This window comes from Sphingomonas sp. ID0503, from assembly GCF_048565625.1.
In the GTDB taxonomy this organism is placed as follows: Bacteria; Pseudomonadota; Alphaproteobacteria; order Sphingomonadales; family Sphingomonadaceae; genus JBLZUR01.
Genome location: NZ_JBLZUR010000002.1, coordinates 1,635,972 through 1,863,597 on the forward strand (window position 1 = coordinate 1,635,972; position 227,626 = coordinate 1,863,597).

General features: G+C 66.4%; 205 protein-coding genes, 3 tRNA genes and 5 pseudogenes (2 of these 213 only partly in view). 103 read left to right on the plus strand and 110 right to left on the minus strand.

Features of this window, described 5'->3' with window-relative positions:
• Positions 1–313: the end of an NAD(P)-dependent alcohol dehydrogenase gene (locus tag ACM608_RS09010; protein WP_419682892.1), read on the plus strand. Its footprint begins 746 nt before the window's first position; the window shows 313 of its 1,059 coding nt (coding positions 747–1,059); its start codon lies off the left edge, out of view; the stop codon is at positions 311–313.
• On the opposite strand, the gene ACM608_RS09015 is transcribed toward ACM608_RS09010, so the two are convergent.
• Positions 301–1,371, minus strand: coding sequence for an acyltransferase family protein (locus ACM608_RS09015; protein WP_419682894.1), 1,071 nt, complete (start codon positions 1,369–1,371; stop codon positions 301–303). The genes ACM608_RS09010 and ACM608_RS09015 overlap by 13 nt on opposite strands.
• A gap of 62 nt (positions 1,372–1,433) precedes the next feature.
• On the opposite strand from ACM608_RS09015, the gene ACM608_RS09020 reads away from it, so the two are divergent.
• Both ACM608_RS09020 and ACM608_RS09025 read left to right on the plus strand, forming a co-directional pair.
• On the plus strand, positions 1,434–1,946 hold the full coding sequence (locus ACM608_RS09020) for a DUF6438 domain-containing protein (RefSeq protein ID WP_419682895.1): 513 nt from the start codon (positions 1,434–1,436) through the stop codon (positions 1,944–1,946).
• A complete protein-coding gene (locus ACM608_RS09025; protein ID WP_419682896.1) occupies positions 1,925–2,461 on the plus strand; it encodes an N-acetyltransferase family protein in 537 nt (178 codons plus the stop codon). Before ACM608_RS09020 ends, ACM608_RS09025 begins: the two co-directional genes overlap by 22 nt.
• Positions 2,462–2,725: 264 nt before the next feature.
• Here ACM608_RS09025 and ACM608_RS09030 read toward each other — a convergent pair whose 3' ends face one another.
• Positions 2,726–3,655: an AEC family transporter gene (locus ACM608_RS09030; RefSeq protein WP_419682897.1), complete on the minus strand. Its 930-nt coding sequence runs from the start codon at positions 3,653–3,655 to the stop codon at positions 2,726–2,728.
• Positions 3,656–3,844: 189 nt separating this feature from the next.
• On the opposite strand from ACM608_RS09030, the gene ACM608_RS09035 reads away from it, so the two are divergent.
• The 8 genes from ACM608_RS09035 (at position 3,845) to ACM608_RS09070 (ending at position 21,016) form a co-directional block, all read left to right on the plus strand.
• On the plus strand, positions 3,845–6,010 hold the full coding sequence (locus tag ACM608_RS09035; protein WP_419682898.1) for a TonB-dependent siderophore receptor: 2,166 nt from the start codon (positions 3,845–3,847) through the stop codon (positions 6,008–6,010).
• 381 nt (positions 6,011–6,391) lie between these two features.
• Positions 6,392–10,555, plus strand: coding sequence for a DNA-directed RNA polymerase subunit beta (gene rpoB / locus ACM608_RS09040; protein WP_419682899.1), 4,164 nt, complete (start codon positions 6,392–6,394; stop codon positions 10,553–10,555).
• 77 nt (positions 10,556–10,632) lie between these two features.
• Positions 10,633–14,919 carry a DNA-directed RNA polymerase subunit beta' gene (gene rpoC, locus ACM608_RS09045; RefSeq protein ID WP_419682900.1) on the plus strand — a complete coding sequence of 1,429 codons (4,287 nt, stop codon included), beginning with the start codon at positions 10,633–10,635 and terminating at the stop codon, positions 14,917–14,919.
• 164 nt (positions 14,920–15,083) lie between these two features.
• Positions 15,084–16,826 carry a histidine kinase famiy protein gene (locus ACM608_RS09050; protein ID WP_419682901.1) on the plus strand — a complete coding sequence of 581 codons (1,743 nt, stop codon included), beginning with the start codon at positions 15,084–15,086 and terminating at the stop codon, positions 16,824–16,826.
• Between the two features lie 31 nt (positions 16,827–16,857).
• Positions 16,858–17,106: a DUF6356 family protein gene (locus ACM608_RS09055; protein WP_419682902.1), complete on the plus strand. Its 249-nt coding sequence runs from the start codon at positions 16,858–16,860 to the stop codon at positions 17,104–17,106.
• A gap of 57 nt (positions 17,107–17,163) precedes the next feature.
• The gene (locus ACM608_RS09060) at positions 17,164–18,279 is read left to right on the plus strand and encodes a glycosidase (protein WP_419682903.1); all 1,116 of its coding nucleotides are present in this window, start codon (positions 17,164–17,166) and stop codon (positions 18,277–18,279) included.
• The gene (locus ACM608_RS09065) at positions 18,276–20,009 is read left to right on the plus strand and encodes an alpha-amylase family glycosyl hydrolase (protein ID WP_419682904.1); all 1,734 of its coding nucleotides are present in this window, start codon (positions 18,276–18,278) and stop codon (positions 20,007–20,009) included. Before ACM608_RS09060 ends, ACM608_RS09065 begins: the two co-directional genes overlap by 4 nt.
• The gene (locus tag ACM608_RS09070) at positions 20,006–21,016 is read left to right on the plus strand and encodes a glycosyltransferase family 4 protein (RefSeq protein ID WP_419682905.1); all 1,011 of its coding nucleotides are present in this window, start codon (positions 20,006–20,008) and stop codon (positions 21,014–21,016) included. Before ACM608_RS09065 ends, ACM608_RS09070 begins: the two co-directional genes overlap by 4 nt.
• Before the next feature lie 2 nt (positions 21,017–21,018).
• On the opposite strand, the gene ACM608_RS09075 is transcribed toward ACM608_RS09070, so the two are convergent.
• Positions 21,019–21,549 carry a peroxiredoxin gene (locus ACM608_RS09075; RefSeq protein WP_419682906.1) on the minus strand — a complete coding sequence of 177 codons (531 nt, stop codon included), beginning with the start codon at positions 21,547–21,549 and terminating at the stop codon, positions 21,019–21,021.
• A gap of 118 nt (positions 21,550–21,667) precedes the next feature.
• On the opposite strand from ACM608_RS09075, the gene ACM608_RS09080 reads away from it, so the two are divergent.
• Genes ACM608_RS09080 through ACM608_RS09090 form a run of 3 tightly spaced genes read left to right on the plus strand, consistent with a single transcriptional unit; the run spans position 21,668 to position 24,378 of the window.
• Positions 21,668–22,033: a MerC domain-containing protein gene (locus ACM608_RS09080; RefSeq protein WP_419682907.1), complete on the plus strand. Its 366-nt coding sequence runs from the start codon at positions 21,668–21,670 to the stop codon at positions 22,031–22,033.
• Between the two features lie 52 nt (positions 22,034–22,085).
• Positions 22,086–23,000, plus strand: a complete 915-nt coding sequence (gene ubiA / locus ACM608_RS09085; protein WP_419682908.1) for a 4-hydroxybenzoate octaprenyltransferase — start codon at positions 22,086–22,088, stop codon at positions 22,998–23,000.
• A gap of 31 nt (positions 23,001–23,031) precedes the next feature.
• Complete coding sequence (locus tag ACM608_RS09090) at positions 23,032–24,378, plus strand: TldD/PmbA family protein (RefSeq protein ID WP_419682909.1); 1,347 nt, start codon at positions 23,032–23,034, stop codon at positions 24,376–24,378.
• Between the two features lie 137 nt (positions 24,379–24,515).
• Here the strand turns inward: ACM608_RS09090 and ACM608_RS09095 are convergent, their stop codons facing one another.
• From ACM608_RS09095 to hflK, 3 genes are all read right to left on the minus strand, one after another.
• Positions 24,516–26,078, minus strand: coding sequence for a Do family serine endopeptidase (locus ACM608_RS09095; RefSeq protein WP_419682910.1), 1,563 nt, complete (start codon positions 26,076–26,078; stop codon positions 24,516–24,518).
• 196 nt (positions 26,079–26,274) lie between these two features.
• Entirely contained in the window at positions 26,275–27,132 is an 858-nt protein-coding gene (gene hflC, locus ACM608_RS09100; protein ID WP_419685149.1) for a protease modulator HflC, read from the minus strand.
• A 5-nt stretch (positions 27,133–27,137) separates the two neighbouring features.
• On the minus strand, positions 27,138–28,238 hold the full coding sequence (hflK, locus tag ACM608_RS09105; protein ID WP_419682911.1) for an FtsH protease activity modulator HflK: 1,101 nt from the start codon (positions 28,236–28,238) through the stop codon (positions 27,138–27,140).
• A 69-nt stretch (positions 28,239–28,307) separates the two neighbouring features.
• On the opposite strand from hflK, the gene ACM608_RS09110 reads away from it, so the two are divergent.
• The 6 genes from ACM608_RS09110 (at position 28,308) to ACM608_RS09135 (ending at position 33,855) form a co-directional block, all read left to right on the plus strand.
• The gene (locus tag ACM608_RS09110) at positions 28,308–29,294 is read left to right on the plus strand and encodes a P-loop NTPase (RefSeq protein WP_419682912.1); all 987 of its coding nucleotides are present in this window, start codon (positions 28,308–28,310) and stop codon (positions 29,292–29,294) included.
• A gap of 26 nt (positions 29,295–29,320) precedes the next feature.
• The gene (locus tag ACM608_RS09115) at positions 29,321–29,752 is read left to right on the plus strand and encodes a CoA-binding protein (RefSeq protein ID WP_419682913.1); all 432 of its coding nucleotides are present in this window, start codon (positions 29,321–29,323) and stop codon (positions 29,750–29,752) included.
• A 215-nt stretch (positions 29,753–29,967) separates the two neighbouring features.
• Positions 29,968–31,344 (plus strand): class II 3-deoxy-7-phosphoheptulonate synthase, encoded by a 1,377-nt coding sequence (locus tag ACM608_RS09120; RefSeq protein WP_419682914.1) that lies wholly within the window; start codon positions 29,968–29,970, stop codon positions 31,342–31,344.
• A gap of 214 nt (positions 31,345–31,558) precedes the next feature.
• A tRNA-Glu gene (locus tag ACM608_RS09125) sits at positions 31,559–31,634 on the plus strand.
• Positions 31,635–32,039: 405 nt separating this feature from the next.
• Positions 32,040–32,252, plus strand: a complete 213-nt coding sequence (locus ACM608_RS09130) for a helix-turn-helix domain-containing protein (protein WP_419682915.1) — start codon at positions 32,040–32,042, stop codon at positions 32,250–32,252.
• Between the two features lie 226 nt (positions 32,253–32,478).
• A complete protein-coding gene (locus ACM608_RS09135) occupies positions 32,479–33,855 on the plus strand; it encodes a Fic family protein (protein ID WP_419682916.1) in 1,377 nt (458 codons plus the stop codon).
• A 99-nt stretch (positions 33,856–33,954) separates the two neighbouring features.
• Here the strand turns inward: ACM608_RS09135 and ACM608_RS09140 are convergent, their stop codons facing one another.
• Positions 33,955–34,410 carry a hypothetical protein gene (locus ACM608_RS09140; protein WP_419682917.1) on the minus strand — a complete coding sequence of 152 codons (456 nt, stop codon included), beginning with the start codon at positions 34,408–34,410 and terminating at the stop codon, positions 33,955–33,957.
• A 146-nt stretch (positions 34,411–34,556) separates the two neighbouring features.
• Here ACM608_RS09140 and ACM608_RS09145 point away from each other — a divergent pair, with 146 nt between their 5' ends.
• Together ACM608_RS09145 and ACM608_RS09150 are read left to right on the plus strand one after the other, a co-directional pair.
• Positions 34,557–34,793, plus strand: a complete 237-nt coding sequence (locus ACM608_RS09145) for a hypothetical protein (protein WP_419682918.1) — start codon at positions 34,557–34,559, stop codon at positions 34,791–34,793.
• A 186-nt stretch (positions 34,794–34,979) separates the two neighbouring features.
• A pseudogene (locus ACM608_RS09150) lies at positions 34,980–35,343 on the plus strand (ANTAR domain-containing response regulator); the annotation flags it as partial.
• Positions 35,344–35,550: 207 nt separating this feature from the next.
• On the opposite strand, the gene ACM608_RS09155 reads toward ACM608_RS09150, so the two are convergent.
• Complete coding sequence (locus ACM608_RS09155) at positions 35,551–37,086, minus strand: acyl-CoA synthetase (RefSeq protein WP_419682919.1); 1,536 nt, start codon at positions 37,084–37,086, stop codon at positions 35,551–35,553.
• 209 nt (positions 37,087–37,295) lie between these two features.
• Here ACM608_RS09155 and ACM608_RS09160 point away from each other — a divergent pair, with 209 nt between their 5' ends.
• Positions 37,296–39,572, plus strand: a complete 2,277-nt coding sequence (locus tag ACM608_RS09160) for a TonB-dependent receptor (protein ID WP_419682920.1) — start codon at positions 37,296–37,298, stop codon at positions 39,570–39,572.
• A 9-nt stretch (positions 39,573–39,581) separates the two neighbouring features.
• Here the strand turns inward: ACM608_RS09160 and ACM608_RS09165 are convergent, their stop codons facing one another.
• Positions 39,582–40,217, minus strand: a complete 636-nt coding sequence (locus ACM608_RS09165; RefSeq protein WP_419682921.1) for a TetR/AcrR family transcriptional regulator — start codon at positions 40,215–40,217, stop codon at positions 39,582–39,584.
• 83 nt (positions 40,218–40,300) lie between these two features.
• On the opposite strand from ACM608_RS09165, the gene ACM608_RS09170 reads away from it, so the two are divergent.
• The 9 genes from ACM608_RS09170 to ACM608_RS09210 are packed head-to-tail and all read left to right on the plus strand — an operon-like array spanning position 40,301 to position 49,334.
• Complete coding sequence (locus tag ACM608_RS09170; RefSeq protein ID WP_419682922.1) at positions 40,301–41,428, plus strand: acyl-CoA dehydrogenase family protein; 1,128 nt, start codon at positions 40,301–40,303, stop codon at positions 41,426–41,428.
• An 11-nt stretch (positions 41,429–41,439) separates the two neighbouring features.
• Positions 41,440–42,201, plus strand: coding sequence for an SDR family NAD(P)-dependent oxidoreductase (locus ACM608_RS09175; protein ID WP_419682923.1), 762 nt, complete (start codon positions 41,440–41,442; stop codon positions 42,199–42,201).
• Positions 42,198–43,388: an acyl-CoA dehydrogenase family protein gene (locus ACM608_RS09180; RefSeq protein ID WP_419682924.1), complete on the plus strand. Its 1,191-nt coding sequence runs from the start codon at positions 42,198–42,200 to the stop codon at positions 43,386–43,388. The genes ACM608_RS09175 and ACM608_RS09180 overlap by 4 nt, the downstream gene beginning before the upstream one ends.
• The gene (locus ACM608_RS09185) at positions 43,385–44,455 is read left to right on the plus strand and encodes a phosphotransferase (RefSeq protein ID WP_419682925.1); all 1,071 of its coding nucleotides are present in this window, start codon (positions 43,385–43,387) and stop codon (positions 44,453–44,455) included. Before ACM608_RS09180 ends, ACM608_RS09185 begins: the two co-directional genes overlap by 4 nt.
• On the plus strand, positions 44,452–45,240 hold the full coding sequence (locus ACM608_RS09190; protein ID WP_419682926.1) for an enoyl-CoA hydratase/isomerase family protein: 789 nt from the start codon (positions 44,452–44,454) through the stop codon (positions 45,238–45,240). The genes ACM608_RS09185 and ACM608_RS09190 overlap by 4 nt, the downstream gene beginning before the upstream one ends.
• Before the next feature lie 2 nt (positions 45,241–45,242).
• Positions 45,243–46,403: an acetyl-CoA C-acetyltransferase gene (locus ACM608_RS09195; protein WP_419682927.1), complete on the plus strand. Its 1,161-nt coding sequence runs from the start codon at positions 45,243–45,245 to the stop codon at positions 46,401–46,403.
• Positions 46,403–47,383 (plus strand): NAD(P)H-dependent flavin oxidoreductase, encoded by a 981-nt coding sequence (locus tag ACM608_RS09200; RefSeq protein ID WP_419682928.1) that lies wholly within the window; start codon positions 46,403–46,405, stop codon positions 47,381–47,383. The genes ACM608_RS09195 and ACM608_RS09200 overlap by 1 nt, the downstream gene beginning before the upstream one ends.
• 16 nt (positions 47,384–47,399) lie before the next feature.
• Positions 47,400–48,176, plus strand: a complete 777-nt coding sequence (locus ACM608_RS09205) for an enoyl-CoA hydratase-related protein (RefSeq protein ID WP_419682929.1) — start codon at positions 47,400–47,402, stop codon at positions 48,174–48,176.
• A 60-nt stretch (positions 48,177–48,236) separates the two neighbouring features.
• Positions 48,237–49,334, plus strand: coding sequence for a CaiB/BaiF CoA transferase family protein (locus tag ACM608_RS09210; RefSeq protein WP_419682930.1), 1,098 nt, complete (start codon positions 48,237–48,239; stop codon positions 49,332–49,334).
• A gap of 893 nt (positions 49,335–50,227) precedes the next feature.
• Here ACM608_RS09210 and ACM608_RS09215 read toward each other — a convergent pair.
• The 4 genes from ACM608_RS09215 to ACM608_RS09230 all read right to left on the minus strand — a co-directional run bounded on the left by ACM608_RS09215 (position 50,228) and on the right by ACM608_RS09230 (position 59,325).
• Positions 50,228–53,203 (minus strand): hypothetical protein, encoded by a 2,976-nt coding sequence (locus ACM608_RS09215; protein ID WP_419682931.1) that lies wholly within the window; start codon positions 53,201–53,203, stop codon positions 50,228–50,230.
• A gap of 57 nt (positions 53,204–53,260) precedes the next feature.
• Positions 53,261–55,030 (minus strand): N-acetylmuramoyl-L-alanine amidase, encoded by a 1,770-nt coding sequence (locus tag ACM608_RS09220; RefSeq protein WP_419682932.1) that lies wholly within the window; start codon positions 55,028–55,030, stop codon positions 53,261–53,263.
• 15 nt (positions 55,031–55,045) lie between these two features.
• On the minus strand, positions 55,046–56,197 hold the full coding sequence (locus ACM608_RS09225; RefSeq protein WP_419682933.1) for a hypothetical protein: 1,152 nt from the start codon (positions 56,195–56,197) through the stop codon (positions 55,046–55,048).
• Between the two features lie 416 nt (positions 56,198–56,613).
• A complete protein-coding gene (locus ACM608_RS09230) occupies positions 56,614–59,325 on the minus strand; it encodes a patatin-like phospholipase family protein (RefSeq protein WP_419682934.1) in 2,712 nt (903 codons plus the stop codon).
• A 425-nt stretch (positions 59,326–59,750) separates the two neighbouring features.
• Between ACM608_RS09230 and ACM608_RS09235 the strand changes: the two genes are divergently transcribed.
• The 3 genes from ACM608_RS09235 (at position 59,751) to ACM608_RS09245 (ending at position 62,611) form a co-directional block, all read left to right on the plus strand.
• Complete coding sequence (locus tag ACM608_RS09235) at positions 59,751–60,620, plus strand: TauD/TfdA dioxygenase family protein (RefSeq protein ID WP_419682935.1); 870 nt, start codon at positions 59,751–59,753, stop codon at positions 60,618–60,620.
• A 281-nt stretch (positions 60,621–60,901) separates the two neighbouring features.
• Positions 60,902–61,864 carry a glutathione synthase gene (gshB, locus tag ACM608_RS09240; protein WP_419682936.1) on the plus strand — a complete coding sequence of 321 codons (963 nt, stop codon included), beginning with the start codon at positions 60,902–60,904 and terminating at the stop codon, positions 61,862–61,864.
• 144 nt (positions 61,865–62,008) lie between these two features.
• Positions 62,009–62,611, plus strand: a complete 603-nt coding sequence (locus tag ACM608_RS09245) for a DedA family protein (RefSeq protein ID WP_419682937.1) — start codon at positions 62,009–62,011, stop codon at positions 62,609–62,611.
• A gap of 100 nt (positions 62,612–62,711) precedes the next feature.
• Here the strand turns inward: ACM608_RS09245 and ACM608_RS09250 are convergent, their stop codons facing one another.
• Genes ACM608_RS09250 through hrcA form a run of 4 tightly spaced genes read right to left on the minus strand, consistent with a single transcriptional unit; the run spans position 62,712 to position 68,041 of the window.
• Positions 62,712–63,812, minus strand: a complete 1,101-nt coding sequence (locus ACM608_RS09250; RefSeq protein WP_419682938.1) for a DUF6492 family protein — start codon at positions 63,810–63,812, stop codon at positions 62,712–62,714.
• Positions 63,791–66,436 (minus strand): glycosyltransferase family 2 protein, encoded by a 2,646-nt coding sequence (locus tag ACM608_RS09255; RefSeq protein WP_419682939.1) that lies wholly within the window; start codon positions 66,434–66,436, stop codon positions 63,791–63,793. Before ACM608_RS09255 ends, ACM608_RS09250 begins: the two co-directional genes overlap by 22 nt.
• A 22-nt stretch (positions 66,437–66,458) precedes the next feature.
• Positions 66,459–67,007 (minus strand): nucleotide exchange factor GrpE, encoded by a 549-nt coding sequence (gene grpE / locus ACM608_RS09260; RefSeq protein WP_419682940.1) that lies wholly within the window; start codon positions 67,005–67,007, stop codon positions 66,459–66,461.
• Entirely contained in the window at positions 67,004–68,041 is a 1,038-nt protein-coding gene (hrcA, locus tag ACM608_RS09265) for a heat-inducible transcriptional repressor HrcA (RefSeq protein ID WP_419682941.1), read from the minus strand. The genes grpE and hrcA overlap by 4 nt, the downstream gene beginning before the upstream one ends.
• A gap of 77 nt (positions 68,042–68,118) precedes the next feature.
• Between hrcA and ACM608_RS09270 the strand changes: the two genes are divergently transcribed.
• The 4 genes from ACM608_RS09270 to hemW all read left to right on the plus strand — a co-directional run bounded on the left by ACM608_RS09270 (position 68,119) and on the right by hemW (position 71,860).
• Positions 68,119–69,231 carry an acyltransferase family protein gene (locus tag ACM608_RS09270; RefSeq protein ID WP_419682942.1) on the plus strand — a complete coding sequence of 371 codons (1,113 nt, stop codon included), beginning with the start codon at positions 68,119–68,121 and terminating at the stop codon, positions 69,229–69,231.
• Positions 69,232–69,294: 63 nt separating this feature from the next.
• Positions 69,295–70,011, plus strand: a complete 717-nt coding sequence (rph, locus tag ACM608_RS09275) for a ribonuclease PH (protein ID WP_419682943.1) — start codon at positions 69,295–69,297, stop codon at positions 70,009–70,011.
• A complete protein-coding gene (rdgB, locus tag ACM608_RS09280; protein WP_419682944.1) occupies positions 70,008–70,616 on the plus strand; it encodes an RdgB/HAM1 family non-canonical purine NTP pyrophosphatase in 609 nt (202 codons plus the stop codon). Before rph ends, rdgB begins: the two co-directional genes overlap by 4 nt.
• Positions 70,617–70,714: 98 nt before the next feature.
• Positions 70,715–71,860, plus strand: coding sequence for a radical SAM family heme chaperone HemW (hemW, locus tag ACM608_RS09285; protein ID WP_419685151.1), 1,146 nt, complete (start codon positions 70,715–70,717; stop codon positions 71,858–71,860).
• Positions 71,861–71,964: 104 nt separating this feature from the next.
• Here the strand turns inward: hemW and ACM608_RS09290 are convergent, their stop codons facing one another.
• Positions 71,965–73,158 carry a penicillin-binding protein activator gene (locus tag ACM608_RS09290; protein ID WP_419682945.1) on the minus strand — a complete coding sequence of 398 codons (1,194 nt, stop codon included), beginning with the start codon at positions 73,156–73,158 and terminating at the stop codon, positions 71,965–71,967.
• Between ACM608_RS09290 and rsmI the strand changes: the two genes are divergently transcribed.
• The 5 genes from rsmI to ACM608_RS09315 all read left to right on the plus strand — a co-directional run bounded on the left by rsmI (position 73,159) and on the right by ACM608_RS09315 (position 78,509).
• On the plus strand, positions 73,159–73,998 hold the full coding sequence (gene rsmI, locus ACM608_RS09295; protein WP_419682946.1) for a 16S rRNA (cytidine(1402)-2'-O)-methyltransferase: 840 nt from the start codon (positions 73,159–73,161) through the stop codon (positions 73,996–73,998).
• Positions 73,995–74,345 carry a YraN family protein gene (locus ACM608_RS09300; RefSeq protein WP_419682947.1) on the plus strand — a complete coding sequence of 117 codons (351 nt, stop codon included), beginning with the start codon at positions 73,995–73,997 and terminating at the stop codon, positions 74,343–74,345. The genes rsmI and ACM608_RS09300 overlap by 4 nt, the downstream gene beginning before the upstream one ends.
• 228 nt (positions 74,346–74,573) lie before the next feature.
• Positions 74,574–76,964, plus strand: coding sequence for a TonB-dependent receptor (locus ACM608_RS09305; protein WP_419682948.1), 2,391 nt, complete (start codon positions 74,574–74,576; stop codon positions 76,962–76,964).
• Positions 76,965–77,076: 112 nt separating this feature from the next.
• Positions 77,077–77,820 carry an energy transducer TonB gene (locus ACM608_RS09310; RefSeq protein WP_419682949.1) on the plus strand — a complete coding sequence of 248 codons (744 nt, stop codon included), beginning with the start codon at positions 77,077–77,079 and terminating at the stop codon, positions 77,818–77,820.
• A 5-nt stretch (positions 77,821–77,825) separates the two neighbouring features.
• Positions 77,826–78,509, plus strand: a complete 684-nt coding sequence (locus ACM608_RS09315; protein ID WP_419682950.1) for a Fe2+-dependent dioxygenase — start codon at positions 77,826–77,828, stop codon at positions 78,507–78,509.
• Here ACM608_RS09315 and ACM608_RS09320 read toward each other — a convergent pair.
• The 4 genes from ACM608_RS09320 to ACM608_RS09335 all read right to left on the minus strand — a co-directional run bounded on the left by ACM608_RS09320 (position 78,506) and on the right by ACM608_RS09335 (position 81,515).
• Complete coding sequence (locus ACM608_RS09320; protein WP_419682951.1) at positions 78,506–79,402, minus strand: FAD:protein FMN transferase; 897 nt, start codon at positions 79,400–79,402, stop codon at positions 78,506–78,508. The genes ACM608_RS09315 and ACM608_RS09320 overlap by 4 nt on opposite strands.
• A gap of 92 nt (positions 79,403–79,494) precedes the next feature.
• Positions 79,495–80,322: a DUF4198 domain-containing protein gene (locus ACM608_RS09325; protein WP_419682952.1), complete on the minus strand. Its 828-nt coding sequence runs from the start codon at positions 80,320–80,322 to the stop codon at positions 79,495–79,497.
• A gap of 12 nt (positions 80,323–80,334) precedes the next feature.
• Positions 80,335–80,847 (minus strand): DUF2271 domain-containing protein, encoded by a 513-nt coding sequence (locus ACM608_RS09330; RefSeq protein WP_419682953.1) that lies wholly within the window; start codon positions 80,845–80,847, stop codon positions 80,335–80,337.
• A 20-nt stretch (positions 80,848–80,867) separates the two neighbouring features.
• A complete protein-coding gene (locus ACM608_RS09335; protein WP_419682954.1) occupies positions 80,868–81,515 on the minus strand; it encodes a PepSY-associated TM helix domain-containing protein in 648 nt (215 codons plus the stop codon).
• Between the two features lie 256 nt (positions 81,516–81,771).
• Between ACM608_RS09335 and ACM608_RS09340 the strand changes: the two genes are divergently transcribed.
• The 4 genes from ACM608_RS09340 (at position 81,772) to ACM608_RS09355 (ending at position 85,703) form a co-directional block, all read left to right on the plus strand.
• Entirely contained in the window at positions 81,772–82,530 is a 759-nt protein-coding gene (locus ACM608_RS09340) for an SDR family oxidoreductase (protein ID WP_419682955.1), read from the plus strand.
• A complete protein-coding gene (locus tag ACM608_RS09345; RefSeq protein ID WP_419682956.1) occupies positions 82,527–83,648 on the plus strand; it encodes a glycosidase in 1,122 nt (373 codons plus the stop codon). The genes ACM608_RS09340 and ACM608_RS09345 overlap by 4 nt, the downstream gene beginning before the upstream one ends.
• Positions 83,649–83,709: 61 nt before the next feature.
• On the plus strand, positions 83,710–84,372 hold the full coding sequence (locus ACM608_RS09350) for a response regulator (protein ID WP_419682957.1): 663 nt from the start codon (positions 83,710–83,712) through the stop codon (positions 84,370–84,372).
• Complete coding sequence (locus ACM608_RS09355) at positions 84,360–85,703, plus strand: sensor histidine kinase (protein ID WP_419682958.1); 1,344 nt, start codon at positions 84,360–84,362, stop codon at positions 85,701–85,703. The genes ACM608_RS09350 and ACM608_RS09355 overlap by 13 nt, the downstream gene beginning before the upstream one ends.
• Positions 85,704–85,705: 2 nt before the next feature.
• Here the strand turns inward: ACM608_RS09355 and ACM608_RS09360 are convergent, their stop codons facing one another.
• From ACM608_RS09360 to ACM608_RS09370, 3 genes are all read right to left on the minus strand, one after another.
• On the minus strand, positions 85,706–86,254 hold the full coding sequence (locus tag ACM608_RS09360; protein ID WP_419682959.1) for a hypothetical protein: 549 nt from the start codon (positions 86,252–86,254) through the stop codon (positions 85,706–85,708).
• A 141-nt stretch (positions 86,255–86,395) separates the two neighbouring features.
• Positions 86,396–86,605 carry a DUF1289 domain-containing protein gene (locus ACM608_RS09365; protein ID WP_419682960.1) on the minus strand — a complete coding sequence of 70 codons (210 nt, stop codon included), beginning with the start codon at positions 86,603–86,605 and terminating at the stop codon, positions 86,396–86,398.
• A 54-nt stretch (positions 86,606–86,659) separates the two neighbouring features.
• Entirely contained in the window at positions 86,660–86,908 is a 249-nt protein-coding gene (locus ACM608_RS09370; protein WP_419682961.1) for a hypothetical protein, read from the minus strand.
• 181 nt (positions 86,909–87,089) lie between these two features.
• On the opposite strand from ACM608_RS09370, the gene ACM608_RS09375 reads away from it, so the two are divergent.
• Both ACM608_RS09375 and ACM608_RS09380 read left to right on the plus strand, forming a co-directional pair.
• On the plus strand, positions 87,090–87,644 hold the full coding sequence (locus ACM608_RS09375; protein ID WP_419682962.1) for an opacity protein: 555 nt from the start codon (positions 87,090–87,092) through the stop codon (positions 87,642–87,644).
• 155 nt (positions 87,645–87,799) lie between these two features.
• Entirely contained in the window at positions 87,800–88,510 is a 711-nt protein-coding gene (locus tag ACM608_RS09380; RefSeq protein WP_419682963.1) for a PEPxxWA-CTERM sorting domain-containing protein, read from the plus strand.
• Positions 88,511–89,039: 529 nt separating this feature from the next.
• Here the strand turns inward: ACM608_RS09380 and secA are convergent.
• Positions 89,040–91,772, minus strand: coding sequence for a preprotein translocase subunit SecA (secA, locus tag ACM608_RS09385; RefSeq protein WP_419682964.1), 2,733 nt, complete (start codon positions 91,770–91,772; stop codon positions 89,040–89,042).
• A 90-nt stretch (positions 91,773–91,862) separates the two neighbouring features.
• Complete coding sequence (locus ACM608_RS09390; RefSeq protein ID WP_419682965.1) at positions 91,863–92,378, minus strand: energy transducer TonB; 516 nt, start codon at positions 92,376–92,378, stop codon at positions 91,863–91,865.
• A 110-nt stretch (positions 92,379–92,488) separates the two neighbouring features.
• Here ACM608_RS09390 and ACM608_RS09395 point away from each other — a divergent pair, with 110 nt between their 5' ends.
• The 4 genes from ACM608_RS09395 to ACM608_RS09410 all read left to right on the plus strand — a co-directional run bounded on the left by ACM608_RS09395 (position 92,489) and on the right by ACM608_RS09410 (position 96,662).
• Entirely contained in the window at positions 92,489–93,961 is a 1,473-nt protein-coding gene (locus tag ACM608_RS09395; protein ID WP_419682967.1) for an ArnT family glycosyltransferase, read from the plus strand.
• 65 nt (positions 93,962–94,026) lie between these two features.
• Complete coding sequence (gene argJ, locus ACM608_RS09400; RefSeq protein WP_419685153.1) at positions 94,027–95,253, plus strand: bifunctional glutamate N-acetyltransferase/amino-acid acetyltransferase ArgJ; 1,227 nt, start codon at positions 94,027–94,029, stop codon at positions 95,251–95,253.
• A complete protein-coding gene (locus ACM608_RS09405; protein WP_419682968.1) occupies positions 95,250–95,858 on the plus strand; it encodes a glutathione S-transferase family protein in 609 nt (202 codons plus the stop codon). Before argJ ends, ACM608_RS09405 begins: the two co-directional genes overlap by 4 nt.
• A 9-nt stretch (positions 95,859–95,867) precedes the next feature.
• Positions 95,868–96,662, plus strand: coding sequence for an inositol monophosphatase family protein (locus ACM608_RS09410; protein WP_419682969.1), 795 nt, complete (start codon positions 95,868–95,870; stop codon positions 96,660–96,662).
• Here ACM608_RS09410 and trxA read toward each other — a convergent pair whose 3' ends face one another.
• Genes trxA through ACM608_RS09425 form a run of 3 tightly spaced genes read right to left on the minus strand, consistent with a single transcriptional unit; the run spans position 96,663 to position 101,693 of the window.
• Positions 96,663–96,983 (minus strand): thioredoxin, encoded by a 321-nt coding sequence (gene trxA, locus ACM608_RS09415; protein ID WP_419682970.1) that lies wholly within the window; start codon positions 96,981–96,983, stop codon positions 96,663–96,665.
• A 51-nt stretch (positions 96,984–97,034) separates the two neighbouring features.
• Positions 97,035–100,439 carry a double-strand break repair helicase AddA gene (gene addA / locus ACM608_RS09420; RefSeq protein ID WP_419682971.1) on the minus strand — a complete coding sequence of 1,135 codons (3,405 nt, stop codon included), beginning with the start codon at positions 100,437–100,439 and terminating at the stop codon, positions 97,035–97,037.
• A gap of 9 nt (positions 100,440–100,448) precedes the next feature.
• Positions 100,449–101,693 carry a histidine kinase dimerization/phospho-acceptor domain-containing protein gene (locus ACM608_RS09425; protein WP_419682972.1) on the minus strand — a complete coding sequence of 415 codons (1,245 nt, stop codon included), beginning with the start codon at positions 101,691–101,693 and terminating at the stop codon, positions 100,449–100,451.
• Between the two features lie 145 nt (positions 101,694–101,838).
• On the opposite strand from ACM608_RS09425, the gene ACM608_RS09430 reads away from it, so the two are divergent.
• Complete coding sequence (locus ACM608_RS09430; protein ID WP_419682973.1) at positions 101,839–102,300, plus strand: Lrp/AsnC family transcriptional regulator; 462 nt, start codon at positions 101,839–101,841, stop codon at positions 102,298–102,300.
• Between the two features lie 59 nt (positions 102,301–102,359).
• Here ACM608_RS09430 and ACM608_RS09435 read toward each other — a convergent pair whose 3' ends face one another.
• Complete coding sequence (locus ACM608_RS09435) at positions 102,360–103,613, minus strand: hypothetical protein (protein ID WP_419682974.1); 1,254 nt, start codon at positions 103,611–103,613, stop codon at positions 102,360–102,362.
• Positions 103,614–103,884: 271 nt separating this feature from the next.
• Here ACM608_RS09435 and gyrA point away from each other — a divergent pair, with 271 nt between their 5' ends.
• The 3 genes from gyrA to trmFO all read left to right on the plus strand — a co-directional run bounded on the left by gyrA (position 103,885) and on the right by trmFO (position 108,518).
• Positions 103,885–106,641 (plus strand): DNA gyrase subunit A, encoded by a 2,757-nt coding sequence (gyrA, locus tag ACM608_RS09440; RefSeq protein ID WP_419682975.1) that lies wholly within the window; start codon positions 103,885–103,887, stop codon positions 106,639–106,641.
• Positions 106,638–106,985, plus strand: coding sequence for a DUF952 domain-containing protein (locus ACM608_RS09445; RefSeq protein ID WP_419682976.1), 348 nt, complete (start codon positions 106,638–106,640; stop codon positions 106,983–106,985). The genes gyrA and ACM608_RS09445 overlap by 4 nt, the downstream gene beginning before the upstream one ends.
• Before the next feature lie 213 nt (positions 106,986–107,198).
• A complete protein-coding gene (gene trmFO / locus ACM608_RS09450) occupies positions 107,199–108,518 on the plus strand; it encodes a methylenetetrahydrofolate--tRNA-(uracil(54)-C(5))-methyltransferase (FADH(2)-oxidizing) TrmFO (protein ID WP_419682977.1) in 1,320 nt (439 codons plus the stop codon).
• Here trmFO and ACM608_RS09455 read toward each other — a convergent pair.
• From ACM608_RS09455 to ACM608_RS09470, 4 genes are all read right to left on the minus strand, one after another.
• Positions 108,515–109,327: an inositol monophosphatase family protein gene (locus ACM608_RS09455; protein ID WP_419682978.1), complete on the minus strand. Its 813-nt coding sequence runs from the start codon at positions 109,325–109,327 to the stop codon at positions 108,515–108,517. The two genes, trmFO and ACM608_RS09455, sit on opposite strands and share 4 nt — an antisense overlap.
• A gap of 154 nt (positions 109,328–109,481) precedes the next feature.
• Positions 109,482–110,045: an elongation factor P gene (gene efp, locus ACM608_RS09460; RefSeq protein ID WP_419682979.1), complete on the minus strand. Its 564-nt coding sequence runs from the start codon at positions 110,043–110,045 to the stop codon at positions 109,482–109,484.
• 64 nt (positions 110,046–110,109) lie between these two features.
• Positions 110,110–110,679, minus strand: a complete 570-nt coding sequence (locus ACM608_RS09465) for a M23 family metallopeptidase (protein ID WP_419682980.1) — start codon at positions 110,677–110,679, stop codon at positions 110,110–110,112.
• Positions 110,680–110,682: 3 nt separating this feature from the next.
• Positions 110,683–111,660, minus strand: coding sequence for a L,D-transpeptidase family protein (locus tag ACM608_RS09470; RefSeq protein ID WP_419682981.1), 978 nt, complete (start codon positions 111,658–111,660; stop codon positions 110,683–110,685).
• Between the two features lie 69 nt (positions 111,661–111,729).
• On the opposite strand from ACM608_RS09470, the gene ACM608_RS09475 reads away from it, so the two are divergent.
• Positions 111,730–112,470, plus strand: coding sequence for a DUF72 domain-containing protein (locus ACM608_RS09475; protein WP_419682982.1), 741 nt, complete (start codon positions 111,730–111,732; stop codon positions 112,468–112,470).
• On the opposite strand, the gene thiE is transcribed toward ACM608_RS09475, so the two are convergent.
• The 5 genes from thiE to dnaK form a co-directional block, all read right to left on the minus strand.
• Positions 112,450–113,145 (minus strand): thiamine phosphate synthase, encoded by a 696-nt coding sequence (gene thiE, locus ACM608_RS09480; protein ID WP_419682983.1) that lies wholly within the window; start codon positions 113,143–113,145, stop codon positions 112,450–112,452. The two genes, ACM608_RS09475 and thiE, sit on opposite strands and share 21 nt — an antisense overlap.
• A 74-nt stretch (positions 113,146–113,219) precedes the next feature.
• On the minus strand, positions 113,220–114,119 hold the full coding sequence (locus tag ACM608_RS09485; RefSeq protein ID WP_419682984.1) for a fructose bisphosphate aldolase: 900 nt from the start codon (positions 114,117–114,119) through the stop codon (positions 113,220–113,222).
• Between the two features lie 135 nt (positions 114,120–114,254).
• On the minus strand, positions 114,255–115,436 hold the full coding sequence (locus ACM608_RS09490; RefSeq protein WP_419682985.1) for a phosphoglycerate kinase: 1,182 nt from the start codon (positions 115,434–115,436) through the stop codon (positions 114,255–114,257).
• An 81-nt stretch (positions 115,437–115,517) separates the two neighbouring features.
• On the minus strand, positions 115,518–116,633 hold the full coding sequence (dnaJ, locus tag ACM608_RS09495; RefSeq protein ID WP_419682986.1) for a molecular chaperone DnaJ: 1,116 nt from the start codon (positions 116,631–116,633) through the stop codon (positions 115,518–115,520).
• A gap of 148 nt (positions 116,634–116,781) precedes the next feature.
• Positions 116,782–118,689 (minus strand): molecular chaperone DnaK, encoded by a 1,908-nt coding sequence (gene dnaK / locus ACM608_RS09500; RefSeq protein WP_419682987.1) that lies wholly within the window; start codon positions 118,687–118,689, stop codon positions 116,782–116,784.
• A gap of 214 nt (positions 118,690–118,903) precedes the next feature.
• Here dnaK and ACM608_RS09505 point away from each other — a divergent pair, with 214 nt between their 5' ends.
• Genes ACM608_RS09505 through ACM608_RS09520 form a run of 4 tightly spaced genes read left to right on the plus strand, consistent with a single transcriptional unit; the run spans position 118,904 to position 121,866 of the window.
• Positions 118,904–119,737, plus strand: coding sequence for an FkbM family methyltransferase (locus ACM608_RS09505; protein WP_419682988.1), 834 nt, complete (start codon positions 118,904–118,906; stop codon positions 119,735–119,737).
• Positions 119,734–120,951, plus strand: coding sequence for a glycosyltransferase (locus ACM608_RS09510; RefSeq protein ID WP_419682989.1), 1,218 nt, complete (start codon positions 119,734–119,736; stop codon positions 120,949–120,951). The genes ACM608_RS09505 and ACM608_RS09510 overlap by 4 nt, the downstream gene beginning before the upstream one ends.
• Before the next feature lie 10 nt (positions 120,952–120,961).
• On the plus strand, positions 120,962–121,405 hold the full coding sequence (locus ACM608_RS09515; protein WP_419682990.1) for a copper chaperone PCu(A)C: 444 nt from the start codon (positions 120,962–120,964) through the stop codon (positions 121,403–121,405).
• A gap of 50 nt (positions 121,406–121,455) precedes the next feature.
• Positions 121,456–121,866, plus strand: coding sequence for a vgr related protein (locus tag ACM608_RS09520; RefSeq protein ID WP_419682991.1), 411 nt, complete (start codon positions 121,456–121,458; stop codon positions 121,864–121,866).
• An 85-nt stretch (positions 121,867–121,951) separates the two neighbouring features.
• On the opposite strand, the gene ACM608_RS09525 is transcribed toward ACM608_RS09520, so the two are convergent.
• From ACM608_RS09525 to ACM608_RS09545, 5 genes and pseudogenes are all read right to left on the minus strand, one after another.
• Complete coding sequence (locus ACM608_RS09525) at positions 121,952–122,482, minus strand: restriction endonuclease (RefSeq protein ID WP_419685154.1); 531 nt, start codon at positions 122,480–122,482, stop codon at positions 121,952–121,954.
• A gap of 69 nt (positions 122,483–122,551) precedes the next feature.
• Positions 122,552–123,571, minus strand: a pseudogene (locus ACM608_RS09530) (site-specific DNA-methyltransferase); the annotation flags it as partial.
• Between the two features lie 23 nt (positions 123,572–123,594).
• Positions 123,595–123,846, minus strand: a pseudogene (locus ACM608_RS09535) (aminotransferase class I/II-fold pyridoxal phosphate-dependent enzyme); the annotation flags it as partial.
• Positions 123,847–123,848: 2 nt separating this feature from the next.
• Complete coding sequence (locus ACM608_RS09540) at positions 123,849–124,841, minus strand: peptidoglycan DD-metalloendopeptidase family protein (protein WP_419682992.1); 993 nt, start codon at positions 124,839–124,841, stop codon at positions 123,849–123,851.
• A gap of 147 nt (positions 124,842–124,988) precedes the next feature.
• On the minus strand, positions 124,989–127,109 hold the full coding sequence (locus ACM608_RS09545; RefSeq protein ID WP_419682993.1) for a S9 family peptidase: 2,121 nt from the start codon (positions 127,107–127,109) through the stop codon (positions 124,989–124,991).
• Between the two features lie 70 nt (positions 127,110–127,179).
• Here ACM608_RS09545 and ACM608_RS09550 point away from each other — a divergent pair, with 70 nt between their 5' ends.
• The 5 genes from ACM608_RS09550 (at position 127,180) to ACM608_RS09570 (ending at position 133,908) form a co-directional block, all read left to right on the plus strand.
• A complete protein-coding gene (locus tag ACM608_RS09550; RefSeq protein WP_419682994.1) occupies positions 127,180–128,973 on the plus strand; it encodes an aminopeptidase P family protein in 1,794 nt (597 codons plus the stop codon).
• 37 nt (positions 128,974–129,010) lie between these two features.
• On the plus strand, positions 129,011–129,796 hold the full coding sequence (locus tag ACM608_RS09555) for a 3-hydroxybutyrate dehydrogenase (RefSeq protein WP_419682995.1): 786 nt from the start codon (positions 129,011–129,013) through the stop codon (positions 129,794–129,796).
• 2 nt (positions 129,797–129,798) lie between these two features.
• Complete coding sequence (locus ACM608_RS09560; protein ID WP_419682996.1) at positions 129,799–130,449, plus strand: DUF4893 domain-containing protein; 651 nt, start codon at positions 129,799–129,801, stop codon at positions 130,447–130,449.
• Between the two features lie 72 nt (positions 130,450–130,521).
• Entirely contained in the window at positions 130,522–132,537 is a 2,016-nt protein-coding gene (locus ACM608_RS09565; RefSeq protein ID WP_419682997.1) for a PAS domain-containing protein, read from the plus strand.
• 60 nt (positions 132,538–132,597) lie between these two features.
• On the plus strand, positions 132,598–133,908 hold the full coding sequence (locus tag ACM608_RS09570) for an amidohydrolase (protein WP_419682999.1): 1,311 nt from the start codon (positions 132,598–132,600) through the stop codon (positions 133,906–133,908).
• On the opposite strand, the gene ACM608_RS09575 is transcribed toward ACM608_RS09570, so the two are convergent.
• From ACM608_RS09575 to ACM608_RS09585, 3 genes are read right to left on the minus strand one after another with little or no spacing between them, the layout of a single operon-like run.
• On the minus strand, positions 133,886–134,773 hold the full coding sequence (locus ACM608_RS09575; RefSeq protein ID WP_419683000.1) for an NAD(P)H-hydrate dehydratase: 888 nt from the start codon (positions 134,771–134,773) through the stop codon (positions 133,886–133,888). The two genes, ACM608_RS09570 and ACM608_RS09575, sit on opposite strands and share 23 nt — an antisense overlap.
• The gene (locus ACM608_RS09580) at positions 134,770–135,534 is read right to left on the minus strand and encodes a histidine phosphatase family protein (protein WP_419683001.1); all 765 of its coding nucleotides are present in this window, start codon (positions 135,532–135,534) and stop codon (positions 134,770–134,772) included. The genes ACM608_RS09575 and ACM608_RS09580 overlap by 4 nt, the downstream gene beginning before the upstream one ends.
• On the minus strand, positions 135,531–136,628 hold the full coding sequence (locus tag ACM608_RS09585) for a mannose-1-phosphate guanylyltransferase/mannose-6-phosphate isomerase (protein WP_419683002.1): 1,098 nt from the start codon (positions 136,626–136,628) through the stop codon (positions 135,531–135,533). Before ACM608_RS09585 ends, ACM608_RS09580 begins: the two co-directional genes overlap by 4 nt.
• Before the next feature lie 132 nt (positions 136,629–136,760).
• Here ACM608_RS09585 and ACM608_RS09590 point away from each other — a divergent pair, with 132 nt between their 5' ends.
• Both ACM608_RS09590 and ACM608_RS09595 read left to right on the plus strand, forming a co-directional pair.
• Positions 136,761–137,576, plus strand: coding sequence for an ATP-binding protein (locus ACM608_RS09590; protein WP_419683003.1), 816 nt, complete (start codon positions 136,761–136,763; stop codon positions 137,574–137,576).
• 50 nt (positions 137,577–137,626) lie between these two features.
• Positions 137,627–137,755, plus strand: a complete 129-nt coding sequence (locus tag ACM608_RS09595; protein ID WP_419683004.1) for a hypothetical protein — start codon at positions 137,627–137,629, stop codon at positions 137,753–137,755.
• Positions 137,756–137,771: 16 nt separating this feature from the next.
• Here ACM608_RS09595 and ACM608_RS09600 read toward each other — a convergent pair whose 3' ends face one another.
• A complete protein-coding gene (locus ACM608_RS09600; RefSeq protein ID WP_419683005.1) occupies positions 137,772–139,547 on the minus strand; it encodes an ABC-F family ATP-binding cassette domain-containing protein in 1,776 nt (591 codons plus the stop codon).
• Positions 139,548–139,760: 213 nt separating this feature from the next.
• On the opposite strand from ACM608_RS09600, the gene ACM608_RS09605 reads away from it, so the two are divergent.
• The 4 genes from ACM608_RS09605 (at position 139,761) to mazG (ending at position 143,261) form a co-directional block, all read left to right on the plus strand.
• A complete protein-coding gene (locus ACM608_RS09605) occupies positions 139,761–140,504 on the plus strand; it encodes a 16S rRNA (uracil(1498)-N(3))-methyltransferase (RefSeq protein WP_419683006.1) in 744 nt (247 codons plus the stop codon).
• A gap of 52 nt (positions 140,505–140,556) precedes the next feature.
• Positions 140,557–141,717, plus strand: a complete 1,161-nt coding sequence (locus ACM608_RS09610) for an MFS transporter (RefSeq protein ID WP_419683007.1) — start codon at positions 140,557–140,559, stop codon at positions 141,715–141,717.
• Positions 141,718–142,119: 402 nt separating this feature from the next.
• On the plus strand, positions 142,120–142,515 hold the full coding sequence (locus tag ACM608_RS09615) for a hypothetical protein (RefSeq protein ID WP_419683008.1): 396 nt from the start codon (positions 142,120–142,122) through the stop codon (positions 142,513–142,515).
• 8 nt (positions 142,516–142,523) lie between these two features.
• On the plus strand, positions 142,524–143,261 hold the full coding sequence (gene mazG, locus ACM608_RS09620) for a nucleoside triphosphate pyrophosphohydrolase (RefSeq protein WP_419683009.1): 738 nt from the start codon (positions 142,524–142,526) through the stop codon (positions 143,259–143,261).
• A 129-nt stretch (positions 143,262–143,390) separates the two neighbouring features.
• On the opposite strand, the gene hflX is transcribed toward mazG, so the two are convergent.
• From hflX to dusB, 7 genes are all read right to left on the minus strand, one after another.
• The gene (gene hflX, locus ACM608_RS09625; RefSeq protein ID WP_419685156.1) at positions 143,391–144,692 is read right to left on the minus strand and encodes a GTPase HflX; all 1,302 of its coding nucleotides are present in this window, start codon (positions 144,690–144,692) and stop codon (positions 143,391–143,393) included.
• Positions 144,689–145,180 (minus strand): RNA chaperone Hfq, encoded by a 492-nt coding sequence (gene hfq / locus ACM608_RS09630; protein WP_419683010.1) that lies wholly within the window; start codon positions 145,178–145,180, stop codon positions 144,689–144,691. The genes hflX and hfq overlap by 4 nt, the downstream gene beginning before the upstream one ends.
• A gap of 136 nt (positions 145,181–145,316) precedes the next feature.
• On the minus strand, positions 145,317–146,699 hold the full coding sequence (locus ACM608_RS09635; RefSeq protein ID WP_419683011.1) for a sigma-54-dependent transcriptional regulator: 1,383 nt from the start codon (positions 146,697–146,699) through the stop codon (positions 145,317–145,319).
• A 1-nt stretch (position 146,700) separates the two neighbouring features.
• Positions 146,701–148,938, minus strand: a complete 2,238-nt coding sequence (locus tag ACM608_RS09640) for an ATP-binding protein (RefSeq protein ID WP_419683012.1) — start codon at positions 148,936–148,938, stop codon at positions 146,701–146,703.
• A 97-nt stretch (positions 148,939–149,035) separates the two neighbouring features.
• On the minus strand, positions 149,036–150,478 hold the full coding sequence (gene ntrC, locus ACM608_RS09645) for a nitrogen regulation protein NR(I) (RefSeq protein WP_419683013.1): 1,443 nt from the start codon (positions 150,476–150,478) through the stop codon (positions 149,036–149,038).
• Positions 150,475–151,581, minus strand: a complete 1,107-nt coding sequence (locus tag ACM608_RS09650) for a two-component system sensor histidine kinase NtrB (RefSeq protein WP_419683014.1) — start codon at positions 151,579–151,581, stop codon at positions 150,475–150,477. The genes ntrC and ACM608_RS09650 overlap by 4 nt, the downstream gene beginning before the upstream one ends.
• Positions 151,557–152,555: a tRNA dihydrouridine synthase DusB gene (dusB, locus tag ACM608_RS09655; RefSeq protein WP_419683015.1), complete on the minus strand. Its 999-nt coding sequence runs from the start codon at positions 152,553–152,555 to the stop codon at positions 151,557–151,559. The genes ACM608_RS09650 and dusB overlap by 25 nt, the downstream gene beginning before the upstream one ends.
• An 80-nt stretch (positions 152,556–152,635) precedes the next feature.
• On the opposite strand from dusB, the gene ACM608_RS09660 reads away from it, so the two are divergent.
• From ACM608_RS09660 to ACM608_RS09670, 3 genes are read left to right on the plus strand one after another with little or no spacing between them, the layout of a single operon-like run.
• Positions 152,636–153,772: a bifunctional 2-C-methyl-D-erythritol 4-phosphate cytidylyltransferase/2-C-methyl-D-erythritol 2,4-cyclodiphosphate synthase gene (locus tag ACM608_RS09660; protein ID WP_419683016.1), complete on the plus strand. Its 1,137-nt coding sequence runs from the start codon at positions 152,636–152,638 to the stop codon at positions 153,770–153,772.
• The gene (locus ACM608_RS09665; protein WP_419683017.1) at positions 153,772–154,287 is read left to right on the plus strand and encodes a hypothetical protein; all 516 of its coding nucleotides are present in this window, start codon (positions 153,772–153,774) and stop codon (positions 154,285–154,287) included. The genes ACM608_RS09660 and ACM608_RS09665 overlap by 1 nt, the downstream gene beginning before the upstream one ends.
• Entirely contained in the window at positions 154,284–154,796 is a 513-nt protein-coding gene (locus ACM608_RS09670) for a CinA family protein (RefSeq protein ID WP_419683018.1), read from the plus strand. Before ACM608_RS09665 ends, ACM608_RS09670 begins: the two co-directional genes overlap by 4 nt.
• 72 nt (positions 154,797–154,868) lie before the next feature.
• On the opposite strand, the gene ACM608_RS09675 is transcribed toward ACM608_RS09670, so the two are convergent.
• Both ACM608_RS09675 and lipA read right to left on the minus strand, forming a co-directional pair.
• The gene (locus ACM608_RS09675; protein WP_419683019.1) at positions 154,869–155,324 is read right to left on the minus strand and encodes a type II toxin-antitoxin system RatA family toxin; all 456 of its coding nucleotides are present in this window, start codon (positions 155,322–155,324) and stop codon (positions 154,869–154,871) included.
• Positions 155,311–156,246, minus strand: a complete 936-nt coding sequence (lipA, locus tag ACM608_RS09680; RefSeq protein ID WP_419683020.1) for a lipoyl synthase — start codon at positions 156,244–156,246, stop codon at positions 155,311–155,313. Before lipA ends, ACM608_RS09675 begins: the two co-directional genes overlap by 14 nt.
• 289 nt (positions 156,247–156,535) lie before the next feature.
• Between lipA and ACM608_RS09685 the strand changes: the two genes are divergently transcribed.
• The 4 genes from ACM608_RS09685 (at position 156,536) to ACM608_RS09700 (ending at position 159,588) form a co-directional block, all read left to right on the plus strand.
• Positions 156,536–157,177 (plus strand): carbonic anhydrase, encoded by a 642-nt coding sequence (locus tag ACM608_RS09685; RefSeq protein WP_419683021.1) that lies wholly within the window; start codon positions 156,536–156,538, stop codon positions 157,175–157,177.
• A complete protein-coding gene (locus ACM608_RS09690; RefSeq protein WP_419683022.1) occupies positions 157,177–158,112 on the plus strand; it encodes a DMT family transporter in 936 nt (311 codons plus the stop codon). Before ACM608_RS09685 ends, ACM608_RS09690 begins: the two co-directional genes overlap by 1 nt.
• Before the next feature lie 11 nt (positions 158,113–158,123).
• Positions 158,124–158,558, plus strand: coding sequence for a hypothetical protein (locus ACM608_RS09695; RefSeq protein WP_419683023.1), 435 nt, complete (start codon positions 158,124–158,126; stop codon positions 158,556–158,558).
• Between the two features lie 61 nt (positions 158,559–158,619).
• The gene (locus ACM608_RS09700) at positions 158,620–159,588 is read left to right on the plus strand and encodes a class I SAM-dependent methyltransferase (RefSeq protein WP_419683024.1); all 969 of its coding nucleotides are present in this window, start codon (positions 158,620–158,622) and stop codon (positions 159,586–159,588) included.
• 41 nt (positions 159,589–159,629) lie between these two features.
• On the opposite strand, the gene ettA is transcribed toward ACM608_RS09700, so the two are convergent.
• Positions 159,630–161,309: an energy-dependent translational throttle protein EttA gene (ettA, locus tag ACM608_RS09705; protein ID WP_419683025.1), complete on the minus strand. Its 1,680-nt coding sequence runs from the start codon at positions 161,307–161,309 to the stop codon at positions 159,630–159,632.
• Between the two features lie 123 nt (positions 161,310–161,432).
• On the opposite strand from ettA, the gene ACM608_RS09710 reads away from it, so the two are divergent.
• The 3 genes from ACM608_RS09710 to ACM608_RS09720 all read left to right on the plus strand — a co-directional run bounded on the left by ACM608_RS09710 (position 161,433) and on the right by ACM608_RS09720 (position 163,792).
• Complete coding sequence (locus ACM608_RS09710; RefSeq protein ID WP_419683026.1) at positions 161,433–162,806, plus strand: M20/M25/M40 family metallo-hydrolase; 1,374 nt, start codon at positions 161,433–161,435, stop codon at positions 162,804–162,806.
• Positions 162,807–162,966: 160 nt separating this feature from the next.
• Positions 162,967–163,197, plus strand: coding sequence for a hypothetical protein (locus ACM608_RS09715; protein WP_419683027.1), 231 nt, complete (start codon positions 162,967–162,969; stop codon positions 163,195–163,197).
• 241 nt (positions 163,198–163,438) lie between these two features.
• The gene (locus ACM608_RS09720; protein WP_419683028.1) at positions 163,439–163,792 is read left to right on the plus strand and encodes a hypothetical protein; all 354 of its coding nucleotides are present in this window, start codon (positions 163,439–163,441) and stop codon (positions 163,790–163,792) included.
• 15 nt (positions 163,793–163,807) lie between these two features.
• On the opposite strand, the gene ACM608_RS09725 is transcribed toward ACM608_RS09720, so the two are convergent.
• The 9 genes from ACM608_RS09725 to ACM608_RS09765 all read right to left on the minus strand — a co-directional run bounded on the left by ACM608_RS09725 (position 163,808) and on the right by ACM608_RS09765 (position 172,657).
• Entirely contained in the window at positions 163,808–164,179 is a 372-nt protein-coding gene (locus ACM608_RS09725; RefSeq protein ID WP_419683029.1) for a hypothetical protein, read from the minus strand.
• Positions 164,180–164,261: 82 nt separating this feature from the next.
• Positions 164,262–164,338 (minus strand) — tRNA-Pro (locus ACM608_RS09730).
• Between the two features lie 46 nt (positions 164,339–164,384).
• Positions 164,385–164,460 (minus strand) — tRNA-Ile (locus ACM608_RS09735).
• 54 nt (positions 164,461–164,514) lie between these two features.
• Positions 164,515–167,493, minus strand: a complete 2,979-nt coding sequence (gene addB, locus ACM608_RS09740; protein ID WP_419683030.1) for a double-strand break repair protein AddB — start codon at positions 167,491–167,493, stop codon at positions 164,515–164,517.
• Positions 167,486–168,181, minus strand: coding sequence for a nucleotidyltransferase family protein (locus ACM608_RS09745; RefSeq protein WP_419685158.1), 696 nt, complete (start codon positions 168,179–168,181; stop codon positions 167,486–167,488). The genes addB and ACM608_RS09745 overlap by 8 nt, the downstream gene beginning before the upstream one ends.
• Before the next feature lie 38 nt (positions 168,182–168,219).
• Positions 168,220–169,185, minus strand: coding sequence for an aminoglycoside phosphotransferase family protein (locus ACM608_RS09750; protein ID WP_419685160.1), 966 nt, complete (start codon positions 169,183–169,185; stop codon positions 168,220–168,222).
• Positions 169,182–169,634: a tRNA (adenosine(37)-N6)-threonylcarbamoyltransferase complex ATPase subunit type 1 TsaE gene (gene tsaE / locus ACM608_RS09755; RefSeq protein WP_419683031.1), complete on the minus strand. Its 453-nt coding sequence runs from the start codon at positions 169,632–169,634 to the stop codon at positions 169,182–169,184. Before tsaE ends, ACM608_RS09750 begins: the two co-directional genes overlap by 4 nt.
• On the minus strand, positions 169,631–171,991 hold the full coding sequence (locus ACM608_RS09760; RefSeq protein ID WP_419683032.1) for a PAS-domain containing protein: 2,361 nt from the start codon (positions 171,989–171,991) through the stop codon (positions 169,631–169,633). Before ACM608_RS09760 ends, tsaE begins: the two co-directional genes overlap by 4 nt.
• 105 nt (positions 171,992–172,096) lie before the next feature.
• The gene (locus ACM608_RS09765; protein WP_419683034.1) at positions 172,097–172,657 is read right to left on the minus strand and encodes a YqgE/AlgH family protein; all 561 of its coding nucleotides are present in this window, start codon (positions 172,655–172,657) and stop codon (positions 172,097–172,099) included.
• 64 nt (positions 172,658–172,721) lie between these two features.
• On the opposite strand from ACM608_RS09765, the gene ACM608_RS09770 reads away from it, so the two are divergent.
• The gene (locus tag ACM608_RS09770) at positions 172,722–173,204 is read left to right on the plus strand and encodes a peroxiredoxin (protein ID WP_419683035.1); all 483 of its coding nucleotides are present in this window, start codon (positions 172,722–172,724) and stop codon (positions 173,202–173,204) included.
• A 148-nt stretch (positions 173,205–173,352) separates the two neighbouring features.
• Here ACM608_RS09770 and ACM608_RS09775 read toward each other — a convergent pair whose 3' ends face one another.
• From ACM608_RS09775 to ACM608_RS09785, 3 genes are all read right to left on the minus strand, one after another.
• The gene (locus ACM608_RS09775; protein ID WP_419683036.1) at positions 173,353–173,550 is read right to left on the minus strand and encodes a hypothetical protein; all 198 of its coding nucleotides are present in this window, start codon (positions 173,548–173,550) and stop codon (positions 173,353–173,355) included.
• Positions 173,547–173,744 (minus strand): hypothetical protein, encoded by a 198-nt coding sequence (locus ACM608_RS09780; protein ID WP_419683037.1) that lies wholly within the window; start codon positions 173,742–173,744, stop codon positions 173,547–173,549. The genes ACM608_RS09775 and ACM608_RS09780 overlap by 4 nt, the downstream gene beginning before the upstream one ends.
• 112 nt (positions 173,745–173,856) lie before the next feature.
• The gene (locus ACM608_RS09785; RefSeq protein WP_419683038.1) at positions 173,857–175,275 is read right to left on the minus strand and encodes a helix-turn-helix domain-containing protein; all 1,419 of its coding nucleotides are present in this window, start codon (positions 175,273–175,275) and stop codon (positions 173,857–173,859) included.
• A 111-nt stretch (positions 175,276–175,386) separates the two neighbouring features.
• Here ACM608_RS09785 and ACM608_RS09790 point away from each other — a divergent pair, with 111 nt between their 5' ends.
• From ACM608_RS09790 to ACM608_RS09820, 7 genes are all read left to right on the plus strand, one after another.
• Positions 175,387–176,913 carry an acyl-CoA carboxylase subunit beta gene (locus ACM608_RS09790; protein ID WP_419683039.1) on the plus strand — a complete coding sequence of 509 codons (1,527 nt, stop codon included), beginning with the start codon at positions 175,387–175,389 and terminating at the stop codon, positions 176,911–176,913.
• Positions 176,914–176,965: 52 nt separating this feature from the next.
• A complete protein-coding gene (locus ACM608_RS09795) occupies positions 176,966–177,253 on the plus strand; it encodes a hypothetical protein (protein ID WP_419683040.1) in 288 nt (95 codons plus the stop codon).
• On the plus strand, positions 177,250–177,468 hold the full coding sequence (locus ACM608_RS09800) for a hypothetical protein (protein ID WP_419683041.1): 219 nt from the start codon (positions 177,250–177,252) through the stop codon (positions 177,466–177,468). The genes ACM608_RS09795 and ACM608_RS09800 overlap by 4 nt, the downstream gene beginning before the upstream one ends.
• A complete protein-coding gene (gene mce / locus ACM608_RS09805; RefSeq protein ID WP_419683042.1) occupies positions 177,465–177,905 on the plus strand; it encodes a methylmalonyl-CoA epimerase in 441 nt (146 codons plus the stop codon). Before ACM608_RS09800 ends, mce begins: the two co-directional genes overlap by 4 nt.
• 93 nt (positions 177,906–177,998) lie before the next feature.
• Complete coding sequence (gene scpA, locus ACM608_RS09810; protein ID WP_419683043.1) at positions 177,999–180,212, plus strand: methylmalonyl-CoA mutase; 2,214 nt, start codon at positions 177,999–178,001, stop codon at positions 180,210–180,212.
• An 83-nt stretch (positions 180,213–180,295) separates the two neighbouring features.
• A complete protein-coding gene (locus ACM608_RS09815) occupies positions 180,296–182,284 on the plus strand; it encodes an acetyl-CoA carboxylase biotin carboxylase subunit (RefSeq protein ID WP_419683044.1) in 1,989 nt (662 codons plus the stop codon).
• A gap of 65 nt (positions 182,285–182,349) precedes the next feature.
• Positions 182,350–182,652, plus strand: coding sequence for a hypothetical protein (locus ACM608_RS09820; RefSeq protein ID WP_419683045.1), 303 nt, complete (start codon positions 182,350–182,352; stop codon positions 182,650–182,652).
• Positions 182,653–182,738: 86 nt separating this feature from the next.
• Here the strand turns inward: ACM608_RS09820 and ACM608_RS09825 are convergent, their stop codons facing one another.
• Positions 182,739–183,239 (minus strand): nuclear transport factor 2 family protein, encoded by a 501-nt coding sequence (locus ACM608_RS09825; protein WP_419683046.1) that lies wholly within the window; start codon positions 183,237–183,239, stop codon positions 182,739–182,741.
• Positions 183,240–183,347: 108 nt separating this feature from the next.
• Between ACM608_RS09825 and ACM608_RS09830 the strand changes: the two genes are divergently transcribed.
• The 4 genes from ACM608_RS09830 (at position 183,348) to lexA (ending at position 186,488) form a co-directional block, all read left to right on the plus strand.
• The gene (locus ACM608_RS09830) at positions 183,348–183,941 is read left to right on the plus strand and encodes an anthranilate synthase component II (RefSeq protein ID WP_419683047.1); all 594 of its coding nucleotides are present in this window, start codon (positions 183,348–183,350) and stop codon (positions 183,939–183,941) included.
• Positions 183,938–184,939 carry an anthranilate phosphoribosyltransferase gene (gene trpD, locus ACM608_RS09835; RefSeq protein ID WP_419683048.1) on the plus strand — a complete coding sequence of 334 codons (1,002 nt, stop codon included), beginning with the start codon at positions 183,938–183,940 and terminating at the stop codon, positions 184,937–184,939. The genes ACM608_RS09830 and trpD overlap by 4 nt, the downstream gene beginning before the upstream one ends.
• Entirely contained in the window at positions 184,936–185,718 is a 783-nt protein-coding gene (gene trpC, locus ACM608_RS09840) for an indole-3-glycerol phosphate synthase TrpC (RefSeq protein WP_419683049.1), read from the plus strand. The genes trpD and trpC overlap by 4 nt, the downstream gene beginning before the upstream one ends.
• An 83-nt stretch (positions 185,719–185,801) precedes the next feature.
• Entirely contained in the window at positions 185,802–186,488 is a 687-nt protein-coding gene (lexA, locus tag ACM608_RS09845; protein ID WP_419683050.1) for a transcriptional repressor LexA, read from the plus strand.
• Positions 186,489–187,020: 532 nt separating this feature from the next.
• On the opposite strand, the pseudogene ACM608_RS09850 reads toward lexA, so the two are convergent.
• A pseudogene (locus ACM608_RS09850) lies at positions 187,021–188,742 on the minus strand (ComEC/Rec2 family competence protein); the annotation flags it as partial.
• On the opposite strand from ACM608_RS09850, the gene gltX reads away from it, so the two are divergent.
• Positions 188,657–190,081, plus strand: coding sequence for a glutamate--tRNA ligase (gene gltX / locus ACM608_RS09855; protein WP_419683051.1), 1,425 nt, complete (start codon positions 188,657–188,659; stop codon positions 190,079–190,081). The pseudogene ACM608_RS09850 and the gene gltX sit on opposite strands and share 86 nt — an antisense overlap.
• 27 nt (positions 190,082–190,108) lie before the next feature.
• Positions 190,109–191,392: a citrate synthase gene (locus tag ACM608_RS09860; RefSeq protein ID WP_419683052.1), complete on the plus strand. Its 1,284-nt coding sequence runs from the start codon at positions 190,109–190,111 to the stop codon at positions 191,390–191,392.
• Here the strand turns inward: ACM608_RS09860 and ACM608_RS09865 are convergent.
• Genes ACM608_RS09865 through ACM608_RS09875 form a run of 3 tightly spaced genes read right to left on the minus strand, consistent with a single transcriptional unit; the run spans position 191,389 to position 194,709 of the window.
• Positions 191,389–192,411, minus strand: coding sequence for a sensor histidine kinase (locus ACM608_RS09865; protein ID WP_419683053.1), 1,023 nt, complete (start codon positions 192,409–192,411; stop codon positions 191,389–191,391). The two genes, ACM608_RS09860 and ACM608_RS09865, sit on opposite strands and share 4 nt — an antisense overlap.
• Positions 192,408–193,391 carry a hypothetical protein gene (locus ACM608_RS09870; RefSeq protein ID WP_419683054.1) on the minus strand — a complete coding sequence of 328 codons (984 nt, stop codon included), beginning with the start codon at positions 193,389–193,391 and terminating at the stop codon, positions 192,408–192,410. Before ACM608_RS09870 ends, ACM608_RS09865 begins: the two co-directional genes overlap by 4 nt.
• A 40-nt stretch (positions 193,392–193,431) precedes the next feature.
• Complete coding sequence (locus ACM608_RS09875; protein ID WP_419683055.1) at positions 193,432–194,709, minus strand: hypothetical protein; 1,278 nt, start codon at positions 194,707–194,709, stop codon at positions 193,432–193,434.
• Here ACM608_RS09875 and ACM608_RS09880 point away from each other — a divergent pair.
• A complete protein-coding gene (locus ACM608_RS09880) occupies positions 194,708–197,005 on the plus strand; it encodes a hypothetical protein (protein WP_419683056.1) in 2,298 nt (765 codons plus the stop codon). The two genes, ACM608_RS09875 and ACM608_RS09880, sit on opposite strands and share 2 nt — an antisense overlap.
• A 298-nt stretch (positions 197,006–197,303) precedes the next feature.
• On the opposite strand, the gene ACM608_RS09885 is transcribed toward ACM608_RS09880, so the two are convergent.
• The 26 genes and pseudogenes from ACM608_RS09885 to epsC form a co-directional block, all read right to left on the minus strand.
• Entirely contained in the window at positions 197,304–197,576 is a 273-nt protein-coding gene (locus ACM608_RS09885; protein ID WP_419683057.1) for a DUF1467 family protein, read from the minus strand.
• A gap of 93 nt (positions 197,577–197,669) precedes the next feature.
• On the minus strand, positions 197,670–199,313 hold the full coding sequence (locus ACM608_RS09890) for a ribonuclease J (RefSeq protein WP_419683058.1): 1,644 nt from the start codon (positions 199,311–199,313) through the stop codon (positions 197,670–197,672).
• Positions 199,310–200,086: a type III pantothenate kinase gene (locus ACM608_RS09895; RefSeq protein ID WP_419683060.1), complete on the minus strand. Its 777-nt coding sequence runs from the start codon at positions 200,084–200,086 to the stop codon at positions 199,310–199,312. Before ACM608_RS09895 ends, ACM608_RS09890 begins: the two co-directional genes overlap by 4 nt.
• Positions 200,087–200,094: 8 nt before the next feature.
• Entirely contained in the window at positions 200,095–200,799 is a 705-nt protein-coding gene (locus tag ACM608_RS09900; RefSeq protein WP_419683062.1) for a biotin--[acetyl-CoA-carboxylase] ligase, read from the minus strand.
• Positions 200,800–200,803: 4 nt separating this feature from the next.
• Entirely contained in the window at positions 200,804–202,231 is a 1,428-nt protein-coding gene (nuoN, locus tag ACM608_RS09905) for an NADH-quinone oxidoreductase subunit NuoN (protein ID WP_419683063.1), read from the minus strand.
• Entirely contained in the window at positions 202,231–203,808 is a 1,578-nt protein-coding gene (locus tag ACM608_RS09910) for an NADH-quinone oxidoreductase subunit M (RefSeq protein WP_419683064.1), read from the minus strand. The genes nuoN and ACM608_RS09910 overlap by 1 nt, the downstream gene beginning before the upstream one ends.
• A gap of 1 nt (position 203,809) precedes the next feature.
• Positions 203,810–205,903 carry an NADH-quinone oxidoreductase subunit L gene (gene nuoL, locus ACM608_RS09915; RefSeq protein WP_419683065.1) on the minus strand — a complete coding sequence of 698 codons (2,094 nt, stop codon included), beginning with the start codon at positions 205,901–205,903 and terminating at the stop codon, positions 203,810–203,812.
• 7 nt (positions 205,904–205,910) lie between these two features.
• Positions 205,911–206,216 carry an NADH-quinone oxidoreductase subunit NuoK gene (gene nuoK, locus ACM608_RS09920; RefSeq protein WP_419683066.1) on the minus strand — a complete coding sequence of 102 codons (306 nt, stop codon included), beginning with the start codon at positions 206,214–206,216 and terminating at the stop codon, positions 205,911–205,913.
• Positions 206,213–206,824: an NADH-quinone oxidoreductase subunit J gene (locus tag ACM608_RS09925; RefSeq protein WP_419683067.1), complete on the minus strand. Its 612-nt coding sequence runs from the start codon at positions 206,822–206,824 to the stop codon at positions 206,213–206,215. Before ACM608_RS09925 ends, nuoK begins: the two co-directional genes overlap by 4 nt.
• Before the next feature lie 33 nt (positions 206,825–206,857).
• Positions 206,858–207,343: an NADH-quinone oxidoreductase subunit NuoI gene (gene nuoI / locus ACM608_RS09930; RefSeq protein ID WP_419683068.1), complete on the minus strand. Its 486-nt coding sequence runs from the start codon at positions 207,341–207,343 to the stop codon at positions 206,858–206,860.
• Positions 207,340–208,389, minus strand: a complete 1,050-nt coding sequence (gene nuoH, locus ACM608_RS09935) for an NADH-quinone oxidoreductase subunit NuoH (RefSeq protein WP_419683070.1) — start codon at positions 208,387–208,389, stop codon at positions 207,340–207,342. Before nuoH ends, nuoI begins: the two co-directional genes overlap by 4 nt.
• Before the next feature lie 109 nt (positions 208,390–208,498).
• Positions 208,499–210,505: an NADH-quinone oxidoreductase subunit NuoG gene (gene nuoG / locus ACM608_RS09940; RefSeq protein WP_419683071.1), complete on the minus strand. Its 2,007-nt coding sequence runs from the start codon at positions 210,503–210,505 to the stop codon at positions 208,499–208,501.
• 3 nt (positions 210,506–210,508) lie between these two features.
• Complete coding sequence (nuoF, locus tag ACM608_RS09945) at positions 210,509–211,801, minus strand: NADH-quinone oxidoreductase subunit NuoF (RefSeq protein ID WP_419683072.1); 1,293 nt, start codon at positions 211,799–211,801, stop codon at positions 210,509–210,511.
• Positions 211,801–212,028 carry a hypothetical protein gene (locus ACM608_RS09950; protein ID WP_419683073.1) on the minus strand — a complete coding sequence of 76 codons (228 nt, stop codon included), beginning with the start codon at positions 212,026–212,028 and terminating at the stop codon, positions 211,801–211,803. The genes nuoF and ACM608_RS09950 overlap by 1 nt, the downstream gene beginning before the upstream one ends.
• Positions 212,025–212,696 (minus strand): complex I 24 kDa subunit family protein, encoded by a 672-nt coding sequence (locus tag ACM608_RS09955; protein WP_419683074.1) that lies wholly within the window; start codon positions 212,694–212,696, stop codon positions 212,025–212,027. Before ACM608_RS09955 ends, ACM608_RS09950 begins: the two co-directional genes overlap by 4 nt.
• Positions 212,689–212,943 (minus strand): hypothetical protein, encoded by a 255-nt coding sequence (locus ACM608_RS09960; protein ID WP_419683075.1) that lies wholly within the window; start codon positions 212,941–212,943, stop codon positions 212,689–212,691. The genes ACM608_RS09955 and ACM608_RS09960 overlap by 8 nt, the downstream gene beginning before the upstream one ends.
• Entirely contained in the window at positions 212,943–213,230 is a 288-nt protein-coding gene (locus ACM608_RS09965) for a hypothetical protein (RefSeq protein ID WP_419683076.1), read from the minus strand. The genes ACM608_RS09960 and ACM608_RS09965 overlap by 1 nt, the downstream gene beginning before the upstream one ends.
• Positions 213,227–213,559: a nuclear transport factor 2 family protein gene (locus ACM608_RS09970; RefSeq protein ID WP_419683077.1), complete on the minus strand. Its 333-nt coding sequence runs from the start codon at positions 213,557–213,559 to the stop codon at positions 213,227–213,229. Before ACM608_RS09970 ends, ACM608_RS09965 begins: the two co-directional genes overlap by 4 nt.
• On the minus strand, positions 213,556–214,791 hold the full coding sequence (locus ACM608_RS09975) for an NADH-quinone oxidoreductase subunit D (RefSeq protein ID WP_419683078.1): 1,236 nt from the start codon (positions 214,789–214,791) through the stop codon (positions 213,556–213,558). Before ACM608_RS09975 ends, ACM608_RS09970 begins: the two co-directional genes overlap by 4 nt.
• Positions 214,791–215,459, minus strand: a pseudogene (locus tag ACM608_RS09980) (NADH-quinone oxidoreductase subunit C); the annotation flags it as partial. The gene ACM608_RS09975 and the pseudogene ACM608_RS09980, both read right to left, overlap by 1 nt.
• A 1-nt stretch (position 215,460) precedes the next feature.
• On the minus strand, positions 215,461–216,018 hold the full coding sequence (locus tag ACM608_RS09985; protein ID WP_419683079.1) for a NuoB/complex I 20 kDa subunit family protein: 558 nt from the start codon (positions 216,016–216,018) through the stop codon (positions 215,461–215,463).
• Positions 216,009–216,386 carry an NADH-quinone oxidoreductase subunit A gene (locus ACM608_RS09990; protein WP_419683080.1) on the minus strand — a complete coding sequence of 126 codons (378 nt, stop codon included), beginning with the start codon at positions 216,384–216,386 and terminating at the stop codon, positions 216,009–216,011. Before ACM608_RS09990 ends, ACM608_RS09985 begins: the two co-directional genes overlap by 10 nt.
• Before the next feature lie 116 nt (positions 216,387–216,502).
• Entirely contained in the window at positions 216,503–216,949 is a 447-nt protein-coding gene (locus ACM608_RS09995; protein ID WP_419683081.1) for a histidine kinase, read from the minus strand.
• Between the two features lie 37 nt (positions 216,950–216,986).
• Positions 216,987–217,637, minus strand: coding sequence for a squalene/phytoene synthase family protein (locus ACM608_RS10000; RefSeq protein ID WP_419685161.1), 651 nt, complete (start codon positions 217,635–217,637; stop codon positions 216,987–216,989).
• Positions 217,637–217,972 (minus strand): DUF2794 domain-containing protein, encoded by a 336-nt coding sequence (locus ACM608_RS10005; RefSeq protein WP_419683082.1) that lies wholly within the window; start codon positions 217,970–217,972, stop codon positions 217,637–217,639. Before ACM608_RS10005 ends, ACM608_RS10000 begins: the two co-directional genes overlap by 1 nt.
• Positions 217,972–218,712: a serine O-acetyltransferase EpsC gene (gene epsC, locus ACM608_RS10010; RefSeq protein WP_419683083.1), complete on the minus strand. Its 741-nt coding sequence runs from the start codon at positions 218,710–218,712 to the stop codon at positions 217,972–217,974. The genes ACM608_RS10005 and epsC overlap by 1 nt, the downstream gene beginning before the upstream one ends.
• Positions 218,713–218,809: 97 nt before the next feature.
• Between epsC and ACM608_RS10015 the strand changes: the two genes are divergently transcribed.
• Entirely contained in the window at positions 218,810–219,709 is a 900-nt protein-coding gene (locus tag ACM608_RS10015) for a hydrogen peroxide-inducible genes activator (RefSeq protein WP_419683084.1), read from the plus strand.
• 5 nt (positions 219,710–219,714) lie between these two features.
• Here ACM608_RS10015 and ACM608_RS10020 read toward each other — a convergent pair whose 3' ends face one another.
• From ACM608_RS10020 to ACM608_RS10035, 4 genes are read right to left on the minus strand one after another with little or no spacing between them, the layout of a single operon-like run.
• Positions 219,715–220,152, minus strand: a complete 438-nt coding sequence (locus ACM608_RS10020) for a molybdenum cofactor biosynthesis protein MoaE (RefSeq protein WP_419683085.1) — start codon at positions 220,150–220,152, stop codon at positions 219,715–219,717.
• The gene (gene moaD, locus ACM608_RS10025; protein ID WP_419683086.1) at positions 220,149–220,400 is read right to left on the minus strand and encodes a molybdopterin converting factor subunit 1; all 252 of its coding nucleotides are present in this window, start codon (positions 220,398–220,400) and stop codon (positions 220,149–220,151) included. Before moaD ends, ACM608_RS10020 begins: the two co-directional genes overlap by 4 nt.
• A 5-nt stretch (positions 220,401–220,405) precedes the next feature.
• Positions 220,406–220,975, minus strand: coding sequence for a CDP-diacylglycerol--glycerol-3-phosphate 3-phosphatidyltransferase (gene pgsA / locus ACM608_RS10030; protein WP_419683087.1), 570 nt, complete (start codon positions 220,973–220,975; stop codon positions 220,406–220,408).
• Between the two features lie 11 nt (positions 220,976–220,986).
• The gene (locus tag ACM608_RS10035; RefSeq protein WP_419683088.1) at positions 220,987–221,607 is read right to left on the minus strand and encodes a phosphatase PAP2 family protein; all 621 of its coding nucleotides are present in this window, start codon (positions 221,605–221,607) and stop codon (positions 220,987–220,989) included.
• A gap of 271 nt (positions 221,608–221,878) precedes the next feature.
• Between ACM608_RS10035 and ACM608_RS10040 the strand changes: the two genes are divergently transcribed.
• Complete coding sequence (locus ACM608_RS10040; protein ID WP_419683089.1) at positions 221,879–223,144, plus strand: MFS transporter; 1,266 nt, start codon at positions 221,879–221,881, stop codon at positions 223,142–223,144.
• A gap of 178 nt (positions 223,145–223,322) precedes the next feature.
• Here ACM608_RS10040 and ACM608_RS10045 read toward each other — a convergent pair whose 3' ends face one another.
• Both ACM608_RS10045 and ACM608_RS10050 read right to left on the minus strand, forming a co-directional pair.
• Complete coding sequence (locus tag ACM608_RS10045) at positions 223,323–224,087, minus strand: alpha/beta fold hydrolase (protein ID WP_419683090.1); 765 nt, start codon at positions 224,085–224,087, stop codon at positions 223,323–223,325.
• A complete protein-coding gene (locus tag ACM608_RS10050) occupies positions 224,068–224,508 on the minus strand; it encodes a GFA family protein (RefSeq protein WP_419683091.1) in 441 nt (146 codons plus the stop codon). The genes ACM608_RS10045 and ACM608_RS10050 overlap by 20 nt, the downstream gene beginning before the upstream one ends.
• A 31-nt stretch (positions 224,509–224,539) precedes the next feature.
• Between ACM608_RS10050 and ACM608_RS10055 the strand changes: the two genes are divergently transcribed.
• Positions 224,540–225,199, plus strand: a complete 660-nt coding sequence (locus ACM608_RS10055; protein WP_419683092.1) for a YitT family protein — start codon at positions 224,540–224,542, stop codon at positions 225,197–225,199.
• Here ACM608_RS10055 and ACM608_RS10060 read toward each other — a convergent pair.
• On the minus strand, positions 225,196–226,224 hold the full coding sequence (locus tag ACM608_RS10060) for an aspartate-semialdehyde dehydrogenase (protein WP_419683093.1): 1,029 nt from the start codon (positions 226,222–226,224) through the stop codon (positions 225,196–225,198). The two genes, ACM608_RS10055 and ACM608_RS10060, sit on opposite strands and share 4 nt — an antisense overlap.
• 305 nt (positions 226,225–226,529) lie before the next feature.
• On the opposite strand from ACM608_RS10060, the gene ACM608_RS10065 reads away from it, so the two are divergent.
• The gene (locus tag ACM608_RS10065; RefSeq protein WP_419683094.1) at positions 226,530–227,522 is read left to right on the plus strand and encodes an SDR family oxidoreductase; all 993 of its coding nucleotides are present in this window, start codon (positions 226,530–226,532) and stop codon (positions 227,520–227,522) included.
• On the opposite strand, the gene ACM608_RS10070 is transcribed toward ACM608_RS10065, so the two are convergent.
• Positions 227,519–227,626, minus strand: the 3' end of a protein-coding gene (locus ACM608_RS10070; RefSeq protein WP_419683095.1) for a DPP IV N-terminal domain-containing protein. The gene runs 2,097 nt beyond the window's last position; 108 of the gene's 2,205 nt are visible here — the last part of the coding sequence; its start codon lies off the right edge, out of view; the stop codon is at positions 227,519–227,521. The genes ACM608_RS10065 and ACM608_RS10070 overlap by 4 nt on opposite strands.

The following is a 227,626-nucleotide window of genomic DNA, read 5'->3' on the forward strand; positions in this document are numbered from 1 at the left end:
CCATAATCTCGATCCGTTCATCGCCGCATTGAAGCGGGACGGGACGATGACGCTGGTCGGTGCGCCGGAGCATCCGCACCCCTCGCCGCAGGTCTTCCCGCTGATCTTCGGGCGGAAGTCGATCGCCGGGTCGCTGATCGGCGGCATCGCGGAGACGCAGGAGATGCTCGATTTCTGCGCCGAGAAGGGCATCACCGCCGAGATCGAGCGGATCGCGATGAACGAGATCGAAGGTGCTTACGACCGGATGTTGAAGAGCGATGTGAAGTATCGCTTCGTCATCGACATGGCGACGATGGATCAGGCCGCCTGAACGCGTGGGCGCGCGCCGGCGAGGCGCGCGCCCAATGCAGCACGGGCGGGCCGATCGTAGAGGACGAGCACCGCCCAGGCCGTTGGGAGCACGGCGAGGAGCGCCAGCAGACGGAAGGCTCCGTCGGTAAGCCCGAGAGGCGCGAGGAGCAGCGCCAGCGCCGCGCTGAACGGGAACTGGATCGCGTAGAGCGGGTAGGACAGTTCACCGAGGATGCGGCACCCCTCCGCTTGGGTGAAGTTCAACACGACCGAGGCTCCCGCGATCAGGACGAGTGGAAAGAAGACCGTGACCGCCAAGGCGTCGAACAGGCCGTTCACCGGCGCGTGGTACGGTGCCGCGAGGAGCGCGGCGAAGGTCAGCAGGACGAGCGCTGGCGATGCGGGCCTGGCCGGCATGAGCCAGCCTCTCCAGCGATAGATCAGGATGCCGAGCGCGAAGGAGAACAGCGTCCGCATCAACGTGGCCGGGAGGGTTCCGGCGCGCGCGCCGATGTTCAGGTCGTTGGAGGTCGCCGCGACATACAAGACCCCGACGAGGCTCACCGCGACGATCCCGATGAGCACGCGATCGCTCAGCCAACGCCTTACCGTGACGGCGTAGAGGATGTTGACGAGCACCTCCATCGCGAGCGACCACATGGCGACGTTGAGGACGAAGCTGTCCTCACGCCCGAGCCGCGTCAGTTCGGGAAGGAGGAGCATGTTCGAGAGCAGCGAGGCCATGTCCTTGGGCCCATCGACTGCTGCAAAGCCGACCAGCGTGGTCAGGATCACCAGCGGGTAGAGGCGGATGGCGCGCGCGACGAGGAAGCGGGCGCAATAATCGGCGCGGGTGCGGAGGCGGTCCTCATAAGCGGCAGCGATGACGAAGCCGCTGAGCAGGAAGAAAAAGTCGACAGCCAGATAGCCGTGCTGCATCGCGTTCTCGGCCGGGCCAGCGAAGGTGTAGTGATAGATCACCACCATCATCGCCGCGACGCCGCGCAGGCCGTCGAGGAAGACGAACCGTCCCGCTTGGCCCTGCGGCATGGCTGCGGTTGGTGGCTCGGTCTTCATCACGCTCCCACACCGCGCGAAGCCGCGATGGAACCGGACGATAGAACGGATGTCTTAAGAGAATGCCCTTTCCTCGCCTCGCCGCCGCCCTTCCCTTCGCCCTCTCGCTCGCCGCCTGCGCCACGCCCGCGCAACAGGCGGAGAGTTCCGGTCCTTCAGACGATAGCGTCGCTATCACCGTCGCCCAGGGGCCGTGCTTCGGGACGTGTCCTGTCTACGAGGCGCGCCTGACCGACAAGGGAGAGCTGACCTTCGACGGCAAGCGCTTCACCGCGCAGGGTGGTGTGCAGGCGGCGGTGCGTCCGCCGGAGAGCTTCACGGCGCTGCGCCAGTATCTTGCGCCTTACCGGCCAGCGGTAGGGACCACGGTACGAACGCGCGAGGGCGCGGGGTGCGCGCCGATGGTGACCGACATGGTCGCGATCACCGTTACCTGGGAGGGTGTGGACGGACGCCGGACGGTGCTCGACCACTATACCGGCTGCCGATCGGCCGAGGCGACCGCGACGAGCGAGGCGCTGCGGCAGGTCCCGGAGTGGATGGGGATCACCGAATGGGTGAAGCGGCCGGAGTGAGCGGGTGGACGGTCCGCGGGGCGGGCGTGGAGGACGCCGAGCGGCTGGCGCTGGTCGGTGCCGCGACCTTCCTGGAGACCTTCGCCGGTGTGCTGGAGGCCGAGGCGATCGTGCCGCATTGCACGCGGGAGCATAGCGCCGAGGCGTACCGGCGGTATCTGGAAGGAGGCGCGACCGCCTGGCTGGCCGAGGCCGATCCGGGCGGTGCGCCGATCGGCTATGCGCTGAGCGCCGAGCCGAAGCTGCCGGGAGCGGGGGATGGCGATCTCGAACTGAAGCGCATCTACACGCTGTCGCGCTTTCACGGCAGCGGCATGGGCACGGCGTTGATGGATGCGGCGGTGGCGGATGCGAGGGAGCGCGGGGCCAAGCGCCTGCTGCTCGGCGTCTATGCGCTGAACGCGCGGGCGATCGCGTTCTATGGGAAGAACGGCTTTGCGCAGGTCGCTACCCGGCGGTTCCGTGTGGGCGAGCGTGAGTATGACGACGTGGCGCTGGCGCGGGTGCTCGCCTGATCCGACGTCCATTCGTATTGGAACGGCGCACAGCGCTGCCTAAGACGGTTCAGACAGTATGGACGGCAACATGTGTTCGCTATGTGCGTCCTGCACGGTGGAAATTTTTTCAGGCCGACGACACGGGGTCCGGCTTTCGGCCGGAACGCGGCATGTGCCGCGCCTCTAGGCGGATGGTCGATTAAGCTTTCTAAAGTCCGCCCGGGTTGAGAGGCCCCGCGTCTGCCTGACGCTATATCTTCCGCCGCCGAGTCGCGCCAGATGTCAGCGCAACAGCGTGGCGACCACGGTGACGCTGACGATCGACAGCACCGTCGATATCAGGATGACGCGTGATGCCAGGCGCGCCTCTTGGCCATAGAGAGAGGCGAGCATGAAAGGGCCGGTGCCCGTGGGTTGCGCGGCGATCAGCACCGCCGCCATCGCCCAGTCTCGCGGCATCGTCAGCAAGCCGAAGGCGATCGCCGCCGTCACCGCCGGCTGCAGCAGCAGCTTAACGGAGACAAGCCAGGCCACCCGTCCGGCCGGGGCTGCGCCCGTCTCCTCGCGCTGCGCAAGCGACATCCCGATGGTCACCAGCGCACAGGGCGATGCCGTCGATCCCAACATGTCGGCGAAGACATGGAGCGGCACCGGCATCGGGAGCCGCAGCGCCCCCCAGACGCCCCCCGCCAAAGGCGCGAGCACCAGCGGGTTGCGCAAGGTCGACGCTACCACCCGCGCCAGCGTCGGCCCCAGCCTGCCCCCGCGATGCCTGTCGTATTCCGCCATGCCGACGGTCACCGCGAACAGCACGACGACCGTCAGCAGCGTCGCCAGGATCGCCGCCGCCAGCCCCGTCGCCTGTCCGACCAGCGCCACCGCCACCGGAATGCCCAGGAAGGTCGCATTGGCATAGCCGGCGGTCAGCCCGTCGATGCCACGCCGCGTCAGCCCCGGCCCACCGGTGGCGATCCCGATGGCGAACGCGACCACCATTCCGGCGCCGAAGGAGAGGAGAAACCCCGGCTGCCAGACATCCACGAACCGCGCCTCCGCCATCGCCCGGAACAGCAACGCCGGCAGCGCCAGCCAGATCACGAACGCGGTCAAATATCCCACAGCATCCCGCCCCAGCCCCCTGATGCGGGCAAAGCCGAAACCGGCGGCGATCAGCGCGAAAATCGGCAGAACGGTGAGGAAGATGGCGATCACGGGTGCCGCTGTTCACGACCGACCCTTCGGTGGCAAGCCTCCGCCCGAGGCGACGCACCTACCGAACTTGCCTGTTGCGAACGACTCTCACGTCCCGTAACGGACACTGACTTTGCGAGGCATTCGCGGCGGCACGAGATCGCCGGAGCCGCAGGGCGGGGATCACCTTTTCAGAGTGGGGACACGATCATGTTGTTGAGGCATACTCTTCTGCTGGGCTGCGCAATCGGCGGCATCCTGGCGGCACCGGCGGTAGCTGCGGAGGCCGACGCCCCCGCATCGGCGACCCCGGCCGAGGAGAATGCGCCAGACGAGGATTCCATCGTCGTCACCGGAACCTACACGGTGCCCAACAAGATCGACACCGCCACCGGCCTTGGCCTGACAATCCGCGAAACGCCGCAGTCGGTCAGCGTCGTCACCTCGCAGCGCATCCTCGACCAGAACCTGATCAGCGTGAAGGACGTGATCGTCAATGCGGTCGGTGTCTCCGCCAACGAGGTCGATGACGTTCGCAACAACTTCTACGCCCGCGGCTTCGAGATCCGGAACACGCAGGTCGACGGCGTTCCGGCCGCCTGGACACTCGCCGGCGGCAATGGCGAGACCAGCATCGACGTCTCGATCTACGAGCGGGTCGAGATCGTGCGCGGCGCGACCGGCCTGCTGTCGGGCGCGGGCGACCCGTCGGCCTCGGTCAACCTCGTCCGCAAGCACGCGACCGCGACCGAATGGACCGGCTACGTCAATGCCAGCTACGGCAGCTGGAACACCTGGCGCCTCTCAGGCGACGTCGGCGGTGCGCTCACTGCGGACGGTCGCATCCGCGCTCGCGTCGTCGGTCGCTATGAAGAGGGCGAGAGCTACATCGACATCCAGGACAAGAAGAAGTGGGTGGTCTACGGCGTCGTCGAGGCCGACCTGACCGACAGCACGCTGGTCCGCGCCGGCATCAGCCATCAGGATACCAAGCCGAAGGGCGCGACCTGGGGGGCGCTGCCGACCTTCTACACCGACGGATCGACCACCGACCTCGATCGCTCGCAGAGCACAGCGGCGAAGTGGACCTATTGGAACAGCACCAACCAGAACATCTTCGCCACCGTCCGCCAGGACTTCAGCGACCGCTGGAACCTCACCTTCAACTATAACCGCTTGCGCAACACCGGCGACACGCAGTTGCTGTACCTTTACGGCAACGTGAACAAGGCGACCGGAACGGTCGAATTCAGCAACCCATACAAGTCGAAGGGGGTCAGCACCCAGAACAGCTTCGATGCACAGCTAAAGGGCGAAGTGGCCCTTTTCGGCCGCGACCATGAGGTGGTGGTGGGGGCGCTGCACAGCATTCTGAAACGGCACACGGACAACTTGGTGGCGCCGTTCCCCTGGGCGACCGACGTGCCGGTGATTGGCGACGGCGGCGCGGACTTTCCGGAGCCCGTGTTCGACACCACCCCGGTTCGCAACGAACAGGAGCGCATCAAGCAGACCGGCTATTACGGCGCGTTCCGCCTCAACGTCGCGGATCCGTTCAAGGTCATCCTGGGCGGCCGCCTCGCCAGTTGGAAGCAGAAGGGTTTCGCCTGGAGCGGCCCAAGCGACTACGGCGACGACAACGTCTTCATTCCCTATGTCGGCGCGCTCTATGACGTCACGCCGAACCATCGAGTCTATGCGAGCTACACGAAGATCTTCCAGCCGCAGAACCTCTACGACATCAACCTGAACCTGCTCGATCCGCTGGACGGGGAGGCTTATGAGGTCGGCCTGAAGAGCAGTTTCTTCAACGAGGCGCTGCAGACCTCGATCGCTCTGTTCCGCATCAAGCAGGACAATGTCGGTCAGATCGGGGATGTCATTGTGACGCCGACCGGTCCGCAGCAGACCTATGTCGCTGCCGCCGGCGTCACCAGCAAGGGCTTCGAGATCGAGGCGACCGGGCAGCCGATGCCCGGCTGGAACATCAATGCCAGCTACAGTCAGTTCAAGGCCGAGGACGCCGACGACATTCCGGCAAACACCAACCAGCCGCGCAAGCTGCTCAAGATCTTCACCACCTACGATCTGCCCGGCATATTCGAGGGTCTGACGATCGGCGGCGGCGTCAACTACCGCAGCAAGGCGTATTCGGAAGGATTGAACCCGGTCCGCGGAACCCCGTTCCGCTTCCAGCAGGACGGCTACGCTCTCGTCAGCCTGATGGCGCGCTATGCGATCAACGATCAGCTTCAGCTGCAGGGCAATTTCGAGAACCTGACCGACAAGAAGTACTACAGCCAGATGGGCTTCTTCAGCCAGTATCGCTACGGCGCGCCGCGCAACTGGACGGTCAGCCTGAACTACCGGTTCTAACCCCCGAGGCTTCGGCGGCACCACCGCACGGCGCCTCACCCGGCTGTCGCCCCGGCTCGCTGCCGGGGCGTCCTTGTTTGCGACCCCCTTCCCTTCCGGTGCAAGCGGGCCTATATCGCCTCTAACGACTCCGGCCTCGCCTCGGCGCGGTCAGCCGTGATGCCCCGGGACAGGGTCCGTAGCGCGACGGACCAGGACGAATGGGGGCGCAGCGGTGGGTCCATACGACGCTGGAAGCTACGACGTCCGAGAGCCCGGACATCGTGGCTTTTTCGTCGTCTGGCGTATGCTCTTCCGGCGGCGATCCGTCGCGGAATTGCGGTGAATGGCTCCGATCCGGCTGCAAGGCCGCTGGTTAGACGGCGCGAGGCATAAAGACACATGGCGACCCAGGCAGTTCCGACGGCACCCACCAGCGGAGCGAAGAAGCGCATCCGCAAGGTTTTCGGCAACATCCACGAAGTGGTGCAGATGCCGAACCTGATCGAGGTTCAGCGCGAAAGCTACGAGCAGTTCCTGCGCTCCGATCCCTCGACCGGCTATGTCTCGGGGCTTGAGAAGACCCTTCGCTCGGTATTCCCGATCGGCGACTTCGCCGGCACGGCGGAGCTGGATTTCGTCCAGTACGAGCTGGAAGAGCCGAAGTTCGACATCGAGGAATGCCGTCAGCGCGGCATCACCTACGCCGCCCCGATGCGCGTAACCCTGCGCCTGATCGTGTTCGAGGTGGATCCCGATACGGAGACCCGCTCGGTCCTCGATATCAAGGAGCAGGACGTCTACATGGGCGACATGCCGCTCATGACGTCGAACGGCACCTTCGTCGTCAACGGCACCGAGCGCGTGATCGTCAGCCAGATGCACCGCTCGCCGGGCGTCCTGTTCGACCATGACCGGGGCAAGACCCACGCGTCGGGCAAGTACCTCTTCGCCGCGCGTGTGATCCCCTATCGCGGCTCCTGGCTCGACTTCGAGTTCGACGCCAAGGACATCGTCAACGTTCGCATCGACCGGAAGCGCAAGCTCCCCGTCACGACCCTCCTCTACGCGCTCGGCCTGAACGCGGAGGACATCCTCGGCCAGTTCTACAAGACCGCGTCCTATGTGCGCGGCGAAGGTGGCTGGAAGGTGCCCTTCGTGGCCGAGAACTGGCGCGGTGCGAAGCCGACCTTCGATGTCGTCAACGGCGACAGCGGAGAGGTCGTGTTCCCCGCCGGTCAGAAGATCAGCCCGCGCGCCGCTAACAAGGCCGGCAAGGACGGCCTCGCCAACCTGCTGATCCCGACCGAGGAGATCCTCGGCCGCTATTCGGCCTATGATCTGATCGACGAGTCCACCGGCCGCATCTACATCGAGGCGGGCGACGAGGTGACTCCGGAGAACCTGGAGAAGCTCGACCAGGCCGGCATCGAGAAGCTTGAGCTGCTCGACATCGACTATGTCTCCACCGGACCCTGGATCCGCAACACGCTGAAGGCCGACAAGGTCGAGGATCGCGATCATGCGCTCTCCGAGATCTACCGCGTCATGCGCCCCGGCGAGCCGCCGACGAAGGAAACGGCCGAGGCGCTGTTCGGCGGCCTGTTCTTCGATCCGGAGCGCTACGACCTCTCGGCCGTGGGCCGCGTAAAGCTCAACATGCGCCTCGACCTCGATGTCGAGGACACCGTCACCACGCTCCGTACCGAAGACATCCTTGAGGTCGTGAAGACCCTGGTGAACCTGAAGGACGGCAAGGGCGAGATCGACGACATCGACAATCTCGGCAACCGCCGCGTCCGTTCGGTGGGCGAGCTCTTGGAGAACCAGTACCGCGTCGGCCTGCTCCGCATGGAGCGCGCCGTGAAGGAGCGCATGTCCTCGGTCGACGTGTCGACCGTCATGCCGAACGACCTGATCAACGCCAAGCCTGCGGTCGCTGCGGTGCGCGAGTTCTTCGGTTCGTCGCAGCTGTCGCAGTTCATGGACCAGACCAACCCGCTCTCCGAAGTGACGCACAAGCGTCGCGTCTCGGCGCTCGGGCCGGGCGGCCTTACCCGCGAGCGCGCGGGCTTCGAGGTCCGCGACGTCCATCCGACGCACTATGGCCGCATCTGCCCGATCGAGACGCCGGAAGGCCCGAACATCGGCCTGATCAACTCGCTGTCGACCTTCGCCCGCGTCAACAAGTACGGCTTCATCGAGACGCCGTACCGCAAGATCGTGGACGGCAAGGTCACCGGTGACGTGGTCTACCTCTCCGCGATGGAGGAGCAGAAGCACACCGTCGCGCAGGCGAACGCCGAGCTGGACGCCGAGGGCCGCTTCGTCGAGGAGCTGATCTCCGCGCGTGAGGCGGGCGAGTTCCTGATGGCTCCGCGCGATCAGATCACGCTGATGGACGTCTCGCCGAAGCAGCTCGTCTCCGTCGCCGCCTCGCTGATCCCGTTCCTGGAGAACGACGACGCGAACCGCGCGCTGATGGGCTCGAACATGCAGCGTCAGGCCGTGCCGCTGGTGAAGGCGGAAGCGCCCTTCGTCGGCACCGGCATGGAAGAGACCGTGGCCCGCGATTCCGGCGCCGCGATCTCCGCCAAGCGCGCCGGCATCGTCGATCAGGTCGACGCCGCCCGCATCGTCATCCGCGCGACCGGAGAGGTCGAGGCCGGCAAGTCGGGCGTCGACATCTACACGCTGATGAAGTTCCAGCGCTCAAACCAGTCGACCTGCATCAACCAGCGTCCGCTGGTGAAGGTGGGTGACCGGGTGAACAAGGGCGACGTGCTGGCTGACGGCCCGTCCACCGAGTTCGGCGAGCTGGCGCTGGGCCGCAACACCCTCGTCGCGTTCATGCCATGGAACGGCTACAACTACGAGGACTCGATCCTGATCTCCGAGCGGATCGTGAAGGACGACGTCTTCACGTCGATCCACATCGACGAGTTCGAGGTCATGGCCCGCGACACCAAGCTCGGGCCGGAGGACATCACCCGCGACATCCCGAACGTCGGTGAGGAGGCGCTGCGCAACCTCGACGAGGCCGGCATCGTCTACATCGGTGCCGAGGTGGAGCCGGGCGACATCCTCTGCGGCAAGATCACGCCGAAGGGCGAAAGCCCGATGACGCCGGAGGAAAAGCTTCTCCGCGCCATCTTCGGTGAGAAGGCCAGCGACGTGCGCGACACCTCGCTCCGCCTGCCGCCGGGCGTTGCCGGTACGGTCGTGGACGTTCGCGTCTTCAACCGCCACGGCATCGACAAGGACGAGCGCGCGATGGCGATCGAGCGCGAGGAGATCGACCGCCTCCGCAAGGACGCCGAGGACGAGCGTGCGATCCTCAACCGCTCGACCTTCGCCCGCCTGCGCGAGATGCTGCTCGATCAGGTCGCGACCGCCGTGCCGAAGGGCGGCAAGAAGGGTGCGACCATCGACGCCGCCACCCTCGACGCGGTCGAGAAGCGCGACTGGTGGAAGTTCGCTGTCGCCGACGATGCGCGCCAGGCCGATCTTGAGGCGGTGAAGGGCCAGTATGATGAGGCCGCCGGCGTCATCAAGGCGCGCTTCGACGACCGCGTCGAGAAGCTGCAGCGCGGTGACGAGCTGCCGCCGGGCGTGCTCAAGATGGTCAAGGTCTTCGTCGCGGTGAAGCGCAAGCTGCAGCCGGGCGACAAGATGGCCGGCCGTCACGGCAACAAGGGCGTCATCTCCCGCATCCTGCCGAACGAGGACATGCCGTTCCTCGCCGACGGGACGCCGGTGGACATCGTGCTCAACCCGCTGGGCGTGCCGTCGCGCATGAACGTCGGTCAGATCTTCGAGACCCATCTCGGCTGGGCCGCGCGTGGCTTGGGCAAACAGGTGACCGAGGCGCTGGAAAGCTGGCGCGAGGCGAACCCCGATCCGAAGGCCGGCCAGGCCCCGGATGCGGTGCGCGAGCGTCTGAAGGCGGTCTATGGCGAGCAGTATCACGGCGAAGTCGACGGAATGACCGACGACCACGTCGTCGAGATGGCGGGCTACCTGAAGAACGGCGTGCCGATGGCGACGCCGGTCTTCGACGGCGCCCGTGAAGCGGACGTGTCCGACATGCTGACGCTGGCGGGCCTCGACACCTCGGGCCAGTCCGACCTGTTCGACGGGCGCACCGGCGATCAGTTCGACCGCAAGGTGACCGTCGGCTACATCTACATGCTGAAGCTGCACCACTTGGTCGACGACAAGATCCACGCGCGTTCGATCGGGCCGTACTCCCTCGTCACCCAGCAGCCGCTGGGCGGCAAGGCACAGTTCGGCGGTCAGCGCTTCGGCGAGATGGAGGTCTGGGCGCTCCAGGCCTATGGCGCGGCGTATACCTTGCAGGAGATGCTGACGGTGAAGTCCGACGACGTGGTCGGCCGCACCAAGGTCTATGAGGCGATCGTCAAGGGCGACGATACGTTCGAGGCCGGCATCCCCGAGAGCTTCAACGTGCTCGTCAAGGAAATGCGCTCGCTGGGCCTCAACGTCGAACTCAACACGCTCGATGCGTCAGAGGACGGCGACGAACTGCCCCAGGCGGCGGAGTGATGTGAGCTGAGCGCTGCCCTCCGAAGGCAGCGCTCAACCGCTCGCCCAAAATATTTACCCTCCAGAGGGAAAAAGACATGAACGAACTGACCAACTTCGCGAACCCGATCGCCAAGCCCGAGACCTTCGACCAGATCCAGATCGGCATCGCGTCACCAGAGCGCATCCGCAGCTGGTCCTTCGGCGAGATCAAGAAGCCGGAGACGATCAACTACCGCACGTTCAAGCCCGAGCGTGACGGCCTGTTCTGCGCGCGCATCTTCGGCCCGATCAAGGACTACGAGTGCCTGTGCGGCAAGTACAAGCGCATGAAGTACAAGGGCATCGTCTGCGAAAAGTGCGGCGTCGAGGTTACCGTCTCGAAGGTCCGGCGCGAGCGGATGGGCCATATCGAACTGGCCGCCCCGGTCGCCCACATCTGGTTCCTGAAGTCGCTGCCCTCGCGCATCGGCCTGCTCCTCGACATGCAGCTCAAGCAGCTGGAGCGCGTGCTCTATTTCGAGAGCTACATCGTGATCGAGCCGGGCCTGACCGCGCTTGAGAAGTACCAGCTCCTCACCGAGGACGAGCTGCTCGAAGCGCAGGACGAATATGGCGAGGACGCCTTCACCGCCGGCATCGGCGCCGAGGCCGTGCGCCGCATGCTCGAGGACCTCGACCTCGAAGGCGAGCGCCGGGATCTTCTCGAAGAACTCGCGGTCACCAAGTCCGAGCTGAAGCCCAAGAAGATCATCAAGCGGCTGAAGGTCGTCGAGAGCTTCCTCGAATCCGGCAACCGTCCGGAATGGATGATCCTTGAGGTCATCCCGGTCATCCCGCCCGAACTCCGCCCGCTGGTGCCGCTGGACGGCGGCCGCTTCGCGACGTCGGACCTGAACGACCTCTACCGCCGCGTCATCAACCGCAACAACCGCCTGAAGCGGCTGATGGAACTGCGCGCGCCGGACATCATCGTCCGCAACGAGAAGCGCATGCTGCAGGAGGCGGTCGACGCCCTGTTCGACAACGGTCGTCGCGGCCGCGTCATCACCGGCGCGAACAAGCGTCCGCTGAAGTCGCTCAGCGACATGCTGAAGGGCAAGCAGGGCCGCTTCCGCCAGAACCTGCTCGGCAAGCGCGTCGACTATTCGGGCCGCTCGGTCATCGTGACCGGGCCCGAATTGAAGCTGCACCAGTGCGGCCTGCCGAAGAAGATGGCGCTCGAGCTATTCAAGCCGTTCATCTACTCGCGCCTCGACGCCAAGGGTCTGTCGATGACCCTGAAGCAGGCGAAGAAGTGGGTCGAAAAGGAGCGCAAGGAGGTCTGGGACATCCTGGACGAGGTGATCCGCGAGCATCCGGTTCTCCTGAACCGCGCGCCGACGCTCCACCGCCTCGGCATCCAGGCGTTCGAGCCGGTGCTGATCGAGGGCAAGGCGATCCAGCTTCACCCGCTGGTCTGCTCGGCCTTCAACGCCGACTTCGATGGCGACCAGATGGCCGTCCACGTCCCCCTCTCGCTGGAAGCCCAGCTTGAGGCGCGCGTGCTGATGATGTCGACCAACAACATCCTCAGCCCCGCGAACGGCAAGCCCATCATCGTGCCGTCGCAGGACATGGTCCTCGGCCTCTACTATCTCTCCATGATGAAGGAGGGGGAACCCGGCGAAGGCATGATGATCGGCGACATGACCGAGGTGCATCAGGCGCTGAATGCCAAGGTCGTGACCCTGCACACCAAGATCACGACCCGCGTGCCGCAGACGGACGAGAACGGCGCGACCTACATGAAGCGGGTCGAGACCACGCCGGGCCGTATGCTGCTGGGCGAGACCCTGCCGAAGAGCCACAAGGTGCCGTTCGAGACGATCAACCGCCTTCTCACCAAGAAGGACATCGGCGACGTCATCGACGAGGTCTATCGCCACACCGGCCAGAAGGAGACGGTGCTGTTCGCGGACGGCATCATGGCGCTCGGCTTCCGCCACGCGTTCCAGGCCGGCATCTCCTTCGGCAAGGACGACATGATCATCCCAGACGCCAAGGAGCCTCTGATCGAGGAGACCAAGGCGCTCGTGAAGGACTTCGAGCAGCAGTATCAGGACGGCCTGATCACGCAGCAGGAGAAGTACAACAAGGTGATCGACGCCTGGTCACGTTGCGGCGATCGCGTCGCCGGCGAGATGATGAAGGAGATCCAGGCGGTCAAGAAGTACGACGAGGGTGCCAACAAGGGCCGCGAAAAGCCGATCAACGCCATCTACATGATGGCGCATTCGGGTGCGCGTGGTTCGGCCGCCCAGATCAAGCAGCTTGCCGGCATGCGCGGCCTGATGGCCAAGCCGTCGGGCGAGATCATCGAGACGCCGATCATCTCGAACTTCAAGGAGGGCCTGACCGTCCTCGAGTACTTCAACTCCACCCACGGCGCCCGCAAGGGTCTCGCGGATACGGCGTTGAAGACGGCGAACTCGGGCTATCTCACCCGTCGTCTGGTCGACGTGTCGCAGGACTGCGTCGTGGTCGAACTCGACTGCGGCACCGAGCGCGCGTTGGACATGAAGGCGATCGTGCAGGGCGGTGCGACCATCGCATCGCTCGGCGAGCGCATCCTCGGCCGCACCACGGCGGAGGAGATCGTGGATTCGAAGACCGGCGAGACGCTGGTCGGCGAAGGCACGCTCCTCGACGAGGCGATGATCGCCAGGATCGAGGCGATCGGTGTCCAGGGCGTCAAGATCCGCAGCCCGCTGGTCTGCGAATCGAAGGGCGGCGTCTGCGCGGCCTGCTACGGCCGTGACCTCGCCCGCGGTACGCCGGTGAACATCGGCGAAGCGGTCGGCGTCATCGCGGCGCAGTCGATCGGTGAGCCGGGCACCCAGCTGACGATGCGGACCTTCCACATCGGCGGTGCGGCCCAGCTCAACGAAACCTCGAACCTGGAGGCGGTGGCCGACGGCACTCTTGAATATCGCGAGGTCCGCACCATCACCGACACCCGTGGCCGCCGCGTCTCGCTGAGCCGCAACGGCGAGATCGCGATCGTCGACATGGACGGGCGCGAGCGGGCGACGCACCGCATCCCCTACGGCGCGCATCTGCTGTTTGATGACAAGCACATCGTGTCGAAGGGCGATCGCATCGCGGAATGGGATCCGTTCACCATGCCGGTGATCACGGAAACCGGCGGTACGGTGAAGTTCCAGGACCTCATCGAGAACCAGACCGTGTCCGAGCAGGTCGACGAAGCGACGGGCATCGCCCAGCGCGTCGTCATCGAATACCGCGCGACGCGCACGAAGGAGGATCTGCGTCCGCGCATCACCCTCCTCGACGCGGAGAGCGGTGAGGCCGCGCGCTACATGCTGGCGCCGGGCGCGATGCTCTCGGTCGAGGACGGATCGGTGGTGCAGGCCGGTGACGTGCTGGCGCGTGTTTCGCGTGAAAGCGCCAAGACCCGCGACATCACGGGCGGTCTTCCGCGCGTCGCCGAGCTGTTCGAGGCGCGCAAGCCGAAGGAGAACGCGATCATCGCGAAGGTCTCCGGCCGCGTCGAGTTCGGCAAGGACTACAAGGCCAAGCGCAAGATCATCATCCGCCCGGACGACGGGTCGGAGCCGATCGAGTACCTGGTCCCGAAGTCCAAGGTGATCGACGTTCAGGAAGGCGACCACGTCAAGCGCGGCGACAACCTGATCGGCGGTTCGCCCGATCCGCACGACATCCTCGAGGTGCTCGGCATCGAGCCGCTGGCGGAATACCTCGTGTCGGAGATCCAGGAGGTCTATCGACTGCAGGGCGTGAAGATCAACGACAAGCACATCGAGACGATCGTTCGTCAGATGCTGCTGAAGGTCGAGATCACGGCCGCCGGCGACAGCACCTTCCTGCCGGGCGAGCAGGTCGAGAAGGAAGACATGGACGAGGCCAACGCCAAGCTGGTTGCCGAAGGCAAGCAGCCGGCCGAGGGCAAGCCCATCCTGCTCGGCATCACCAAGGCGTCGCTGCAGACCCGCAGCTTCATCTCGGCCGCCTCGTTCCAGGAGACCACCCGCGTCCTCACCGAGGCGTCGGTGCAGGGCAAGGTCGACAACCTGAACGGCCTGAAGGAGAACGTGATCGTCGGCCGCCTCATCCCCGCCGGCACCGGCGCGGGCATGAACCGGATGCGCGTCACCGCCTCCAGCCGCGACGCCGCGCTCCGCGCCTCGCAGCGGGCGTGGCAGGCCAGCCTCATCGCGCCAAACTCGGCCGAGGAGGAGCATGCCGCCGAACTGAAGCGCCCGATCCGCGACGCGCAGGGCACCGGCGACGATCCCCTGGGCCAGGTCGCACCCTCGGGCCACGGCACCGACGAGGACGCGGGCGAGTACCTGAACTCGTAACCACGGGCTTCGAGGTGAAATGAAAGACCCCGCCGGAGCGATCCGGCGGGGTTTTCTTCTATGGGCCGCTTGCCTTCCATCAAGGACGTCGCCGGAACAATCTGTCATGCTCCCGCGTCGGACGGGCTGTGTTCCCCGTTGTTCCTCCATTCACAAGGCAATCCGTGCAGCAGGATGAAGACAGCCCCCGCGACGTAGAAGGCGGCGGGCAGATCAGTGGAACGCCCGCCGAGGGCTCAATGGACGTCGGCGGGCGCGAGCCGCTGGGCTCCAGCCGCGGCATGCATCACTGGCGGCAGAGCACGATCACCGAGACCGGTCTCGACGATCGCGGCAACGTCTTCTTCGCCGCGATCGAGATGACGCGGATGCCGATGGTCCTGACGGATCCGAACCAGCCCGACAATCCGATCGTCTTCGCCAACAAGGCGTTTCTCGACCTTACGGGATACGAGGAAGAGGAGATTCTCGGCCGCAACTGCCGCTTCCTCCAGGGCGCACAGTCGGACCGGGAGGCGGTCGCGGAATTGCGAGAGGCGGTGAAGAGCGGCGGTTCCATCGCGATCGAGATTCTCAACTACAAGCGTGACGGCACGCCCTTCTGGAACGCGGTGTTCATCGGCCCGGTCCACGACACCGACGGCAAGCTCGTCTACCAGTTCGCCAGCCAGCTCGACGTCACCCGACGGCGAGAGAGCGAGCTGTCCTATCGCCAAGCGCAGAAGATGGAGGCGATCGGTCAGCTCACCGCTGGCCTTGCCCATGATTTCAACAACCTGCTGCAGGCGGTCACCGGCAATCTCGAAATGCTCGAGTCCGTCGTTCAGGACGAGCGCGGTCGCCGTTATGTCGAGCGCGCCCGCACTGCCGCCGATCGCGGGGCCAAGCTGACCCGCCAGCTTCTCGCCTTCGCCCGCAAGACCCGGCTGGAGCCGCGCCCGGTCGACCTCTCGAACCTGGTCAACGAATTCCTTGACGTGATCGAAAGCGCGCTCGGCAAGCAGATCGACCTGCATCTCAGCCTGCGCCGGCGCCTGCCCCGCGTGATGATCGATCCCGAGCAGCTCGAAATGGCGCTCCTCAACACGTTGGTGAACGCGCGCGACGCCATGCCCGGCGGCGGCACGGTAACGATCAGCACCCTGCCCCTCCACCTCAACGGCGACGCCGCGGCGCGAAACCTTCCCTCGGGCGACTATGTGGTGCTGGAGATCCGCGATGATGGCGAGGGCATGCCCGCCCATGTCCGCGATCGCGCCATCGAGCCGTTCTTCACCACCAAGCGTGAGGGCAAGGGCACCGGCCTCGGCCTCGCGATGGCGAGCGGCTTCGCCCAGCAATCGCGCGGCCGCATGGAAATCGACAGCGCCCCCGGCGCGGGGACCACGATCCGCTTCCTGTTCCCCGTCTCGCACCTTCAGGCCGACGAAAGCGAGCCGCCGAAGCTGCACCACCGCCCGCCCGAGGCGCGCGACGGCCAGAGAGGGGCAGAGCACATCCTGGTCGTCGAGGATTCGGCCGAGGTGCTCGATCTCGCGACCGAAATCCTTACTGCCGCCGGCTATCAGGTGACGATCGCGTCCAGCGGCGAGGAAGGCCTGCGCCTCTTTCAGGAGAACCCGCAGAGCTTCGATCTCCTCTTCACCGATCTCGTCATGCCCGGCGGAATCAACGGCCTCGTGCTCGCGGAAGAGGTCGGCCGCATCGCGCCGGAACTGCCGGTCCTGATGACCACCGGCTACAATGAGGAACTCGTCGCCGACGGACCCGCACGCCCCGCCAATGACGTGCTCGGCAAGCCTTATCGCCGGTCCGAGCTTCTCGATCGCGTTCGGGAGGCGATCAACCGGACAGGTCGCGACCCTGCCCGCCGCAGGCCATCCGATTACGGCGCGGCGCAGGCGTGACGCCACGCGCGGCCTGCGTTACCATAGGCGCATGTTCGACCGCCTCTTCCTGAAACACCCGCGCAGCGTCGGCGAAAGCTATGCCGAACATGCGGCGGTGGCGGGCTCGGTCGGCTTTACCCTCATCCGCGCCGGTCTCGCCTGCCTCGTCCACGCCGCCGTACCCGCGCTGTTCACCCGCACCGGCAGCACCACGATCACCCGCCTCTACTTCCGCCTCGCCGGCCGCAAGCCGACGCCTGAGGAACTGCCGGCAGGTGTAATGCTCTACGACATCTGAAGGCCGGGGAACGCCTCCGCCCATCCCGCGTTCGCCGCAGAGTAGCCAGGGGAACGCATGACCGACGATTTCCTGATTTTCCGCCCCGACGACGTCGATCTCACCCGCTCTCCGCTCCGCCGTTCGATCGCTGAGCCCACCTACACGCTCGGCGCCTTCAACCCCGGCCTCGCCCGCCTGCCGAACGGCAACCTCCTGCTGATGGTCCGCGTCGCCGAAGCGCTGGCCGAGCCGGTCAAGGGCGACCACGTCCGCGCGATCCGCTGGACGCCCGAGGGCTACGTCCTCGATCCCCACCGCCTTGACGCGGTCAACATGGCCGACCCCCGCCAGTTCGAGATGCGCGCGGCCAAGCACCGTCTCCTCGCCCTCACCTCGCTCTCCTGGCTCCTCCCCGTCGAACTCACGCCCGACGGCCGGACTATCCTCGCCGTCCACTACGATCGCGCGATCGAGCCTGCCGCCAGCTATCAGGAATACGGCGTCGAGGATGCGCGCATCAGCCTGATCGACGGCACCTACTGGATGACCAGCTGCTCGGTCTCGGCCGAGCGACACTCTACCACCGTCCACACCAGCCAGGACGGCATGGACTGGCATCTGGAAGGCATCGTCCTCGACCACCAGAACAAGGACATGCTCTATTTCGAGGGGCTTGTGGGCGGCCGTTTCATGGCCCTGACGCGCCCGCTGGGAGAGGTCTACTTCGCCTATCCCGACGACAGCCCCTATGTCGGCGGCCCGTCGATCAACTTCGCCACCTCGCCGGACGGCCTCCACTGGAAGCCCGTCGAAGCCCCCGGCATCCGCGCCCGCAAAGGCTCGACCAGCGCGATGAAGGTCGGCGGCGGCAGCCAGCCGGTGCTCACCCCCGAAGGCTGGATGCTGATCTACCACGGCGTCGAGACCCGCGAGACGGTCGGCATCTACCGCAGCTTTTGGGCGCTCCTCGACCGCGACGACCCCACCCGCATCCTGCGGATCGAGGACAAGGAACCCCTGCTTGAGGCGAACCCCGCCCTCACCGCCGACATCGCCCACCAGATGTACCTGCCGACGCCCGTCGTCTTCACCACCGGCGTGGCGGACGGCGGCGACCACTGGATCGTCGCCAGCGGCGAAGCCGACCTCGCCTGCCGCATGACGATGATCGGCAAGGAGCGGTTCAAATGATCCTCCCTGAGCTTGCTCGGGGAGGGGGACCGCCGGCGAAGCCGGTGGTGGAGGGGCCGACGTCGCAGACGGCGGTTGCACCGCCGCCCCTCCACCAGCCTGCGGCTGGTCCCCCTCCCCATGCTTCGCTTAGGGAGGATGCCTCCCCCTCCCCCTGGTGGCACTCGGCCGTCATCTACCAAATCTACCCCCGCTCCTTCGCGGACTCGAACGGCGACGGCATCGGCGACCTGCCCGGCATCACCGCCCGCCTCGACTATCTCGTCGAACTCGGCGTCGACGCGGTCTGGATCTCGCCCATCTACCCCTCGCCGATGGCCGATTTCGGCTATGACGTGGCGGACTATTGCGGCGTCGATCCCCGCTTCGGCACACTCGCCTACTTCGACGCGCTCCTCGCCACCGCGCACGCAAAGGGCCTGAAGGTCCTCCTAGACTTCGTCCCCAACCACTCCTCGGACCAGCACCCCTGGTTCATCGAAAGCCGCGCCTCCCGCACCAATCCGAAGCGGGATTGGTACATCTGGCGCGACGCCGCGCCGGACGGTGGCCCGCCCAACAACTGGATCAGCGATTTCGGCGGCTCCGCCTGGGAATGGGACGAAGCGACGGGCCAGTATTACTACCATGCCTTCCTGAAGAAGCAGGCCGACCTCAACTGGCGCAACCCGGACCTCGCCGCCGCGATGTACGACGTGCTGCGCTTCTGGTTCGAACGCGGCGTGGACGGGTTCCGCATCGACGTGCTCTGGCACATGGTCAAGCACGCCAACTACCCGGACAATCCCCCAAACCCCGCCTACACCCCCGCGATGGGCGAGATGCACACCGTGCTGCAGCTCCACTCGACTGACCAGCCGGAGGTCCATGGCATCGCCTCGGAGATGCGTGCCATCGCCGACGAATACGGTGACCGTGTCCTGATCGGGGAAATCTACCTGCCCGTCCCCAAGCTGATGGACTATTACGGCCGCGATCGACCCGGCGTGCACCTGCCCTTCAATTTCCAGCTGATCGACGCCCCCTGGAACGCCCGCAGCCTCGCCACCCTCATCACCGAATATGAGGCTGCGCTGCCGCCCGGCGGCTGGCCCAACTGGGTCCTCGGCAACCACGATCGCCCCCGCGCCGCCGCCAAGTTCGGCGAGACACAGGCGCGCGTCGCCGCCATGCTCCTCCTCACCCTGCGCGGCACGCCGACGATCTATTACGGCGACGAGATCGGCCTGTCGGACGTCGCGATCCCAGCCGATCGCGTTCAGGACCCGCGCGAACTCCGCGAGCCCGGACTCGGCCTCGGACGCGACCCGGTCCGCACCCCGATGCCATGGGATGCGACTACAAATGCGGGCTTCTCGACGGCCGAACCCTGGCTTCCCCTAAACCCCGACTGGTCAACCCGCAACGTCGCCGCGCAGGCGGAGGACACAGGGTCGATGCTGGCGCTCTACAAGCAGCTGCTGGCACTCCGCCGCGCCCATCCGGCGCTCGCCATAGGTGACATGACCGTGCTTGAGGCGGAAGGCGACGTTCTGGCCTATGAGCGGCACGCAGGAGATGAGCGGATCACCGTAGTGCTGAACCTCGGCGGAAGCGAGCAGCGCTTCGTGCTCGGCGGAAACTACCTCCCTCTCCTCACCACGATTCGTCACCCCAGCGAAGGCTGGGGTGACGAAATCCTGCTACGCCCCAACGAAGGCCTTATTCTGAAAGCCCAACCAACCGCATGAAGATCGCCATGCTCGCGCCCATCTCCTGGCGCACTCCGCCGCGTGCCTACGGCCCTTGGGAACTCGTCACCTCGCTCCTCACCGAGGCGTTGGTCGCGCGCGGCGTGGACGTTACCTTGTTCGCCACGCAGGACAGCATCACCGCCGGCACCCTCGCCGCCGTGGTTCCCGCACCCTATTCCGAGGACCCGTCGATCGACGCGAAGGTATGGGAGATGCGCCACCTCGCCCACCTTTTCGAGCGCGCGGGCGAGTTCGACCTGATCCACAATCAGGCGGACTTCCCCGCCCACGCCTTCGCCAACCTCGTGCCCACGCCGATGATCACAACCATCCACGGCTTTTCCTCGGCGCGCATCATGCCGATGTACAAGCCGTTCGAGGACCGCATCCACTATGTCGCGATCAGCGACGCCGACCGCGCACCCGATCTGCGCTACGCCGCAACCATCCACCACGGCATCGTGCTCGACGAATTCGCCTTTGACGCGAAGGGGTCCGACGACCTCCTCTTCTTCGGCCGCATGCACCCCGACAAGGGCGCGGCCGAGGCGATCGCCGCCGCCAAGGCCTCCGGCCGCCGCCTCCACATGTACGGCATCGTCCAGGATCAGGGCTATTACGAGCGCGAGGTCGCCTCAGCGGTCGATGGCGAGCGCATCCTCTACCACGGCCCCGTCGGTGGCTCCGCGCGCATCGAGGCGCTCGGCCGAGCCCGCGCCCTCCTCCACCTCATCAATTTCGACGAACCCTTCGGCCTCTCGGTGATCGAGGCGATGGCCTGCGGTACGCCCGTCATCGCCATCAACCGAGGCTCGATGCCGGAGCTTATCGTCGACGGCGTCACCGGCTTCCTCGTGAACGATGTCGAGGAGGCGGTCGCGGCGATCGACCGGGTGGAAGAGATCGACCGCGCCGCCTGCCGCGCCCATGTCGCCGCGCATTTCACCGTCGACCGCATGGCCGACCGCTACCTCGCGCTCTATCGCGACATCCTCAACTTATAACGTCAGGCTCCCCTCAACCATCCCAGCACATTATCCGGCGTGCTCTGCTCATACGGGTCCTCGTCCAGCCCATCGTCGTTAATCCCCGGCTCTTCGAACCAGGCGACGATCTTGCCGTTGTCCACCACCATCGCATAGCGCCAGCTGCGCTCGCCGAAGCCGAGATGGTTCTTGCGGATCAGCATACCCATGCGCCGCGTGAAGTCGCCCGAGCCGTCTGGCAGCAGCTTCACCTTCTCGACACCCAGATGGCGGCCCCATTGGTACATCACGAACGCATCGTTGACCGAGATGCAGTAGACCTCGTCCACGCCCGCCGCCTTCAACGCATCATACTCCCGCTCGAAGGCGGGGCATTGCTCGGTCGAACAGGTTGGCGTGAACGCCCCTGGCAGGCTGAACACCGCCACCCGGCGGCCCTTGAACAGCTCGCCGGTGGACACGTCCTGCCAGCGGAACGGATTGGGTCCGCCGACGCTTTCGTCGCGAACGCGGGTCTTCAGGACGACGTCGGGAACTTGGCGGCCGAGCATGGGCATCTCCTTGACGATGGCGAGCGTTTCCGCGCTCAGGGACGCATCTTGTCCGCTGCGGTTCCTTTTTTTCAACAGCCGCCTTGTCGCATCTGCGATGTGACATTATAACATGGCTATGCAGCAGGCCGCCCCCTCGCCGTCCCTCGATCGCTACGGGGTCGCCCTCTCCCTGCTCTGCCTTGCGCATTGCCTGGCGTTACCCTTCCTTTTCGCCATGCTTCCGGCGGCGGCCGTGGTCCTGCCGTCCAGCTTCGCCGTTCACCTGATCCTCTTCGGACTGGCGCTGCCGATCTCGGGTCTGGCCCTCGCCTTGGGCTATCGCCGCCACCGTCGCCTTCGCCCTCTACTTCTGGGCGGCATCGGTCTTGGCCTGATCTGCGGGGCCCTGTTCGTCGCCAGCCTGACGGCGGAGATCGCCCTGACCGTCACGGGTGGACTCATCGTCGTCACCGCCCACGCGCTCAACCGCGCCAAGGCATAGGCCTTCAGATTAGGGGTTGGACAGCGCTGCCCGGCTGGGCATGACGCGGACGATGCCGCCTGATCCAATCGCCGTCCCCGACACCGAAAGCCGCAGCCTGCTCGGTGCGCTGCCCGCAGCCATTCGTCCCTGGCTCCTCCTCGGTCGCTTCGATCGCCCGATCGGCGCATGGCTCCTCTACTGGCCGGGCGCATGGGCGATCGCGCTGACCGGCGGCGTGATCGACCGCTGGGACCTGCTCCTCTGGTTCGCCCTCGGGGCCATCGCGATGCGCGCGGCGGGCTGCGTCTACAACGACATCGTCGATCGCGATCTCGACGTCCGCGTGGCCCGCACCCGCGACCGCCCGCTCGCCAGCGGCCGCATCGGCCTCAAGGGCGCGTGGGCCTACCTGCTCGTCCTCTGCCTGATCGGCCTCATCGTCCTGTTTCAGCTCAACCCGGTCGCCCAGATCACCGCCTTCGCCAGCATCGCTCCCGTGGCGGCCTATCCCTTCATGAAGCGGATCACCTGGTGGCCGCAGGCCTGGCTGGGGCTCGTCTTCTCCTGGGCCGCCCTTGTCGGCTGGGCGGCGGTGACGGGCGGCTTCGCCTGGCCGCTCGGCGCGCTCTATGCCGGGTCGATCCTCTGGGTCATCGGCTACGACACCATCTACGCGCTCCAGGATATCGAGGATGACGCGCTCGCCGGTGTCCGCTCCTCCGCCCGCGCGCTCGGCAGCCGCGCCCGGCTCGGCATCGCCCTGTTCTACATCGCAACACTCGTCGCCTTCGCCTTCGCCTTGTGGCTCGTCCGGCAGGATGTCCTCGCCCTCGCCGCCCTCATCCCCTTCGCGATCCACCTCGCCTGGCAAGTCGCCACGCTAGACCCAGCCGATCCCGCCAACGCCCTTCACCGCTTCCGCTCGAACCGCTTCGCCGGAATGCTGATGTTCCTCGCCTGCCTGGTCGCCTCTGCCGGCCTTTGACGCGGATGGGGGCCGATCCTAAAGCCCGACGATGCTCAGCCCATCAGAATCGAACGACCGCGCCGCCGCCCTGATCGACCTCGCACGGAAGGCGGGGGCGGACGCCGCCGACGCCATCTATGTCGGCCAGGCCTCGACCGAGGTGCAGGTCCGCCTTGGCCTGCTGGAAGATGTCGGCCGTTCCGAGGGGGAGAGCATCGGCTTGCGCGTCTTCTCCGGCAGCCGCTCGGCCAGCGTCTCCTCCTCGGATCTCTCCCCCGATGCTCTCGCCCAGCTTGCCGAGCGCGGGCTGGCGATGGCGCGCGAGGCACCCGAGGATCCCTATGCCGGGCTCGCCCCCGCCGAGTTGCTGTTCCAGGGCGATCCGGTGGACGTGGAGGCCGATGACGGCGGCGATCCGATGCCCGCCGAACTCAAGCTCCGCGCGCTCACCGCCGAGGACGCTGCCCGGTCAGTCGAAGGCGTCACCAACAGCGAGGGCGCGGGTGCGAGCGCCAGCCGATCGGTCATCGCGCTCGCCACCAGCCACGGCTTTGCCCGCGCCTATACCGCTTCCGGCTACGGCTGCTCCGCCAGCGTGATCGCCGGCTCCGGCGGCGGGATGCAGCGCGACTACGCCTATCACTCCGCCCGGCATGAGATCGACCTCGACGACCCTGCCGAGATCGGTCGCCGCGCGGGGGATCGCGCCGTGCGCCGCCTCGATCCGGTCAAGCTCGCCAGCGGACAGATGCCGATCCTCTTCGATCCGCGCGTCGGCGCCTCGCTCCTCGGCCATTTGATCGGCGCGATCACCGGCTCCTCGATCGCCCGTCGCACCAGCTTCCTGCTCGATGCGCTGGACACGCAGGTCTTCGCCCCCGGCGTCACCATCCGCGACGATCCGCACCGCAGGCGCGGCCTCCGCTCCAAGGCCTTCGATGGCGAAGGCCTGCCGACCGCCCCGACCACGATCATCGACAAGGGCGTGCTGACCGGCTGGCTGATGGAAAGCGCCTCCGCGCGCCAGCTCGGTCTCAAGCCGACGGGCCATGCCAGCCGCGGCGTCGGCGGCGCGCCCGGCGTATCGCCGACCAACCTCTACATGGAACCGGGCGACCTTTCGCCCGAAGCGCTGATGAGCGATGTCGTTCAGGGCGTCTACGTCACCGAACTGATCGGCCAGGGCGTGAACGGCGTTACCGGCGACTACAGCCGCGGTGCCTCCGGCTTCCTGATCGTCAACGGTGAGATCGGCCCCGCCGTTGCCGAGATCACCATCGCCGGCAATCTGAAGGACATGTTCCAGTCCCTCACCCCCGCCAACGACCTCCGCTTTCGCCGCGCGACCGACGTTCCGACGCTGCGGGTGGACGGCATGATGGTGGCAGGGGCGTAGGGTTCATCCTCCCCCGCCAGGGGGAGGTGTCAGGCTTGCCTGAGGGGGAGGACAGGAAGGCCGCAGGACGTCGCTGCCCTCCCCCTCGGCCGCCTCCGGCGCCACCTCCCCCTTGCGGGGGAGGATTACCGATTATCCTACTTACTGATCTTCACGCCCACATAGGTGGCCGGACGGTTGCCGCGCTGGATCAGCAGGAGCACGCTGTCACGCCCCGCCGCCTTGGCATCGTTGACCGCTTTCGCCGCCGCCGCGACAGTCTCCGTCGGCTGCTGGTTTACCGACAGGATCACGTCGCCGCGCTGAATGCCGATCGCCGCCGCCGTCCCCGCCGGATCGACCGAGGAAACCACCAACCCCTTCGTCTCCGCCGGCACCTGCAGCTGCCGCGCGATCTGCGGCGTTAGCGGCTGCATCGACAGGCCGAGCGTCGCCCGCGCGCCCTGCCCCTGCGCGCCCTTGCCCTCATCGTCCGGCAGCGCCTTGTCGAGATCCTCGTCATCGCCTGCCGCCAGCTGCTCTTCCGGCGGACGCTCGCCGACGATCGCGTTCACCGTCAGGCGCTTGTTCTGCCGGATCAGCTCGATCGGTACGCTCGATCCGATCGGCAGGTTCGCGACGATGTAGGACAGGGTCTCGTCCGGGCTGACCTCGCGATTGTTGACCTTCACGATGACGTCGCCCTGGCGGATGCCGGCACGCGCCGCCGCGAAGCCGGGTTCCACCCGCTGCACGATCTCGCCGCGATCCTTGGCGAGGCCCAGGGCGGCGGCGATCTCGTCGGTCATCGGCTGGATGCCGACGCCCAGATAGCCGCGCCGCACCTTGCCGCCGGTGCGCAGCGCATCGATCACCGGCTTGGCCTGTTCCGCCGGAATGGCGAAACCGATGCCGACATTGCCACCGGTGGGGCTGAAGATCGCGGTGTTGATGCCGACGACATTGCCGTTCAGGTCGAACATCGGTCCGCCGGAATTGCCCTGGTTGATGGCCGCATCGGTCTGGATGTAGCGATCATAGGCGCCACCCTGGCTGATCGACCGGTGGATGGCGGATACGATACCCGCCGTCACTGTCCCGCCCAGCGCGAAGGGGTTGCCGATCGCGATCACCCAGTCGCCGACGCGCGTCCGCGTGCTGTCACCGAACTGCACGAAGGGCAGGTCCTTGGCGTCGATCTTCAGGAGCGCGAGATCGGATGCCGGATCGCGGCCGATCAGCTTGGCGGTGTATTCCTTGCGATCGGACAGGGTTACGGTGATCGAGGAGACCACTGGCGCGCCGGGACCGGTATCCCGCCCGCCCGACACGACGTGGTTGTTCGTCACCACATAGCCGTCCGGCGAGATGATGAAGCCCGAACCCAGCGAGGTCGCCTCGCGCGTCACCGGCCTTCCGTTGTCACCCTGCTGCGGATTGCCGCCGAACTGGCGGAAGAAGTCCTCGAAGGGCGTGCCCGCGAAGGGATTGGCCGAACGCTGCACCGGGATCTGCTGCGTCGTCGAGATGTTGACCACCGCCGGCTGCAGCTTTGCCGCCAGGTCGGCGAAGCTCATCGGCGCGCCCGGTCGGGGTGCGGCCGCGGCTATCGTACCCGGGGAGTTCTGGGGCACCTGCGCGCCCAAAGGGGTCTGGAAGGCGAGGGTGGCTGCGGCGCCACCGGCGAGCATCGCTCCCGTAATGGCATAGGCGTAACGCACGATGGCGGATCTCCTAAAGGCTGACGCGCGAACGCGCGACGCTGGCAAACTTATATTCGTCGTCTGAACCGTAATTGAATGATTAGGTTGCGTCCTGAACCACGTCCGTTCGCACTGAGCTTGTCGAAGTGCCAGAAAGCACCTCACCGGCACGCCGGGGCTCCGACAGGCTCAGCCGGAACGGCGCTGAGAAGTGCTAACGCCCCCCACGGAACTCCCGCAGGTAATCGTTGCTCGGCGACAGCACGATCGAGCTGCTCCCTTCCGCATTGGTCCCATCCACCCCGAACGTATGTTCATAAGACTGCATCGCGCGGTAGAAGTCGTAGAAATCCGGGTCCTTGTTGAAGCTCTCCGAATAGATCCGCGACGCCTCGGCATCCGCGTCGGCGCGGATCAGCTGCGCCTGCTTCAGCCCCTGCGCGCGGATGGTCAGCGCCTCCTGCTGCCGCGCCGTCCGCATCCGCTGATACGCGCTCTCAAGCGGCGTGCCCGTCGGCAGGTCGGCCCGCTTGATCCGCACGTCCACGATCTCGACACCATACTGCTTGGCGACGCGGTTCAGCCCGGCCTGGATATTGTCCATCACCTGCCCCCGCTCGGGGCTGAGCAGCAACGCGAACTGACGCTTGCCGAGTTCGTTGCGCAGCGCCGAGCCGAGGATCGGCTGCAGCGCCTCGGTCACCCGCCGCTCGCTCCCGGCGGTCAGCACCATGCGCAGCGGATCGACCACGCGGAACCGCGCGAACGCATCGACCACCAGGCGCAGCTGGTCGGTGGACAGCACCTCCTGCCGCTGCATGTCGAAATCGAGAACGCGCTTGTCGACCCACACCACCCGCTCGATGAACGGCCAGTGGAAGCGGACGCCCGCGCCCGTGCGCCCGAACTCCTGGTTCGGCTTGTACGCGTTCCAGATCGCGACCGGCCGGTTAAGCCGCACCAGCACCGCCTGCTTCGTCTCCGGCACGATCGACACCGTCGACAGCAGCAGGATGAGGACGACGACGATGCCGAGGCCCCAGGCGAAGGGCTGGCGCATGATGCGTTCCATCAGGCTCACTGCTGCGCCTCCCCGCCCTGCGCCGCGCGGCGCTTCACCTCGGGCAGTGCCAGATACGGCGTTACCCCCGGCGCTTCGACGATCGTCTTGTCGACCTTGCTCAGCACCTTCTCCATCGTCTCGTAATACATGCGCCGCCGCGTCACCTCGGGGGCAAGGCGGTACTGTTCGTAGACCTTGTCGAACGCCTGCGCCTCACCGGACGCCTTGGCACCAAGCTGCTGCGAATAGGCGCGCGCCTGATTGACATAGGTCTCGGCGGTCTGCTGCGCGGCGGACACTTCCTTGAACGCGTCGTTCACGGCGGAAGGCGGATCGGCCTGCTTGATGGCGATGCCCAGCACCTGCACGCCCGCGCGGTAGGAGTTCAGCACCATCTGCATCCGCGCCTGCACACGGTCGGCGATCTCGCCCCGCTGCGATCCGATCGCGTCGTTCAGGGTCACCCGCCCGATCTCCTCGCGCATCGCGCTCTCGGCGACCTCCTTGATGGTCTCCTCCGGGTCCTGCAGCTCGAAGATGTAGAGCTCCGGATCGCGGATCTTCCACCGCACCGAATAGGCGAGATCGACGATGTTCTGGTCGCCGGTCAGCATCAGGTTCTGCGAATCCTCGGCCGTGGAACCCACATCGATCGTATTGGTCTGCTCGACCACCACCTTCGTCACCGTCTCGAACGGCGCGGGCAGGGTCAGGCGCAGCCCCGGGGTCAGGATGCGGGAGAAGCGGCCGAGCTGCGTCACGACGCCACGCTCCTGCGGATCGACGCCCCAGATGCTGGTGAATGCAATCCAGATCGCGACGATGGCGAGCAACGCCCAGCCGAAGGTCTTCCGACCGTCGAAGTCGCCCGGCATCCTTCCGCCGAAGCTGCTGCGTCCGCGCCGCAGCAATTCCTCGATCGCCGCCGGGTTCGGGCCCTTGCGCGGCCCCTTCTTCTTCGGCGGCTGCGTCCATGGATTTCGGGGGCCGAGGCCGCCGTCATCATCTCCACCGCCGCCATTGCCGCCGTTGTTCGAACCGCCGCCCCAGGGGCCACCCTCGGCATTGAGCACCGCGCCCGTCATACGCGGCGCCCCGTCAGACTTCGTCTCCATCCATCCTTTATAGGGGGGCGGCGGCCGATAACCAGTGCTTCCGTCTCTCCCATCCCCTAAGTTCCCGTCATGACCGACGCCCTCACCGCCGCCCTCGACGCCATCCCCGATCCGCTCACCGGCCGCGGCCTGGTCGCCGCAGGCCGCGCCACCGCCCCCCGCCTTACCGATGCCACCGCCAGCCTCGTCCTCGACATCACCGGCCTCGTCGACCCTAAGGCACTCGAACAGGCCGTCACCACCGCCCTCTCCGCCGTTCCCGGTGTCGCCACCGTCCGCATCGCCCTCACCCAGGAAAAGCGCGAGCGGCGCATCATCGCCGTCGGCTCGGGCAAGGGCGGCGTCGGCAAGTCCACCGTCGCCGCCAATCTCGCCATCGCGCTCGCCCGCATGGGGCAGCGCGTCGGGCTCGTGGACGCCGACATCTACGGCCCTTCCCAGCCGCGCCTTCTCGGCATGGAGGCGGCAAAGCCCACCGCGAAGGACAAGGTCCTCGACCCCATCCCCACCCCCTTCGGCGTACTGATGCTCTCGATCGGCCAGCTCGTCGCTCCCGGCAAGGCGCTCGCCTGGCGCGGGCCGATGATCTCCGGCGCGCTCGGCCAGCTCCTCGACGCTGACTGGGGCACGACCGACCTCCTCGTAGTCGATCTCCCCCCCGGCACCGGCGACATCCAGATTGGCATGATCCAGAAGTACAAGCCGGCCGGCGCGGTCATCGTCTCGACCCCGCAGGATCTCGCCCTGATCGACGCCGCCCGCGCCATCGACCTTTTCGCGCAGACCAACGTCCCCATCCTTGGCCTGGTCGAGAACATGGCCGGCTACGCCTGCCCTCATTGCGGCGAGATTTCCGACCCCTTCGGAACCGGCGGCGCGGAAAACGCGGCGGCGGAACTCGCCCTCCCCTTCCTCGGCCGCATCCCCCTCGACATTGCCATCCGAACCGCCTCGGACGCGGGCCAGCCGCCCGCCGCGACCGACAGCCCGCAAGGCCGGTCCTTCACCGCCATCGCCGAGAAGGTCGCCGCCGCCCTGAACCTCCGCCCCGCTTGAGGGTTGTTCGGGCAAAGGAGAGCCACATGCCGCTGACCGACCCGGCCGCGATCAAGGACCTGCTGGAAAACGCCCGCACCATCGCGCTGGTCGGCGCCTCCGACCGGCCCGACCGCCCCAGCTACGGCGTGATGCGCTTCCTTCAGAACCACGGCTACCGCGTGATCCCGGTCAACCCGCAGATCACCGGCGAGCACGTCCACGGCGAATATGTCTGGCGCGAGCTGTCGCAGATCGGCGAGCCCATCGACATCGTCGACATCTTCCGCCGCCCCCAGGCCGCCGGAGAGGCGGTGGACGAAGCCATTGCTGTGGGAGCCAAGGCGGTCTGGATGCAACTCGGTGTCGTCAACGAAGAGGCGGCCGCCCGCGCCGAGGCCGCTGGGCTGAAGGTCGTCATGGACCGCTGCCCCGCGATCGATATTCCGAGGTTCGGCGTGGCGTCGATAACGCCGTAACCGTCCATCCCGAGCGAAGTCGAGGGACACAGGCCGAGCGAAGCCGAGGCCCCTCCAACGGCCTTACATCTCGACTTCGCTCGATGATCGTCCCTCGGCTTCGCTCGGGACAGACGGACAACTTGGCTCCTACGGACCCCAACCCCTTCTTTCTTCCCCCTGCCCCCCATGCGCGTATAGCCCGCCGCCTTATGACGAACGCAGGGACAGGTAACATGGCAAGCGGTTGGACCCCGCAGAGCTGGCGCGGCTACGAAGCGCGGCAACTCCCGGACTATCCGGATGCGGCGGCACTCGCCTCCGCCGAAAGCACGCTTGCGACCTATCCTCCGCTCGTCTTTGCCGGTGAGGCCCGCGACCTCAAGGCCGATCTCGCGAAAGTCGCCGCCGGCAAGGCGTTCCTGCTCCAGGGCGGCGACTGCGCCGAAAGCTTCGCCGAGTTCCACCCGAACAACATCCGCGACACCTTCCGCGTGCTGCTGCAGATGGCGGTCATCCTGACCTATTCGTCGAAGCTGCCGATCGTGAAGGTCGGCCGCATGGCGGGTCAGTTCGCCAAGCCGCGTTCCGCTCCGACCGAGACGATCGACGGCGTCGAACTGCCCAGCTATCGCGGCGACAACGTCAACGACATCGCCTTCACGCCCGAAAGCCGCCGGCCCGATCCGCAGCGGATGATCCAGGCCTATTCGCAGTCGGCCGCCACCCTCAATCTCCTCCGTGCTTTTGCGCAGGGTGGCTATGCCAATCTCGCGCAGGTCCACGCCTGGACGCTCGACTTCATGGGCCGCAGCCCTTGGGCCGCGCAGTATCAGCAGCTCGCCGACCGCATCGGCGAGGCGCTGGATTTCATGGCCGCCTGCGGCATCAACCCGGAAACGGTCCCGCAGCTGAAGGCCACCGCCTTCTACACCAGCCATGAGGCGCTGCTGCTCCCCTACGAGCAGGCGATGACGCGGCAGGATTCGCTGACCGGTGACTGGTACGACACCTCGGCGCATATGGTCTGGATCGGCGACCGCACCCGCTTCGAGGGGTCGGCCCATGTCGAATACTTTCGTGGCATCGGCAACCCGATCGGCCTGAAATGCGGCCCGAGCCTTGAGCCGGACGCCCTCCTGCGTATGCTCGACACGCTCGATCCCGCGCGGGAGCCGGGGCGCATCACCCTCATCACCCGCTACGGCCACGACCAGATCGAAAAGCACCTGCCGAAGCTCGTCCGCGCGGTGAAGCGCGAGGGGCGGCCGGTGGTCTGGTCCTGCGACCCGATGCACGGCAACGTCGTCAAGGCGGCGAATGGCTACAAGACGCGGCCGTTCGACCGCATCCTCGCCGAGGTGCGCGGCTTCTTCGCCGTTCACCGGGCCGAGGGTACGCATGGCGGCGGCATCCATGCCGAGATGACCGGCCAGAACGTCACCGAATGCACGGGCGGCGCCATTGCCATCACCGAACAGGGCCTCGCCGATCGCTACCACACCCATTGCGACCCGCGCCTCAACGCCGGGCAGAGCATCGAACTGGCGTTCCTGCTGGCCGAGATGCTCAATCAGGAAATGAAGGAGCGGGAGCGGGCCCAGGCAGCCTGAGGCCTAGGCGGCCTGATCTGGCGACGCTGGATCGGGACTCGCCACGGCCTGCTCCTTCTGGTCCCCGGCTCGGGCGAGCGGAGATCCGCGAACGCCGCCTCTCCGGGCCGTCGGATTGAAACATCTTTTACACGAGCCACGAAGCTTGCGGCCTGTGCGCAGACAGACTTGACGCACATCCCCCGCGCCCATAAACGCCGCTCTCCGCTCAGCCGGCCCCTTCGTCTAGCGGTCTAGGACGTCGCCCTCTCACGGCGAAAACACGGGTTCGAGTCCCGTAGGGGTCACCAGCGATATCAATGGCTTAGTAGCGTTAGTCGGCTGGCGCGGGCGGATTTCGGTAACGGTTCGGTAATAAGCACCTCCGAACGGCAATGGAAAAGGAGCCGCGCAGAGCAGCGCTCGCGCGTTCCCACTGGCCAACCGAATCACAGCCGGCAGCACGTATTCGGCTCATACGCCGCACGGAGCCATCAGCGGCTAGAATTTCGGCACACCCTACGCGGGACCCCGCAGGTGTAAGTGCCTGAGGCTGCTACCCAAAAGCCGTTATACAGAGCTAAGTCATTGATTTTGCTACTGCGGCATAGCGGCGGAGCCGCAACCCTAAGGCGCTTTCCTACAGCCCCAACGCTTTGCTAATCGGGAGAGTGCCTTGCGTAGCGCGACCATGCTCCTCCGGCTGGAGAGCATGCATGCCGAGTGTTGAAACGAAGGTCAGCCGGCCGGAACCGGTAGCAACCCCACTGGAGCGGTTAGCGGTTCGCATCCCCACAGCGATGCAGCTCATCGGCGTACGACGTTCCACCGTTTACGCGCTGATCAAAGCAGGCGAGCTGAGAACCGTAAAGCTCGGCCGGGGAACGCTGATCACCATGAGCAGCCTGCGCCGGCTGGTGGAGCGTTGAACAGTCGAGACGCCGATTAAGTGGTATGCGGAGTCGCCGATCTCGAGCGCGGATACCGTGATCGGACACTTTCAGCTTCAAACCTGAGCTGGATGAGCAAGCCGCACATCTGCCGGGGACGTGCAAGCAGAACGGTAACGCTGCGTCCTGATTTCCTAACGCATCTTGCCTCTCCTAGAAGGGAGTGGGTAGCAGATTGGATGTAGATTGACGGGGGGCAACGACGATGACACCGCTTAACAGAATCCAGGCTCCTAAGGAGATAACGCTGTCTGGCGACGTCGTTGCCCTTCTCCAGCAGGTCGACGAGAACGCTGAAAGATTGAACGAACGTCGTCCGTTCTCCCGAGAAACCGAGCTTGAGGTTAGAAGGGCCTTCCTGCCCGACAGGGTCACGGCCACACTGAACATCGAAGGGATAGCGGCAACCCGCCGTCAGACGCTTGCCATCATGGATGCCATGGTGATCTCGCAGAACCCGGCCAAAGAGGATCAAGAAATTCTCAACGCTCTCAAGGCCGACGAATTTGTCTACAATCAGTACGAGTATGGTGCCGATCTTGATGCGCTAATGATCCGGGAAGTTAACAGACTTCTCTTACACACGCTGAAGACCGAAGGTGGAGAGTTCAGGCGTGTTCAAGTCGAAATATCTGGAGCCTCATTTCAACCTCCAGCGCCAACAGACATCGCCCCTCTTTTAAGCGACCTTCTTACTGGATACCGAAATGCGGAATTCCTGCATCCAGTAGTGCGAGCCGCTTTGGTTCACCACCAGGTGTCCTTTGTTCATCCCTTCGTAGACGGCAACGGGCGTACCGCACGGCTATTGCAAGACTTCGTCCTTATGAAGGGACGACTGTACCCGACAGGAGTTCCGTCCTCACAGCGGGATCAGTACTACCAAGCTCTTCAAAAGGCGGATGCCGGAGATTGGGACGAGATCGTCTCTCTTCTAGCCCAGAATCAACTTAGCACCCTTGGTAAGATCGATGCGATCACTCGTGCGCCCGAGGAGCGCATGAAATGGATTACAAGCCTTACAAAGGTTGCCTCCACCAAGAAGACTGGCGCACTTCACAAACAGTACATTGTTTGGAAGTCCCGCATGGAGCAGATCAGAGACGCTTTTGCACGGGCCGCAAGTGAGATCGATGAGTCATCCGACGTAATCGGAGTTGCCTACCGCTGGTATGAAACAGTCGACTTCGACGACTGGAAAAGCCTCGTCACAACTGGTCGGCGTCCTGCGTTCACTTGGTCGATATCCTTGCTTTTCTTTATGGACGGCGAGCCCATTTACAAGATAATCGGATTTTTTTCTCGGCACAGGACGAAGCCCGACGACTTCACCGTCGATTTGCGCGAGGTGGTGTCGATGCAATTCACTGGGATTGAGGCTAGAAGTCAGGAACGCCCAGATTTTGTAAACTATAGCGATCCAGACATCAGACTGCGAGAACTGCTGTATCACGATGACAAGCTACACACTTTCACTGAGTCTGGCGGAGAACGGGATTGTGTTGATGACAAATCTATTGAAGATGTCGTGAGAGAACTTTTTGAAGATGTCTTCTATCGGAAAGGCGGGCTGGCGGGCTAGCCGTTCCATGGGGCGAATGGAGCCGAGGCGGATTTGGTTTACCATCCCTCCCGCTGCTCCGCCGCCAACTCCCGCATCAGCTCGCGAAGGTGCGCCAGCTCAGCCCTGAGCGCCGGCCGCTTTCCGCCCTTGTCGGCGTTGCGGCTGGCGCGCGCCTTGCCGCCCGAGGTCTGCGGCCCCGTCGATCGCTCCCACGGCTCCCAGCGCCGGATCGCCGCTGATTGCCGCGCCCGCCGTTCCGCGCTCCAGCCGTTTGCCATGCTCCGTCTCCAATAGTTCGTTCGGCGAGCTTGCGGGATCGCTCGCACGCGGGGCGGCGACGCCGTTGTTCACCTGTTGCGGCCCGTTTGCGATGTTTGCCTGCCGTGCATACACGACGGGCGGGTTCTTGATCGTGGACAGCGTCTCCAGCGTCGCCCGGCATTGCGCCTGCGCCTTCAACGCCAGCCGCATGTAGATTTCAGCGGCTTGGATATACTCGCCCATGTTCGCGCCCGATCGCCGCGCCAGCTCTAAGAACATCGCGTTGAGCGCGGCGGCCTGCGCCGTCAGCATATCTTCTGCACTGCCCAGCTTGTTGCCCCGGATCCGGCCGCCCGAGGCGTCACACCTTGCGCACCTCTACTATGTCTGGCTGGGGCGTCAGAACCCCAGGTCTTCCTGGACCCAAGCGGCGACGAGAACTTCCGGCGCACCTCGTTGTGGCACCCGAAGGCCGCCTGTTCGGATCGACCCAGCGGGGCGAGGCAACGGTCAAGCACTTCAACCTGAAACGGGACGACCCCGTTGCGCGTCGCCGTGGCGTCTTCTCCGAGAACCTTGATAGATTGTTCGCAATGGCCGATCCGCAGGCGGCGGATTACGGGCCGTTCGAGTTTGCTGACATGGAGTTCGATGGAACCTGGTATCTTCTGCTCTACCAACCGCCAAGGCCATGAGTAGCGGCTCCTCCAGCGCTCCCCGCCGGTCAGCCGGCGTGATTCGTGACTATTTCGCTCAGCGGATGGACAATTCCAACTTCCGCAAACAGTTGAAAGGCGTACTCCGGCCCTTCGCCGAGAACCCGTACGCGCTCATCAAGTCCCGAAAGCGTACCAGAGTCGTGATGCGGGGACGGACCCGACCTGTCGCCTTCATATTCGAGAACTTCCGTTCCTTCGACCGTTCTTGAAGATGGCCTACGCGAAGGCCGGTAGGACGACGTCCGCCTATTCCCGCCTTACGGAACTTTCGTGGCGATGATCGAGCGAATGGCGCGATGTCGTACTCATCCGTCTGAGTAATCCCAGCCGACACGCTGGAGGAGATGCTGACGGTCAGCCGGGCGCTGCCGAATCCGATTGCCATGTTCGTGGACCAGTCCGATGATACGATGATCGAGGCGGCGATCGCCGTCGGCATTTCGGCCCATGGGATGCGTAAGAAGCAAGTCAAGCCGATCATCAACCTTGCGGTCAGCGCTTCAATGCCTTCGCCCGGACGCAGGCTGCTCCGCGCACATCCTCTTCGATCACGATCTGGTCGAAACGTTACTCCTGAAGACCCGCAGCCGAAAGCCGGATCAGCCCAGAGGCACAACAATCCGGCCTGTCCAGCGCGGGCATAAGCATCACGGTCTACCTACCCGCCAGTGCGCCACGGTTTCCCGGAAGATCTCGTGTTCCGCATCGAAGATCAGGCGGTCCTGGAGGCGGCTCAGGCTGCCGCCGCGACCTTGGTGCGAAACTCCTCGACCAATTTTCTCTTCATCAACTTGCCGGTCGGCTCACGCGGCAACTCATCACGGAATTCGAAAGCCCGGGGGGTCTTTACTCCGCCGAGCGCCGACCGGATGTAGTCGCACAGCTCGTTTCCGAGCGGGATGCCGGCCTGCACCCCTGCGGCGGGTTGCACGATCGCGAGAACCCGTTCGCCCATCTCCTCATCGGGTACTCCGATCACCGCCGCGTCCGCTACCTTCGGATGGGCGACGAGGCAGTTCTCGATCTCCTGGGGGTAGATGTTGACCCCACCTGAAATGATCATGAAGCTTTTGCGGTCGGTCAGGAAGAGATAGCCATCCTCATCGATCCGGCCGATATCGCCCAACGTCGCCCAACCGTTTCGATCATAAGCCTTAGCCGTCTTCTCGGGATCGTTGTGGTACTGGAATGCTGGCCCATTCGCGAAGAACACATTCCCTTCGCTTCCCACGGGCAGCTCGTTGCCGTCATCGTCGGTGATCTTTACGGTTCCGAGCACAGCCTTCCCCACAGAGCCGGGCTTCGCGAGCCACTCCGACGACGTCAGCGCGGTGATGCCGCACTGTTCGGTGCCGGAGTAGTACTCATGCAGGATCGGTCCCCACCAATCGATCATGGCCTGCTTTATCGGCACCGGACAGGGTGCCGCGGCATGAACGACCGCCCGCAGGCTCGAATGATCGTAGCGTGCACGCGTGTCATCCGGCAGCTTCAGCAAACGAACGAAGTGCGTCGGGACGAAGGTCGCATGTGTGACCCTGAACTGCTCTATGTGCTTCAGCGTCTGCTCGGCATCGAAGTGCCGCATGACGACCACCGTCCCGCCGAGCCGGTGCACGGTCATCGCCCAGCGCAAGGGTGCCGCGTGGTACAGTGGAGAGGTCGACAGATAGATGGTGTCGGCGCCCATGCCATAGAGCGACGTGCCCATGGTCATCAGGGGAGTTGGGTGATCGATCCCGCCCTCAGGAAGCGGGAACTTCACCCCTTTCGGGCGGCCCGTCGTGCCTGAAGAGTAGAGCATGTCGGTGCCCGGCGCCTGGTCGCTTATCGGACTGGTCGGATAAGGGCTGGCCAGATCGCTCCACGAGCGTGCGACGATCGATTCCTTCTGCCAAGCGAACAGTCGGAGGTCGGACGTATCGAGCAGCGCCTGCTCCGCCAGAGGGAGGTAGGCGTCGCTGGCGACAAGCAGCTTTGCGCCGCAATCGCGGGCGATATACGCGACGTCCGCCGCACTCAGCTTGTTCGAGATGGACGTGAGATATAGGCCCGCTCGTTGCGCAGCGAGACCGAGGACAAACACCTCGACAGCATTATCGAACAGGGTTGCGACCACATCCCCGCGCTGCATGCCAAGGGCGCGCAGCGCGTGCGCCGAACGATTCGACTGGGCATCCAGCGTCCAGTAATCCATCGCTTGGCCGGTCTCGGCGATGATGATCGCAGGTTTCTGCGGCGAACTCAGGGCGTGCATCGACGGATGCATTTAGAAGCTCCTCTCTCATCTCTTTAGCTCGGGTACTTCCGGCGGCTTACGAGACCTCAGTCGCTGCACACGCACAAGGAGCGCGCAAGATTTGTTAAAACTAGGAGCAATCCCGTGCAAAGCCAGCAGCGCCGCCTCTCGCTAGGTAAAGCTCGACCCGACGACCTTCAGAGCTTCGCGCCCGACGAAGCGTTTCATCAGGAGAGGTTATGATTTCTCGTATGTATCCATGTTCGCTGCTGGTCATCCTCACCGCGACAGTCGCGACATCGGCACTCGCACAAACGACGCAGTCTGTCGGCACCAGCATGCCGCAAACCCCGGCGACGCAGGCTCGCAACGGTGATGCGGCGCAGGACGCGGGCGACATCGTCGTGACCGCGCAGCGTCGTCAGCAATCCGTGCTCCAGGTGCCGTTGGCGATCTCCGCCGTGTCCGGGCAAGGCCTCGCGACCAAGGGGATCACTGATTCCGCTCAGCTGGCAACTGCGGTCCCGAACCTTCAGGTGAACAGCGCCTATGGCAACACGCAGCCGAACTTCTCGCTGCGCGGCATCAGCGTCGCCAACGAATACAATTCCAACCAGGCCTCCCCGGTCGGCGTCTACATGGACGACGTCTATCTCGCGAGCCGCACGGCGCACGGCATGGGGCTCTACGATCTCGATCGGGTCGAGGTCCTGCGCGGGCCGCAGGGCACGCTGTTCGGCCGCAACACGACCGGCGGCGCGATCAACTTCATAACCAAGCAGCCGACGCTGTCCGGTACGCAAGGCTACCTTCAGGCGGGCTACGGCAACTACGACACCTGGTCGGCACAGGGTGCGGTCGAGACCACGGTCGTAGAGGACCAGGTGGGCCTGCGGGTCGCCGGCAACTTCGAGAAGGGCGACGGCAAGTTCAACAACGTTTTCCCAGGGGGGCGAGATCCGAACTCCGTGAACAAGCTGCAGGGTCGCGCATCGCTGCGCATCCGTCCCGGCAACGGGCCGCTCGATATCAAGCTGCAAGTTTTCGGCGGACGTGACCGGGGCACGCAGGCACCCGTTTACGGTCTGCTGCCCTTCCGGGATGGTCGCAGCTTCTACGAAGTGAATGAGAACCGGGTGGGTCTCAACAAGACCTCGGCATATGGTGCAACGGCGAACATCGCGTACGAGCTGTCCGACGCCCTCAAGCTGACGTCGATCACCAATTATGGTGGCGGCAAGCAGAACCTCACCCAGGCTGCGGATGGCTCGCCGCTCGACGTTCTCGACATCACTTGGCGCTCGAACTTCCGCCAGTTCAGCGAGGAGGCTCGGCTGAACTATGAAGGCGATTCGCTGAAGCTTGTCGCCGGTGGGTTTTACGGCTGGGATCGGACCGTCACCCGTAACACGTTCAACATCGGCGGCGCGATCGCGCCGGGTGTGAATGGCGGCTTCGACCAGACCTATCGGCAGGTGCGCCGTTCCTACGCGATCTTCGCACAGGGCGACTACGACCTGACGAGCAGGCTCGTGGCGACCATCGGCCTTCGGTACACTTGGGATCGTTCCCGCTACGAAGATGGGCGCGCGTATCTCTTCGCCGGTGACGTTGACGGCCCACAGACCCCGCTTGCCACGACGGTCCCTTGTGCAGGCGTGCCGGGGACATGCGCCTATGATCCCGCTGCCCGCCTTGAACTCTCCGGCAAGAACAATGCGCTCACCGGCCGCGCAGCCCTGAGCTACACCTTCGACAACGGTCAGCTGATCTACGCAAGCTATAGCCGCGGCTATCGCTCGGGTGCGTTCAACGGCGGCAGCTATACGTCATCTTCGGGCATCAACTATGTGAGCCCGGAGAAGGTCGATGCCTATGAAGTGGGTGCGAAAGGACGCTTCCTGGATCGCGCGCTGACGCTCTCCGCAGCAGCATTCTACTACAACTACAAGGACCAGCAGGTTCAGGATCTGAGACCGGGCCCGGTCAATATCCTCGTCAACGCGCCCAAGTCAGAGGTCTACGGTGCGGAGGCGGAGGCGAGTTTCCGCGTTGCTCCAGGTCTGACGCTGAACGGGTCGGTCGGCTATCTCCATGCAACCTACAAGGAGTTGATCCTTCAGGGAACCGACCTCGGCGGCAACGACCTTCCGTTCGCGCCGCGCTGGACCGCCCAGGCAGGCTTCGACTGGACGATGCTCAAGATCGCAGATGGAGACCTGACGCTCTCGCCGACCGTCAGCTATTTCAGCCGGCAGTTCTTCTCACCCTTCAACAGCGACAATGCGGCGGGTACAGGGCAGATCAACGGTGAACTGGCCCAAGGCAGCTATGCGAAGATCAACGGCACGCTGGCGTGGACGCTCGGTAACCTCACCCTGCGGGCGTGGGTCAACAACCTGACTAACCGTAAGACGCTCGGCTACGGGCTGGACCTGCGTGGTGCCGGCTTCCCCTACAACTTCCTCGTCCCTCCGTTCGACGAGTTCGAACCTCGCAAATCAAGCCATCTTTGATGAACGAGTTCACGAACGCGGGGATAATCCATGGACCAGCACATCGACAAGCGTGGCTGCGACCTCCTCTACGCTCATTTTCCCTTTGGGATCATGCCACTTCGCCGGCCAGTTCAGCGCGCCGGCCAATGCGAAAGCGGTCATCTTCACATCCGCCGACGCGATCGATCCGTCCTTCATGCCTTCCTCGATCAAGGTTCTCATGGCGCGGTCGATCTTCGCTTTTAAAGCCCTGAAGTGCTCGCGGCCGTTTTCCGAAAGAGCGGAGTCGTCGGTGCGAATGACACACCGCCCGAAATCGTCCATGTTGATCTCGGCATATCGCCGCAAGAAAGCCGTCAGCTTCGCAAGGCCCGTACCCGCTTCGACCTGAGCATCGGCAGCGGCTTGGTGAAGCATCTCAAGCCCGCGCGTCACGCATTCAAGGAGAACCTGCTCCTTGTTGCCGAGATATCGATAGATCGTCGGCTTGCTGATCCTGAGGTTCGCGGCGACCTCGTCGAGCGAGGCGGCATGGAACCCGCGCAAGTTGAACGTCCGGACAGCAGAGCGCAGCACCGCCTCCCGCTTCAGGCTCCGCTCATGTGCGCGCTCCTCCGCCGAACGGAACGGCGATGCCTCCAACTCTACAGCCTGGTTATTCATCATTGCTCCTCGCCATCGCTCTTGACACGAAACTCGCCATTCTACAACGTACTCACAAGTAACCTCTGGAACGCGAGGGTTTTATGATTCTCACGGAGACGCAGCTTGCCATCCGGGATGCGGTCCGGGCCTTTTCCCAGGATCGTATCCGGCCGCAGTCGTCGCAATTCGAGAAGATGGGCGGATATCCGCCTTCCCTGTTCGAGGATCTGGCTGAGCTCGGCCTCCTCGGAATGACAGCGCCCGAAGCGTTCGGGGGCGCGTGCAGCGACTACATCTCGTACGCGCTCGCGCTGATTGAGCTGGCGGCGGCGGACGGAGCTCTGTCGACCATCGTCTCGATCCAGAATTCGATTATGGTCTCGGGGCTGCTCAAGGACGGCACGGACGAGCAGAAGGCCCGCTTCCTTCCTGATCTCATTGCCGGCAAGTGCATCGGGGCGTTCGCCCTGACCGAAACCGATGCGGGGTCTGATGCCTCTGCCGTTCGCACGAAGGCCACGAAGGTGGACGGCGGATGGCGGCTCGACGGGGCGAAGCAGTTCATCACATCCGGCAAGATCGCGGGCCTGGCGATGGTAATCGCTGTGACCGATCCGGCCGCCGGCAAGAAGGGATTGACGGCGTTCCTCGTTCCAACCGACAGACCAGGATACATCGTCGATAAGGTGGAGCATAAGCTCGGCCAAGGGGCGTCGGATACCTGTGCGCTCCGCTTCGAAAACCTGTTCGTGGAGGACGATCTGGTGCTCGGCTCGCCCGGGCAAGGCTATCGGATTGCCCTTTCGAACCTGGAGACCGGGCGTATCGGCATCGCGGCGCAGTGCATCGGCATGGCGCGCGCTGCGCTGGAGATCGCCACTGCCTATGCGAAGGATCGCCGGTCGATGGGCAAGGCAATCATCGAGCATCAGGCCGTCGGCTTCCGGTTGGCGGACCTCGCGACCCGGCTGGAGGCCGCGCACCAGCTGGTCCTCTCCGCCGCCGCTCTGCGCGACGCCGGGCAGCCCGCGCTCACGCAGGCATCCATGGCCAAAGTCTTTGCGTCCGAAACCGCCGAAGCGGTCGTTTCCGGTGCGATCCAGACACTTGGCGGCTACGGCTATCTGGAAGAATTCGGCGTTGCGAAGATCTACCGCGATGTGCGGGTCTGCCAGATCTACGAAGGCACGTCCGATATCCAGCGGATGGTCATCGCACGCTCACTGTAAGGAACCGACAGATGAAGATTGAAGGCGTCGCAGCAATCGTGACCGGAGGCGCTTCCGGCTTGGGCGCCGGTACGGCGACCCGCCTTGCAGCCGCGGGCGCGAAGGTCACCATCTTCGACCTGAATGCGGAGCTGGGTACGCATCTCTCGCGCGAGATCGGCGGACACTTCGTGGCGGTCAACGTCACCGATGAGGCGGCGGTGGAAGCGGCCATCGCGGAGGCGGAAGGTCTGCATGGCAAGGCGCGCATCCTCGTCAACTGTGCCGGGATCGGCCCGCCCGCGAAGGTCATCGGCCGGGACGGGAAGGCGATCCCGCTCGCCGACTTTTCCAAGATCGTCACGATCAACCTGATCGGCAGCTTCAACGTCCTGTCGAAGTTTGCGGCGCGCATCCACGACGCCGATCAGGTCGGAGAGGAACGCGGCGTCATCGTCAATACCGCTTCCGTCGCGGCTTATGACGGACAGATCGGGCAGGCCGCTTATGCAGCGTCCAAGGGCGGCGTCGTCGGAATGACCCTGCCGATCGCACGCGAGTTCGCCCGTTACGGCATTCGCGTGATGACCATCGCGCCCGGCATCTTCTGGACTCCACTGCTGGCCACGCTCCCACAGGAGGCGCAGGATTCTCTCGGCAAGCAGGTGCCGTTTCCCAGCCGTCTGGGTCAGCCCGACGAGTATGCGCAGCTTGTGGAGAGCATCGTCACCAATCCCATGCTAAATGGCGAGACGATCCGGCTGGACGGCGCGATCCGGATGGCCCCCAAGTGAACGCCAGCCCCGCCAGCGATGCCCTCACTCAGCGGGCCGGCGAAATCGCGGCGAAGGTTGAGGCCTTCGTTCGCGAGATCGTGGTGCCCTATGAGAAGGATCCTCGCCGCGACCACCATGACTGCCCGACCGAAGAGCTGGTCGCGGAGCTGAAGGGGCACGCTAAGGCCGCTGGTCTGATGACGCCGCACATCCTGCCGGACGGAAGCCATCTCTCGCAGCGGGAGACGGCCATCGTGCTGCGCGCGACAGGCCTGTCGCCGCTCGGCCCGCTGGCGCTGAACACGGCCGCGCCCGACGAGGGGAACATGTTTCTGCTCGGCAAGGTCGGCAGCCCCGAGGTCAAGGAGCGGTTCCTGCGGCCTCTGGTGGAGGGGAACGCCCGTTCCGCCTTCTTCATGACCGAGCCGGCCGAGGATGGCGGTGCCGGCTCTGACCCGTCGATGATGCGGACGACGTGCCATCTCGACGGCAATCATTGGGTGGTGAACGGCCGCAAGGCGTTCATCACGGGGGCCGACGGCGCGCAGGTCGGCATCGTCATGGCGAAGTCCGACGATGGGGCCTGCATGTTCCTGGTGGACCTGCCCGATCCCGCGATCCGGATCGAGCATGTCCCCAACACGATCGACTCGTCCATGCCCGGCGGCCATGCCGTCGTCGCGATCGACAATCTGCGCATCCCGGCCGATCAGATGCTCGGGCAATCGGGCGAAGGCTTTCGCTATGCGCAGATCCGGCTTGCCCCGGCCCGGCTGTCGCACTGCATGCGTTGGCTTGGTGCCTGCATTCGCGCGAACGAGATTGCCACCGACTATGCCTGCCGCCGTCAGGCCTTCGGCAAGACGCTGATCGACCACGAAGGTGTCGGCTTCATGCTGGCGGAAAATCTGATTGATTTGCGCCAGGCCGAACTGATGATCGACTGGTGCGCCGGCGTGCTCGACGCTGGCGGGGCCGGAGGAGCCGAAAGCTCGATGGCCAAGGTGGCCGTCTCAGAAGGCCTGATGCGGGTGGCCGATCGCTGCGTGCAGGTCATGGGCGGCTCCGGCGTCACGAGCGACACGATCGTGGAGCAGGTGTTTCGCGAAATCCGGGCCTTCCGGATCTATGACGGCCCCACCGAAGTCCACAAGTGGAGCTTGGCCAAGAAGATCAAGCGCGACTGGCGGGAGACGCACGCATGAGTGTCGATGCGGCGGCAAATGGTGGAACCACTGCGGTCCGCGAAGCGCATCGTTTCGATGAGGCGCGGCTCGCATCCTGGCTCCAGGACCATGTCGACGGCTACGAGGGTCCCCTCACGGTCGAACAGTTCAAGGGCGGGCAGTCGAACCCCACCTACAAGCTGGTGACGCCGTCGCGCTCTTACGTGTTGCGCCGCAAGCCTCCCGGCCGGCTTCTGAAGGGTGCGCATGCCGTGGAGCGGGAGGCGCGGATTCTCTCCGCATTGGCACCGCAGGGATTTCCCGTCGCCCATGTCTACGGCCTGTGCACTGACGACAGCGTCCTCGGCAGCTGGTTCTTCGTCATGGAGATGATCGAAGGGCGCATCTTCTGGGACGCGACCTTCCCCGATGTGCCGACTGGCGAACGTGCCGCTTATTTCGACGCGATGAACCAGACGATCGCCGCGCTGCATCAGATCGATCCGGCGGCAGCCGGACTCTCCGACTATGGGCGACCGGGCAATTACTTCGCGCGGCAGATCGCACGCTGGTCGAAGCAGTATCTCGAAGACGCCGATGCGGGACGTGATCCGGGGATGGACGCACTGGTGGAATGGTTGCCTGCCAACATCCCGCCCGGGGATGAGACGCGGATCGTCCACGGCGACTTTCGCTGCGACAACATGATCTTCCATGCAAGCGAGCCGCGCGTGCTGGCGGTGCTGGACTGGGAATTGTCGACGCTGGGCCATCCGCTCGCCGACTTCGCCTACCATGCGATGATGTTCCGGATGCCGCCCGATATCGTCGCGGGGCTGGGCGGCGCGGACCTGAAGGCGCTCGGCATCCCCTCCGAGGCCGAGTATCTGGCTGCTTACTGCCGTCGAACAGGTCGCGCCCTGATTTCAGAGGCCGATTATGGCTTCTACGTAGCGTTCAACTTCTTCCGCCTCGCCGCGATCTTTCATGGGATCAAGGGACGTGTCGTGCGCGGGACAGCGGCGTCTGCACATGCAAAGGAACGAGCAATGAGTTTCCCGAAGCTGGTCTCGCTCGCTTGCGAGAGCATGGAGGCGTGCCGATGAGGGATCTACCGCTGCTCGTCGAAGTGGAAGACGGGATCGCCCGGCTGACGCTCAACCGGCCCGAGGCCGGCAACGCCATCAATCTTGAGATGGCGCGCGCGCTGGTGGAAGCATCCATCCGCTGCCAGACGGATCCTGCGATCCGCTGCGTCGTGCTGACCGGCACAGGGCGGCTGTTCTGCGCCGGTGGCGATGTGAGCCTGTTCGCGTCAGCGGGTGACCGCATTTCCGCCCTTCTGAGCGAACTTGCCGGCACGCTGCACATGGCAGTGGCGCGTCTTGCCCGGATGCCGAAGCCGCTTTTGGTTCTGGTGAACGGACCCGCGGCAGGCGCGGGCCTCAGCTTGGCCATCTCCGGCGATGTCGTCCTCGCGGGCAGGTCGGCGCATTTCACGGCTGCCTATGGCGCGATCGGACTTACTCCCGATGGCGGCATGAGCTGGATGCTGCCCCGCCTGGTCGGCCTGCGCCGCGCGCAGGAGATCATCCTCACCAATCGCCGGATCAAGGCCGAGGAGGCCGAGGCCATCGGACTGGTCACCCGCCTCGTCGACGACGATCAACTGGCCGCGGAGGGCAAGGCCGTGGCGACCACCCTGTCAGAAGCCGCCGTCGGCGCGATCGGGGCGGCACGCGCCCTGCTGCAGGACAGTTTCGGCAACGGCTTCGAAAGCCATCTCGAAAGCGAAACGCGCAGCATCAGTGCGGCTGGCGCGAGCGCGGAGTGCAAGGAGGGGCTCGCCGCCTTCTTCGCGAAGCGCCGTCCCCTGTTCAAAGGAGTCTGATTATGGCCGAAGCCTATATCGTTGAAGCCGTCCGCACGCCCGGCGGCAAGCGCAAGGGGCAGTTCGCGGACTGGCACCCTGCGGACATGGCCGCGGAGGTGCTGAACGCCCTCGTCGATCGGGCCGGGGTCGATCCTGCGGCGGTAGAGGACGTGATCCTCGGCTGCGTAACGCAGGCGGGCGAGCAAGCCTTCGCCTTCGCACGAAACGCGGTTCTGGCATCCAAGCTTCCCGAAAGCGTGCCTGCGGTCACCATCGATCGCCAGTGCGGAAGCTCGCAGCAGGCGGTGCAATTCGCTGCCCAGGCGGTCATGTCCGGCACCCAGGATGTGGTGATCGCGGCCGGTGCCGAGAGCATGACGCGCGTGCCGATGTTCACCAATCTTTCGCTTCACGCCAAAGAAGGGATCGGTGTCGGCCCCGTCAGCGAGCGGATCAGGTCCCGTTACGGCGTCACCGAGTTCAGTCAGTTCACCGGCGCGGAGGCGATCGCCCGCAAATACGGGTTCGATCGGGAAACGCTCGACCGTTTCGCCCTGGAGAGCCACCGCAAGGCCGCTGCCGCGACAAGTGCCGGGGCGTTCGGAAAGGAGATCGTCCCGCTTGAGGTGGACGGAACCCTGCGTACGGCCGACGAGGGCATTCGCGGCGATGCGACGCTGGAGGGCATCGGCTCGGTCAAGCTTCTTCAGGAGGGCGGAGTGATCTCCGCCGCCAATGCGAGCCAGATCTGCGACGGTGCCTCTGGCGCGCTGATCGTTTCCGAACGCGCGCTCAAGCAGTACGGGCTGACCCCCATCGCTCGCATCGTCAACATGACGGTAACCGCGGGCGATCCGGTCATCATGCTGGAAGAGCCGATCCCGGCGACGCAGAAGGCGCTCGCCCGCGCCGGCATGAAGATCGAGGACATCGATCTATACGAAGTTAACGAGGCGTTCGCGCCCGTGCCGCTCGCTTGGCTTCAGGCGACCGGCGCCGATCCTGCGAAGCTCAACGTGAATGGCGGAGCCATCGCGCTCGGCCATCCGCTGGGTGCGAGCGGGACGAAGCTGATGGCGACGCTGATCCACGCTTTGAAGGCGCGGGGCAAGCGCTACGGCCTGCAGACGATGTGCGAGGGCGGCGGCATCGCTAACGTCACCATCCTCGAGGCGCTGTGATGGCGATCCACAATCGCTTCACCACGCTGCTGGGTATCGAGAAGCCGATCGTTCAGGGCGGGATGATGTGGGTCGGCCGGGCCGAGCTCGCTTCGGCGGTCTCGAACGCCGGCGGGCTCGGCATCCTCACCGCGCTGACCCAGCCGTCGCCCGACGATCTTCGACGCGAGATCGACCGCTGCCGATCGATGACCGACAAGCCGTTCGGCGTGAACCTCACCATTCTGCCATCGGTGACGCCGCCGCCTTATGCCGAGTACCGGCGGGCGATCATCGAGAGCGGAGTGAAGATCGTCGAGACCGCAGGTCACAAGCCTCAGGAACATGTCGACGACCTCAAGGCTAACGGGATCATCGTGCTGCACAAGTGCACCGCGGTCCGCCATGCGGTTTCCGCCGAACGGATGGGCGTGGACGTCATCTCCATCGACGGGTTCGAATGCGCCGGGCATCCTGGCGAAGACGACATCCCAGGGCTGGTGCTGATCCCGGCCACCGCGGACAAGGTGAAGATCCCGATCATCGCCAGCGGCGGCTTCGGCGATGGCAGGGGTCTGGCTGCGGCGCTCGCGCTCGGCGCGGAGGGCATCAACATGGGCACGCGCTTTTGCGCGACGCAGGAAGCGCCCATCCATGATGCGGTGAAGCAGTTCATCGTCTCCAATGACGAACGCGCGACCAACCTGATCTTCCGCCGCTTCCACAATACGGGGCGGGTCGCGAGGAACAGCGTGTCGGATCGTGTCGTGGAGATCTCCAGCCGGCCCGACGCCGTCTTCGAAGACATCCGGCCGCTCGTCGGCGGCGCTCTCGGTCGCAAGGCCTTGGAGACGGGTGACCTTGATGCCGGCCTGATCTGGGCCGGGCAGATCCAGGGGCTGATCCACGACGTTCCGACGTGCAAGGACCTGCTGGATCGCATCATGGCGGAAGCCGAAAAGGTGATCGTCGGTCGGCTCAATGCCATGATCGCGGCATGAGGAAGTACGACTGAGCATGAGCTACGCGTTCATCGAAGTGGCCCGTGAGGGAGCGCTAACCACTGTCACCATCAATCGGCCGGCAGCGCACAATGCTCTGCACACCGCAGCGCAGATCGAGCTCGGTCGAGCGTTCGACGACTTTGCCGGCGACGACTCCCAATGGGTTGCGATCATCACCGGCGCCGGTGAGAAGGCGTTCTGCGCGGGGCACGACCTGCGGGCGGAACCGATCATAACGCCCGCCAAGGCCGATCCGCCGGGCTTCGGAGGGCTGGCGTCGCGCTTCGATCTGGCCAAGCCGGTCATTGCCGCAGTCAACGGGGTGGCGATGGGAGGGGGCTTCGAAATCGTGCTTTCCTGCGATTTGGCGGTCGCGTCGAGCAATGCGGTCTTCGCACTGCCCGAACCGCGTGTCGGGCTGGCGGCGCTCGCCGGGGGCATTCAGCGCTTGCCGAGGATGGTGGGCCTGAAGCGGGCGATGGATCTGCTGTTGACCGGCCGCCGCGTCAGCGCGGCGGAGGCCTTCAGCCTGGGCCTCGTCAACGAGGTGGTCGACTCCGACGTGCTTGGTGCAGCGAAGCGGCTTGCGGCACGAATCCTCGAGTGCAGTCCCATGTCGCTAAGGGCAACGAAGGAGGCCGTCCTGCGCGATCTCGCCAGGCCCGTCGAGGAAGCGATGCTCGCGCAATGGAGCTATCCAGCGATGAAGGCGATGCTTGCCTCGGACGATGCAGCGGAGGGGCCGCGCGCATTTAGCGAGAAGCGGACGCCGCAGTGGAAGGGGCGCTAGGCACATGCCCATCCGATCGTGGCTCGGCCATGCCCCCGGAGGTCATGTCGGGCCGATGCCATGCCTGTAGCTACATCCGGACCGCTCTCGGGCCTTCGTGTGATCGAGTTCGTCAGCATAGGACCGGGGCCGCATTGCGCCATGCTTCTGGCAGACCTCGGCGCCGATGTGCTGCGAATCGATCGTCCGGGCGGCAACGGATGGCCTAATCCCATCGTGGATCGCGGTCGAGCGGTGGCGCCGACCGACATTCGATCCGAGGCGGGACGCCTTTTCTGCCTGGATGCGGCAGCGCATGCCGATGTCCTTATCGAGGGCTTCCGACCTGGAGTGATGGAGCGGCTGGGCCTCGGACCTGAGGTGGTGATGAACCGGAACGAGCGCCTGGTTTACGGCCGGATGACCGGTTGGGGCCAGACCGGGCCGTGGGCGCGGACTGCTGGCCATGACATAAACTACATCGCGCTAACCGGCGCACTGGCGGCGATCGGCAAGCCTGGAGAGCCGGCCACCATACCGCTCAACCTGATCGGCGATTTCGGCGGTGGATCGATGTTCCTCGCGTTCGGGATCGTTGCCGCGCTTTGGGAACGTGAGCGATCCGGCCGCGGGCAGGTCGTCGATGCGGCCATCGTCGACGGCGTTGCTTCATTGATGACGATGTTCGCCGGGCTAATTCCTTCGGGACAAATTTCCTTAAAGCGTGAGGAAAATGTCCTTGGCGGCGCCGCGCCATTTTACCGCAGCTACCTCTGCCGTGACGGGGCGGAGATGGCTGTCGGCCCGCTGGAGCCGAAATTCTTTTCCGAGTTGCTGTCGAAGCTTGGCCTTGAGGCGCATCAAGACGACCAATTTCGTCCGGAACGTTGGGATGCGCTCGCCGCCAGTCTTCAGCGCGCCTTTCTCTCGCAGGATCAGGCGCACTGGTCAGCGCTGTTCGCCGGGTCAGATGCGTGCGTCGTGCCGGTGCTGCACCTCGTCGACGCACCGGCGCATCCGCACCATGCGGCGCGGAAGACGTTCGTGACCAAGGAGGGCCTGACCCAGGCAGCGCCGGCTCCGCGTTTCTCGCGAACACCAGGTACACTCCGCGACGGTGGCGACGCGCTGGCGATGATCGCCGCATGGAAACGTGCCGATGGAGAGCCGGTCGCTTGATCTCTCGATGCTGCTAATCGGCTTAAGCTGAACGCAAGACAGCCTCCGTTGACGCCCATGCCGCTGCGGGGAGAGGAGGACAGAGATCGGCAACCCGGTCGGACTTGCCCTCAGCGTCAGCGAGGCCGTGGGCCGCGGGCGTTCCGTTCGCGCCTTTGCTGGGACGTCTTGGATCGCGACACAAGAGATTTCAGCTCGGCATGCGCGTCGCCGCTATAGCCCGAAGGCTCGGTAGCGAGCCCGCCTATTACGACGTCTATCCAGCGGGGCTTACCGGTCTAGAAGAGGATCGAAGGCGCAGGACCGGTGAGGAGATGTATGCTCGTCTCGGCATCCCCTGGAGCGATCGCGCAGGCCGTCACCCCCGGTTCAGGTCATAGCTTCGGAGGATATGAACGCTCGAAAAGAGAGGTAGTGAGCGAGGCGATCGGCGACTTTTCATCAGCGGCTCGACGCTTAGCGTTGGCCCGAGGTCGAAACCATTTTCGGTTGGTCCCAAAACCTGCATAGCGCGCCAACGAACGGCCGGTGACCACAAGTGCTCGCTCCAAAGCGGACCAGCCGGTTTCCACCAGTCACAGCACCGCCAGCGTCGCGAAGGTGGTACATTCAGGTGGTCCAAAGTTGCCCTTGACCAGTTTTCGCCCCTCGGCTTAAAAAACTGACAGTCAATAGTATTTTTAATAATCACCCCCTCCCGTAGGGGTCACCAGCTTGAGTTATCGGGCTTTTTCCTGCCTGATTTCTGCGGTTCTCACAAACCGTCCAAAAGTTTCACACGAGTGACTTTCTCGGCCGCGCTCTTGGCGATGGCCACGACGCGTGCGCTTGGCGTCTTGCCCGCCGGCCGCCGCCATGCCGAGCGCCGGTACCATCCGGCGCGCGCTCGCGCATCAAACGGGGATCGGTACGCCGCCCTTGCCCTCCGCCATCGCGATCACGAACAGCCCGTTCACCGTCGCCGTGTCGGGATCGCCGTCCAGCCCGTCGGTCACCGCCGCGCCCGGCGCTGCGGGGCGGGTCATCAGCGCCAGCAGCCGCAGGAAGGCCAGCATGGCGGGATGCATCTCGGCGTCGAACCACAGGATCAGCTTCTGATTGAGCCGCAGCCAGTGGCGCGCGGCCGATGCCAGTTCCTTCTCTGCGGCGGCATAGTCCTTCTCCGTCCACTCACCCGGCCGACTTTCGCCGTGCACCGGGATGGCGTCGTAGATGCGCGCCATGATGCGCAGCAGCCGCACGAAGGCGCCGGCGCGCGGAATCAACTGTGCGAAGGCGGGCAGACGCTGACCTTCACTCCGCGACGGCAGCAGGTCGATCTTCGAATTCCACAGCGCGACCATGTATGCGACCGGGTCCTTCGTGACGATGCTTATGGTGAAGATATCCTTCGCCGCACCGACATCGCGGTCGAATTGCTTCGGCGAGGACACGCCCGCCGCCAGCTGCGCCCGCACGGCGAGGCCGAAGATGGCGAGCAGCGCCGGGTTGTTGGGCGTGTTCAGTTCGCGGCCGATCGCGACCATCCGCTGCACTGCGGCGTCCGGCAGGATCATGCGCAGCGATATGCGCCCTTGGATGTCGGGATCGAGCGCGTTGGCGAGCTTCCACTGCTGGTAGAGCGCCTCCGCCGCCCTCGCGCGTGATCCGTCGATCAGCTTCTGCGCCTCCAGCCCCGCCAGCAGCTTCTTGACCTCCGACTGCTTCAACGCCTTGTCGTCATGGTCGAAGGCGACGCTGACCCGCATGGCCCGGCGGCTGCCCGGGCCACCCAGCTTGGCGAGCATGAGGTTCCAGCTGCTGACGAAACTGGCGGCCCGGCCCTCGTCGAAGCCCTCCACCTTGCGCAGGGCGCTCCCCTCCGCGGCGACGATCACCTCGCCCGCGCCGTTGGTGGTGATGGACGCCTTGCCCTTCACGATCGAGGCGATCGACAGTTCGACGCCCAGTATGACGATCTCAAACGCGAAGCCGCGTTCGCTCGACACAAGGCGCGACAGGCTGGACGTGGGGTCCAGCCGCACGCCCGCGGGGGCCAGCGACGGATCGGCGAGCATGCGCTGGAGGCCTTGCAGTCGGCCGGTCGCGAGGTCCTGCCACAGCCGCGCCGCCTCGGGGCCGGCGTCGCGGGCGAAGGTGCCGGCAAGCTCGTATTTCTGGCCCATGGTATCCGCCCCGGACCAGCCGAAGCGGGCTTGCAGCCTGGCGTTCGCCTCATCGCCGACCGTTTCGACCAGCTTCCGGGCGAATGCCTCGAACGTGGTGACGAGCGCGCGCACGCCGGCAAGGAGCGCGTCGGCCTCGCCCGCGGTCGCCTTGACCTTCACGCCGATGTCCTCGAGCTCTTTCGCCAGCGCCGACGATGCCTTGGGCGTGGCGACCAGTTCGGCCAACAAGGTCTCGAACCGTGCTTTGGCCTCCCCCAGCAGCGGCTGAATACGGGCGGTGAGCGCCTCCGGCAGGCCGGTCGCGGCGAGCGCCGGCACCTTCGCTACCAGACCCTGCACCACCGTGCCGGTCCACGCAGAGACATCGGCGAGAATGCCACCGGCCTGCGTCGCGGCGAGATCGGCGATGCGCGTCTCTATGAGCGAGATGAGCGCGCTCTCATCGCCTTCCCCTTCCCCGAGCGCCAGCGAGAGGTCCTTCACCAGCGCGTCGCGCAGGTCCTCCTGGCGGAAGATCGACTGCGCCGCCGCCTTCAGCAGGTCGCGCGCCTCGCTGGTGAGATAGGTGCCCGGGCTGAGGAAGGGCCTGATCCGCCCGATGATCGGCTTGGCGGCGCTGTCCGCCTTCAGCAGCAGGTCATGAGTGCGGCGGGCGAGCGGGGTGGCGTCGAGCATGAGGCCGACCCCGACGCCCCAGTTGCGCTCGCTCGCCTCGTCGCGGCTCAGCACGAAGCGCGTGCCTTCCTCCACGCGGCGCAAGGTCAGCACCCAGCGCGCGTTCCTTCGAAACGACAGTTCGGCGGTCAGGCCGATCCGTCCCGATGCGATACCGGGGATGTCGTAGTTCTGGCCGAGCACGATCCCGAGCCCCGCGTCGACCGCCCCGTCGCAGCCGAGGGTTACGCCCTCTAGCCCGGCCAGGTGCATCGCATGGGTGATCCGGGTCAGGTCCAGCGGCCCAGGGATCGCCGCCAGGGATTCCAGCAGAACCTCCGCGAAGGGCTTTGCCATGTCGTCCGGGCGGAAGAACCATCCTGCCGACGCGCTGGCCGATGCGCCGGCATGCGCCGTCCCGCTGCCGACCTGACCGAAGGGCAGCGACAGCCCGGCCCTGGTGCGCACCTGCCCATTCGCACCGAGGCGGAGCAGACCGGGCACGACGCCATCGGTTTGGAACGGCCACGCGGCACCCGCCGCGCAGGACAGGCCGGCTTCGGCACCGATATCGAAGGTCAGCGCGGCCGATCCCACCGTCCTCACGGCATCGGCCTCCAGCTTCGGGATCTTCAGTTCGATCCGCCCGTCCGCGCCACCCGTGTCCAGACCGAACGTACCGAGTTCGCCCGCCGGCGTCTCGGCGGGAACGAAGTCCGACATCGGCCGGAGCAGCTTTGCCCAGGGGGATGCCGCGTCGGTCAGTTCGCCGGCGATCCGCGTCAGTCTCCCATGCAGGTCGCCGAGGTTCAGCGTGGCGAAGATCTCGGCCACCGCCGGATCGTCAATGGCACCCGCGAGATAGACCGCGAGACGGACGGGGCTGTCGACGGGCGCGTCCGTGCCGCGCTTCCACACGGCGGTCGCAATCTCGCGCCAGTGCCTGGCAAGGGCGGCATAGGTCTCCAGCCGGGGGAGAATGGCGGTGAGATCCCCGGCCCCGCCGTCGAATCGTAGCCACTCGGGCAGCTGCACCGGCGAAGTCATCCACGTTCCTCCACGTGTTCGATCAAAGAGGTGAGAGCGATCGCCGCAGTGCCGCCTTCAGCTGTAGGAGCCGCGCTTTGCCGAGAGCTTGCCGGCGGCGACCAGATCGTAGAGACGCGCGGCGCGCTTGCCCGAATGGGTCATGCTGGTTGAGGCGCGCTCGTCGATATAATTGTCGATCAGCCGGTCCTCCTCGTCCTGGCCCCAGCGGGTCGCATCCCTGCCCACCCGGCCCCCGTCGATCAGTTCGCCCAGCGCCTTCTTCAGGGTGGCGGGAACATGGCCCGGGCGGTTCACGTGCTGATCCAGCAACATGGCGATGCCGAGTTCGGAGGTCAGCCACGTCCCGACCGCATGGCCGTGGATCACCGTGTCGATGAAGCGGCGGATGCGACTGGCGCCATGGGCGATCTGAACGGCGCGCACCGACGGGTGGTGGCCGGCGCGCCAGAAGCGATAGGCCCAGTCCTTCGATCGCAGCCTTTCCTTGGCGGCGGCCGTGACGAGGTCCGTCCCTTCGAGCGAGAGACGTCCCGTCATCGCCCCGTCGGCGGCGCGGGCGCCGAGCCCGTAGCGGCCGAAGCACTCGTCGAACGCCGCACTGTCCGTCCGCTGCAACCGCGCGAGCAGCGCGGCGAGTTCACCATCCTCGCCATTCTGGCCGGCGGTCCACTGCATGACGCCGAACGACAGGAAGCAGTCGTCATAGGTGTTGACGGCCTCAAGCTTGCCCTCGTTGCCCATCACCGCGACAAGCGCGCGCAGCATCGACGGGGAGACGCCCGCCCCTGCCTGCGGATTGGCGGCGACGAACCGATCGACCCCCGTTTCGCCATTGGCCATCTGGCCGGATCGGACCACGATCGCGAAGGGACGGCCGTCGGGCGAGAGTACGCGCTTTCCTTCGACGCGGACCTTGTGCACCGCGTCGTCCGCGACCGGCAGCGTGGATGGACCGGGGGCGACCTGGGCCGGCGCCGGCTGCGGCGCGGCCGGTGCGGCCGGTGCAGCGACCGGGCTCCCCGCCGTCGTGACGGCCAGGCCGATCTTGCCCTGCGGGTCGATCTTCGCCCAGGTGGCGGGACCGGCGATCCCATCATCGACGAGGTTGTTGTGCCGCTGCCACGCCCGCAGCCGCGCCTCGGTGACCGGGCCGAAGAAGCCGGTGGGCGGATCGATGCCGAGCCGCTGCTGCAGCGTCGATACCGCAGGCCCGCGCGCGTCCCGCCTCAACGTGGGCCGGGCCTGGGTGTCCACGGCGGGGATCAGCGGCTTGGCGGGCACGCCGCTCTGCATCAGCGCCTTCACGCTTTCGCGGAATGGCGCCATCTCCCATATGGGATCGGGCTTGCGGCCCTTGGGCAGAGCATATTCGCGATGGCCGCACACCATCATGTGGCTGGCCCCGATGTGCTGGAGAATGGCGGCGACGCCAAGCCGCAGCGCCTCCATCTGCACGTCCGGCCAGGGATCGTCCGCCTTCCCGCTATTTTCCGCCTCGATGCCGATGAAGCTGCTGTTGCCGGTTCGTATCCCCTGCCAGACCCCCTCGCCGGCGTGGTTGGCCCGGCCTGCGGCGAGGATGTAGAAGGTGCCGTCCCGGCCGAGCCCGAGCTGTGCGAGCGGGCCGTTGAGGTCGGGCCGGCCACGGACCAGCAGGTCCAGCGACGGCATGTTCCCGGTGCGCGCGCCGGCGGTGTGGTGGATCATGACGCCACGAACCCGCCCCATCTCCGCGCGGCCACGGGAACGCCAGTCGCGATATTCTGCGGTGCCGAGCCCGGCGCGATTGAGGACGGCGGGCAGCCAGGTGAGTGAGTAGACCATTGTCGCTCCCCTGCTCTAGGCGCTCGGGCCGGAGGCGACCCGGCCGGTGGCGGGCGGCAGGTCCTCGTCGCTGGTGGTCTGCGCCGGATCGGCCAGGTCGATGTCGCATCCGTCGAGATGCTCCTCGGGCGAGGCAGGGGTGACGAGCGCGTCCTCATCCTCGCGGGCCGAGCCCTCGCCCGGCAGACCGCCTTCATCGGCCTTGCGCGCCTCGTCCTTTCCCACGGTCGCGCTTGCGGCCGCCGCCCCGGCCGGCGGCGTCGTTGCCGTCGGTGTCGACGGCACGGGAGGGGGCGGTGCGGCGGTGACCGCGTAGGAATTGAGCAGATCGGGCACCATCCGCTCGACGAAGCCGGCGACGAACCCCGCGATCAGCAGGAGGAAGACGGAGTTGCGGGTGGTCGCCCCCGGGTTGATCGTCCCCCCGCCGCCATCGCCGAGGGCACCGATCTCGCCGAAATGGATTTCGATCGCGCCGCTCAGCAGGAAGCAGCCGAGGATGAACGCACCCAGCGCGCCGATGCCGATGCGGACGAAGCTGTCCGTGAAGCTGTCGAAGCGGCGGGCGTCGTCGCGCAGGTCGCGGCTCTGGATTCTCAGCGCGATCGAGTAGACGGCCCCCAGCACGCCGGCCAGCACGGCCTTCATCAGCAGGTCGTGGTCGGTCGGCGAGATCGTCCTGTCATATGCGTTGAACAGCAGGAAGATGATGAAGCTCGCGATGAGCACGAGCACCGCCGAGAACAGCGTCCAGGCGACGTAGGTAAGCCGTGCGCGCGAGGCCATCTCGCCCGCGACGGACGCCTTGACCTGGTTCAGCGCGGCGAGCGCGGCCTCGGTCTCCCCCTCCAGCGCGGTGACCAGCGCCGCCCCCACCTCGCCGTCATACTGGCGCGCTGTCGCGGGGAGCCGGCTGTACGCGCTCGGCTCGCCGCGCCAGCCGGCGAGCATGGCGTCGATCGCGGCACGGGTCGGCGCCAAGGTGGCGAGGCGCTTGCGCTGGATCCGCTGCACCATCGGATCGTCCGCATAGAGGATCACGACGCGCTCCTCCGTGAGGTAGACGGCGTAGCGGTCCTGCTCCCGCGCCAGCACGTCCACGACCGACCGCCCGAGCGGATCAGTCCCGCCTTTGACGATCGTGGCGATGTCGCTGCCCTCGGCCATGATCTTCCCCCTGCGCTGGCATCCGGCCGCCGCTGGTCCGGACGTCGCCGTACGTGCCCGCCAGCTCCACGCCCGTCAGTTCCGGGACCACGCACGTCTCACGCGGCTGGCAGCCGGCACCTGCCCGTCCACATGAAACCGAAGTGGCGGTCCTCTATAGTTCTCGAACGGTCAACAAGCGGAAGCGACATAACGGCGCGATACACAACAGCGCCGCCGAACAGATCGAATCACAACTTCTACAAGTCAGGACGCATCATACCACTTTGTACAGGATGTCGCCTCTCATTTGGTGATCTTCCAGAAGTAACTCCAATTTCCTTGATCGACACCACTCTTCTTCAATAGCACCAAGAGCTTGGCATTGCGCGCGTGAGCGAGGGGCAGCAGACAGCCCGGCGCTCCGCGCCTCGACCTCAGAACAACGAGGATAGCGTCGACGGCGTCCAGCCTCCGCCGACCCTCGGCTGGAACTGCTGCGCGCCGTTGCCGAACACCGCCTGGGCAATGAGCCGGCCGAGATGGTAGTAGCTCTCCCACTGCGCCTCGTCGAAGAACTGATCCAGCGTGGTCTGCTGCGGGAAGGCGCTGTTCATCGCCTTGTAGCGGATCAGGTCGGCCGGCCCGTCGCCCGAGAACCTGGGCTTGATGAGCAGCAGCGTACCGGAAGTACCGTCATTGTAGCTTAGCCGCGCGAGCGCCGCGACGGCGCGCTCGCCGGCCTGCCCGCCGGAGATCTGGACAAGGTTGCCGAAGACCGTCCGCCTGTCCGCCTGCTGGCGGAACAGGTCATCCAGCCTGTCATCGTCAAGGAAGTCGATCTCGCAATCGAAGTCGATGCGCGCCTTGCGGACGAGATTGGCGACGTCCTCATATTCGAACCGCTCGTCCATGCCGTTGTCGCTGACGACGATGAAGGGGAGCTTGCGGCGGATCAGCTCGTAGGCGGCGGTGTTCTCATAATGCCCGCCGTCTGAGAGATACCAGAACTTCTCGTACGGGCCCGAGAAGTCCCCGCGGAACTCCCGCAGCAGGTCCCATTGCGTCGGCGTGCTGAACCATCCCGTGCGCGCCCGCCACCAGTAGCCGAGGCGGACGTTGGCAAGGCCGGCGAGCTGCGTGATCGGAAAGCCGGTGCGGCTGCCCAATCCGGTCGAGAAGGCCGCCCCGGAGATCGCGATCCAGGTCGAGAGCGGCAGCTTCTCCTGGTCGTCCAGATGATCGTCCTGACCCTCCTGCGCCTCGATGCCGAGAGGGATGTGGTAGAGTTCTCCGTACGCGTCCCCGTCGCAGTATATCCCCTCTGGCGACACGACGAGGTTTCGGCCGCGGCGGTCGCGCTGGACGATGCTCGATCCGGTGCTGCGGGTCTCGTTGAGCGTGACGTTGATGAGGTGGAGCGGCGCCGCCGATCCGATCTCGTAATAGTCCCTGAGGAGAACGTCGTCGCTGTCGTCCCATCGGTCGAGCGCGGGCGCGCCGGTCTTTGACGCACCTTCGCCCGTCGGACGGGCCACCGACCGTTCCTCGGGCAGGCGGGTGCGGTTGCCGGCACCGAGATAGGCCCGCCTCAGCCGCCCCGCGTAGAAACTGGTGAGGCCGGAAAGGTTGAGAAAGGCGGGGGTGCGGCTGATGCAAATCGAAAGGAAGGCAAGGATGGCGACCCAGCTCAGCCACACCATCCAGATCGCGCCCCAGTCGAGCCCGGCCGGGCAGCCGAGCCAGACCGCGCCGTCGATCGTCTCGCTGCGCCAGAGCGGACAGGCGCCGGGGCTGAGATGGACGGTGCCGCGGATCAGCGGCCAGGTGGCGCGGTAGGCGAGAACCGTCCACATGCCGATCACCAGAGCGATCAGGACGATGGCGGCGGCGGCGGCGCCAAGCGCGAGGAAGCGGTCTTTCGTGAAGAAGGACGGTCTGGCAGGAGGGCTGCCCGTGTCTCCTGCGGCCGGAGCCGGCGGTCCTCCACTGATCTGCGTCAGGCGGCCCAGCAGCCACCGCCCGACCGGCACGATCACGGCCGCCACCACTGGTGGGACGACGATGGCGAAGCCGGTGCCGCTGTACAGGTTGCGATAGAGCAGGAACCCGATCCCATCGGCGGCACTTGCGGCGAGGATTGCCACGATGAAGATCGCGCAGTAGCGCATCGGTCGCGTAAGCCGTGAGCGGCGGAGGTCCCAGCGCGCCTCGCCGCCCACGTTCTCAGGGATACCGGCTCCGCTGGCGATCAGGCCGATCAGGCTCACGCCGGCGAAGACCGCGACGGCAAGGGCAACGCGTCGGACCTGGTCGACGGTCAGACCCGGAAACAGATACTCCGCCGATCCCGGCGACCACCAGATCAAGCTGCCGACGACCGCAATCATGACGGTGCCGACCTGCCCGGTGGTCATCGGCGTTCGAACGCCGCGTTTGGTGATCCAATAGGCCCAGGCCAGCACCACGTGCAGCGCGACGGGAAAGATCAGCAGCAGCAGCAGCGGGGCGTACAGGACCAGCTTGATCGGGACCGGTCCGATCCAGGGTGCGAGCCAGCCGTACATCAGCATGCGCGCGGCCACCGCGACCAGCGCCGTCAGCATCAGCGAAGCACCGATCACGAGGTGCAGGCCGATCCAGTTGCGCGACAGCAGCCCCAGCGCATACCAGTAGTCGCCCGATCCGGACGGCGCGAGGTAGCGCCCCGACTGCCGCAGCCATTCCAGAGAGGCCCGCGCCCCGCCCGTGCGCAGCGTGAACGGATCGGCGACGCCGGGCGTCAGCGAACTGTTGCCGACGAAGTCCCCGGCGCCGAGCAGCGCGGGCTGCTTCCGCCGCGCGAACAGCCCCGCATAATATGCGCCGATATAGCTCCCGCCGGATACCGTGGACAGGTAATCGAAGCGGTGCAGCATGCCCTGTCGCGCCAGTTCGCGCAGCAGGCCCAGGCTGAAGGTCGCGGAGCGGATGCCACCACCCGACAGCGCCAGGCCTGCGCGCGGGAACGAAGTGTCGATGCCGGCCTGGCCCAGCGCCTCGCGCCGCCGCGCCCGGCGGACCTCCTCGTCGGCAAGCAGCGCGTCGGCCTGCCTGCTATGCTTGAGTTTCCATTCTTCGAATTCCTGGGCGGCGCTGAACTTCGGCATCGCTGCAACCTGTCGAACGAGTGGATGTCGGAACGGCCAAGTCGCCGAACCCAACCTCAAGTCACGCTTGGGGCCGATCGAAGAAAGCGAACTCGTACATCACACGTGTCGCGCGGCATCCTGGCCACCCCGACTCCAGCGGGCGATCCGCTGCAAGCAACCATATCAGAAAGTAGATCTACGTATTCTGTCAAGTTAACCCGTCCGATCAGGACCAAAAAGACCGGGCCCTCATCGCATTCGCGGCAGTTTTCGGACCCAACCCGATCACGGCACCGATCGGCTGCAAGATTTTCTTCCGGATGTTGGACTTTCCACCCTGAGCTTCGTCACCCCGCCCAAATCATCATAAGCGATCAAGTAGAACTCATCATGCCGGCGCGGCCGTTCGGGTTACGCTTCTCCCCCTATCTAGGAGGATCGCCATGACCCACGCAACATCCACCCTCGCCTCACGCGAGGTCCAACACGAAGTCGACATACGGCCGCTACAACCGGCGATCGGCGCTGAAATCCATGGCGTCGATATCAGCAAGCCGCTCGATCCCGCCCTGCGTCAGGCGATCCTCGACACGCTGACCGAATATAAGGTGGTGTTCTTCCGCGATCAGGCGCTCGACAATGCCGCCCAGACCGCGTTCGCGGCCCAGTTCGGGCGCCTCTACACGCATCCATCGCCCAACCGGGACAACAAGATCCAGTCGATCCACAAGATCGCCGCCGCCGACTTCAAGAAGGCGGAGCATGCCCATCTCGGCGACTACCTGAGGCGCGGCGACGTCTATCATAGCGACACCAGTTGGCGGCTCGATCCCGCCTGGGGCGCCGTCCTCCGCGCCGTGGACCTGCCGCCCGTCGGCGGCGACACCATCTGGGTCGATGCGAACCTCGCCTATGAAGGCCTTTCCGACACACTGAAGGCCCGCATCGACGGGCTGTACGTCACCCACGATTTCAGGCGTCTGCTCGCGCCGCTCGGCATTGAATACCCGATCGTCGCGCACCCTGTCGTCCGCACGCATCCGGTGTCCGGGCGCAAGATCCTCTGGGTCAACTCGACCCTCAATCCACAGATCCTCGGCCTCGAACTTGCCGAAAGTCGCGCGCTGGTCGCGGAACTCGTCGACCACTACAAGCGCCCTGAATATCAGGTCCGCTTCGTCTGGCAGCCGGGCTCCGTCGCCTTCTGGGACAACCGCGCGACGATGCACTACGCGGTCCGCAACTACGGCGAATACCCTCGGGTGATGGAGCGCGTGCTGATCGCGGATGAGCCGGTCTACGGGCCGATCTGAACCGAGCCTGCCGACCGACACGGAATTATCTACCAATGTGGGAAAATCTCTGCTCTGCCGACATTCATGACCGGCGCGAGCATGATCCCCGATGCACAGATGTTGCGGTGCCGACGCGTTTATGCCGCGTCGGTGCCGCGTCACTGCCGCATCCCCGCCGCTTCCCGCTCCAGGACTCGTCGCGAGCCGCAACTTACACAACTTAAGCCCCCTCCCGCCCGGCGTTGCGCTCCTCCGTCCCGCGCCCTAGACGGCGGGCACACGAACGGAGTCCGCCCCCCTTGTCAGTCACGCCCCTGACCGTTGCCGTCCAGATGGACCCGCTCGAAACCCTCAACATCGCCGGGGATTCGACCTTCGCGGTCATGCTCGGCGCGCAGAAGCGCGGCCATCGGCTGTTTCATTATGCCGCCGGCGATCTCGCCTATCGCGATGGCCGGGTCACAGCCCCTGCCCGGCCGGTCACCGTCCGCCCGGTGGCGGGCGACCATTTCGAATATGGCGATTGGACCACGCTCGATCTCGGCGATGATGTCGATGTCGTCCTGATGCGGCAGGATCCACCCTTCGACCTCGCCTACATCACTGCTACGCATCTACTGGAACGGATCGCGCATCAGACCCTCGTCGTGAACGACCCGGCGGCCGTCCGCAACGCACCGGAAAAGCTGTTCGTCCTCGACTTTGCCGAGTTCATGCCGCCGACCCTCATCACCCGCCGGCTGGAGGACGCCCGCGCCTTTCATGCCGAACATGGTGAGGTCGTGGTGAAGCCGCTCTACGGCAATGCCGGATCGGCCGTGTTCCACGTCGGTCGCAACGACGCCAATCTCGCCGCGCTGACCGAACTCTTCGGCCAGGTCTGGCGGGAGCCGTTCATGGTCCAGGCCTTCCTCCCCCAGGTCTCGAAGGGCGACAAGCGCATCGTTCTTGTCGACGGCGTGGCAACCGGCGCGGTCAACCGCCTGCCGAAGAAGGGGGAAATCCGCTCCAACCTTGCCATCGGCGGCTCCGGCGCACAGGCCGACCTCACGCCCCGCGAGCTGGAGATCTGCGCCAAGCTCGGGCCGGAGCTGGCGGCGCGCGGCCTCGTCTTCGTCGGCATCGACGTGATCGCCGGCCATTTGACCGAGATCAACGTAACCTCCCCAACCGGCATCGTCGCCATCGACCGCTTCAACGGCACCGACACCCCGGCCCTGATCTGGGACGCGATCGAGCGGCGGCATGGCGCGCGGCTCTGACGATCCTCCCCCGCCAGGGGGAGGTGACGCCGAAGGCGGCGGAGGGGGAGGACGGCGGTCGCCTCGAAAGCAGGAAGCCACCGGCGTCCTCCCCCTCCGTCAGGCTACGCCTGCCACCTCCCCCTGGCGGGGGAGGATTTAGGGGTGGCTGATCTCATCCAGCAGTTCGTGCGGGATTACGGCGTCCTCGCCATCGCCCTCCTCATGCTCGCGGAGACTGTGTTCCCGCCGATCCCGTCCGAGGTCATCATGCCGCTCGCCGGGCTTCAGGCGGCGAACGGCCAGACCGCGCTGATCCCCGCCATCCTTGCCGGGACCGCAGGCGCGATGGCCGGCAACATCCTCTGGTACGAGGTCGCCCGCTGCCTCGGCCATGACCGCCTGCGCCGCTTCGTGGATCGCCACGGCCGCTGGCTCACCCTGGACTGGAAGAGCGTCGAGAAGGCCGACCGCCTCTTCGACCGCTGGAGCATCTGGTTCGTCCTCATCGGCCGGCTGATCCCCACCCTCCGCTCGCTGGTCTCGATTCCCGCTGGCCTCTTCGGCATGGCCCGCGCGCCCTTCCTGATCTGCACCGCCATCGGCACGCTCGTCTGGACCGGCGCGCTCGCCTGGGCCGGATACGCACTGGGGGAGCAGTCCGACAGGATCGGCAGCTGGCTCAGCTACGCCTCGAACGGGATCATCGCCCTCCTCGCCGCCTGGTACATCCTCCGCGTCATCACCTGGCGCAAACACCCGCGCTGACGCTGCGTGCGAGGTCGTGGCGCTCCCGTGACGTACCTGTCATGCGGCATCCTTCCAATCCGACGAAAGGATCACACCATCAAACCGTGGGATCAAACACCTAGGCGATGAACATCACCGCCAGCAGGAACCCTATCGCATAGGTCATCGCGAACAGCCGCAGATGCGGGCGGATGCGCGACCAGAGCGATGGCTTCTTTTCTTCGTCCGCTGCCTGCGCCTGCTTCGCCATGTAGAGGTGCCGGCGGTTGCCCATCTCCGGCATGCCCCGCAGGGCCTGATAGAAGGCGGTCAACCGGCTCACCTCCGCCTCCGCCGCTTCGCGGCTGTCGAACAGCCCGCGTGTCCAGGCATCGACCAGCACCGCGCGAGACACGCGGTCCTCCTCCAAATCAAGAAAGCGCCGCCGGTGGACGGAGAGGAGCCAGACGCCATCCTCCGCCAGGCGCTCGGCGAAGGCGGGCATCCCCTCCGCCGCCGGCGTCGCGCGACGCATCGCGGGCTGCGGCACGCCCGTGGCCGACACCAGCGCCTTGGTCTTGCCGAGTGACGCGAGATAGGCCGCATAGAGCATGAACTCGGTCATGTCGTTGCCGTGATCGGCGAAGAAGCGGCCGAGGGGCTTGCCGGATCGCGCCTCGATCTCGCCGACCAGTGCCCGCGCGACGCCGGTGCGCACCATGAACGGCGGCATGCTGGGCGGGATCTTGAGCCGGCGCGGCATCTCCAGTCCGAAGAACGCCCGGCTGTTCGCCATCCACCGCCGCATGCGGGAGGTGGAGCGCGACATCGTCCAGCGGGCACGCCGCCCCTCGAACAGGTCTTCCCGACGCAAGGGACGGATGAGGTGGTTCTTGGCGTCGAGGATCAGGTAGTTGTCCGCCTCGATCTCCGCGGAGATCGCCAGCTTCGCCGCCTGCTGCGCCATCCAGCCATCTGGCCCCGCCTCCGCCGGCGTCTCAGCGGTGCGGACGATCAACCGATCGGCAAGTGGTCCCAGCAGAGGCCGCGTCATGGTTTCCACATGCGCGACGCACGCCGCTTCGGCCGCCGGATCGTTGACGGTGACGTGAATGCGGTTGACCAGCTCGGGCGGCAGGAACCGGGCGAAGGACCGCGCCTGCAGGTCGAGGAGCGGCAGATCCGCCGCGAACACGATGGTGACGATGTCGAAGGCCATCAGGCTTCTGGAAGAAGCCATTCGAGCGCGAACTCCTCTGCGATCTCGGGCGTCACCCCCACTTCGGCGCGCGCGAAGTTGCTCAGCATCTGTCCCGCGCGTCCGCCCGCCCGCTGGCGCTGGAAGGAAAGGTTGACGGCGGTATTCACCACATAAACCGCCGCCGGCCAGTCGATTTCCTCAAGCGGACGCCCGACCTCCTCGGCCGTCAGCCGCCAGTTGGCATGCGGCCCGAGCAGCGCCTGCACCACATCGTCCACATCGGTCTGGTGCAGCATGGGGATGCGTTCCGGGTCCAGCAGGACCACCGCCGACGTGCCGCAGACCCGTTCGAACGGCACGCTCCACGCGCCGGGTACCATGGCAAGCCGCCGCGCCGTCCAGTCGAGCGCATAGCCTTTCTGGATTACGAAGCCGGGCTTAACGCCCTGCGCCCGGATGTAGCTCACCAGCCGGTTGGAGACGAGGTCGTCGGCATCGACGGGCATGAAATATCCGCCGCCGCCCGCCCGCATGCGGTGGAAGATCAGCCGTCGTTTCCACATCTTGTCGGCCCGGAACTCGCTCGGCTTTGCGGCCGGTGCGCGGTCGGACACGATGAAGGAGACGCGGGGGTCATTCAACTCCGGCACCTCCGGCCGCTCATGCCCCGCCACGACGACACGGAAGTGGGGATCGTCCTGCGCCAGGATCGCGCGCAGGCAGTTGCGGAAGACCGCTACGGTACGTTCCCAATCCTTCGACGCCTGCGCCGATATCAGGCTGATCCCGAACCAGAATGGCGGGCGATCAGTCCACACTCGCGGTGACCCTTCCGAGGTCTCCGCTCCCTCGGAAAACCAGGCGTCCACACCGTCCAGGTCCACCGCCATCTCGGACGGGACCGCATAGCCGTAGCTCGCCGGCAACGCGGGGAGCGGCAGCGCGCCATCCACCATCCGCGCCGCATAGCTGTCCACCCAGGCCGCCTTGTACCGCGTCCGCACGGGCGAATAGCTCTCCACATTGATCGCGGTCGGCCCGCTGCCGGTAAGCGAGGCATCGCCCAGGAAGCCGATCGAGAGGGGCAGCGACAGCGTCCTGATCGCACCGGATGCGAACAGCAGATCCGCCCGCCGCGCATATTCGAAGTCCGCGTCAGCCCGCACCGCATCGAAATAGCCGAGCCGGGGCAGCGCCTCGGCCCGGATGAACAGCGAAGACGGATTAAGATGGCTGAACCCGCGCGTCCAGCGCCGCAGCGGGATCGACCCGTCCGGCCGCATCCGCAGCCAGGACGATTTGGACAGCACGACATCCGGATTCGCGGTCATCAGCGCGACCTGGCGCGCGATCCGCTCCGGGTGGCTCCAGTCATCCGCATCCTGAAAGGTGATAAAGGCCCCGCGAGCCTGCACCATCGCCCTGTTCCGAGACAGATAGGTCCCGATATTCCCACGATTCGGCAGCAGCCGGATACGCGGATCGTCCGCCATCTCCCGGGCCACGATCTCGCGCGTCGTGTCACCGCTGGCGTCATCGACGACGATGATCTCGATGTTCCGGTAGCTCTGGTGACGCAGCGAAGCGAGCGCAGCGGCGATCGTTCCTTCCGCGTTGAACGCGGTGACGATCACCGTCACGAGCGGCCCGACCGGACCAGGTTCGGCGACAGTCAGGTCACTGGCGATCGCCGTCACGTCGATCGCCTCCCCTCGCTCGAAGCGCGGTGCAGCAAGGCTATGCGCCGCGTAGTATTCGCGGAGCGGCTCCTGCGCCGCGACCAACCCGCCTTCCGCCCGCGCGATGTTGTACTCGGCGATCAGCGGCTCCGCTCCGAAGCCCGGTCGGCGCGTCTGGATCGCCCGTGTCGCGCGCACCCCGCGCTGCTGCAACCGCAACATGATATGAAGGATGGTGTAGGCCTGCGACATGCGGACCCGTTCCGCCTCAACTGCATCCAGCACGTCGAGCGCTGCCGCCGGGTCGCTCGCCCAGAACAGATCCGCGAACAACAGGCGCGGATCGGGATCGGGGGGCGCGGCGAGAGCGGCGAACGCCCACCAACTCTCTTTCGCCCCCGCGTAATCGCCGGTCTTGACCTGCGCAACGGCGAGCTTTTCGAGCACCACACGTCGCGATGCCGGTGAGAGGTCCGTATCGGCAAGCAGGCGCGTGCCGTGTTCGACCGCGCGATCCGCGAGGAAATACTCGCTGGCGATCACGAATGCCGCCAGATCACCGAGCACCGGCTCGTCACGAAAGCGGCTCGCAAGTTCAAGCAGTTCACGGCCGTTCTTCCGGCCATATGCCGCCATCAGCGCCGCCGCGCGGGGCGCAAGCAACGGGCTGCCCAGCGGAGCAGCGGCCTTCGGCTGGCCCCCCGCGAGGCGCAGGGGCACGGTCTTGAGCGGCAGCTTGCGCGCGGGATCGTCCGCCAACGCCCCCGCCACATCCTCAACCTTGGCGATCTTCTCCCGCAGAAGCCGGGCAAGCCGCGCCGGACGCCAGAGGAACCGACGCCCCTCCAGCCGCTTCAGCGCAAGTGCGAGAACATCCTTATAGCCGCCTGAGAGACCGGCCAGATAGCGGCCAAGCGGATCGAGATCGCCAGCGCCCTCAAGCGGTGCCTGCCCGGCTTTGCCGCGCTCCTGCCCGTCACCCATCCGCTTCCCCCTGGTCGGATGGTCAGGCGACCGCGTCGAAGCCCTTTGCGACACCCACCATGGCGGGGCGGAGCAACCGCTCCTTCAAGCGGTAACCCGCCTGCATCTCCTGCACGATCGTGCCGGCCGGTTGGTCGCTGGGGATCTCGACCATCGCCTGGTGGAGGTTGGGGTCGAGCGGCTGGCCCACCGCCTCGATCCGCGTGATGCCATTGCGGGCGAAGACGTTGTCCAGCTCCTTGCCGGTCATCTCGATGCCGGTCACCAGCGGCTTCAGCTTGGCATCGTCCTTCAGTTCGGCCGGAATCGCCTGCAACGCGCGGGCGAGATTGTCGGCCACCGACAGCATGTCGCGCGCAAAGCCGGTCGCCGCATAGGCGCGCGCATCCGCCGCGTCCTTCTCCAGCCGGCGGCGCACGTTCTGCGTCTCGGCGGCCGCGTAGAGGACTTTCTGCTTCAGCTCCTCGATCTCCGCCTCAAGCGCGGCGACCCGGTCGTGCTCGGCCACTTCCGGTGCGGCATCAGCCGTCTGCTCGCGGAGGTCGTCGGGGGTCGTCGTTTCGTCTGTCATGCCATCAACCTGGATAATGTCTGTGCGGTGAAGTCCACGATGGGCACGACGCGGGCGTAGTTCAAGCGCGTCGGCCCGATCACACCCACCACGCCGACAACGCCGCCGTCACCACGATAGGGCGCGGCGATAACCGAAGAACCGGACAGGGAAAACAGCTTGTTTTCCGACCCGATGAAGATCTTGCACCCCTGCCCCGCCCGCGCGCTTTCCAGCAGCTGCACGATAGCCTCCTTGTCCTCCAACTCGTCGAGGAGCTGGCGGACGCGGTCGAGGTCGGCGGCGGCCTCGGGATCGATCAGGTTCGCCTGCCCGCGCACGATCAGCACCGGCCGCGCCGAATTGTCGCGGGACCAAACCGCCAGCCCTCGCTCGACCAGATCGCGCGAGACATTGTCGAGGAGCGCGCGCTCGGCCGCAATCTCGCGCTCCATGCGCCGCTGCGCCTCGCCCAGGGTCAGCCCACCTAGGCGCCCGGTGATCCAGTTCGCCGCCTCGTTCAGCGCGATCGGGTTCAGTCCCTCGGGCAGCTCGACGACCCGGTTCTCGACGGAACCATCGCTCCCCACCAGCACAGCGAGCGCCTGATCGCGCGACAGGGGCACGAAGCTGAACTGGCGCAACACCGGCTCGCGCTTCGGCACCATGACGATCCCGGCGCAAGCCGACAGGCCGGACAGCATCGCGCTCGCCGCCGCCAGCGCCTCTTCGACCGGCCCTGCCGAGGCCATGCGCGCCTCGATCGCCGCTCGGTCCTCCGGCGCGATCTCCGCCGCCTGCATCATCCCGTCGACGAACAGGCGCAGCCCCGTCTGCGTCGGCATCCGCCCGGCCGAGGTATGCGGCGCCGCCAGCAGGCCCAGCTCCTCCAGATCCTGCATCACGTTGCGGATCGAGGCGGGCGACAAATTCAGCCCCGACAGGCGGGAGATCGTCCGCGACCCCACCGGCGCGCCGGTGCCGAGATAGCTTTCCACCACCACGCGAAACACATCGCGGGCGCGCGACGACAGCTCGGCGATTGGCGGTGTCATCCTGTTAAGATAGGGCAGCTAGAACGCGGCAACAATTCGGCATTTTCGCCGCCGGGGGGATCGGGCCGGAACGGGGCATGGCAGCGCGTCAGATCGAAACACACACCGCGCTGCGCGGTGTCGCGGCGCTGATGGTGGTCGCCTATCACCTGCAGTTCGGCGCCGGCTATCGCCTCCCGCTCGAGACGGTGACCCCGTTCTGGGAACGCGGCTACCTTCTCGTCGATCTGTTCTTCGTGCTCAGCGGCTTTGTCATCAGCTATGCCAATGATGCGGATCGCGCGCGGCCGTTCACGGCGGGAGAGTACGGTCGCTTTCTGATGATGCGGATTGCGCGGATCTATCCCCTGCACCTTGCCTGCCTCCTCGCCCTCGCCGCGTTTGGCGTCGTTGTCGGCGCAGGCATGGAGCTGCTGCGCAACCACAGCGTCCCCATGCCCGGCGCATGGAGCGATTTTCTGATCCAGCTCGCGCTCCTCAACGCCTGGTTCGGCGGAGAGGGCTGGAACGTTCCCAGCTGGTCGATCAGCGCGGAGATGTTCGCCTATCTCGTCTTCCCGCTGATCGTCTCGTTGCGCGCGCGGAGCGGGGCCGTGACGATCGCCGCGCTCCTATCGCTCGCGGCCGTCTTCTACCTGTGGATCGCGGCAACGACGGGTTCGCTCGACATCGTCGTGGGCCTCGCGCCCCTGCGCTGCCTCGCCGGCTTCGTGCTCGGCATGTGCCTGTTCTACGGTCGCGAGGGTATCGCGCGGCTGGGCGAGCCTGTGCTTTCGATCCTGCAGCTGGCGGCACTGGCGCTCCTCCTGCTGACGCTCGCGCTCGGCTGGAACGATGTGGCGGCGGTGCCCGCCTTTGCCGTGCTGGTCGGCGCGACATGGACGGATCGCGGCGTTCTCGCCCGCGCGCTCGTCGGCCGTGTCAGCCTCTTCCTCGGCAAGATCTCCTACTCGATCTACCTGACCCATCTCGTCGTGCTCTATGTCTTCAGCTGGCGGCGCATCGACAGCCTGGCGGCGATCAACCCGCCCCTGATCCGCACGCTTTATCTTATCGGCGCGTTCGGGGTGGTCATTCTCGTCTCCACGCTCACCTTCCGTTATGTGGAGGTGCCCGCACGGCAATGGCTGTCGCGCCGAATTCTTCATCGTCGGGCGCGTCCGATCGAACAGGCGCCGCCCGCGCCTTAGTGGTGGCGCCATGGGCAGCCTCCGTCTAAGGCGCGCGCCATCACAGACGAGAAGGACAGACCCATGCGCCCATCCGGCCGCGCCCCCGATCAGATGCGGGCGATCACCATCGAGCCCGGCTTCACCAAGCATGCCGAGGGCTCCGTCCTGATCTCCTTCGGCGAGACCCGCGTGCTCGTCACCGCCTCGGTCGAGGAGCGGGTGCCGCCGTTCCTGCGCGGCAAGGGTCAGGGCTGGGTGACCGCCGAATACGGCATGCTCCCCCGCGCCACCCACAGCCGCGGCAGTCGCGAAGCCGCCAAGGGCAAGCAAACCGGTCGTACCCAGGAGATCCAGCGACTTATCGGCCGGTCCTTGCGCTCCGTGGTGGACATCACCCTGCTCGGCGAGCGTCAGATCACCATCGACTGCGACGTGATCCAGGCCGATGGGGGCACCCGCACCGCATCGATCTCCGGCGGCTGGGTTGCCCTTCGCCTCGCCGTCGACTCGCTGATGAAGCAGGGCCTGATCGAGGTCGATCCGATCAGCCAAAAGGTCGCCGCCATCTCCTGCGGCATCTACGAGGGCACGCCGGTGCTCGACCTCGACTATATCGAGGACTCGAACGCCCATGCCGACGCCAATTTCGTCCTGATCGGCGACGGCAACATCGCCGAGGTGCAGGCGACGGCCGAGGGTGCGACCTATGACGAGGAGGCGCTGCTCCGCCTGCTCCGCCTCGCCCGCATCGGCTGTACGCAGATATTCGCCGCGCAGGACCGGGCGACCGGCCGGTGACCCGCCGTCTCGGCCCCAGCAAGCTGGTCATCGCCAGCCACAACAAGGGCAAGCTGAAGGAGATCGCCGACCTCCTTCGCCCCTTCAGGATCGAGACCGTCTCCGCCGCCGAGATGGACGTGCCGGAGCCGGAGGAGACCGGTGTCACCTTCTTCGACAACGCGGCGCTCAAGGCTCGCTTCTCGGCGGATCTCACCGGCCTGCCCGCGCTCGCCGACGACAGCGGCCTGTGTGTCGATGCGCTCGGCGGCGATCCGGGTGTCTACACGGCCAATTGGGCGGAAACACCGAGCGGCCGCGACTGGAACCTCGCCATGCAGAAGGTCGAAGATGCGCTGCAAACCAAGGGGCCGGATGCGGGCCGCGACGCGCATTTCGTCTGCGTGCTGGCGGTCGCCTGGCCAGACGGCCATGTCGAAAGCTTCGAGGGGCGCGTTGATGGCACCCTCACTTGGCCGCCACGCGGCACCGTCGGCTTCGGCTACGATCCGGTGTTCGTACCCCTGAACGACACCCGCACCTTCGCGGAACTCGACCCCGCGGAAAAGCACGCAATCAGCCACCGGGCCGACGCGTTCGCCAAGCTGAAGGCTGCGCTGTTCTGACCGACACGCCCTCGACGGCCGTTCGCCCTGAGCCTGTCGAAGGGCCGGCGCTGGCGCTTCGACAAGCTCAGCGCGAGCGGGGTAGGAGGCACCTCAAAATTGAGGCGGCACCCCTCGCCCTCTACATCCACTGGCCGTTCTGCATATCGAAATGCCCTTATTGCGACTTCAACAGCCATGTTCGCGACAGCGTGGACCAGGACCGCTGGCGCACCGCCCTCCTCGCCGACCTCGCGCATGAAGCCCGCATCGGCCCCCAGCGCCCGCTGACCTCGATCTTCTTCGGCGGTGGCACCCCCTCGCTGATGCCGCCCGCCACCACCGCCGCCCTCATAGCGGCGGCCGAGCACCATTGGGGCTTCGCGCCGGACATCGAAATCACGCTGGAGGCGAACCCCTCCTCGGTCGAGGCCGCCCGCTTCGCCGATCTCGCCAGCGCCGGCGTAAACCGCGCCAGCCTCGGCCTACAGGCGCTCGACGACGAGACCCTTCGCTTCCTCGGCCGCGCCCATGACGTGAACGAAGGCCTCGCCGCCCTCGCCATCGCGCAATCGGTCTTCAACCGCGTCAGCTTCGACCTGATCTACGCCCGCCCTGGCCAGACGCCGAAGGCCTGGGACGCCGAACTCGCCCGCGCCCTCGCCTTCGGCACCGGCCATCTCTCGCTCTACCAGCTGACGATCGAACCCGGCACCCGCTTCGCCACCCTCGTCGCCAACGGCACCCTCTCACCCCTCGACAACGATGCCGCCGCCGACCTATTCGAACTCACCCGCGCCCGCACCGGGGCGGCCGGCATTCCCGCCTACGAGGTCTCGAACCACGCCCGACCCGGTCAGGAGAGCCGCCACAACCTCGCCTATTGGCGCTACGACGACTATCTCGGCATCGGCCCAGGCGCACATGGCCGGCGCGGCGGCATGGCGACCGTGCGCCACAAGAAGCCCGAGAACTGGCTGAAGGCGATCGACGCGCGCGGCGACGGCCTGGTCAGCGAGGACGCGCTGACGCCCGAGGACCGTGCGACCGAGGCGCTGCTGATGGGCCTGCGGTTGGATGAAGGCGTCGAGCTGGACAGAGTTGCCCGGCGAAGCGGGGTGCCGGTCGAGCGGCTGGCCGATGATGCAGCAGTCGCACGCCTGACGCAGCAGGGGCTGGTTGAGAAGACTGCTTATCAACTCCGCGTTACGCCAAAAGGGATGCTTCTCTTAGACGCCATACTTGCCGAAGTTGTGGCCCTCTAACCTACCGTCATCCTGACGAAAATCAGGACCCATTCGCGCTACGTCACCCGCCGAACGCTGCGGCAAATGGATGCTGAATCAAGTTCAGCATGACGCGTAGAGGCTCAGAACCCCTTCGGTGCCGGCGACACCACCGCGAACCCCGTCGCGCGGATCTCGTTCACGTCCAGCATCCGCTCGGCCACGCCGTCGTCGGCAAACCGGAACGCCCCATCGACGCCCGCAAAGCCGCCTTTGTCGCGCAACTCCTTTTCCGGGAACGGCGCGCCCGCCTTCCACTCCGCACCGATCCGCACGGCCAGCAGCACCGCATCATAGCCGAGGCTCGCCAGCCGAAACGGCGGCCGCCCGAACTGCGCGCGGTATTTGGTCGAAAGCTGCCGGTACATGGAGTCGGAAACGCTCGCGAACCACGCGCCGTGCATCGGCTTGGACGCGGCCAGCCCCGGCTCGGTATTCCACAGCTCGGTGCCCATCAGTCGCGCCGACGCCGCACCCTTCTTAACCAGAGGGGCCGCCTGCAACGCGATCCGCGCGCTATCCGCGATCAGCACCGCGTCATAGCTGCCGGCCGGTCCCAGGCGCTTCACCGCCGCCGAGAGGGAGGCCGGTGACCGGTCATAATTCTGCATCAACGCGATCTCGACGCCGGACGCCTGCCCCGCCTTGATCAGCGCGGTGGACGCCCGCCGCCCGTAGACGCCGCTCGGCACCAGAGCCGCCACCCGCATCAGATTGCGGCTTTTGGCGTAGCTCACCACCCGCGCGATCGACTGGTCGGGCGAAAAGCCCATCAGGTAGATGCCGTTCCCCGCCACGCTGGTGTCGTTGGAGAAGCTCACGATCGGCACATGCGCGGCGCGCGCAACCGGCGCGATCGCCACTACGTCCTCGGCCAGAAGAGGCCCCAGAAACAGCCGGTTACCCTCGGCGATTGCCCTGCTCGCCGCCGCCGCCGCACCTTTGGCGGTGTCGTAGAGCGTGATGCGGATGTTCGCGCCACCGGTGTCGAGGATCGCCATGTTCGCCGCATTGCCGATCGACTGCCCGACCGCCGCATTCGGCCCGGTCAGCGGCACCAGCACCGCCACCCGGTTGCGCGCCTGATCCTCGGGCAGGCTACCAGTCGGCGCTGTCTGCTTCACCGGCGGCGGCGCGGCGGTCGGCGAGGGCGGCGCGGTCTTCGGCACCACCGCCGAACAGGCGGCGAGCGCCAGCCCCAGCGTGCCCGCGGCGACCCGCTTCATCCATCCGGCCGATTGCCGCACACCCGTGCCGTCTGTCATGATCGTCGCCATATGAACGCATCCGCTCCGTTACCGCCCGGCCTCTATATCGTCGCGACGCCGATCGGCAATCTCGGCGACCTGTCCCCGCGCGCAGCCGACATCTTGTCCCGCGCGGACGTGGTGGCGGCAGAGGACAGCCGAGTCACCGCCAAGCTGCTCCACCACATCGGCGTGAAACGGCCGATGCAGCCCTATCACGATCACAATGCCGATGCGGTCCGCCCCAGCCTGATCGCGCGCATGGCGGCGGAGGTGGTCGCCCTCGTCTCGGATGCAGGCACGCCCCTGATCTCCGACCCTGGCTACAAGCTCGTCCGTGATGCGCGCGCGGCGGGCGTCACCGTCACCACCGTCCCCGGTCCCTGCGCCGCCGTCGCGGCGCTGACGCTCGCCGGCCTTCCCACCGACCGCTTTCTCTTCCTCGGCTTCCTGCCGCCCAAGGAGAAGGCGAAGGCCGATGCGATCGTCGAGATAGCCGCCGTCCGTGCCACTCTGATCCTCTACGAAAGCGGCCCTCGGCTCGCCGCGACGCTGACGACGCTCCAAGGCGTCCTCGGCGACCGCGAGGCGGCGGTCGCGAGAGAGATCACGAAGCGCTTTGAGGAGTGCGTCACCGCCCCGCTCTCCCAGCTCGCCGCCCGCTATGCCGAGGCCCCACCCAAGGGCGAGATCGTCATCATCGTCGCCCCGCCCGGGGAGGAATCCGCGCCAAAGGAGCAGGACATCAACGCCTTGCTGCAGGACGCCCTCACCCGCCTGCCCGTCGGCCAGGCCGCCGCAGAGGTCGCCAAGGCCACCGGCCTCCCCCGCAAGGAACTCTATAGCCGCGCGATGGCGCTGAAGGCATGAAGCGCCAGGCGGCGGAGAAGAGCGGCCGCACCGCCGAGTTCATCGCCGCCAACTACCTCCGCCTGAAAGGCTGGACCATCCTCGACATCCGCGTCCGCACCCCCGCCGGCGAGGTCGATCTGGTGGCGAGACGCGGCAACATCGTTGCCTTCGTCGAGGTGAAATCCCGCAACAGCGAAGCCGCCCTCGATCTCTCGCTCGATCGCCGCCGCCTCATCCGCGTCGCCGCAGCCGCCGAAATCCTCATTCCCCGGTACGGCCGTGAAGGCGACGATTTCCGCATCGACGCCGTCCTGATCGCGCCGGGCAAGCTGCCGAGACATCTGGAGCATGTGTGGATCGGCTGATCTTCAGCGGGTAACGCGATGCCCAAGTGTAACAAGTTTTTGGGCCGGATCGGGAACGTCGTTGATCGAAAACATGAAACGGACCTCACGCCACTAGCCGGCCTCCGAGTTCGCGCGGTTCCACCGCCGCTCAATCTGCCAGTCACTCGCAATATCGTTGACAGTGAGAACGACTCTCAATAGCTGACGACCCGAGATCGCGGTCGCGCGGTCGATAGGGGAAAAATCATGATCACCACCGTTCGTGGCGCGAAGGGCGCCACCAGCTTCCTTGCACTCGGCTGCGTCGGCTTCATCGCCAGCGCGGGCCACGCCCAGACCGCTCCGCAGGACACACAGGCAACTGAGATCCAGGGCGCCGCCGTCACCGACAGCGCGATCGACGACGAGGTCAAGGTCGATCGGCTGGAAAGCCCGAAGGCGACCGCCCCGCTGCTGGATACGCCGCAGACGATCACCGTCATTTCCTCGCAGACGATCCGGCAGCAGAATCTGCTGACGCTGCGCGATGCGCTTTCCACGATTCCCGGCATCACCTTCGGTGCGGGCGAAGGCGGCGGCGGCTATGGCGACAGCATTAACCTGCGCGGCTACTCCGCCAACAACGACATCACCCTGGATGGCGTCCGCGACAGCGCGCAGTACAGCCGCACCGATCCGTTCAACCTGCAGCAGATCGAGGTCTACAACGGCGCGAACTCCGTCTTCAACGGATCGGGTTCGGTGGGCGGCACCATCAACCTGGTCCAGAAGACCCCGATGGCGCGCGATCAGACCGTGCTGGAAGCAGGCGTCGGCACTGACGACTACTACCGCGCGACCGTCGACGCCAACAAGCGCGTCTCCGACTTCGTCGCGATCCGACTGAACGCCATGTTCCACCGCAACGACTACGTCGGGCGCGATGTCGAGAAGTACAAGCGCTGGGGCGTCGCCCCGTCGGTCACGCTCGGTATCGAGTCCCCGACCCGCGCGACCTTCAGCTACGTCCACCAGGAAGACAACAATACGCCGCTCTACGGCGTGCCTTTCTATATCACCGCCACCAATGACGGACCGCTGCCGCGCATCGACCGCTCAACCTATTACGGCCTGCGCAATCTCGATCAGCAGAAGGTCACGGTCGATCAGGCGACCTTTAAGTTCGAGCACGACTTCTCCGACAACGTCTCCATCCGCAATCTCAGCCGCTGGCAGCGTGTCGAGCAGAACAGCGTGACCAGCGCACCGCAGGGCACCATCTGCCTCGACAACGGCACGGCGCTCGGCATCCAACCGAACGGCCTCGCCTGCCCCGTTACGAGCGCCGGCCCGCCCGCCGTCGTCGGTGTTGGCCCCGGTCAGTGGGCGCAGAGCGGCCCGCGCGGTCTGGTCCGAAAGCAGGAGAACCAACTCCTCTACAACCAGACCGACCTGCGCGTCGTGTCCGGTGAGGAGGGTGGTACCCGCAACACCCTGAACATCGGCGTGGCGCTCACCAAGGAAGACTATCAGATCGAGAACGCGTCGCTGCCCCGCAACGCGAACGGATCGGCGGTGACGCTACCGTTCCTCGACGTCTACAATCCGGATACGATCTATACCGGCCCGATCAATTACACGGTCACAGGGCGGTCCAAGGCCGATACCACCAACTATGCTGTCTACGCCTTCGACACGCTGGAACTCGGCCTGCTGGAGCTGAACGCCGGCATTCGTTACGAGAAGAACAAGGCCCGTTTCCGCGCCCTCGGCCTCGTCAGCCTGCCGCCCGGCACCACCGCACCGAACACGCAGGTGCAGCTGAGCGACGAGAACCTCTTCTCCTGGCGCGTCGGCGCGGTGTTCAAGCCCACGCCCGAGACCAGCCTTTACGCATCCTATGCAAATTCGAAGGTGCCGTCCTCGTCCACCGTCCGTCTCGGCTGCGGCGTGATCCCGGCGCCGGGTGCTGCCAACCCCTGCGATGTCGCTCCGGAGAAGGCCCGCAATTTCGAGATCGGCGCGAAGGCCGACGTGCTCGACGGCGGACTCCAGCTGACGGCGGCGCTGTTCCGCAACGAGCGCACCAACTTCCGCGTGCCCTCGAACGATCCGGCGCTGCCGCCCTCGCTGCAGGTGCTCGACGGCAAGTCGCGCGTCGATGGCGTGGCGCTAGGCGCGACCGGCCGCGTGACGGAAGCCTGGTCGATCTTCGCGAACTACACCTATCTCGACAGCAAGGTGAAACAGTCGCTCTCCGACTTCTCGGGTGGCGGCACCTCCGCCGATCCTCAGCGCGGCAATGTTCTCGTCCAGACGCCCAAGCATTCCGGCAGCCTGTGGACCACCTATCTGCTGCCCTTTGGCCTGCAGATCGGCTACGGCCTCACCTATCAGGGCAGCTTTGCGCTCAACCAGTCGAACCTGCTGAACCCCACGCAGTACCGGTCGGACGATTACCTGACCCACCGCGCGATGCTCAGCTATGCGTTCGACAATGGCCTGACGGTGCAGCTGAACGTGCAGAACTTCACCAATGAGAAATACTACACCAACATCCGCAGCAACGTGAACGCGACCACCGGCGTCGTCTCAGGTGGCTGGGCAATGCCGGGCGAGGAGCGTTCGGCGCGGCTTAGCCTGTTCTACTCCTTCTGAAGCAGGGGGACGAGGCGGCGGCCCGAACCCGCCGCCTCGCTATCCGCTGGTTGTGAATGAAAGTGCGTCGCATTAAGGCGTCGCAATGTGAGTCGGTGAGGGGTGCTAGCCGATGCGTGCTGCTTATCTGCGAAGCGAGGAGAGCCTGCGCCGCCCGCTGAACGCGCGCACCGCCACGATCACCCGCGCGATCGAGGATGCGATCGCGGCAGACACCCCCTCCCGCTATGGCGAGCGGACCGGACTGAACTGGTGGGCGATCACAGTCCTGATCGCAGTGCACGCGGTCGTCCTCGCAACACTGGCTATGACGGGCACGATCCCGGTCATGAAGAAGACCAAGGCGCCGATGGTGGTCGAGCTGATTCCGCTCCCGCCAGCACCACCTCCCCCGCCGAAGGCCGCCAATGTCGAGCCGACGCCTGACATACCCGTGCCTGCTGCACCCGTCGCCCCTCCGCCGATCGTGCGGGTCGCGGCGCCCGCTCCCGTCATCCAGACCGTCGCCAAGGCGCCTCCGCCGGAGCCCGCTCCCGTCGCGGCGGTCGCAGCGGCGGGTCCGCCAACTCCTGGCCTCCCCAGCACCGCGCTTTCCGCGATGCCGGGCAATCCGTCGCTGAAATATCCGATCGATGCCCGGCGCAGGCGTCAGGAGGGAGTTGTCCGCCTTCGCATTGTCATCGATGAGGAGGGTCGGGTCGCCGATATCTCGATCGCGAAGTCGAGCGGCTTTGAGAGCCTTGATGAGGCCGCGCTGAAGGGCATTCGCCGCTGGCGCTTCCAACCCAAGGTCGATGCCGGGCAGCCGGTGATGGCAGTCGGCTATTTCACGCAGCCATTCGTCCTCGCGAGCTGACGGCGATGATGATCGCGGTTCCCGGTGTCCTCACACCGGAGCAGGTCACAGCCATGCGGGCCACCTTGGACGCCACGGACTGGATCGATGGCAACGAGACCTCCGGCCCTCAATCCGCCCTTGCCAAGCGCAACCGCCAGCTTCCTGAGGATGGCGTGGTGGCGCAGCGGCTCGGGGGCGAGGTCCTCGACGCGCTCGGCCGCTCGGCCCTGTTCATCGCGGCTGCGTTGCCCGCCAAGGTCTTCCCGCCGTTGTTTAATCGCTACGGTGAAGGCGACACGTTCGGCACACATGTGGACAACGCCATCCGTATGAAGCGCGGCACGGATTTCCGGTTGCGATCGGACCTTTCGGCCACGCTCTTCCTGTCCGATCCGGACAGCTATGATGGCGGCGAGCTGGTCGTAGAGGACACGCTCGGCACGCATCAGGTGAAGCTCGCGGCCGGAGACCTCGTCCTCTATCCCGCTTCCAGCCTTCACCACGTCACGCCGGTGACGCGTGGCGAGCGGGTGGCGTCGTTCTTTTGGATCCAGAGCATGGTGCGCGACGATGGTGAGCGCCGCCTGCTATTCGAGCTGGATGGCGCGGTCCAGGCGGTCTCGGCCGATCGCGGAGGCGAGGACCGCGCGGTGATCCAGCTGACGGGAGTCTATCACAACCTGCTGCGCCGTTGGGCCGAGGTTTAGGTCTCAAGCATTTCCTTGAATCGTGGACTCAGCTCCTCCCGCCACCCGTCCCCTGTGCGCATGATGAGCTGTGCTGCGATTTTGTGATCTGCCGTCGCTTTTACCGCTGCCGCCGGTCCTAGAACGGTCAGCGCCGTCGCCCAGCCATCCGCCTCCATGCAGCTCCGCGCCAAGACCGTGACCGACGCGATGCCGTTCTCGACCGGCCGGCCGCTTCGGGGATCGATCGTGTGCGAGAGGTGGCGTTCGCCCGCGGTCAGGAACCGCCGGTAGTCGCCCGATGTCGCGACTGACAGGCCGTGGAGCGCCACCCGCGTGAGCGCCAGTTCGCTTGCGCCCGGCGGCCGTTCGAGATCCACCCACCAGGGTTGCCCGTCTGGCCGCACGCCCTCGCCACGCAACTCCCCGCCGACCTCCAGAAGGAAGTGGCGGAACCCGATCGCCAGCAGCGCCTCCGCCGCATGATCCACCGCAAAGCCCTTCGCGATCCCAGACAGGTCGAGCATGACCGGTGCATCGCGCCTAAGCCGTCGGGCGGCAGGATCGAAGGAAAGATGCCGCCAGCCTCGCGAAGCCGCGGCCACCTCTGCTTCCTCCGGCAGTCCATCGATCGGGCGCGGCCCGAAGCCCCAAAGATCGACCAGAGCCCCCGCCGCCGGATCGAACGCTCCCTCGCTCGCCTCCGCGATCGCGAGCCCCGACGCCACAACGGCCGCCATTTCGGGCAGCAGCGACTGCCATCGCCCCGGCACGCTCCGGTTGAAGCGGCTGAGATCGGACGCCGGCTCCCAGCCGCTCATCTGCGCGATCACCGTGTCGAGTGCGGCGGTGATCGCCGCCTCCGCCGTACCAGCGTCGCCATCCGCCAGTTTGGCGGACCACCGAGTTCCCATCGTTGCCCCGCCAAGGCCTACCGCCGGCCCGGCCGGTCGCCCGGCCAGAGCACGCGGATCGAGGCCGGGCGGGATCGCGATGCGCGGACCGTTCAGGGGGCGAGGACCTCCAGCGTCGCGACATAGCTGGCCCGGCGCGGCAGCGGCCCGTCGGCGCGCGGTGCACCGCCCTCCGGGCTGCCGCCGATGCTCGCGTTCAGCCAGTACATGCCCGCCTCGGGCCAGTTGATCGCGACCTTGCCCTCCCCGTCGGTCTTCAGTTCCATCGGCTTAAGATCGCCCCGGTAGCGCCCGCCGCCCGGAACGACCGTAACCGTGATTCCCGATGCTGGCTTACCGTCGAGGACGAACTGGAACGTCGCGGCCTCTCCCGCGACCAAATCATTCGGGTGCGTCACCGGGACCATCTCCAGCCCCGTGCCCGTAGCCTTGAACACGGTCGTGGTCGGCGCACCGGATGTCACGAACACTTCGTTGCGGCTGGACATCTCGCCCGTTCGCACGTTGGTGGCACCCGCTGGAATGGCGGCGGCGAGGTTCTCCTTGGTGGTGCCGCGAGGCAGGCGCTTGGTTTCACCGTTCAGGGTGTAGCTGCCCATCACGCCGCTCATCGCCGACACGACCTTATAGGTGCCCTTGTGCGTGAGGTGGAGGTCGAAGGTACTGCGAAACTTGCCGGTGGACGCATTCTCGACCGCCGCCGCGCTCCCGTCCGGCGCGTAGACCTTGATGCCATCCAGGCGCATTGGGTTATGGTCGAAATAGAACAGCTCGTTCGAGACGGCAGCATCGAAGGTTACCCACGCGTCGTCGCCCGACAGCACTGTCGAGGATGGCAGGATCCATTGGCGATGCGCTGCCGCGGGTGTGGCAAGGAGAGTGGTCGCGGCGAGTGCGGCGAGGATCAGACGGAGCTTCATGGACATTCCCCCTTACGGCTTGATGGTGGCGGTGACAGCGCCGAGTTCGGCGGTCCCCTTGGCGGTGACCGTCTGCGCCTTGCCCTTGGCGGGCCAGGTGAATGGCAGGCGCAGGCTCTCGCGACCGCCGACCTCGCGGGCGGCTTCGATCACCAGATCGTACTGGCCGGGCGCGAGCGTGCCGAGCGGCGCCTTACCGGCGAGGAGGCTCAGCTTCTGCGGCCCAGGCGCGCGGGTGGCGCCGGTAACCCCGTCCGCCGGCATTGTCATCGTGCGCCCGGCCTTGCGCCACCACGTGCGCAGGTCGGCCAGCCACTTCTTGCCCTTACCGCCCTCCATGTCGCTGTCGTACCAGACGGCGACGGTCTGCTTGGCCACGCCACCCTGCTCGATCCAGGCCGCGACATAGGGCTTGTGGTATTCGGCGACGCTCAGGCGCGGAATCTCGACGGTGAGGTCGATGCCCGCCGCCGCCGCAGGGGTCGCCGCGACGCCGGTCAGGGCCAGGCTGTAGGTGATGCGCATGGAGGGATCGGCCTTTCGCGTCAGTGGATGAAGAAGATGGCGAGGATGGCGGGTATCGCGAGGCCTGCCGCCACCAGCGGCCATGTCGCGGGGCGGCGTGCGGCGTGGAGTTGCAGCAGGAACAGACCGGTAATCGCGAACACCAGGCAGGCGAAGGCGAAGACGTCGATGAACCAGTACCAGACACGCCCTGCGTTCCGGCCCTTGTGCAGGTCGTTCAGGTAGGAAATCCAGCCGCGGCTGGTCTCTTCATAGCTGACCGCGCCTGTCGCCCGGTCGATGCTCACCCAGCCGTCGCCCCCCGGGCGGGGGAGCGGGAGGTAGGCCTCGGCCTCCGACCATTCGGCGGGCGCGTCGCTGATCCGGGCGTGCAGCGTCTCGGCCAGCCAGTCACGCAGAGCTGGAGCCAGCGCCCGCTTCTCTCCGTCCTTCGGCCCAGCCAGAAGCCGGAGCATCTCCGGCGGCAGCTTCGCATCGCGATCGATGGTGACCGGTGTCGCCTCGATATCTGCGGCGTGGTTCAGTGTGAACCCGGTTACCGCGAAGAGTAGCAAGCCGATCAGCGCTACCGCCGAGCTGACCCAGTGCCAGCTATGCAATTGCTTTAGCCAAAACGCACGGCGTGGCTTGGCTCCGCTCCCACGACCGGTCGAACGCTGAATAGGCATCATAGAAGCAGAGGACCCCATCGGTTCATCCGTCGTTATCGAGAACGCTTCGCAAACACAACATGTCGAGAGCATCTGCCAGCGGCTTCCGTTTCGGTAAGCTCGGACATCGGCCACGACCTCTGTGGGACAGTCCCGTGAGCCGGCTTGCTGAACTGAGACCACATGCATGAGAGGTGGAACGTCGGCCGGAGCCAAGCTTTCTGTGGGCTCCGCTATGCCTGCGGTGGATTATTGATCGGTGGAGAGACGTGCCATGACGAACGACGCCGATGCGCATACTGCGGTGCCCGACCTCAAGGGCAAGCGCGCGGTCATCACCGGAGGCACGACCGGAATCGGACGGGCCATAGCGGTGCTGCTGGCCAGCTATGGCGTGAGGGTGTTCGTCTGCGGCCGCACGCCTGAGCATCTCGACGACGCGCTCGCTCGCATCCGTGAGGTCGGAGAAGGTGACGGGATCAGCGTGGATCTGGCAGAGCGGGAGGGCGTCGGTGCTTTCTTCACGGCGGCGACCGATTATCTCGGTGGACTTGATATCGCGGTCATCAACGCCGCGGTGGCGGCGGGCGGCCTGTCCGAGATCGGCGCCGACGATCTCCGCTATGCCATCGCAGCGGATTTCACGGCCTACGTGACCAGCGCCCATGCGGCTCTCGACCTCCTCAAGGACCCTGGCGACATTGTCCTCATCGGCTCGATGAGCGCGCATGTCCTCAGTCCCGGTTCTACAGTCTATGCCGGCATCAAGGCGGGCATCGCAGGCTTTGCGGAGGCGCTGCGACGTGAGCTCGGCCCCAAGGGCATCAAGGTCGGACTGGTCGAGCCCGGCAAGACTGGCGCAGACATCCAGTACCCCGATGTCCCCGCCGAGAAGCAGCGGGAGATGATCCACGATGGGACGATGTTGCGCGCAGAGGACATCGCGGTGGCCGTTCACTATATGTTGACGCAGCCGCGCCGCGCCATCGTCCAGCAGATCGTCGTCACACCGCGAGCGCAGGCCGAGGAGTGAAGTTCGCCATCGACAAGCTGGTCCTGGTTCCCGACGACATCGACCTGTCGAAATCGCCGCTGGCCGGGCAGCTGGATGTCGGGACCTATGTTCTGGGCGCCTTCAATCCGGGCTTGACGAGGCTGCCGAACGGCAACCTTCTGATGGTGGTCCGGGTGGCGGAGGCACTCCGCAAGCCGATCTTCGACAATCACGTTCACTGCATCCGCTGGGATGAGGGCCGCTACCTGCTCGACGCCTGGCCCTTGCAGGGGGCGGACACTGCGGATCCCCGCAAGTTCCTGATCCACGGCGGAAAGTGGCGGGTGATGGCGCTGACGTCCCTGTCCTGGCTGCTGCCGGTCGAGCTTACGCCTGACGGGCTGGAGGTGGTCGCCATTCACTACGATCGCGCAGTCGCGCCGTCGGGAAACTGGCAGTGCTACGGGGTCGAGGACGCCCGGATCTCGCGCGTAGGCGACGAATACCTGATGACCACCTGCTCGGTCAGCCCCGAGCGTCATTCGACGACGCTCTACACGTCGAACAACGGTATCGACTGGACCTTCGCCGACATCGTCCTCGATCATCAGAACAAGGACATGCTGATCTTCGAAGGCCTAATCGGCGGGCAGTACTGGGCGCAGACGCGTCCGTTGGGTGACCTCTACTTCGCCTATCCCCCCGATAGCGAGTGGCGGCCCGGCCCATCGATCAACCTCGCGACCTCGCCGGACGCGCGGCACTGGAAGCCGTACCGGGAGCCGGGCCTGCGTCCGCACGCGAACACCGTCGCCACCGCACGGATGGGTGGCGGAACACCACCGATCCTGACCGACGAAGGCTGGCTGACCCTCTGGCATGGCGTAGAGCCGAAGGAGATCGTCGGACTCTATCGGACCTACTTCTCCATTCTCGACCGTGATGACCCGTCGAAGGTCGTCCGCACCCAACATGCGCCGCTTCTCGAGGCAAATCCGGAACTCACCCGTCCGCTTGAGGACCGGATGTACGTTCGCGACGTGGTCTTCACGACAGGGATCGCGGACTGCGGTAACCACTATGTTGTTGCCTCCGGTGAAGCCGACCTCGCCTGTCGTATCACCCATGTCCCGAAAGCCGCCCTGGGCCTCCGCTGAACCAGGCGGTTCAGGCTCGGTTTGACTCCTTGCCGGTAAGGACATGGCGAAGGAGACGGTTTTGCGCATTCTGCTGGTCGAAGACGATACCGCCCTTGCCGCGGAACTTGCCCGCGCACTGCGGGCCGAGAACTTCGCGGTCGATATCGCGACCAATGGCGAGGATGGCGCGCATCTGGGAGCGACCGAGGCCTATGACGCCGCCATCCTGGATCTTGGTCTCCCGAAGAAGGACGGCATCTCCGTCCTGCAGGACTGGCGAGAGGCGGGGCGATTGATCCCCGTCCTGATCCTGACCGCGCGGGACGGTTGGTCGGAGAAGGTCGCCGGTTTCAAGGCGGGTGCTGACGACTACCTCACCAAGCCGTTCCGGGCGGCGGAGGTGGTGATGCGGCTTAGGGCTATGGTCCGGCGGGCGAGCGGCCATGCGGCGGTGCGGATCGAATGTGGCCCCCTCTCCTTCGATGCCCAGCTGGGGCACTTCAGCATGGATGGACTGCCGCTCCGCCTTACGGCCTTTGAGTGGCGCCTCCTTTCTACCCTGATGCTTCGCAAGGACGTGGTGATCGAACGCGGCGAGCTCATGGAGAAGCTCTACGAATACGACGCTGACGTGGACTCGAACTCGCTGGAGGTGATCGTCAGCCGCCTGCGTCGGAAGATCGGAAGCGACATGATCGAAACTGTGCGGGGACGCGGGTATCGGCTGACATGCGCCGCCTGATCGCTCGTCTCTCCCTTCACGCGCGGCTGCTGATCATCGCGGCACTGACCACCGTCGCGGCGCTGGCCTTTGCGGCCATGTCGATCGGGACCGTGCTTGAACGCGTCGTCGTACGGGGCCTGGACCGGCAACTCGACGCACAAATCATGATCCTGTCGGACGCGATCATGCCGAACGGCGGACTGGATGGATCGCGAGTCGTCGAGCTTCCCGGCTTCAGCCGCGATCGTCATGGCTGGAGTTGGCGTGTCAGGACACCTGCCGGGCAGTGGACGAGCGCGCAATTGCCGATTGCGCGCGCCGAGCTGAACGAAGGGCGGCTGCGTCGCGATCGTCTCATCCGCTCCGGTTGGGGCAAGGCCGCAGATGGCACGCCGCTCCACATCCGCCAAATGAAGTTTGCCAAGGGGTCCGGGACCGTCGAAATCACGGCGACCGCGCCGCGCTCGCTGGTCGAGCGGCCGTTGCGATCGGCCCTGCAACCTCTGTTCCTGTCACTGCTGCTGCTCGGCGTGGCACTGCTGGCGGCCACCTTGGCGCAGCTGCGCTACGGGCTGCGCCCTCTGCGGCTTCTGCGCGAGGAGGTGACGCGGGTTCGTTCGGGCACGCTCCCGCGCCTGTCCACCGAGCATCCGCGCGAGTTGCAGCCGCTCGCCGAAGAGGTCAACGCGCTGATTGATCAGAACGAGGCGGGGCTAGAGCACGCGCGACGTCATGTCGCGAACCTCGCTCACGGGTTGAAAACGCCTCTTGCAACGCTCTCCCTGCAACTTGCTCGGGACAATGCGGCGGCAGAGACCCGTGCGCTGGTGGATCAATTGGATGCGCGCATCGCCCACCATCTTCGCCGCGCGCGCAGCGCGGCCCCGGGCGGCACGCGTAGCCGGACCGAGGTCGCGGCGGTGGCCGAGGATCTGGTCGGCGTACTGCGTCACCTGTCAGGCGAGAGTACGGTCACCTTCGAGCTGAGGATCGAACCGACGCTCTCGGTCCTTGTCGACCGGCAGGACCTCGACGAAGTGCTTGGCAACCTGCTGGAGAACGCGGCGCGGCATGCGCGATCGGTCGTCGTCCTTTCAGCCTCCAGGGATGGTCAACTCGCGACCATCGTCATCGAGGATGATGGTGTGGGCCTCGACCCGGATCAGGCAGTGGCGGCGGTTCAGCCCGGCCAGCGCCTCGACGAATCCGGAATCGGCTACGGCTTCGGTCTGGCAATCGTCAGGGAACTGGTCGAGCTTTATGGAGGGTCGCTGGCGATCGAACGGTCGGAAGAGCTTGGCGGCTTGGCCGCTCGCATTACCCTACCGGCCGCTGCTCCGATCGCATAAGTTCAGTTCGGCTGCGACGGCTCGATCTTGTCGACCCATTCGGGGTAGAAGCAGGGTTCCCGATTGGACCAGCCGGGCGCGGTCGCCGCAGCTTCGCTGATCGACTGCAACAAGGCCCGCCGCTTTTCCGGATGGAGGTGCGGCAGGGCGGCGGCGGCGCAGAAGGCGCCGGGCAGCCAAGGCCGGACATGCGCGCCGATCAGCCGTTCGTAGAGGAAGCGGTAGGCGCCGAAGCTGGTCAGCCGATCCTGCCCCAGATCGAAGGCTGTGACCGTGATCAGGGGGGACATGAACGGCTCGACCTCATCGAGGCCGCTGTCGTCGGGAACCAGGCTGCGGATGCGGTCGAGCCGGCCATAGACACGGTGCTGCGCGCGGATGCTGGCGGCTTCGACCACGTCTCGCGACCATTGCGTCATGGCATCCTTGCGGTCGAGGCCGACGTCGAGGGATCGGCGTATGTAGCGCTGGGTGGAGGCGGCGAAGCCTGCGAACTCCTTCATCTCGGCAAGCGCCATCTGGCCGTCCGCCGGTCTCATCTTCGTGCCCATCGAAGCTCCCCCTTTCACGCGGTGAGAACCTTGCGATCATGCACCCGCATGGTTGACAGCGGGTTAACCGAAGGCCTGTCCGAACGGATGGGAACACGAAAGTTTTTGCGCCGCAACATGCACGACGCCACTTTGCAATATTTATTGTGGATAGTTGCCGGCTGTGGCGCTTGATCCACAGGACTTCCGCTGGGCGAATTGCCGCAGGATGAAGCGCTTTTCCTCGGACGTAGCACTCGACCACTCGACGATCTCTTCGATTGTGCGCGCGCATCCTTCACATAGAACTGTGTCCGCGCCTATGCGGCACACCCCGGTACAAGGGGATGGAACGTCGTCAGCAGGGGTCATCGTCCCTACTTAGTGGCCTGAGCCGCACTCCGTCGAGAGTACGGCTCGCACCAGTCACTTGCTCTTCGCGAGTTCCGCCTCGGCCTCCGGGTCGTAGCCCGACGAGGGGGCGGGATCCTTGCCCTTACCGGGCTGAGTGTTGGACGGCGCGTCCGAGCCGGGAAAGGTCTCGTCCAACCCGACGTCGAGCTTGGCATCCTCGTTCGAAGGGTTCCGCCGCAGCTTCTCGTCATCAGATGCGTCGCGTGCGGTTCGGACGTGAGGAAGATCAGCCTTGTCCTGCGCTTCGTTGGCCTGCGTCATAAGGTCTCTCCTGTTCAGGATAGAAACGATCCGCCTTAGCCGCCGTTCCGCTCCGCTCATCGTGACCTTTCTGCAACAGGCATGGCTGTTATCTGACGTTCATGAAACGGTGGGGGCAGTCGCCCGTTCGATGGTCCCCGGCACCACGAGGCCCGGAAAGTTTGTTGAACGGAGTAGTTGAATGACCAAGATTCTCGGCGCCGCACTGGCGTTCGCCACCCTCACCTTCGGCGCCTCTGCGGCTCTTGCGCAGGACACCGCCCCGGACGGGACCGACGCATTCGGTTTCGAGCCCTATGTCGGCGTGATCGGCGGCTATGAGAGCTTCGACAAGTTCCGCGACGGCCCCCGCCAGGGCAATGGCCGTGGCAATGGCGCGATCGTCGGCGTGGTCGGCGGCGTGAACGTGCCGCTCGGCCCGGTGTTCGTCGGCGTGGAAGGCAACGGTGCCAAGGGCTTCAACGACATCGACTGGGAATATGGCGTGGCCGGCCGCTTCGGCGTCCGCGCCGGTGAGAGCGGCCTGATCTTCGCCAAGGTCGGCTACCAGTGGGTCGAGTTCGACCACGGTCCGCGCGCCAGCAAGATGCTTTACGGCATCGGCACCGAAGTCGGCCCGAAGGACATCGGTCTGGGTGGCATCACCGGCAATTCCGGCATCCGCCTTCGTTTCGGCGTCGACACGCTCGACTGGCAGTCGATCCGTCCGAACGCCGGCGTGGTCATGCACTTCTAAAGGCATCGCGGCCCCGGCGAACCACTCGCCGGGGCCGCTCCATCTGCGACCGTCCCAAATATGGAATTAAGCACAGGCATTTAGCATTCGTTTACGTTGCGCATCCGCAACAAAGCGACATACATCGCACCTGCACAATCAAGCAGGTGGGAATCGTGAAGCACGCGTATCTCTCGACGGGCGTCGCCCTGGTTCTCGCGCTTGGCGTGGCTCAGCCCGCCTCCGCGCTGGTCAAGATCACCAACGTCGCGACGACGAAGGGCAGCAAGGCTGGTACCGTCAGCTATTTCGGCAGCGGGCGCTCGGTTAACGCGGGTCAGTTCCTGCTGACCGGCAAGGACCTTGACACCAACGCCGCCGTTTCGTTGAAGACGTTCTGCATCGATATCTTCAACACGCTGAAAACCGGCACCTTTACCCGCACCGACGATGTGAATGTCGGCGGCCAGTATGCGGCGAAGCAGGATCAGGTGATGGCGTTGCTGGGCAACGTGTCCATCACCAGCGCCGACACCTCCGCTGCCGTCCAGCTGGCGGTATGGGAAATCGCCTATGAGACGAGCACGACCAAGTACTCGCTGTCGGACGGCTGGTTCTCCGCGAGCGGCAGTTCGCTAAGCGCGGCGAAGACTCTTGCCAACGGATATCTCAGCAAGGTTACCAAGGGCGACTGGAAGGCGCTGGCCAACACGCAGCTGAACAGCCTCACCGCCGACGGCAATCAGGACCAGATCTGGCTAGGCACGCGGCCGCCGCAGGCGCCGGGCGCGGTGCCGGAGCCGGCCAGCTGGGCGATGATGATCGCCGGCTTCGGCCTGATCGGCGGCGCGATGCGGCGTCGGAGCGTGCAAGCCAGGTTCGCCTGAACTTCGGATCGAGGACAGGAAGGGGTCGCGCCAGTGATGGCGCGGCCCCTTTTCGTTTTGCAGATGGTGCTCTGGTGGAGCGCGGAAGTTGACTAAGTTGACGCTACGTCACGCTGAAAACGCACTCTGCGCGCAGTCTCACAGCGCGGAAAGTCACGAAAGTCGCGACACCAACGTGCGCCCGCACAGGCGCACGCACGCGTGTGCGCGAAAGGACATGATAAACGATCGAAAGAGCCACGGATGGGGTGGCAAAAGTTTTTCTACATTGGAAGGGTGATGTTCGGCTGACGTTCGAACTGCAGTGACACTTCTATTCCTCCCCCGACGTGGGAGGGGGACCGCCGCAGGCGGTGGAGGAGTAGTTCCCGCGAGCGACACGCAGGATCTAGAGCACGCAGGTCTCCGCATCCACCGGTTCGCATGATCTTTGACCGTGCCGCGCGCTACGCACTACCCCTCCACCACCGCCTTCGGCGGCGGTCCCCCTCCCCTTCCAGGAGAGGATCAGACCTTTCGACTTTTGCAGCTAAGCACTCGCCCCGTGGCAATGCTTGTACTTGGCGCCGGAGCCGCAGGGGCATGGGGCGTTGCGGCTGACGCGGCCTTCCCATTCGGCGGGGTCTGTGCCGACATCCGTGGCAGGCTCGGGCTGGAAGGTCGCCTGCGGGATGCGGGTGGTGACGAGGCCGAGGCCGGCGTCGAAGTCGCGGGTGTCGTCGTCGCCGGTGAACGGGTCGATATGGGTGGTGATGAAGTCCGGCATCGGCGGCAGTTCCGGTGCCTGGCCGAAGGTGGCGTGGGCGAGGACCCGCGTCACGTCCTCTCGAATCGCGGTCAGCATCCGCTCGAACAACGCGAACGCCTCCTGCTTGTACTCGTTGATCGGGGTCCGCTGCGCATAGGCGCGAAGGTGGATCACCTGACGCAGCGCATCGAGCGTGGAGAGATGCTCCTTCCAGTGATGGTCGAGCGACTGGAGCAGCACCGACTTCTCGACCTGTTCCCAGCTGGAGGGATCGAGCAGGCCGGTCTTTTCCGCCATCGCAGCATCGGCGGCGGCCTGTAGCCGCTCCTCCAGCGCCTCGGGATCGATCCCCTCTTCCGCCACCCAGGCATCGATGTCGAGATCGAGGTTGAGGAGTTCGGATGTCCGCGCCTTCAGCGCGGCGACGTCCCACTGTTCGGGGTACGAAGCGGGCGGGCAGGCGTCCGCGACGATGGTGTTCACCGCCTCACGCCGCATGTCAGTGACGACGTCATCCACAGTCGCCGCGTCCATGATGTCGGCGCGCTGTTCGTAGATGACCTTGCGCTGGTCGTTCATCACGTCGTCATATTCGACGACCTGCTTGCGGACGTCGTAATTCCGCGCCTCGACCTTCTTCTGCGCGGTCTCGATCGCCTTGCTGATCCATGGCGACACGATCGCCTCGCCATCCGCAAGGTTCTTGTTCATCATCTTGGCAAACATCGTCTGCGGGCCGAAGATGCGAAGCAGATCGTCGTCCAGGCTGAGGTAGAAGCGCGACAGGCCCGGGTCGCCCTGACGGCCGGAGCGACCGCGCAGCTGGTTGTCGATGCGGCGGCTCTCATGCCGCTCGGTGCCGAGCACGAAGAGCCCGCCGGCGTCGAGCACCGCCTGCTTTTCCGCCGCGATCTCGGCGCGGATTTCCGCTGCCTTGGCGTCGTATTCGGGCGTACCCTCGACCAGGGCCGGGAACTCATCGTTCATGCGGAATTCGAGATTGCCGCCCAGCTGAATGTCGGTGCCGCGACCCGCCATGTTGGTGGCGATGGTTACGGCCTTCAGCCGGCCGGCCTGCGCAACGATATGGGCTTCCTGCTCGTGGTAACGAGCATTCAACACCTCGTGCTTGACGCCGTCACGGTGGAGGAACTCGGATAGCAGCTCCGACTTCTCGATCGAGACGGTGCCGACCAGCACCGGCTGGCCGCGCTCCGACGCCTCGCGGATCGCGACGGCGATGGCGGCGAACTTGTCCTGGAGGTTCTTGTAGAACTCGTCGTCCTGGTCGATCCGCTTGACCGGAATGTTGGTCGGGATGGTGACCACGTTCAGCTTGTAGATGTCGAAGAATTCGGCGGCCTCGGTCGCGGCGGTGCCGGTCATGCCGCCGATCTTCGGGTACATGCGGAAATAGTTCTGGAAGGTGATCGAGGCGAGGGTCTGGTTCTCCGGCTCGATCCGGACGCCTTCCTTGGCTTCGACCGCCTGATGCAGGCCGTCGGACCAGCGGCGACCGTCCATCATGCGGCCGGTGAACTCGTCGATGATGACGACCTTGCCGTCCTTCACCAGATAGTCGACGTCGCGCTTAAACACGATGTTGGCGCGCATCGCCTGGTTGAGGTGGTGGACGACCTGCGTGTTCTCGAAATCGTAGAGGTTGGCGCCTTCCAGAAGCCCGGCCGCCTCTAGCAGCCGCTCGACCTTTTCGGTGCCGTCCTCGGTCAGGGTGGCGGAGCGTGCCTTCTCGTCCAGCTCGTAATCCTCGGGCACGATCTGCTGAACGATCGCGTGGACCTTCATGTACAACTCGGACCGGTCGTCGGTCGGGCCGGAGATGATGAGCGGCGTCCGCGCCTCGTCGATGAGGATCGAGTCGACCTCGTCGATGATCGCGTAGTTGAAGGGCCGCTGCACCATCTGGCTGCGGTCGTACTTCATGTTGTCGCGCAGATAGTCGAAGCCGAGTTCGTTGTTGGTCGCGTAGGTGATGTCGGCGGCATAGGCGTCGCGGCGCTGCTGATCCGACAGGTTCGGCACGATGATGCCGACGGTGAGGCCCAAGAAGCGGTAGACCTGCCCCATCCATTCCGCGTCGCGGGTGGCGAGATAGTCGTTGACGGTGACGACGTGGACGCCCTTGCCGGGCAGCGCGTTCAGATAGCAGGCGAGCGTCGCGACCAGCGTCTTGCCCTCACCCGTCCGCATCTCGGCGATTTCGCCGCGCTGGAGGACCATGCCGCCGATCAGCTGCACGTCATAATGCCGCTGGCCGAGCACGCGCTTCGCCGCTTCGCGAACGGTGGCAAAGGCCTCCGGCAGAAGGGAGTCGAGTGTCTCCCCCTGGGACAGACGCTTGCGGAAAAGAACCGTCTGCTGTTGAAGCTCTTCGTCGGATTTCGCGGAGATCGCGGGTTCGAACGCGTTGATCTTTTCAACGACCGTCCGCAGCGACTTGACGTAACGATCGTTGGACGAACCGAAAATAGCCTTGGCGATGCCGGCGAACATGCGTGTTCCTTGGGACGACGCGCGATGCGCGCGCGGGGACTGGCGGCGGAGATAGGTGGAGGGCGGGTTCAGGTCAATTCGAACGGGTCGCTACGCCGGCAACTCCCACCGCACCCGCTGCCGCTTCTCGCTGGAGACAGGGCACCCAGCCTCATCTGTAGCAGGCACATAGCGGGCGCTGCGCACCAAGGCCGTACACGTCGCTCTGTCGAGAACCGGAACGCCGCTTGACTGCTCAATCGTGCAGTTCGCAATACTTCCCTCGGGGAGGACGGTAAAGCGCGCGAGCACGACGCCTCTCTGCTCCGCTTGCAGCGCCGACGCGGGGTAGTCCTCCGACGTAATCCAGCTTCCCTGCGGGGTTGCTGCACGCGCCGGTGATATAGGCCCATCACTGGCCGTAAGCCGCCCGTTGCCACACTGATCGGGCACTGCCCGCGAAACAGCGAGGGCGGGTGCGGCATTCTGTGCCTCAACTTCGACGGCGACGCGCGGCACCTCAAGCGGAAGAGCGGATCGCCGTGAGTCGATCAGAAGGGCAACCGCGGCGACCAAAGCGGCCGTGCCGAAGACAGCGTTCCAGATCAGTTGCTGTCGCGCAATCATGGTCAGACGCTATCAGCAGGGCCGATACCCGGCAACCTCACCCTTGCGGAACGCCTTCGGTTCAGCACGCCGTTGACAGGGGCATCCGCTTCAGCTTGGGCGCGCGCACAATGTCGGAAACCATGCGTCAGGATCGCTGGCGTCCTTTCCTGATCGCCCTCCTCGGCCTTCTCGCCGTGGCGATCCTCGCGCGTGCGGTTTTCGCGCCGGAGAACCATGACGAGGCGCAGTACGTCGCCAGCGCGGTGCTGACGGCCGACGGATGGCTGATCTTCCGCGACTTCATGTCGCTGCAGGCACCGGTCCACGCGCTGGTCTTCGCACCGATCGCGCGCCTGTTCCCGCACGACGTGTACCTGGCGATGCGGCTGGCGACCGCACTCTGCGGGTTTGGGGTGCTTGCTGTCGTATGGGCGACGCTCAGCCGGATGCGGGTGTCGCCGGCCGCCGCGCTCCTGGGCGTCATCGGGCTGGGGGGATGCGCCGCCTTTCAGTTCTCCGGCAGCATCGTGCGCAACGACATGCTGGCGACGCTGTTTCTGGCGGGCGCGATCTGGGGCCTGCTGGCGCGGCGGAACTGGGCCCTGTTCGGACTCTTCGTCGGGCTGGCCGTCGCGACCAAGCTGTCCTTTGCGCCCTATCTGCTGGCGAGCGGCACGCTGCTGATCCGGCAGAGCGGGCGCAATGTGCTGCGCTTCGCGGGCGGAACGGCCGTGGGGCTGGCACCGCTCGTCATCTGCACCGCCGTGGCGCGGCACGAGGCCTGGTACGGGATGGTCGAGTTCGGCGCGGTGGCACCGTTCCACTGGTACGGGGCGAACGGAATGGGCGCCAAGATCGGCGTCCTGGCGAAGGTGCTGGATACGCTGGAGTCGGCGGTACAGGGGCCGGCGCTGCTCGCCGCTTTGGTGGTGGCCGTGAAGGGGCGGCGCGGCGGGTTCGAGGGTCACGCCCTGCGGGTGCTGACCTTCGCGGGCCTGCTCGGCGCGCTGATCCCGACGCCGACCCACCTGCCCTATCTGATGCCGCTGCTGCCGCCGCTCTTCATCCTCTTCGCGATGACGGTCGATCGCATGCCGGCCGGGGCGACCCGCCGCTGGGTCGTGGCGCTCGCGCTCCTGCTGGTGACGGCGGGGAGCGTGAAGTCGGTGAAGATTCTGGTGCGCGCGCCCGCGCCCAAGGGCAACGCGCTGACCATCACCAGCCAGACGCAATGGATCGCCGCCACTATCCGCGCGCACGGCTTGTCCGGGCCGATCGTCACGCTGTCGCCGCATCGGGCGGCGGGCGCGGGGCTGATCCTCGATCGCCGGTTCGCGACAGGGCCGTTCGTCTATCGCAGCGGCGTGCTGCTGTCGCCGGAGCGGGCCAAGCGGCTGGCGGTGGCGACCCCCGCTACGCTGGACAAGCAGCTCGACGCCGCACCGCCGGCCGCGATCCTGACCGGCTATGAGGGGCGGAGCCGCAAGTTCACCATCGATCCCGACCGCACCCTGATCGCGTACGCGCAGGCGCACAATTATCGGCCTGTTGCGTTGCCGGACGGGCTGGGAACCCTCCACCTCCGCCCGGCCCGGCGCTGAAGTTGGGGCGGGCGACCGCATCCTGACTTTCGCGGGTAAGACAAAGGCGATTAAGGGTGTCGGCCATGACAGCCCGCTCTCCCCTCGCGCCCGCCGCCTTCCCTCTCCTGCCCGCCATCCCCGGCGTGACGCTGCGCGTCGCACGGGCGCGGTACAAGAACTGGGATCGCTGCGACCTGACCTTCGTGGAACTGGCGGAGGGGACGGCCGTCGCCGGCGTCACCACGCAGAGCAAGTGCCCATCGCCCGAAGTCGAATGGTGCAGGGCGGCGCTCCCGCTCGGCCGGGCGCGGGCGCTGGTGGTGAACGCCGGCAATTCCAACGCCTTCACCGGCCATCGCGGGCGGGCGGCGGTGGAGGCGATCGCAGCGCGAGTGGCTGGGCATCTCGGCTGCAAGCCCTCGGACGTGTTCGTCTCCTCGACCGGCGTGATCGGCGTGCCGCTGCCCATCGACAAGGCCGAGGCCGGGATCGACGCGGCGGTGGCGGCGGAACCCTGCGGCTGGGACGAGGCGGCGGCGACGATCATGACCACCGACACCTTCGCCAAGGCGGTGACCACCCGCGCGGTGGTGGATGGGCGCGTGGTCAACATCGTCGGGATCATCAAGGGATCTGGCATGATCGCGCCGGACATGGCGACGATGCTCGGCTACCTGTTCACCGACGCGGCCGTCGAACCTGCCTTCCTGCAGGAGATGCTGTCAGCGGCGAACCGGGAGACGTTCTCCTGCATCACGGTGGACAGCGACACCTCCACCTCCGACACCGTGCTGGCCTTTGCCACGGGTGCGGCGGGCAACGCTCCCATGGCCTCCTGGGACAATGCGGGTGCGGATGCTTTCCAGGCGGCGCTCACCGACGCCTGCCGCCAACTCGCCCATCTGGTCGTGCGCGACGGTGAAGGCGCGACCAAGTTCATCGCCATCACCGTCGAGGGTGCGGAGAGCGACGCCAGCGCGCATCGGGTGGCGCTCTCGATCGCGAACTCGCCGCTGGTAAAGACAGCGATCGCGGGGGAGGACGCCAACTGGGGTCGCGTGGTGATGGCGGTCGGCAAAGCGGGCGAGCCGGCGGAGCGCGACAAGCTGTCGATCCGCTTCGGTACGACCCAGGTCGCGAGCGGCGGACTTGCCGTCCAAGGCTATGACGAAGCACCAGTCGCCGCGCATCTGAAGGGACAGGAGATCGCGATCGGCGTCGATCTCGGGCTGGGTGACGGGCGGGCGACGGTTTGGACCTGCGACCTGACCCATGGCTACATCTCGATCAACGCGGATTACCGGTCGTGATCCTGTGGGGCCGCCTCAACTCCCACAACGTCAAGAAGGTGGCGTGGCTCGCCGAGGAGTTGGGGATCGGTTACGAGCGGCGCGACATCGGCGGGCAGTTCGGGTTCACCGCGGCATATCTGGCGATGAACCCCAATCGGCTGATCCCGACGATCGAGCATGAGGGTGTCGTGCTCTGGGAATCGAACGCGATCCTGCGCTATCTCGCGGCGCGCTTTCCCGAGGGCGGGTTCTGGCCCGCCGATCCGGCCGAGCGTGCGCGTGGCGACAAATGGATGGACTGGCAGTTCGGCTATGCCGATGCGCAGCGCGACGCCTTCGTGAACCTGGTGCGCCGTCCGGAGGGGGAGCGGGACATGGGCGCTGTAGAGGCGTCGCGCGCGGCGACCGCCAAGATGATGGCGATCCTGGACGACGCGCTCGCCGAAACCGGCTGGTTGTCGGGCGAGCGGTTCGGCATCGGCGACATTCCGATGGGCGTCTACGCGCATACATGGTTCGGCCTGAACCTCGCGGATCGGTCGCTTTCCCGCGTCGCGGACTGGTATGCGCGCTTGCGGGAGCGGCCGGGTTACGCCAGTCAGGTGATGATCCCGCTGACCTGAAAGGACGCGATGCACGCCCTCCACACCGCCGTCTCCGCGCTGATGAACGACGTCGCCCAATCGGTTGTCATGCCCTATTTCCAGAGCCTGACGGCGGAGCAGATCATCGAGAAGTCGCCCGGCGACCTCGTCACCGTCGCCGATCGCCTGTCCGAGGAGCGGCTGACCGAGGGGCTGATGAAGATCCTACCCGGATCACGCGTCGTCGGTGAGGAGGCGGTGGCGGCAGACGCGGCCGTGCTGGAGGGGATCGACAGCGGCACGGTGTGGATCGTCGATCCGATCGACGGCACCGGCAATTATGCGGGCGGGCGCACGCCATTCGCGATCATGGTCGGCCTTGCCGAGGACGGCGAGGTCGTCGGTGGCTGGATCCTCGATCCGGTAAAGGCCCGCATGCTCCACGGCGTGAAAGGCGGCGGCGCGTTCGTGAACGATGAGCGGGTGACCTCGCGGGGGAGCGACGAGGACGTGCTGATCGGCGCGCTGGCCCCCCGCTATCTGCCGAAGCACATGCGCGGCGACATGGAAGCGCGGACCAAGGGCAAGGTGCAGCAGGCGGACATTCCGCGCTGTGCGGGGGAGCAGTATCCGCGCATCGTTTCCGGCGAGAACGACTTCGCGATCTTCTGGCGCTCGCATCCCTGGGATCATGCACCGGGATCGCTGTTCCTGACCGAGGCGGGCGGGCGGATCGCCCGCTGGGACGGCGCGCCCTACCGGATCGGCGAGAAGCGCGAGGGCCTGCTCGCCGCCGCCACGCCCGCGATCTGGGACAAGGCGGCGGCGATCATCAACGGCTGATCAGAGCGCGCCTTCGATCCAGCCCTTGAGCTGGCTCTTGGGTGCCGCGCCGACCTTGGTGGCGGCGGGAGCACCGCCCTTGAACAGGATCATCGTCGGGATGCCGCGCACGCCGTATTGCGCCGGCGCGTCGGGGTTCTCGTCGATGTTGATCTTGGCGATCGTCACCTTGTCGCCCAGCTCTTCGGAAAGCTCCTCAAGGCTCGGCCCGATCATCTTGCACGGCCCGCACCATTCCGCCCAGAAATCGACCAGAACCGGCCCCTCGGCAGCGATGACGTCGCTGTGGAAGCTGGAATCCGTGATTTTCTTCGTGGCCATCTTAGGTTCTCCTGCGTAACGACACCCATGTAGGCGGGGGCTGACCCGGTCTCAACTATCGGCAGCCAAGCTTTGCTCCGAGGGGTCGAAGCGCGGCTTCGCGCCGTCCAGCAGATCGGGCGGCAGGATGTGCAGAAAAGGGCCGGCGGTGTAGAGCAATGCCGCCTCGATCAGGCGGCCGGGAAACACCTTTTCCAGTGCAACGACATAGGCGGCGATCTGCTGGACATGCTGGCCCGGCAGATCGGCGAGCATCTCCGGCGCGCGGCGACCGGTCTTGAAGTCGACGACGAGCACCCGGTCGTCACGGACCAATAGCCGATCAACGGTGCCGGCAACGACCCGGCCCGCGACCACGGCGGCGATCGGCGCTTCGGCGAGCGCGCCGGGCGCGAAGACCTCGGCGAAGCGCGGGTCCGAGAGGATGGCGCAGGCGTCGCGGACCAGCGCCGCGCGGGCCGCATCGTCAGGCACGCCCATGCCGGAAAGCCAGGCGACGGCCGCCGACTCGCGTCGTTCCAGTGGCAAGTTGGGGAGCCGTTCGAACAAGCCGTGCAGCAGGCGGCCGCGCTCGGCGGCCTCGCGCATCGCGTGGCTGGGTGGTGGGTCGGCGACGCGATCCTCCCCCATTAGGGAGGGGGCGAGCGGGCGCGGCGGGCGCTGCTCACGCGGGGCGGGCTGACGCAGCCATTGCGGTTCGGCGATCGGCGGGACGGCAAGCGGTCTGCGGCGATGGGCGACGCGCCCGCTTCCCGCATCCTCGATCTCGCGGACGCCGGACCAGCGCGCGTCCTCGATCCAGTCGACCCCCATGCCGCCAATCGCATTGTCGAGGGCTGTGTACCAGCTGCTTTCGGGCGGAACGCCGCGCGCCTTGGGGCCGAGCGCGCCGCCGATGACGAGATGCTCTTCGGCGCGGGTGGCGGCGACGTAGAGCAGCCGCCAATGCTCCCGCATGTCGTCGCGCGCCGTTTCCTCCAGAACCTCGGCGAGCAGGCCGGTCGCCTCCGCTTTCCGCGGACGCGGAATCGGCACGGTCGCGCCCTCCACATCGAGTTCGACGATGTCGGCGCGCGCGCTTTCCGGATCGGCGGTGGCGTCGGCGAGGATGACGAGCGGGGCTTGCAGACCCTTGGCGCCGTGGACGGTCATCACGCGGACGGCGTCGTGTGGAGCCGAGGGGTCGCGCTTGATCTCGATATCGCCGCGATCGAACCAGTCGAGGAACACCTGCAACGAAGGCGTGGCGCTGCTCTCGAATTGCAAGGCGGCGGTCAGCAGCTCCTCGATCGGGTCGAGCGCCTCCGGGCCGAGGCGCTGCATCAGCTTCTGCCGGCCCCTGAGCGGGCCGGAGAGGATCGTCTCCAGGAAGTCGTAGGGGGTGGTGAGGTCGGCGGACCCCAAGATGTCGGAGAGCCCCGCCGCCGCCGGATGCCCGCGCACCGCGTCCCAGAGGCTGCCCTTCCGATCGTAAGCGAGGGCGAACAGATCGTCCTGCGACAGGCCGAAGATGGGTGAGACGAGGAGGTTAGCGAGGTTGAGGTCGTCCTCCGGCTGCAGCGCGAAGCGGATCGCGGCGAGGAGGTCGCGCACGGCGAGCGGCGCGGTCAGCCGCAGCCGGTCCACGCCGGCGACAGGCACACCCTCGGCATGGAGGCGCGCGACGATCAGCGAGGCGAGTTCGCCGCGCTTGCGCACGAGGATCATGATGTCCTCGGGCCTGAGCGGGCGGCCCTGGCCGTGCAGGTGGAGGAGGGTGTCGAGCCATTCCTTCACCTGTCGCGCGAGCTTGATCGCGAAGCCGCGCGTCGCGTCCTGCGCCCAGCTTTCCTCGCCTGCCAGTTCCTCGGTCGGAATGGCGACATGCGGACGCCACAGCGTGACGCGCCCGCCCTCCCGAACGCGGGCGGTGGCGTGCGGCGGGGCGGCGCGCTCCAGCCCGAACGCCTCATGGCCGAGATCGGCGAGGACGCGATCGACTACGGCGAGCACCGGCGGGGTCGAGCGGAAGGAGCGGTCGAGCGAGAGGTCGGTGAACGGGCGCTCCGCTGCCCGCCCACGCTCTCCGAACAGATGCTGCGCCGCCTGGAAGAAGACGGGACTGGTCCCTTGGAAGCCGTAGATCGCCTGCTTGAAGTCGCCGACGGTGAAGAGCGTGCGCCAGCGATCGGAATGTGCCCCCTCTCCAGCAAAGAACTCCTCCGCCAGCGCCGAGACGATGCGCCATTGCGCGGCGTTGGTGTCCTGCGCCTCATCCACCAGGATGTGGTCGATCGCGCTGTCGAGCTTGTAGCGGACCCAGTCGCCCATGCCAGGGATGGTGAGGAGGCGATCGGCGGCGCGGATCAGGTCGTCGAAATCCACCGCGCCTGCCGCAGCCTTCGCCCGCTCGAAAGCGGTGGCGTAGGCGGCACCCGCCCGGATGCCGGCGGAGAGCAGGTCCACGAAGGCCGCCGTCTCCCGCATCGCGACGAGCCGTCCGCAGCCCTCGGCGAGCGCGTCGCAGAGCGCTTCGTAGCCGGGTTCGGCGTCGATGAGCTTCTTGGAGTAGGCCCGCCGCTCGCCCGCCTTGGTGAGCGCGATGCCGATAACGTCGTCGATCATGCCCGCCCGATCGGCGCCATTCGCGGCGAGGAAGGCGGCGGCGATGTCGCCATGCTCCCCGCCGGTCTTGGTGCCCCAGGCGCGGTTCGCGGCGGCGATCCGCCGCAGCCCGGCGCAGTCGAACACGTCATCATGGCAGGCGGCGATCATCGCATCGAGGATGTCGCCTGAAGGCAGATCGAACAGCCGCCGCAGCCGCGCCTCGATGCCCGGTGCCACCGCCGTCATCGCGTCCGGATGGCGGGCGCAGGCACGCAGATAGGCCTCCGCCTTGTCCTCGCCCATGCGGTGGCTGAGCGCCTGGACGTCGCGGATCAGCCCGTGATCCCCGCCGCTTTCCGCCTCCACGAGCAAGGAGGCGAGCGTTGAGCGGGCGAGTGCCGCCTCCTGCTGTCCGTCCAGCGGGCGGAAGCCGGGGATCATGCCGCCTTCGACGGGGAAGGAGGCGAGCAGGGTCTGGCAGAAGGCGTGGATGGTCTGGATGCGCAGGCCGCCGCCGCGCGCGTCGAGCACCTTGGCGAAGAGGGTGCGGGCGTGGTCGATGGCGGCGGCGTCGGTCGGCTCGCCGAGGGCGAACAGTTCCTCCTTCAGGCGGTTGGTCCGCAGCCGCGCCCAGTGCGCCAGCCGGCTGCGGATCCGCTCGGCCATCTCCGCCGCCGCCGCCTTGGTGAAGGTCAAGCACAGGATCGTGGAGGGATCGACGCCCTGAAGCAGCAGGCGGAGCACGCGCGCGGTCAGGACATGCGTCTTGCCGGTGCCCGCCGAGGCGGAGAGCCAGACCATGCGGGCCGGATCTGATGCCGCCGCCTGTTCGCCGAGCAGCTGCTTGAGGGGAGAGATGCGCGCCGACACGCGTCGCCTCTAGCGCGAAAGCTGGGCTGTTGCGATCGTCGGCAGGCTCAGCACATAGGTTTCGCCTGAGATGTCGAAGCGACCGCCGAACGCCTCGGCCACGCAAGCGATGAGGCGCAAGGCGAAGCCGATGCCCAGCAGCGGACCGTGCGGCCAGCTACCGGGAATCTGGACATGGCCCGCGATCAAGCTGCGCGGATCGAAGTCGAGGACCGTGCTCGGCCGATCGGCGGAGATCACGGCATAATGGTCTGCGTCGCGATCGATGGTGATCGTCACCCCCTCCTCCACCTCCGCATAGCCTGCACTCACGGCGGCGAGCCGCCGGAGGAGGCGTTCGGCGATCTCGGGCGGCACCGCCAGTGCGGACACATGCGCGGCAATGGCGAGTTCGGCGGGCGGCCCGCCTGCGGATGCGAGATCCCGGATTACGCGACCGGCCAAGGCGGCCGCATCGGTCGCGCGCGCACCCATGGCGAGCCGGGCGGTGCCGTTCTCGATCGCGGCGGCGAGGTCGAGATCCTCGATCATCTCGGTGAGGTGCGTCGCGCCCTGCACGATCTCCCCCGCGACAGCACGCGCGGCGACGGAGGCGGGTCCGAGGAACTCGCCCTCGATCATCTCGGAGAAGCCACGGATCGCGTTCAAGGGCGTGCGCAGTTCGTGAACCAGTTGCCGCGCCACCTCGGGCGCAAGGATGGGGAACGGCTTGGCCGGCTCCTGCCAGGACGCGCGAAGCTGCGGCCGCCGGGCCGCCCCCTCGTACCCGGTGAAGCGCCCCTCCTCACTGAAGGCGGGGCGCGCCCAGACGCGCCAGGCGCCGGCGGTCGGCCCCGATCCCACGATCATCAGCCCACGATCACGCACCGGCAGCCGGCGAAGGAAGGCCTCGCCGGTCTGCTGGTCGAAGCCGCCGATGCGGTCCGTTCCGACGCATGCCATGCTGTGCCCGACCAAGGCCTCGCGCGGGACGCCGGAGACGCTCCGGATCGTCCCTCTCTCGTCCGTGACGAAAACGAACTCCGACGCGAACGGCCGTGCCTCACCCCGGGGATCCGAATACTCGGCATCCTCGGCCTGTGCATCCGGCAGACGTGCGTCCGCGTCCGCCATGATCCTATCGGCAGGTCCGGTCGCAGGTTCCCCGCCGACGCGTGAGGCGAGCCGCCCGGCATTTGCCGGTCCGGACGCGCCCTCGCCATCGACCTGTCTGCGGAACAGCCGCCCCTCCATCAATCCCCGGCCCCATGCCATGTCCCATCGCATACTCTGCAGATCAGGGTGCGGGCGACAACGAAATTGTCGCTTCAAGGCACTGGCGTGCGCCCAAACGGGACGCCTATACCACGCGGCAGACTGATGGGCGCGTATGGTTTGGCCCAATTCGAGAGGAGAATGGATGAGCGGGCTCGATGCCACGGATCGCGTCATCCTCGCCACGTTGCAGGACGAGGGGCGGATGACCAATGTGGAGCTTGCCCACCGTGCGGGGCTGACCGCGCCACCGTGCCTCAGGCGCGTGCGGCTGCTGGAAGAGGCCGGGATCATCCGGGGCTATCACGCCCAGCTCGACGCCGCCGCGCTCGGCTATCCGACCACCATTTTCGCGCTTGTCAGCCTGAAAAGCCAGGCCGAGGACGATCTGCGCGCGTTCGAGGCGCATATCGCCGACATCCCGGAGGTCCGCGAATGTCACATGCTGAACGGCGAGATCGACTTCATCCTGAAGATCGTCGCGCATGATCTACCGAGTTTCCAGGCGCTGCTCACCTCCAAGCTGACAACCGCCCCCAACGTCGCGAGCGTGAAGACGTCGCTCACCATCCGCACGTCCAAGGATCTGCCGGGCATACCGGTCTGACCAAAGAAAAAGGGCGACCGAAGCATGGCCGCCCTCTTCCCGGTTAGACCTTGAAAAGATCAGGCAGCAGGTGCCTGATCCGCCCAGATCGTCCAATACTGTGCCAGCGGCTGACGCACGCCGGTCACCGTAGCGAAAGCCTGCTTCGCGGCGTCCTTCTGACCCAACAATGCGAGCGCGATGCCGAGACGCGTGTTGACGACATTGGCGTCCACGCCGCCCTTCTGCAGCGCGACCTTGTAGAGGTCCGCCGCCTTCGCGTAGTCGGCATAGCCGAGATACGCATCGGCGGTGTTCAACGCGATGCGGCCGTTGGCCCCAGCGCGCGCGGTCTTCTCCGTACCTGGGAGGCTTGCCTTGTCCGAGGCGACCTTCGGGGCGGCAAGCGTGCGGATCTCGGTCGCGGCCTTGTTGGAGGCGTCGAGCATCTTGGCCGCATAGCCCTCGTCGATCACCGCCTTGGCCTCGGCCGGAAGACCCTTCTGCAGCGCGTAATCGGCGTACTCGTAATAGTCGCGCTCGCCGTTCAGCGCCTTGGCGGCACGCGCTAGGCGATTGAGGTCAAGCTCGCTCTCCTTGTCCAGCGCGCTGACGTCACGATAGGAGAAAAGGGCGTTGCGCCAGTTGGAGGGCGTCGGAAACGCCTGCACCCAGAGCTGACCCCACTTCACCGTATTGGGTGCGTCCTTCGCGGTATAGGCGATCGATAGCGCGCGCTTGTACCAGTTCTCATCGACCTGCTGACCCGCTGCCTTCTTGGCCGCGATCGCCTGCTCGACCAGCTGCATCGCCTCAGCGTTCTTCTTCAGGCCGACCTTGATCTCGGCGAGTGCCACCATGTTGTTCGGATCGGGCTTCAGCTCGTTCGCCTTGGTCAGCAGGCCCTCGGCCTTGCCGTAATCCTTGGCGTTCATCGCCGCCTGCGCCTGCATCAGGTACATCTGGTCCAGATTGGCCTTGGCGAGTTCCGAACCGCTGTCAGTCATCAACTCGACGCCCTTCATCTGGGTCGCCTGATCGTTCTGCTTCTGGCCGACCTGATAGAGCAGCTGGCCGATGTAGAACTTGTCGTCCGGAGTCGAGGCGACGCCCTGCGCCTCGGTGAGCTTCGCGGATGCCGTCGCGAAGTCGTTGGCGCCTAAAGCCGTCTGCGCCGCGGCGAGGAGCGGACGGGCTTCCTTGCTCAGCTTCGGCTCGGCACCCTTCGCCTCCTTCTTTTCCTTGGCGACCGCCGGGGTGGCGATCATCGCGCCGGTGGCGGCGGTGCCGAGCATCAGCGCCAGGACCAGGGCGGGTCGCGATACAATTTTCATCGATCAGAACTCCTCTCGAACGGCTCGCGTTCATCGCCCGGGGGACTGGGCGTGCGACTTGCTAGTGAAACCCCGGCGGCGAGACAAGCAGCCGGAACGCGTACGGAATAGCTTGCGCCGCCTGAACGACGGCTTGCCGGACGCGGTTCCCCTAATCACGCGGGTCTGAGCGCCGGCTCCACATCCCCACGCGCGTACGCGCGTGGGGTGGCGTTCCCCGGGCGGAGCGCCTAGAGGGTCGTCACCAATTCAACACTGACGGAAACCCGCTTTGGCCAGCAGCCCGCCGACCATCGAGAACGACGACATTTCGCCCATCTCCATCGTCGAGGAGATGAAGACCAGCTATCTCGATTACGCCATGTCGGTGATCGTATCGCGCGCGCTTCCCGACGTGCGTGACGGGCTGAAGCCGGTGCACCGCCGCATCCTGTTTTCGGCGCAGGAGAACGGGTTTCTCTACAACCGTCCGTACCGCAAGTCGGCGCGCATCGTCGGCGACGTGATCGGTAAATACCACCCGCATGGCGATACCGCGATCTACGACGCGCTGGCCCGCATGACGCAGGACTGGTCGATGCGGCTGCCGCTGATCGACGGCCAGGGCAACTTCGGATCGATGGACCCCGATCCGCCGGCGGCGATGCGCTATACCGAGGCGCGCCTAGCCCGCGCGACCAACTACCTGATCGAGGATCTCGACAAGGATACGGTCGATTTCCAGCCGAACTACGACGGGTCGGAGAGCGAGCCGCAGGTGCTGCCCGCGCGCTTCCCGAACCTGCTGGTCAACGGCGCGGGCGGCATCGCGGTCGGCATGGCGACCAACATTCCGCCGCACAACCTGGGCGAGGTGATCGACGCCTGCCAGGCGATGATCGCCAATCCGGCGATCACAGTCGAGGAACTGACCGAGATCGTTCCCGGCCCCGATTTCCCCACTGGCGCGATCATGCTGGGCCGTGGCGGGGCGCGATCGGCGTACCAGACCGGGCGCGGGTCGGTCATCCTCCGCTCCCGTTACGAGCTGGAGGAAGGGCGCGGCGACCGTCGCTCGATCGTGCTGACCGAAATCCCATTCCAGCAGGGCAAGAACGCGCTGGTCGAAAAGATCGCCGAGGCCGCAAAGGACAAGCGGATCGAGGGCATCAGCGACATCCGCGACGAATCCAATCGCGAGGGCGTGCGCATCGTCATCGACTTGAAGCGGGATGCCACGCCCGAGGTCGTGCTGAACCAGCTCTGGCGGCACACGCCCGCGCAAGGGTCGTTCGCCGCCAACATGCTGGCGATCCGCGGCGGGCGGCCCGAGCTGCTCAACCTCCGCGACATCATCCAGGCGTTCATCCAGTTCCGCGAGCAGGTGATCACCCGCCGGTCGAAGTTCGAACTGGCCAAGGCGCGCGACCGGGCGCACATCTTGCTGGGCCTGGTCATCGCAGTCACCAACCTCGACGAGGTGGTTCGCATCATCCGTGGCTCCGGCTCCCCGGCCGAAGCACGCGCGACCCTCCTCACCCGCGAATGGCCGATCGGGGAGATCGCGCCTTACATCAAGCTGGTCGAGGCGCTGGATACCGAGGTTTCCGGGGAGACCTACCAGCTATCGGAGACACAGGTCCGCGCGATCCTCGACCTCCGCCTGCACCGGCTGACCGCGCTTGGTCGCGACGAGATCGGCGGGGAGCTTCAGGAGCTCGCAGCCTCGATCGCCGAGCTGCTCGACATCCTCGCGGACCGCGCCAAGCTCTACGAAGTGATGCGGGGCGAACTGGCCGAGGTGCGCGACCTGTTCGCCACGCCGCGCCGCACCGAGATTGCGGCCGCCGCCGACGGAATCGACGACGAGGACCTGATCGAGCGCGAGGACATGGTCGTGACCGTGACCCTCGGCGGCTACATCAAGCGCACCCCGCTCGACGCGTTCCGCACCCAGGCGCGCGGCGGCAAGGGCCGGTCGGGGATGGGCACCAAGGACGAGGATGCGGTCACCAAGCTGTTCGTCACCTCGACCCACACGCCGGTGCTGTTCTTCTCCACCGCAGGCAAGGTCTACCGGCTGAAGGTCTGGCGCCTGCCCGAGGGCGCTCCGCAGGCGCGCGGCCGGCCGATGATCAACCTGCTGCCCTTGGCAGAGGGGGAGACGATCTCCACCGTCCTGCCGCTGCCCGAGGATGAGGCGGAATGGGGCAAGCTGCACGTCATGTTCGCGACGGCACGCGGCACTGTCCGCCGCAACAGCATGGACGCGTTCACCAACGTGCCGCGCGCGGGCAAGATCGCCATGCGCTTCGGCGTGGAGGGGGACGAGGATGCCAGCGACAGGCTGATCGGCGTCTCCCTGCTGACCGAGGATGACGACGTCCTCCTCGCCACGCGCAACGGCAAGGCCATCCGCTTCCGCGCAACCGATGTCCGCGAGTTCCAGAGCCGCACCTCCGCCGGCGTGCGCGGCGCAAAACTGCTCGGCGACGATGCGGTGATCTCGCTGTCGATCCTGAAAAGCACCGAATGGGATCAAGATACCGAGGCGCGCGAGGCCTATCTGCGCGCCGCGCCTTGGAAGGAAGGCGAGCGCGAGCCGACGCTGGACGCCGCGACGATGACGGCGATGTCCGACGCGGAGGAGTTCATCATGACCGTCTGCGCCAACGGCTACGGCAAGCGCTCCTCGGCCTACGAGTACCGGCGCACCAATCGTGGCGGTCAGGGGATCACCAACATCGACAACCTCGCCCGCAACGGGCCGGTGGTCGCATCCTTCCCCGCGCATAAGGGCGAGCAGCTGATGCTAGTCACCGATCAGGCCAAGCTGATCCGCATGTCGGTAGGCGATACCCGCGTGATCGGGCGCGGTTCGGCGGGTGTGCGCCTCTTCCATGTCGCCAAGGACGAGCATGTCGTCTCTGCCGCCCGCATCGAGGAGAGCGAGGATGAAGCGGAGGCCGATCTGAGCGACGGCGGGACGGTGATCCCGGAGACCGGCGCCGACACGGCGGACGACAGCGCGGCGGGAGAAGGCGCATGAGCGAAGCGACGGTCTACAAGGTGCTGACGGCGGAACAGATGGCTGGGCTGGAGGAGACCCGCAGCTTCGCCGGCTCCCCCGACGACCAGCGCGACGGCTTCATCCACCTGTCTACCGCCGCACAGCTACCGGGTACGCTGGAGAGGCATTTCGCGGGGCAGGCCGATCTCCACCTCTGCGCGGTGGATACCGATGCGGCTGGCAAGGCGCTGAAGTGGGAGGTGTCGCGTGGCGGCGACCTCTTCCCGCATCTCTATGCGCCGCTGACGCTGGATGAGGTCGTGGCGTACAGCCCGCTCGCTTATGAGCCGGATGGCTCGCTGCGGCTGCCGGTCACGGGGTGAGTTAAGTTCTATCCTCCTCCGGAGGGGGAGGTGGCAGCGCGCAGCGCTGACGGAGGGGTATTTACCGCAGGCGCGGCGCTTGTTGAAGCTACCCCTCCACCACCGCCTCCGGCGGCGGTCCCCCTCCCCTTCCAGGGGAGGATCAGTGTTCCTCAGCCGTGGCGAGGTAATCCATGGGTTGCCGATGGCCAAGCGGGCAAGCTAGCAGGCGGCATGTCTTCTCCCATCGTTCATGTGATCGGCGGCGGTCTCGCCGGGTCCGAGGCTGCCTGGCAATTGGCCGAGGCGGGTATCGCCGTGCGGCTGTCCGAAATGCGCGGCGTCGAGGAGACGCCGGCGCATCACACCGATAGCTTGGCGGAATTGGTCTGTTCGAACAGTTTTCGCTCCGACGACCCGGATCGCAATGCGGTGGGCGTGCTCCATGCCGAGATGCGGGCGCTCGGCTCGCTGATCTTTGCGCAGGCGGACATCCACAAGGTGCCGGCTGGCTCGGCGCTGGCGGTCGATCGCGACGGGTTCTCGGAAGGTGTCACCCGCGCGATCCAGGATCATCCGCTGATCGAGGTGGTGCGCGAGCGGGTCGACGTGCTGCCGGACAGGCCTGCGATCGTCGCCACCGGCCCGCTGACCGCAGCCCCGCTCGCCAGCGCGATTGCGGCGGAGACGGGTGCCGACGCGCTCGCCTTCTTCGACGCCATCGCGCCAATCGTCCACCACGCGTCCATCGATCTCGAGACCGCCTGGTATCAGTCACGGTGGAACAAGGGTGACGGGCACGACTACATCAACTGTCCGCTCAACAAGGAGGAATATCTCGCCTTCCACGCCGCGCTGATCGGCGGCGAGAAGACCGAGTTTCGGGAGTGGGAGAAGAACACGCCGTATTTCGAGGGATGTATGCCGATCGAGGTCATGGCCGAGCGTGGAGTCGACACGCTGCGCTTCGGACCGATGAAGCCGGTCGGCCTCGACGATCCGCGCACCGGGCGCTGGCCCTATGCGGCCGTGCAGCTGCGCCAGGACAATGCGCTCGGCACGTTGTGGAACATCGTCGGGTTCCAGACCAAGCTGAAACATGCCGAGCAGGTGCGCATCTTCCGCACCATACCCGGCCTGCAGAATGCGGAGTTCGCGCGCTTGGGTGGGCTCCACCGCAACACCTTCATCCGCTCACCCGACCTCCTCGACGAGAGCCTGCGGCTGAAATCGCGGCCGAATGTCCGCTTCGCCGGGCAGATCACCGGATGCGAGGGCTATGTCGAGTCCTCTGCAATCGGGATGCTAGCAGGGCGCTTCTGGGCGGCGGAACTGGCGGGCAAGGCGATGCCCTCGCCGCCGCCGACCACCGCGCTCGGCGCGTTGCTGGGACATATCACGGGTGGCGCGGATGCCGCGACCTACCAGCCGATGAATGTAAACTTCGGCCTTTTCCCGCCCCTCGACGTGCGCGGCAAGAAGGCGGATCGCAAGGCGATGATGTCGGCGCGGGCGCGGGAGGATCTCTACCGCTGGCGGGCGCAGATCGCCTAGCGGAGCGCCCCCGCGACCAGCTTGTGCAGCTTGGAATGGAGGACGTCGTTGGCGGCGAGGAACTCGTTGCGTTCCATCGCGCGGTCGCCGCCACGGAAGTCGGTGACGAAGCCGCCCGCCTCCCGCACCAGCAGCACGCCGGCGGCCACGTCCCAGGGCTTCAGGTCGCTTTCCCAGAACGCGTCGAAACGGCCCGCCGCCACCCAGGCGAGGTCGAGCGCGGCCGAGCCGAAGCGGCGGATGCCCGCGACCTCGGGGGCCACCGCGCCGAAGATGCGGCTCCACTGCGCAAAGTCACCGTGGCCGAGGAAGGGAATGCCGGTCGCGATCAAAGCATCGGGAAGCTCGCGGCGGGAGGAGACGCGCAGGCGCTGGCTCTGCACCCAGGCCCCCCTGCCCTTTTCCGCCCAGAAGCTCTCGTCGGTGATCGGCTGGTAGACGATGCCGCTCGTCACCTCCGGCCGGCCACCGGGACGCGGCTCCTCTACCGCGATCGAGATCGCGAAATGGGGGATGCCGTGGAGGAAGTTGGTCGTGCCGTCGAGCGGATCGATGATCCAGCGCGGCTTGTCGGGATTGCCCTTGATTTCGCCACCCTCCTCAAGAAGGAAGCCCCAATCGGGCCGCGCCTTTTTCAGCTCCTCGACCAGCGTGTCTTCGCAGCGCTTGTCCGCCATCGACACGAAGTCGGCCGGACCCTTGCGGCTGACCTGCAGATTCTGGACCTCGCCGAAGTCGCGGCGCAGGCGTGGGGCGGCCTTACGCGCGGCACGCTCCATGACGGTGAGAAGGCCGGAGTGGGATACCATGTTCAACTCCTCCCCTCCCGCTGTGCGGGACAGGCTTGAGGGTGTTTACCGCAACAGCCGCGAGCAAAGCCCGCGCCGTCGGTCGAGCTACGCTCGCCGGCCGGACCCGGCGGGTCGGGCAAATAGCACAGCTATTTGTCTCGCCCGCTCGGTCTCAGTCCGCGCGACGGACGTAGGTCTGCTCGTAGACGTCCACGACGATGCGGGTGCCGCTGCCGATATGTGGCGGGACCATGACGCGGACGCCGTTGTCGAGCATGGCGGGCTTGTAGCTGGAGGAGGCGGTCTGGCCCTTCACCACCGCGTCGGCCTCGACGATCGTCGCCTCGACGGTGTCGGGCAGCTGCACGCTGATCGGCTCCTCGTCATACAGCTCCATCACCACGTCCATGCCGTCCTGCAGGAAGGCGGCAGCGTCGCCGAGCAGGTCGCGCGGAAGCGTCGTCTGGTCGTAGGTGTCCTTGTCCATGAAGGTCAGCGTCTCGCCATCCGCGAACAGGAACTGGAAGTCCTTGGTGTCGAGGCGGACGCGCTCGACCGTCTCGGCGGAGCGGAAGCGGACGTTGTTCTTGCGGCCGTCGCGCAGGTTCTTCATTTCGACCTGCATGTAGGCGCCGCCCTTGCCCGGCTGCGTATGCTGGATCTTCACCGCGCGCCAGATGCCGCCTTCATATTCGATGATGTTGCCGGGACGGATGTCCACGCCGCTGATCTTCATGGGTGTCTCACGATGATGGAAAGAGCCGCTCGCGCCTTTAGCGGCCAGCGGGCATGGCGGCAAGTCAGCCGGCGAGAAGCGGGTACGGGTTCACCGCCGTTCCCTGATGCCACTTCTCTCCGGGGGCCATGCGCTTGACCTCGAAGTGGAGGTGCGGGGCGGTGGGATCGGCATCCCCGGTCGAGCCGACGGTGCCGATGATCTCGCCCTGGGCGATTGCCCGCCCTTCGTGGAGGCCGTCAGCATAGCTGTCGAGATGGGCGTAGTAGTAGACGGTGCCGCCGTCGCCCGAGCGGATGTAGACGGTGTGGCCGCCGTTCTCGCTCTCGAAGATCTTCTCCACCTTGCCCGCCGCCGCCGCCAGCACCGGCGTGCCGCGCGGGGCCATGATGTCCTGCGCGCCGTGGCTGCGCGTGCCGCCGCCCCGCGCCTCGTTGAAGCTGTCGTAGAGACTTTCCGGCTTAACGCCGGCGACGGGGATGACGAGCTTGCCGGGCGCGCTTGCGGTTGCCTGCGGAGCGGGCGCCGGGCCGACATCCGTCCTGACCGGCGACCAGCCGCAGCGGGAAAGCAGCAGGAAGCCGCCGACCACCACGACGAAGAAGGCGAGCAGCCAGCAGCCGAGGCGGTTCATTCCCTACTCCTGGAAGATGGCGGGCGTGCCGGGCTTGACCATCAGCGACAGGCGCGCCGCGTCCCAGTTCGCCAGCCGGATGCAGCCATGGCTCTCCGTTCGGCCGATCTTCTCCGGGTTCGGCGTGCCGTGGATGCCGTAATGCTCCTTCGAGAGGTCGAGCCAGACGACCCCGACGGGGCTGTTCGGGCCGGCGGGAAGCTTGGCCTTTTCGTCGCTGGACTTCGCGTCCCAGAACAGGTCCGGATTGTAGTGGAAGGTGGGGTTGTAAGACGCGCCCTTGATCGTCCAGCTGCCGATCGGCAGCGGATCATGCTCGCTGCCCATGGTGGCGGGGAACTGGGCGACGAGCTTGCCGCCCTTGCCGTAGACCTTCAGCACGCCTTCGGATTTGTCGACCACGACCTTCTCCGCCTCGGGCTGGCTGGCGCTGACATTGAGCGAGGAGAGCGTCGCCTTCCAATCGTCCTTCAGCTTGGCATCGTAGGCGCGGGAAGCGGGCAGGACGTTGGGGAAGTTGACCACGGCGCCGGCGCGAAGGCGCGTGCCGGCCGGGTTGAGCGCGGCAAGGGTCGCGGGTGTGGTGTGGAAGCGTTCGGCCAGCTTCTCTGAGAGAGCCGCATAGCCGAGGCTCGACATCTTCGCCTGATCGGCCGGCTCCTTCGGCACCGGCGCGAAGGGACCTGCGGCGTCGGCCTTGCCGATGGCGATGCGGCGGGTGGCGGGGAACGGCTTGTTCGCGCCGAGGGCATTCAGCGTCGCGGCATCTGGTTTGCCCGTCACGGAGAGGCCGCGCGCCTCCTGAAACCCGCGCAACGCGGCGGTGAGCGACTGGCCTCCCTTGCCGTCGATCACGCCCGGCGCGAAGCCGGCGCGGTCGAGCAGGACCTGCACCTTCAGGAGCTTGAGGTCCACGGCGGCACTGGCGATTGCAGGGCTGGTCAGCGCGATCGCGGCGGCGAGGTACAGGCTACGCTTCAACGGCTCTCTCCCAAGTTCAGGAGAATGGAACGCCGGAGGAACGGTTGGGGTCCTGCGCGTTGATGGGTGATGATCGCGAGAGGCGAAATCCGCATCGGTTGCTCAGGCTGGATCTACCCGCACTGGCGCGGTCGCTTCTATCCGGCCGACCTGCCGCAGCGCTGCTGGTTCGACCATTACGCCCGCCATTTCGACACGGTCGAGATCAACAACAGCTTCTATCGCCTGCCGAAGCTGGAGACCTTCGCCAAGTGGCGCGACCTGGCGCCGGAGGGGTTCCGCTACGCGGTGAAGGCGAATCGGTTTCTTACCCAGGCGAAGAAGCTGAAGGACTGCGCCGAGCCGCTGGAGCGCAACCTGACGCCGGTGCGGGCGCTCGGCGATGCGCTCGGGCCGGTCCTGTACCAGCTTCCGCCGCGGTTCCGCGCCAACCTTGAGCGGCTCGAGTCCTTCCTGATGCTGCTGCCGCGCGATATGACCCATGTCTTCGAGTTCCGCGAGCAGAGCTGGATGGATCCGACGGTGCTGGCGCTTCTCGAACGATACGGTGCCGGATTCTGCACCCATGACATGCCCGGGCTGGACGTGCCGCGCTGGACCTCCGGCACGGTGGCCTACGTCAGGTTTCATGGGGCGGCAGGGAAGTATCACGGGCGGTACGGTCAGCCGGCTCTGCAGGATTGGGCCGAATGGATGGAAGCTCAAGCGAGGACCGGGCGGACGGTCTGGGCCTATTTCAACAACGATGTCGAGGGGCAGGCGATCGAGGACGCGCTGGTGCTCAAGCGACTACTCGGTCTCGGCGAATAGGCGGGTGAACTTGTCCACCGCACTCGCCGGCCCTTCCGGATCGCTCCACACCCCACCGCAGACCGCCAGGAAGTCGGCACCGGCGTCGATCAGCGGGCGAGCGTTGGCGGGGGTGATGCCGCCGATCGCGACGCAAGGCACCTCGAAGATCGTCGACCACCAGGATAGGATCGACGGATCGGGATGGTGCTCCACCTCCTTGGTGGTGGTCGGGTAGAAGGAGCCGAAGGCGACGTAGTCGGCCCCCGCCTCGCCCGCCTCCATCGCCAGGTGGCGGCTGTCATGACAGGTGACGCCGATCTGCACGCTCGGGCCAAGGATGCGGCGCGCATCCGTCGCGTCACCATCGCTCTGGCCGAGATGGACGCCGTCGGCGCGGAGGCGCTTGGCGAGCGAGACCGAGTCGTTGACGATGAAGGCGACGTCCTGCTGCGCGCAGAGCCGCTGGATCGGATCGGCCGCCCGCGCGATCGCATGTTCGTCGATGCCCTTCAGCCGGAGCTGGAAGGCGGCGACCGGCCCGCCCTCGAACGCGGCGGCGAGGCGATCGACGAAGCCGTCATCGATGGATGGCGGCGAGATCAGGTAGAGCTGGCACGGGTCACGCGGTTGCGCCTCGAAACGGTCGGCGAAGCCGGGATCGAGGTTCAGCGCGTCGTCGAACATGCCCTGCATGGGATACCCTTACCGCAGGACACGGCCGGAGAGAACAGGCGGCGGGAGCGGATCGGCCGCTCCCGCCCCTCAATTCACGCCGCGACCTTGTTGACCGAGCCGTCGTAGATCTGGTCGATCGCGCCGCCGAGCGACGTGTCGAACTCCTCGTCGGACATCTGGTGGCGGAGGTCTTCGAGGAGCGCGCGACTGAAGCTGGCGATGATGCCGCGGTTCTTGGCGAGTTCGGCGCACGCCTCCGGACGGGCGAAGCCGCCGGAGAGCGCGACGACGCGGAGCACGCGCGGGTGATCGACCAGGCTGTCATAGAGGCCGGGCTTTTCCGGCAGCGACAGCTTCAGCATCACCTTCTCGGTGCCGGGCATCGCGTCGAGCGCCTTGGTCAGCTCCTCCAGCAGGATCTGGTCGGCGGCGGCGCGCTCCGGGCTCTTGATGTTGATCTCGGGCTCCAGGATCGGCACGAGACCGGCGGCGAGGACCTGCAGGCCGATTTCGACCTGCTGCTTCACGACAGCGGCGATGCCCTCGCGATTGGCGAGGTTGATGACCGAACGCTCCTTGGTGCCGAACACGCCCAGGCCCTTGGCGCGGGCGAGGAGCGCGTCGAGGCCGGGGATCGGCTTCATCAGCTGGACGCCGTTCGCCTCGTCCTCAAGGCCCTTGTCGATCTTGATATAGGGGACGACGCCGCGATCGTGCAGCGCCTGAGGCACCGGCTTGCCGCCGGCCTGGCCGTCCATCGTGCGCTCGAACAGGATCGCGCCGACCACCTTGTCGCCGGAGAAGGCGGGCGAGGTGATGATACGGCTGCGCATGTCGTGGATCAGGCCGAACATCTCCTCGTCATTCGAATAGGCGTCCGCCTCGATTCCATAGCCCTTGAGCGCCTTGGGCGTGGACCCGCCGCTCTGGTCGAGCGCCGCGATGAAGCCTTTGCCGGTCGCGGCCTTTTCCAACATCTCGTTGAACTGCATTCTTTCCCTCCGTTGATCAGCCATCCGGGTTTCCCGCCCCTTCCGGCTTCAAAGATCGTTTCCCGACGGACTTGTTAGCGAGCGAGTCGCGGCTGCACAACGGAATGGTGCAGGTGCGAAGAAGGCGTGCGGTCCTCAGACCTGCAGCGCCTTTACGCCGGGCAGTTCCTTGCCCTCCATCCATTCCAGGAAGGCGCCGCCGGCGGTGGAGACAAAGGTGAAGTTGTCGGCCACGCCGGCATGGTTCAGCGCCGCCACCGTGTCGCCGCCGCCCGCAACCGAGGTGAGGCTGCCGTCTTGGGTCAGCGCCGCCGCCGTCTTGGCGAGGGCGACGGTCGCGGCGTCGAAGGGCGTCAGCTCAAACGCGCCGAGCGGGCCGTTCCAGACGAGGGTCTTGCAGGTCTTCAGCGCATCGCCGAGCGCCTCGACCGCGGCCGGGCCGACATCGAGGATCATCTCGTCGGCGGCGACGTCATGGACGTTGACGGTGCGGGTCGGCGGGTTGGCCTTGAACTCCTTGGCGACGACCACGTCATAGGGCAGGTGGACGGTGCAGTCCGCCCTGTCCGCCGCTTCGAGGATCGAGAGCGCGGTGTCCTTCAGGTCGTGTTCGCAGAGCGACTTGCCGACATCGACGCCACGCGCGGCGAGGAAGGTGTTGGCCATGCCGCCGCCGATGATGAGGTGATCGACCTTGGTGACGAGGTGGGTCAGCACGTCGAGCTTGCTGGAGACCTTCGCCCCGCCGACCACCGCCGCGACCGGGTGTTCGGGCGCGCCGAGCGCTTTTTCGAGCGCCTTCAGCTCCGCCTCCATCGAGCGGCCGGCGTATGCCGGGAGCTTATGGGCGAGCCCCTCCGTCGAGGCATGGGCGCGGTGGGCGGCGGAGAAGGCGTCGTTGACGTAGATGTCGCCGAGCTTGGCGAAGCGATCGATCGTCGCGGGGTCGTTCTTCTCCTCGCCGCCGAAGAAGCGGGTGTTTTCGAGAACGGCGATGTCGCCGGGCTGGAGCGTGGCGACGGCGGCCTCATCCCCTTCCCAATCGATATACCGGACCTCGCGGCCGAGGACGGCGGCGAAGGGCTGGGTAATCTGGGCGAGCGAGAATTCCGGAGCGGGCACCTTCGGCCGGCCGAAATGGGCGAGGACGAGGACGATCGCGCCCTTGTCCGCGAGTTCGAGGACGGTCGGCATCGCGGCGCGCAGGCGGGTGTCGTCGGTCACCTTCGCGCCGTCCATCGGCACGTTCAGGTCCTCGCGCACCAGCACGCGCTTGCCGGTGATGTCGCCGAGATCGTCGAGCGTGCGGAATGCCATGAAGTCTCCCCCTGTGTTGCGGTGCGGAAAGCTAATGGCGGGGGCGGAGACGGGAGTCGAGGGGGAGAGAGCGCGGAACGGTCACTCCGCGCCGAAGACACCCTTCAGCTTGGAGAAGAAGCCGGCCGATTGCGGGCATTCCTCGCCGGTTTCGGTGGCGCGGAATTCCTCCAGCAGTTCCTTCTGGCGGGCAGACAGCTTGGTGGGGGTTTCCACCTCGACCTGGATGACCAAGTCGCCGGTGCCGCGTCCGTTCAGGACCGGCATGCCAGCACCACGCTGGCGGAGCTGCTTGCCCGACTGGATGCCGGGCGGGATGCGGATGGCGTGGGTCTCGCCGTCGAGGCCGGGAACCTCGATCTCGCCGCCGAGCGCCGCCGTGGTGAAGCTGATCGGTGCGCGGGCGAAGAGTGTCGTGCCGTCGCGTTCGAAAAGTCCGTGCCGTTTGACATGGAGGAAGATGTAGAGATCGCCCGGAGGCGCACCGCGCGCGCCCGCCTCGCCCTCACCCGACAGGCGGATGCGGGTGCCTTCGTCGACGCCGGCGGGAATGCGGACGTCGAGCGTCTTTTCCTTGTCGACCCGGCCCGCGCCCCGGCATTCGGCGCATGGGTCGGAGATGACCTGCCCCGCACCGTGGCAGGACGGACAGGCCCGTTCCACCACGAAGAAGCCCTGCTGCGCGCGGACCTTGCCGTGGCCGGCGCAGGTGGTGCAGGTCTTCGCACCGGTGCCGGGCTTCGCGCCCGAACCGTCGCAGGCTTCGCACTGCGCGGCGACATCGACGGTGATCGTCGCCTGCTTGCCGTGGAACGCATCCTCCAGCGTGATTTCGAGGTCGTAGCGGAGGTCCGCGCCGCGACGCTGCTGCTGACGCCCGCCGCCACGACCGCCGCCCATGAACTCGCCGAAGATGTTCTCGAAGATGTCCGAAAAGCCTTCGAACCCCTGCTGGCCACCGCCGCCGCCATTCTGGAACGCGGCCTTGCCATGGCGGTCGTAGAGCGCGCGCTTCTGCGGGTCCTTCAGGCAGTCATAGGCTTCGCTGATCGCCTTGAACCGCGCCTCGGAGTCCGCGCAGCCGGGGTTCTTGTCCGGGTGCCAGCGCATGGCGAGGCGACGGTAGGACGACTTGATCGTCTTCTCGTCGGCGGTCCGCTCGACCTCCAGCAGCTCGTAATAGTCGGTGTCCAACATCAGCCCCCCGGCCGGTCAAAGGTAACGAAGGTAGCCATACGTACCGCGCGGAAGCACCCCTTGCCGTCATGCCAGCGGAGGCTGGCATCGCTCTGATCGTAGCGACCCCAGCCTTCGCTGGGGTGACGGCCAAAGGTGTGCATCAAAGTCAGCCCTGCTTCTCGTCCTCGACTTCCGAGAACTCGGCATCGACGACGTCATCGGCCTGCGCCGTCTCACCGCCGGCACCGCCCGGAGACGCGGCGGAGGCCTGCTCCTTCTCGTAGATGGCCTGACCCATCTTCATCGCGACCTGCGCGAGCGCCTGGGCCTTTTCGGTCATCTGCGCCGGATCGTTGCTCTCGACCGCCGTCTTGGCCTCGGCAACCGCAAACTCGATCTCGGACTTGAGCGAAGCGTCGATCTTGTCGCCATTGTCAGCAAGCTGACGCTCGGTCGTGTGGATCAGGCTTTCGGCGTTGTTCTTCGCCTCGGCCGCCTCACGGCGCTTCTTGTCCTCCTCGGCGAACTGCTCGGCATCCTTCACCATCTGGTCGATGTCGGAGTCCGACAGGCCGCCCGAGGCCTGGATCTTGATCTGCTGTTCCTTGCCCGTCCCCTTGTCCTTGGCGGACACGTTGACGATGCCGTTTGCGTCGATGTCGAAGGTGACCTCGATCTGCGGCACGCCGCGCGGCGCGGGGGGAATGCCGATCAGGTCGAACTGGCCGAGCATCTTGTTGTCCTGCGCCATCTCGCGCTCACCCTGGAAGACCCGGATCGTGACGGCCGACTGGTTGTCGTCGGCGGTCGAATAGACCTGGCTCTTCTTGGTCGGGATCGTGGTGTTGCGGTCGATCATCTTGGTCATGATGCCGCCCAGCGTTTCGATACCCAGCGACAGCGGGGTGACGTCGAGCAGCAGAACGTCCTTGACGTCGCCCTGCAGGACGCCCGCCTGCACGGCAGCGCCGATCGCCACGACCTCGTCCGGGTTCACGCCGGTATGCGGCTCCTTGCCGAAGAACTGCTTCACCGCCTCACGCACCTTGGGCATGCGGGTCATGCCACCGACGAGGACAACCTCGTCGATCTGGTCGCCCTTCAGGCCGGCATCGGCGAGCGCCTTCTTCATCGGCTCGATGGTGCGCTTGATGAGATCATCGACCAGACGCTCCAGCTCGGCGCGGTTGATCGACTTCACCAGATGCTTCGGCCCGTTGGCGTCGGCGGTGATGAAGGGCAGGTTGACCTCGGTCGTCTGCGCGGAGGACAGCTCGATTTTCGCCTTCTCGGCCGCTTCCTTCAGGCGCTGGAGGGCGAGGCGATCCTTGGTGAGATCGATACCCTCGGCCTTCTTGAAGTCGTCGGCGAGATATTCGACCAGCTTGGCGTCGAAGTCCTCACCGCCGAGGAAGGTGTCGCCGTTGGTGGACTTCACCTCGAACACGCCGTCGCCGATTTCGAGCACGGACACGTCGAAGGTGCCGCCGCCGAGATCGTAGACCGCGATCGTTTTGTTCGTCTCCTTGTCGAGACCGTAAGCGAGCGCCGCCGCCGTCGGCTCGTTGATGATGCGGAGGACCTCAAGGCCGGCGATCTTGCCGGCGTCCTTGGTCGCCTGACGCTGCGCATCGTTGAAATAGGCGGGGACCGTGATGACGGCCTGCGTCACCGTCTCGCCCAGATAGGACTCGGCGGTCTCCTTCATCTTCTGCAGCGTGAAGGCGGAGATCTGCGAGGGCGAGTAATCCTCGCCGCGCGCCTGCACCCAGGCGTCTCCGTTCGGCCCCTTCACGATGTGATAGGGGACCAGCTCGGTGTCCTTCTTGGTGATCGGATCGTCGAAGCGGCGGCCGATCAGGCGCTTCACCGCGAAGATCGTCGCGTCCGGATTGGTCACCGCCTGGCGCTTGGCCGGCTGGCCGATCAGCCGCTCGCCATCCTTGGCGAAGGCGACGATCGACGGCGTGGTGCGCGCACCTTCCGCATTCTCGATAACCTTGGGCTTGCCGCCTTCCATGACGGCGACGCAGCTGTTGGTCGTACCCAGATCGATGCCGATAACTTTGGCCATTCTTGTCCTCTTTCACCCCAAAAAGCAGTGAACCCGCGGACCCTCCTCGAAACCCAAGCAAGGGCCGGTCGGGCGGTTCGTTACGCCGGGCGATATAGGAGCGCTTTCGGGAGCGACAAGAACCTGTTTCGCTGCGGGAACTTCGCCGGGACAAAGCCGCGCTTGCGCTCTGTCGTGACCGCGCCCTATGCAGCGCCGTCCGGTGGAGATTAAGATGGGCCTGGCCGCAATTCCCTATCATCTGACGTATATCCGACATCAACTGGGGCAGAAGTTGAAGCTGGGCGATCGCCCGTACCGGGTGCGCGGCTATATCACCAACCGGCTGACCACCACCGCCACGCACGAGCCGCACCTGGTCGCAGCACTTGCCCGCGCCATGGCCGCGCGGTCGGGCACGGTCATCGATGTCGGCGTGAACACCGGCCAGACCCTGCAAAAGATCCTGTCGATCGACGCCGCGCGCCATTATGTCGGTTTCGAGCCGCAGGTCGGCTGCTGTTTCTTTGTCGACCAGTTCCTGCGCGACAACAAGGTGCGGAACGCCAGCGTCGTCAGCCTGGCGCTGAGCAACAGCAACATGCTGCTGCCCCTTTATTCCGAAGGACAGTTCGACGAGATGGCGAGCCTGGTCGCGTCAACGACCAGCCGCTATCGCGCGGAAAGCGCGGTCACCTATGTCCCCGCCCGGATCGGCGACGAGGTGTTGCGCGAAATGAGCATCGACGACCCCGCGATCATCAAGGTCGATGTCGAGGGCGCGGAGATCAGCGTATTCCGTGGCCTTTCGGGCACGCTGGCGGAGAAACGGCCAATCTGCTTCTTCGAGGTCCTGCCGAACTATGCGGGACACGATCGCGTACCGATCGACGTGAGTCTGGCCGAACGGAACCGCGCCGCCGCCGCAGACCTCTACGCCTTCTTCGCCGAAGCGGGATACCGCATCCATCAGATCGATCAGGCTGGCGGCGAGGCGCCGATCGATGCGTTCGACCTCGATCGTCCGGACGCCTTCGTCGGCACCGACTACGTCGCCCATCCGGCATGACGGCCACCGCCCCCGGCCTCGCGATCATCCCCAATGTGGGCGCGGCGGAGGATGGCGACCGCGTGTTCCTCGACATCAAGGCCGCCGAGGGTCTGCATCTCTATGCGCGGCATTGGCCGGGGCCGGTGCGCTGCGTCAGCCGTAGCGCCGACCCCGCCGCCAATGCCTACGGCCGCTGGTATGCGCGCGGCAGCCTGCCGTTCGACGTCGTGTGTATCGGGGCCGATGCGCCGATCGAAGACGCACTCCCCCATCTTGCCGGTGCGGCGCTGGTCGTCGGCGGGGCGGACGATTACAGGGATCGCGCCCTGCCGGACCTGCTGCCCGGAACACCGGTCGTGATGACGATCGAATATGCGCTCCGCACCAGGCTCGATATCCTCCGCCTCACCACCGGCGGTCTGCCAAGCAGGCTGCGTGGCGGGATCTGGCTGATCAGGCAGGAGCGGCGGGTGCGGCGGGCGCTGGCGCGATCGGCCGGCCTTCAGGCGAACGGGACACCCGCACACGACGCCTATCGCACGCTCAATGCGAACCCGCTGCTCTTTTTCGACACCCGGCTGGCGGAAAGCGACTTCATCGGCCTGACAGGCGCGGCGACCAAGGCGGAGGCATTGACGGCAAGACGCGGTCCGATCCGTCTCGCCTTTTCCGGTCGGCTGGAGCGGATGAAGGGTGCGGACCACCTCCTCCCCGTCATGCGCGCGCTGAAGGCGCGTGGCGTCGATGCGACCGTCGACATCTACGGCGACGGGAGCCTGCAGCCGGCGATCGCAGCCGAGGCAGCGGGCGACCCCTGGCTGGCGGCGCGGGTGCGGATGCGCGGAGCGGTGGATTTCGAGACGGCGCTGGTGCCGGCCCTCAAGACGGAGACAGATCTCTTCATCTGCCCGCACCCCCAGGGCGACCCGTCATGCACCTATCTGGAGACGCTCGGCTGCGGCGTGCCGATCGCCGGCTTCCTCAACCCGGCCTTCCGCGGCGTCCTTGCGCTGGGTCCCTGCGGGGTGGGCGTGCGGGTCGGCGACGATAGGGGGCTGGCGGCAGCGATCGCGGCGCTTGCCGCCGATCGCGGCAAGCTGGCTGCGCTGACGCGGGGGGCGGCGGCGGTCGCAGCGACGCGGCTGTTCGAACCCACGCTCGCCGCGCGCGTCGCCCATCTGCGCGCTGTCGCGGGGCTGGATGCGGTTCCCTCCCTTTCCGCTTCGCGCTAAGGGCCACGGCATGATCCGGCCCCAGCCCTTTTCGCTTCTGCTCCCTCTCCTGTTCCTGTCCGCCTGCGGCTCCGCGAAGGTGACGGTGGAGGACGCCGTCGTTCGCCTGCCGATCATCGCCGGACGGCCCGGGGCGGCCTATTTCACGCTGAACGGCGGCGACAAGGCGGACCGGCTGGTCGCGGTGGAGACCAAGGCCGCGCGCCGTGTCGAGCTGCACGAGGGCGGCATGAGCGGCGGGATGATGACGATGCGCCGGATCGACGGCGTGGATGTGCCGGCGGGCGGCAAGGCGGTGTTCGCGCCGGGCGGCAACCACGCGATGCTGTTCGACATCAGCCCGGACCTTAAGCCGGGCGGCAAGACCACCCTCACCCTCCGCTTCGCGAGCGGTGTCGCGGCGACGGCAGAGGCCCGGGTGACGGCGACCACGGCGGTCGGAAACAGCCACTGAACGCCGACGGGCGCGCCCTGACGGAGGGCGAGGTCGCGCTGGCGCGATCGGTGTTCGGCGATGCGATCGACTATGTCGCGGTCCGGGTCCATCGCCGCCGCTGGTGGCCGCTGCAGCCGAAGAACACCTGCATGGCGCCGGACGGCCACCTCTGGCTGCCGGAGGACGGGCACGCCTGGCGCGACGACTATGCCGCCGCCTCCCCTGCTTACCGCGCGCTGTTCGTCCATGAGATGACGCATGTCTGGCAGGCGCAGCATGGTGGCCGGTGGTTCCTGCCGCTGATCCGCCACCCCTTCTGCCGCTACGACTATGTGCTGACGCCGGGGAAGCCTTTCCGGCGGTATGGCATCGAACAGCAAGCCGAGATCGTGAAGGACGCCTGGATGATCAGGGCAGGCCTGAAGGAAGGGCGGATCGCGGACTATGCGGCGATATTGCCGTTCGCACCGTTCCGGTGAAAAGACGCGCCCTCGCGGAGTGTTGAGGCCTCGCTGTCACATCAATCCGTCGCGACGTGGTGCTACTCCCCTCGCCTAAGCGCCCTTACAACAAGCTATCCTGCTCCACCTCTTCCCGCGCCGCGCGCTTGAAGGCGGCGCTTGTGTCGATATAAGGCACATCCGGTCGCTTGCCCTGGAACAGTTCGGGCAGGGTGATGATCTGCAATCGTGGATAGCTCCGCCCAGTCGCCTCGACATGGAACCGGCCGACAGCCGCCGCCTCCCGCTCCATCGCGCTGGTCGGCGCAGCCTTGGTGATGAACACGCCGATCGGCGCCTTCTCCCGCTCCATCGTGGAATGGAGATCGCGGATCATCTGCACGCCGACATTGTCGCCGCCCTTCACCGACACAAGCGCCTTCTCGGTCCGACGGCCGTCGGGCTTGAAGTAGAGGATGCCGTCGATGCCGCCATCCGCACCCTTGCGCTTGCCACCGAAGGGCTGCGCATCGATCATCGACACGGCCCACCATTGGAACTGGTACTTGTCGCGCCGCGCGAGATCGAGCGCGGAGGCGAGGTCCTTCGGCGTTCCTTCCACAGTGAACGCTGCGCCGGGGAATGCCGCCTTCATCCGCTTTTCGATCAAAGAGATCGCCAGATGCGTGACATCAATCCCGATCCACTTACGGCCCAGCTTCTCGGCCGCATGCACCGCCGTTCCGCATCCGCAGAAGGGATCGAGGACGACGTCGCCCGGGTTGGAGGATGCGGTGATGATCCTCTCCAGCAGGGCCACTGGCTTCTGCGTGGGATATCCCAGCCGTTCGCCCGACGTATTGCCGATACGCGGGATGTCGGTCCAGACCGACTGCAGCTTTTGGCCGGCCTGCCCATCGAGGTAAATCTTCAGTCCATCCATCCGCGGTGTTCCGTCACGGCGCGTAAGGATGCGACCCTCGCTCCACCACTCTTCCAATTGGGCCAGGCTGTAAGCCCATCCGCGCGTCGGAGGCGGCATCGTGCCGCGCCACTCGAATTTACCGGAATCCGAGTTGCGTCGGTCAGCCGTCAGGTTCTCGGCGCGGAACATCCGGCCGTCGCTATCCTCCTGATATCGGCCGAGTTGCGCCTCACTATATTCGGTGCGAACGTCATTCCATGTCCAGTTTCCCGACTTGGAGTAGAATAGAATAGTGTCGGCGATCTTGCCATAACGTCTAGAAGAGTTGTGACTGGTAGTGCGCCGCCAGATGATCTCATTGCGATAGCCGGCAGGTCAAAACACTCCATCAAGCAGCAGTTTCAAGTAGTGGCTCGCTGTCGGATCGCAGTGCAAGTACAAGCTTCCGGTCGGCTTCAGAACGCGATGTAGCTCGATAAGCCGGACAGCCATCATGGCGAGATACGCCATCATGTCGTTTTCGCCCAAGAAGGCGCGCATCGCGTTCAAGAGCTCGAACGCATGCGTGTGGCCGCTTCGGGCGACCTCATCAAACGCCTTCTCCGCAGTGTCATTCCAATGCCAACTGTCTTCGAAGGCCTGGATCTGCGCATGCCGGGCATCAGCCTCGGTACGCAGCGCCTTCGGCGGCGCGAAGAGGATGTTGTAGTTGGCGTTCGAGTTGAACGGCGGATCGAGGTAGATCAAATCTACGCTCTCATCGTCCACCGACGCACGCAGCACATCAAGATTGTCGCCGTAGTACAAGCGATTGGTCACGCAGCGATCCTCTTGCCTCGCCTTTCGGCGCGCGTGGGGCCAGGTGTGAAACGGAGCCGCTCGGTCCCGCAGGGCACGGTGGGGTAATTTATCGGCTGCACATAGAAGCCATACTCCGCCAGGAGGATATCGCTGATCCGCTTTGCCTCTACGGGGTCGCCGATCATCAAGGGCGCGATATGCGTGCTGGACTGCAGGATCGGCAGCCCGGCCTCCGTGAAGATCTCCTTGAGACGGGCGGCGGCTACCTGCTGCCCCTCGCGCACGGCGTGTGAGATCAGGAGGCGCGCGGGGGCAGGTATTTCAGCGGATCGACTGCCCCCCTTCCCTTTCGCAGTTCGAAATGGACCTGCGGTTCGCCGACCGAGCCGGTGCTGCCCACCCGTGCGATCATCTGGCCGCGCCTGACGGCTTGTTCGCGCGCCACGGTGATCGACTGGTTGTGGGCGTAGGCGCTGATCCAGCCATCGGCGTGGCGGATCAGGACGAGCTTGCCCAGGGCCGCGATGTCGTCGCCCACATAGGCGATCGTGCCGTCGGCGGTGGCATGGACGGGCGTGCCGGCATTTGCCGCGATGTTGATGCCCTGACTGATCCGGCCCTGACCCATTGGGCCGAAGCGGGTGAGCAGACTTCCCTCGACCGGCCAGCCGAATTGCCCTGAGGGCGTGCTCTGCTTCGGAATGGCCGGCCCGACCGGCTTCTCGCGCGCGGCGAGTGCAGGTTGTGTACCGGTGATGAGATCGTCGATGTCGATCGTGAAGGCGGCCGCGCGCTCCTCGATCGTCATCGCGGCGACCTGTGCCTTCGACGGCAGGAGGAGGCGCATGTTGGTGCGCAGGATGTAAGGCTCCTCGAGGTCGTTGATCGCAACGATCCGGGACCAGTCGACGCCATAGGCGCGGGCGATCGCGATGCCGGTCTGGCCGGGGCGGACGAGGTGATAACGACCGCCGGGGATCCGGAGGCGCTGGCCGGGATGAATGACAAAGGGCGCGGATAGCTGGTTTTCACGCGCGATCGCCTCTGACCCGGCACCCGTCCTTCTTGCAATGACGCGGAGGCTGTCGCCGGGCTGGACGGTGTAGGTGGCGGCGGCGACCTCGAGCGCGTCGGGGACGACCGGCCGCAGCTTCCATGCGGGGGGCGGCTCTGCGCGGGCGGGCGACGCTGCGATTGCTTTGGGCGGCAAAGGAGATGGCGACGGATTGTTCGGCGCGACGCAGGCCGTGAGCGCAGCGCAGAGCAGCGTGAGAAGGGCCTTCCGCATCAGGCAGAGGCTAGCGGAGGGCGCAGGTGAGGAACATACCGGCCATCGTCATGCTGAACTTGATTCAGCATCCATTGACCGCAGTAAGCGGCGCCCGGCTTAGCGCGGATGGATCCTGACTTTCGTCAGGATGACAGGTGGTGCGAGCTACTCTCCGACTTCCGTAATCGCGAAGGCATAGGCCTCCGCGTCCTCGACCAGCGAGTCGAAGCGGCCCGACTTGCCGCCATGCCCCGCGCCCATGTTGATCTTCAGAAGCAGGCGGCTTTCGTCTGTCTTCACATGGCGGAGCGCGGCCGCCCATTTCGCCGGCTCCCAATAGGTTACGCGCGGATCGTTGAGGCCGCCAGTGATGAGGAGCGGCGGATAATCCTTCGCCGTTACATTGTCATAGGGGCTGTAGCTGCGAAGCAGCTCGAACGCGGCCTTGTCGGTGATCGGGTTGCCCCATTCAGGCCATTCGCCCGGCGTGAGCGGCAGGCTTTCGTCCTGCATGGTGTTGAGCACGTCGACGAAGGGCACGTCGGCGATCACCGCGCCCCAGAGGTCGGGATCGGTGTTGGTGACGACGCCCATCAGTTCGCCGCCTGCCGATCCGCCGTTGATGGCGATCCGCTTCGGCGCAGTGAACTTTGCCTCGACCAGCCCCTTCGCCACATCCGAGAAGTCGCGGAAGGTGTTCCAGCGCTGCTTGGCCTTGCCCTGCAGATACCAGTCATAGCCGAGATCGTCGCCGCCGCGGATATGCGCGATGGCGAAGGCCCAGCCGCGATCGAGCAGCGACAGCCGCTTGGCCGAGAAGCTGGGCGGCACCGCATAGCCATAGGCGCCATAGGCGTAGAGGAAGAGCTTGCCCTTCCCGTCCTTTTGGAATTCCTTCTTGTAAACTACTGAGACCGGGATGGTCTTTCCGTCACGCGCGGGGATCATCAGCCGCTCGGTCGCGTACTGGCCGGGGTCGTAGCCGGAGGGGATTTCCTGCACCTTGAGGGTGGCGAGCCGCGCGGTCGCGGGATCATAGTCGTAGACGGTCGGGGGCGTGACCATCGACGTATAGGAAAGGCGATAGGCGGGCGGATCATATTCCGGGTTGCTCGCTAGCTCCACGGTATAGCTCGCCTCCGGGAAGGGGATGCGCGTCTCCGCGCCATCATAGCTGCGCAGGCGGATCTGATCGAGGCCGTCGACCCTCTCGGTGATCGCAAGATGCTTCGCGAAGCTGTTGATCTGGCGAAGATAAACGCGGTCCGATCCGGCGATCACCGTCTTCCATTCGGCAGGCTTGGCCGGGTCCGCCTCGGCGATGCGGAAGTTCACATGGTCGTCGTTGGTGAGGACCCAGAGCTTCCCGTGCGCGCTGTCCACCGAATACTGGCGCTCGACCTTGCGCGGGCTGATGAGGAGCGGCGCGGCGGATGGGTTCGCGGTGGAAATCAGGCGCACTTCGCTCGTCTGGTTGTCACCCGTCGAAAGCGTGATCCACTGCCGGTCCTGGGTGCGCCCGAGGGCGACGCTGAAGCCGTCGTCATCCTCGTGGTAGAGAACCTTGTCGGTCTTCGGATCGGTGCCGAGGATATGCAGCTTGGCAGTGTCGGTGCGCCAATTGTCGTTGACCTCGGTATAGGCGATCGACTTCGAGTCCGCCGACCAGACCACCGCGTGCATGGCAACCGCGCTGACCGTCTCGATATCCTCACCGCTCGCCACGTCGCGGATCTTGAGGGTGAAGCGCTCCGATCCGTTGGTGTCGGCGGACCAGGCGGCGAGCGTGCCATCAGGGCTGACCGACAGCACCTGGAGCTTGAAATACTCCTTGCCCTCCGCCTCGGCAGGTTCGTCGACGACGACCTGATCGGTGCCGCCCTTCACCGGCTTCCTGTACCAGACCCGGTACTGACCGCCCGGCTTGAACGCCCACCAGTAGAGCCAGTCGCCGTCCTTTTGCGGCACGCCGGCATCGTCCTCCTTCACCCGTCCCTTCATCTCGGCGAAAAGCGTGTCGATCAGCGGCTGGTTCGGTGCTTTCCATGCCTCGAAATATGCGTTTTCGGCCTTCAGGTAGTCGAGGACGGCCGGATCATCGACCTTGGGATAGCCCTGGTCCTTCAGCCAGAAATACGGATCCTCGATCGTGTAGCCGTGGCGCGTGTAGCTATGGGGATGACGAGCGGCGACGGGGGGCTTGGCGGTCAAGACGGGCTCCGAACAGGCGGGTGCGGCGAGGAGGGCCGCAAGGATCGTGGCGGTCAGATGGGCTGCGGTCTTCATCGTGCCAAGTCCCCGTTGGCGCGGGGCTCCGCGCAGGCCTATGCTGACAGAAAGAACGAGAGTCCCGTCGATGTCCACCTACCATGATCGCCTGACCGCGCTCCGTGAGGAGCTTGCCCGCCGCCGCCTCGACGGGTTCGTCGTGCCGCTGACCGACGAGCATATGAGCGAGTATGTCGGGGCCTATGCGCAAAGGCTCGCATGGCTGACGGGATTCCAGGGGTCGGCCGGGTCGGCGGTGGTGATGCCGGCCGAGGCGGCGATCTTTGTCGATGGACGCTACACGCTGCAGGTGCGGGACCAGGTGTCGGCAGACGACTGGAGCTATCAGTCGGTGCCGGAGACGAGCATTTCCGAATGGCTCAGCGCGCGGGCGGAACAGGGCGCGCGGATCGGTTACGATCCGTGGCTGCACACCAAGGGTTGGGTCGTGGCGGCACGGGCGGCACTGGCAGCCAAGGGTGCGGAGCTGGTCGCCGTGGACACCAACCCGGTGGACGCGGTCTGGCCGGACCAGCCTCTTCCGTCCGACGCGAAGCTCGTGGTGCAACCCGATGAGTTCACGGGGAAGAACTCGGCCGCCAAGCGCAGCGAGATCGCCGATTGGCTGGCGGGCCGGAACGCCGATGCGGCGGTTTTGTCAGCATTGGATTCGCTCGCCTGGACGTTCAACGTGCGCGGGCAGGACGTCGAGCGGACGCCCGTCGCCCTCGCCTTCGCGCTGGTGCAGGCGGACGGGACGGCGGATCTATTCGTGGCCGAGGAGAAGCTGGGCGAGGACGTGCGTGCGCACCTCGGCAACACCGTGCGCGTTCATCCGCGCGAGGCGTTCGCCGGGCACCTCTCCACCTTGGCAGGCAAGCGCATCGCGGCCGACCCGGAGCGTGCCGTTGCTGCGATCTTCGAGGCATTGGAAAAGGCGGGCGCGACCGTCATCGAGGCGCGCGATCCGGTGGTGCTGCCCAAAGCGATCAAGAACGCGGTCGAGGTCGCGGGCCACAAAGCGGCGCAGCATCGCGATGGCGCCGCACTGGTGCGGTTCCTGCACTGGCTATCCATCGAAGCGCCGAAGGGCGGCGAGACCGAGATTTCCGCCCAGGACCGGCTCCGCGCATTTCGCGAGGAAACCGGACAGCTTAGGGATCTTTCCTTCGACACGATCTCCGGTGCGGGGCCAAACGGCGCGATTGTTCACTACCGGGTGAGCGAGCAGAGCAATCGGCCGCTGGAACTGAACTCGCTCTATCTGGTGGACAGCGGCGGGCAGTATCGCGACGGCACCACGGACGTGACCCGCACGGTGGCGATCGGGGTGCCGACTGCGGAGATGAAGGACCGGTTCACCCGCGTGCTGAAGGGGCATATCGCGCTCGCCACCGCGATCTTCCCGGCGGGCACGCGCGGGCAGCAACTGGATACGCTCGCGCGCCAGTACCTCTGGCAGGCCGGGCTCGACTACGCGCATGGCACCGGCCACGGCGTCGGATCCTTCCTGTCGGTGCATGAGGGGCCGCAGCGGATCGCCCCGGTCGGATCGAGCCAGGCAGGCGGCGACGAGCCGCTGCAGCCCGGCATGATCCTTTCCAACGAGCCGGGTTATTACAAGACGGGCGCATACGGCATCCGCATCGAAAACCTGATCCTCGTCGAGGAGCGGCAGGTCGCGGGTGCGGAGAAGCGCGTGCTCGGTTTCGAGACGCTGACGCTCGCGCCGATCGACCGCAACCTGATCGATACCGGAATGTTGAGCGGGGCGGAGCGGGCGTGGGTGGACGCGTATCACGCCCGCGTGCGCAGCGAGGTCGGCCCGCTGGTTCCAGACGACACGCGCATTTGGCTCGAAAGCGTCACAGAGCCGTTGTGATGATCCGCCACATCGTGACGGCAATGTAGGAGTTCCCATGTTCCTGTCAGGCAAGACCGCGCTCATCACCGGCTCCACCTCTGGCATCGGCCTCGCCTATGCCAAGGCGCTGGCGGTCGAGGGGGCTAACATCGTCATCAACGGCTTCGGCGACCCCGACGCGATCGAGACCGAGCGGAAGGGTCTTGAGGCGGCGAGCGGCGCGAAGGCAACGTATAGCGGGCACGACCTCAGCAAGCCCGACCAGATCGAGGCGATGATGAAGGAAGCCGCAGAGGCCTTCGGCGGTGTGGACATCCTCATCAACAACGCTGGCGTGCAGCATGTCGCCCCCGTCGAGGAGTTTCCGGTCGAGAAGTGGGATTTGATCATCGCGCTCAACCTGAACGCCGCGTTCCACACCAGCCGCCTCGCCATCCCGTACATGAAGTCGAAGAACTGGGGGCGGATCATCCAGACGGCGTCGGCGCATTCGCTCACCGCCTCACCATTCAAGTCGGCCTATGTGACGGCGAAGCATGGCCTCGCCGGTCTCACCAAGACCCTGGCGCTGGAACTGGCGACGCATGGCATCACCGCCAATTGCATCAGCCCGGGCTATGTCTGGACCCCGCTCGTCGAAAAGCAGATCCCGGACACGATGAAGGCACGGAACATGACCAAGGAGCAGGTGATGAACGACGTGCTTCTCGCGGGTCAGCCGACCAAGCAGTTCGTGACCGCCGAGCAGGTAGCGGCGATGGCGCTCTATCTCTGTCGCGACGAGGCGGCGCAGATTACCGGCGCCAACATGTCGATCGACGGCGGCTGGACGGCGCAATAAGCGTGGGCGCCGCCCGCTTCGCCACGATCGTTGGTATCGGTATCGGCACCTGCACCCTGCTGTCGGGATGCGGCGGAGGCGAACGCCCTGCCCTCTCCCAGACGGAAGCGCCTTCAGCAACCGACTGGCGATCGGTGGTGACCGATCCGGATCGCGAACGGTTGCGCGAATGGCGCACCGCCTGGATCGAAGCGCTGGCCGACGCCCGTGCCGCCGGAAAGGGAGCGGAGGTTGCGGCGGCGGGCGTGCTGCTGGAGCCGGATGCCGCCACGGGCGATCCCATGCCGCCGACGGGTGACTATCGTTGCCAGGTGACGAAGGTCGGCGCGAAGTCGGCGGGGATGCTGCCGTTCATCAGCTACCCGCCCTTCCTGTGCCGGATCGCCGAGGTGGGCGGCGCGGCGCGGTTCGAGAAGGTCACCGGATCGCAGCGGCCGCAGGGCATCCTCTATCGCGACAACGGCACCCGCCTCGTCTTCCTCGGCAGCATGGTGCTGGGGGACGAGCGGCGCGCGCGGCCCTACGGCGGGGACGAACAACGCGATCTCGCCGGTTTTCTCGAACGGATCGCGCCGGCGCGCTGGCGGCTCGTCCTCCCCCGCCCCGCCTGGGAATCGAAGCTGGACGTGCTGGATATCCGTCCGGTCACGTGAACAAACCGCACCGATCTGGATTGATGCAGGTCACAGCGTCTCGGCGTGGGTACAGGCTTGGGGGTATCGGGAATGGCGTCAGCGCCGCCGCAGGATTTTCAGGCGACAAGGACCGGGGCGGCGTTCCAGGATCTGATCGACGGCCTTTCCGCCGAAAGCTCTCCGCTGGGTTGCGCGTCGCGATGGTCGGCGCCTCTCCGCAATGCCGTGGCGCTGATGATGCCTGCCCGCGCCGAGATCGTGATGTTCTGGGGACCGGAATTCTGCGCGCTCTATAACGAGGCCTATGCGCCGACGATCGGCAGCAAGCACCCGCAAGCCTTCGGCCGTCCGGCGCAGGAGAGCTGGACAGAGCTATGGGACGATCTCTGCCCGCTGCTCACCCGTGTGCGGGAGACCGGGGAGACGGTCTACGCGAAGGACCGCCCCTTCTATATCGAGCGCGGCGCGGGCGGGGAGACGGTCTATTTCGACATTTCCTACTCCCCCGTGCCCGAAGAGGACGGCAGCGTCGGTGGCGTGCTCTGCATCGTCAGCGAGACGACGAAGCGGGTCGTCGCACAACAGACCGCCCTCGCCGACCGGGACCGCCTCTGGACCCTGGCGCGCGACCCGTTCCTGATCGCCGACAAGGCCGGCGTCTGGCTGGCGGCGAGCCCCGCCTGGACCGACATCCTCGGCTGGAGCGAGACGGAGCTGATCGGCCGTACCAGCGAGTGGATGGAGCACCCCGACGACCGGGGTGAGACCCGCCAGGAAGTTCGCGAGCTCGCCGACGGCAAGGAGACCTTGCGCTTCGAGAACCGCTTTCGCGGCAAGGATGGGCAGTATCGCAGCTTCAGCTGGACGGCCGTGTCGGAGGGCGACCTCCTCTACTGCGTCGCGCGTGACGTCACCCAGCGCCGCGCGGCGGCGGAGGCCCTGCGTCAGGCGGAGGAGGACCTTCGCCATGCGCAGAAGATGGAAACGCTCGGCCAACTGACCGGCGGGGTCGCGCACGACTTCAACAACCTGCTGCAGGTGGTGACCGGCAATCTGGAGATCGTGGGTCGCACGCTGCCGCCGGATCTCGCGCGAGCAAGGCGCGCGGCGGAGAGCGCGATGAGCGGCGCGCAGCGGGCGGCCACGCTGACCCAGCGACTGCTCGCCTTTGCGCGCCGCCAGCCGCTCGCCCCGAAAAGGGTCGATCCCAACCGGCTGATCGCATCGATGTCAGACCTCCTGCACCGGACCCTCGGCGAGGTTGTGGAGGTGGAGATCGTCCAGGCCGCACGCGTCTGGCCGGTCGAAGTGGACGAGAACCAGCTTGAGAACGCGATCCTGAACCTCGCGATCAACGCGCGCGACGCGATGCCGGATGGCGGGCGGCTGACCATCGAGGTCGGCAACACCTTCCTCGACAGCGACTATGCCGCATCGGAGACGGATGTGGCGCCGGGGCAGTATGTCGTGCTCTCGGTATCCGATACCGGCAGCGGCATGGACGCGGAGACGGTGAAGAAGGCGTTCGATCCGTTCTTCACCACCAAGGAGGTCGGGCGCGGCACCGGCCTCGGCTTGTCGATGGTCTACGGCTTCCTCAAGCAGTCGGGCGGCCATGTCCGCATCTATTCGGAGCTTGGCGAAGGCACGACGATCAAGCTGTACCTTCCGCGTTACCTTGGGCGGGATGGCGAGGAGCGGGTGCGCATCGACGAGACCGCGCCGGGTGCGGCGATGGCGGGCGAGGTGATCCTGGTCTGCGAGGACGATGCCGATGTGCGGACGTTCTCGGTCGAGGCGCTGGGCGAGCTGGGCTATGAAGTGCTGGCGGCGGGCGACGGCCCGTCCGCCCTGCGCGTGCTGGAGAGCGATCCGCGCGTCACCATGTTGTTCACCGACGTCGTCCTGCCCGGCGGCATGACCGGCGCGGTGCTGGCGGGCCATGCGACCACTTTGCGGCCGGGCCTGAAGGTGCTGTTCACCACCGGCTACGCCCGCAACGCCATCGTCCACCACGGTCGGCTGGATGCCGGGGTGGAGCTGATCACCAAGCCGTTCACCTTCGCGGCCCTGGCGCGGCGCGTACGGGAAGTGCTGGATCGGTAGGCGGTGAGCGTCACCCCGGGCTTGACCCGGGGTCCCGCTATTCTCCACCTTGGCGGGATGATGATCCGATCCACCCTCGCCGCCCTCCTCCTCACCGCCACCCCCGCCCTCGCCGATCCGGTCGCCGACGGGGTGGCGGAGGACATGCCGCAGCTGATGACGCTGTACCGCGACCTGCACGCCAATCCCGAATTGAGCTTCCAGGAGACGAAGAGCGCAGCGAAGCTGGCGGCAGCGGCGAAGAAGCTGGGGTTCGAGGTGACGACCGGCGTGGGCAAGACCGGCGTCGTCGCGGTGATGAAGAACGGGCCGGGCCCGGTCGTGCTGCTCCGCGCCGACATGGACGGGCTTCCGGTGGTCGAGCAAACCGGCCTTCCTTTCGCCAGCAAGGCGCGCGCGCTGACGCGGGAGGGGCAGGATACCGGCGTGATGCACGCCTGCGGTCACGATACGCATATGACCAGCTGGGTCGGTACGGCGCAGCGTCTGGCGGCGATGAAGGATCGATGGTCCGGCACCCTGGTGATGATCGCCCAGCCCGCCGAGGAGATCGGGTCCGGCGCGACGGCGATGCTGGACGACGGGCTCTACACCCGCTTTCCCAAGCCGAACTACGCCGTCGCCTTCCACGATTCCGCGCAACTGCCCGCCGGCGTGATCGGGATCGTGCCGGGCTATGTCATGGCTAATGTCGATTCGGTCGATGTGACGGTAAAGGGCGTCGGCGGGCATGGCGCCTACCCGCAACTCGCCAAGGATCCGATCGTCCTCGCCTCGCGCATCGTCGTCGCGCTGCAGACGCTCGTCTCGCGGGAGAACGACCCGTCGGAGCCGGCGGTGGTGACAGTGGGGTCGTTCCAGGCGGGCACCAAACACAACATCATCCCGGCCGAGGCGAACCTCCTCATCACCGTGCGCAGCTATAAGCCGGAGGTGCGCAAGGCCCTGCTGGACGGCATCGCCCGGATCGCGCGGGGCGAGGCGATCGCGGCGGGCATTCCCGAGGACCGGATGCCGGTGGTGACTGTCAAGGACGAGTTCACCCCCGCCACCTTCAACACCGACCCGCTGACCGCGAATATGGCCAAGGTCTTCGCCGACCGCTTCGGCGCGGACCGCGTGCGGGAGGGCAAGGCGCAGATGGGCGGCGAGGACTTCAGCCAGTTCTACCTCGCCGACAAGCAGGGCGTGCAGAGCCTGCTGTTCTGGGTGGGCGGCGTACCCAAGGCGAACTGGGACAAGGCCGGCGGCGACGTGACCAAGCTGCCGTCGATCCACAGCCCGTTCTGGGCACCGGATGCGGAAACCACGGTCCGCACCGCCACCGAAGCGATGACAACGGCGGCGCTTACCCTTCTAAAGAAGCCATAAGGCCTGGAACCTCCGTCAGCAGTTCGCGCGCGAGGAACCCGATTGGGCCGATCTCACGAGCGAGCTTGCGCCCTGCCTCGCCATGCAGCCACACCGCCCAGGCGGCGGCGGCAAGCGGATCATGCCCCCGCGACAGCAGGCCGCCCGCGATACCCGCGAGCACGTCGCCCGAGCCGCCCGTCGCCAGCCCCACGCCGCCCCCTTCGTAGCGCAGCGTTGTACCATCGGGTGCCGCGACCACGGTGCGGGCGGATTTGAGCACGATCACCGCGCCGAAGCTCTGCGCGGCATCGCGCGCGGTGGTCTCGTCATCCGCCGCGACGTCCTCCTCGGCGCAGCGGAGAAGGGCGGCCATCTCGCCATGATGCGGCGTCATCACCACGCGCCCGCCATGATCGGCGATCAAGCGGCCGAGCTTGCCCGAGCAGGAGATCGCGGCGGCATCGAGCACCAGGCTCATGCCATCGCGCGCTTCCCCGAGCAGCGCCTTCACCAGCGAACGAACCCCCTTCGGATTGCCCATGCCGGGCCCCATTACCAGCGTGTCACAACGGCCGAGCGACTCCCGAAGCGCCCCGAGGCCGCCTGCGGTCAGGTCGCCGCCTTTGCTGACCGGCAGGCCGAGCACCCCCGCCTCCGGCACCGCCATCGCGAGATGATGGGCAAGCGGTGCGGGTCCGCCGATGCGCACCTTGCCGGCGCCCGCGCGCAACGCCGCCTCCGCCGCCAGCCGGATGGCGCCAGGGGCGATCAGCGATCCGCCTACCGCCATGACGGTGCCGCGCGCGTTCTTGTCGACCTCACCCTCCGGCAGGCGGAGCGGATGCGCCGCGAGCCACGCCGCGTCGAGCGCCACCACGCTCATCCCCGTGCCGCGACCATCGGATCGGGCGCGCGGGTGACCGGCGCGTCATCCTCTTCCATCGGCGCGGTGACGTTGTAGCGGAGGAGGCGGAGGTTGCCGCGCTCACCCATGCTCTCGTCGAAGACATATTCGGTCACGGAGCAGTTCGCGACGTCGGCCTCGCGGTCGATGGCGAGGATCTCCGCCTCGCTCAGGTTCTCGATCACATAGCGCAGGCACAGGACGACGACCTGATGCGCGACGATCATCACGTCCATGCCGGCATAATGGAGCGATACCGTGTCGAGCAGGCTGCGGAGGCGCAGGATCACGTCGGCCCAGCTCTCCCCACCCGGCGGCCGGTGGTAGAACTTGCCGAGCAGGCTGCGGAAGGCGAACTGGTCGGGCATGGTCGCCTCGATCCCGGCGGTGGTGAGGCCGTCGAGGACGCCGAACTCCTTCTCGCGCAGCCGCTCGTCACAGCAGACGCGGACCTCGCCCGGCGCGCCGCCTGCCGCACGGAAGCGCTCGGCGGTGGTCATCGCGCGGACATAGGGAGAGGCGAGGATCACCTGCGGCCGGCTGTTCCCCTTGCCCGCCGCGAACCAGTGACCGAGCGAATCCGCCTGACGCTCGCCAAGCGGCGACAGCGGCACGTCGACATCGCGGATAGGAATGTCGATACGATGCTGCCCCGCCTCATGCGCGGCGTCGCGGGCGACATTGCCCGCGCTCTGGCCGTGCCGGACCAACCACAATCTGGCCGGCCAGCTCCCGCTCATCCCGCGATCCTGCGCGAGAAAAAGTCGAGCGTGGCGTGGCTGACGCCTTTCAGCCGGTCGATGATGCGCTTGACCGCCTGGCTCTCGCCGCGCGGCATGATGAGGACGGCGTCGTCTGTCGCGATGACGATGAGGTTGGAGATTCCGACCGCCGCCACCATCGGCCCGTCGCTCCGGATCAGGCAGTTGCGGGTATCGATCGCGTGAACCTCCCCCGACTGGACATTGCCATGCTCGTCGCGGACGGCGAGCGCGTGGAGCGCGTCCCAGCTGCCGACATCGGACCAGCCCATGTCGACCGGCACCACCGCCACGCGCTCCGCCTTCTCCATGACGGCATAGTCGATCGAGTCGGACGGCGACGCACCGAAGGCCGCAGCGTCCGGGTAGACGCGCTCACCCTCGCGATAGGCTTCGTCTATTGCCTTGCGCGTGGCGTCGAGCATGTCGGGCGCGAAGGTGCCGAGTGCCTCCAGATAGGCGCCGGCGGTGAACAGGAAGATGCCGCCGTTCCAGCTGAAATTCCCTTCCAGCAGATAGGCCTGCGCCGTGGTGAAATCCGGCTTCTCGACGAAGCGTGTCACCTTGTGGACACCGGGCTCGATCGCGTCGCCGCGCTGGATGTAGCCATAGCCCGTCTCCGGCGCGTTGGGCGTAATGCCGAAGGTGGCGAGCCAGCCTTGTTCGACCAGCGGGGCCACCCGCTCGACCGCCGCGCGGAACGCCTCGACATCGTTGATGACATGGTCGCTCGGCATCACGAGCAGGAGATCGTCGGCGTCCGCCGCCAATGCCGCGAGTGCGATCGCCGGCGCGGTGTTGCGCGCCATGGGTTCAAGGATGATCGTACCGTTGGTGACGCCCGCCTCCTGCAATTGCGCGGAGATCAGGTCGGCATGGGCGGTGTTCGACACCACAATCGGCGCGTTGAACCGCCCGCCGTCGCGCGTGCGCTCAAGGGTCAGCTGGAACATCGTCGCCTCGGCGGTCAGGCTGAGGAACTGTTTCGGCGTGCTGGTGCGTGACATCGGCCAGAGCCGCGTTCCCGATCCGCCAGAGAGAATCACCGGCGTGATGCGTCGCCTGTCCGTCATGCGTAGTCATGCCCCCTTCGTGCGACACTGTGCCGCCGCTCGCGTGAACGCGCTTCGGCATGTCCGGTTTCGCGGATCTTACGCAGCCGGAACATTTCGTCCATCTGTCCCGAATGGGTAAAGGCAGTGCCCATGACCGACTCCTTCGACCGTATCGCCGCCGCGCTGGAGCGGCTCTCCCCCGCACCCTGTCCCTCCGCTGATCCTGCGGCCTTCCCGGCTTACATCTGGCGGGGCGGCGTGCTGGGCGCGGTGCGGGCGTTCCGGCCCGTCCCGATCGCCCTCCTGACCGGGATCGATCCTCAAAAGGCGGCGGTGCTGGAGAACAGCCGGCGGCTCGCGGCTGGCCTGCCGGCGCATGACATCCTGCTCTGGGGCGCACGCGGGGCAGGCAAGTCGGCGCTGACCAAGAGCGCGGTGGCGAGCTTGCAGGCCGAAGGCGCGGAGATCGCGCTGATCGAAGCGGCGTCGGATGCGCTGGATACCCTGCCGGCCCTGTTCGACCTGCTCGCCCCGGTGCCGCGCGCCTTCGTCCTGTTCCTCGACGACCTCGCCTTTTCCGAAGGATCGGACGCGCCGCGCATCCTCCGCTCGCTGCTGGAGGGCGGGGCCGAGGCGCGGCCGGAGAATGTGCGTCTCACCGTCACCTCCAACCGCCGCCACCTCGTTCCCCGCGACATCGCTGAGCAATCGAGCGCGATCAACGCCCGCGACGTGGTGGACGACAAGCTGGCGCTCGCCGATCGCTTCGGGCTCAGCCTCGGCTTCCATGTCTGCGACCAGGACACCTATGTGGCGATGGTCGCGGGCTACGCCGAGGCGCACGACCTGACCTTCAACCCGCATGACGCGATCGAATGGGCGACAACCCGCGGCAGCCGATCGGGACGAGTCGCCTGGCAGTATGTCGTTGAACTTGCAGGACGACAGGGCAAACGCCTCGCCTGAGGAACAGCACCGTTCACCGCGCGTTCACCCTCACAATCAGGGAGAACCAGATGAACCGCGCAGCCGTAGATAAGTCTAGCGACATCGAGCCGCGCGGCTTCAACTGGCCCATGTTCGGCGTGGTGGCGCTGTTCGTACCGGTGCTGGGCGTCGTGAAGTATTTCGGCCTGGTTTTATAGCAAATGACGCAACGATCTACCCGCCGGCCAACTCCGCCAGCTCCAGCCATCTGAGCTCCGCCTCTTCCTTGCGCCGGCGCGCCGTTTCCAGTCCGGTCATCAACCCCTGAAACTTCGCCGGATCACGCGTGTAGAGGTCTGGGTCCTCCAGCGCCTTTTCGTCGCGGGCGATCGCCGCATCCAGCTTCTCGATCTCGGCGGGTAGCAGGTCGAGGTCGCGCTGGTCCTTGTAGGAGAGCTTGGACTTGGCCTTCACCGCTGACTGTACCACATCTGCTTTGGGAGCAGAGGGTCGCTTGACCTCGGACCGGACCGTCCGCTGCTTCTGCCAGTCCTCATAGCCGCCGGCGACGATATCGACCTTGCCCGACCCATCGAGGCCGAGCGTCACCGTCACCGTACGGTCGAGGAAGTCGCGGTCGTGGCTGACGATCAGGACGGTGCCCTGATAGTCGGCGATCACCTCCTGCAGCAGGTCGAGCGTCTCCAGGTCGAGGTCGTTGGTCGGCTCGTCCAGCACCAGCAGGTTGGAAGGCCGCGCGAACTCGCGCGCGAGAAGGACGCGGCTGCGCTCGCCGCCCGACAAAGTACCGACCTTCGCCTCGGCGATCGACGGCTCGAACAGGAACTCCTTGAGGTAGCCGTGGACGTGCTTCTTCACGCCCTGCACCTCGATCCAGTCGCCGCCATCAGCCAGCACCTCGCGCACCCGCTTTTCCGGAGCCATCAGCTTGCGCTGCTGGTCGATGACGATGCCGTCGAGGGTCTGGGAGAGCTTCACCCGACCCTCATCGGGCGGCAATTCGCCGGTAAGGAGCTTGAGCAGCGTCGACTTGCCCGCGCCGTTCGCGCCGACCACGCCGATGCGGTCGCCGCGCGTCACGCGGAAGGTCAGGTCGTCGATGATCGTGCGGTCGCCGAACCGCTTGGTCACATGCTCCGCATCGATGACGATCTTGGTCTTGTTGTCGTCCGCCGCGATGGCGATCCGGGCGGTGCCCTGCGGCCCCATCATCGCCGCGCGCTGCGCCCGCATCTCGTAGAGTTTGGAGAGGCGGCCCTGGTTGCGGCGGCGGCGGGCGGTGACGCCGCGCTCCTTCCAATGCTCCTCGATCTTCAGCTTGGCGTCGAGGCGCTCGGCATTGCGCGCCTCCTCCTCATAGACCTTCTCGGTCCACGCCTCGAACCCGCCGAAACCCACCTCCGCCCGGCGGATGCCGCCGCGATCCAGCCAGAGGGTCTGGCGGGTGAGCCGCGTCAGGAAGGTACGGTCATGGCTGATGACGACGAACGCGCCGTTGTACCGGGCGAGCCAGCTTTCCAGCCATTCGATGGCGGCGAGATCGAGATGGTTGGTCGGCTCGTCCAATAGCAGTACGTCCGGCTCCATCGCCAGCGCACGCGCGATCGCGGCGCGGCGGCGCTCGCCGCCCGAGGCGGTCGCCGCATCGCGGGAGAGGTCGATGCCGATCTGATCGGCGATCGCCTCCACCTCATGCGCGGGCGGAGCGTCTTCGCCGGACATCGCATAGTCGCGCAACGTGGCATGGCCCGCCATTGCCGGCTCCTGTTCCAACAGGATGACCCGCGTGCCCGGCACGATCGTACGCCGCCCCTCATCCGCCTCGATCCGCTTGGCGAGCAGCTTCAGCAACGTGGTCTTTCCCGCCCCATTGCGGCCGATCAGGGCGAGCCGGTCCCGCTCCCCGACATAGATGTCGAGATGGCGGAAGAGCCAGTGCGTTCCCTGGTTGAGGCCGAGGTCTTCGAAGGCGAGGATGGGTGCGGGCATGGAGGGGCAGATAGGCGGGCAGGCGCGACGGGTAAACCTGTGTGGGCCCTCTACAGCCTCAACCTGCCCGCCTCCTCCCTCAACACCGTTCGCCCTGAGCCTGTCGAAGGCCAGCGAAACGGTGAGCGCTGGGGCTTCGACAGGCTCAGCCCGAACGGCGTTGGGGATGAACGGGGGTAGAGGCGCGATGCAAGGCCCACTAAACCCGCGCCCATGCCCGCCATCCCCGCCTGGCCGCCCGCCTCCATGCCCCGTCTGTTCGTGGAGCAGCCCCTCTCCGCCGACCTCCCCCTCCGCTTGGAAGGCGCGGCGGCGAACTATCTCGGCAACGTCATGCGGCTGGGTCCGGGCAACGGCGTGAACCTGTTCGACGACCTGACCGGAGACTGGGCGGCGCGGGTCGAGGCGGTGGGCAAGCGCGCGATCGAGCTGACGGTCGCCGATCACCTCCGCCCGCGCGAGGCGGTGCCCGACCTCTGGCTGGTCGCCGCGCCGATCAAGAAGGGACGGATCGACCTCGTCGCGGAAAAGGCCTGCGAACTGGGCGTCGACCGCCTCGTGCCGGTGATCACCCGGCGGACGGTGGTCGAGAAGCCGAAGCTGGAACGCCTGCGCGCCCATATGATCGAGGCGGCGGAGCAATGCGGGCGCAACGCCCTCCCCTCGCTCGCGGAGCCGGTCGGCTTGGCGGTGCTGCTGAAGGACTGGCCAACCGACCGCGCGCTGTTCTTCGCCGACGAGACCGGGGGGGAGCCGGCGCTGGAAGCGATGCGCGCGCATCGCGGTCCTGCTGCGATCCTGATCGGCCCGGAGGGCGGGTTCGATCCGGCCGAGCGAGAGGCGGTCCGGGCGCTCGCTTCCGCACGCGGCATTGGCCTCGGCCCGCGTACCCTTCGCGCGGAGACGGCGGCGATTGCGGCGATCACGCTGTGGATGGCGGCGGCGGGGGACTGGTGAGCTTGCCAGCGCCAGCTTCACCCTGAAACTTAATGCCCCTATCCGCCCGCCCATGCCGCTGACCCTCAAGCCCCTCCCCACCTTCATCCTCGCCGTCGCCGGCACCATGCTCGGCCTCGCCGGCACTGACCTGATCCTACCCGCCGTCCCCGGGTTGCCGGCGATACTCGGCGGCGATCTCGCACGCGCGCAGCTGGTCCTCGCCAGCTTCACCGCAGGGACGGCCTGCGGGCTCATCCTGTTCGGGGAGCTTGCCGGGCGCCTCTCGCAACGCCTGCTGCTGACCTATTCACTGGTCGCCTACTCGCTGACCTCACTCCTCTGTGCCAACGCCACCGACATCGACATGCTGATCGGCCTCCGCTTCGTGCAGGGGGCGGCCGGGTCGGCGGCGGCGGTGTTCGCGCCGGGGCTGATCCGCGCGGTCTACGGCCATGACAAGGCCGTGCGGGCAATCGGCGCGCTCGGCAGCATCGAGGCGCTGACCCCCGCCCTTGCGCCGATCGCCGGCGTGTGGCTGCTGCACGCCTATGGCTGGCAAGCGTCCTTCGACCTGATCGCCGCCCTCGCCATGCTGCTCGCGATCCTCGTCGCCTTCGTGCGCCTGCCCGACGTCTCGCGCGCAGTGCATCCCGGCGGCTTCTTCCGCCTGATCCGCGACCCCGTCTTCCTGCGCTATTCGGTCAGCCAGGCCTGTACGCTGGCGGCGCTGCTGGTGGTCGTCTTCGCCGCGCCCACGGTGTTCACGCGCACGATGGGCGGAAGCCTGAGCCACTTCATCGAGATGCAGATGGCCGGCGTCGCGACCTTCATCGTCGCCGCGAACACCGCCTCGCGCTTTTCCTCCGGCGAGCGGCTCATCCTTACCGGCACGGCGCTCTCGGCCGCAGCCGGGACAGGCATGGTTCTCTACGCTCTGGCGGGCGGCGGCGCGATAGCGGTGATCATCGCCCTCTTCATCACGCTCAACATCGGCCTCGGCCTGCGCAGTCCGAGCGGGTTCCACACCGCCATCCTTGCCGCGCGTGGCGACGACGCCCGTGGATCGGCCTTCACGATCCTCGCCATCCTGGGCCTGACATCCCTCGGCACCGCAGCAGTGGCACCCTTCGTCACGCGAGGACTGATCGCACCGGCGGTTGGGGCCGCGGTCCTCTCCCTAAGCGGGCTGGCGCTGCTGCGCCTCCCCAAGCTGGAGCCGCAGCATCGCTGAGACGTAGATGGCCGCCGCAGCCCGGGAGGGAGGGAGGGCTGCGGCGGCCATCGAAGGCAGGTCGGTCCGTAGGGCATCGGGCAAAGGGGACGCACTCCGCCTGTCAAGGCCCGCCTCATCGCCGAACAGAGCCCGGCTGAAAGGAGACCGGGGCGGCGGGTTCGAGCACCGCCCCCGATACCCAACAGTCGTTCTCATTTCCTATGACGGGCCTGCAACGATCGGGGTGCCGGGACGTGCTGGCGGGTCCACGATCCGCCTTGCTCGTCGCCACCCTCTTCGGGCGAATCAGGACTTCAAGCCGGCGGGCTGATTCGCGCAGCCTCTGCGGCCTTGCACCTGCAGAGCGTTCGTCTAAGTCGGCCTTTCCCAAGGCCGACAGCGAGAAACCGGAAGGTTGTCATGACGAAGTCCGCAACCGAGGTGATGCAGGAGATCATGTTCTCCGCCGTGATCGACGCGGTGGGGGCGCTGAAGACCGCGTCGAAGGGCCTGCCAAACAACCTGCTGCGCGACATCAACGCCGTCCACGCTAACGCGACCTTCGCCGATCTGCCGGCCGAGCTGCAGGCCGCGATCAACGAGAGCGTGCGTCAGGCCTTCAACCGGCTGCTGAAGGAAGGCTATTCGGTCGCCCCCGGCCGCCCTGCCCCCGCGCCCTCGCGCGCCGTGCCGCGCGACCCCAACCGCACCGGCGACCGGCCGCGCCGGGGTCCGGCCCCCGATCGCCCCAACAGCCGTGGCCCGCGCGGACCGCGTCCCGGCGGACCTCCGGGCGGCGGGCGGCCGAAGCCCTGAGAGTTGTGATGGGCGACGGGACGATCGATCGCCTGCTCGGCATCATGGCGCGCCTCCGCGATCCGGAGCGCGGCTGCCCCTGGGATGTCGAGCAGAGCTTCGCGACCATCGCCCCCTATACGATCGAGGAAGCCTATGAGGTGGCGGACGCCATCGCGCGCGGCGATATGGCAGACCTGAAGGGCGAACTCGGCGACCTTCAGCTGCAAGTCGTGTTCCACGCGCGGATGGCGGAGGAGATCGGCGCCTTCACCTTCGACGACGTGGTCAGCGCGATCAGCGACAAGATGGAGCGCCGCCATCCCCACGTCTTCGGCGACGGCGCGTCACCCGGCTGGGAAGAGATCAAGGCGCAGGAACGCGCGGACGGTGCCGACAGCAGTGCACTCGCCGGCGTCGCGGTGGCCTTGCCTGCACTGATGCGAGCGGAGAAGCTGCAGAAGCGGGCGGCGCGCGCCGGCTTCGACTGGCCCGACGCCTCGGGGCCGCTCGATAAGATCGCCGAGGAACTGGCCGAGGTCGCCGCCGCTGGAACCGACGCCGAGCGGAAGGAGGAGATCGGCGACCTGATCTTCGCCGTCGTCAACTACGCCCGCCATCTCGGCATCGACCCGGAGGAAGCGCTCCGCTGCGCCAACGAAAAGTTCGCCACCCGCTTCCGCGCGATGGAGGCGATGAGCGCCGACTTTCCACGCCTTTCGATGGACGAAAAGGAAGCGCTCTGGGTGCGGGCGAAGGGCAAATGATCCTTCCCCGCCAGGGGGAGGTGGCGCTGACAGGCGACGGAGGGGGAGGACAGGAAGGCCGGCGGCATCGCCGCCCGCCCCCTCCGTCAGGCTGCGCCTGCCACCTCCCCCTTGCGGGGGAGGATAGGTTCAATCTTCCTGCGCCAGGAAACGCGCCCAGTCGGCCTCACTCAGCCGCACGTCGATCTCGACGCTCTCACCCTCTTCGCGCGTCTCCAGCACCTCGCCATGCTGATGAAGCCAGGCGATGCGTCGGCCCTCGGTCGCATCCAGTTCCACGGTGCGCAGCCGCGCACCAACCACCAGCCGCTCCGAAATTGCACGGGAGAGGTCCTCAAGCCCAAGCCCCTCAAGCGCCGAGATCAGCACCACGTTCTCACGCCGCGCCGCCTCCGCCTCGGCATGGTCGCGGCCTTCGGCGTCCAGCGCATCGGCCTTGTTCCACGCTTCGATCACCGTCGCCTTGCCCTCGCCAATCGCGCCGATCTCGGTCAGCACCTGCTCGACATCCGCTGCCTGCGCGTCGCTGTCCGGGTGGGAGATGTCGCGGACATGGACGATCAGGTCGGCGGCCGTCACCTCTTCCAGCGTGGCGCGGAAGGCGGCGACCAGCTGCGTCGGCAGGTCGGAGACGAAGCCCACCGTGTCGGAGAGGATCGCCTTGTCGATGCCGGGTAGCTGGATCTGCCGCATCGTCGGGTCGAGCGTGGCGAACAGCAGGTCCTCGGCCATTACCGTCGCGCCGGTCATCCGGTTGAACAGCGTCGACTTGCCGGCATTGGTATAGCCGACCAGCGCGATCACCGGCCAGGGCGCGCGATGCCGGCGCGCGCGGTGGAGCGCCCGCGTCCGCGCGACCTGATCGAGTTCCCGCCGCAACCGTGCCATGCGGTCGCGGATCATCCGCCGGTCGGCCTCGATCTGCGTCTCGCCAGGGCCGCCGAGGAAGCCGAAGCCGCCGCGCTGCCGCTCAAGATGGGTCCAGGACCGCACGAGGCGGCCGGACTGGTAGTCGAGATGGGCCAGCTCGACCTGTAGTCGCCCCTCCGCCGTTGCCGCCCGCTCCCCGAAGATTTCGAGGATCAGGCCGGTGCGGTCGATGACCTTGGTCTCCAGCGCCTTTTCAAGGTTACGCTGCTGGATGGGCGTGACCGGCGCGTCGACCACGACCAGCTCCGCCTCGCACATCCGCGCGGTGGCGGCGAGCTGCTCGACCTGGCCCGATCCGATCAGGGTCGCGGCCTTGGGCTGGCGCACCTTGAAGGCGACCTTCTCCACGACATCCACGCCGATCGCCTCGGCAAGGCCCGCTGCTTCCTCCAGCCGCGCATCCGCCGAACGCTGGCCGTCGCCGCCGCGATCCGGCAGGACGACGATCGCCTTGGCGCCCCGGCTGAAGCTGTCGCCGTCTTCCCGTCCGAAGCCGCTCAGTCCTCTTCCCCCTCTTCGCCGGCATCCATCAGGTTGACCGGATGAGCCGGCTGCACGGTCGAGATCGCGTGCTTGTAGACGAGCTGGCTGAGGCCATCGCGGCGCAGCAGCATGCAGAACAGGTCGAAGGCGGCGATCTCGCCCTGCAGCATCACGCCGTTGACCAGGAACATCGTCACCGGCTCGCGCTCGCGCTTCACGGCGCTGAGGAACACCTCCTGCAGCATCACCGGCTTGCGCGTTTCCACGAACGCCGCCTCAATCTCGGACAGGTCGAGCGGATGCGCCGGCATGACCGTGGAGATAGCGTGCTTGTAGATCAGCTGCGCCTGCCCGTCACGACGAAGCAGGACGGAGAAGTTGTCGAACCAGGTGATGATGCCCTGCAGCTTGACGCCCTTCACAAGGAACATCGTGACGGGTGTCTTCGACTTGCGGAGCGCGTTGAGGAAGATGTCCTGAAGGTTGTTGACCTTGGAGTCGGCCATATCATGTCACCATTATTGGCGGATCGTCGTCCGCTTTGCGCCTTGCCGGCGTCGTGCCGCCCTCGCCCGCTCGGTGAGGATTGACAGCGCTTTTACCGCAACCTCCCTGTCGCGTCCATGAATTGCTGCACTGCGATCATTCGTCTTCCGGCCGCCCTTCCGCGATACCGAGCGTCTTCAATTTGCGATGGAGGGCGGAACGCTCCATGCCGATGAAGGTGGCGGTGCGGGAGATGTTGCCGGAGAAGCGCCTGATCTGGACTCGTAGATATTCGCGCTCGAACGTCTCCCGCGCCTCGCGCAATGGCGTGCCCATGATCGACCGCGCGGCCGCCCCCGGCTCCAGCCGCGCCTGATCGTTCATCAGCTCGGCCGGCAGCAGGTCCGCGTCGATGGTCTGCAGCCGGTCGCCGGGTGCCAGGATGATCGTCCGCTCGATCATGTTGCGCAGCTGGCGGACATTGCCTGGCCAGTCATAGGTCTGCAGCGCGACCATCGCCTCGGCCGAGACCTCCGGCGTCTGCACCCCCCGGTCGCTGGCGTAGCGGGCGACGAAGTGGTTCACGAGCGGCGGGATGTCCTCGCGCCGTTCGGCCAGCGAGGGGAGATGCACGGGCACGACGTTCAGCCGGTAATAGAGGTCTTCCCGGAACCGCCCCGCCTCGATCTCGCCGGGCAACGAACGTGCCGTGGCGGAGATCACCCGCACGTCAACCTTCACCATCCGCTGCCCGCCCACGCGGGTGAAGCTCTGCTCGGTCAGGACGCGCAGGATCTTGCCCTGCGCGGTCAGCGGCATGTCCGCGATCTCGTCGAGGAACAGCGTGCCGCCATGCGCCCGCTCAAGCAGGCCGGGGCGAACGGTCTCCCCCTCCTCGCTCCCGAACAGCTCCTCCTCCACCCGGTCGGGCGTCATCCGCGCGGCGGACACCACCACGAAGGGTGCGCGCGCCCGCGTGCTCCACTGGTGGAGCAGGCGGGCGGCGACCTCCTTGCCGACGCCGTTCGGGCCGGTAATCATCACCCGGCTGCCGGTCGGTGCCACCCGCTTCAGCGTCGCGCGGATCGCGTTCAGCGCGGAGGACGTGCCGGTCAGGTCCTCCTCCTGCCCGATCTGCGCCTTCAGGCTGGCATTCTCCTGCCGCAGCCGCTCGGTCTCGGTCGCGCGGGAGACGAGATGGATCAGCGCCTCGGTCTCGAATGGCTTTTCGATGAACTCAACCGCGCCGCGCCGGATCGCGGCCACGGCAGTGTCGATATTACCGTGGCCGGAAAAGACGATGACCGGGAGGGTCGCGTCGCGCCGCTTGACCTCCTCCAGAAGGTCGAGCCCGTCGAGCCGCGATCCCTGCAGCCAGACGTCCAGCAGCAGCAGCGACGGCCGCCGCTCGCTCAAGGCCGCAAGCGTCTCGTCGCTGTTCGCCGCCGTCCGCGTCGTATAGCCTTCGTCTTCGAGAACGCCGGCGACCAGCTCGCGAATGTCGCGCTCGTCGTCGACGATCAGCACCTCAAGCGCCATGTCAGCTCCTCACTCTCGCCAGCATCGCCGGCGTGTCTTCGTCTTCCTGTTCGTCGGCGATGCGCAGCCGTTCCAGCGCGGCACGATCGAAGGCCATGCGCACGATCGTCCCGCCCTCCGGCCGGTCGGCGAAGGTCAGCGTGCCGCAATGCTCCTCGACGATCTTGCGCACGATCGCGAGGCCTAGGCCGGTGCCCTTGGCCCGGGTCGTCATATACGGCTCGGTCAGCCGCTCGCGATCGGGCGGCAGGCCTATGCCGCTATCGGCGACCTCGATCACCAGCCGGCTCTCGGCATCGGACAGGTGCACCGTCACCGACTGCTCGCCCCCGCCCTTCTCCTCCACGGCCTCGACCGCGTTCTTGACGATGTTGGTCAGCGCCTGGCCGAGCTGACGGCGGTCGCAGATCATCGGCGGGATGCCCTCTTCCGCCTCGAAGCCGAAGGTGATGGCAGGATGCGCGACCTCGTGCAGGAACACCGTCTGGCGGGCGATGTCTGCCACCACCTCGGGTCGGAACACCGGCTTCGGCATCCGCGCGAAGGACGAGAACTCGTCCACCATGCGGCGCAGGTCGCCGACCTGTCGCACAATGGTCGATGTCAGCTGCTCGAAGATCGTGGGATCGCTCTGGATCTCCTTGCCGTAGCGGCGCTGGAGGCGTTCGGCGGCAAGCTGGATCGGCGTCAGCGGGTTCTTGATCTCATGGGCGATGCGCCGCGCGACGTCGGCCCAGGCGGCGCGACGCTGGTCGTTCAACTGCTGCGTGATGTCGTCGAAGGTGATGACATGCCCACCCGCCGTCTCGACGATCTTGGCGGCGAGAGTCCTGATCTCGCCCGCCACGGTGATCTGCACCACGGCATCGCGGGCGAGGCCATCGCCGATCAGCCCGTCGAGCTCGGGTGCGACGGCGGAGAGCGGCTCCCCCACCGGCGCCTGCGGCTCGGTGCCGAGGAAGGCCGCCGCCGACGAGTTCATCAGGCGCACGCGGCGGTCCTGATCCAACGAGATCACGCCGGCGCTGACGCCCGAAAGCACCGCCTCGGTCAGCGCGCGGCGGGTTTCGAGAAGCGTGTTGGCCGACATCAGCGCGCCAGTCTGCTCGGCGAGGCGGCGGGTCATGCGATTGAAGGCGGCGGCCAGCGTGCCGATCTCGTCGCGACTGGGCGGCGTCGAAACGCGCGCCGACAGGTCGCCCGCCGCGACCTTGCGCGCCGCCAGCGCCAACTCGCCCACCGGGCGCACCAGCCGGTCGGCCACCACCAAAGCGATCCAGATCGCCGCCGCGACGATCAGCAGCGACACGAGGATCAGCGCCGCGTTGAAGCGCAGCTGCAGCAGCCGTGTACGGTCGAGGATCGAATTGTAGTCGTTCAGCGCCGCCCGCGCCCGCGACACCTGCGCCAGCACCAGCGGATCGACCTGACGCGAGGCGTAGAGGTAAGCACGCGCCTGCGGGTCGAGCGCGATCACGCCTTCGACACGGTCGCGCGCCGTCGCGGTCTTCGCCGTACCGGCGGCGAGGTCGGCCAGCGCGCTGTTCGGCAGGCGCCGCTCCAACGGCCGCCGATCGAGATTGGCGCCGACAACGAGACGCCGCGCCCCGTCCTGGCCGATGGTGATGATCGCCGCTTCGGAGAGGTTGCGATACGCCACCTGCCGCGCGAAGGCGGCGCTAAACCGGGGATCGTCGACGCTGACGCTGATCAGGGCGTTGGCGACGTCCGTCCCCATCGCGACGATATCGGCGCTCAGCCGCTGCCGGTTCTCCTCGACATAGGCCTGCGCCACGCGATCCGAGTTGATGAGCACGGTGCGCGCGCGATCCGAGAACCAGAACTCGACGCCGTATTGGAACAGCAGCGAGGCGAAGATCACGACGAGCAGCGTCGGCACGCTGGCGATGACCGAGAAGGTCGCCACCAGCCGGACGCGGAGCCGCCCCGTCCCGCCGGCATCCCGCGCGCGCTTCACCGCGACCCGCCGCGCCACCAGCACCATCAGCGCCATCAGCGGCACGAGATTGGCGACAAGCAGCAGCGCGACGAGCGGCGGTGTCAGCAGCCGCTGCTGCCCACCCGTCCCCGCGACGATGAAATAGGTCGCTACGGACATGCCGACCGCGAGCAGCAAGGTGCCGATCTCGATCGCGGGCATCAGCCGAGTGCGTCCGGCGAGCAGGACGGCTGCACGACGGGTCTCGCGGACGGGACCGTATTCCTCGACCGAAGTCATCGTGGCGATGTTATCACAGAATTGTTGCGTTGAAAGCACAGGGCTGGACCGCGCGGTGAAGCGTGCCGCCGCTGCGTCGAGTGTAGATGCTTGTTCCTCAGCCGCGCCGTGTATCCGCGACGTCGACACCCCGCTCGGTCAACTTCTTCCGGAGCGTGTTGCGGTTGATGCCGAGGAGCTTGGCCGCACGCAGTTGGTTGCCGCGTACCGCCGCAAGCGTCACGCGCAGCAACGGCCGCTCCACCTCGCCGAGGATGCGATCGAACAGTCCGTCCGGGGGCAGCCGATCACCATGCTCCTCGAACTGGCGGAGAAGATGCGCCTCGATCATCTCGGAGAAAGTAAGGACCCGGCCTTCGGCGTCCGCGCCAGCCTCCTGCACACCGCCAAGCTGGTGTTCGACGATCGCCGCGCCGATCACCTCCTCGCGAGTCAGCACCGCTAGCCGCCGCATCAAATTCTCGAGCTCGCGAACATTGCCGGGCCAGGAGTAGCGCATCAGATGTTCGATCGCGGCCGGGTCCAGCGACTTGCGCGGCAGCCCGCTCTCCACCGCCCGGTCGAGGAAATGGCGCGCGAGGTCGCCGATGTCGTGCCCGCGCTGGCGGAGCGCCGGAATGCGGATCGGCACGACATTCAGCCGGTAATAGAGGTCTTCGCGGAACGCCTTCTCCGCGATGAGCGCGGGCAGGTCCTTGTGCGTGGCAGCGATGATGCGAACATCGGCCTGGATCGACCGCGCCCCGCCAACGGTGGTGAACTCACCAGCCTGCAGAACGCGCAGCAGCCGGGTCTGCGCCTCCAGCGGCATGTCGCCGATTTCGTCGAGGAACAGGGTGCCGCCCTGGGCCTGCTCGAACCGCCCGGCGGTCCGCGCCTGCGCGCCGGTGAACGCGCCGCGTTCATGGCCGAACAGCTCGGATTCGATCAGCTCGCGGGGGATGGCGGCCATGTTGATGGCGACGAAGGGCTTGTCGCGCCGGGGCCCGAGATCGTGGACGGCGCGGGCAACGAGCTCCTTGCCAGTCCCGGATTCTCCGAGAATCAGCACGGTGAGGTCGTTGCCCACCACCCGCGCGATCGTGCGGTACACCTCCTGCATCGGCGGGGAGCGACCGATCAGCGGAAGATCGTCCTCGACGCGCGATGGCGTCGTGTCCGTGGCCGCCCGTCCCCGGCGAAGCGCGGCATCAACCGCCCGCGCCAGTTCCTCAAGGTCAAACGGCTTCGGCAGATATTCGAACGCGCCCTGCTCGGTCGCGCGCACCGCCGTCGCCAGCGTGTTCTGCGCGGACAAAACGATCACGGGCAGGCCGGGGCAGGCGCTGATCAGCTCTGGCACGGTGTCCAACCCGTTGCCGTCGGGCAGCACCACGTCGGTGATCAGCACGTCCGGCATACCTACCGCCATCGCGCGCTTGCGCTCGGCCAGCGAACCGGCTGTCTCCACGAGGTGCCCACGCCGGCGCAGCGCCTCCCGCACCACGGTGCGGATCGCGGCATCGTCATCGACCACGAGGATACGTCCGGCCGCTGTCATTTCTTTCCCCCAACTCTCGGCAACAACACGCGGAACACCGTGCGCGGCGGCCGCCCTTCGCGCGCGTATTCGACCATGCCACCCTGATCAGTCATCAGCTTGTCGACAAGGGCGAGACCCAGCCCACCGCCCGACCGCTTGGTGGTGACGAACGGGTCGAACATGTGCTGCGCCAGATCGGCCGGCGCGCCCGGCCCCTCGTCGATCACGCAGACCTCGATCGGCAGCACGCGGCGATCGCGGCTCCCCTTCGCCAGCGCAACGCCGTGGCGATAGGCGGTGGTAAGCGTGACGACGCCGCCCGCCTCCCCCATCGCCTCGACCGCATTCTTGATGAGGTTGAGGAACACCTGGATCAGCGAATCGCGGTGGCCGAGCACCGCCGGCAGCGATGGGTCGTAAAGCTCGCGGATCACGACATCCCGCGCAAAGCCCCGGCTGGCGACGTCGCGGACATGGCCCAGGATGGCGTGGATGTTCTGCGGCTCGACGGTAACCGGTCGCGTATCGGTGAACCCCTCCATCCGGTCGATCAGCGCGGCGATGCGATCCACCTCGTCGCGGATCAGCCGGGTCAGATCGGCGGAGTCGGCGTCGGCCGTCGCCTCCAGCAGCTGCGCCGCCCCGCGGATGCCGGAAAGCGGGTTCTTGATCTCATGCGCCAGCATCGCGGCGGCACCCACCGCGCTCTTCATCCCGCCCTCCCGCTCCAATCGGCGCGAAGCGAGGTGCGACGGCGCGCGGCCGTGGATGGTCACGGCGCGCCAGCCCGGCCGGTCCGGCAAGGGCGCCACCATCACATCGGCCTGCTTCTCGCGCCCGTCCGGCAGGCTGATGTCGAGATCATAGGCCGTGAACGGCGCGTCATTGGAAACGGCGTCCAGCGGATGCCCGATCACCTCGGCGATGCTCCGGCCGATCACCGCGCTCCGCCCAAGGTTGAGCAGCGACTCCGCCGCGACATTGGCATCTGTCACAAGGCCAACCGCGTCGATCACCAGCACCGGCGTCGGCAGCGCGAACAGCACCTCCGCGGGTGCCACCACGCTCGCGCGCGCGGCCGCCCTGCCGAAGCGGATCAGGCCGCTGCCCGGGAGAGCCAAGGTGCGAAGAATTCGGCGAGCGCGCGGCGGACCTCGTCCGGATCGGTGTAGCGCATCACGCTGTTCCGGAAATCGGCCGATCCGGGCAGGCCCTTGGTGTACCAGCCGAGATGCTTGCGCGCCATGCTGACGCCCGTGAACTCGCCATAATGCTCAAGCATCATGTCATAATGCTCGGTAATCAGGGCATAAAGCTGATCGGTCGAGGGATCCTCGCCCGGCGCCTTGCCCTGGAAGTGGCGCATGACCTGTGCGAGCAGCCACGGCCGGCCATAGGCACCGCGCCCGATCATCACCCCGTCCGCGCCCGATTGCGCGAGCGCAGTCTCGGCATCCTCGATCGAGCAGATGTCCCCGTTGACGATCACCGGCACCGACACCGCCGCCTTCACCTTGGCGATGAACGCCCAGTCGGCCGATCCCTTGTACATCTGGTTGCGGGTGCGGCCGTGAACGGTGATCATCCGGACGCCGAGATCCTCAGCAATGCGGGCGAGTTCGGGCGCGTTTAGGCTGACGTGATCCCAGCCCATCCGCATCTTCAACGTGACGGGCACCTTCACCGCCCCGACCGTCGCCTTGATGAGCGCCGCGGCGTGGACGAGGTCGCGCATCAGCGCCGAGCCCGCATCGCCGTTCGTCACCTTGCGCACGGGGCAGCCCATGTTGATGTCGATGATCGCCGCCCCGCGATCCTCGCTCAGCTTCGCCGCCTCGGCCATCTCGGCGGGGGTGCAGCCGACCAGCTGCATCGACACCGGGTCCTCGATCGGGTCCCATGCCGCCTTCTGCAGCGACTGGCGCGTCTCGCGGATCGCGGCGGCGCTCGCCACCATCTCGGTGACGTTCAGGCCGGAGCCATAGCGGCGGACGATGCGGCGGAACGGCAGGTCGGTGACGCCGGTCATCGGCGCCAGGATCACCGGCGTGTCGATCCGCACCGGGCCGATCTGGATGGGGGCGAGCATGGTCATGGATTTTGCCTGAAAAACAGGCATCTCCGTACAGCCAATCGCTCTGGCGGGCAAGGCGAGGCTCGGCTAAGCGCCGGGACATGCTCTGCCACGCCATCCTGGTCGCCGCCGGCTCGGGCAGCCGCGCGGGCGGCAGCGTTCCCAAGCAATATGTCGAGATCGGCGGAAAGTCCGTGCTCGCTCGCGCCTACGATGCCCTTCGCGCCCATCCGGCGGTCGGGGAGATCGTCGTCGCGATCGGCAAGGGGCAGGAGGAACTGGCCGCGCGCGCACTCGGTGCGGACAGGCCAGCGCGGATCGTCGAGGGTGGCGCAACGAGGCGGGAGTCAGTCGCGGCGGGAATGGCAGCACTGCCGGATGGCGACGTCGTCCTCGTCCACGATGCCGCGCGCCCCTTCCTCCCCGCCTCGGTGTTCGACCGGCTCCTGAGCGCTCTGGCCCAGGCGGACGGCGCGGTCCCGGTCCTGCCCGTCGCCGACACGCTCGTCACGGCCGGAGACGCGCTCGGCGAAGTGGTCGATCGCGACGGCCTGCGTCGGGTGCAAACCCCGCAGGGGTTCCGCCTCGCCGTCCTCCGCGCCGCGCATGAGGGCTGGACCGGGCCGGAGCCGACCGACGATGCGCAGATGGCCCGTGCCGCCGGCTTCAACGTCTTCACCATCGCCGGCGACCCGCGCCTCGACAAGATCACAGCACCCGCCGATTTCGCGCTTGCGGAGGGACGTTTGAACAGGATCACCCGCACCGGCCTCGGCTACGACGTCCACGCCTTCGCGGAGGGCGACCATGTCTGGATGGGCGGCGTGAAGGTCCCGCACAGCCACAGCCTCGCCGGCCATTCCGATGCCGACGTGGCACTCCACGCCCTCACCGACGCCCTGCTCGGCGCGATCGGCGACGGCGATATCGGCGCGCATTTCCCGCCCAGCGATCCGCAGTGGAAGGGTGCGTCCTCCGACCGCTTCCTCATCCACGCCCGTGATCTGGTGCGCCGATCGGGCGGGCGGATCGATCATGTCGATGTCACGATCATCTGCGAGGCACCCAAGGTGCGCCCACATGCCGATGCGATGCGTTCCCGGATCGGAGAATTGCTGGAGCTGCCGTTGAATCGCGTGAGCATCAAGGCGACGACGACCGAGGGCTTGGGCTTCACCGGCCGTCGCGAGGGCATCGCCGCGCAGGCGATCGCCACCGTCAGCAGTTGGGAGGAATGATGATCCGCAACGCCGCCACTTCGCTCGCTCTCGCCGCCCTGTTCGTCGCACAGGCGGCGTCCGCCGCGACTTCCACCGCGCCCTGCCTCGACCGGAAGCAGGCAGAGGATCTGGTGACCTTCTCCCTCCCCGTGCTTGTGGATGGCGTGGCGGAGCGGTGCCGCGCTACCCTGTCCACCTCCGCCTTCCTGCTGCGCGGCGATCCGGGCGCGCGCTATGCGGCGGACGCCGACGCCGCATGGCCTGCCGCGCAAGGCACGCTGACCCGCCTCTTCGGCAACATCACCAGCGGCTTCCTGACCGAGGAGATTCAGCGCACCGTTCTCGAACAGGCGGTCACCGCCGCGCTCGTCAGCAAGGTCGCGGTCAAGGATTGCGCAACGATCGATCGCGCGCTCACCGCGCTCGCCCCGCTCCCCGGCCGCAACGTCGCGCAAACCGTGGTGATCGCCTACGACCTGTTCAGCCGTTCCCGCGACGATCTCCCGTTCAAGCTCTGCGAAGTCGCCCAATGAGCGCGGTGCCGGAAAGCCTGCTCGCCGCCGCGCAGAAGGTGCTGGAGGTGAACCGCGCCGCCGGCCTGCACGTCGCGGTGGCGGAAAGCTGCACGGGCGGCCTCGTCTCCGCGTCGCTCACCGAACTCGCCGGATCGTCCGACGTGTTCGACGCCGGCTTCGTTACCTATTCGAACGAGGCGAAGCAGGCGATGCTGGGCGTCGCCAGCGACGTGATCGAGACCTTCGGCGCGGTGTCGATCGCCACCGCCTGGGCGATGGCGCGCGGCGCGCTGGAGCGATCGGGTGCCGACATCGCCGTGTCGATCACCGGTATCGCCGGGCCGGGCGGCGGATCGCCCAAGAAGCCGGTCGGAACAGTCGTCTTCGCCCGCGCGATCAAGGGCGGAGACCCTAAGGACATCCATGCGGACCTAAAGGAGTTCGGCGACCTCGGCCGCGAAGGTATTCGCGTCGCCGCCGCGCTCTGCGCGCTGGAGCTTCTGTTGCCGAAAGACAGCGACGAATAATCCGTTCGTGCTGAGCGAAGTCGAAGCACGGGTTACGAGCGTTGCCCTGTGTTACCCGTCCTTCGACTTCGCTCAGGACGAACGGGATTCCTGTGGGTGGCCGTAAAGCGCCCGCGCCCGATCCTCGAACGCGCCGATCATCTTCCTGAGCGCACGATCGAACACCTGCCCCGCGATCATCTCGAACATGCGCGAGCGGAAGGCAAAATCCACCGCGAAGTGGACCAGCGACCCACCCGTCCCATCCGGCTCGAACCGCCAGTCGTTGCGGAGGTACTTCAGCGGCCCCTCGACATATTCGACATGCACCTCGGACGGCCGCGTCTTCAGCACGCGGGACGTGAACGTCTCCCGCAGCGCCTTGAACCCCACGGCAAGGTCCGCGACCATCTCGGTCTCATTGTCGGACCGGACACGTACCCCCGTCACCCAGGGCAAGAACTCGCCATAGCGGGCGACGTCGGTGACGAGATCGTACATCTGCCCCGGCGTGTACGGGAGCGTCCGCGTCTCACTATGCCGGGGCACCGACCGTCCGACCCAGCTTCAGTTCGCGCGCGGCCTTCATCTTCGCGAAGTCGTCGCCCGCGTGATAGCTAGACCGCGTCAGCGGGCTCGCCGCCACGAGCAGGAAGCCTTTGGCGCGGGCGATCGCGGCATAGGCGGCGAAGGCCTTCGGGCTGGTGAACTCCTGCACCTTGGCGTGCTTCGGCGTCGGTTGCAGGTACTGGCCCATCGTCAGAAAATCGATGTCGGCGGACCGCATGTCGTCCATCACCTGATGGACCTCCAGCCGCTCCTCGCCCAGGCCGGTCATGATCCCGGACTTGGTGAAGATTGTCGGGTCGAGCCGCTTGACGCTCTCCAGCAGCCGCAGCGAAGCGTAGTACCGCGCACCCGGCCGGATCGTCGGGTACAGCCTCGGCACGGTTTCCAGGTTGTGGTTGTAGACGTCAGGCCGCGCCGCGACGATCGCCTCCACCGCCGCATCCGCCTTGTTGCGGAAATCGGGCGTCAGGATCTCGATCGTCGTATTCGGGGTCGTGCGGCGCAGCGCTTCGATCACCTTCACGAACTGCGACGCGCCACCGTCCTTCAGATCGTCGCGATCGACCGAGGTGACGACGATATGCTCCAGCCCCAGCTCCGCCGCGGCATCGGCGACATGCTGCGGCTCCTTCAGATCCACCGCGCGCGGCATACCCGTTTTCACGTTGCAGAAAGCGCAGGCCCGCGTGCAGGTGTCGCCCAGGATCATCACCGTCGCGTGCTTCTTGGTCCAGCATTCACCGATATTCGGGCAGGCCGCTTCCTCGCAGACCGTCGCGAGGTTGAGGCGACGCATCAGCTGGCGCGTCTCGTTGAAGGCGTTGCCGGTGGGCGCCTTCACCCGGATCCAGTCGGGCTTGCGGACGCGTTCCGGGCGAGGCAGCGGTGTGAGCTCGTTCATGGGACGCAGATAGCGCCCCGGGACCCCTGTAACAACCATCGAGCGGCCGCTGTTACTGTCGGGGCTCGTTTCTGCTGTCCTACACAGCCACCCAGGAAGTAGGTCGAAAGCATGTCACTTCGAAACTCGCACAACGCTTCCACATCTCGCTCGCGGGCCCCTGCCCGGAACGCGTTTTCCGCGCTGACGTAGTGTAAACTTAGTCAACTTCCGAGGGAGTCCCGCCCGCCTTGCGCACCGCTGCCGTGGCGCTAAACGACACCCACAAACACACGAAAGCGGACGCAGCATGGCCGACTTCAACGATCTCCTGAACGGATACCGCCGTTTCCGCACCGGCGGGTGGCAGGCACAGCGGGCACGCTGGGCGGAACTGGCGCAGGGGCAGAGCCCGAAGGTGATGGTGATCGCCTGTTCGGACAGCCGCGTCGATCCCAGCCAGATCTTCGACACCTCGCCCGGCGAGATGTTCGTCGTACGCAACGTCGCCAACCTCGTGCCACCCTTCGAGGTCGGCGGCGGGCGGCACGGCGTGTCGGCGGCGCTCGAATTCGCGGTGACCCAGCTCGAAGTGTCGGAGGTCGTCGTCATGGGCCACGGCGCATGCGGCGGCTGCAAGGCGGCGCTCTCGCGCCAGTTCGCCGATGCGCAGCCGGGCGACGGCGGCTTCATCGCGCACTGGATCGACCTGCTCGACGAAGCGCGGGACCGGATCAAGGCGGAGCATGGCGACGGCCCCGAAGCGGTTCACGCGATGGAGTTGGAGGCGGTGAAGGTCAGCCTCGCGAACCTCCGAACCTTCCCTTTCGTCGCGAAGCGTGAAGCCGCCGGCACGCTGAAGCTGCGCGGTGCCTATTTCGCCATCGCCGACGGCCTCCTCCACCTTCTAGACGAGGACAGCGGCAGCTTCTCGCCCGCCTCTGCGACCTGATGCTGCCGGAAAGCGAGGCGCCGGCGGGTCGGCGGTACCTGCCGGAACTCTCGCTGTTCGGCATCACTCTGCTCTGGGGTGCCACCTTCCTCGTTACCCAGATCGGTCTCGACGATTGGGGGCCGTTCTTCTTCGTCGGCGTGCGCTTCGCCATCGCCGCAGCGCTGCTGTTCATCACCAGCCCTCGCCATATGGTCCGCGTTACCCGCGTCGAACTGACCTCGTCGCTCTGGATCGGCGCAGCGATGACCGCCGGCATGGCGCTCCAGGCGATTGGCCTTCTCTACATCCCCAGCAGCAAGTCCGCCTTCATCACCTCGCTCTACGTGCCGCTGGTACCCGTCGCCGAGCTGATCTTCCTCCGGCGGATGCCGCGCCGGATGGTCTGGGTCGGCGTCGTGATGGCGCTCGCAGGCCTCACCCTCTTGGCCGGTCCGCGCGAGGTGATGGGCCTGACCCTCGGCACGGGGGAGACGCTCACCATCCTCTGCGCCGTGGCGACCGTAGGCCAGATCGTGCTGATCGGCGTCTTCGCCCGCGCCGTTGACGGCCGCCGCGCCGCGATGCTGCAGATGGCGGTGACCGCCGCCCTCTGCTTTGCGATGATGCCGTTGACGGGCGAGGCGCTTCCCCGCTGGTCGCCTGTCGCTTTCGGATGCGTCGTTGTGCTGGGCGTCGGCAGCGTGATCATCCAGGTGACGATGAACTGGGCGCAGCGCAGTGTCTCCGCCACCCGCGCCTCGCTGATCTATGCGGGGGAGCCGGTCTATGCCGGGGTGATCGGCTGGGCCGCCGGAGATCGCCTCCCCGGCTCCGCGATCCTCGGCGGCGCGCTGGTGGTGCTGAGCGTCGTCGTCAGCGAGTTGCGCCTCGGCCGGGGACCCAAGCGGAACGCCGCCCCTCCATCCGTCGTTACGCCGCCAGCAAATAGTTGATGGAGACGATGATGAAGCGCATCTTCTTGTCTGCCGCCGCCATGATCTCCCTCTCGGGCGTGGCGATGGCGCAGACCCCGCCCAATCCCGCTCCGACGAACCAGGAGCTGCCGCAGGACCGCGGCCACGACAAGCACACGGCGAAGCACGATGCGGTGGACGCCGCCGAGAAGCCGGCAACCCAAACGCTGAACGCCTCCTCACTGGCGGTCGACACCGCCGTCGAGGCGCAGAACCAGAAGCAGTACGCGCTCGACCAGGCCGCCTATCGCGCCGAAGTCGCCGCTCGCAAGGAACTGATCGCGAACGACGAAGCCCGCTATCAGGCCCAGACCAACGCCTATGCCGACGCCATGGCCGCCTGGCGCGCGCAGGTCGCCGCGTGCAAGGCCGGCAAGACCAAGGCGTGCGACATGCCCGCCCCAACCTTCGCCCAGTATTACTGAACGGTCGGAAGCCTGTGGCGGCGTCCTTGCCGCGGCCAATCCAGCCCTTCATAGCGGAAGGATGAACATCGCACGGCGCTTTCGTAAGCAATTTGAAATGGCGGGCACGGTCAAGCTGGACGCGTGCCCGCTATGCGGATCGAAGGATACCGCGCTGCTCTGGCAGCTGCCGCAGAACCGTCTGCCGGCCAACACCCGCCTCAGCGCGCCAGGCACGTCGCTGGACCAGCTCTACCTCGATTACCTGCCCACGCTTGAGGCGCCGCAGAAGCTGTTCCGCTTCGACATCTGCGGCGCGTGCGAGACGATCTTCCTGAACCCCAAGGAGGACGATCACGCAGTCTACAAGCGCGACGTGTCGAAGGTCGAAAGCTTCCGCCGTCTGGGTACGAAGGAGTTCGTCACCTCTTCCAACGAGTACCTCTCGCACCTGCCCGTAGGGTCGAAATGCGTGGTCGATCTTGCCTGCGGCGCGGGGCAGGCCCTGCACGTCATGCGGGATGCGAGGCCGGACCTGCGGTATATCGGGCTCGAACTTTCCGAACCGAGCGTCGCCTTCATGCGCGACGAATTGGGTTTCGAGGCGCATACGGTTGATCTGGACAACGACGATCTCGACAGCATCATCCCGCCGGGCAGCGTCGATTTCGTGATCGCGCAGGAAGCGTATGAGCATGTGCGCGATCCGATCACGCTCGTGCAGAAGGCCGCGCGGATGTTGCGCCCGGGCGGCCGGATGTGGCTCACGGCGCAATATTGGGGCGACAACGCACTGGTGATCCGGGTGGGAGAACCGGTCTACATCAACGAGATCGGATTTCGCCTGACGCTGGAGAGGAGCGGCCTGCGCGTCCTGAAGATGCGGCGCGACGTGAAGATAAGAGCGCTTCTGGAGAAACCCGCCGACACCGCTACCGCGGACGGCAGCTTCGACTGGGCAGCCAGCAAAGTGGTGAAGAAGCCGTCGTCTGCAAAAACGAAGAAGAAGCCGGGTTGGAGGAAGCGGCTGAAACGTCTGTTCAGCCGCTAAGCCCGATTGCCCTCCCCCAACGCCGTTCGACAGCGCAGCCTTTACCGCGTCAGCTTCTTGTAAGCCCCCGCACTAGCCCGGTCCGCCGCATCGCCCAGGCGGCGGCGCTTGTCCTCCTCATACGCCTCGAAGTTCCCCTCGAACCACTCGACATGGCCGTTGCCCTCGAATGCCAAGATATGGGTAGCGAGACGGTCGAGGAAGAAGCGGTCGTGGCTGATGACCACGGCACAGCCGGCGAAGTTCTCGATCGCCTCCTCCAGCGCGCCGAGCGTCTCGACGTCGAGATCGTTGGTCGGCTCGTCGAGGAGCAGGACGTTGCCGCCACGCTTCAGCATCTTGGCGATGTTGACGCGGTTGCGCTCACCGCCGGACAGCTTGCCGACGATCTTCTGCTGGTCCTGGCCCTTGAAGTTGAAGGCACCGACATAGGCGCGGGTCGACTGATCGTGACCGTTGACCTTCATGTAATCGAGGCCGTCCGAGATCTCCTGCCAGACGTTGTTCTTGGGATCGAGATGGTCGCGGCTCTGGTCGACATAGCCAAGGCGGACGGTGCTGCCCTTTTCGATCGTCCCGCTATCCGGCGCTTCCTGGCCGGTGATCAGCTTGAACAGCGTCGACTTGCCGGCACCGTTGGGACCAATCACGCCGACGATGCCGCCGGCCGGCAGGGTGAAGGTCAGGTCGCTGAACAGCTTCTTGTCCCCATAGGACTTGGAGATGTTCTCGACCTCGATCACCTTGCCGCCGAGACGTTCGGGGACCTGAATGACGATCTGCGCCTTGCCCGGTGTGCGGTTCTCCTGCGCGGCGACGAGCTGGTCGAACTTGGCAATACGCGCCTTGGACTTGGTCTGGCGGGCCTTGGCGCCCTGCCGGATCCACTCCAGCTCGTTACGGATCGCGGTTTGGCGACCGGACTCCTCGCGCTCCTCCTGTTCAAGGCGCTTGGCCTTCTTCTCGAGGTACGTGGAGTAATTGCCCTCGTAGGGGAAGTACTTGCCGCGATCGATCTCGAGGATCCAGCCGACGACGTTGTCGAGGAAGTAGCGGTCGTGGGTGATCATCAGCACCGCGCCCGCGTAATCCTTCAGATGCGCCTCCAGCCACTGGACGCTCTCGGCATCAAGATGGTTGGTCGGCTCGTCGAGCAGCAGGATCGACGGCTTCTGGATCAGCAGCCGGGTGAGCGCGATGCGGCGCTTCTCACCGCCGGACAGGCTTTCGACCGGCCAGTCGGAAGGCGGGCAACGCAGCGCTTCCATTGCGATCTCCAGCTGGTTGTCGAGCGTCCAGCCATCGACCGCGTCGATCTTCTCCTGAAGGACGCCCATTTCCTCCAGCAGCTTGTCGAAGTCGGTGTCGTCCTTGGGATCACCCATCTCGGCCGAGATCGCGTTGAAGCGATCGACCATATCGGCGACGTCGCGGGCACCGTCCTTGACGTTCTCCAGCACGTTCTTAGACGGGTCGAGTTGCGGCTCCTGTGGCAGATAGCCGACCGTGATGTTCTCGCCCGGCCAGGCCTCACCCACGAAGTCGGTGTCGATGCCGGCCATGATCTTCATCAGCGTCGACTTGCCGGCGCCGTTCGGGCCGACGATGCCGATCTTGGCACCCTGGTAGAACTGCAGGTTGATGTTGTTCAGCACCGGCTTCGGCGCGCCGGGGAAGGTCTTGGTCATGTCCTTCATGACGAAGGCGTACTGGGCGGCCATGCGAGGCTGTCTCCGCGTATCTTGGGTCTGCTTGGATGTGGCGCCGATATAATCGCCCCGCCACGGAAGGCAAACGGCAGAGACGGGGTTGGCAGTCGAGGGTCCGGCGCTAAGGTCGTGGACATGAAGCAGCTTCTCCTCGCCACCGCCGCCCTTCTCTCCTCTCCCGCTCTCGCCGCCGATACCGCCGCGCTGCGCGACGCGGCGCTGAAGGACGATCTCGCCTGGGAGATCACAGAGACGCTGACGACCGAAATCGGCCCCCGCCCTGCCGCCGGAGAGGCCGAGGCACGGGCCCGCGACTGGGCGGTGAAGAAGCTGAACGCGCTCGGCTTCGCCAATGTAAGGATCGAGACGTTCGACATGCCCGCTTGGGAGCGCGGAGCAGAGACGGCGGAAATCATCAGCCCCTTCCCACAGCGGCTCGTGCTCGCCGCACTGGGGAACAGCGGCGCCACCCCGTCCGCCGGCATCACGGCGGAGGTGGTCGCCTTCGACGGGCTGCAGGCCCTCGAAGCGGCACCCGCGGCGCAGGTCGCGGGCAAGATCGTCTTCGTGAACCACGCGATGGCGGCGACGCAGGACGGTTCGGCCTACGGCCCCTTCGGTCAGATTCGGCGCAAGGGCCCGTCGGTCGCCTCTCAGAAGGGCGCGGCCGCGATCGTCATCCGCTCGATCGGCACCGATCATCACCGCAACCCGCATACCGGCGTGCAGGTCTGGGCCGAGGGGGTGAAGCCGATCCCCGCGGCGGCCCTCACACTTCCGGACGCGGACCAGCTCGCCCGCATCTTCAAGCGCGGCAAGCCGGTGACCATGCACCTGACGCTCACGCCACGCAGCGTGGGAACGCGTCAGTCGGGCAACGTTATTGCCGAGGTGCCGGGGCGCGAAAAGGACGCCGGGATCGTCCTGATCGGCGGTCATCTCGACAGCTGGGATCAGGGAACGGGCGCGATCGACGACGCGGCCGGCGTCGCGATCACCACGGCGGCGGCGAAGCGGATCATGGACGCGGGCAAGCCGCTCCGCACCATCCGCCTCGTCTGGTTCGGGGCGGAAGAGGTCGGGCTGTTCGGGGGCAACGCCTATCGCGATCGGCACCGGACCGAGAAGCACGCCGTGGCGGCCGAGTCCGACTTCGGCGCCGATCGGGTGTGGCGGTTCCAGACCAACGTCAGCGCCACCTCTGCCCCTGTCGTCACGCCAAAGCTGAGCGCTGCGCTCAACCCGCTCGGCATCGCGTTCGGCGGCAGGAACGGAGACGCGGGTGGCTCCGACATCTCGGTGATGACGGCGATCGGCGTGCCGACGCTGGAACTCAGCCAGGACGGCACGCGCTATTTCGACCTGCATCACACCCCTGACGACACGCTCGACAAGGTCGATCCCGAGCAGCTTCGCCAGAACGTGGCGGCATGGACGGCCATGCTGTCGGTGGTCGCGAACGACGCGACCGAGCTTGGCCCGATCGACCCTCCGGCTGCTGCGCATTGAGGCTGTGCGGCTTCGAAATGCGACGAACGGTGAGGTCCGCCTGTTCACTCACCGTAAATTTCCCCGTTGACGGTAGACATTCCGCGACTAGAGAAGACGACAGGGACGGCGTTCGGGCCGGACCCCTTGATGATTTATGACCCTAAAGGGGAGTGCTCGAATGAAGAAGCTGGGTTTCGCTTTCGCCGCTGGTCTGCTCTCGCTGGCCGCTTGCTCGTCGTCGACGCCGGCTGAGAACGCCGCGGACGCCAACGAGGCCGCGCTGGACAACGTGGGTGAGGTCCTCGAGGACGCCGCCGAGAACACCTCGAACGAGGTTGCGGCCGACGCGCTCGACAACGCTGCGGACAACGCGCACGACGCCGCCGACAACGCTGGCGCCGCGCACTAAGCTTCGCTCCCGCTTCTAAACGGGAAAGAACAGACGGGCGTCTCCTTCGGGAGGCGCCCGTTTTCTATTGTGCTCGTCTTACCCTGCGACCAATGAAGCCATTGCGCGTTGTGCGGAGATGCCGCGCAAGCTGAAGGTCTACCGAACGCCGATCGGCTTCCACGACGCCTATGTCGCAGCGACCAGTTAGAAGGCGGCGCTTGACGCCTGGGGAACCAGCGCGAACCTCTTCGCACGCGGAATGGCGGAGGAGGTCAGCGATCCAAATCTCGCCGCACCGGCTTTGGCGGCACCGGGGACGATAATCCGTCGGCTAAGGGATGCACCGCCCGGCGAAGATGCTCCGGACCAAACGCAGAAGCGCAACAAACGGAAGGCTGCTCCACCATCGCGGCAAGCACTCGATCGCGCGGAGAAGGCGGTGGAACAGCTGAAGCATGAACAAGCCGAAGCTCTCGACCGGCTTGATCATCAGATTGCCGCGCTGAAACGGCAGCGCCAGGCTCTTGTCAAAGACCAGGCTGAGGAGAGAGCCACGGCAGAAGAGGTTCTAGCGAAAGAGAGTGCAGCGTACGACAAGAGAATGAGCAAGTGAAACGCAGATGAACATTCAAACGCTCTTGAACCAAGGCTCATCGACGACGGTCAGCCCGGCATTGCTCGTCCCTGCCCTGAACGGTAAGGCAGGCTTGCCGCCGCCTCCGCCAACAGCAACAGGTATGTTCATCTCCTGGGCAGCGGCGAACAGGGCATGGTGCGCCTCCACGACCTTGCCTTGCGCCATGATGATCTGAGTCATGGCACAGTCTAGCGCTTCTAAGGCGTCCTGCCCGACCTCAACGGCGAGACCTGCTTCCAACCTGCCGCCAGCTAGGCAAGCGATGAGCGCAGCGCCATTCTTCAAAGCCGTGTCTACACTCCGCTCCAGAGCGTGAAGTTGACGGGTCGCGCGGTGCGCGAGTTCGATCGCCTTCTCGTTCATTGGCCCTCTCGTCGGCAGCATACCCCCGGCGAGCAGGCCGGAACCGCGACGATGAGCGGTCGTCGCAACAAAAACTAGAGGATGGTCGGGGAGACAGGATTCGAACCTGCGACCCTCTGCTCCCAAAGCAGATGCGCTACCAGGCTGCGCTACTCCCCGACGGCCGCGCCTTAGCGGGCGGGACGACGGGCGGCAAGCGGAGGGTTGGTGGGCCCGGCAGGACTCGAACCCGCAACCTAGCCGTTATGAGCGGCCAGCTCTAACCATTGAGCTACAGGCCCCACCTGTCCTCTCGTTAGCGGAGCGGCGGCGGGGCTGGCAACGGTCAGCCGCGCTCACCCTTCATCCCGGCCATACCATTCTTCCAGCCGCATCAGCTGGTCGTACTCCCCATAAGGCGCGTACTCGGGGTGAAGCTTCGCGGTGAACGGAGCATTGCCGGTCAGCCATTTCGCAGCCGCCTCCGTGAGGACACCCGCCGCGCGATCGGCGAACTGGTCAGGTGGAATGCCGCCCTTAGCCTTGGCGTCGGTTGGGCTGCGGACCTGGCCGAAGCCGCCGCCGGGTGCGCGGGCGAAGGACCAGTACTCGAACGTGCCGGCATCCCCCGCCACATCGGGAAAGCCCCCGGAGCGCGCAATATAGCCGAGCAGGCCGAGCTGCATCGCATAACCTGCGGCGACCTGAGCCGTGCTGGGCGGCATGCCCGTCTTGTAATCGACTATGGCGAGCGAACCATCCGACAGTCGGTCGATGCGGTCGGCCGTTCCCTGAAGCGTGATGCCGGCGATCTCCGCCTCGCCCTTGATCTCGACCTTGATTGGATCGCGCCCCTGGGCGCGATCTTCTGCCAGCCGCGCTGCCACCCAGTCAACCGCTTCCATCAGGCGCGGCTCCCAGAGCGCGCGGAGCACAGGATGCGCGGCGACCTGATCGAGGAGGCGCTCGGCGCGTGGACGGAGCGCGTCGGGACGTGCGTCGTCGTGCAGGAACCACTCCTCCAGCACACGGTGCACCAGCGTGCCGCGCCAGGCTGGGTTCGGGTCGGCGTTGACCGGATCAAGATCGGGAAGCTTCAGGATCGCGCGCGCGTAGAAGGCGAATGGGTCGGCCTTGAGCCGGTCGACGGCCGTAACCGAGATGCGCCTTGGTCGCGCCGAGGGCGGCGGTATCGGCTGCGGCCGGGCGGCGGGTGTCAGCGGCCCACTCGGCGCATCAAGGCGCGCGGCGAGCCGCTGCAGGCGGTGCTCGCGCGGCAGCCCGCCGGTCATCGCATCAAGGCGTAACCAGAAGCGCGACGCGATCGTAGGGGCCGTCGCATCCCGCCGGGCGCGAGTCAGCAGCACCGACGGTCCACCGAGGTTGAGCGCGAAGTCCTGCGCGGCGGTGCCGATCCGTCGCTCGAGCCCCGGAAGACCCAAAGCGGCACGAAGGCCCGGAGCCAGCCACGGGTCGGGGGCAGGAAGCGAGGGCCACACGCCTTCGTTTAGCCCGGCAAGGATGGTCAGGTCAGCCTGCTGCAGCCGCGCCTCGATCAGGCCCCAGATGAACACACGAGGGTGACGATCCTGCGAAACGCGGCGGATCGCGACCTCGTTCAACAATTGGCGCAGGACGGCAGGGATCGCTGCTATATCGCTGATCTCCGGTGCCTCCGCCGCGACCGCCTCCTGCGCGGCAACGAAATCAGCTAGGGCCCGGCCCGCCTCCCCGGCCCAGATCGCGTCGCCACAAAGCATCTGTGCGCAACGGCGGAGGGCAGCCAAGGCCGACGCAAGATCGCGGGCCGCTGAGAACTCGACCTCGAAGTCTGTGAGGAGCGGCGCGATCTGCAACCAAGCACGTTCGGCGACTGCGCGGACCCGTTCGGTTCGGCTATCGCCTTCTTGGAAGAACGTCGCTATCCCCGCCAGCCGAGGACCGGGCCTCGGCCCCCTGAGCCCCAGGTCGACCGCCCTCACCATGTCCAGCCAAGCCAGGCGCTCGTCGCCCTGGCGAACGAGCGGATGTTTTAGCACGGCAAGCAACGGCACCGGCGCGAAGCGCTCCACCGCCATCTCGGCAAGCGCGAGCAGGACGACCCCGGGGGGTTCTTCGGACAACGGCCGCCCCCCCGAGTCATCGGCGGCGATATCCCACCGCCTCAGGAGCGCGACGATGCGCCGGGCGAGCGCGCGATCGGGCGTAACGACCGCGACCGTGCGGCCAGGCTCTTCCAATGCGCGGCGGATGGCGACAGCGATACCCAGCGCCTCCTCGGCAGGTGTCGAGAACTCCGCGGCCTTGATCCCCGACAGGCGCCGATGGGGAGTCGGCAACCTCTCCCATTGGGCGGTCGCCGCCGCCGGTCGCATCGCATTCGATATCGCTCGCGTCGTGAGCGGCCGCCCTTTCCGATCGCCCGACCAGCGCCAGCGCCGCACATCCGTACGCTCGACGCCCAGTTCAGCCAGGAGTTGCTTGGCCGCGAATTGGGGATGAGTCTCCAGTGCTGGACGGCGGCGGCCGGTTGCCGGGTTCGGCTCATGCGGGCCGAGCATGTCCCAAACCTCGTTCGGCAGATGCGTGTCGAGGCCTGCCAAAATCGCCGAACCCCGCTCCATCCTCGCGATGACGCGAAGCAGGTCCGAGATAGCGGGGGCGAAGTTGTCGAAGCCGGCCGCTACGACGAAGCCCTCCGGGGCCGACGTACGCCATTGTGCCGCAAGCGATGACAGCACGCGATTGCGGCGATCGGCGAGGTCGATACGACCAAGGCGGGCCAGTTCCGCAGGCCACAAATCGAGCACGATCCGCAACCGGTGGAGCGAGCTTTGCCAATGTACGGAGAACTCATCTGCGACGGCATCGCGTAGGCGACGAGGATCGACACGCTCGATGATCAGCTGATCCAACGTCCGCGCGAGGTCAGCGGCGAGCCGGTAGGCTTCGGCTGCCTCGCATCCGGTCGCCTGCGCGACAAGCCTAGCTAAGATCGTGCGTCGAACGACCGGATCGATTGCCGGCGGGATTGGCTCATCGACATCGATGCCGTCCAGCAACGCGCCTGCCCCCTCGCCCGCTTCGAGGTCGCCCACCGCGACAAGGCGGGGCAGCAGTAAGCCACCCTCTGCGCGGCGGACGAAAGCGTCGGCAACCGCCCGCACCGCGCGGTTGTTGGGAAGGATGATGATCCCACGCGCGAGGTCGAGCGGATCGCGCCCATGGCGACCGAGGAGGCCGGCGGCCAGCGCATCGGCAAAGGCGTGATGGAGGGGTATGTTGTAGACCGACGGCAAGGGATCACCGGCCCGCACCCCTGCCCCGCTATTCATTGCCGATCAGAAGCTCCGCCTTCGGAATGGCGCCGGGCGTTCCAACGTCGATCCAGAGGCCCTGATGGGCGACGCCGTAGAGCCGTCCGGCAGCGATCGCGCGATCCCACAGGATGTTGGTGGAGAAGGCACCCACGGGCGGATCGGCCAACAGCCGTTTGGAGACGAGTTGTACGCCGGTGAAGACGAAAGGCGCGACTTTCCCCGTGGCGCGGCGGCTGAGCTTACCCGATGCGCTCATGTGAAAATCGCCGCGGCCCGCGTGGCAATGCGCGCGGGCAAGCGGCACGACCAGCAGGAGCGCGTCCATCGAAGAATCGTCCCAGCGCTCCGCCAACAAGCGGAGCGTGTCCGCGGGGCCGTCGATCCACAGATTGTCGGCATTGACCGCGAAGAACGTGTCCTCGGCGATCAACGGTGCCGCCTTGACCAGCCCGCCACCGGTCTCCAGCAGCAGCGCGCGCTCGTCGGAAATACGAACGTCGAGCTCGCCCTTGCGACGCGCGACATGCGCCTCCAGCGCATCGGCGAGGTAGTGGACGTTGACGACAACCTTGGCGACACCGGCCGCACGGAGCCGGTCGAGGACATGGTCGAGGAGCGCCTTACCCGCAACCTCGACGAGCGGCTTGGGGCGCGTGGCGGTGAGCGGCCGCATACGCTTGCCGAGCCCGGCGGCGAGCACCATTGCCGTGCGAGGCGGAGAGAACGGTGCTTCGGCCGGTCTCACGTCGCCAGCGTTCCTGCTGTCCAAGCCGCCGCCCGCTTCTCCACAGGCACGTTCCGGTCGAACCAGGCCTTAACTGGGGCTAGTGCGGGATGGGCGAGATCGCGTTCGAGATACCGCCAGACGCGTGGCTGGAGCGACAGATAGCGCGGCTTGCCGTCCCGTTTCCACAAGCGGGTGAAGATGCCAAGGATCTTGGCGTTCCTCTGAGCACCAAGGATGGCGTAGGCAGCGTCGTCGAGCGGCCGACTACTCCGATAACGGGCCAGCATCGACGCTTCGGTCGCCGCGCTGACATCTCGCCTGGCGTCCTGAAGTAGGGAGACGAGATCGTAGGCGGGGTGCCCTGTCAGCGCGTCCTGGAAATCGAGCAGCGCGAGATCCTGCCCCTCCCGAAGCATGATGTTCTCGGCGTGATAATCGCGAAGGACCAGCACGGAGCGTTCCGTCACCTGGGCAAGAACCGTATTCCATGCACTGACATAAGCCTCCACATCGACCGGTAGATCGACAGCAGGCCCGTACCACTCGGTGAAAAGCCCAGCCTCTCGCTGATAAACGGCTCGATCGTAGGGCGGGAGGTCCGCAGGGGGCGGAACCGAATGGAGCCGCAGGAGAAGATCGACGGCGTCACCATATATCTTCGCCTCGCGCGAGGGATCGAGAGCGACCGCCTCGGCCACCCGGTCGTCGCCAAAATCCTCAAGGAGGATCAATCCTGCGTCGAGGTCGGTTGCGAAGACCTGCGGCGCGGCGAAGCCGGTCGAGCGGAGATGGGCAGCGACAGCGAGGAAGGGTCTGCTGTCCTCATGCTCGGGCGGCGCGTCCATCAGCACGGCGGTGCGGCCCGGGGCCGCAACCCGGAAGTAGCGGCGGAACGAGGCGTCTCCCGCGAGCGGCAGGATCGTGCCGTCGCCCCAGCCGTTCGCGGCGAGGAAGGGCATCGCGGTGGCGGGCGGAATCATTGCGGCGGCCATCGATCCTTCCAAGATGGCGACACCTCGGCTGTCAAGCGGCGGGCGGGCGTTCCGGCACCTTCGATCCGAAGGCGCAGGCTGTGCTTCCACAGAGCCAGACCGAGCCGCTGCGGCCATTCGAGAATGATGGCACCTTCATCGAGCGCCTCATCGAGCCCGAGTTCACGGACATCGGCGTCGTCGTCCAAGCGGTAGAGATCGACATGGAGGACCGGCAGGCGTGCCTCCGGCGGATCGTAGGCCTGAACGATGGCGAAGCTTGGGCTGGGCATGTCGCCCGTCACGCCAAGGCCGGCAAGAATACCTCTCGCAAGGCTCGTCTTGCCGGCGCCGAGATCGCCTTCGAGTGCGATCACATCGCCAGCGCGCAGATGCTCGGCGATCGCGCGACCGAACGTCAGCATCGCCGCCTCTCCCGTCAGGGTCACTACGCTCATTCGTCTGCGTCGTCCCGCGATTGACGGCGTGGGATCTGGACCACCACGGCTACGTCATCGCCTACAGTGGCTGCGTAATCGACCGTGCCCCCATGCCCCTCCACAACCTGCCGTACGAGCGAGGTCGCGAAGGCCGCTTCGCCTCCGCTCTCGGCTGCTTTCCCCGCCGACTGACCGGTGCCCGAAAGAATGATCTCGCCTGCAAGGGCGGTGCCCGTCACCCGCACGACGATGCGCCCGCCTGACGCGGTCGTCGCCAGTGCCCGATCAATCAGCGCCTCGATCGCCTGCCCAAGCCGGCGCCGGTCCCCGACGAGAGTGCCCGCCCGCGCGTCCGCCCGCACCTCGACGGAGACACCCTGCGCCTCCGCACGATCACGCACGGCGGCGAGGGCATCATGGGCGAGCGGTCCCAGCTCGATCGGCTCGGCCGGCATCGGCAGGTCGCCGATCTGGCTATGCGTCTGTTCCAGAGCGTCGTCGATTAGCGCGCTGAGGCGATCGACCGAATCGTTGATCGCACGGACGTACTCGGTCTGGTCGGGCGTGAGTTCGCCCGCATAGCCCCCGCTCAACATCTCCGCGAAGCCGCCGATCGAGGTGAGTGGAGTGCGCAGTTCGCGGCTCATATTCGCCATGAAGGCGCTTTTGATACGGTCGGCCTCACCCAGCGCATCGTTCGCCTGGCGGAGCGCGATCTCGATACGATGGCTGTCGGTCACATCCAGCATGGTGAAAAGCGCATTGCCATCCGGCAATGGGACGGCCGCGAACGCGAAATGTCGCCCATCCGCCATCTGGACATGACCGGAGCGCTGTTGCCGATCGACCGTCGCGATCCGCACAAGCTCACGGATCAGCCCGGCACGCGCCGGATTGGTCAGGCGGCGCGCGACGGTGTCGACAAGCGCATCCACGCGCGGGTGGGTCGCGAGAACCGCCTCTTCCAGTCCCCAGACTTCGCGAAAGCGATTGTTCCAGATGTAGAGCCGCCCGTCGCTTGCGAAGACAGCCAACGCCTCGAACAGATTGTCGAAGGTGGCGGTACGGACGCGCAGCAGGGTATCGCGCGCGGAGGCGAGCTGGATCTGCTCGGTGCGATCCTCAAAGATGACCAGCAGGCCGCCGTCGGGCAGCGGTTGCGCAACGACCCGAAGGTGAAGGCCGCCGGGCAGCAGCCAGTTCTCCTCGATCGCGCCGCTCGGCGTCGTGAACCAGGCTCGCCGCTCGGCCTTCCAGCCGCGAAAGTCGTAGCTTTCCGGAAGGCGGCCGGCCTCCCGCATCCGCTCCAGCACGCGGTCGAACTCCGGCCGATCCGCCAGCCATTCGGCCTTCATCGCGAACAGGCGCCGAAATGCCTGATTGGAGAAGACGAGGTTATGATCGGGCCCGAACTGCGCGACGCCGGCGGAGAGCCGGTCGAGCATGTCCCGCTGTGCGCTGGCAAAGCGGGTGAGGTCGCCACGCGCCTGCTCCAGCTCCTCGACATCGACCGCATAGCCAGCGACGCCTGCCTCGCCGAGCGGCACATCGACGATCCGCAGCATACGACGCTGACCGGAGATCGTCGCCGGCGCATTGCGAGACTGCACCTGTCCGGTCTCCCGCGCGGTGGCGGCGCTGGCGAGCGGGTTGCGCCCGACATTCGCCTCCACCAGTTCCAGACCGCCGCTGATGACCTGCCCGGCACTCTCCGCCTCGACCGCCCTCACGTAGGCCGAGTTGACGAGGCTGAGGCGCAGGTCGCTGCCGCGGTGCCACATGGGAATTGGCGCAGCCTCGATCAGCGAAGCCAGCGCATCCAGCGCGGTCCGCAGCCGTTCGCCCTCCAAGGTCAACTGCTCGACGCGTCGGCTGACCTCGCTTGAGTCGAACAGCCACAGGATCACGCCCCCGGGCCCTGCGACGGACGCGTTGAGCGGGCGTCCCATGATGGTCAGGCGGCGGTCGGACGACGCGATATTCGCAACCTGAGTGAAATCGGCCGCCAGACTGCGTGCCGCTGCCACATGCTCTTTCAAGAGCGCGAGGTCCTCGGCAGGTATACCGGTTTGGTTACCGGAGAGTTCGGAGAGAAAGGAGGGCCTTTGCGGCAGGCCGAGCCAATCGGCGATCCGGTCCGAGGTCTGGATCTGACCATCTGCGGAAACGATGATCGGGATCGCGGGCATCGAGGCCAGCAGGGCAGACCAACGTGGCGCGCGATCCGGCTCCCTCGCGCCTCCACGCTGTCGGCGGATACCGGCGACGGTCACCCATATTGCGCAGATCGTCCAAAAACCTGCGATGGCGAGTAAAGCGACCACGCCGACAGGCGGAATGGTCGGAAAAGCGCCGTCCGGAAATGCGATCCTCATACCGTGTCTTTAGGACCTGCCCTGCCATGCCGCGAGGAGATTATCGCGGCCCGCACCATCGCAATCCCTTCTCAAGAGAACAGACCACGGTCGAGCGAAGTCCGCTCACGCCGTCCCGAAAGAGGCGGAAAGCAGGCGGCTGTCGATCCCCGCCGCGGAGAAGCCTGCGGTCCAGCGCTGATCGGCGGGCGTGCCAAAGGTCAGTGTGTCGTCGCCGGGGATGGCGAACCATCCGTGACGAGTCATTTCGCCATCCAACTGAGCACCGCCCCAGCCTGCATAGCCGAGGCTCACCAGCCAGTGCGAAGGACCCGTACCGTCTGCGATGGCGCGCAGGACGTCGAGCGTGCCAGTCAGCCGCCAGAGCGGACCGGCATCGATCGTATCCTCCCCTTCCCAATCCTGCCCGTGAAGAACGAAACCGCGCTGTCCCTCGACCGGACCACCGTGATGGATTGCCACGTCCGGGGCGATACCGGGATCGATGTCGAGCTGCCTCAGCAAGGCGTGGAGACGGATCTGCGGCACATGCCGTCCGATACCGATGCCGAGCGCACCCTCCGCATCATGGGCACAGACGGCGATCACGGCGCGATCAAAGCGGGGATCGCCGATGCCCGGCATGGCCAGCAGGATCTGTCCGGCGAGGCTTGCGGATGCGGTCACCTTGGCAACATAGGGCGGCATCCGGGCAAGGTCCACTTGGCTGGCGTGAAAAGGTTTGCAGCCGATGACCATCTCAGTGGGCGAGAGAGTGCCTGACGTACCGCTGTTCAGGATGGGCGATGCAGGTGTTGAGGCGATCTCCACAGCAACCTTGTTCGCGGGTCGGATGGTGGTGCTCTTCGCGGTGCCGGGCGCATTCACGCCAACCTGCTCCGCGCAGCATCTGCCCGGCTTCATCGAGGCGGCGGATGCCTTGCATGCCAGGGGTGTCGATGAAATCGCGTGCCTCTCCGTGAACGACGCTTTCGTGATGGAGGCCTGGGGGCGGAGCGCCGGAAGTTCGGGCAAGGTCACCATGCTGGCCGACGGCAATGGCGACTTCACCCGCGCGCTCGGTCTGGAGATTGATGCACGGAAGAACGGGCTCGGCATGCGCAGCCGGCGCTACTCGATGGTTGTAGAGGACGGCTTCGTCACCCATCTCAACCTGGACGAGCCCGGTGCGTTCAAGATCAGTGCCGCGAGCCATCTGCTGGAGCAGCTCTAGGCCGGATCGACATTCAGGATTCCCGGTGCTGATTGCTCGTTTGTCGGCATTCTTGATGCTCCCGCAAGCCCCCATCACTCATGACGCGACCGCCTACAAACCATGCAACGAGCGACGCCTCGGCCGCTACGCTGAGCGTCGATCCGCGCTAGGCACCGCTGTCAACGGCCGAGCCTTCCTCGATCGTCACTTCACCATCGGGGGTTGCGATGGTCCGACGGGTCGTCGCGCCTGTCGAGGCCACATTCGCTTCTTCCCCGCGCATCCCCTGCTCGGGCGCAGGCTGCCGGTTGTCCTCGTCCGGCGCACCATAGATGCGCCCGTTGCCGTGATCCTTGTCGCTCATGCGCCGGCGCCCTTCTGGCCCAGTTCGGCGAGGCGTTCCGCGCCTTGTTCATCTTCCTGATGCTGGGCCGATTGCGGTGGCTCTTTGCCAGCGCCGCCCTCCGGCACACGCCGACCGTCCTTAGGATCGTCGCTCATCTTGCCGTTCTGGCTCATCTTGCCTGGGTCTTCGCCCACCATACGGTTGCCCGTCACGTCGTCTCTCCTGGAACAAGCCCGGCGTTTGTCGGGCGGGTTACGGAGTCAACCACAGGGTAAGTCTTCCGTTCCACCCTATGGTTCCAGATCATCGTAGAGGTGCGCCCTCCTATCTGAACCCGTAGGGTACGACGCTCCGCCGATCCGGATCGACTTCAAGCACGCGTCCCGTCGGCGGAAACGCACGTTGGTCGCAATCTTCGCGCGGGCAGATGCGGCAGGATGTGCCGATCGGGGTGGCGCTGTGGCTGCCGTGCAGGTCGAGATGGTCGCCGTAGACGAAGTCGGCGGCGTGGCCGACCTCACAACCCAGCGCCACGGCATAGCGGCGCGCGGGGCGCAGATAGCTGCCGGTCTGCTTCACCAGCCCCTTGGCCATCGAGACGTAGCGCGTGCCGTCCGGCGTCTCGGCAAGCTGCACGAGGATGCGATCAGGGATCGCCACCGCCTCATGCACGATCCACAGGGGGCAGGCGCCGCCGAAACGGGCGAATTGCAGCCGCGTTGCCGAGTGCCGCTTGGTGATGTTGCCGGCCATGTCGATGCGGCAGAAGAAGAACGGCACGCCCTGCTGACCCGGCCGCTGCAGCGTGGAGAGGCGATGGCAGGCCTGTTCGAAGCTGACCCCGAAGCGTTGGCGCAGCTGGTCGATGTCGTGCCGCGTCTCGCGCGCCGCCTGCCGGAAACTGGCATAGGGCATGAGGAGCGCGCCGGCGGCGTAGTTGGCGAGACCGACGCGCAGGATGCGGGTGGATGCGTCGGAGAGGAAGCGCGCGTCCCGGGCGATGCGGTCGATCGTCTCGGCGGCCTCCAGCCGCATCAGCTCGTGCGCGAGGAGGAAGGCGACGCTTTCCGGCGGCAACGAACGGTCGATCGTGAGGCGACGCAGGTCCGGATCGTAGCTGCGAAGCTCCTTCCCCTCCCCGCGCCCGGCCTCGATCGTGACGCCATGCGCCTCCTCCAGGCGCGCGCGGAGGCCAGCAGCAGGCGTCTCGCCGAGGCCGAGCGCGTCCGCCAGCATCTCCGCCCTACGGTCGATCGCATCGATGTAATTGCCCTCGGCGTGGAACCAGTCGCGCACCTCCTCCCAGGGGAGTCGGCCCGCTTCGATCGATCCGCTGTCGATGCGATCGTCCACCGCCCGCAACTGTTCCTGCGACCGGCGGTAAGCGGCGTGAAGGGCTACCATTCGCCGGGCTAGCAGCGGCTGCTGGCGCAGGCTCCGCCGCACCGCCTCCTCGGCCAACGCGTCGCTCGGCACGGTCGGGTCGATGGCAGCCTCGACCGCGTCGATCAGCAGGGCGTTGTCGTCGTCCGGATCGACATCCGCCCACTCCAATGGGAATGCGCGGGCAAGTTCGATCAGGACCTGCGGCGTGACGGGACGGTCGTCATTCTCGATCTGCGAGAGGTAGCTGACGGAGATCCCCAGCCGCTCCGCCATAGTCGCTTGAGCAACGCCGAGACGCTTGCGCATGTCGCGGATGCGGTTGCCCGCGAAGATGCGGCGACGGACGGAACTGACCATGTCGCCGGTCTAGTTTGCAAACACCTGGCCCGCAACTTCGCAACAACACATTTGCGCATCCGCCGATCGGCTGGTGTGGAAGGCGCGATTGATCGCCGGAGAGCCTCCAGGATGCTGAAGATACTCGAAACCTTGGAAGAGAAGCGCGCACAGGCACGGCTGGGCGGCGGACAGAAGCGTATCGACGCGCAGCACGCGCGCGGCAAGCTCACCGCGCGCGAGCGGATCGACGTGCTTCTCGACGAGGGGTCGTTCGAAGAAGTCGACATGTATGTAGAACATAACTGCGTCGATTTCGGCATGGAGGCACAGAAGATTCCGGGTGACGGCGTCGTCACCGGATCGGGCACGATCAACGGCCGCCTCGTTTTCGTATTCAGCCAGGACTTCACCGTCTTCGGCGGCGCGGTGTCCGAACGCCACGCGATGAAGATCTGCAAGATCATGGACATGGCGCTGAAGGTCGGCGCGCCGGTGATCGGCATCAACGACAGCGGCGGTGCGCGCATTCAGGAGGGCGTCGCCTCGCTCGCCGGCTATGCCGAGGTGTTCCAGCGCAATGTGCTGGCGTCAGGCGTGGTGCCGCAGATTAGCCTGATCATGGGCCCCTGTGCGGGTGGTGCCGTCTACTCGCCGGCGATGACCGACTTCATCTTCATGGTGAAGGACAGCTCGTACATGTTCGTCACCGGGCCGGATGTGGTGAAGACCGTCACCAATGAGGTGGTGACGCAGGAGGAACTGGGCGGTGCCGTCACCCACACCGCCAAGTCGGGCGTGGCCGACCTCGCCTTCGAGAACGACATCGAGGCGCTGACCGCGACCCGCGACTTTTTCGACTTCATGCCACTGTCCAACCGGGAGGCGGTGCCGGAGCGGCCGACCGACGACCCCTACGATCGGATGGACTACAGCCTCGACACGCTGATCCCAGACAGCGCGAACAAGCCCTATGATATGAAGGAGCTGATCACGAAGGTCGTCGATGAAGGCGATTTCTTCGAGGTGCAGCCAGCCTATTCGGGCAACCTCATCACCGGCTTCGCCCGGATCGAGGGGCGGACCGTCGGCATCGTCGCCAACCAGCCGATGGTGCTGGCGGGCGTGCTCGACATCTCCTCGGCACGCAAGGGTGGCCGCTTCGTCCGCTTCTGCGACGCTTTCGAGATCCCGATCGTCACCTTCGTGGACGTGCCGGGCTTCCTGCCCGGCGTCGCGCAGGAGCATAACGGCATCATCACCCACGGCGCGAAGCTGCTCTTCGCCTATGCCGAGGCGACGGTGCCAAAGATCACGATCATCACCCGCAAGGCCTATGGCGGCGCGTACGACGTGATGAGCTCCAAGCATCTGCGCGGCGACTTCAACTATGCCTGGCCGACCGCCGAGATCGCGGTGATGGGTGCTAAGGGCGCGGTAGAGATCATCTTCCGTGGGCGGACGCCGGAAGAGATCGCCGCGCGTACCAAGGAATACGAGGACCGTTTCGCCAACCCGTTTGTGGCGGCGTCGAAGGGCTTCATTGACGAGGTCATTATGCCGCACTCCACCCGCAAGCGCATCGCGACGGGCCTGCGGAAGCTGCGCAACAAGCAGCTCGAGAACCCGTGGAAGAAGCATGACAACATCCCGCTGTAACGTTGAGTGCAAGCCATCTTCACATTATAAGGTAATGTGAAGGAGATTGATGATGCGCAATGCTCGAATGACAGTGCTGGTGACCGATCAGGAGAAGTCAGCATTCGAGGCTGTTGCGGCGACGCAGGGGCTGTCCGCTGGCGAGTTCATGCGCAAGGCGGCAGCGCGGGCTGCCCGCTCGGACGAGCAGGAATATGAGGAAGCGTTGAAGCTGATCGTGCCGGAACTCGAGGCCATGCTGCCGAAGTGGAATGCACAGATCGACTCCATGCGGGAGTCGATCGCGGAAGCACGCAAGTCTATCCGGAAAGCGATCGCCCGTGCGGACGCCGCGCTGTGAGCGTCCTCGAACAGGCCTTCGGCGCGATCAAGAACGCCATGCTCATTCAGGAGCGGTTCGATCGGCTGGAGAGCGATCTCAAGGATCTGAGCCGCGACATCTCCGATCTGGGCGACAGTCATGGCCGACTGGCCGAACGGGTCGCTCGTCTTGAAGGCATAATCCAGGGCGCTGCGATGGCATCGGGGCGCGAACCACCAAGGATCGAAGGATGAAGCTCGGACGACTGAACCATATCGGCGTCGCCACGCCTTCGCTTGAGGCGTCGCTCTCCTACTACCGCGACGTGATGGGCGCGACGCTGGCGCATGAGCCGTTCGACCTGCCGGCGCAGGGAGTGAAGGTGTGCTTCGTCGATACGCCGGGTGAGAACGGCACGGCCGGCACCCAGATCGAGCTGATCGAACCCTTGGGCGAGAACAGCCCCATCCACGGGTTCATCGCCAAGAACCCGGCCGGTGGACAGCACCACATGTGCTACGAGGTGCCTAACATCCACGAGGCTAAGGCTTGGTTCGAAAGCCTCGGCAAGAAGGTGCTCGGCGAGCCGCGTACCGGTGCCCACGGAACGCCGATCTTCTTCGTCCACCCCAAGGACATGAACGGGGTGCTGACCGAGATCATGGAAACGCCCAAGGAGGGCGCGCACTGATGTTTCTTATTGCCGTCATCCCGGCGAAGGCCGGGATCCAGATCGACGGTGACAACTGGACCCCGGCCTGCGCCGGGGTGACGAGGTAGACGCATGACCATCGAAACCAACACCGGCGAAGATTCGGGCGCGGCCCCAAAGCCCCGCGACCTGCCCGAACCGTCTGCCAGGCCCACGCTCGACAAGTGGTTCACCGCCGCCGCGAAGGAGGTGAAGGGCAAGGACCTCACCTGGAACACGCCCGAGGGGATCGCGGTCAAGCCGCTCTACACCGAAGAGGATGTCGAGGGTTGGGATCCCGGCCTGCCCGGCTTTGCCCCCTTCACCCGCGGCGTGCGCGCGTCGATGTACGCCGGCCGGCCCTGGACGATCCGGCAGTACGCCGGCTTCTCCACCGCCGAGGCGTCCAACGCCTTCTACCACCGCAACCTGAAGGCGGGGCAGAAGGGGCTGTCCGTCGCCTTCGACCTTGCCACCCATCGCGGCTATGACAGCGACCATCCGCGCGTGACCGGCGACGTCGGCAAGGCGGGCGTGGCGATCGATACTATCGACGACATGAAGATCCTGTTCGACGGCATCCCGCTCGATCAGATGTCGGTGTCGATGACGATGAACGGCGCGGTGATCCCGATCCTCGCCTTCTTCATCGTCGCGGGTGAGGAACAGGGCGTCGACCGCAAGCTCCTCGACGGGACCATCCAGAACGACATCCTCAAGGAGTTCATGGTCCGCAACACCTACATCTACCCGCCCGAACCCTCGATGCGGATCATCTCCGACATCTTCGGCTACACGTCGCGGGAGATGCCAAAGTTCAATTCGATCTCGATCTCCGGATATCACATTCAGGAGGCCGGGGCGACGCAGGTGCAAGAGCTTGCCTTCACCATCGCCGACGGCGCGGAATATGTGAAATACGGCGTCCGCTCGGGACTGGACATTGACAAGTTCGCCGGGCGTCTCAGCTTCTTCTTCGCGATCGGCATGAACTTCTTCATGGAAATCGCCAAGCTGCGCGCCGCCCGCGTACTCTGGCACCGGGTAATGACCAATCTCGGCGCTAAGGACGAGCGGTCGAAGATGCTGCGCACGCATTGCCAGACGTCGGGCGTCTCGCTGACCGAGAAGGACCCCTACAACAATGTCATGCGCACCACGATCGAGGCGATGGCGGCGATGCTCGGCGGCACTCAGTCGCTCCACACTAATGCCCTGGACGAGGCGATCGCGCTTCCCACCGACTTCTCGGCCCGCATCGCCCGCAACACGCAGCTGGTGATCCAGGAGGAGACCGGCATGTGCAATGTCGTCGATCCTTTGGGCGGCTCCTACTACATCGAGAGCCTGACCAAGGAGTTGGTCGACCGCGCCTGGGAGATCATCGAGAAGGTCGAGGCGGAAGGCGGCATGGCGAAGGCGGTGGCCGCCGGCTGGCCCAAGGCGATGATCGAGGAGGCCTCCGCCGCCCGCGCCGCGCGGATCGATCGCGGCGAGGAGGTCGTCGTCGGCGTCAACAAGTACCGCAAGGAACAGGAAGACCCGATCGACATCCTCGATGTCGACAACCATGCCGTGCGTGAGGCGCAGATTGCGCGCATCAACAAGGTGAAGGCGAACCGGGACGAGGCGGCATGCCAGGCGGCGCTGAATGCATTGCGCGAGGGGGCGGCCGGCACCGGCAACCTCCTCGAACTCGCCGTCGAATGTGCCCGCCGCCGCGCGACGCTCGGCGAAATCTCCAAGGCGATGGAGGACGTGTTCGGCCGCTACGGCACCTTCCCGACGCCGGTGAAAGGCATCTATGGCGGCGCCTATGCCGACGATGCCAAGTGGAGCGGCCTGATCGAGGGCGTGGAGGCGATCGGCCGCCGCAAGGGCAAGAAGCCGAAGATGCTCGTCGCCAAGATGGGCCAGGACGGCCACGACCGCGGCGCAAACCTCGTCTCCTCGGCCTTCGGCGATCTCGGCTTCGAGGTGGTGGCAGGGCCGCTTTTCCAAACGCCGAAGGAAGCGGCGGACCTTGCGCTGAAGGAGGATGTCGACGTGGTCGGCGCGTCGAGCCTTGCGGCGGGTCACAAGACGCTGATCCCGGAGCTGATCGGCCACCTCAAGGATGCTGGTCGCCCGGACATCAAGGTCATCGCGGGCGGCGTGATTCCAGCGCAGGACTATCAGGTACTCCGCGATTTAGGCGTGCAGGCGATCTTCGGCCCCGGCACGAACCTGGTCGATGCAGCGACCGAAGTCCTCCAGCTCCTCGGCCACAATCAGCCGCCTGAAGGCATTGGCGAGGCGGCCGAGTGATCCACCTTTATCGTTCCCCGGCGCAGGCCGGGGTCCAGTTCAACGGCCGGGTCTGGACCCCGGCCTTCGCCGGGGAACAATAAGTGTTCAAGAAGATCCTCATCGCCAATCGCGGCGAAATCGCCTGCCGTGTGATCAAGACCGCCCGGCGCATGGGCATCAAGACCGTCGCGGTCTATTCGGACGCGGACGCGCGGGCGAAGCATGTCGAGATGGCGGACGAGAAGGTCCATCTCGGCCCGCCGCCTGCGTCCGAGAGCTATCTCCTCGCGGACAAGATCATCGAAGCCTGCAAGGTGACCGGTGCCGAGGCCGTCCACCCCGGCTACGGCTTCCTGTCGGAGCGGACCTCCTTCGCCAAGGCGCTTGAGGACGCCGGTATCGCGTTCATCGGCCCGCCGGCCGGCGCGATCGCCGCGATGGGCGACAAGATCGAGTCCAAGAAGCTCGCCAAGGAAGCGGGCGTCAACGTCGTTCCCGGCTATCTCGGCGAGATCGCGGATACCGAAGAGGCGGTGAAGATCGCTACCGACATCGGCTATCCGGTGATGATGAAGGCCTCGGCCGGCGGCGGCGGCAAGGGCATGCGCCTCGCCTATTCCGAGCAGGACGTGCGCGAAGGCTTCGAAGCGACCAAACGCGAGGGCCTGTCGAGCTTCGGCGACGACCGCGTGTTCATCGAGAAGTTCATCGAAAGCCCGCGCCACATCGAGATCCAGGTGCTCGGCGACAAGCACGGCAACATCGTCTACCTGAACGAGCGCGAGTGTTCGGTGCAGCGCCGCCACCAGAAGGTCGTGGAGGAGGCCCCTTCCCCCTTCGTTTCGCCGGAAATGCGCAAGGCGATGGGCGAGCAGGCCGTCGCTCTCGCGCGCGCGGTGGGCTATTATTCCGCCGGCACGGTCGAGCTGATCGTCTCCGGCGCGGACAAGACCGGCCAAGGCTTCTACTTCCTGGAGATGAACACCCGCCTGCAGGTGGAGCATCCGGTCACCGAGTACATCACCGGCCTCGACCTCGTGGAGCAGATGATCCGCGTCGCCTATGGCGAGAAGCTGGCCTTCGGTCAGGCGGACGTCGGGATCAAGGGCTGGTCGGTCGAGAACCGGGTCTATGCGGAGGACCCGTATCGCGGGTTCCTGCCGTCGACCGGCCGCCTTGTCCGCTACCGCCCGCCGGCCGAAAGTGACGACGTGCGCGTCGATGACGGCGTCTACGAAGGCTCCGAAATCTCGATGTTCTACGATCCGATGATCGCCAAGCTTGTCACCTATGGCGAGACGCGCGAGGAGGCGATCGATCGCCAGATCGACGCACTCGACCGGTTCGAGATCGATGGTATCGGCCACAACATCGACTTCCTCTCCGCGCTGATGCAGCATCCGCGCTTCCGATCCGGCAACATTACCACCGGCTTTATCGCCGAGGAGTATCCCGAGGGCTTCCAGGGTGCCCCGGCAGGCGAAGGCCTAACCGCGAAGCTTTCCGCCATCGCCGGCATCGTCGCCACGGCGGAGGCGGCGCGCGCCGCCCAGATCGAGGGTCGCCTGAACGGTCCGACACCGCCGCCTGCTGACTGGGTAGCGAAGCTGGACGGTGCCGAGCACAAGGTCTCGATCAGCGGCGGCGCGGTGGAAGTCGACGGCACCGTGCTGGAGATCCACGCCGCCTATGTTCCCGGGCAGCGCCTGATCGAGGCGGTGATCGACAACGAGCCGCTCTCCGTTCGCATCCAGAAGACGCGCCTCGGCTTCAAGCTGACGGCGCGGGGTGCCACGCATGACCTGCGGCTGATGCGCCCGCATGTCGCGGAACTCTCGCATCACATGATCGAGAAGATCCCGCCGGATCTGTCGCGTTTCCTGCTCTGCCCGATGCCGGGCCTGGTCACCCAGATCCACGTCGCGGCGGGCGACACGGTACAGGCGGGTCAGCCGCTGGCGGTGGTCGAAGCGATGAAGATGGAGAACATCCTTCGCGCCGAGAAGACCGGCACCGTCAAGGAAGTGGTGGCCAAGCCGGGTGAGAGCCTGGCGGTGGACGCCGTCATCCTGGAATTCGAACAAGCGTGAAATTGCCTGCTGCACTGCAACAATAGGGTTGCGGTGCGCGTTGGGGTCGGCGAAAGGCTGACCTTATGGAAAGCAGCAAGCTCGTTCTGGAAGCCATCGCGCGGCGCAAGTGCCTCGACGCGACCTACAACCGCATGGATGTGAAGCTGGCACCCCACATCCTCTACACGCGCCATGACGAACTCTATGTGGACGCCGTAACGGTCGAGCGCGAGGGCAATCCTCCGCGCGAAATCAAGGTCGGCACGTTCAAGCTGGCGGGGCTCTCCATCCGCGGCGTGGACGAGCGCTCGTTCGAGCCGCAGCCGGTCTTCAACCCTGCGGACGAGAAGTACGAGGGTGTCACGCTTTTTTCGGTCACCGCCTGACAGCGTTGACGGGCCGGAGCAACGGCGGAGAAAGCTGGTTGCTTGCTCCCCGTCCTTCGACTTAGCTCAGGACAGTCGTTGCCTAGTTAACTCCCGCACCCTTCCGTGCGGCTCGACCAGGCGAGGTTCAGCACCTTCCATCGACCGTCGGCGCGCACCAGGCTGAAATGGTCCGCCCCGCAATGGTGCAACTTCCCGTCGATCGCGAAGGTGTAGAAGCCCCAGACCATCGCCACGTCCCCGTCGATCTCGACCGCCGGGTTTGGCATCCGCTCCTCATATCGCTGCGGCCCCGGCTTCAGCCCAGCCGCCCACTCCGCCCAACTGCGCGTCACGGCCTTGCCCGAGGCATCGACGCTGGTGACGTTGCCGCGCATATCCACTTGGGCGAGCGCGGCCTGGCCGTCCCGTGCCGCCAGCGCCGCGAACACGGCGTTGACCGGTGCCAGCACGGCGGCTTCCTCGCTCGCTGGTGGTGGCACGGGCTCGCCCGGCGGCAGCTTGTCCGGTGAGGCGATGGCGAGGAGGGTAGCGAGCAGCATCATCAACTCCTGAACGTCGTCATGCTGACGAAGGTCAGCATCCATTCGCGCTCACTCGCCTCTTAGACAAATCGCCGGATAGATCCCAGCCTGCGCTGGGATGACGAACAAGATACGGATGACGTGAGGACGAGCGCTCGCTAAGACCCGGCCATGATCCTGGTCATCGACAATTACGACAGCTTCACCTGGAACCTCGTGCATTACCTGCGCGAGCTTGGTGCCGAGGTGGAAGTGGTGCGGAACGACGAAATCGGTGTCGGCCAGGCGATGTCCTCAGGTGCTGCCGGCTTCCTGATTTCCCCCGGCCCCTGCACGCCGAACGAGGCGGGGATCAGCCTCGACCTTGTCGCCGCCTGCGCGGAGCAGCGCCGCCCGCTCTTCGGCGTGTGCCTTGGCCATCAGGCGATCGGCCAGCACTTCGGCGGACGCGTCGTGCGCGCGGCCCAGCTGATGCACGGCAAGACCTGCCCGGTCGAACATGATGGCACGGGGGTCTTCAAGGGCCTGCCCACGCCGTTTACTGCCACCCGCTATCACTCGCTGATCGTGGCGGAGGAAGATCTGCCTCCGTCGCTCCTCGTCAACGCGCGCGCGCCGGACCGCACCGTGATGGGCTTCCGCCATGCAAGCCTGCCGATCCACGGCGTCCAGTTCCACCCGGAAAGCATCGCCACCGAACATGGTCACGACCTGATCGCCAACTTCCTGCGTGAGGCGGGCGTGAAGGTGCTGGAGCGGGCGTGACCACGATCACCCTCCTTCCCGACCCGTCATCGCCACTCGACGGTGCGACGGCGGAGGCGGCGTTTGCCGACATCCTCGACGGCAAGGTCGAGGCGGAGGTGATCGCGCCCTTCCTCGTCACCATGGCGGAGCGCGACGAGACCAGCATCGAGATCGCCGCCGCCGCGCGCGCGCTGCGCGCCCGCATGATCCGCGCGGCCGCTCCCGCCAACGCAATCGACGTCTGCGGCACCGGCGGTGACGGCGCGCACAGCCTCAACATCTCGACGGCGGTGGCGCTGGTCGTCGCGGCCTGCGGCGTACCGGTCGCCAAGCACGGCAACCGCGCCGCCTCCTCAAAGGCCGGGGCTGCGGACACGCTGGAGGCGCTCGGTCTCGATCTCGATCGCGCCGCAGAGACGGCGGAGGAGAGCCTGGCCGACCTCGGCATCGCCTTCTTCTTCGCGCAGAAGTACCACCCGGCGCTCGGTCGCCTTGCGACGGTCCGCAAGGCAATCGGGCGGCGGACGATCCTCAACCTGCTCGGTCCGCTCTGCAATCCCGCAGGGGTGCGCCGCCAGTTGATTGGGGTGGCTCGGGTCGATTACCTCGAAACGATGGCCGAGGCACTCGAGCTGCTCGGCAGCGATGCCGCGATGGTGGTCGCGGGCGAGGAGAACCTCGACGAGTTATCGATCGCGGGGCCGAGCCGCGCCGTGACGTTGTCGGCGAACGGCCTCGCCTCCAGCAAGGTCACGCCGGAGGATGCCGGGCTGCCCGACCATCCCCTCGACGCCATCAGGGGTGGTGACGCCGCCTACAACGCCGCCGCGCTGCGCCGCTTGCTGGAGGGTGAGCTTGGGCCCTATCGCGATGCCGTGCTGCTCAATGCCGCTGCCGCTCTGAAGGTGGCCGGTGAAGTCTACGGGCTTCGCGACGGAGCCGAAGAAGCCGCCGAGGCCATCGACAAGGGGCTGGCCAAGGCGCTGCTCGACTGCTGGATCGACTTTAGCCGATGACCTCTAACCGTTTACAAGCGATCCTTCAGACCAAGTATGAAGAAGTGGCCGTGCGCAGGCCGCAGGGCCTTTCGCACTGGCCTGCTCCTTCACCGCCGCGCGGCTTCCAGCAGGCGCTACGCACGAAAGTCGAGACCCTTGGGACCGGGCTGATTGCAGAGATCAAGAAAGCATCGCCTTCTAAGGGGTTAATCCGAGGGGATTTTGACCCGCCTGCCCACGCCCGCGCTTACGAGGCCGGTGGTGCCGCCTGTCTGTCGATCCTCACCGACGAGCCGTATTTCCAGGGGAGCGCCGATTACCTGATCGCCGCGCGTGCCGCCTGCGGGCTCCCCTGCCTGCGCAAGGACTTCATGGTCGATCCGTGGCAGGTGGCGGAGGCGCGGGCCATGGGTGCGGACGCGATCCTGATCATCGTCGCGGCGCTCGACGACGGGCAGATGGCGGAGATCGAGGCGGCGGCGATCGAACTCGACATGGACGTGCTGGTCGAGGTCCACGACGCCGCCGAGATGGCGCGCGCCGCCGGCCTGCGGTCGCGCCTGATCGGCGTCAACAACCGCGACCTTCGCGACTTCACCGTCGACATCGGCCGCACCATCGATCTCGCCGCGCTTGCGCCCGAAGGCAGCCTGATCGTCGCCGAGAGCGGCCTTGGCAGCCGCGCCGATCTCGACCGGCTGGCCGAATATGGCGTGCGTGCCTGCCTGGTGGGCGAGAGCCTGATGCGGCAGGCGGATGTCCGGACCGCGACCGAGCGCCTGTTGACCGGCGACTGAGTTCGCCCCAAGCGAATGTTGTTGACAGCATCGCGGAACATTCACTACCTGTTCCACATTCGTTCCCGAGTGAGGGCACCGACATGCTGACGCGCAAGCAACACGACCTCCTCTGCTTCATCAGCGACCGTCTGGCGGAGAGCGGAGTGTCGCCTTCGTTCGAGGAGATGAAAGAGGCGCTGGACTTGAAGTCTAAATCCGGCGTGCACCGCCTGATCAGCGCGCTTGAGGAGCGCAACTTCATCCGCCGCCTGCCGAACCGCGCCCGCGCGCTGGAAATTCTTCGGCTGCCTGAGGGAGTTCCGGCGAAGAAGGCGGCACCTGCGGCCGCGAACACCAACACGCCGGTGAAGAGCGAAGTGCCGGTGACACCGCCGGTTGCGGCCAACGACGTGATCGAGATTCCGCTGCACGGGCGTATCGCGGCCGGCATGCCGATCGAGGCGCTGGAGGGGCAAAGCTCACTCTCCGTTCCCGCCGCCCTCCTGGGCCCCGGTGAGCATTACGCCCTCGAAGTTTCCGGAGATTCGATGGTGGAGGCCGGCATTCTCGACGGCGACTATGCGCTCATCCGCCGCGTCGATAGTGCGAGGGAGGGCGAGATCGTCGTCGCTCTCGTCGATGACGCCGAGGCCACGCTCAAGTATTTCCGCCGTGAGGGGCAGATGGTGCGCCTCGATCCGGCGAACCGCGCCTATGATCCGCAACGCTACGCCCCAGCGCAGGTGCGGATCCAGGGCCGGCTGGCCGGGCTGTTGCGGCGGTATTGAGCCGGACCGCGCGCCAGGGGTGATCGTCGCGCGGCAGACGTGCTGCCGTTACGCGGACACGGTCGAAGTCTATGGCCAGGCCGCCGGTCTCCGCGAGGAGCGTTCGGTCGGCCTTAATCCATCTTGGGCGGCAGCTGCGCGGCAGTCGCCGGTCGCTAACGGCAATGTCGGCCATCGCGCAGGCTCGATTGGTTTGGCGGATCGGCGCGAACTGGTCGCTGCGGCTCGCCAGGACCGTCCAGCTTCGCCCACCCCGCGCGACGCGCGCCATGCAGAAGTCGCGGGTGCAGCGGGCGTTGGGGAGCATTTCGAGATCGAGAAGGGCTTCGTCGCTGCCGGCAATTTCGGCGAGCGTGTCGCGGGTGTAGTCTCGGGCACGGGGCCGAAGCAGGGCGAAGCGTCCATCGGATGTCCGCAGCGCCAAGTGCTGACCGTCACCCGTGACGAGGAGGTCCGGCGCAGGAGTCATGAGAGCCATTGCTACTCCGATCAGCGCCGGTGCCAGGCCCCATAGGCGCAGGCGTGTGCGCCACAGCGCAAGCCACAGCCCGCCCGCCACCATCAGAGCGAAAGCGGCAGGCGGCATCGACGGGAGAGCGGCGACCGCGCCCGGTGCGTCGCCGGCGGCACGGGCGATGGCGAGCAGCGCCTCGATTGCCAATCCGGTCGCCCACCATAACGGCGCGCCGAGGCCGATGATGTCGAGCAGCAGCGCCACCGCCTCCAGAGGCATGATGACGAAGGTGCTGAGGGGGATGGCGACGATGTTCGCGAAAGCGCCGTAGAGGCCAGCCTTATGGAAGTGGAACAAAGCGATCGGGGCGAGCGCCGCTTCGATGAGGAGACCGGTGGCGATCAGTCCGCCGAGCGCGCGCAGGAGCCGCCATCCCCTACCCTCTTCCCGGCGCGCGAGCAGGCGGCGGGTGAGCGGGAGTTCGTGGAGCGCCACGATCGCGGTCGCGGCGGTGAAGCTCATCTGGAAACTGGGACCGGCCAGCGCCTCCGGCCAGAAGACGAGAACGAGCAGCGCGCCCGTCGCCACCAGCCGCAGGGTGATCGCCTGCCGCCCAAGCGCAAGGCCGCCGAGGACGAGGAGTGCGGCGATGCACGACCGGACTGTCGGCACCTCGCCGCCGCTGAGCAGCGTGTAGCCGATCGCGGCGACGGCCCCCGCTCCGCCCGCAATGAGCGGCAGCGGCCAGTGCAGCGCAAGACGTGGGCTAAGCGCGAGGAGACGCATCGTCAGCAGGATCGCCGCGCCGACAACGGCGGTGACATGCAGACCGCTGATTGACAGAAGGTGCGCGAGACCGCTGCGCCGCATCGCCTCGGCATCCGCGTCCGCAATCGCGCCTTCGTCTCCGGTCACGAAGGCGGTAGCGATGCCGCCGGGCGAGCCGGGCAGTTGCGCCTCGATGTGGCGGGAAAGCTGCGCCCGCCATTGCGGCAGGCGGGAAAGGCCGAATGGCGGCTCACCCTTTGCCGTGATCGTAACAGGGGCAAAGGCCCGACCGGTCGCGCCGATGCCGTCGAACCAGGCAACGCGGGCGAAGTCATATGCGCCCGGCAGAACCGGCTCACCTGGCGGCATCAGGCGGGCGCGGAGCGACAATGTATCGCCGATGCTAAGGCCGGCAGGCACATCCTCCTCTGCCACATTCACACGGGCGCGGGCGGGTGGACCGCCCGCCGTGAGCGGTGTGGCGATCGTCAGGCGAATGAGGCCGCGTGCCGGCAGGCCTTCGACGCGCTCGACCGGACCGGACAGCGTCACGACACGGGGACGATCGAGGCGCGGAGCGGCGACCCGCTCCGCCTTGGCCCAAATCGCGAGGCAGCCCAGAACGGCCGCGAGTGCGCCTATGAGGATAGCGCGCGAGAAGCGGCCACCATGGCCCGAAGCACCGGCGGCTACGCCGATCGCGCCTGCGATGGCGAGGAACCCGATCCAGCCGTCCTGTGTCGGAACCGCGAACCAGGCCGCGATGCCTGCGCCAAAAGCGACCGGTAGCCAAAGCGGCAGATGGTCCCGCTCCGCCTCCAACACGGCTTCAATCCGCGCGTCGGCCCGTACCGGCGACGTGGTTTGAAGCAGGCGGAGGGCTATGCTAGGGGCCGTGCCGATTTCCTGGGCCTTCGGATGATTTCGGGGCCGATCCTTGGAGAATATGCGCTTGAGCGCAAGCACCCCGGCAGCGGCGGCCACCCCGGTCGTCACGCGCTTCGCCCCCTCCCCCACCGGCTTCCTGCACATCGGGGGCGCGCGCACCGCCCTGTTCAACTGGCTCTACGCCCGGCACACCGGCGGCAAGTTCCTGCTTCGCATTGAGGACACCGATCGCGCCCGCTCCACCCAGCCGGCGATCGACGCGATCCTGGACGGGATGCGCTGGCTTGGCCTCGACTGGGATGGGGACGCTGTGTTCCAGTTCGCCCGCGCCGATCGTCATGCCGAGGTGGCGCGCAATCTGCTGGCGCGGGGCCATGCCTATAAGTGCTTCGCCACCGCCGAGGAACTGGAGGTGATGCGCGCCGAGCAAAAAGCCAAGGGCCTGCCGCTCCGCTATGACGGCCGCTGGCGCGACCGCGATCCTTCCGAGGGTGGTGACGCCCCCTTCGTCGTCCGCCTGAAGGCACCGCGCGAGGGCGAGGTGACCATCGAGGATCGCGTGCAGGGTCCGGTAACGGTGCGAAATGCCGAGCTGGACGACATGGTCCTCCTCCGCTCCGACGGCACGCCCACCTATATGCTGGCGGTGGTGGTAGACGACCACGACATGGGCGTCACCCATGTCATCCGCGGCGACGACCACCTCAACAACGCCTTCCGTCAGTTGGCGCTGATCCGCGCGATGGGCTGGCCGGAGCCGGTCTATGCGCACGTCCCGCTGATCCACGGTGCGGACGGGGCGAAGCTGTCGAAACGACACGGTGCTTTGGGCGTCGAAGCGTATCGCGACATGGGCCTGTTGCCCGAGGCGCTGTGCAACTACCTGCTCCGTCTCGGCTGGGGGCATGGCGACGAGGAGGTGATCTCCCGCGACCGGGCGATCGCGCTCTTCGATCTCAACGGCATCGGGCGATCGCCTTCCAGGTTTGACGTGAAGAAGATCGAGAACTTGAACGGTATCTACATTCGCGATGCGGATGACGGCAGGTTGGCCGATCTGGTCCTGCCCCTCGTTCAGGCCGCGACCGGACGCGATGTGGATGCCGAATTGCTGCGCCGCGCCATGCCGGTGCTGAAGGTCCGCGCCAAGGACCTGAATGAGCTGGCGGTGGGTGCAAGCTTCCTGTTTCGAACGCGACCGATCGACATAGAGGACAAGGCGGCGGCTCTGCTGGAGGGCGGTGCGGCAGAGCTTCTGCTGCAATTGCGTGACGCACTTGACGGCGTGACCGAGTGGGCCGAAGGACCGATCGACGCTGCGGTGCGGGGTGTCGCGGAGTCGGCGGGGGTGGGACTTGGCAAGGTGGCGCAGCCGCTCAGGGCGGCGCTGACCGGGAGGACCACCTCGCCGGGTATTTTCGACGTGCTGGTGCTGCTCGGTCGCGACGAGAGCCTGGCAAGACTGAACGACCGGCTGGCCTGACCGGCCGGCATCTTTGGAGACCATCATATGGGCGGAAGCGCGAAGATCGAGATCGAAGGCCAGGGCGGCGAATACCCGATCCTGAACGGCACCATCGGGCCGGAGGTCGTCGACATCCGAAAGCTTTACGGCGCGACCGACCGCTTCACCTATGATCCGGGCTTCACCTCGACCGCGAGCTGCCGGTCCAAGATCACCTATATCGATGGCGATGCCGGCGTCCTCCTCCACCGCGGTTATCCGATCGATCAGCTGGCCGAGAAGTCGAGCTTCATGGAGGTCGCCTACCTTCTGCTGAACGGTGACCTGCCGAGCGCCGAGGGGCTGAAGGACTTCACCTACACCATCACCCGCCACACGATGGTCCACGAGCAACTGGCGACCTTCTACCGTGGCTTCCGGCGTGATGCGCACCCGATGGCGATCATGTGCGGTGTGGTTGGCGCGCTTTCCGCCTTCTACCATGACTCCACGGACATCGACGACCCCGAGCAGCGCAAGATCGCCAGCCACCGGCTGATCGCCAAGATCCCGACGATCGCGGCGATGGCGTACAAGTACTCGGTCGGTCAGCCTTTCCTCTATCCGAAGAACGACCTGTCTTACACCGGCAACTTCCTGCGCATGACCTTCGGCGTGCCCGCGGAAGAGTATGAGGTCGATCCCGTGATCGAGTCCGCGATGGACAAGATCTTCATCCTCCATGCCGATCATGAGCAGAACGCGTCCACCTCGACCGTGCGCCTTGCCGGCTCGTCCGGCGCGAACCCGTTCGCCTGCATGGCGGCGGGCATCGCCTGCCTCTGGGGCCCGGCGCATGGCGGTGCCAACGAGGCGGCGCTCAACATGCTGCGTGAGATCGGCACGCCGGATCGTATCCCGGAGTACATCGCACGCGCCAAGAACAAGGACGATCCGTTCCGCCTGATGGGCTTCGGCCACCGCGTCTACAAGAACTTCGATCCGCGCGCGAAGGTGCTGTCGAAGGCAGCGACCGAGGTGCTTGACAAGCTGGGCATCAGCGATCCGGTGCTCGACACCGCACGCGAGCTGGAGCGGATTGCACTCGAGGACGACTACTTCATCGAGAAGAAGCTCTACCCGAACGTGGACTTCTACTCGGGGGTGATCCTGTCGGCGATCGGCTTCCCGACCACTATGTTCACCGTGCTTTTCGCCCTTGCCCGCACCGCCGGCTGGGTTGCGCAGTGGAACGAGATGATCACCGACCCCGAGCAGAAGATCGGCCGTCCGCGCCAGCTTTATGTCGGGTCCGAGCAGCGCGACTACGTACCGGTAGACCAGCGCTAGGAAAGCGTCGCCCGCTGCGGCACGGCCAGGACGAAGCGGGCGCCCCCTCGATGTGCGGTATCGACCACTAGGTCGCCCGCCATCGATCGGGCGAGCCGCCGCGCGATGTACAGGCCCAGGCCTACACCGTCGCGCGTCTGTCCGCCGATGCGCACGAAGCGCTCGAAAATGCGCTCGCTCTCCTCGATCGGAACGCCAGGCCCTTCGTCCTCGACAGTAACGACACCATAGCCATCCACGTCGAAACAGCGGATCGACACGCAGGATCCCGGTGGCGCATGGCCAATCGCGTTGGTGATGAGGTTGATCAGGATCTGGCGTGAGCGCCGCGGCTCTCCCAAGGCAGCGACGACGAACCCGCCCTCCGGCCGGTCCACCGTGACCTGCCGTGCTTGTGCCTCCGCCTCCAGCCAGAGGGCCGCCGATCGGGCGACCTCGGCAAGATCGAACGGGACCGGATCGAACGCCTCGGTCGCCTCCGACAGGCTGTTAATGTCGAGAAGCAGCGCCAGGAGATGGCCGGCGGCCGAGAGGATATCGGTCGCATACTCCCGATAGGCCCCGCCGCCGTCCTTGTCGGTCAGGGTCGCCAGCCGGCGCGCATCGTCCAGGACACCCTCAATCACAGCGCGCAACGCCTGTTCGACCTCGTTCGACCCCACGCCGCTCTCTCCCGCCGGAGCGAGCGCCGCGATCAGCCGATCGGCAGCGATTGTGTCGGCGGACCGGTCGGCATCGGCGGCCTCGAGTTCAGTGAGGCTAAGGGCGATACCGTGGTCCGAAGGCTCGGCGCCCGCGAGAGCCGCGATGTCTTCGTCTCCCGCCGCGAAGCGCACCCGTCTGTCGATAGGGATTCCCGCTTCGCGCGCCTGCTCGGCAAGCACGGCAAGCGGTGGAAGGGCGAGCGTACCGGAGGGCTGGCCGGCCGCACGGCGATTAGCGGCGTTCAGAAACCCGTCGGCCGATGACAGCCGGCCGGCCAGATCGACCCGCCCGCGTACCGTCGCGGCTCCGCTCATGCCTCACCCAACATCGCGGCGCGGCTGCCGCCGTCGCTGATCGTCCGGCGCCGATGGGCCACCGTGCGCATGGCGTGACGCTCATCGCTGAGGTCGAAGGCGGCGAGCGCCTGGAGCGCCGTCGCTTCACTCACGGTAAAAAGCATCTGCGCGGCCGCCTCACGCGGTAGCCCGGCCGCACGGAGCAACGTCGCGAGCGCCTGGCCATCGCGGTCGAGAATATCGGCAAGGACGGTGCGATAGGGCAGGTCGAGCTTGACGCTTAGAACCGCTGCCGCGATCTCGACATCGCCGCGCACCACGAGGTCGCACAAGGCAGTCTCAAAATGCTCCTGCCGCGCGACCGCCGTACCGATACGCACCGCCGCCGCGTCGATCGACCCGGCCCTTTCGAATGCTGCACAGGCGACCGTGACGGCGCGGGCGAGATGCGCATCCGCGACATCGTCAGCGGCCAGTTCGACGGCAGAAGCCACCGACCAGACCAGCCGCTGCCGTACGTCGGCGTCGAGATCCGCCGCGAGCAGACGGGCCGATCCGCCGTGATCCGCACGCCTGATGAGGCAGGTGTGGAAAGCGGCAATGTCGCGCGGTTCGATCGATCGCAACGCGGGCGGCAGTCGCTTCGCCCACTCAGCGGGCGGCATGGTCGCGAAGCGCAAGCCGTCCGCGCGAAGCAGCAGAGCGCTGGCGAGACCGCGATCCGACATGAAGCTCGCTCGCTCCAGCAGCGCATGGACGCGAACGAGCTGTTCCTCATCAACGGCAGGGAGGCCCAGAACGTGGTGCAACACCGTGGCGATCTCTCGCACCAGGCCGGTGATCATCGCCGACATCGTCGCCCGTTCCGCATCGCTCAGCCGATGTTCGGGCGGTGACAACACCTCCCGAAGCACCTGATCGACGCGCGAATCGGCTCCCTCGCGCGCGAGTGAGAATGACAGGCGTCCCCCCCGCCCGCTTTCCCGATGGGAATTCATGGAGGGATGATAGACGGCCCGGGCGGCAACCCGCTAGTCGCTATTCACCACGTTGTGGCCTCAGCAGCATCTGTTGTGTCCAAAGCAGGGACAGACCGGCATAGGCAGCGCCAAATGCGAGGCCGATCACAGGCAAGCCGGCGGCGGCGAACGGCAGCGCCACGAGCGGCAGAGCGTCCCGATCGGCTATCCAGCGCGAAGGCTGCGCGGTCGGCCCGCGCGTCAGACGCAGGATCATCGTCTGCGCCGCCACGCCCCGCATCGCCACGACCAGTGCGGCCGCCAGCGCCCAAGTTCCCCATCCCGCCCGGAGCGAGAGCGCCCATGTCAGGCCCAAGAGGGCCAGGCCGGACGCGATCCAACGTGCCATGTCAAAGAGATCGCGGGCGGGCGGTTGCCGCAACTTTAGCCGGATGATGCGTGCCGAAAGCGACGCAACTCCTCCCGCAAGGACGAGGATCAGCAGCCCGGCCCAGGCGGGCGCGGCGAGGAAGGCGGCAGCCGCGACGATGGTGAGCAGCAGCGCCGCCGCCTCGAGCACGGCCGGTGGCACACCCCGGCGGAGCAGCGCGCGTGCGGCAAGCCTTTCAGGCCAGGCATAGATGTAGCGGGCGACCCAGCTTCCGGCAGGCGCGTTGGAGGCAGCAACCAGCCTTTCTCTTACCGCTTCGGTCGAGGCTGTATCCCGCACCAGGAAGATGTGATCCCCCGCCAGCGCCGCCAGCCTTGCCGGACCGCCCTGCAAGATCCGCCGCAGCAGGGTCGAGACCAGCTCCCACTCGCCGAGCATGGCGACCGTCTCTGCCAGTTCGTCGCCGCTGCACAGCATGACGCCGCCCCAGCGGTGTTGCCCATCGATCCGTTCGAAGATTTCGTTCTCCGCCGCGTCGGGAACCACGACCACCGCCGCGCCGGGCGCGGAGATGATGCGGTCGATCACCGCCTGATCGGCGACCACCCCGTCGGCCAGTACGATCAGGCGCGCATCGGGGTGGATCCGGTCGGCGGCGTCCGCACTGGTGCGCGCGATATCCACGCGCAGGCCGTTGCGGCGCATCCTGTCGACGGCGGCTGCAAGCGCGGCCGGAATGCGCTCGGCCAGGATGACGATGTGGTCCGCGCCGGCCAGGGCGACCTGTCGCGCCTGATGCTCGATCAGCGCATCGCCCGCCAGCAGCAGGGTGGCACGCAGCCCGCCGCCCTCGTCCGCCGGCTCGCTCGCCGCGATCAGCGCGCTCAGTCCCAAGGTCTCGTCCAGCCCCCATTCGCTCGCACCCGCCCTTTCGCGGGTCGCGAAAGCTGATACATTGCCGGTCATGACATTGGGGGCAAGGCGCGTCGCGCCGCTTTATCTTGAAACGCAGATGCCGGCCGGGGAGATCGCGGTGGACGAAACGACACCAGCGGTTGCCGAGGAAGAGCTGAGCTGGATCGAACCAGCGGCGGAGCTGCCGGCCGAGCCGCGCTGGCCGGCGGGGCTGCTGATCGCGGCGGCTTTGCTGTGGATCGGCGTTTCGGCCTGGGGAACGGTGCTGGCATTGTCCGGGCGGGTGGCATCGGTGCCGGTCATCGTCAGCTGGATTTCGGTGGGCTGTGGCCCGCTTGCGCTCCTCGGCATCGGATACTTGCTTTGGCGGCGATCGCCGCGCCGGGAGGTCGCGCGCTTCGGCGGCTCCGTGGCGACGATCCAGGGCGAGACCCTGCGACTGGAAAGCCTGCTCGCCCGCATCAACACGCGGATCGAGGCGCAGAGTGCGGCGATCGCCGGACAGGCCGATGCACTGGCGGCGCTCGGCGAGCGGACCGGCGGGCGGCTGGATCAGATCGGGACGCAGCTGAAGAGCGGCACCGCCGAACTCGGCCGGCAGGCGACCGCCCTGGACGAAGCGGCCGAGCGGGCGAAGACCGACATCGGTATCCTGCTTGGCGACCTTCCCGAAGCCGAGCAGCGCGTGAAGCAGATCGCAGCGGCGATCCGCGAGACGGAGGACAACGCGCAACAGGGCGCGACCCGGTTGGAGACGGCGCTCGCCCAACTGGCGCAGCGCGCCGGCGCCGCTGGCGACGCCGGCCAGAAGGGCGCGGCCGGTCTGGCCGCCGTCCTCCACGAGATCGAGGCGCTGACGCAGTCGAGCGAGGAGCGCGTCGCGGCGCATGCAGCGCGCGTCTCCGAGGCGCTGGAATTCTCGCTGCGGCAGGCGGCGGAAGCGTTCGAGCAGACCCGCGCCGGCATCGACCAGCAGAGCGCCGCGATGCTGGCGATGGTCGATCAGGGCCAGGTGGCGCTCGGTCAGGCGGGCGTGCGCGCCGCCGCCGAACTGGGCGAGCGGATCGAGGCGGTGGTGGCGCAGCTGGATACGCTGGGCGACCGGCTGGCCATCCACGATCAGGACAACAGCACCGTCTTCGCACGGATCACCCGACATCTGGTGGAGCTTGAGACACGTTATGTCGTGATCGGCGAGAGCGGACTCGCCAAGACGGGGCAGCTGGACGGGGCGCTCGCGGCGCTGCGCGGCGAAATCGAGCAGCTGACCAACTCCATGGCAGCGGGCGATCTGGCGGCAAGCGTCACGCTGAAGCGCGCAGAGACGCTCCGCCAGCAACTCGACGCCTGCCTCGACGGCATCGACATCCGCATTCCCGACGCGCTGGAGCGGGTCGAGGCACGCGCGGTGCAGAGCCAGCGTGTGGTGGACGAGGCGCTGCCCAAGGTCGAGGCGCTGATCGGCGGGGCCGATGCGGTGGCGAGCCGGCTGGCGGCCGCCGATGGCGCGCTCGACCGACAGGTTGCGACGCTCGGCGCGTATTTCGCGAAGGTCGAAGAGTGCGTGGCGGCGGCGCGCGGCAATGCCGAGGAACTGGCCGGCGCGATCGGCGAGATCGAGGGACGCACACGCGACCTGTCCGAGGGTTCAGCGGCGCGGCTGGTCGAGACAATGATCCGCGTCCGCGAGACGGCGATGCAGGCCGCGCAGCGGGCCGAAGAGGCGATTGCCGCGATCGTCCCGAAGGCGGCGGCGAGCCTGGGTGACGCCAGCCGCAGCGCGATCGAAGGGGCGATCGCGGCCGAGGTCGAGGGCAAGGTAGCGCGGATCGGCGAGGCCGGCGCGCGTGCGGTCGAGGTGATCGAGCAGTCGAATGCGGACCTGCTGCGGCAGTTGAAGGTCATGGTTGATACGACCAGCGCGATCGAGGTGCGGCTGGAGGAGAGCCGCAAGCGACTGGCGAAGAGTGACGCCGACAGCTTCGGCCGGCGCATGGCGCTGCTGATCGAGGCGCTGAAATCGACGGCGATCGACGTAACGGCGGTGCTTTCCACCGAGGTCTCGGACACCGCCTGGGAGGCGTATCTGAAGGGCGATCGCGGCGTATTCGCGCGACGCGCGGTGCGGCTGATCGATGGCGGCGCGGTCAAGCAGATCGGCCAGCTCTACGAAGCCGATTACGCGTTCCGCGATCAGGTGAACCGCTACATCCACGATTTCGAGGCGATGCTCCGCGACGTGCTGGCGAATCGCGACGGAACCCCGCTCGGCGTGACGCTGCTGTCGTCGGATGCGGGCAAATTGTACGTCGCGCTGGCGCAGGGGATCGAGCGTCTGCGGGGGTGATCCGGCGTCCGAATTGGGCGCGGAAGTTTGCCAAGTTTGCGCTACGTAACGCTCGGAATCGGGTCCCGAACGTGCGAATGGCTCGCAATGCGTTGGTCGACGGCATCCCGAAGGTGACAGGAACTGTGGACTGAGTGGCGGCCTGCTTCATCCGCGATGATGTGCGGGATTTTGGCGGCTGTAGGACAGCGTTTCGTTCGCCCAAGGGTCAGGGTCGGGTGACGCTGGCCCTTCGACAGGCTCAGCGCGAACGGCGTTGGGCGTGGTAGGGCCGTCGAGCCATTTCCGGCCGGCTGGCCTAATCCTTCCGGCGATCGGTGAAGAAGTCCACGACCTCTGGGCCGAACCAGCCGTTGACGTAGTTGGCGTAGTAGAGCGCGAAGAGGACGGCCGAGACGATGGTCGTCCAGAGTGCGGTGCGTTTGAAGCTGAAGCGCGGCGGCGCGCTCTCGGCTTGGCCGGGGATATGGGCTTCCGCGTCCGGGCTGGAGCGGAGGCGGAACGGCAGGACGAAGAAGAAGCTCATCGACCAGAACAAGGCGTAGATGGCGAGGGCGGAGGTGAACTTCACTCGTTCCGGCCCCCGTGCTCCTGCGAAGGCAGGAGCCCTGGCGCGCGGGGCGTGTAGGCTCCTGCCTTCGCAGGAGCACGTTGGGGGGAACGATCAGACATTGATGATCGACACCAGCACGATCGGTTTCTTGCCGGTCCACTCGGTCGCGACGCGGCGCACCGCCAGCCGGATGCCCTCCTTCAGTTTCTCGACGTCGCGCTCGCCCTTGCCCGCTGCCTTGGCGGCGGCGGTCGCGGCGTCGGCGATGAAGTCCTCCTTGTCCTCCTCGACCGGCACGCCCTGAAGAGCGACGGCAGGATCGCCGATGACGAGGCGGCGTTTGCGGTCGAGTGCAACAGTCACCGAGATCACGCCGTGCAGGGCGATCTTGCGCCGCTCGTTCATCGTGCCGCCGTCGGCCGGGAGGATGATGTCGCCGTCGAGGACGAGGCGACCGGTGCGTTCGTCGGCGATCTTCTTCGGCGCACCGGGCGCAAGGCGGAGGACATCGCCGTTCATCTGGACGATCGACTGCGGCACGCCCTTTTCAAGGGCGAAGCGTGCCTGTTCGGCCATGTGGCGGAGTTCGCCGTGAACGGGGAGGACAATTTCCGGCCGAATCCAGCGGTACATCAGCTCCAGCTCCGGCCGGCCCGGATGGCCGGAGACGTGGACATGCGCCTGACGGTCGGTGACCATCAGCACGCCCTTTGCCGCCAGCTGGTTCTGGATGCGGCCGATCGCGAGTTCGTTGCCGGGGATCTGCTTGGACGAGAAGACGACGGTGTCGCCGCGCGACAGCTTGATCGGGTGGCTGTCGAAGGCAACGCGGGCGAGCGCGGCGCGGCTCTCTCCCTGCCCGCCCGTCGCGATGATCATCACCTCGCGCGGCGGCAGGCGCATGGCGGTGTCCACGTCGATGGTCGGCGGGAAGTCCTTCAGGTAGCCGGTCGCCTTGGCGACGCGGATGATGCGATCGAGCGAACGGCCGGCGACGCAGAGCTGGCGTCCGGTGTCGCGCGCCACCTCTCCAAGGGTCTGCACACGCGCAGCGTTGGAGGCGAAGGTGGTGACGAGGACGCGGCCGGTGGCGGCACCGATCACGCCGTCGAGGCCTTCGCGCACCATCGCCTCGGACCCGGAGGCATCATCGTTGAAGACGTTGGTGGAATCGCAGACGAGCGCGAGAATGCCCTCGTCGCCGATCGCCTCCAGCTCCGCCGCGGTGGACGGCGTGCCCAGCAAAGGCTGCTCGTCGATCTTCCAGTCGCCGGTGTGGAAGATCTTGCCATGCGGCGTGTCGATCAGGAGGGCGTTCCCCTCCGGGATCGAATGGGCGAGCGGGACATAGCGGAAGCCGAAGGGGCCGAGCTGGAAGCTCCCCTCATTGGGGATGACGTGGAGCTTCACCTTGTCGGCGATCCCCTCCTCATCCAGCTTGCCGCGGATCAGGCCGGCGGTGAACGGTGTCGCGTAGAGCGGCACGTCGAGATCGGCGGCAAGATAGGGGATCGCGCCGATATGATCCTCATGCCCATGTGTGAGGACGATGCCGAGCAAGTCCTTGCGCCGCTTCTCGATGAATTCGAGGTCGGGGAGGACGAGGTCGATGCCGGGATAGCCCGAGTCTCCGAAGGTCAGGCCGAGATCGACCATCACCCATTTGCCGGCGGTGCCGTAAAGGTTGACGTTCATGCCGATTTCGCCCGACCCGCCGAGGGCCAGGAAGAGGAGTTCGTCGTTAGAAGGCTTCATCGCGGCGATGTGGTCCGATCGTGGAGCAGGGACAAGCCCTGAATGGTCAGATCGGGCTCGATGACGTCGAATACCGTGCTGTGCCTGTCGAAAAGCGTGGCGAGGCCGCCGGTTGCGATGACCTGCACGGGGCGGCCGATCTCCGCCTTCATGCGGGCGACCAGGCCCTCGATCATCGCGACATAGCCCCAGTAGATGCCGATGTGCATCTGATCCTCGGTATTGCGGCCGATGACGCTGCGGCCCTCGGGCGCCTCAATGGCGACGCGGGGGAGCTTGGCGGCGGCGACGACCAGCGCGTCGAGCGAGAGGTTGATGCCGGGGGCGATGATGCCGCCCTTGTACGCGCCTGAATAATCGACGACGTCGAAGGTGGTGGCGGTGCCGAAGTCGATGACGATGAGGTCGCCCTTGTGCCGTTCATGCGCGGCGATGACGTTGAGCACGCGGTCGGCACCGACCGAGGCGGGCTCGTCCACGTCCAGCGTCACCGTCCAGCCCTCCGCCCCGGCGACGAGAGGCGTGACGTTGAAGTATTTGGTCGCGAGGACCTGCAGGTTGTGGAGCGCGCGGGGGACGACCGTGCCGATCACCACCGCCTCCACCGCCGAACGATCATAACCTTCCAGCTGGAGGAGCTGGTGCAGCCAGACGGCGTATTCGTCGCCGGTGCGGCGCGGATCGGTCGCTATGCGCCAGCGAGCGCGGATGGACCCGCCCTCGACAAGCGCGAAGACGACATTGGTGTTGCCGGCGTCGATGGCGAGCAGCATTGCGGATCCTAGATCATGAAAACGTCGGCGGCGTGGATGACACGGACGGTGCCGTCCGCCAAGCGCAGCCGCAGCGCGCCGTCTTCATCGAGGCCGTCGAACAGACCCTCCAGCGTGCCTTCCGGGCGGCGGACGGAGAGCGCGCTGCCGACCGGATGGGCGCGTTCCAGCCATCGGGCGCGGACGGGCGCGAGCCCCTCCCCCCGCCAGCGTGCCAGCCAGCGGGCAAAGGCCTCGGCGAGATCGGCGAGGAAGATGCCCGGCTCGGGCGGGGCGGCGCCGAGGGCGGTGAGGCTGGTGACCTCTCGATCGTCGAGGCTTGGTCGATAGGTCAGGTTGACGCCGAAGCCGATCACCACCGCATCCTTCGCCCGTTCGAGGAGGATACCCGACAGCTTCAGGCCGTCGCCGAGGAGGTCGTTCGGCCATTTGATGACCAACCGCCCCGCCCCGAGATAGGCGGCGGCGACCTCCTCCAGCGCGACGATCGCGACCAGCGCCAGCGTGGCGGGCGTCGGGTCACCGGGGGTGAGACGGACGAGCGTGCTCGCGTAGAGATTGCCGGCCGGGCTGACCCATTGTCGGCCCGAACGCCCCTTACCGCCGGTCTGGATATCGGCCCGAACCCAGGACCCCTCCGGCTCCCCCCGCGCCGCCAATGCCAGCATGTCGGCGTTGGTCGATCCCGTGACCGGGACGGCGCGGATCGTCATCCGATCAGAACAGGGCGGCCGCCGCCACGCCCGACACCTGATCGAGGAAGGGGATGGCGAGATAGCCGAGCGGCGAGACGGCGAGCGCGAGGAAGGTGACCAGCACGCCCTCCGCCACCTTGTCGTTGGCGGCGATGACGTTCGCGGGCTCGTCGAAGTACATCGTCTTGACGATCTTCAGGTAATAATAGGCGCCGATCACCGAGGTGGCGATGCCGACGGCGGCAAGCGGCCAGAGACCCACCTGCACCAGCGCATCGAACACCAGGAACTTCGGCCAGAAGCCGAAGAGCGGCGGGATGCCGGCGAGGCTGAACATGAACACCGCAAGGGCTGCGGCAAGGCCCGGACGCGTGCGCGACAGGCCCGACAGGCTGGCGATCGTCTCGACCGGTTGCCCATCCGCACCGCGCATGTGCAGCACGCAGATGAAGGTGCCGAGCGTCATGACGATGTAGACCGCCATGTAGGTCAGCACCGAGGCGGCGCCGGCCGGCGTGCCAGCGGCCAGCCCGAACAGCGCGAAGCCGACATTGTTGATCGAGGAATAGGCGAGCAGGCGCTTGACGTTGGTCTGCCCGATCGCCGCGACGCCGCCGAGGATGGTGGAGGCGAGCGCCGAGAAGATCACGATCTGACGCCAGGCCATCGTCGCCGGCCCGAGCGCGTCGATCGAGACGCGGACGAGAAGCGCCATAGCCGCGACCTTCGGCGCGGAGGCGAAGAAGGCGGTGACGGGAGTCGGCGCGCCCTCGTACACATCCGGCGTCCACATGTGGAACGGCACAGCCGACGCCTTGAAGGCGAGGCCGGCGAGCACGAAGACGAGGCCGAAAAGCTCGCCGGTGGACAGGCCGTCCGCCATGCCAGCGGCGACACCGGTGAAGCTCGTCGTGCCGGTGAAGCCGTAGAGCAGCGAGATGCCGTAGAGGAGCATTCCGCTCGCCAGCGCGCCCAGCACGAAATACTTCAGGCCGGCCTCCGCCGAGCGGGTGTCGCGCCGCATGAAGCTGGCGAGGACATAGGCCGCGAGGCTCTGCAGTTCGAGACCGACATAGAGCGTCAGCAGGTCGGTCGCGGAGACCATCATGCCCATGCCGACCGACGAGAGCAGGATCAGCACCGGATATTCGGCGCGAAGTCCGCCCGTGGACACGAAGAAGCCGGGCGCGAGCATCAGGGCGATGGCGGCGGCGACGTAGATCAGGACCTTGGCATAAGCCGAAAACGCATCGGCGACGTAGAGGCCACCAAAGGCGATGCCCCAATGGCCGTGCACCGCAATGATCGCCGCGGCGGCGAAGAGCGCGACGGCCAGGATGCTGATCGTGCGGGTGGCGCGATCGCCGGCATAGGCCGCGACCATCATCAGCGCGATCGCACCGAGGGACAGGACCAGCTCAGACAGGCTGATCGCGAGCGAACCGAGCATCAGTGCGCCTCCCCATGCGCGGCGGGTGTTGCCGTTGCGCCATGATGCGCGGCGGGTGCAGGCGCGCGGCCGGCGGTGGGTTGCGCATCGCTGGGCGGCGCGGTCGGCGACACGCGGGCGAGCAGCACGCCGATATCCCTGCGCATCGGTGCGAAGAAGCTTTCCGGATAGATGCCCATCCACAATGCCGCTGCGGCAACCGGGACGAGCAGCGCGATCTCACGCGCGGACAGGTCCGGCATGGCGGCGACGTCGTCCTTCGTCAGCGGGCCGTAGGCGATACGGCGATAGAGGTAGAGCGAATAGGCGGCGCCCAGGATGATGCCGGTCGTCGCGCCAAACGCCACCCAAGAGTTGGCGTGATACGCCCCTACCAGCGCGAGGAACTCGCCGACGAAGCCCGAGGTGCCGGGGAGTGCCACAGACGCCATGGTGAAGAACAGGAACAGCACCGCGTACTTCGGCATGTTGGTGGCGAGGCCGCCATAGCGGTCGATCTCCCGCGTGTGCAGGCGATCGTAGAGGACGCCGACGCAGAGGAAGAGCGCGCCCGAGACGAGGCCGTGGCTCAGCATCACGATCATCGCGCCTTCGAGGCCCTGACGATTGAAGCTGAACAGGCCGATCGTTACGAAGGCCATATGCGCGACCGATGAGTAGGCGATCAGCTTCTTCATGTCGTTCTGCACGAGGGCGACGAGGCTGGCATAGACCACCGCCACCATCGACAGTCCCATGACCAGCCAGAACAGTTCGGCCGACGCCACCGGGAACATCGGCAGCGAGAAGCGGATGAAGCCGTAGCCACCCATCTTTAGCAGCACGCCCGCAAGGATAACCGAGCCGGCGGTCGGCGCCTGGACGTGCGCGTCGGGCAGCCAAGTGTGAACCGGCCACATCGGCATCTTCACCGCGAATGACGCGAAGAAGGCGAGGAACAGCCAGATTTGCGCCTGGGGCGGGAAGTCATAGGCCATCAGCGCCGGGATCGATGTGGTGCCGGCAGTCTGCGCCATCCACAGCATCGCGATCAGCATCAGCACCGATCCAAGCAGCGTGTAGAGGAAGAACTTGTAGCTGGCGTAGATCCGATCCGCGCCGCCCCAGATGCCGATGATCAGGTACATCGGGATCAGGCCAGCCTCGAACATGATGTAGAACAGGAACAGGTCCTGCGCTGCGAACACGCCGATCATCAGCGTTTCCATCAGCAGGAACGCCGCCATGTATTCCGGCACCCGCTTTTCAATCGCGACCCAGCTGGCGCCGATGCAGACCGGCATCAGGAAGGTCGACAGCACGATCAGCAGCAGGGCGATGCCGTCGATGCCGAGCGCCCAGCTGAACCGGCCAAAGAGCGGCAGGTTCTCGGTGAACTGCCATTGCGGGCCACCGATGTCGTAGGTCGCCCAGAGCAGGATGCCGAGCGCGAGATCAACGAGCGTCGCGCCGAGCGCGACCCAGCGCGCCTGCCCTGCCCGCGCCTCTTCCTCTCCGGGTGCGGCAAGGCACCAGAAGGCGGCGGCGGCGGGCACCGCCAGCATGATCGACAGGATTGGAAAGCCAAGCTGGTTCATGTCAGCGGGTCACCGCCCAGGTGGTGGCGGCGGCGAGGCCGAGGAGCATCACCAGCGCGTAAGTGTAGACATAGCCCGATTGCAGGCGGGCGGTGAGTCGCTGGCCACCGACGACCAATGCCGCAGCACCATTCGGGCCGAAGCGGTCGATCGTCCCCTGATCGCCGCGCTTCCACAGGAAACGGCCGATCGCGAAAGCGGGACGCACGAAGACGACGTTGTACAACTCGTCGAAATACCATTTGTGCAGCAGGAAATCGTAGAGCGCCGAGAACTGCGCCACGAACTTCGCCGGGAAGGAAGGGCTGCGGATATAGGCGAGCCAGGCGATCAGCAGGCCGGTCAGCATGACGATCGCCGGTGCAAGCTTCACCCACAACGGAACGCCGTGCATCGTGTGCATCAGATCCTCGTTGAAGAACAGGCTGCCCTTCCAGAAGCCGGCACCGGTCTCTGCACCGACGAAATACGGCGCGAAGACGAAGCCCGCGAAGATCGCGCCGAGCGACAGGACGCCAAGCGGGATCAGCATGTTGATCGGGCTTTCATGCGGGTGATAGCCGGCGGTGCCGTGCTTCACCTGATCCGCGCCCGCGTCATGGGCGTGTGGCGAATGGCCGGCATCCTCCGCGGCGGGATCGTCGTGATGATCGTCATGGCCATGATGACCATGCGCGTCGTGGACCGCGTGCTGGATATGCTCCGACCCTGCCCAGCGGGGGGTCCCGAAGAAGGTCAGGAAGACGAGCCGCCAGGAATAGAAGCTGGTCAGCAGGGCAGCGAAGATGCCGACGGCAAAGGCGATGCCGCCCGCCTGCGTGCCGGACGCATAGGCCGCCTCGATGATCGCGTCCTTCGAGTGGAAGCCGGCGAAGCCGAACGCGGGCAGCACGCCAGGGATTTCGATCAGACCGACACCGGTGATCGCCAGCGTGCCTGCCGTCATCGCCCAGAAGGTCAGCGGGATGTGCTTCCTGAGGCCGCCGTAGAAGCGCATATCCTGTTCATGGTGCATCGCGTGGATGACCGAGCCCGCTCCAAGGAAAAGCAGCGCCTTGAAGAAGGCGTGGGTGAACAGGTGGAACATCGCCGCGCCATAGGCACCGACCCCGGCGGCGAAGAACATGTAGCCGAGCTGTGAACAGGTCGAATAGGCGATCACGCGCTTGATGTCGGTCTGCACCGTGCCGACCGTCGCGGCGAACAGCGCGGTGGCGGCACCGACGAAGGTGACGACGGTGAGCGCGGTCGGGCTCATCTCGAACATCGGCGACAGGCGGCAGACCATGAACACGCCGGCGGTGACCATCGTCGCGGCGTGGATCAGAGCGGACACGGGCGTCGGACCCTCCATCGCGTCCGGCAACCAGGTGTGGAGACCGAGCTGCGCCGACTTGCCCATCGCGCCGACGAACAGCAGCAGGCAGAGCACCGTCATCGTATCCACGCGGCCGCCGAGGAAGCCGATGGTCGAACCGGTCATGCCCGGGGCTGCCGCGAGGATCGCAGGGATCGACACGGTGCCGAACACCAGGAAGGTGCCGAAGATGCCGAGCGAAAAGCCGAAATCGCCCACCCGGTTGACCACGAAGGCCTTGATCGCCGCCGCGTTGGCTGAGGGCTTCTTGTACCAGAAACCGATCAGCAGATACGACGCGAGGCCCACGCCTTCCCAGCCGAAGAACATCTGGATCAGGCTGTCCGACGTCACCAACATGAGCATCATGAAGGTGAAGAGCGAAAGATAGGCGAAGAAGCGCGGCTGATCCGGATCCTCGGCCATATAGCCCCAGGAGTAGAGGTGGACGAGCGCCGAGACGGTCGTCACCACCACCAGCATCACCGCCGTCAGCGTGTCCACGCGCAGCGACCAGTCGACGACGAAATCGCCCGACTGGATGAAGGTCAGCACATGGGCGACATATTCGGTGCTGTCGCCCGTCAGGAAGCCGATGAAGATCGGCCAGGCGAGCGCGCAGGAGGCGAACAGGCCACCGGTTGTAATCGCCTTGGACACGGTCGCGCCAAGGAAGCGCTGACCGAAGCCCGCGACGATCGACGAGATGAGGGGCAGGAAGACGAGAAGCTGGATCACCGAATGATTACCCCTTCATCCGGTTGATGTCGTCGACCGCGATGGTGCCGCGACCGCGAAAGTAGATGACAAGGATTGCAAGGCCGATCGCCGCCTCGCCCGCCGCGACCGTCAGCACGAACATCGCGAACACCTGGCCCACGAGGTCGTGGAGATAGGCCGAGAAGGCGACGAAGTTGATGTTTACGCTCAACAGGATCAGCTCGATCGCCATCAATATGATGATGACGTTCTTCCGGTTGAGGAAGATGCCGAGCACACCGAGCACGAAGAGGATCGCGGAGACGGTTAGGTAGTGCTGAAGTCCGATCACAGCTCGACCCCCTGCCCGACCGGCTGGTCGATATTGCGCGTGGCGTCTTCAGGCCGACGCTGGTTCTGCTTGGCGATGCGCTGGCCGCGGGTGCCCCCGCGCGCACGGTGCGTCAGCACGATCGCGCCGATCATGGCGACGAGGAGGACGAGGCCCGCCGCCTCGAAGATGAAGAGGTAGCGGGTGTAGAGCAAAGCCCCCAACGCCTGGATGTTCGGCACCGCCGCCGGCATCGGCCCCGCGCGGGTCGCAAGCTCGACGCTGCCCGCTGACCAAGCGGCGACCGCAAAGATGATCTCCGCCACCAGAACAAGTGCGATCAGGATGCCGAGCGGCATGTAGCGCGCGAAGCCGGCGCGCAGCTCCGCGAAGTCGACGTCCAGCATCATGACGACGAACAGGAACAGCACCGCGACCGCGCCGACATAGACGATGACGAGCAGCATCGCGATGAACTCGGCCCCGCAAAGCAGCATCAGCCCCGCCGCATTGAAGAAGGCGAGGATCAGCCAGAGCACCGAATGCACCGGATTGCGCGCCGTGATCGTGAGGGTCGCGGACGCGATCACCACGATGGCGAAGAGGTAGAAGGCGATCGTCTGGATCACGGTTTTCTGTCGGTCCCCGAGGTGCTGCGCGGATTAGCGGTAGGGTGCGTCGGTCGCAAGGTTCGCGGCAATGGCGCGCTCCCAGCGGTCGCCGTTCGCGAGCAGCTTCGACTTGTCGTAGATCAGCTCCTCGCGCGTTTCGGTCGAGAACTCGAAATTGGGCCCCTCGACGATCGCGTCCACCGGGCACGCCTCCTGACAGAAGCCGCAATAGATGCACTTCGTCATGTCGATGTCGTAGCGCGTGGTGCGGCGGCTGCCGTCGTCGCGCGGTTCGGCCTCGATAGTGATCGCCTGCGCGGGGCACACCGCCTCGCACAATTTGCACGCGATGCACCGCTCCTCGCCGTTCGGATAACGGCGGAGCGCATGCTCGCCACGGAAGCGCGGCGAGATCGGGTTCTTCTCGTAAGGGTAGTTGATCGTGGCCTTGGGCTTGAAGAAGTACCTCAAGGTCAGCGCGTGCGCCTTCACGAACTCCCAGAGGGTGAAGGACTTGATGTAGTAGGCGAGGCTCATGCGAGGCCTCCATAGCGGGTGAGCATCAGATAGCCCGAGACGACGAAGACCCAGAGCAGCGAGAATGGCAGGAACACCTTCCACCCCAGCCGCATCAGCTGATCATAGCGATACCTCGGCACGGTTGCCTTCACCCAGGAGAAGACGAAGAAGAAGGCGAAGATCTTGATGAACAACCAGATGATGCCCGGCACGACATAGAGCGGCGCCCAGTCGACCGGCGGCAGCCAGCCGCCCCAGAAGAGCGTGGCGTTGAGCGCGCACATCAGGAGCACGTTGCCATATTCGCCGAGCCAGAAGAGCGCGAAGCTCATCGAGGAATATTCGGTCTGGTAGCCGGCGACGAGTTCGCTCTCCGCCTCGGTCAGGTCGAAGGGCGCGCGCTGCGTTTCCGCCATCGAGGAGATCAGGAACATCACCGCCATCGGGAACAGCAGCGGGTTCAGGCCGAAGCCGTTGATGATCCCGAGGATATGTCCCTTCTGCGCGAGGACGATGCCGCCCATGTTGAAGGTGCCGGCCCAGAGCACGACCGAGATCAGCACGAAGCCGATCGACACCTCATAGCTCACCATCTGCGCGGCGGCGCGGATTGCGGAGAAGAACGGGTATTTCGAGTTCGACGCCCAGCCGGCGAGGATGATGCCGTAGACGCCGAGCGACGAGGCCGCGAGGATGTAGAGGAGCCCGACGTTGATGTTCGCCAGCGCCATGCCCGCGCCGAACGGAATCACCGCCCATGTGATCAGCGCTACCGTGAAGGTGATGATCGGGGCGATGATGAAGAGCCCCCGGTTCGCGGCCGACGGGATGATCGTTTCCTGCAGGAACACCTTGAGGCCGTCCGCGAAGGACTGGAGCAGGCCGAAGGGACCGACCACGTTCGGACCCCGGCGCAGCGCCATCGCCGCCCAGACCTTGCGATCGACATAGATGATCATCGCCACCGCCAGCATCAGCGGCAGCGCGATCAGCAGGATCAGGATCAGCGTGGCGAGGAACCAGCCGAAACCGTAGCCGAGATAGTCTTGGAAGAACGCGGTCATGCACGCACCTTCTTCGTCATCCTAGCCAAGGCTGGGATCGCGCGCGGCAAGCGCGCGCTGATATCCCGAACGATGCCAGCCTTCGCTGGCATGACAGATCTGTGGTCGATCACTCCGCCGCCTCCAGAAACGCTTCTCCATGGAGCAGCTCGGCCGAGCAACGCTGCATCGTCTCGCTGGCGCGGGCGATCGGGTTGGTGAGGTAGAAGTCGGCGATCGGATAGGTGATCTCGCCGGATGCGGCCGTGTCGAGCGCGGGTGGTGCCCAGTCAAAGCCGGCGAGTTCGCCGATGCGGCCGAGCGCGGGCACTTCGGCTTCCATCGCGACGCGGAGCTGGTCGAGGCTGTCGAAGCCCAAGCGAACACCCAGCACGTCCGAGAGGGCACGGAAGATCGCCCAATCCTCGCGCGCGTCGCCCGGCGGGAACACCGCGCGGTCGCCGCGCTGCACCCGGCCCTCCAGGTTCACATAGGTGCCGCTCTTCTCGGTATAGGCCGCAGCGGGGAGGATGATGTCGGCCATCGCCGCACCCTTATCGCCGTGATGGCCGACATAGACCTTGGTCGCACCCGCCAGCTTGTCCGCCGCGACCTCGTCCGCGCCGAGCAGGAAGACGAGCTTCGGCGCCGCGGCGACGATGTCTGCCATCCCCTTCGCCTGCGCATAGCCGAGCATCAGCCCGCCGGTTCGTGCGGCGGTGAAGTGCAGCGCGTTGTACCCGTTCCAGCCGTCCTTGATCAGGCCGAGCGTCTCGGCGAGGCCGAGCGTCGCACCGTGCGCACCCGCCTTGAAGCCGCCGCCACCCAGGATCAGCGCCGGACGCACGGCCTTACCGAACGCGTCGGTCACCACCTGAGGCAGGTTCGACAAGAGGCTGAGATCGTTGCCGAGCCAAGTGACCGGATAGGTCAGGTCGACCTCCGGTCCGACCGCGAACACCTTGGCGCCGCGCTTCACCGCCTTGCGGATGCGCGTGTTGACCAGCGGCGCTTCCCAGCGGACGTTGGCACCCACCAGCAGCACGACGTCGGCGGTCTCGATGCCGGCAATGGTCGTGTTGAAGTTCACCGCCGCCAGGCTGCTGACGTCGTAATCCATGCCGGTCTGACGCCCTTCCAGGAGCGTCGAGCCGAGGTTCGCCAGCAGCGCCTTGGCGGCATACATCGTCTCGCAATCGACCAGATCGCCCGCGATCGCCGCCACCGACGGTCCGGCGTTCACCGCCCGGATGGCCTCGAACGCCTCGCCCCAGCTCACCGCCTCCAGCTTGCCGTTACGACGAACATAGGGCTTGTCCAGACGGCGGCGCACCAGCCCATCGACGGCATGGCGGGTCTTGTCCGACGCCCATTCCTCGTTGACCAGCTCGTTCACGCGAGGAAGCGCGCGGAGCACCTGAGGGCCCCGGCTGTCGAGGCGGATGTTGGTGCCGACCGCGTCCATCACATCGATGGCGAAGGTCTTCTTCAGCTCCCATGGCCGCGCCTCGAAGGCGTAGGGCTTGGAGGTGAGCGCACCCACCGGGCAGAGATCGACCACATTGCCGGAGAGTTCGGACGTCACCGCCTTCTCCAAATAAGTCGTGATCTGCATGTTCTCGCCACGGAACAACGCGCCGATCTCCTCGACGCCCGCCACTTCCTCGGCAAAGCGGACGCAGCGCGTGCACTGGATGCAGCGCGTCATCTGCGTCTTGACGATCGGCCCCATGTATTTCTCGGTGACCGCGCGCTTGTTCTCGTCATAGCGCGAATGGCCGCGGCCATAGGCGACGGACTGGTCCTGCAGGTCGCATTCGCCGCCCTGATCGCAGATCGGGCAATCCAGCGGGTGGTTGATGAGGAGGAACTCCATCACCCCTTCCCGCGCCTTTTTCACCATCTCGGTGGTGGTGAAGATCTCCTGATTCTCGGCGGCGGGCAGCGCGCAGGACGCCTGAGGCTTCGGCGGCCCCGGCTTCACCTCGACAAGGCACATGCGGCAATTGCCGGCGATCGACAGCCGCTCATGATAGCAGAAGCGCGGGATCTCCCTCCCCGCCGCCTCGCATGCCTGAAGCACGGTGGCGCCGGCGGGCACCTCGACTTCGACCCCGTCTACCTTGACCTTAGGCATCGCTTACTCCGCCGCCTGCAGTTCAGGGGCATTACGTTCGTTGATGCGCCGCTCAAGCTCCGGGCGGAAGTGGCGGATCAGGCCCTGAATCGGCCAGGCGGCCGCGTCGCCGAGCGCGCAGATGGTGTGGCCCTCGACCTGCTTGGTCACCTGCTGGAGCATGTCGATCTCCTCGATCGCGGCATTGCCCTCGCGCAGGCGCTCCATAACGCGCCACATCCAGCCGGTGCCCTCGCGGCACGGCGTACACTGGCCGCAGCTCTCATGCTTGTAGAAGTACGACAGGCGGCTGATCGCGCGGACGATGTCGGTGGACTTGTCCATGACGATCACGGCGGCGGTGCCGAGGCCGGAGCCGACCGCGCGCAGGCCATCAAAGTCCATCGCGACGTTGCGGATCTGATCGCCGGGTACCAGCGGAACCGACGAGCCGCCGGGGATGACGGCGAGGAGGTTGTCCCAGCCGCCGCGAATGCCGCCGCAATGCTTCTCGATCAGCTCCTCGAACGAGATGCTCATCGCCTCTTCCACGACGCAGGGCTTGTTCACATGGCCGCTTATCTGGAAGAGCTTGGTGCCCCGATTGTTCTCGTTGCCGAAGCTGGAGAACCAGGCCGCACCGCGCCGCAGGATCGTCGGGGCAACCGCGATGCTTTCGACATTGTTGACGGTGGTCGGGCAACCGAAGAGGCCGACGCCAGCCGGGAACGGCGGCTTCAGGCGCGGCTGGCCCTTCTTGCCCTCCAGGCTTTCCAGCATCGCGGTCTCTTCGCCGCAAATGTAGGCACCGGCACCGCGATGGACGAAGACGTCGTAATCGTAGCCGGAACCGCACGCATTCTTGCCGAGGAAGCCTCTGTCGTAGGCCTGCTGCACGGCCGCGAAGAGTGTCTCCGCTTCCCGGATATACTCGCCACGGATGTAGATGTACGCCGCCCGCGCACCCATCGCGAAGCCGGCGACCAGAGCGCCCTCGATCAGCTTGTGCGGATCGTGGCGGATGATCTCGCGGTCCTTGCAGGAACCTGGCTCGGATTCGTCGGCGTTGATGACCAGGAAGCTCGGCTTACCCGGCTTATTCTCCTTGGGCATGAACGACCATTTCATGCCGGTCGGAAAGCCCGCCCCGCCACGGCCGCGCAGGCCGGAGTCCTTGATCGTCTGGATGATCGCGTCGCGGCCGAGCGCCAGCAGATCCTTCGTATTGTCCCAGTCGCCGCGCATGATCGCGCCGTCTACGCCCCAATCCTGGTAGCCGTAGACGTTGGTGAAGATGCGGTCCTTGTCAGCGAGCATCACAGTGCATCCGTGAGGTCTAAGCGGCGCTCGACACGCGCAAGCCGCTCGTCAAAGCGATCAAGTCGAGCGTTCATTCCTGAGACAGCAATCATCACACCGCCCATATGCTCGTCGAGCGCGGTGACGCGCGTCTTCAATTCACGCAGATCACCTTCGAGATTGTCAAAGCGCGCGTTCATGCGGCGAAGCTGTTCAAGCACGAGGTTTTCGACGTTCCCGCTCACGCCCACTCACCCCGATAGTCGTGGTTCTCGTTCACCATCGCGGTCAGCGTAGTCGGGCCACCCAGCGGCTCGACGGTGTGGCGACCCGGCTCCTGCGTGCCGGTCTTCGGGCTCTCGCCCCGCGCCAGGGCGTCGAGGATCGCGGTGGTGCGGTCGAAGTCGAGATCTTCGAAATTGTCGTCGTTGATCTGGACCATCGGGGCCGACGCGCAATTGCCCATGCACTCGACCTCGGTCAGCGTGAACAGGCCGTCGGGCGTGGTGCCGCCCTTCTTCAGCCCCTTCGCCTTGCATGCCGCCATCACCTCGTCCGACCCGCGCAACATGCAGGGTGTCGTGCCGCAGACCTGGACGTGGAAGCGGCCGACCGGTGCCATGTTGTACATGGTGTAGAAGGACACGACCTCCAGCGCGCGGATATAGGGCATGTTCACCTGTTCCGCGACGAACTCGATGACCGGGATCGGCAGCCACCCTTGCGTGTTCGTCTCCGCGCCCACCTGACGCTGGGCAAGGTCGAGGAGCGGCATCACCGCCGAATGCTCGCGCCCCTTGGGGTAGCGGGCGAGGACCACCTTGGCCTGCTCGGCATTCGCGTCCGTCCAGGCGAAATTGCCCCAGCGTGCGCGGGTCTCCGCCTCGTCGGGGATCTGCACGGCATCAGCCATTGTTCTGCCTTCGCGCGCGTACCCAAGCCACCGTCTGCACCACCATGTCGATCACGAACAAGCCCAAGAGGATGAGGACCGGCGCCTCCAGCGGCTCCACCGCCCAGGGCCGCACATTATCGCGAAACTCGGGCGAAAGCAGCATCAGGATGCCGAACAGCACCCACATCACCACGATGCCCTGCAACGGGCGGAAGCGATCGTCGAGGCCCTTGAAGCCACGCCAGAGCGAACCGGTGATCCGCATCAGTAGACCCGCTGGCAATTGTCGGCCCGCCCCTCGGCCGTCGTGCGCACGGCACAGCGGACGAGGATCGGCGAAGAGGAGGACGGCAGCTTGCCCTGCAGGAACAGCACCTCGGACGCGCAGCTCGCGACCGGCCCGTCGGCGCAACGCCCGGTCAGCGGCGAGGCAGCCTGCACGGTAAAGCCGTACTGCAGCAGTTGCTGAAGGCTATAGCCCTCCTGTGCGGCGGCGAGGGCGGGCATCGCCAGCAGCGCAGCGGCGGCGGTCGCGATCCGGCCTGCGGTCACTTCACGAACTCCACGCGCTCGATCAGCTCGTTCTCGAACGAGTAGATCGAGACAACCTCAAACGGTGCGGTTTCGGGCGAGCGGCACACTTCTTCGTGCAGGACGACGTAATCGCCCAGCTCATAGCTTGCCTTGATGTCCGCCCGGTTCTCGGGAAACTGCGCGAACATCGCCTTCAGGCCGGCGCGCACGCCCTCCCGCCCTTCGCGCAGCACATCGCCGCGATAGCCCGCCTCGCTTCCCTGCTCGGTGAACATGGCCGCATAGGCGTCGGCATCCTGCGCGTTGTAGAGCGCGATCAGCTTCTCGACCGTCGCGAGCTTGCTCACCGGTCGCACTCCCCGAACACGATGTCCATCGCGCCCAGGACGGCGGTGACGTCGGCGAGCATGTGGCCCTTCATCATGAAGTCCATCGCCTGCAGGTGGCTGAAGGCGGTCGGGCGGATCTTGCAGCGATAGGGTTTGTTGCTGCCGTCCGACACCAGGTACACGCCGAACTCGCCCTTGGGGCTCTCGGTCGCGACGTAGACGTCGCCGGCGGGGACATGGAAGCCCTCGGTATAGAGCTTGAAGTGATGGATCAGCGCTTCCATCAACTGCTTCATCTCGCCGCGCTTGGGCGGGACGACCTTGCGGTCGAAGCTGGCGACGGGACCCTCCGGCATCTCGGCGAGGCACTGTTTCATGATGCGGGCGGACTGCCGCACCTCCTCGACGCGGACCATGAACCGGTCGTAGCAGTCGCCGCTGGTGCCGACGGGCACGTCGAACTGCATGCGGTCGTAGACATCGTAGGGCTGCGACTTGCGGATGTCCCATGGGATGCCCGAGCCGCGGATCATCGGGCCGGAGAAGCCCCATTTCACCGCATCGTCCTTGCTCACCACGCCGATGTCGACATTGCGCTGCTTGAAGATGCGGTTGTCGGCGACGAGGCTGATCGCATCCTCGAAAAGGCGCGGCAGGCGATTATCCAGCCAATCGCCGATGTCGGTGAGCAGCTTCAGCGGCACGTCCTGATGGATGCCGCCGGGCCGGAAGAACGCCGCGTGCATCCGCGCGCCGGACGCCCGCTCGTAGAAGTTCATGCAGTCTTCGCGGATCTCGAACAACCACAGGTTCGGCGTCATCGCCCCGACGTCCATGACGTGCGAACCGAGGTTCAGCATGTGGTTCTTGATGCGCGTCAGCTCGGCAAAGAATACGCGAAGGTACTGCGCGCGCAGCGGCACTTCGAGGCCGAGCAGCTTTTCGACCGCGAGCACGTAGCTGTGCTCCATGCACATCGGCGAGCAGTAATCGAGCCGGTCGAAATAGGGCAGCGCCTGCAGATAGGTCTTGTACTCGATCAGCTTCTCGGTGCCGCGATGCAGCAGGCCAACATGCGGATCGACCCGCTCCACGATCTCGCCGTCCAGTTCCATGACGAGGCGCAGCACGCCGTGCGCCGCCGGATGCTGCGGGCCGAAGTTGATCGTGTAGTTCTGGATCTCCGTGTCGCCCGCGCTCACCGCGCTGTCCGGCGTCAGGGTCTCGTAGGTGTCGGCGAGGTCGGTCACTTCTTCACCTCATCCGCCTTGAGCGGGGTGGGCGCGCCCGGCGCCTGGGGCACGGCCTTCTCGTCGCCCGGCAGGACGTACTCGGCGCCCTCCCAGGGACTCGTGAAATCAAACTGGCGGAAATCCTGCGCGAGCCGCACGGGTTCGTAGACCACGCGTTTATGCTCTTCGGAATAGCGCAGCTCGGTATAGCCGGTCAGCGGGAAGTCCTTGCGCTGCGGATGCCCCTTGAATCCGTAGTCGGTCAGGATGCGACGCAGGTCGGTGTTGCCCGAGAAGAGCACGCCGTACATGTCGAACACCTCCCGCTCCAGCCAGCCGGCGACCGGCCAAATCGCGGTGACCGACGGCACCGGCTTGGTATCGTCCGTGCGGACATGGACGCGGATGCGGTGGTTGCGGGTCAGCGAGAGAAGGCAATAAACCACCTCGAACCGCTCCGCCCCGCGATCGGGATAATCGACGCCCGCGATCTCCATCAGCTGCTGGAAAGCGAGGCCGGGCGTGTCGCGCAGCAGGATCATCGCCTCGTACAGCGCCTCGCGCTCCACGAACAACGCCACCTCGCCGACATGCTCGACCGCGTCGATCAGCGTGGGCCCAAGCGCCGCGCGCGCCGCCTCGATCACGCCCTCGTTCGAGGCGAACTTCGGATGCGGGCTGCCCATCTTAGCGCTCGATCGTCCCGACGCGGCGGATCTTCCGCTGCAGCTGCATGATCCCGTACAGCAGCGCCTCGGCCGTCGGTGGACAGCCGGGGACGTAGATGTCCACCGGCACGATCCGGTCGCATCCGCGAACGACGCTGTAGCTGTAATGGTAATAGCCGCCGCCATTGGCACAGCTGCCCATCGAAATGACGTATTTCGGCTCCGACATCTGGTCGTAGACGCGGCGGAGCGCGGGGGCCATCTTGTTGCAGAGCGTGCCGGCGACGATCATCACGTCCGACTGGCGCGGGGAAGCGCGCGGCGCGGCGCCGAAGCGTTCCAGGTCATAGCGCGGCATGTTGACGTGGATCATCTCCACCGCGCAGCAGGCGAGGCCGAATGTCATCCACCAGAGCGACCCGGTGCGCGCCCACTGGAACAGCTCCTCGGTCGAGGTGACGAGGAAGCCCTTGTCGGCGATCTCGGCATTGATCCCGGCGGCGAAGGCGGGATCGGGATGGGTGGGCACGTTCTCCGTCGGGAACGGATCGGTGCGCGGATCGAGCATTACTCCCATTCCAGCGCTCCCTTCTTCCAGGCGTAGACATAGCCGAGCGCCAGTTCGGCGAGGAACACCATCATCGATGCCCAGCCGGTCCAGCCGATCTCCCGCAGGCTGACCGCCCAGGGGAACAGGAACGCCGCCTCAAGATCGAAGATGATGAAGAGGATAGCGACGAGGTAGAAGCGCACATCGAACTGCGCGCGGCTATCCTCGAACGCCGGGAAACCGCACTCATATTCGGCGAGCTTGGCCGGATCGGGCTTCGCCGCGCCGGTGAAGCGAGCGGCGATCATCGGGAGCACCACGAAGGCGCTCGACAGGACCAGCGCGACCCCAAGAAACAGCAGGATCGGCAGGTACTGGGAAAGGTCGACAGCCAAGGGCTTTCTCGCAGCTGCGAAAGGACAGGATCGGTGGGGCTTCTAGGACTCCCGAACGCGCCGGGCAAGGGTTCGACCCGGTGAGAATGAATCGCAAAACCCGCCTTTCCTGGGCGTTACTCCTCGCTGCCCTTCTCGGGGCAGGCGCAGCGTGGGGCCGACTTGCGCTCTACCTTCGTCGTCGCAAACTCCTCCGGCACCAGCGCGCCATTCTTGTCGCCATCCGCCTTGGCGAACTTGGCGGTAGTCTTGATCGCCCATTCCTCGAAGGTCAGGCGTCCGTCGCCGTTCACGTCGAGCTTGGCGAAGGCCTTGCGGCGGCTGGCGAGGTACTCCTCGGACGTGACCTTGCCGTCCTCATCCTTGTCGTAGCGGCCGAAACGACGCTCCTCCCGGCTCTTCGCGTCGGCCTCGGGCGGCGCAGGCAATTCGCCGCTTTCTCCCACGATCGCGGCAGGTGCGGCGGGGATCGCATCGGCGGCGGACAACCCGCTCTTCCACAGGAAGAACACGCCCGTCACCAGCATCAGCGCGGCAACCGCTCCTGCGGCAAATCTCCACATCGCCCGTCCCCCTCAAGGAGCGACTATCCGCCGGAGGTCACAGCCCGGTCAAGCCGTGCCAGGCGAGCCGCAGCACCTGTCGCGGACTGCCGCGCCCTCGGCCAACAAGGTCCTCCTCGGCGACAATGGACAGAGCGGACAGCGGGCGAAGCTGGTGCGGCAGGCGGCGCTTATCGGAGACGCCCGCCATGCGCCGGGCGGTTGCCTTCGCCCCCGCATCGCTCAGCCGGCGCACAAGATCGGCGCAGGCCCAGCGACGGCCCACCTCATCTACCGTCAGTTCGGGGCGGCCGAGAACACGTGCGGAAAGCGCGAACAGCCGCCCGCCCCGCTCCACAGCATGACGCACGATCTCCGCCTCACCCGGCGGGTCGGCCTCCAGCAGAGCGTACCAACCATCCTCCATTGCGGCGAGATCAGCCCCGGCGATGCCGAGCGGGAGGACTTGGCGGGCGAGCGCCTGCAACAGCGGCTGCGCCGGCGGCTCGGACGTATCGAGCGTGGTCAGCGCCTCCCGCCACCAGGCGAGCCGCATCGCACCGATCCCCGCCTCCCGCGTACTCGCAAGCACGCGGCCGAACTGCTCGTCGACCGCCCAGAGTGCGTGGAGCCCTGCCCGCGCCCGCCGAGGCGCATAGGTCAGCGCCAGCTGTCGTTCAGGATCGGCGAGCGACGGAAGGGAGGTGATTAGTCGACCACCTTCAGCAGGCGACGCTCGACCGGGGCCAGGATCGGCCCCAGCTCATGCCCGCGCTTCAGGATGAAGCCGCTCTCGTTGAGTAGCGCCCACATGCCCTGCCGGTTGCGCAGGGCCGGCCGCTTCTCGATCCGGTACTCCGGCCGCTCCGCCGCGCGGCGAAAGCAGGAAAAGATCGCGGCATCACGCCCGAGGTCGATGGCATAGTCCTTGAACAGCCCCGCCGCGACCATGCGGCCGTAGAGGTCGAGAATGCGCGACAATTCGGGGCGGTCGAAGGCTACCTGACTGCCTGCCGCGGCCGGAAACGGCGTGACGACACCCATCAGGCCCGATCACGCTCCGAAATGGAGAACAGGTCGCGCCTTGCGGCCGCGGCATCCCGCTCGCGCACCAGTTCCTCGACACGGCGGCGCAATGCCTCGATCTCCGCGACCAGTCCGTCGAGCTTCTGCACCTGCGGCTCGCAAGCCTTCTCGTTGCACACGGCATAGGGCGCGAAAGGCTTTTGATACTCCTCGACATCGACCAGGGTCGCCTTGGCGGGAATGCCGACCATCACCGCGCCCTCGGGCACGTCCCTGGTGACGACGGCATTCGCCCCCACCCGCGCCCGCGCGCCGACCGTGATCGGACCGAGGATGTTCGCGCCCGAGCCGAGGATCACCCCATCGCAGATGGTCGGGTGCCGCTTGCCCGGATTTCCATCGGCAGGGTTGGTGCCCCCCAATGTGACATGCTGGTAGATCGTGACGTCGTCACCGATCTCCGCCGTCTCGCCGATCACCACGAAGCCGTGGTCGATGAAGAAATTGCGTCCGATCTTCGCACCCGGATGGATGTCGATGGCGGTGAACAGGCGGGAGAAGTGGTTCACGAAGCGTGCAAGGAAGAACAGCTCCGCCACGAACAGCCAGTGCGCGACACGATGAAGTGCTAGGGCGAGCACGCCCGGATAGAGCAGGATCTCCCAGCGGGAGCGCGGCGCGGGATCGCGGCGCTTCACCGAATCGAGATAATCAACGAGCGCGTCGAGCAATGCCGCCTCCGGAACCGATCCGCGCATTTAAGAGTGATCGGTATGAAATGCCAGATGCCTGGAATACTGGAAAACTTGCCGCTCAATCGATAAGTAGCGCCGTGTTGATAGATCGAGGCGATGAGTGACCACCTTCCTGCCCACGCTCAAGCAGCTCCAGTACCTTGTCGCCCTTTCGGAATACGGCCATTTCGGAAAGGCGGCGGACGCCTGCTTCGTCACCCAGTCCACTCTCTCGGCGGGCCTGCGTGAGCTTGAGTCGCTGCTCGGCCTGACCTTAGTCGAGCGTACCCGCCGCGTCGTCCGCTTCACACCCTTGGGCGAGAAGATCGCCGCCAAGGCACGCCGCGTTCTGCGGGAGGCAGACGAACTGGCGAGCATGGCGCGCGCAGCGGGGCAGCCCCTCTCCGGTGACCTGCGCATGGGGGTCATCCCGACGATCGCCCCGTTCCTGCTGCCGAAGATCCTACCCCGCCTCCGCGCCGACTGGCCCGACCTCAAGCTGTACCTGCGCGAGGAGACGTCGCCGCTCGCCTGCGACTCGCTCCATCGCGGTCATGTCGACTGCGTCCTCCTCGCCCTCCCCTACCAATGCGGCGACGTGGAGAAGGCGGAGCTGTTCGACGACCATCTCTTCCTTGCTTTCCGGGACGAGAGCGGTGCGGCGCGCGGTCCGGCGATCCGGGCGGAGGACATCGACGAGAGTCAGCTCCTCCTGCTGGAGGACGGCCACTGCCTGAAAGACCATGTGCTGGCCGCCTGCAACCGGCCGGAGATCCGCGCCGAGGCGACGATGCTCGGCACCTCGCTCCACACCCTGGTGCAGATGGTCGACAACGGCCTTGGCGTCACCATGCTGCCGCAGATGGCGCTGGATGCCGACATCCTCGCCAACACCCAGGTGAAGGCGCGCCCACTGGCGGCGGATCATCCCTCCCGCAAGATCGCGCTGGTGTGGCGCAAGGGCTCGCCGCGCGAACGCGAGTTCCGGCTGCTTGGGGACGCGCTGATGTCGGCGATGTAGTTCGCCTAAGCGGACCACCGCGCGGCGGCGGCATCGTCCGCCGCCCGCGCCTCTACCCAGCCCTCACGGCCATCGGCGAAGCGCTGATGCTTCCAGAACGGCGCCTCGGTCTTCAGCTTGTCGATCAGGAAGGCGCAGGCCTCCAGTGCGGCAGCCCTGTGGGCCGAGGCGGTTCCGACGAAGACGATCCGCTCGCCCGGCACCATGGGACCAACCCGGTGAACGATGATCACATCCAACAAGGGCCAGCGCGACCGCGCCTGCCGCTCCAGCATAGCCAGCGCCTTCTCGGTCATCGCGGCATAATGGTCGAGCCGTAGTTCCAAGAGACCATCGTCGCCGCGCACGATCCCGGTAAAGCTCGCCACCGCACCGCCGCCCGCCCTCTCCAGCACGGCGATCAGCGCGCCGCTGTCGAAGTCTTCCGAACCGACGCGGATCATCCGCCTGTCACCGGCGGGAACAAGGCGACCTCCCGCGCGCTGGCGATCGGCGCTTCGAAGTTCGCGAACACCTGATCCACCGCCCCACGCAACCGCCCGCGATCGGCAAGGGCGCGGGCGTGAGCCTCGCTCCGACCGCTCAGCCAATCGACCAGATCGCCGAGCGTCCCAACCCCGGCCGGCGGCGAGACCTCCTCCTCGTCTACTCCGACAGCATCGCGCACGGCGGCGAAGTAGAGAACCCGCATGGCCGTCAATCCATGTGCTTGAGGCCGACGCGCAGATAATCCCAGCCCGTCACCAGCGTCAGCGCCGCCGCCGCCCACAGGCTGAACAGCCCGACGCCGCGCACCCAATAATGCTCCGGCACCCAGCCCGACAGGATGATCGCGCCCAGCGACACCAGCTGGAACGCAGTCTTCCATTTCGCGAGCTTGCTGACCGGCACGGAAACCGACAGCTGCGCCAGGAACTCGCGCAGGCCGGACACCGCGATCTCGCGCAGCAGGATGATCAGCGCCGCTACGACATGCCATCCGGCGATCAGCGGCTCCGCCTCTCGCACGCCCGGCATCGAAATCAGCATGACGATAGCCGCCGCCACCATGATCTTGTCGGCGATGGGATCGAGGAAGACGCCCAGCTTCGACACCGCACCCTGCGCGCGGGCGAGATAGCCATCGAAATAATCGGTGATCCCCATCAGCACGTAGAGGCCGAAGGCAATTGCGTAGTGCCAAGGCTCCGGCTTCCACAACAGGAACACCAAAAGCGGCACCGCGAAGATGCGCGAGAGGGTGAGGATGTTGGGGAGCGTCAGCATGAACGCCGACCCTAGCCGGGTTCCGCCCCCCTTTGAAGGGCAAGCCGCCGCACCGATGCGGAAAAGGCGAGATCGACCGCAGCCTCGGCGATCCGGCCGATGATCCCGCCGGCGATCACGTCAGTCGGGTAGTGCGCGCCACGCGGAACCTGCACGGCCGCGACCGCGCGGGCCGCCGCCAATGCCGCCGCCTGATGCTCCGGATATTCACGGCCGAAGGCGCGCGCCGTCGCCATCGCGCTCGCCGTATGGCCGGAGGGAAATGAGGTGCGCATATGGTCGTCGCTGTCCTTGCCTCGCGCGAGTTCGTAGCGGCCCTCTTCCACCAGCACCTGGGGGCGGGTGCGATCGACCGCCTTCTTCACAACCGTTTTCATCAGCGTCGCGGCTCCATGTGCGGCGAGCATGCGGATACCAGCGCGGATCAGCCGCGGCTTGCCCGCAACGGCACCCGCCACGATCACCGCACCGCAGATCGCGGCGAGCGGCGGCTGGTCGGCGAGTTCGCTCACACTTCCCAGACCACGCACGACGGGATGGTCGCGGTACGCCGTCGCGGTCTTCGCCGCCTTCACATCGGCTTCCTCGATCGGGGTACGCTTCTGCTTCGTGCGCTTCTTGTGCTTGGCCATGGGAGGGTAACCGGCCAGGTGGGTTCGGGTTTCCCGCTCGACAGAATCTCACAACGTCGTTCGGCTGAGCCTGTCGAAGCCCCAGCGTGACGGTCGCACTGGCCCCCCTCGACTGCCTGCAAGGCAGGCGCTCGGGACAGGCTTCGACAAGCTCAGGGCGAACGGACGTGAGTGGGCGCTGGTCTCAGAGCTGATGCACAGCCCCTTCCTTCCCCCCACCCCAATCGGCTATGCCGCACGCGCAAGGAAACAACGCGAGCCGCCGCCCTACATGCATTCGTCCCTCGCGCTGCTTTCCAAGCGGCGGTTCCTGCCTCTTTTCGCCACCCAGTTCCTGGGTGCCTTCAACGACAACCTGTTCAAGACCGCGATGGTGATGCTCGTCACCTACGCGATCTATTCGGATCCCGCGCGGGAGGCGACGTTCAGCGCGATCGCGGCCGCGCTCTTCATCCTGCCCTTCTTCCTCCTCTCCGCGCTGGCCGGGCAACTCGCCGACTGGCGCGACAAGGCCAAGCTGATCCGCGTGGTGAAGACGGCGGAGGTGGTGATCATGATCGCCGGGGCCGCCGGCCTCCTCCTCTCATCCATCCCGCTGATGCTCCTCGCCCTCTTCGCGATGGGGGTGCATTCCACTTTCTTCGGCCCGATCAAATACGCCATCCTGCCGCAGCATCTGCGCGAGCCGGAGGTGCTGGGCGGCACCGGGCTGGTCGAGGCGGGGACCTATATCGCCATCCTCGGCGGCACCATTGTCGGCGGGCTGATCCACCCGGAGGCGGCGGCGGCCGCCGTGCTCGGCGTGGCGCTGATCGGGCGGATCACCGGACAGCAGGTGCCGGATGCGCCGCCGGTGGTCGCGTCGGAGAAGATCGACTTCCACATCCTGCGTTCGTCCTACCGGCTCATCGCCGCGACGATGCACGTCACCCGCCTGTTCCGCGCAATCGTAGCGATCAGCTTCTTTTGGGGGATGGGCGCGGTGCTCGCCGCGCAGTTCCCGCCGCTCGTCAAGAACGTGCTCTTCGCCGACCAGACGGTCGCCACCCTGTTCCTGGCGATCTTCTCGGTCGGCGTGGCGATCGGCAGCCTGGCGATCAACCGCCTGCTCAAGGGCCGCGTCTCCGCCCGCTATGCTCCCTGGGCGGCGCTCGGCATGGGTGCCTTCCTCTGCGACTTCTACTTCGCGCTGAAGGGCTGGACGCCTTTGGGCGAGGGTTTGATCGGCTTTCGCGAGTTCGTGGTGCGCGGGGATGCGGAACGCGTGATGTTCGATCTTCTCGGCGTCGCGTTCTGCGGCGGCATGTTCGTGGTCCCGCTCTATGCGTTTCTCACCACCACGGTCGACAAGTCGGCGACGGCGCGCACCGTCGCCGCCAACAACATCGTCAACTCCGGCGCGATGGTGACGGGAACGCTGTTGGTCGTCGCGCTGATGGCGGCAGGCTTGTCGGTCGCCGAGACCGTCCTGGTGGTCGCCGCCGCCAGCATCCCCGCCGCCGTCTTCGCCTGGCGCCTCCACCGCGCCTGCTCCTAGATTGAGAACTCACACCAATCACTCATTCTCACGATGATCCGGTGATTCTGATGGGTTCACTGAAAACCGGATGCAGGTGCGCGAGGCGATCGGCCGGTTGTGCAGGGCCGGACGTGCAAGGTCCGTTGCCAAACCGCTTCATCGTCAACGCGGTGCATCCGATGCCGGGACTGAACGCCTATACTAGATGCTCCAGCATCGCCGTGCCGAGTTCCGGCATGGTGACGGCGCTCATGTGATTGCCCGGGACCGCGACGAACCGGGCGTCCGGCAAAGCCGCCGCCAAGGCGGGCGCCGACCCGTTGTCATGATCGTCTTCTCCCGACACGACCAGCACCGGCAGGTCGATGCCCTGGAGCTCGTCCGATGTCGTCGGCACGAAGGTGTCGAGGACATGCCGGAGGGCCACGGGATCGCTCTTCGTCGTCTTGAGGAACGCCTCGGCGAAGAACGCCGGCGATCCGCGCTCGTGGTGGCCCAGATTGTCGAGCACCCTCTTGAAGAAGCTCGATCGGCCCTCCGGATCGAGGATGCCGGTCAGCCCCATGCCCGCGAAAATCGCCCGGCGCGGCGTGGCACCCTTCACCAGCATACGCACCGTCGTCCGGCCGCCGAGCGAGTAGCCGCCGAGATCGTAGTCTGTAAGGCCGAGCGCCTCGACCAAAGCCAGCCCGTCATCCGCCAGCACGTCGGGCGGATAGGCGGAGGCGTCATGCGGCTTCGCGCTGTCACCGTGCGCCCGCAGGTCCGGCATGATGACGCGGAAGCCGGCTGTGGCGAGGCGCGCGGCATGGCCGTACTTGATCCAGTTCACTTCGGCGCTCGAGAACAGGCCGTGGATCAGGATGACAGGCCTCCCCTCGCCCACTTCATGGTAGGCGAGTTCGACTCCATCGGTGCCCGGATAGCGGTGATGGGAAACTTCAGTCGGGGACTTTGCCAACGGTCTTCATCCAGCGTTCGGTGACGGATGCGTTCTCGTCCGAACGCGTGGCCGGCAGATGCGCAGTGTCCTGCCAGGCCGGCAGGATGCTCTCGCTCGCATAATTGCGGGTCGGACGGAAGCGGCTCGGGTCGTCGAACGACCCCAGCGTGATGTCGATGTTCTCCCCGCCCTCAAGGAAGGCAAAGCCGAGGGGGGTGCCGCAGGTGGCGCAGAACGGACGGTGGGCGATTGGGGAGGACCGATACCAGTCCGGTTCCGCCTCCCACCGGAGGGCGTCCACAGGCACGTTCACGAAGGCGGTGGAAGCGCCACCGGTCGCACGGCGGCACATCTTGCAATGGCAGAGATAGGCCTCATCGCTCTCGATCCGGGCTGTGTAGCGGACCCGGCCGCACTGACAGCCTCCCGTCATCTCCATGAACTTATCTCCGTCGAACGGCGTTTCCGGCTTGGCGGTTATCGTCCCGACAGCGGAGGAGTTCCACATTCTGACCGACGATCATCCGCCAAGAGAGGATCTGCAGCACAGCGTCCTGGAGGACATGTACGCGCTGCTGATCGGCAGCAGCTTCATGGCGCTCGGCCTCATCCTCTTCCACGACGTCGGCCTGGTGACGGGCGGGATCGGCGGCGTGGCCCTCCTCATCTCCTACATCGTGCCGGTGACGCCGGGTGTCCTCTTCACGCTCCTCAACCTGCCTTTCCTCGTCTTCGCATGGCGGGTGATGGGGAAGGCCTTCGCGATCAAGTCGGCGATCGTCAGCATCGGCGTCAGCGTCATGGCCTCGCTCGCCTCCACCGTGTTCGCCTTCGCTTATGTGAAGCCGATCTTCGCCGCGATCTTCGGCGGTACGGTCATCGGGGTCGGCATCCTCTTCCTTGCCCGGCATCAGGCCGGGGTCGGCGGCACCGGCGTGGTGGCCCTATGGCTGCAGAAGACGCGCGGCTGGAACGCCGGGCGGACGCAGCTTGCGTTCGACGCCGTGGTTCTGGTCGCGTCCCTGGCCGCCCTGTCGCCGGACAAGGTGCTGATCTCGGCCCTGAGCGCGGCGGCGGTGGCGGCGATCCTCATCACCTTCCACCGCCCGGGCCGCTACATGGGGTACTAAGCGGCCTTCTTCAGATGCCGCCGGCCGAGAAGTTCCGCGATCTGGACGGCGTTGAGCGCCGCGCCCTTGCGGAGGTTGTCGCTGACGCACCAGAGGGCGAGACCGTTGTCGACCGTAGGGTCGTCGCGGACGCGGCTGACATAGGTTGCGAACTCGCCGACGCATTCGATCGGCGTGACATAGCCGCCGTCCTCACGCTTATCGACCAGCATGATCCCCGGCGCCTCGCGCAGGATGCGCTGCGCGTCCTCGGCGGATAGCTCGTCCTCAAACTCGATGTTGATCGCTTCGGAATGGCCGACGAAGACGGGCACGCGCACGCAGGTGGCGGTGACCTTGATCTTCGGGTCGAGGATCTTCTTGGTCTCGACAACCATCTTCCACTCTTCCTTGGTGTAGCCGTCGTCCAGGAAGCTGTCGATGTGCGGGATCACGTTGAAGGCGATCTGCTTGGTGAACTTCTTCGGTTCGGCCTGGTCGCCGACGAAGATGTTACGCGACTGTTCGAACAGTTCGTCCATGCCCGCCTTGCCCGCGCCGGAAACCGACTGATAGGTCGAGACGACCACGCGCTTGATCTTCGCCACATCGTGCAGCGGCTTCAGCGCCACGACCATCTGCGCGGTCGAGCAGTTCGGGTTGGCGATGATGTTCTTCTTGGCGTAACCGTCGATCGCCTCCGGGTTCACCTCCGGCACGATCAGCGGCACGTCCGGGTCCATGCGGTACAGCGAGGAATTGTCGATCACCGTGCAGCCGGCGGCGGCCGCGATCGGCGCATACTTCTTCGTCGCCTCGGACCCGATCGCGAAGAGCGCGATGTCCCAGCCGGCCCAGTCGAAATGCTCGATATTCTGGACCTTGAGCATCTTGCCGGTCTCGCCGAACTCGATCTCGTCACCCTGACTGCGCGCAGAGGCGAGCACCGCCAGGGTCTCGATCGGGAATTCCCGCTCGGCGAGGATGTTCAGCATTTCGCGGCCTACATTGCCGGTGGCACCCGCGACGACGACACGATAACCCATAGACCTGCTCCGAACCAAATTCAGCCAGCGTCCCGGACCTGCGGAGGCCCCGGAGGACACGCGATTTTCTGAAACCTCGTTTCGGTAGTCGCTGTCCTTCACTGAACGGCGCGCTCCTTGGCAGAAACGACCGAGGTAGGACAGGACGTTTTCCCTTTCCCTGACCAAGGAAGCGCTTTCCGCCACCATAGCTTCATGAGGGCTGGAACCCGCCAATAAGAACAACGGTTCTGCGTTCTCCGCCGTTCAGGAGCCGCCATGCCGCCGTCCGCGATCGACTACAAACCGCATCGCGGATTTCGCGCTTGAAGCTTAAGCCGATCGAAGAACAGGTCGTGGTCGTCACCGGATCAAGCTCCGGCATCGGCCTCGCGACCGTACGGCTGGCCGCCTCGCGCGGAGCGAAGGTCTTCCTGATCGCCCGGAACGAAGCGGCTTTGCGAGAGGCCGTGCAGGGTATCCGCGCTGAAGGAGGCGATGCGGCCTACGCGACCGCCGATGTCGGGGATGAGGCCGAGGTTCTGGCCGCCGCCCAGACGGCCATTGCGCGCTTCGGTCGGATCGACTCCTGGGTGAACAACGCCGGAGTGGCGATCTACGCGCCTCTCCTGGACACGCCTGAGGAGGAGCATCAGCGGCTGTTCCGCACCAACTACTTCGGAACGGTCCACGGTTGTCGCACGGCCATCCGGCACCTGCGCGAAAACGGCGGCGCGCTTGTCACCGTCGGCTCGATCGCAGGGGACATGCCCTCCCCTATTCTCGGCGCGTACACGGCGTCCAAACATGCGCTGAAGGCGTATGTGGAGTCGCTGCGCATCGAGGTGAGGATGGCGGCGCTGCCGGTGTCGATCAGTCTGGTGAAGCCATCCGGCATCGCAACGCCGATCGCCGAGCACGCCGCCAACCATCTGGAGGGTGAGGCGCGCATCCCGCCGCCGCCCTACGATCCGGCACTTGTCGCGGAGGCGATCCTCGATTGCTGCACGCGGCGCGTGCGCGAGGTGACGGTCGGCGGCGTGGGACGGGCGCAGGCGCTGTTCGCCCAGCATTTCCCGGCGCTATTCGACAGGCTGGCCCCGCTTGTCGCTCCGCTGCTCCACACTGACACGCTGCCCAAGACGCGCACCGACAATCTCGCGAAAGTCGCCGCCGATGGCGAGGAGCGATCGGCGACGGAGGTCGGCAAACCCTTCAGCCTCTATACGTCGGCAGCGCGGCATCCCGGCCTGCTCGCCGCCGGCCTCACCGCTACCGCCTTGCTCGTCTACGCCGGGACGCGGCGTAGACGAGGCTAGTCGGCCTTCTTCAGCACCTGCGCGTCGAGGAATCGCTCGATCGTGCCCCAGAGATGGCGGTTGGTCATCTCGCCCGCGACCGCATGGGTCTTGCCCGGATAGGC

What these genes read in the sequence shown, in the direction of transcription:
- ACM608_RS09875 (WP_419683055.1), bottom strand. Translation starts at nt 194,709, where the DNA reads ATGACCGGCAATGTATCAGCTTTCGCGACCCGCGAAAGGGCGGGTGCG.
- rsmI (WP_419682946.1), top strand. Translation starts at nt 73,159, where the DNA reads ATGAACGCATCCGCTCCGTTACCGCCCGGCCTCTATATCGTCGCGACG.
- ACM608_RS09660 (WP_419683016.1), top strand. Translation starts at nt 152,636, where the DNA reads ATGCTCTGCCACGCCATCCTGGTCGCCGCCGGCTCGGGCAGCCGCGCG.
- ACM608_RS09205 (WP_419682929.1), top strand. Translation starts at nt 47,400, where the DNA reads ATGAGCTACGCGTTCATCGAAGTGGCCCGTGAGGGAGCGCTAACCACT.
- ACM608_RS09035 (WP_419682898.1), top strand. Translation starts at nt 3,845, where the DNA reads ATGTTGTTGAGGCATACTCTTCTGCTGGGCTGCGCAATCGGCGGCATC.
- ACM608_RS09465 (WP_419682980.1), bottom strand. Translation starts at nt 110,679, where the DNA reads ATGAACCGCCTCGGCTGCTGGCTGCTCGCCTTCTTCGTCGTGGTGGTC.
- ACM608_RS09020 (WP_419682895.1), top strand. Translation starts at nt 1,434, where the DNA reads ATGCCCTTTCCTCGCCTCGCCGCCGCCCTTCCCTTCGCCCTCTCGCTC.
- hflK (WP_419682911.1), bottom strand. Translation starts at nt 28,238, where the DNA reads ATGGAGACGAAGTCTGACGGGGCGCCGCGTATGACGGGCGCGGTGCTC.
- ubiA (WP_419682908.1), top strand. Translation starts at nt 22,086, where the DNA reads ATGCCGCCTGATCCAATCGCCGTCCCCGACACCGAAAGCCGCAGCCTG.
- ACM608_RS09695 (WP_419683023.1), top strand. Translation starts at nt 158,124, where the DNA reads ATGAAGCGCATCTTCTTGTCTGCCGCCGCCATGATCTCCCTCTCGGGC.
- dusB (WP_419683015.1), bottom strand. Translation starts at nt 152,555, where the DNA reads ATGACCATGCTCGCCCCCATCCAGATCGGCCCGGTGCGGATCGACACG.
- ACM608_RS09335 (WP_419682954.1), bottom strand. Translation starts at nt 81,515, where the DNA reads ATGCCTATTCAGCGTTCGACCGGTCGTGGGAGCGGAGCCAAGCCACGC.
- ACM608_RS09770 (WP_419683035.1), top strand. Translation starts at nt 172,722, where the DNA reads ATGACCATCTCAGTGGGCGAGAGAGTGCCTGACGTACCGCTGTTCAGG.
- ACM608_RS09200 (WP_419682928.1), top strand. Translation starts at nt 46,403, where the DNA reads ATGGCGATCCACAATCGCTTCACCACGCTGCTGGGTATCGAGAAGCCG.
- epsC (WP_419683083.1), bottom strand. Translation starts at nt 218,712, where the DNA reads ATGCGCGGATCGGTTCCGGAGGCGGCATTGCTCGACGCGCTCGTTGAT.
- ACM608_RS09690 (WP_419683022.1), top strand. Translation starts at nt 157,177, where the DNA reads ATGCTGCCGGAAAGCGAGGCGCCGGCGGGTCGGCGGTACCTGCCGGAA.
- secA (WP_419682964.1), bottom strand. Translation starts at nt 91,772, where the DNA reads ATGTTCGCCGGCATCGCCAAGGCTATTTTCGGTTCGTCCAACGATCGT.
- ACM608_RS09360 (WP_419682959.1), bottom strand. Translation starts at nt 86,254, where the DNA reads ATGGGCACGAAGATGAGACCGGCGGACGGCCAGATGGCGCTTGCCGAG.
- ACM608_RS09505 (WP_419682988.1), top strand. Translation starts at nt 118,904, where the DNA reads ATGGGCCTGGCCGCAATTCCCTATCATCTGACGTATATCCGACATCAA.
- nuoF (WP_419683072.1), bottom strand. Translation starts at nt 211,801, where the DNA reads ATGCTCGCTGACAAGGACCGCATCTTCACCAACGTCTACGGCTACCAG.
- ACM608_RS09325 (WP_419682952.1), bottom strand. Translation starts at nt 80,322, where the DNA reads ATGAAGCTCCGTCTGATCCTCGCCGCACTCGCCGCGACCACTCTCCTT.
- ACM608_RS09155 (WP_419682919.1), bottom strand. Translation starts at nt 37,086, where the DNA reads ATGCATCCGTCGATGCACGCCCTGAGTTCGCCGCAGAAACCTGCGATC.
- ACM608_RS09825 (WP_419683046.1), bottom strand. Translation starts at nt 183,239, where the DNA reads ATGGATGCTGACCTTCGTCAGCATGACGACGTTCAGGAGTTGATGATG.
- ACM608_RS09185 (WP_419682925.1), top strand. Translation starts at nt 43,385, where the DNA reads ATGAGTGTCGATGCGGCGGCAAATGGTGGAACCACTGCGGTCCGCGAA.
- ACM608_RS09170 (WP_419682922.1), top strand. Translation starts at nt 40,301, where the DNA reads ATGATTCTCACGGAGACGCAGCTTGCCATCCGGGATGCGGTCCGGGCC.
- ACM608_RS09600 (WP_419683005.1), bottom strand. Translation starts at nt 139,547, where the DNA reads ATGCCCGCACCCATCCTCGCCTTCGAAGACCTCGGCCTCAACCAGGGA.
- ACM608_RS09165 (WP_419682921.1), bottom strand. Translation starts at nt 40,217, where the DNA reads ATGAATAACCAGGCTGTAGAGTTGGAGGCATCGCCGTTCCGTTCGGCG.
- ACM608_RS09310 (WP_419682949.1), top strand. Translation starts at nt 77,077, where the DNA reads ATGCGTGCTGCTTATCTGCGAAGCGAGGAGAGCCTGCGCCGCCCGCTG.
- ACM608_RS09290 (WP_419682945.1), bottom strand. Translation starts at nt 73,158, where the DNA reads ATGGCGACGATCATGACAGACGGCACGGGTGTGCGGCAATCGGCCGGA.
- nuoG (WP_419683071.1), bottom strand. Translation starts at nt 210,505, where the DNA reads ATGCCTAAGGTCAAGGTAGACGGGGTCGAAGTCGAGGTGCCCGCCGGC.
- ACM608_RS09115 (WP_419682913.1), top strand. Translation starts at nt 29,321, where the DNA reads ATGCCGCTGACCGACCCGGCCGCGATCAAGGACCTGCTGGAAAACGCC.
- hfq (WP_419683010.1), bottom strand. Translation starts at nt 145,180, where the DNA reads ATGGCCGACTCCAAGGTCAACAACCTTCAGGACATCTTCCTCAACGCG.
- ACM608_RS09375 (WP_419682962.1), top strand. Translation starts at nt 87,090, where the DNA reads ATGACCAAGATTCTCGGCGCCGCACTGGCGTTCGCCACCCTCACCTTC.
- ACM608_RS09255 (WP_419682939.1), bottom strand. Translation starts at nt 66,436, where the DNA reads ATGGGTGACGGGCAGGAGCGCGGCAAAGCCGGGCAGGCACCGCTTGAG.
- ACM608_RS09230 (WP_419682934.1), bottom strand. Translation starts at nt 59,325, where the DNA reads ATGCCGAAGTTCAGCGCCGCCCAGGAATTCGAAGAATGGAAACTCAAG.
- ACM608_RS09595 (WP_419683004.1), top strand. Translation starts at nt 137,627, where the DNA reads ATGAACCGCGCAGCCGTAGATAAGTCTAGCGACATCGAGCCGCGCGGC.
- ACM608_RS09365 (WP_419682960.1), bottom strand. Translation starts at nt 86,605, where the DNA reads ATGACCCCTGCTGACGACGTTCCATCCCCTTGTACCGGGGTGTGCCGC.
- ACM608_RS09590 (WP_419683003.1), top strand. Translation starts at nt 136,761, where the DNA reads ATGACCGACTCCTTCGACCGTATCGCCGCCGCGCTGGAGCGGCTCTCC.
- ACM608_RS09685 (WP_419683021.1), top strand. Translation starts at nt 156,536, where the DNA reads ATGGCCGACTTCAACGATCTCCTGAACGGATACCGCCGTTTCCGCACC.
- hrcA (WP_419682941.1), bottom strand. Translation starts at nt 68,041, where the DNA reads ATGACACCGCCAATCGCCGAGCTGTCGTCGCGCGCCCGCGATGTGTTT.
- tsaE (WP_419683031.1), bottom strand. Translation starts at nt 169,634, where the DNA reads ATGAGCGTAGTGACCCTGACGGGAGAGGCGGCGATGCTGACGTTCGGT.
- ACM608_RS09890 (WP_419683058.1), bottom strand. Translation starts at nt 199,313, where the DNA reads ATGAAGCCTTCTAACGACGAACTCCTCTTCCTGGCCCTCGGCGGGTCG.
- ACM608_RS09550 (WP_419682994.1), top strand. Translation starts at nt 127,180, where the DNA reads ATGTCCACCTACCATGATCGCCTGACCGCGCTCCGTGAGGAGCTTGCC.
- ACM608_RS09570 (WP_419682999.1), top strand. Translation starts at nt 132,598, where the DNA reads ATGATCCGATCCACCCTCGCCGCCCTCCTCCTCACCGCCACCCCCGCC.
- ACM608_RS09355 (WP_419682958.1), top strand. Translation starts at nt 84,360, where the DNA reads ATGCGCCGCCTGATCGCTCGTCTCTCCCTTCACGCGCGGCTGCTGATC.
- ACM608_RS09585 (WP_419683002.1), bottom strand. Translation starts at nt 136,628, where the DNA reads ATGACGGACAGGCGACGCATCACGCCGGTGATTCTCTCTGGCGGATCG.
- ACM608_RS09130 (WP_419682915.1), top strand. Translation starts at nt 32,040, where the DNA reads ATGCCGAGTGTTGAAACGAAGGTCAGCCGGCCGGAACCGGTAGCAACC.
- ACM608_RS09340 (WP_419682955.1), top strand. Translation starts at nt 81,772, where the DNA reads ATGACGAACGACGCCGATGCGCATACTGCGGTGCCCGACCTCAAGGGC.
- ACM608_RS09435 (WP_419682974.1), bottom strand. Translation starts at nt 103,613, where the DNA reads ATGAAAATTGTATCGCGACCCGCCCTGGTCCTGGCGCTGATGCTCGGC.
- ACM608_RS09445 (WP_419682976.1), top strand. Translation starts at nt 106,638, where the DNA reads ATGAGCGAAGCGACGGTCTACAAGGTGCTGACGGCGGAACAGATGGCT.
- ACM608_RS09750 (WP_419685160.1), bottom strand. Translation starts at nt 169,185, where the DNA reads ATGATTCCGCCCGCCACCGCGATGCCCTTCCTCGCCGCGAACGGCTGG.
- ACM608_RS10005 (WP_419683082.1), bottom strand. Translation starts at nt 217,972, where the DNA reads ATGGGTGTCGTCACGCCGTTTCCGGCCGCGGCAGGCAGTCAGGTAGCC.
- ACM608_RS09665 (WP_419683017.1), top strand. Translation starts at nt 153,772, where the DNA reads ATGATCCGCAACGCCGCCACTTCGCTCGCTCTCGCCGCCCTGTTCGTC.
- ACM608_RS09075 (WP_419682906.1), bottom strand. Translation starts at nt 21,549, where the DNA reads ATGCTCGGCCGCCAAGTTCCCGACGTCGTCCTGAAGACCCGCGTTCGC.
- ACM608_RS09900 (WP_419683062.1), bottom strand. Translation starts at nt 200,799, where the DNA reads ATGACGATCCGCGCCGTCCCGGTCACGGGATCGACCAACGCCGACATG.
- argJ (WP_419685153.1), top strand. Translation starts at nt 94,027, where the DNA reads ATGACAGCCCGCTCTCCCCTCGCGCCCGCCGCCTTCCCTCTCCTGCCC.
- trmFO (WP_419682977.1), top strand. Translation starts at nt 107,199, where the DNA reads ATGTCTTCTCCCATCGTTCATGTGATCGGCGGCGGTCTCGCCGGGTCC.
- moaD (WP_419683086.1), bottom strand. Translation starts at nt 220,400, where the DNA reads ATGCGGGTTCTCTACTTCGCCGCCGTGCGCGATGCTGTCGGAGTAGAC.
- ACM608_RS09510 (WP_419682989.1), top strand. Translation starts at nt 119,734, where the DNA reads ATGACGGCCACCGCCCCCGGCCTCGCGATCATCCCCAATGTGGGCGCG.
- ACM608_RS10020 (WP_419683085.1), bottom strand. Translation starts at nt 220,152, where the DNA reads ATGATCCGCGTCGGTTCGGAAGACTTCGACAGCGGCGCGCTGATCGCC.
- ACM608_RS09725 (WP_419683029.1), bottom strand. Translation starts at nt 164,179, where the DNA reads ATGAACGAGAAGGCGATCGAACTCGCGCACCGCGCGACCCGTCAACTT.
- ACM608_RS09955 (WP_419683074.1), bottom strand. Translation starts at nt 212,696, where the DNA reads ATGGCTGATGCCGTGCAGATCCCCGACGAGGCGGAGACCCGCGCACGC.
- ACM608_RS09830 (WP_419683047.1), top strand. Translation starts at nt 183,348, where the DNA reads ATGATCCTGGTCATCGACAATTACGACAGCTTCACCTGGAACCTCGTG.
- ACM608_RS09190 (WP_419682926.1), top strand. Translation starts at nt 44,452, where the DNA reads ATGAGGGATCTACCGCTGCTCGTCGAAGTGGAAGACGGGATCGCCCGG.
- nuoI (WP_419683068.1), bottom strand. Translation starts at nt 207,343, where the DNA reads ATGAGCCTCGCCTACTACATCAAGTCCTTCACCCTCTGGGAGTTCGTG.
- ACM608_RS09785 (WP_419683038.1), bottom strand. Translation starts at nt 175,275, where the DNA reads ATGGTCAGTTCCGTCCGTCGCCGCATCTTCGCGGGCAACCGCATCCGC.
- ACM608_RS09110 (WP_419682912.1), top strand. Translation starts at nt 28,308, where the DNA reads ATGACCGACGCCCTCACCGCCGCCCTCGACGCCATCCCCGATCCGCTC.
- ACM608_RS09615 (WP_419683008.1), top strand. Translation starts at nt 142,120, where the DNA reads ATGACGAAGTCCGCAACCGAGGTGATGCAGGAGATCATGTTCTCCGCC.
- ACM608_RS09960 (WP_419683075.1), bottom strand. Translation starts at nt 212,943, where the DNA reads ATGCGGATCACCGGTTCGCTCTGGCGTGGCTTCAAGGGCCTCGACGAT.
- trxA (WP_419682970.1), bottom strand. Translation starts at nt 96,983, where the DNA reads ATGGCCACGAAGAAAATCACGGATTCCAGCTTCCACAGCGACGTCATC.
- ACM608_RS09895 (WP_419683060.1), bottom strand. Translation starts at nt 200,086, where the DNA reads ATGCTGCTCGCCATCGACGCCGGCAACACCAATGTCGTCTTCGCGCTT.
- ACM608_RS09540 (WP_419682992.1), bottom strand. Translation starts at nt 124,841, where the DNA reads ATGCGGAAGGCCCTTCTCACGCTGCTCTGCGCTGCGCTCACGGCCTGC.
- ACM608_RS09330 (WP_419682953.1), bottom strand. Translation starts at nt 80,847, where the DNA reads ATGCGCATCACCTACAGCCTGGCCCTGACCGGCGTCGCGGCGACCCCT.
- ACM608_RS09485 (WP_419682984.1), bottom strand. Translation starts at nt 114,119, where the DNA reads ATGCAGTTCAACGAGATGTTGGAAAAGGCCGCGACCGGCAAAGGCTTC.
- ACM608_RS09250 (WP_419682938.1), bottom strand. Translation starts at nt 63,812, where the DNA reads ATGGCTTCTTCCAGAAGCCTGATGGCCTTCGACATCGTCACCATCGTG.
- ACM608_RS09175 (WP_419682923.1), top strand. Translation starts at nt 41,440, where the DNA reads ATGAAGATTGAAGGCGTCGCAGCAATCGTGACCGGAGGCGCTTCCGGC.
- ACM608_RS09315 (WP_419682950.1), top strand. Translation starts at nt 77,826, where the DNA reads ATGATGATCGCGGTTCCCGGTGTCCTCACACCGGAGCAGGTCACAGCC.
- ACM608_RS10035 (WP_419683088.1), bottom strand. Translation starts at nt 221,607, where the DNA reads ATGGCCAAGCACAAGAAGCGCACGAAGCAGAAGCGTACCCCGATCGAG.
- ACM608_RS10040 (WP_419683089.1), top strand. Translation starts at nt 221,879, where the DNA reads ATGCATTCGTCCCTCGCGCTGCTTTCCAAGCGGCGGTTCCTGCCTCTT.
- ACM608_RS09065 (WP_419682904.1), top strand. Translation starts at nt 18,276, where the DNA reads ATGATCCTCCCTGAGCTTGCTCGGGGAGGGGGACCGCCGGCGAAGCCG.
- ACM608_RS09025 (WP_419682896.1), top strand. Translation starts at nt 1,925, where the DNA reads ATGGGTGAAGCGGCCGGAGTGAGCGGGTGGACGGTCCGCGGGGCGGGC.
- ACM608_RS09795 (WP_419683040.1), top strand. Translation starts at nt 176,966, where the DNA reads ATGCGCAATGCTCGAATGACAGTGCTGGTGACCGATCAGGAGAAGTCA.
- ACM608_RS09700 (WP_419683024.1), top strand. Translation starts at nt 158,620, where the DNA reads ATGAACATCGCACGGCGCTTTCGTAAGCAATTTGAAATGGCGGGCACG.
- ACM608_RS09060 (WP_419682903.1), top strand. Translation starts at nt 17,164, where the DNA reads ATGACCGACGATTTCCTGATTTTCCGCCCCGACGACGTCGATCTCACC.
- ACM608_RS09235 (WP_419682935.1), top strand. Translation starts at nt 59,751, where the DNA reads ATGACCCACGCAACATCCACCCTCGCCTCACGCGAGGTCCAACACGAA.
- ACM608_RS09610 (WP_419683007.1), top strand. Translation starts at nt 140,557, where the DNA reads ATGCCGCTGACCCTCAAGCCCCTCCCCACCTTCATCCTCGCCGTCGCC.
- ACM608_RS09080 (WP_419682907.1), top strand. Translation starts at nt 21,668, where the DNA reads ATGCAGCAGGCCGCCCCCTCGCCGTCCCTCGATCGCTACGGGGTCGCC.
- ACM608_RS09270 (WP_419682942.1), top strand. Translation starts at nt 68,119, where the DNA reads ATGGCAGCGCGTCAGATCGAAACACACACCGCGCTGCGCGGTGTCGCG.
- ACM608_RS09910 (WP_419683064.1), bottom strand. Translation starts at nt 203,808, where the DNA reads ATGAACCAGCTTGGCTTTCCAATCCTGTCGATCATGCTGGCGGTGCCC.
- ACM608_RS10060 (WP_419683093.1), bottom strand. Translation starts at nt 226,224, where the DNA reads ATGGGTTATCGTGTCGTCGTCGCGGGTGCCACCGGCAATGTAGGCCGC.
- dnaK (WP_419682987.1), bottom strand. Translation starts at nt 118,689, where the DNA reads ATGGCCAAAGTTATCGGCATCGATCTGGGTACGACCAACAGCTGCGTC.
- dnaJ (WP_419682986.1), bottom strand. Translation starts at nt 116,633, where the DNA reads ATGTTGGACACCGACTATTACGAGCTGCTGGAGGTCGAGCGGACCGCC.
- ACM608_RS09985 (WP_419683079.1), bottom strand. Translation starts at nt 216,018, where the DNA reads ATGGGAGTAATGCTCGATCCGCGCACCGATCCGTTCCCGACGGAGAAC.
- ACM608_RS09390 (WP_419682965.1), bottom strand. Translation starts at nt 92,378, where the DNA reads ATGATTGCGCGACAGCAACTGATCTGGAACGCTGTCTTCGGCACGGCC.
- mce (WP_419683042.1), top strand. Translation starts at nt 177,465, where the DNA reads ATGAAGCTCGGACGACTGAACCATATCGGCGTCGCCACGCCTTCGCTT.
- ACM608_RS09370 (WP_419682961.1), bottom strand. Translation starts at nt 86,908, where the DNA reads ATGACGCAGGCCAACGAAGCGCAGGACAAGGCTGATCTTCCTCACGTC.
- addB (WP_419683030.1), bottom strand. Translation starts at nt 167,493, where the DNA reads ATGAATAGCGGGGCAGGGGTGCGGGCCGGTGATCCCTTGCCGTCGGTC.
- nuoN (WP_419683063.1), bottom strand. Translation starts at nt 202,231, where the DNA reads ATGCTCGGTTCGCTCGCGATCAGCCTGTCTGAGCTGGTCCTGTCCCTC.
- ACM608_RS09070 (WP_419682905.1), top strand. Translation starts at nt 20,006, where the DNA reads ATGAAGATCGCCATGCTCGCGCCCATCTCCTGGCGCACTCCGCCGCGT.
- ACM608_RS09760 (WP_419683032.1), bottom strand. Translation starts at nt 171,991, where the DNA reads ATGAGGATCGCATTTCCGGACGGCGCTTTTCCGACCATTCCGCCTGTC.
- ACM608_RS09195 (WP_419682927.1), top strand. Translation starts at nt 45,243, where the DNA reads ATGGCCGAAGCCTATATCGTTGAAGCCGTCCGCACGCCCGGCGGCAAG.
- ACM608_RS09120 (WP_419682914.1), top strand. Translation starts at nt 29,968, where the DNA reads ATGGCAAGCGGTTGGACCCCGCAGAGCTGGCGCGGCTACGAAGCGCGG.
- ACM608_RS09635 (WP_419683011.1), bottom strand. Translation starts at nt 146,699, where the DNA reads ATGGCGCTTGAGGTGCTGATCGTCGACGACGAGCGCGACATTCGCGAG.
- lipA (WP_419683020.1), bottom strand. Translation starts at nt 156,246, where the DNA reads ATGAACGAGCTCACACCGCTGCCTCGCCCGGAACGCGTCCGCAAGCCC.
- trpC (WP_419683049.1), top strand. Translation starts at nt 184,936, where the DNA reads ATGACCTCTAACCGTTTACAAGCGATCCTTCAGACCAAGTATGAAGAA.
- ACM608_RS09210 (WP_419682930.1), top strand. Translation starts at nt 48,237, where the DNA reads ATGCCTGTAGCTACATCCGGACCGCTCTCGGGCCTTCGTGTGATCGAG.
- ACM608_RS09715 (WP_419683027.1), top strand. Translation starts at nt 162,967, where the DNA reads ATGAAGAAGCTGGGTTTCGCTTTCGCCGCTGGTCTGCTCTCGCTGGCC.
- ACM608_RS09455 (WP_419682978.1), bottom strand. Translation starts at nt 109,327, where the DNA reads ATGGTATCCCACTCCGGCCTTCTCACCGTCATGGAGCGTGCCGCGCGT.
- mazG (WP_419683009.1), top strand. Translation starts at nt 142,524, where the DNA reads ATGGGCGACGGGACGATCGATCGCCTGCTCGGCATCATGGCGCGCCTC.
- ACM608_RS09215 (WP_419682931.1), bottom strand. Translation starts at nt 53,203, where the DNA reads ATGACTTCGCCGGTGCAGCTGCCCGAGTGGCTACGATTCGACGGCGGG.
- ACM608_RS09640 (WP_419683012.1), bottom strand. Translation starts at nt 148,938, where the DNA reads ATGACTTCGGTCGAGGAATACGGTCCCGTCCGCGAGACCCGTCGTGCA.
- thiE (WP_419682983.1), bottom strand. Translation starts at nt 113,145, where the DNA reads ATGCAGGGCATGTTCGACGACGCGCTGAACCTCGATCCCGGCTTCGCC.
- rpoC (WP_419682900.1), top strand. Translation starts at nt 10,633, where the DNA reads ATGAACGAACTGACCAACTTCGCGAACCCGATCGCCAAGCCCGAGACC.
- ACM608_RS09820 (WP_419683045.1), top strand. Translation starts at nt 182,350, where the DNA reads ATGGAAAGCAGCAAGCTCGTTCTGGAAGCCATCGCGCGGCGCAAGTGC.
- ACM608_RS09880 (WP_419683056.1), top strand. Translation starts at nt 194,708, where the DNA reads ATGACATTGGGGGCAAGGCGCGTCGCGCCGCTTTATCTTGAAACGCAG.
- ACM608_RS09605 (WP_419683006.1), top strand. Translation starts at nt 139,761, where the DNA reads ATGCCCGCCATCCCCGCCTGGCCGCCCGCCTCCATGCCCCGTCTGTTC.
- lexA (WP_419683050.1), top strand. Translation starts at nt 185,802, where the DNA reads ATGCTGACGCGCAAGCAACACGACCTCCTCTGCTTCATCAGCGACCGT.
- ettA (WP_419683025.1), bottom strand. Translation starts at nt 161,309, where the DNA reads ATGGCCGCCCAGTACGCCTTCGTCATGAAGGACATGACCAAGACCTTC.
- efp (WP_419682979.1), bottom strand. Translation starts at nt 110,045, where the DNA reads ATGAAGATCAGCGGCGTGGACATCCGTCCCGGCAACATCATCGAATAT.
- ACM608_RS09720 (WP_419683028.1), top strand. Translation starts at nt 163,439, where the DNA reads ATGGCGGAGGAGGTCAGCGATCCAAATCTCGCCGCACCGGCTTTGGCG.
- rpoB (WP_419682899.1), top strand. Translation starts at nt 6,392, where the DNA reads ATGGCGACCCAGGCAGTTCCGACGGCACCCACCAGCGGAGCGAAGAAG.
- ACM608_RS09670 (WP_419683018.1), top strand. Translation starts at nt 154,284, where the DNA reads ATGAGCGCGGTGCCGGAAAGCCTGCTCGCCGCCGCGCAGAAGGTGCTG.
- ACM608_RS09430 (WP_419682973.1), top strand. Translation starts at nt 101,839, where the DNA reads ATGAGCGGGCTCGATGCCACGGATCGCGTCATCCTCGCCACGTTGCAG.
- ACM608_RS09555 (WP_419682995.1), top strand. Translation starts at nt 129,011, where the DNA reads ATGTTCCTGTCAGGCAAGACCGCGCTCATCACCGGCTCCACCTCTGGC.
- ACM608_RS09055 (WP_419682902.1), top strand. Translation starts at nt 16,858, where the DNA reads ATGTTCGACCGCCTCTTCCTGAAACACCCGCGCAGCGTCGGCGAAAGC.
- ACM608_RS09870 (WP_419683054.1), bottom strand. Translation starts at nt 193,391, where the DNA reads ATGAATTCCCATCGGGAAAGCGGGCGGGGGGGACGCCTGTCATTCTCA.
- ACM608_RS09490 (WP_419682985.1), bottom strand. Translation starts at nt 115,436, where the DNA reads ATGGCATTCCGCACGCTCGACGATCTCGGCGACATCACCGGCAAGCGC.
- ACM608_RS09580 (WP_419683001.1), bottom strand. Translation starts at nt 135,534, where the DNA reads ATGAGCGGGAGCTGGCCGGCCAGATTGTGGTTGGTCCGGCACGGCCAG.
- ACM608_RS09865 (WP_419683053.1), bottom strand. Translation starts at nt 192,411, where the DNA reads ATGAGCGGAGCCGCGACGGTACGCGGGCGGGTCGATCTGGCCGGCCGG.
- ACM608_RS09525 (WP_419685154.1), bottom strand. Translation starts at nt 122,482, where the DNA reads ATGAAGGCGGCATTCCCCGGCGCAGCGTTCACTGTGGAAGGAACGCCG.
- ACM608_RS09565 (WP_419682997.1), top strand. Translation starts at nt 130,522, where the DNA reads ATGGCGTCAGCGCCGCCGCAGGATTTTCAGGCGACAAGGACCGGGGCG.
- rph (WP_419682943.1), top strand. Translation starts at nt 69,295, where the DNA reads ATGCGCCCATCCGGCCGCGCCCCCGATCAGATGCGGGCGATCACCATC.
- ACM608_RS09995 (WP_419683081.1), bottom strand. Translation starts at nt 216,949, where the DNA reads ATGTGGAGATTTGCCGCAGGAGCGGTTGCCGCGCTGATGCTGGTGACG.
- ACM608_RS09745 (WP_419685158.1), bottom strand. Translation starts at nt 168,181, where the DNA reads ATGGTGCTCGCCGCCGGGCTCGGCAAGCGTATGCGGCCGCTCACCGCC.
- ACM608_RS09220 (WP_419682932.1), bottom strand. Translation starts at nt 55,030, where the DNA reads ATGGTCTACTCACTCACCTGGCTGCCCGCCGTCCTCAATCGCGCCGGG.
- ACM608_RS09475 (WP_419682982.1), top strand. Translation starts at nt 111,730, where the DNA reads ATGATCGCGAGAGGCGAAATCCGCATCGGTTGCTCAGGCTGGATCTAC.
- ACM608_RS09575 (WP_419683000.1), bottom strand. Translation starts at nt 134,773, where the DNA reads ATGAGCGTGGTGGCGCTCGACGCGGCGTGGCTCGCGGCGCATCCGCTC.
- ACM608_RS09135 (WP_419682916.1), top strand. Translation starts at nt 32,479, where the DNA reads ATGACACCGCTTAACAGAATCCAGGCTCCTAAGGAGATAACGCTGTCT.
- ACM608_RS09225 (WP_419682933.1), bottom strand. Translation starts at nt 56,197, where the DNA reads ATGGCCGAGGGCAGCGACATCGCCACGATCGTCAAAGGCGGGACTGAT.
- ACM608_RS09160 (WP_419682920.1), top strand. Translation starts at nt 37,296, where the DNA reads ATGATTTCTCGTATGTATCCATGTTCGCTGCTGGTCATCCTCACCGCG.
- ACM608_RS09300 (WP_419682947.1), top strand. Translation starts at nt 73,995, where the DNA reads ATGAAGCGCCAGGCGGCGGAGAAGAGCGGCCGCACCGCCGAGTTCATC.
- ACM608_RS09395 (WP_419682967.1), top strand. Translation starts at nt 92,489, where the DNA reads ATGTCGGAAACCATGCGTCAGGATCGCTGGCGTCCTTTCCTGATCGCC.
- ACM608_RS10050 (WP_419683091.1), bottom strand. Translation starts at nt 224,508, where the DNA reads ATGGAGATGACGGGAGGCTGTCAGTGCGGCCGGGTCCGCTACACAGCC.
- gltX (WP_419683051.1), top strand. Translation starts at nt 188,657, where the DNA reads ATGCGCTTGAGCGCAAGCACCCCGGCAGCGGCGGCCACCCCGGTCGTC.
- ACM608_RS09305 (WP_419682948.1), top strand. Translation starts at nt 74,574, where the DNA reads ATGATCACCACCGTTCGTGGCGCGAAGGGCGCCACCAGCTTCCTTGCA.
- ACM608_RS09710 (WP_419683026.1), top strand. Translation starts at nt 161,433, where the DNA reads ATGAAGCAGCTTCTCCTCGCCACCGCCGCCCTTCTCTCCTCTCCCGCT.
- ACM608_RS09775 (WP_419683036.1), bottom strand. Translation starts at nt 173,550, where the DNA reads ATGAGCGACAAGGATCACGGCAACGGGCGCATCTATGGTGCGCCGGAC.
- ACM608_RS09410 (WP_419682969.1), top strand. Translation starts at nt 95,868, where the DNA reads ATGCACGCCCTCCACACCGCCGTCTCCGCGCTGATGAACGACGTCGCC.
- ntrC (WP_419683013.1), bottom strand. Translation starts at nt 150,478, where the DNA reads ATGACAGCGGCCGGACGTATCCTCGTGGTCGATGACGATGCCGCGATC.
- ACM608_RS09545 (WP_419682993.1), bottom strand. Translation starts at nt 127,109, where the DNA reads ATGAAGACCGCAGCCCATCTGACCGCCACGATCCTTGCGGCCCTCCTC.
- ACM608_RS09090 (WP_419682909.1), top strand. Translation starts at nt 23,032, where the DNA reads ATGCTCAGCCCATCAGAATCGAACGACCGCGCCGCCGCCCTGATCGAC.
- scpA (WP_419683043.1), top strand. Translation starts at nt 177,999, where the DNA reads ATGACCATCGAAACCAACACCGGCGAAGATTCGGGCGCGGCCCCAAAG.
- ACM608_RS09790 (WP_419683039.1), top strand. Translation starts at nt 175,387, where the DNA reads ATGCTGAAGATACTCGAAACCTTGGAAGAGAAGCGCGCACAGGCACGG.
- ACM608_RS09015 (WP_419682894.1), bottom strand. Translation starts at nt 1,371, where the DNA reads ATGAAGACCGAGCCACCAACCGCAGCCATGCCGCAGGGCCAAGCGGGA.
- grpE (WP_419682940.1), bottom strand. Translation starts at nt 67,007, where the DNA reads ATGACAGACGAAACGACGACCCCCGACGACCTCCGCGAGCAGACGGCT.
- ACM608_RS09320 (WP_419682951.1), bottom strand. Translation starts at nt 79,402, where the DNA reads ATGGGAACTCGGTGGTCCGCCAAACTGGCGGATGGCGACGCTGGTACG.
- hflC (WP_419685149.1), bottom strand. Translation starts at nt 27,132, where the DNA reads ATGGAACGCATCATGCGCCAGCCCTTCGCCTGGGGCCTCGGCATCGTC.
- nuoH (WP_419683070.1), bottom strand. Translation starts at nt 208,389, where the DNA reads ATGACCGCGTTCTTCCAAGACTATCTCGGCTACGGTTTCGGCTGGTTC.
- ACM608_RS09140 (WP_419682917.1), bottom strand. Translation starts at nt 34,410, where the DNA reads ATGCTGACGGCGCAGGCCGCCGCGCTCAACGCGATGTTCTTAGAGCTG.
- pgsA (WP_419683087.1), bottom strand. Translation starts at nt 220,975, where the DNA reads ATGCTGACGCTCCCCAACATCCTCACCCTCTCGCGCATCTTCGCGGTG.
- ACM608_RS09515 (WP_419682990.1), top strand. Translation starts at nt 120,962, where the DNA reads ATGATCCGGCCCCAGCCCTTTTCGCTTCTGCTCCCTCTCCTGTTCCTG.
- ACM608_RS09860 (WP_419683052.1), top strand. Translation starts at nt 190,109, where the DNA reads ATGGGCGGAAGCGCGAAGATCGAGATCGAAGGCCAGGGCGGCGAATAC.
- ACM608_RS09425 (WP_419682972.1), bottom strand. Translation starts at nt 101,693, where the DNA reads ATGGCATGGGGCCGGGGATTGATGGAGGGGCGGCTGTTCCGCAGACAG.